The organism is Pseudocitrobacter sp. CD920760 (assembly GCF_057782505.1).
Genome location: NZ_CM173490.1, coordinates 2,630,788 through 2,861,473 on the forward strand (window position 1 = coordinate 2,630,788; position 230,686 = coordinate 2,861,473).

Sequence of the window (230,686 nt, forward strand, 5' to 3'; positions counted from 1 at the left end):
GTTGTGTGCGATATGCTACAGGGGCGATTGAGCGCACCGCGCATGCGCATGCTGGAGATTATCCGCACCCTGTGCGGGGTGGCGGATATTACCTATGACACGGTAGTGGCTCGTTCTGAGTTTGAGCACTCTGCGCGTAACGCGGCGATCGCCTGGTTGATGAAATCCTTCGGTAATTTCCATAATGATGTGGCGACGGTGCTGCAAAACTATTTTCATTACTGCGCGCTGAAAATGAGCTGCAACGAACTGGCGCGGGCATTTTTGTTCCTGGCGAATCAGGGCCGGGCACCGCATATTCACCATCCGATTATTTCGCCGATGCAAGCTCGGCAGGTTAACGCCCTTATGGCGACCAGCGGCATGTATCAGAATGCCGGTGAATTTGCCTGGCGCGTTGGGTTGCCGGCAAAATCCGGCGTGGGTGGCGGTGTGGTGGCGATCGTGCCGCACGAGATGGCGATTGCTGTCTGGAGCCCGGAACTGAACGAAGCCGGTAATTCACTGGCGGGCGTCGCGGTTCTGGAAAAGTTAACGCAAAAGATTGGACGTTCAGTGTACTAATGGTTCCTCTCGATAATTTGTTTACACGTCTGGCGCGCTCGCCGTTTCGCAGCCGTTTTAAACTCGGCGTAAAAGAGCGGCAGTATTGCTATGACAAGGGGCCAGACGTTATCGACAGTCATGCGGCGGATTTTATCGCCTCCCGACTCGCCCCGGCGCAGCCAAAAAACGATGGCAAGCAAACGCCAATGCGTGGGCATCCGGTGTTTATCGCCCAGCACGCCACGGCAACCTGCTGTCGTGGCTGCCTGGAAAAATGGCACAATATTCCGGCGGGAACGCCGCTTGATGATGCTCAGCAACACTATATTGTCGGCGTCATTCACCACTGGCTGGTGATTCAAATGAATAAGCCGCAATCATAAGTAAATGCGATGACGGCACCTCTTGTGCCGTTACGCGCCGCCAGCGATAGTGACATGAAATTCACGAAGGAGAGTTTCATGAGCCCGTCTGTCACCCTGCGCACGCTATCGCGTGACGATATTCTGCTGTATCTCAACGATCTGACCGACATCCTGATTAACTGTGTAGAAGGTGGGGCGTCGGTGAGCTTTATGCTGCCTTTTAGCCGGGATAAAGCGCTGGCGTTCTGGCAGCGTACAGCGGCGAGCGTGGCGGCGAATGAGCGTATCTTACTTGCGGCGGTAGATGCGCAGCAGCGAATTGTCGGTACCGTCCAGCTTATTATCGATCAGCCTGAGAACCAGCCGCATCGTGCGGATGTTGCCAAACTGCTGGTTCATGAAGATGCCCGGCGTTTTGGTATAGCAAGTCAGTTGATGTTGCATCTGGAAACGATGGCTCGTGATGCAGGCAAGAATGTGCTCGTGCTTGATACCGCCACGGGAAGCGGGGCGGAGACGTTCTACCAGCGTGCTGGCTGGCAAAAGGCGGGTGAAATCCCGCGTTATGCACTGATGCCAGCAGGGGAATTAACCGCGACCAGTGTGTTCTATAAATTCCTCTGAATTATGAATTAGTCCTCACATTTTGATCAAAACAGGGTTTCATTGTCTAAAAATCTGGTAAGTTATTACACCAATTACACCAATTACACCAGGTTGTATGACTAATTAAAAAGGAAACGATTGTGAAGACTCTGAACCGCCAGGACTTCCCCGGTGCGCAGTACCCTGAACGTATCATTCAGTTTGGCGAAGGTAACTTCCTGCGCGCATTCGTTGACTGGCAGATCGACCTGCTGAACGAACACACCGATCTGAATGCCGGTGTGGTGATTGTTCGCCCGATTGCCAGTGATTTCCCGCCGTCACTCAGCACGCAGGATGGCCTGTACACGACCATCATTCGTGGTCTGAATGAGCAGGGCGAAGCCGTGAGCGATGCGCGTCTGATTCGTTCGGTTAATCGTGAAATCAGCGCTTATGCCGATTACGACGCTTTCCTGAAACTGGCACACAACCCGGATATGCGTTTTGTCTTCTCGAACACTACCGAAGCGGGTATCAGCTACCATGCAGGCGATAAGTTTGATGATGCGCCAGCCGTAAGCTATCCGGCTAAACTGACCCGTCTGCTGTTTGAACGCTACACGCATTTCAACGGTGCGGCAGATAAAGGCTGGGTTATCATTCCTTGCGAATTGATTGACTATAACGGTGACGCGCTGCATGAACTGGTGCTGCGTTACGCGCAGGAGTGGGCGCTGCCGGTGGAGTTCGTGACCTGGCTGAATGAGTCCAACACCTTCTGTTCCACCCTGGTTGACCGTATTGTTACTGGTTATCCGCGCGATGAAGCGGCAGCTATTGAAGCGGAACTGGGTTACAAAGACGGCTTCCTCGATACCGCAGAGCACTTCTACCTGTTCGTTATTCAGGGCCCGAAATCGCTCGCCAGCGAACTGCATCTCGACAAACTGTCGCTCAACGTGCTGATTGTTGATGACATCAAACCGTATAAAGAGCGTAAAGTCGCGATTCTGAACGGGGCGCACACGGCTCTGGTGCCGGTTGCCTACCAGGCAGGGCTCGATACGGTCGGCGAGGCGATGAATGACGCAGAAATTTGTGCATTCGTTGAGAAAGCGATTTATGACGAGATTATCCCGGTGCTCGATTTACCGCGCGATGAGCTGGAGTCCTTTGCCAGCGCGGTAACGGGGCGTTTCCGTAACCCGTATATCAAGCATCAACTGCTTTCTATCGCCCTGAACGGGATGACGAAATTCCGTACCCGTATTCTGCCGCAACTGCTGGCAGGGCAGAAGGCGACTGGCAAACTGCCTGCACGTTTAACTTTCGCGCTGGCGGCCCTGATTGCGTTCTATCGCGCAGAGCGTAACGGTAAAACGTATCCGGTACAGGATGATGCGCACTGGATTGAACGTTATCAGCAACTGTGGGCGCAGCATCGCGATCAGCTGATTAGCACCAGTGATTTGGTGAAAGCCGTGCTTTCTGTGAGTGAACATTGGGAGCAGGACCTGACTCAGGTTGTCGGCCTTGTCGAACAGGTGTCACTGGATCTCGACGCGATTCTGCTTCAGGGAATGCGTAAAGCCGTTCAGCCTTTGTGCTAATGCATGATAACCAGACCCGGCGATTGCCGGGTTTTTTATTCAGCACCATTAGTTACAACATACATATTTTATCTGTCTGTAATCCACACTGAAACATCGTGCGTCGTCATTTTTGGCAGGAATGAAAGGGGATTGATTATACGCGACAGCCTAGCAAACCGCTTGAATATGTGACCGCAATCACGTTTAATAAACAAGTTTTTAACTTAATCGATAACTCTATGATCGCGCGTCCTCATCAACACTGGCTGCCTCGCATTCTTGTCTGGCACGGCTCGGTGCTCCCCAAGATTTACTCTCGCTTGCTGCTCAATTTCCTGCTCTCCATTGTGGTGATCGCGATTTTGCCGTGGTACACCTCGCTGGGTATCAAGCTCACCGTGGCGCCATTCAGTATTCTTGGTGTCGCCATTGCTATCTTCCTCGGCTTCAGAAATAACGCCTGCTACGCCCGTTATGTCGAAGCGCGTTTGCTGTGGGGGCAGTTGATGATTGCGTCACGCTCCTTGCTGCGGGAAGTCAAAAATACACTTCACGACGAACCCAATATTGCAGAGTTCACCCGGCTGCAAATCGCGTTTGTCCACAGCCTGAGGCTGTCATTACGTCGCCAGCCAGCGAAAGCGGTGCTGGCAAACTATCTTGATGACAACCAGCTGGCCCAGGTGCTGGCCGTTCAAACACCTGCAAACCGTATTCTTCTGATGATGGGAGAGTGGCTGGCCGTTCGTCGCCGTGAAGGTAAACTGTCGGACATTCTGTTTCACAGCCTGAATAACCGGCTTAATGATATGTCGGGTGTACTGGCCGGGTGTGAGCGTATCGCCAATACGCCCGTGCCTTTTGCCTATTCGCTGATCCTGCATCGCACCGTTTATCTGTTTTGCATCATGCTGCCGTTCGCGCTGGTTGTCGATTTGCATTATATGACGCCGTTTGTGTCGGTGCTGATCTCGTACACGTTTATCGCGCTGGATACGCTGGCGGAAGAGCTGGAAGAGCCGTTTGGCATGGAAGATAACGATTTGCCGCTGGACGCTATCTGCAACGCGATTGAGATAGAGCTACTGCAAATGAACGATGAAACCGTGATCCCAACAAAACTGACTGCAGATAAGCATTATCAGCTCACATAGTGCGCAAAAGTAAAAGAGGGGGACGCAGCCGTTTTTTATTGGCATACTCGTATTCATAACCTGCTGCGTTCGCCTTATGATGGTCACGCAGCATTAAGAAATCATTAAGGTTTTCCGTGTTAGATGGTCATAACCGGCATAAGGAGAATCAAAATGGAAAAAAGAATCGAAACCGCAGTGAACCTGATCATTTTCATTTCACTGTTTGCCACTGCCTGGGACTTATCGTTGGTCCAGGATTTCTCCTGGTAAAACCTCCTGATTCACGCCCTCGTTCGTATCGAACGAGGGCAGCTCGCGACTTCCCCATCACGAAAATACCCAACAAACACCGCTGCCAATTTATTTAATTAAATAACTAAATAAATCTGTAATTATATAATAGTGCTAAAAATGTTATATGGATTTTAAAATATCGTAAAAATGCTTTACTATATTTATTCATGTTTCATCAATGCTATGTGATATTACTATTATGCCTGCAATTAAAAAGACAATTATCTCACTCACCTCTGTGGCGCTGTTTGTCAGTTCGGCAACCTGGGCTAATTCTGAAACCTCACAAAAAACCGATTTCCTGCTGATTGGCGGCGGTATTATGAGTGCTTCTCTGGGCACGTGGCTCCAGGAGCTGCAGCCAGACTGGAAGCAGGTCATGGTCGAGAAACTCGACGGCGTGGCGCTGGAATCCTCCAATGGCTGGAATAACGCCGGTACCGGTCACTCCGCGAATATGGAGCTGAACTATACGCCTGAACGTGCGGATGGTTCGATTGATGTCAGCAAAGCGCTGGATATTAACGAGCAGTTTATGATCTCGCGTCAATTCTGGACGGCGCAGGTGAAACGCGGCATTTTACGTGAACCGCACTCCTTTATTAATTCCACGCCGCATATGAGTTTTGTCTGGGGCGACACCAACGTTAATTATTTGCAAAAGCGCTATGATGCGCTGCAAAAAACCACTTTGTTCCAGGGGATGAAATTCTCCACCGATCACCAGCAAATTCAGCAATGGGCTCCGCTGGTTATGCAAGGCCGCGATCCGCAGCAGAAAGTGGCCGCGACCTGGACACCAGCCGGTACCGATGTGAACTACGGTGAAATTACCCGTCAGCTGATCGGCAGCCTGAAAAAAAACCCGAATTTCTCTTTGCAAACCTCATCTGAAGTGACGGAGTTTAAACGCAATGGCGATAACTCCTGGCACGTGACAATCAAAGATGTGAATAACGGTAAAGAGCACGCGATTGACGCAAAATATGTGTTTATCGGTGCTGGCGGCGGGGCGCTGAAATTACTGCAAAAAACCGGTATTCCTGAGGCTGATAATTATGCAGGCTTCCCGGTTGGCGGATCTTTCCTGATGACTGAGAACCCGGCTATCACCAAAGAGCATTTGCAGAAGGTCTATGGCCAGGCGTCCGTTGGCGCACCGCCGATGTCCGTACCGCACATTGATGCGCGTTTCATCGACGGTAAACGCGTGGTGCTGTTTGGGCCGTTTGCGACGTTCTCCACCAAATTCCTTAAAAATGGTTCGTTCTTCGATTTGCTGAGCACCACGACAACCAGCAACGTCATGCCGATGACGCACGTGGGGCTGGATAACTTTGATCTCGTCAAATACCTGATTAGTCAGGTTATGCTGAGTGATGACGACCGTTTTGCCGCGCTGAAAGAGTACTATCCGCAGGCGCGTAAAGAAGACTGGAAACTGATTCAGGCGGGGCAGCGCGTGCAGATCATCCGTAAAGATGAAGACAAAGGCGGCGTGCTGAAGCTGGGTACAGAAGTGGTTGTTGACCAACAGCGCACCATTTCTGCGTTGCTGGGCGCGTCTCCGGGCGCCTCAACCGCAGCGCCTATTACCCTGAACGTGATCAAGAAAATGTTCCCTGAACAGTTCGGTTCTGAGCAATGGCAGAGCAAAATCCGCGCGATCGTGCCGAGCTACGGCCAGAAGCTGAACGGTAACAGCGCGTTGACGCAACAGGTATGGGACGATACCGCTGCTACATTGCAACTGGTTAAGCCTCCGGTCATTCAAATGAATACCACCGAAAGTGACAATGTCACGCCTGAGGCAGCACAGCCGGAAGCGTCACCTCAGCATGATATGGCGCTGTAAAATTGCCTGATGCGCTGTGCTTATCAGGCCTACAACAATTCTGCAATATATTGAATTAGCGATATTTTGTAGGCCGGATAAAGCGTTTACGCCGCATCCGGCAATAACAGAGCGCACTTCGTTAGCAATCTGATGTACGGCTTACATAGCCCCGGTGGCGTATTGCTCCACCGGGGTTATTTTTTTGATGAGCTTGTTCTCAAATAAAAACTGCTCGTAATGCTCATAGCGGGCTTTATCCAGCTTTGCGGGATCTTGTGCAAAGAGCGGCAGCGTTTTCATCCATGCCTGCTGATTTAGTTCGGTATTAAGCTCAGGATGCAGGCTGGCGAACGTTTTCCAGCTCTCCTGCGGATGAGCATGCAGGTAGTCGCTGCCTTTTTTCAATGCCGCGAGGAATTTTTTAATCTTCGGTTTTTCAGCCGCGTCTTTATTTGCCACCAGAATCAATTCATCGTAGGCGGGTACGCCGTAATCCTCGACGTTAAACACCACCGGTTCTTTACCCTGAAGCTGGATCTCCAGCGCTTCGATGTTGCGATAGCCGCCAATCACCGCGTCCACTTTACCGGTCAGCAGGGCACTGGTTAGCTGGAAGTTAACGTTGATAAGCTTCACCGCATCCACTGGCGTATTGCTATGTTTCAGCATGGTATCCAGCGTCGCCTGCTCGATGCCACTGACGGAATAACCCACGCTCTTACCTTTTAAATCAGCCGGCGATTTAATGTTTTTATCCAGCGCAATTACCGTATTCAGCGGCGTATTGATGAGTGTGCCCACCCGCATTAGCGGTAAGCCCTGGTCGGCAAAGAAGTGCAGCTGCGGTTGATAAGTAATTGCCAGATCGGCCTGTTTTGCCGCCACCAGGCGCGGAGGAAGCGCCGGATCGGAAGGCGGGATAATCGTGACGTCGAGGCCTTCCTCTTTAAATGCGCCGATTTGCTGTGCCACCATCACGGGGGCGTGATCCGGGTTGATATACCAGTCCAGCACCAGTGTGACTTTCTCAAGTGCCCAGGCGTTTGGCGAAAGGGTGCTGGCAATAATCAGCGCAGAGAGAGCAGGTTTTAGCATTTTTGTTGTCATCGTAGTTTTCTCAATGGTTATCCGGAACCCAATAAATCAGGCGATGTAACAGGGCATCGATGATCATCCACAGCGAGATGGTCATCAAAACGAGTATCAGAAGGGCGGCGAAGCAGATATCACTCTGCATGCGCGCGTTGGCGTTGAGCATCACGTAACCCAAACCTTCCGCCGAGCCAACCCATTCGCCAATAATGGCGCCGATGGGAGCAACGGCTGCCGCCATGCGCAGGCCGGAACCAAAGGCAGGTAGCGCGGCCATCAACTGCACATGACGAAGCAGTGTCCAGCGTGACGCCCCCATGGTGCGGGCCAGGTCGAGATAATCGCCACTTACCCGGCGCAAACCGTCAAACAGAGCCGAGGTGACCGGGAAGAAGATAATCAGTACCGCCATGGTAACCTTGGCGCTCATGCCAAAACCAAACCACAGCACCAGCAGCGGGGCGAGGGCAAAGACCGGTATCGCCTGGCTGGTTAATACCACCGGCATCACCCAGCGCTGAAGACGGGGAGAAAAGACCATGCACAGCGCCAGAATCGCCCCGAGCAGTACGCCAATCACCAGGCCACTGGCGATTTCCGCCAGGGTAATCAACGTGTGCCAGCCGAGGTAACGACCATTATCGTGCAGGGCCTGAACTACCGCCGTGGGCGATGGCAGCAGGAATGCCGGAATAGAGCCGAGCGTCGCCAGCCACCATAACCCCACTAAGCCTGCAAACAGCGTCATCCCACGCCAGATTCGTGATAAGAAAATCACTGTGCCCCCCGAATGAGCTGTTGCATAAGCTCACGTTGACTCTGGATAACCAGAGGATCGTCAACTTCGCGTGGCGGCAGGCCAGCCATAACGTGGGAGTCATCGATGCCGCCAGGATGTTTCGCCAGAACCAGAATGTGATGACTCAGGCGGCAGGCCTCTACGGGGTCGTGTGTGATCAATAGCACGGTACGGTCAGCCAGCAGTTCCGCCGCCAGCGCCTGAATCGTGGCGCGGGTAATCGCGTCCAGCGCGGAAAACGGCTCATCCATCAGGACAATCGGCTGCTGTTCATAGAGGGTTCGGGCGATGGCGGCGCGCTGGCGCATCCCGCCGGATAACGTCTGCGGCAGGGCGTGGCCATAGCTGCTTAGCCCCACACGCTCAAGCAGCTCTTGTGCCCATTGGCGATCGGCTTTTTCTCCGCGTAAACGCGCCCCCAGGCAAACATTCTGTTCAATGGTTAACCACGGATAGAGCAGATCGCGTTGCCCCATCCAGGCGATTCGGCCTGCGAGCGAGCGACCATGTTCATCCGCCACGCTACCCGATGTGGGGGCTGCCAGCCCGGCAACAATGCGCAGCAGGCTGGTTTTACCCGCTCCGCTGGCACCCAGCAAGGAGACGAAATGCCCTGCCGGGATAGTCACGTTCAGGTTCTCGAATATCGTCTTATTGCCATAACGCAGCGTAAGGTCTGTTAGCCTGATCGCGGGGGATTCATTCACCGCCTTCATGATTTCGCGTTCAACCCCATCTGCCAGAACGCGCTTTCCAGCCGGGTGGCGGTGGTGAAGATAGACGAAAGTTCAGCGATACGGCTTTCACCACCGCGCTGAGCCGCCAGATTTTCAAATAGCGTCAGAGAGGCTTGTACGCCTGCCAGATATCCCTCATCACCATAGTTCCGGATCCACGGCGCGTAAGGATTACCCTCAAAGACGGTTGCCGGATCGTTGAGCAGGCGCAGGCCGATTTCCGCATAGCCTGCCACGCACGGCATCAGTGCGGTGAGCAGATCAAGCACATCGCCTGAATGCCCCACATCCAGAACATAACGGGTGTAATTCACCGTTTCGGCGGCTTCTTCCACCTGCGTAACGTCGGATTCCGTTAATCCCCATTGCTGGCAGTAACTGATATGCAGCGGCAGTTCATTGAGAATGGCGTTCAGTGATGCCGTCGCCGCGCGCATTTCCGGCAGATTTTGCAGTTTGCTCACCAGCAGTGCGTAGGCGCGGGCGAAATGAACTAAAAACAGATAATCCTGGGTGAGATATCGGCGGAACGCAGGTTCAGGCAGGGTGCCCGCACCTAACTGCTGGACAAATTCATGGGCGACGTAATCGTGCCAGTGGTGACCCGCGAGCGTGCGAAGGCGTCCGTAAAGACCGGTTTCAAACAGGGGTAAAGACATGGGACCTCCAGTAATAAAGTGGAGATCCGGGCGCAATGAGGGAAGAACAGGAATTGGCTGTGTAAATAGATGGCTAACCCGTCCCTTCGCTGGCATGACCCAGATCAGGTTCTAAGGGTTCGGCTTGCGCCATCTCAGCCCATTACTGGACACCCCTCGGACAGGAGGTTTTATACGATATTTTGCCTGTGAATACAACGAGGGGGGAACGCTTACCGGAATGACTTCCGGCAAGCGTGCGGTTATCAGGCTTTAGGAATACGTAAAGTCTGGCCGGGATAAATTTTATCCGGATGAGAAAGCATCGGGCGGTTGGCTTCAAAGATTTTATTGTACAGATTGGCGTTGCCGTATACGTTTTTGGAGATCGCGCTCAGCGTATCGCCGGATTTCACGGTGTAGTAGGTGGCTTCATCCGCACTATCGGCAGCGGTGATGTTATTCTCAACTTCACTGACTCCGGCGACGTTACCGACGGCAACCTGAATTTTCTCTTTCTCTTCCTGGGTTAGCCCATCACCGGTGACGCTGGCTTTCCCGTCGACGACCGTCACCTGGACTTTATCCGCACCGGGAATATTGAGTTTCTTTAAATGCTCGGTGACTTTTTCGCCCTGGTCCTGATGCGAATCCGTCAGTTTGTCCCACAGTTTTTCACCTGCTTCTTTCACGAAGTTAAACAGTCCCATATCCGTTCTCCAGTAAAGAATGTCAGGGTAAGCATAGCAGATGAGGTGCGCTACGCCGGGTTTGCGTAGCGCACAAAAGGCTGGATTAATGGCCCCAACGGGTTTTCAGATAATTCACCGCCTGGCGGGTTTGCGGTTGATTGAGATTATCTTCGCGGAACAGGATCGTCCCGTTGATTTCCGGGATTGATTCATTGAGATCGATCTGCTTACTCAGCTCTGGTACGCCGCCATTCACCGCCCAGTCAGGTTCTTTTTTCGACGGTTCGCCCACTTTATACAGCGCCACGCCAATATAGAGCCGTGTTTTGGTCGGTTTCACCACATCCGCCCACCATTTTGCCAGCACATCATAACGCGCAGCGTCGCGGGCAAACGGCCAGTACAGCTGCGGGGCGATGTAGTCCAGCAAGCCTTGCTGCACCCAAAGGCGGGTATCAGCATAAGACTCATCGTAGGCGGCCGCACCGCGCGTATCCGACCCTAAAGGATCGTGCGAGCGGTTACGCCAGACGCCCGCCGGGCTTACGCCAAACTCGACGTCGGGCTTCAGCTGCTTAATGGTGCGTGAAACCTGCTCGATAAGCTGTTGCGTGTTATGGCGTCGCCAGTCGGCTTTTGACGCATATTGCTGGCCATACTGCCGCCAGGTCTGGTTATCGTTAAGCGTAGAGCCGGCAGTTTCGGTATAGAAGTAGTCATCAAACTGCACGCCATCGACCGGATATTTCGCCACCACTTCCGCCACAATACTGGTGATCCAGTCGCGCGCTTCCGGAATACCGGGGTCAAGGACGAAGCGATCGCTTGATGTGCGGATCCAGTCGCGATGCAGGACAAAAATACTGGCGGGTTGCTGTGAGAGCGTGCGATTAAGCTCGGCCACCGTTGATGGTTTGGTGTTGGTTGTTACCCGGTACGGGTTAAACCAGGCATGTACTTTCATGCCGCGTTTATGGGCTTCATCCAGCATAAATTGCAACGGATCGTACCCGGGATTCTCGCCAATCTTGCCGGTTAAGGTATCGGACCACGGCAGAATTTTAGAATCCCACAGGGCGGTGCCATCGGGTTTTACCTGGAAAAATACGGTATTAATACCGAGTTGTTTCAGGTTATCGAGCTTTGCCGTCAGCGCTTCTTTCTGTTTATTGATACGAATGGCGGGGCTGCTGATATTGACCGAGTTAACTGGCGGCCAGTCGAGCCGCGAAACCGTGGCCAGCCAGATACCGCGCATTGGTTCATTACTCTGCTGCGTTTTACCGGCGGGCTTTGATGTGTTGCCTGGCGATGTAACAAGTGAACTCGGTGGCTTAGACGAACAACTGACAACAAGTAATGCCGCGGCAACCAGCGTGCCTAGTTTTTTAACCTGAGTGACCGGGGAGACGCCCCGCAAAGAGATGATCATAAACGCCCGTTTTCTACTAGTCCCTTGAGAGGCGATATTCTCTTACGATTTGCAGGGGAAGTGAATCAGATCTTATCGTCTCGCCCCTGCAACCACGGGTTAAATCCGCCATCCTGAGGTTCATCGTCTTCGAGGGAATCAAGATAGAGCGCTTCAACTTCCGCTCGGGCCCAAGGCGTGCGGCGTAAAAACTTGAGGCTGGATTTCACGCTAGGGTCATTCTTAAAACAGTTAATGTTCACCAGTTTGCCCAGTTTTTCCCAACCGTAGCGAGCCACCAGGGCATTAATTTGCATCTCCAGCGTAACGCCGTGCAAAGGATCTTTCGAATGTTGAGCGGTCATGGATATCCGATAAAGTGTGCGCAAAGAAGCGGGAAGGGTACAAGAAAGCGGGCACTGCGGCAATGAAATGAAAAGGGGCGTGAAACGCCCCTGATTACGCTTACTCGAACAGCCTGCGGTGTAATGCAACGACGGCGCTATCGGCAGTGTCGCCCGGCAACAGGAAGCTGAGATTATTATTGGATGCACCGTGGCAAATCATGCGTACCGCATGTTCGTCCAGTTCGGCGAAGGCATCACGACACACCCCCGTCCCCTGATGAAGCTGATTACCAATCAGCGTCACCAGCGCCAGCCCGGTTTCAATCTCAACCCGACAGTGGGAGGAGAGCGCCGTCAGCAGTGAGGTGGTTAAGGTGTGATCTTCCCCGGATGTCGCGCAGGTGGGATCGAGCGCAAGCGCAATGCTGCTTTCCGAGGTTGTGACCAGATCAATATCCACCTGATGCTGTGCCAGAATAGCGAACATCTCAGCAAAAAAGGCATAGGCTGGCTGCGCGTGCAGACTGTGCAATCTTAACAGGGTTTGCTTACGGCGAACGGCAATCGCACGATACAGCGGCGGATTCTCGGTCTCACGACGCACCAGCGTACCGCCGGCAGCGGTATTTTTACTGCAACCGACGAAGACCGGAATGTTTTTGCGCATCGCAGGCAACAGCGTTGCCGGGTGCAGCACTTTCGCTCCAAAGGCGGCCATATCGCTGGCTTCGGCGAACGAGATATGGTCGATACGCTGGGCTTGCGGCACAACGCGAGGGTCAGTGGTGTAGATACCCGCAACATCCGTCCAGATATCGACGCGTGTTGCCTGTAGCGCTTCGCCCAGCAGGGATGCGGTGTAGTCGCTGCCGCCGCGCCCCAGCGTCGTGGTATGCCCGGCGCGATCGCTACCGATAAAGCCCTGGGTTATCACGATGGCTTGTTCGATACGCGGACGCAGGTGCATTTCCACCTGTTCGGCGACCTGACTGAGCTCCGGTTCCGCACAACCGTAAACGTCGTTGGTGCGAATCACTTTGCGCGCGTCAAACCATTCAGCCTGGGCCTCGTGTTCACGAAGCACTTCAGCAAACAGCAGGCTCGACATCAGTTCGCCGTGGCTCACCAATTCATCGCTTAATGCAGCCGATGGCGTTGCCTGCGCGGTTTCAGCAAGACGAGCAATATTTTCAAGCAGTTGATCTATTTCTTTACTGATAACCGTTGGCTGTTTCAGGCGGGAAATAATGTTGTACTGGATGGTACGAAGAGTATCGATTTTATCCATACGGTCGCCGCTTTCCAGGCCTTCAGAAAGCTCGACTAACAGATTAGTGACACCGGCGGAGGCAGACAATACGACCAGGCGTACCTGTTCGTCTGCAAGAACAATACTGGCACTGCGATTCATCGCGTCAAAGTCAGCAACGCTGGTACCGCCAAATTTGGCAACGACGAATTGTGGATAAATGCGTGTCATAACAATCTCATATCAGGGCGCCATAAAAGATGGCTAGAAAATTTTCATTCTCGGCATAAGGGAAGTGACTTCGCCTTACGAAATGTCCGCCCGCGAACATTTCTGGTGACAACCCAGGATAAACATCCCGTTGTCGATAACGTGTATGCCTCTTACGCGTTACCGGTGTGATGCGCATTAGTTCTTTTATTAGCGTGTAGTGCAAATAAGCGCGCCATAGTAAGTGATTTATCTTTTAGGGTCGATGTTTTTATTATATTTATCGATAAACTAGTTAAAAAGAATGCCTTATCAGCAATTCCTGAACGTTATTAATAGTAAAAGTGTGTAAAGAAAGCATAAACCCATGACAATGTGATGGTTTACATGACGTTGTGCGCGTTTTGTTCGCCAGTTACATTTTGCCTGAAATGGTAACGAATTTTAAAGTATGTGAACAACAGAACCCTGCGTTATACACTGATTAAGAAGGGGAAAATCCTAATGAAAACATCGCTAAAATAAATGATTGAGTCCTACGCTAAAACCACTTATATTAGCCGCGTTTTTTTACAGGCAGTCCCTTTAACCTTAATTCAACCCGGCGTTATTAATACCCGAGGTTGTGGGAGTGATATGATGACGGATAAAGTCCGTATTGATACTTTAAGTGCTAATTCATTACCACAAAGCAATGATACCTTTTTAGCAAGACAAGCTGAGTTTGAATCCAACGTTCGAAGTTATCCACGTAAACTGCCGCTGGCGATTGCCAAAGCGCAGGGCGTTTGGATCACCGACGTTGAAAATAATCAATATCTTGATTGTCTGGCAGGCGCTGGCACCCTGGCGCTGGGTCATAATCATCCTGACGTGCTTCAAAGCATTCAAAGTGTCATCAGCAGCGGCTTACCGTTACATACGCTTGACCTTACCACACCTTTAAAAGATGAATTTTCATCTTATTTACTCTCTTTATTGCCGGGTCAGGGCAAAGAGTACTGCCTGCAATTTACCGGTCCGTCCGGCGCTGACGCAGTAGAAGCTGCGCTCAAACTGGCGAAAAAAGTGACCGGTCGTTCCAGCATTATCAGTTTCTCTGGCGGCTACCACGGGATGACGCATGGCGCGCTTTCCGTCACCGGTAACCTGTCACCGAAAGAAGCCGTTTCCAACATGATGCCGGAAGTGCAGTTCATGCCGTATCCGCATCAGTACCGCTGCCCACTGGGCATTGGCGGCGACGCGGGTGTTAAAGCGTTGACCTACTACTTCGAAAACCTGATTAACGACGTGGAAAGCGGCGTGCGTAAACCGGCTGCGGTGATCCTCGAAGCGGTACAGGGCGAGGGCGGTGTTAACCCGGCTCCGGTCGAGTGGCTGCAACGCATTCGTAAAGTTACCCAGGAACACGGCATTCTGCTGATTATCGATGAAGTACAGGCGGGCTTTGCACGTACCGGTAAACTGTTTGCCTTCGAACATGCGGGTATTGAGCCAGACATCATCGTGATGTCTAAAGCTGTCGGTGGCGGTCTGCCGCTGGCCGTGCTGGGTATCAAGAAACAGTTCGACGCCTGGGCGCCGGGTCACCACACGGGTACCTTCCGTGGTAACCAATTGGCAATGGCCACGGGCCTCACCACGCTGAAGATCCTGAAAGACGACAACATTGCTGACAAAGTCGCCGCTCAGGGCGAGTGGCTGAAAGGCAAACTGGCCGAGCTGCAAAAACGTTACCCGGTCATCGGCCACGTTCGCGGTCTGGGTCTGATGATCGGTCTGGAAATTGTGAAGCCGAACGAAGCGAAAGATCACATGGGTTGCTACCCGGCAGATGGCGAGCTCTCTGCGCTGTTGCAGAAAAAATGCTTTGAGTCTGGCCTGATTCTGGAGCGTGGCGGTCGTAACGGTTGCGTACTGCGTCTGCTGCCGTCTCTGCTGATCACCAATGCTGAGCTGGAAATTTTCCTCGATAAATTTGAAAACGCCTTGCTGGGCGCTGGCGTGAAGCCGGTTTAATCGGAGTTAATGAACGTGTCAGATAATAACCCGATTCTGTCCGGTTCGGCGCAAAGCATCGCGGCCTACCAGGATGCCATCGAGCAAAGCAGCAAAGTGGTCATTGAATGGTTAAAACAGCCTGAGATGTATCAGGGTAAAACCGTTGACGAGCTGCGCGAGCGTATTCATCTGAACTTCACCGCAGAGGGCCTGGGTAATCAGGCCACCATTGCGCGTGCAGTTGAGTACTTCCTCAAAGATAGCCTTTCTGTGCACCATGCCCAGTGCGTGGCGCATCTGCACTGCCCGAGCCTGGTCATCAGCCAGGCCGCAGAAGTGCTGATCAACGCCACCAACCAGAGCATGGACTCCTGGGATCAAAGCCCGTCAGCCACCATCATCGAGATGAAGCTGATCGAATGGCTGCGCGACCAGGTAGGTTATCCGGCTGGCGATGCTGGCGTCTTCACCAGCGGCGGCACGCAGAGCAACCTGATGGGCCTGATGCTGGCGCGCGACGCTTTCTTTGCTCGTCAGGGGCATTCCATTCAGCAGAATGGTTTGACCGGCGATCTCAGTAAGATCAAAGTGTTCTGTTCTGAAAGCGCACACTTCTCTGTGCAGAAGAATATGGCGCTGATGGGCCTGGGCTATCGTTCTGTAACTCAGGTGAAAACCGATGCATTCTCTCGCATGGACATGGCCGACCTGAAAGCCAAACTGGCGCAGGCGAAGGCCAATGGCGAGCAGGTAGTGGCGATTGTCGCTACGGCGGGAACCACCGACGCCGGTGCTATCGATCCGCTGGTCGAGATCACGGAGCTGGCTGCGGCCGAGAATATCTGGGTCCACGTAGATGCCGCGTGGGGCGGGGCGCTGCTGCTCTCTGAGAAGTATCGTCACTACCTGAACGGCCTGGAATCCGCAGACTCTGTCACGCTGGATTTCCATAAGCAGTTCTTCCAGACTATCAGCTGCGGCGCATTCCTGCTGAAAGATGCGCGTCATTATGAACTGATGCGTTATCAGGCAGCGTACCTGAACTCTGACTTTGATGAAGAGCATGGCGTGCCGAACCTGGTGTCCAAATCACTGCAAACCACCCGTCGTTTCGATGCACTGAAACTGTGGATGGGCCTTGAAGCGCTGGGTAAAAAGCAGTATGCCGAAATCATTGATAACGGTGTAACCCTGGCGCAGCAGGTCGCGGAATTTGTTTCCGCGCAGCCGCACCTGGAACTGGTCATGCAGCCACAGCTGGCAAGCGTGTTGTTCCGTTTCCGTCCGGAAGCGGGAGATGCTGCGTTTGTTGCGCTGCTCAACCAGCGTATCGGCGACGTGCTGCTGGCATCTGGCGCGGCTAACGTGGGCGTTACGGAAGCTGACGGTGTGACTTGCCTGAAACTGACGCTGCTGAACCCAACCGTTTGCCTGGAAGATGTCAAAGTTCTGTTGGCGAGCGTGAAAGAGACGGCTGAGACGCTGTTGAGCGCGTAAATTTAAGCGTGAATACTATAAAGCCTCTGTGTAAAAACAGAGGCTTTTTTATTATTACTGCGAAATACCGCAGCAGCATTTTATTCCTCGATCTAACCTTCACGATTTATTCCTCTCCGATCACACAATTTATTGAAATAAAGCGTAATGACCGATAATCGCACGTTATTTCGGTAATCGCCATTGACGACATTAAGCCTCGGCTCCTATTGTCAATATCCGTTATTAGAATTTCAACCATCAGAACAATGAGATAACTGAAGCTCTGGCTGTAGTTTCATTCTGTCGACGTTTAAAATTTAAAAGGAGCAACCGGTAAAACCGGTAAGAATCATGAGCAAAATCACCCATTTTTTCACCGAGTTGATGCGGCGTTATTTACCCGATCCCTTTGTTTTCGCCATCCTGCTAACACTATTAACGATGGTGCTTGCCTTTGTGGTGGAAGGGCGTACCCCCTTGCAAACCACCATGGATTGGGGAAATGGATTCTGGCAATTACTGAGTTTCACCACGCAAATGGCTGTCATTCTGGCAATGGGATATGTTTTAGCGGCGGCGCCACTTGTGGATCGTTTTCTTAATCGGGTTGTCAGCCACGTCCATACGCCACGTGCTGCTATCATTGTGGCGACACTTATTGGTTCAGTTGGCAGCTATCTAAATTGGGGTTTTGGTCTGGTAATCGGCAGTATTATCGCTAAAAAGCTGGCGCGTAATATCCCAGGGATTCATTATCCACTGATTATCGCAGCTGCCTATAGTGGCTTTACCTTCTATGGACTCGGATTCTCTGCCACGATCCCACTGTTAATATCCACTCAAAATCATGCACTTGAACCGCAGATGGGTATTATTTCTCTCACTGAGACAATATTTTCGCTTCCCATGTTACTGACAACAGGCGTTTTGTTGATAACATTACCACTGCTTAATGCATCGCTGCATCCTCGGAAAGGTGAAAAAATTATTGAGTACAGTGATTCTGAAACTATTCACCCACAGAAAAGCGGCCTGCCTGAAGAGTTAGTGTCTAAGGATACCTTTGCTGCCAGGCTAAATCATAGCCGGCTCACCAGTTACATTATTGGCGCAGTCGGGATGGTATATGTCGTCGGACACTTTTACGAAGGTGGTGCGCTGGACCTGAATATTATCAATTACTTTATTCTATTCCTTGGCGTACTGCTGTTGGGAACCCCACTTAATTACGTTGAAAAACTTAATGAAGGTATCCGGACGATTGGCGGCATCATTTTGCAGTTTCCGTTTTATGCCGGGATCATGGCAATCATGGCGGCATCTGGCCTGGTCAACACGATTGCTGAATTGTTCATACGGATATCGACACCTGAGACATTACCATTTTGGGGGCTTATCAGTTCTTTCTTTATTAACTTCTTTGCACCATCAGGTGGCGGCCACTGGGTAGTGCAGGGGCCGTTCATGATCGATGCGGCACAATCTATGAAGGCATCGTTGGCTCAGACCTCAATGTCGGTCATGTTGGGTAACGCATGGAATGATTTGGTTCAGCCATTCTGGCTTTTGCCAGCTCTTGCAATTTCCAGATTAAAATTGCAGAACATTATGGGTTACACCGTTGTCATGATGATTTGGGTAGGCGTCGTGTATATGGCGGCAATTCTGGCGTGGCCACACATGATTTGAGAACAATCGATGCGTGCGCTACGTGAAATCTGCAGATCTTCGTGGGTAATCCTGAGGCAGAATTTGCGTAGCGCACGCGGTAGATTCAACCGTTTGATTGTCGGAATGATGCGCTATGGCGTTATCGGATCACCATTCATGATAAATGCGTTGTTCGCAAAGGTTTGAGTCGAGAGTGTAGTACAGGGAATGATGGGCGACGCTGCGTGGATGAATGCCAAATTCCATTTAACTTATGTTGTGCGCAAATCCAGTTCATAATTCACAGATCGCATATCTATCTGCTTTAAATACATATTTTTAATATAAAGATGAGTTCACTTCCAGAGAATTTCATGAACTAACATGGATTGCGTCTCTTATGAGCATTTCTTATAGCATGCAATACTTCAACTTTTCCCATCGTAGTCGAAACCCTGCCACATCAATCTTTAGGGGGTATCTGATTGTTTTCTTGAACAATCCATCAGTTTTGGTAACATTTAGATGCGCTAATACTTAATCGGAAATGGTGTCTCATCCTGAGCGAGGAACAAAAGCAAACAGTGACAGAGCGCCTAAATGCTGGCATCAGTATCAGTGCTATTGCCCGGGAATTTAATACCACCCGCCAGACTATCCTTCGGGTAAAGGCTGGATTGCTGCAAGAGTGAGCGGCTGGGAAGATTATAAAAAAATCAAATGGTTATTATGAAATAAAACAGCCTTCTGGGTTCTTTTCCCCCTATTTTTTATAAAAGAGTAGACAAAAGAGGTTCGCGACATTAACCTACCAACTAGATGGTTGGCACTGATTACACCAGCTATAACTTTTATCAAGAAATTACAGGAGCCATTATGTCTACTACCGTTAAACCTTCTGCAGACGCAGCTGCGATCCACAATACCCGTGAAGCAGTTCGCAGCCAGCCTGGCCTGGGTAACCTGACTTTCCAGATGAAAGCCCGTTCCAGCGGCGGATTAACCGTTCGCACAGAGACCGGCGCCACAATCCAGAACGGCGTTATCGATACCAGTCGCGTGGGGAAATTTTCTAATATCGGTGATGAACCCGCAGGTTTACTCGGCACCGATACCGGCATGAGCCCGACTGAATACATCATGCAGGCGCTGGCTGGCTGTTATACCGCCACCCTCACCATGATGGCTGCTGAAAAAGGGATCGACCTGGACGGTATCGAGCTGGATCTTAATTTCGATATCAACCTCAACGGCTTCCTTGGGCTGGACAGCAACGTGCGTAAAGGTGCGAAATCTATTCGCGTCGATGTTCACCTTACGAGCAAGACCGCCAGTCGCGAGGAGTTAGAAGCGCTGGTCAGCGAAATGCAAAAGAATTCGCCAATCCACGATACTCTGGCTAATCCGGTTGAAATGATTACACGCCTGGCGTGATGTCAGAGATGTAATGCTGCCATTCAGAATGCAGGATGGCAGTGACGTTCAGCTCTGCACGATACTGAGTCAGTGATACAACTTGCTACGGAAAAATAGCAATAATATAATCTATCAACTAGTAGATTATATGGAGTAATTATGACAACCATGACACGGGAACGGCTGCTCAGCGAAGCAGAACACCTGATGCGCGAAAAAGGGTATTCAGCATTCAGCTATGCTGATTTATCAAAAATAGTGGGTATCACCAAGGCCAGTATTCATCACCATTTCCCGACCAAAGATATTCTGGGTGAGCAGGTGGTAATACAGGCGTTCTCTGATACGCAACGCGTATTTGAGCAGATAGAGGCTACTGAGAAAAGCGCGGAGAAAAGAATTGCGGCCTACATCGATATCTTCGCGCAAAGCCATAAAGCTTCACTACTGCCACTGTGTTGTGCGTTGTCAGCAGAGACCGCCAATCTGCCTCAGGCAATTACTGTACAGACATCACTTTATTTCGATATGCAAATCGAATGGCTCACAAAAGTCGTCAGGGCGGGCATGGAGTCAGGTGAGTTTTCATCCCATGCCGAACCATCAGATATTGCTTTGATGATCATTAATGTCTGTGAAGGCTCAAGCGTAGTGGCGCATGCAACGGCCAGACCCGAAGTCTTCGCCAACAGCCTTAAGTATATAAAACTGCTTCTTAATACCCCTCATTCAGGAGAATGACACTATGCTGGACTGGAACAACTATCGCTCAGAGTTAATGCAACGTTTAGGCGAGTTGGGCAAACTGACCCCCGAGACCATGAAAGGCGTGGTTGCCCTGGGCAACGCAGGTAACAAAACTGACCTTTTGGGCGCAAAAGTGCGTGAACTCATTGCCCTGGCGTGCGCAGTCACAACCCGCTGCGACGGCTGTATTGCTTTTCACGCCGACGCCGCTGTGAAAGCCGGTGCAACCGACGCTGAAATTGCTGAAGCGCTGGGCGTGGCGATTAACCTCAACGCTGGCGCGGCGGTCATTTATTCAGCCCGCACTCTGGATGCCGTCGGTCAGGCACGCGGTTAAGCATTAATAAATTCCACGTTAAAAGGGCATTACTGCCCTTTTTTTATGTCCGCAATCGCCTGAGCATATACCGATGCAGGTTTCACACCCGGTATGCGTTTAACTAATTGCCCTTCATGAAATATCAGCACAGACGGCAGCCCCCAGATCTCGTATTTGGTTGTCAGCACCGGCGCCTGATCTACATTGACTTTCCCCACCTGAATATCTCCATCGAGCCGGTCTGCAAACTGACTGAACATTTCTTCGCTGGCCTGACAGGGCGGACACCAGGGTGCAGAGAAACGTACCACCGATATTCCTTTGTACTGCTCTATCTGGCGGAAATTATCTTCGTTATAAGCTGTTAATGTACGCATGGTGATGACCTCGCAAAATGAGTGACAATTCAGAAATGGCTGCGTTATGACAAAAAAATACGACACACCCGTTGACCTACCTACTAGATGGTTGGTATATTGCCATCCATCAGATGTTTATGCAACTCCAGTGCGCGACGTCCGGTCGATGATACTTCCGGGTTGTGCAAATCCCTGCCGGGATACTCCTTTTTGTTTCTGTGAGGTATACGATGAGTAAGCTTTTCACCCCCTACAATCTGTCTGGCCTGGCGTTAAAAAACCGTGTAGTTATGGCACCGATGACCCGCACCCGCACCATGAATGACGTGCCGGATGAGGTCGTGGCTTTGTACTATGCACAGCGTGCTTCTGCTGGCCTGCTCATCACCGAAGGGATGCCGGTTTCAGAAGAAGGCCGGGGTTACCTCTATACCCCTGGTATCTACAACGACGAACACGTCCAGGGCTGGCGTAAGGTGACACAAGCGGTTCACGCCAAAGGTGGCCGTATTTTCGCGCAGCTCTGGCACGTCGGCCGTATGTCTCACGTCTCTCTTCAGCCAGGCCACATAGCGCCGGTTTCAGCGGGCACCGTTCAGGCGGTCAATACCACCGTTTTTGCGCTGACCGAATCCGGAGAACCGGGCCCGGTTGTACCAAGCCAGCCACGCGCGCTGGAAACGCATGAAGTGAAACGCATCACTGCAGACTTCGTGCACTCCGCACGCCTGGCGATGGAAGCCGGCTTTGACGGTGTGGAAATCATGGCTGCAAACGGATTCATCTTTGACCAGTTCCTCAGTAGCGAACTGAACACCCGCACCGACGAATACGGCGGCTCGGTGGAAAATCGTCAGCGTTTCCTGCTGGAGACCATTGACGCCGTGGCGGAAGCCGTGGGTAACAGCCACGTTGCCGTGCGCCTGTCACCGTTCGGCCGCATTTATGACCTCGCGCCGTATGAAGGTGAAGAGCAAACCTGGTCAGCCATCACCGACGCGCTCGGTCAGCGGGAGCTGGCTTACGTACACCTTTACTATCAGCCGGTGTACACCAAAGCGCCACTTCCGGAAGGATTCCGCCGCCGTTTTCGCAACACGTTCAAAGGCACCATCATCGCTGCCGGCGGTTTCACCCGTGATATCGCAGAGCAGGCTCTGGAAGATGATGAGCTGGATCTGGTGGCATTTGGTGTGCCCTACATCGCTAACCCGGATCTGGTTGAAAGAATGCAAAACGGCTGGCCACTGGCAGAAAGTGACCGCGCCACCTACTACGGCGTCAGTGGTTCACCGGAAAAAGGCTATACCGATTACCCGGTCTGGCAGGCGCAATAAATCCCATACGGTCGCGGTTCTCTGATAAGTGAGACCCGACCGCCCAAGGTCTTTGAGGAATCATTATGCAAACGCTGAAACCCACCCTCACCATCGATATCTGGTCAGATTTGGTCTGCCCGTGGTGCTGGATTGCTAAGAAAAGATTTGAACAGGGTCTGAATCGCTTTGAATTTCGCGATCAGGTGGTGATCCGTCATCACAGCTACCGTCTGGCCGGTGGTACTCCCGCTATGCCTTTTAAGGATGCCATCGTTAAAAAACTGGACAGTCAGCATTCAGCGGAGCTGATGATGAATCAGGTGGGCACCGCCGGTAAATCTGAAGGTCTGATCTACAACTTTGACGGCATGATGTTTGGTGATACAGAAGATGCACACACCCTGCTGGTTGCCGCGCGTAAGGCCGGAATTGCGGACGCGGTGGAAGAACGTTTTTATCACGGCAGTATCACCGAAGGTCGCTCTCTCTTTGACCGTCAGCAGCTCGTTGCAATGGCCGTAGAAGCCGGTATGGAGAAAGCTGACGCCGAAGCCGCTCTGGAAAATGACGATTTTCGCGCCACCGTTTCCGACGATGAAGCCCACGCACAGTCTATTGGCCTCAGCGGCGTTCCGGTTTTTGTGATGAACGAGAAATACGCCATCAGCGGGGCTCAGGGGGCAGACAACTTTTTGAATGCCCTGCGTCAGGTCTGGGATGAACAGCAAACCGAATTTTCAGCCACTGCGGGTCAGACCTGCGGAACGGATGGCTGCAGCATTTAATCCGTCAACCGCCGGCAGTTTCACGCTGCCGGCAACGTCTTACCCACCAGTAATGGAGTCTGAAAATGAATACATTTTTCAAAGGTAAAAAACTGCTTGTCGTCGGCGGCACCAGCGGCATGGGTCTCGCCGTGGCACGCATGGTACTGGAAGCGGGCGGCAGTGTGGTGCTGACCGGGAATAAAAAAGACAAAGCCGAAGCGGTACAAAAAGAGCTGAGCCCGCTGGGACCGGTGGCGGTCATCGCGGCCAACCTGATGACTGAAGAAGGTATGGAAACTATCCGTCATGAAATCAATGCCAGCCATCGCGATATCAGCCTGATGGTAAATGCCGCCGGGATCTTTATGCCGAAAGGGTTTACCGAGCACAGCTTTGCCGATTATGACATGTACTTTTCGCTGAACCGCGCCACGTTCTTTATTACGCAGGATGTCGTGAAGAACATGCTCGCCGCGAAGCTCGAAGGGTCTATCGTCAACGTCGGTTCGATTGGTGCCCAGGCAGCACTGGGTGACTCGCCGTCCTCGGCCTATTCAATGGCAAAAGCGGGTCTGCATGCCCTGACGCGTAATCTGGCGATTGAACTGGCCAGCGCGGGTATTCGTGTCAACGCTGTGTCTCCCGGGATTGTTCATACACCAATATACGAAGGCTTCATGGACAAAGCGGATATCGCTGATGCTATGAAGTCGTTGAACGATTTCCACCCGTTAGGCCGCGTCGGAACCGCAGAGGATGTGGCAAACACCATTCTCTTCCTGTTGTCTGACAAAACATCATGGGTGACGGGCGCTATCTGGGATGTCGATGCCGGCATTATGGCGGTCAGACGATAACCCCGGTACGTTGACAAGAGCCGCCCCTTTACGGGCGTCATTTTTTTGTCGCCAGAAATGTCATCAGCAGGCTTCACTCAGGATATTCACAACCTGTTCATCCGTGCCTTTTTTGTTCCCGGCACAGGGTGTTATGCCGGGTTCTGACGACATCCTGACAGGACAAACGGCCAGAGAGAAAGGGGTTATACCCTGTTAGGGGCCGGTGTCCGCAGTACCTGTGAAATTCTTTTCATCCCTGCTGTCAGCATAGTCCGTGGGCACGCCAGATTTAACCGGATATGTCCTTCCCCATTGTCGACAAACAGCAAGCCCCCTTCAAGAAGCACCCCTGACTCCCGGGCAAAATACAGCGATAAATCCTCACCCACAGTGTCGGGCAGGTAGTGGCTAATATCTATCCAGGCCAGATATGTCCCTTCGGGGATCGAGAACCTGGTTTCGGGTAAATAGCTTTTGAGGTAGTCGTGCAGGTACTGGAAATTGCCGTCAATATATTCCCTCAGATGGACAAGCCAGTCATCGCATTCACTCCACGCCGCTTTGTTTGCTGCCAGGCTCAGCGGAGAGATGAACTCGTCGTGTCTGAGACGCCACTCGCTTCTGACACCGGGATCCGGAATAATGATATTTGCCAACAAATTCCCGGCCAGATTGAATGTTTTACTCGAGGACATGCAGGTAATAATGCGTGTAGAATCAGGGAAAAGAGAGGCGGCCGGTGTATGACCGATACCACTTCGGGACAGGTCACAGTGAATTTCGTCAGATATCACCCAGATATCATTGGCCAGGCAAATTTCAATAATCCGCTTAAGTTCATCAGGCCGCCAGACTCGTCCGGTCGGGTTATGCGGATTACACAGGAAAAGAATTTTCACACGTAAGTCGGCCTGACTGGCTTTGCGTGTAAAGTCTTCCCAGTCAGGTTCCCAGCCACCTGCTGATTTTTTTAACGCCGAGTACACCACGCGACGCTGACTGTATTCACCCGCCTTTTTAAACGGGCCATATGAAGGCGTCATAATAAGAATACTGTCATCCTTGTCGGTCAGAAGCGGGACGAGACGGTTCAGCGCGGGAATAATGCCCGGAGACAGTACAATGTCTTCCGTTTTGAAACGGTGACCATATTGTCGCTCACACCAGTTGCCAAAGATTTCATAGTATTCTTCGTCGTAGATTTTAGTGTAGCCGAGTATTTTTCTATCCAGACGGTCTCTGATGGCCTGAAGAATCGGCTCTGGTGTGGCAAAAGCCATGTCAGCAACCCAGAGGTTGATTAGCCCTTCTGCCGGATACCGCATTGCAAATTCGGACTGCCCCGCAAACAGGTATTCCCGCCAGCCGTCCACGGTAAGACTGTCTGTTTTCTCTCTGCTTACGTACTCATCAAAATCATATTTCATTTCATGAACCTGCCTTAGGTGTAGTCTGAAACGTCGACCTCAGTATTCCTGTCAGTCTGATGCCGGAGCGGGAAAACTGGCTCGTGTGATTAACATAAGAGAATCATTACAACTGCATGAATTAATTGCGTTATTGAGGTTTTCTCGCCTTTGCCATCGGCTGACGGGGGGATTTCTCGCGTGTCACCATCACAATGCCAGTCAGCACTGCCAGGGCAGAAAATATCGTTCTGACCGTCAGTGATTCACCCAGGAATACCACACCCCCTAGCATTGCCAGGCAGGGAACGCTGAGCTGAAGGATACTGGCGGTAATAGAGCCGAGGGAGGGTAAAAGGGTATACCACAATACATAGGCACCGGCTGAGGCGACGGCACCGGACAGCAATGACAAAGCAATGCCTGCAGCATCAGAGTGACCCTGCTTCATAAACAGCAACGTAAGAGCGAGAGCCATCGGCGCTGCGAGAATAAAATTAGCCGCCGTTGAAGCCCCGGCAGCCTGGCCCGCCCTCCCCCTGACGGAATAGGCGGCCCAGGCTAATCCGGAAACGATCATCATAAGTGCACTGTAAAGCGGCGGTGCCTTCGTCCCGGGTAACAGCAGGGCAGCAATTCCCGTCAGAGCCAGAACTAAACCGCAAGCCCGCATAGCGGAGAGTGATTCTCCTTTAAATAATCCGTGGATCACCATCGCAAACTGTACGGCACCAAAAAGTAACAGCGCACCAGCCCCGGTATCGAGATGGATATAGGCGACAGAAAACAGCACCGCATACGCCATGAGGTAAAACCCGCTCAGCGGACGCCACAGCGATAATGTGGTCCTGGCGTGATAAAAGAGGAAGGGGGACAGGACGAATGCACCACTGGCCAGCCTGAGGCTGCTGAATGAAAGGGGATCAATGTGGCCTCCCTGCAGGGCCAGACGACACAGAATGGAGTTTGCCGCAAATGCCAGCATTGCCAGTGATATTTTAAGAATGAGCGCGCACCTGGCCATTCGAGAAGTCCTCACAAAAGCCTTGTAAGCTACCATCTAGTTGGTAGCATAGCGTAAGTGATCGCCGAACAGGAAGCAATAACCAGCTTCCAAACTGGAAGGTGAGGACAGGCATTCGGAATGAATTCTGTTTCACATCCCCAGTGGAGGACGGAAAACGCGTTATGCCAGATGCAGAGCAGAAGATTATTTTTCTCCTGCGATCAAACATATGACATCAGTTTAAGGCCCGGAATATCCTATGAAAAAACTAAAATTTACGTTCAAAAATGCGGCGGGTGAAGAACTGGCCGGATTGCTTGAACTTCCTGAAAATCCTAAAGCGTTTGCGCTGTTAGCTCATTGTTTTACGTGTGGCAAAGACCTCAAAGGCGCGGCGCGTATTGCGCGGAAACTGACAGAGAAAGCTATCGCCGTTCTCCGGTTTGATTTTACTGGTCTGGGAAACAGCGAAGGGGATTTTTCCAACACCAACTTCTCATCCAATATTTCGGACCTGCTTTGCGCGGTAGATTATCTCCGCCGACAGTACGAAGCGCCTTCTTTGCTCATCGGTCATAGCCTGGGGGGATCGGCCATCCTGTCTATCGCCGGCGAAGTTCCTGAGGCAAAGGCCATTGTCACCATAGGATCACCCGGAGAACTGACACACGTAAAACGTCTTTTTAAGGATGATGTTGAAAACATTAACCAGCATGGAGCCTATCCCGTTGAGCTGGCCGGGCGGGTATTTACGTTAAAGAAACAGATGCTGGACAATATTCAGGAACACAAAATCGCTCATAAGGTGTTCGCCATGAACAAACCTCTGCTGATTTTTCATGCGACTGAAGATGATACCGTGTTAATTGAGCAGGCCGAGAAAATATTCAAAGCAGCTAAGCATCCCAAGAGTTTCATTTCCCTGGGTAAGGCTGATCACCTTCTGACACATGCTCAGGATGCTGAATACGTTGCCGATATCATTATATCGTGGAGCGAATGTTACCTATAAACAGAGTAAATGCGTTCAAACTCGTAGCGCTGAGGGCGATTTTCTGCAGAGATCGGACGCTGTTTATGCTGGACTGATTTTGCGATAAAGGCTTAGGCCGATGCATACAGGCGGGGCTGAATAAGGGTGAGGCCCTTGGGCGAGCATCCTTCATGCACCGGCTGAATGAAATCAGGGATCTGGGGGGGGGGAGGATCAGCGTTACCACGCCACCGGCGCTGACACTACATACGGCGGCGATAACACTCTGGAATACGGTTTATATAGAAAGAACCATTGAGCCGCTTAAGCAAAAAGGAGTCCCTGTTAATGAACTGCTGGTCTCTCATCCTTCTCCACTGCTGTACAAAATATAGTCTTAGCGTGGGATAATTAATGAGATGGTCACTCCCTCCTTCCCAGTACTATGCTGAGGACAGGCTTTCATTCGGAGAACCATCATGGAAAACATTGCGCTTATTGGTATCGATCTGGGTAAGAACTCTTTCCATATTCATTGTCAGGATCATCGTGGGAAGGCCGTTTACCGTAAAAAATTCACCCGACCAAAGCTAATCGAATTTCTGGCGACATGCCCGGCAACAACCATCGCGATGGAAGCCTGTGGCGGTTCTCACTTTATGGCACGCAAGCTGGCAGAGTTAGGGCATTTTCCAAAGCTGATATCACCGCAATTTGTCCGCCCATTCGTTAAAAGCAACAAAAATGACTTCGTTGATGCTGAAGCTATCTGTGAAGCAGCATCACGTCCATCTATGCGTTTCGTGCAGCCCAGAACCGAATCTCAGCAGGCAATGCGAGCTCTGCATCGTGTCCGTGAATCCCTGGTTCAGGATAAGGTGAAAACAACTAATCAGATGCATGCTTTTCTGCTGGAATTTGGTATCAGCGTTCCGCGAGGTGCTGCCGTTATTAGTCGACTGAGTACCCTTCTTGAGGACAGTAGTTTGCCTCTTTATCTCAGCCAGTTACTGCTGAAATTACAACAGCATTATCACTATCTTGTTGAGCAGATTAAAGATCTGGAATCTCAGTTGAAACGAAAGTTGGACGAAGATGAGGTTGGACAGCGCTTGCTGAGTATTCCCTGCGTTGGAACGCTGACTGCCAGTACTATTTCAACTGAGATTGGCGACGGGAAGCAGTACGCCAGCAGCCGTGACTTTGCGGCGGCAACAGGGCTGGTACCCCGACAGTACAGCACGGGAGGTCGGACGACATTGTTAGGGATTAGCAAGCGGGGCAACAAAAAGATCCGAACTTTGTTGGTTCAGTGTGCCAGGGTATTCATACAAAAACTGGAACACCAGTCTGGCAAGTTGGCCGACTGGGTCAGGGAGTTGTTGTGTCGGAAAAGCAACTTTGTCGTCACCTGTGCTCTGGCAAACAAGCTGGCCAGAATAGCCTGGGCACTGACGGCGCGACAGCAAACTTACGAAGCATAAAGGCAGAAATACACCAGTTTAAACAATCATTCATCTGGTTTTGCGAATACTGATATTGATGATACTAACGGCCCACCGGCCTGTTGAGGAACCTGTAAAACGGAAAGGCTCATTGAAGCCGTATATTTTCTGGAGGTTCATCAGGCGCGGAACTCATCGAGGCGCGGGAATAAAATCCCATTCAGACGCCGGATAGATTCAAGCAAGCCAACTTGTCGTCAAAATCGGTGTTGCAAAAACGGGAGTGACCATAGATTCCGTTTTCCAAGCGGGCCCCTAATTTATCAGTGTATTACAGGTTAAAATTTGATCTTAACGTACAATATTTTCCGTTTCCCAAACGGAGCCTATAATCAGGAATAACCGGCTTCAGGTTGGTTGCTTATTCTGGCAACCGGCAGATTTCTCGGCGAATTCGCACGGGGTCATCCAGCCCAGTGCAGAATGGGGACGACTCTGGTTATAGTGTATGCGCCAGACCTCGATTTTGCACCGGGCATCCTCCTTGGACATAAACCAGTTCTCGTTCAGGCACTCCTGCCGCAGCCTGCCGTTGAATGACTCCACCGTAGCATTATCCGTGGGCGTGCCTGGCCGTGAGAAATCGATCCGGATATCACGTTCGTACACCCATTTATCCAGCATTTTCCCTGCAAATTCAGAGCCATTATCTGTCTTCAGTAGCTGCGGTAATGGGCGTCTCAACGCGATAGTGTCCAGCATCTCCGCCACTTCTGAAGAGCGCAGGTTCTGGCCCACGCAGATCCCCAGACATTCGCGCGTGTAGAGATCGATTACCGTCAGCAGGCGAAGCCGGCGACCGTCAAACAGCGCATCGGAGACAAAATCCATCCCCCATACATGATTGGGATACAGCCCCTGCGGCTGTGGCTGACGTTTCAGCGCAGATTTATTGCGGCGGGGGCGTTTCAGCCGCAGCGATAATCCCTGCTCGCGGTAAAGCCGGTAAACACGCTTGTGATTATCGCGCCAGCCTTCCCGTTTCAGCATGACGTGGACTCTGCGGTAGCCATAGTGGACACGGGTTTCGGTTATCTCCCTGATGCGCAGTCGCAGTGCGCTGTCGTCTGCCGCAACGGAGCGGTACCGGAACGAACTGCGGCTGATCTTCAGCGCAAAGCAGACCTGTCTTTCACTGGCACCGTAGCGGGTCTGTAAGTCCCTGACCCACTCGCGCAGGCGTGCCAGCGTCAGCTCTTTTTTGCCAGCACGTCCTGCAGCATGGCCTTGTCGAGACTCAGGTCGGCAACCAGCTTCTTCAGGCGAAGGTTTTCCTCTTCGAGCTGCCGCATATGTTTCAGCTCTGAAGGAGAAATCCCGCCGTACTTTTTGCGCCAGGTGTAGAACGTGGCATCGGAGATGCCCAGCATGCGGCAGACTTCCGGTACGGGCGTACCCAGCTCAGCCTGCTTCAGGGCAAAGACAATCTGCTCTTCGGTAAATCGTGACTTTTTCATCGGCACAACCTCCGCTCAGGGGAGTGAATATCATGCCGGAATTCTGTTTCTGAATGGAGCAGGATTTCGGGTCAGGGTCAGACCCCACCCCGGTAGACGATCCTGCCCTATAGTTTGGAGTGACCCCGAGCCCGTAGACAAATCTGCCCTATAGTTTGAGCATAGGACGAGTCTATGGGCACACCACGTTTTACCCCTGAATTTAAGGAAGAGGCTGTCCGCCAGATAACCGAGCGCGGTTATTCTGTTGCCTAAGTATCAGACCGTCTGGGCGTTTCTGCGCACAGCCTCTACAAGTGGCTACGGGCTATCAAGCCTGATAACAGCGAACATCTTACCTCGCCTCAATACCAATACATTTTTAATGGGTATAATATGTGACTGCTTTTGCCGCATTATTGACAGGAACAAGGACAGGTGATGAATATTGATTTCAGTTTAATTCGCAGCGCCCCCAAAAGCCGTAACGATAGCTTTGAAGCACTCGCCGTACAGTTATTTAGGAAAACCTGTCGAGTACCGACAAAATCAACATTTATTAGTCTGCGTGGAGATGGTGGAGACGGTGGCGTTGAGGCATATTTCCGCTCACCGGACGGTGCCGTATTCGGTGTTCAGGCAAAATACTTTTTCCAGCTTGCTTCCGCAGAGCTTACACAGATTGATAGTTCCCTTAAAGCCGCGCTAAGCAACCATCCCACACTAACCGAATACTGGATTTATATACCGTTTGACCTGACCGGGCGTGTTGCTGCGGGAAAGCGAGGAAAAAGCCAGGCGGAACGCTTTGAAGAATGGAAAAGTAAAGTCGAATCGGAAGCGTCAGCGAAAGGGAAGTCACTTTCTATTGTCCTTTGTACCGCGGCTGTTATCTGCAATCAATTACTTGAGATAGACCCTTACGGAGGAATGCGCAGGTATTGGTTTGATGACACGTTGCTGACAGCAGCTCAAATTCAACAATGTCTGGATGACGCCATTGCTTTTGCAGGGCCAAGATATACTTCAATGCTGGATGTTGTGACGAATGCTCATGTTGGTCTGGATTTTTTTGGTGGGACCGGTGACTTTCGCGAGTGGTATGAAACATCATTAACACCAATCGTTCGAGAGTTCCATTCACTGAATGGATACGGACGCAAATCGCTGGATATACTCGGCGAAACCTGTGCTACATCTGCGACGGCATTGATTGAAGAAATAATCGCCTACTGTGAGAGCATGAGAGATAACGATGTCACGGCCACATCGGTTACAGATCTTTGCGTTGCTCTGTCATCCCTATTGACACTTATCGCTGATGCCCGCCATGCTCAAGAAGATAAATTTTATAAAAAGCATGGCAAGCATAGTGATACAGAATCGTTCCGACAGTTCCACGCAGAGTATATGTGTGCATTTCCTGCCGGAGATATGGATGCGGCGAGAAAGTGGGAAGAGCAGGCGCAGCAACTGCAAAATTTGTTGACTTCTCAGGTCATTGGTGCTGCAACAGCACATTCCTTACTGCTGGTTGGCCCAGCGGGTATCGGCAAAACCCACGCAATTGTCAGCGCTGCATTGCGTCGACTGGAACATGGTGGTTTTTCCTTGGTCGTCTTTGGAGACGACTTTGGCAAAGCAGAGCCTTGGGAAGTGCTGCGCAGTAAAATAGGGCTGGGTGCCGCCATCGATCGTTCGACATTATTTGAATGCATACAGGCCTGCGCCGAACATACTGGCTTACCTTTTGTCATTTATATCGATGCCTTGAACGAAAGCCCGCGAGAAGTGCGCTGGAAGGACAAGCTTCCCGAATTACTCGCTCAATGCAAGTCTTATCCAGACATCAAAATCTGCGTTTCAACCCGAGATACCTATCGCAATCTTGTGGTCGATTCACGCTTTCCAGGGTTTGCTTTCGAACATATCGGTTTTTCAGGACATCAATTCGAAGCGGTACAAGCTTTCGCAGCCTACTATGGGCTGGATGCAGAGATTACACCACTTTTTTCACCCGAACTCAGTAATCCTTTATTTTTACACTTGGCCTGTAAAACGCTAAAGGGCGAAGGCCGTGACAATCTGGATATTTCTTTGCCGGGTTTTACCTCTCTGTTTCAAGGACATCTCAAACATTGCGATGTTTTAATTCGAGAACACCTCCACTACGCAAACCCTCGCAATCTGGTAAGGGCTGCAATGATGGCACTCGCGAATACCCTGACACATGAGTTGCCGCAGAACCGAACCTGGGAAACCTGTTGCGAAGCACTGAGCAAAATAGTGGGAACTGAGACCACACCTGAATCCTTTTTAAATGCATTGGCACATGAAGGCCTCATTATTCTTTCTGTTGTAGATGAGGATACCTTCCTGATCCGTCTGGGTTATCAACGCTACGGTGACATACTCCGTGCTATCAGCCTTGTGGAAGCTCTTGATTCGGATACAGCAAAACTCGCGGAGAAAATTGCAGCGTTAACAGAAGAAGATGCTGGATTGCTGGAAGCTCTTGCCGCCGTGCTGCCAGAGAAAACTGCTCTTGAAATTACTGCTGAAGAAGTAGGATTACCATCCGAAAAAGCCCATAAGCTGTTCATCCAGTCATTGGTTTGGCGCTCCCGACAAAGTGTAGTGGAAGAAATTGATGAACACATCCATGCAGCACTGCATACACCTGGATTATGGGAGTCGGTTTATGAAGCGCTGTTTTCACTTAGTCTGGTTCCTGACCATCGTCTAAACGCAACTAACTGGCTGGGGCCATTTTTACGGCAGTCATCCTTAGCTGAACGTGACACCTACTTGTCATTAGCTGCGCTGGGATCATTTGATAACAAGACTGCTGTCTATTCACTCATCCATGCAGCACTATTTGCTGACATAACCCATTGGCCTGCTGAAAGCCGGAGGCTGGCCAGTCTAACACTTGCCTGGCTCACTTCGTGTGCTGACCGCCGAATCAGGGATTTATCCTCAAAAGGGCTAAGCAGAATCCTGGCAAACTACCCGGAGAACTGCCAAACAGTAATCAGTGAATTTGCATATTGTGATGATGATTACGTATTAGAGCGTATTAGCCTTGCTATCTACAGTGCATGCTTATTGTCACACCAACGCAGAAATGCGTTTATGCCAGCGCTCCCTGGTCTATTAAGCATTGCGTCAGATAGCAAGAATATTCTGCTCCGGGATACGGTTCAGCTATTAGTAAACTTGTTGAAAACAGGAGAATTTCCCACAGCCGTAACAAGCCAATTACAGCATTACCAGACAAACGTATCATTACCATCACGATGGCCTGTAATGGCGGATGTCAAACCCCTCCTAGATCTGGAACATTTACCATCAAACATGGTGCTCTGGGGAGAGTCCATGGCCCCGGATTTCTGGCGTTATCAGGTGGAATCGAAGATTTCCGGCTTTGACTTGGAGAGCGCCAATATCAGCCATGAAAACATTGCCTGTTGGTTAATGCGAGAAGCACTTAATTTAGGATATCCCGGTTATAACCACTGCGCGCTCAATTATGATCGCCATATCGGGAGTCAGTATGGCTCGGGACGGGGTAGAAAAGGGTATGCTGACCGACTCGGTAAAAAATATTACTGGATCGCCTTACATCGACTACTGGGCATTCTGGCCAGTAATGTTCCCGCACTGGAAGACCCATATTCCGACTACGAACCTACAAGTGATCATCTATGGTCAGTCGACGTCCGTAAAGTCGACCTGACCGATGTACGCGACATCACCGCAGAAAGTGTCTATCCAGTACTGATGGAAGAAACAAATTATGCATTCCCTGACCGCAATTCAGATATCAAAGGTTGGGTTCGGACCGATGATTTGTCACCTTATGAAGCTTGTCTGATTCGAACTGACAAGGAAGGGGAACAGTGGGTAGCGCTTTCACACAGCTATTGGGACGAGGATAAAGCGCCGAATGAAAATAGCTGGAATTCACCTTACCTGGCAGTTCGTGCTTATTATTCAAGCGCACTCATAAATGAAAGCATCCAGAACTTTAAACAGAAAAGTGCGCGCGATATTTTCCAATATAATCAGGGAAATAGCTGTTATCGCGGTTATCTTGCTGAATATCCTGACAGCCCAGTGTACAAACAACTTCTTAATAATGAGGAAGATAGTGAAGCATTTAATTTTACAGAAGTCAGTTTACTACGCGGAAGCGAATGGGAATATGACTACTCATATACCACGCCCGAGCGCCAGGATAGCCTCATTGCGCCATGCCAGGGAATCATTCAAAAACTCGAACTTTTATGGGATTGTCAAAGCGGTTGGGTTGATCGTTCTGGCAAACTTATCGCCTTCCATCATAAAGGTGTAAGACAAAGCGGACTTTTCATTCATCGTTCGGCGTTGAACGCCTACCTGGCCATAACAGGTGAAGAACTTATATATCGCCGTTTTGCTAACAGGGGATATTTTGATTTAGCTGGCCGTAACGGCTCGCAAATAGACCTGAAAACTTGGATCCAGTACCGGGCAGACAAGGCGCCAGTAGTTTTACGAGAAGAGGAACTGCCGTTTAACTGCTGACAACGATACTTATTAAGTAATCAACTGGCTCTTCTGGCATCGAATGCCAGAAGAGCCATTTCACACTACCAATTTAAGTAGACTGAAGGAATACTTGGTACAAGCAAACGCACGCCATATCGGATAGAGGGGACTATGAACGAAACCATCGAAAAACTGATTGCCAGTGGAAAGGAAGGGCCATGGTGGGACTTTAAACAAACCTACCACCAAAACAATGCAGCCCTTGTTCACGATATCCTCTGCATGGCAAACGTCCTGCATGACGGTGACCGGTATCTGATTTTTGGCGTGAATGATGAAGGGGTGATTACCGGCGTGCCGGAAGATGGTAAGCAACTTAACCAGGCAAATTTAATCGATCTGTTAAGAAAAGTCAGTTTTGCAGAGCACCATTGTCCGGATATTCAGCTGCACCACATCACACTCCAGCATAAGGTGCTGGCTATTCTACAAATTCGTAACGTCAGAATGAAACCCTACTATCTGACCCAGGACTATATAAAAGAGGGAAAAACTGTCAGAGCCGGTGTCGTTTACACCCGGCAACAAGATGCCAATACGCCCGTAACTAGCTGTGCCAGCCCTGGAGATGTCATGGCAATGTGGAGAGAGCGCTTTAACCTGGACCTGGCACCCGCTGACCGCATAGTCAGACTGCTTCTGGATTACGACAATTGGGAATATGACGGTATCAGCGAGGCCTATTATCGGTTGGACCCGGATTATGCCATTCATATTGGCTACACAGAAAAAGATATAGGAGGACAACACTGGTGGTCAACGATTAGCATTGAGCAACCTTGTCACTATGAATACATCCTCAAATACCGTGGGCTTGTACTTGAACGAGTGCCAATCGTACATTACAGAAATGAGGGTTTACAGTTTCCCTTTCCAGAGATGGATACGCTGGCTTATCCAGGAAAAAGGGATGGATTCGTAACTGATTATTATGCAGACGTTTTTTACTTCGTAAAAAACACCTTACCCTACAATCTGTTGAGTCATATCAGAGAATTACACTCACTGCCTGGCCGTAATTCAGGCATAACCATGCCGTTAACCACCCAGACCAAACCGCCGATTATCGAGCTGCCATTCATGGTGTTTGAGAACGCAGGGGAAAAAGAAGAAAAGCTAAAGTTTATTCAAAGTCAGCTTGCTGATTTTTGTCCGGATGGTATGCCTGATACAGCATCGATGAAAACTGACCCAGAACTAAGAATGGAAGTAGAGAGGCAATTTTCCTGGTGGGTTTTTAACCATATGCGTTGAGCCGAAGCCAGTAACCCTGCCTGGGAGTTGTTCATTTTTGACGTTGCAACTAAAGGTCAGCGCTACGATAGCGTGTTTTAGTGCGCACTCGCGTATTTTCTCCCTCTTGGGTGAATTTGGCCTACTTTCGCGGGCCATATACTGCCCCACGCACGACGATGTGCTTTAAGAGAGTCAACGGCAATACCAATAAAAAGCGCTCGGTTGCACGATGTGGACAGCATCCTGATATGGCTCCCGTGGACTTAGCCCCCGGCCGCGTCCAACATAGCGAAGCCAGCACTCAGGCTCCATGACATTTTTTATACTTTACTCCCGACCCGCAGGGACAAGGTTCATTTCTGCCTACCGCCCCGAACAATCGCGTTACTTCGGATTTAGCCGCCTTGTAAGCAAGCTGCGCGATGTAGTTCGACTGATTTTCAACCTCTAGTCGCTGCTCACCTGTTAACCCTTCAAAAAAGGGGGCTAACCGCGCTATCAACGGTGCTGCCTGCCTGTGTACTGGGTGACCCCATGCAGGCCATTTTTGGCTTTCGGGGGAACCAGCTCGTGGACTGGGATGCACATGTACTCTCTCACTTTCCACTGATTGGTGAGCTCAATCATCCATGGCGCTGGGCTAACGCAGGGGCGCCGGAGCTCGGTCGCTGGCTTCTGGACTGCCGACGGATGTTGCTGAATGGTAACGCCATTGACCTTCGCCAGGTGCCTGCTGAGGTGACCTGGGTGCCGTTACGGGCAGAAACAGTTGTTCAGCAGCGCCTTACTGCAGCCCTGACACGCGCTGTCACCGCAAACGGGCAGGTACTGGTGATTGGAAACAGCTATGACACCCGCGGGCGTCAGCAGATGGCCAGCCAGACCCCGGGAGCAACGACCGTCGAAGCCGTCGATTTAGTCGACCTTACCGACTTTGGTGCAGCGTTTAACCTAGACGCTGCGGATGCGTTGACGCGCCTGGTGCAGTTTGCCGCAGGCGTCATGACCCAAGTTGGCCCCGCAGCATTGCTGCCCCGTCTGGAAACGCTACGAAGAGGGCGAGCCCGCAACCCGCCGACGGTTGCCGAAGCAGCGTTAGTGGCATTTGCAGAGAGACCCGGTTTTACGCTGGCCGCTGAGGCACTGCGCCTTCTGACCCGCCAGGATAATGCGCGGGTCTATCGGCCAGAGGTTTTGCGCTGTTGTTTGCGCGCCTTGCAGTCGGCTGCTGCCGGAGGCTGCACATTTGCAGACGCCACGGTAAACGAGCGCGAACGCAATCGCCACGAGAGTCGACCATTGGCCCGGCGTGTAATCGGCAGCACATTGTTGCTAAAGGGACTGGAAGGGGAGGTGGCAGTCATCACATCCCCGGAAGAGATGGATGCACGACACCTCTATGTCGCTATGACGCGGGGATCTTCGCGGCTGGTTGTGTGCTCGCTAACTCCCATATTGACGGCCCGCTAACTCCGATGCAAAGCGCCCTTGCTCGCAAATCGCACCTTCCTTAAGGGCAGTGCCTGACGTACAGCCCTATCAAATAGCCTGGCTTCTATCACCATTCCTCACGCCTTGCCGGTGAATCAAACTCCTTTTCTACAAAATTTGCAGGGTTTGTATAAGTTGAAAGCGGTGCAGAACTGAGCGAAATCTCCACCCCTAAAATATTTAACACTTTGTATAGACGCTCAAAACTTGCTTTTGAAGGATTTGACTCAAGGCGAGCATAAGTCTGCTGGGTTACACCCAACATGGCAGATAATTCTCTTTGAGTTAATCCTTTTGATTTACGAAAACCAATTAGAAGTGGACGTAACTGGCTAAGAAGTCTAACGGGAAAAATAGTATCCATAAGTAGGTGGCCATGTCGATTACTTCATAATAAATTCACTCCTCGTAAGAAACAGCCTGTAAGGTGTCTTGTTACTTTACAGCTTACAAGGTGTAAGGGTGAACTCGTTGTATTAACTAATACTGCTCAAATTTTAAAGGTTGCATCTCGCGCTGGCTGGGATTATATTTATTAAGGACTAGCATATAGTGGTGTACGCTGTTATCCTCTTTGTAATGAGGCTTATCAGTGTGTGAAGGGAGAGGGCGGACTCTGCTTTGCCCTCTCTCTTTCATGGACTTATTTAACTTTAAATGTTTTTTAAAAGTCATTGCCTTATTGCAATGGTTTTATTAAAAATCCCAATCAATGTGTTTATTTTTTCATTTATCTTAATTTGCTTTTTCTCTTGCTCGAGAGAAAGTTTTCTGAATTCATTTTCCCTGCTCGGCACGGCAATTATCAACTCTTCATAAATCTCCTTTGCTCCTGATACTTTTTCCAACTCGCTGCTGTATTTTTCAATAAGAGTTCTTATTTGAATATTTACATTTCTGTATTCATGACTGGTAGCACTTAAAACAAGTTGACTGGAATTTTTTTTGGGTGCCTCAATTAACTCTACGCTTTTCTTTACGACATTGAATTCAGATGTGACTGAGTATACATATTGATACGCGCCTGATTTTCTGACTTTACTCAATAATCCTTTTCTAACTAAACACTGAATTTGGTTATAAGCAAAAGCTTTTGCCTTAAAATAACTTTTCGGAAGTGAAAATCGCTCGATAAGAATTTGAGCCACATCGTTACTGGTGAAGTTATCTTTAGCAATATAGATTATTGCGGAAAATATGTACGACTCAGCGTTGGATACTCGACTATTCATATGACTAAAACAAGGCAGTTAACTTAGGATTGCTAAGTATACAACAATGGCAGATACTTAGACAATCTAAGCATTCGAGGCCAATGAAGATGAATCAGTGTCTGAAAAAAATCCGATACCAGAAAGACTTAAGGAAGCGAGAAGCAGGGCGGGTTTATCACAGCGCTCATTGGGCCTCCTTGTTGGGTTTGATCCCGCTTCGGCTAGCAGTCGTATGAATCATTATGAGAAAGGGCGCCATGTCCCCGATATTGATACGCTTCGACGGATGGCGGCAGAGTTAAACGTGCCGTTGAACTACTTTTTTTGTGATGATCAGACCACAGCTGAACTTGCATTACTCATATCCCGGATGACAGAGGAAGAGCGAAGTAATCTTATCGAAGCACTCAAAAGGCATCCAGGCGAAAAGCATGCTGACAAAAAATGATATTACATATAAAGCGACTGAACTTTTTGAAGGTAACGAAAGTGTAGCATTACACTGATGCAATGAACCAAGCAGGACATTACAGTGGGAGACGCCCTCTCAGATAACAAACTCAAAAGAGGGAGCCATAAATATATGTTTATCAATACAACCAGCATTCTGCCGACAACCGGGAAGCTGTCGGCTAAATCTTCCATGTCAGAATTATGACGACTTATGTAGTTCCCGAATCATATGGTTGGCCAACAGGCTTTCCACCGGTATAACCGAATTGATTTTTACCGCTTTGACAATTTCTATCAACGAAAGGGTATTTTGCGCTAATTGGTCTCGCAATTCACTTACTTCAGCCTGCAACTGCTGGTTTCTGGCCAGCAAAGCCTGACGGGTTTTGCGGTTGACGTATTGCTGTTTTTCTTTTGGGCGTAGAGTCAATGGGCCAAGTTGCTGGTCAACATAGGCAGCAATTAGGCGTTTACGCTCTAGGCTGCTCAGCGTACTTAAACCACCGTTAACGATACCTTTTGCCTTGAGCCTAATATGCAGGGCCTTGGCGGAAATAGGGGACTTGTCAAAGCCTTCAACCAGCATCAGTTGTAATTCGTGCTCAATCAGTGTGTTCAGTTCCTTGCCGCGCATCAATCATTCTCCTGCATCAATTGTTGGTATTCAAGTGCAAAAAGCTGGGCCAGTGTACGGACTTTGCCCTCGGTGATTACTCCACCAGACAACACACTCTCAGCAGCAACCAGTTGTTGAGTCTTGGCACGACGATGCCATTGTGCTTGTATTGCCTCGAGTTGCTGTAACCGTCGTTCGATGTCGGCCAGTCTGGTCTGGTAATCAGGCTGATGTTGAGTAAGTTGGGTCAACTTCGAATGTGCTTGCTGTAAAGCCTGTTTTTTGGCAATCAGATTTGGTAGCTCATCTATCCGGCCTGTCAGCGTGAAATGTTCACAAAAGGCAGCACTCTGGCATTTCAGTCGATAAGGACATCCCCAGAGGTTAACTTCCCGCATACAGGAGCCAAATTTCAGCGGATACAGCACGGCATGTCTTGCCACCATGTCAGAGGCTTGCTCTGGTCCTTCTGCGTCGCGGATTTCTTCAAAGGCGGCAGCAACATCTTCAAAGAGGCCGTTAGCAAATGACGCCTCGACAAACCTGGCTACATCATCCCGATCGTCAAAAGTATGCAGGTTGGCTTTGATGGTATTGTCCAAAGTCATGTGTTCCGTGACCGCCAGTTGGCCGGTCCGTTTGACGATATCCAGTGGCGTAGCAATGGAGGACGAAGAGGGCGAGACAGTTAGTGCTGTCGAAATCGGCTGCAAGGGCACCAACGAGGCGGCTTTTCGCCGTTCTGCAAGCGCCAGATGTTGATAATGCTGATTCTGCGTGATGTCCACTCGACCCATCAACATTGCCTGTAAGTGGTCAGAGATATCCGCAATAGCAAGAAAGGTATTGATGTTGTGCCGGGGAATGTGGGTACGCATCCGCGTCGAGGTGCCATCCTCCTCCAGTAATTGATATTTGCTGAATACTGATCCATCAGGCTCAACGTTGCCTAAGAATTTATTCATAAGTGTGTTAGTGAAGGGTATCGGTGTAGCCAGCAAAGCCAGTGTGCGCTTTAATGCCAGCGAACCCTTCTCGTGTAGAAATAGCAGATCCTCGTAGTTAACTTGGTAGCGTTTGCCATTTTCCATCCAGGCGTGTGTACAGGGTTCGTTGGCATTCGCCAGGCCAAATTCGGTCTTAATGTAATGATTGAGAGCAGTCTTGGAATAATAGATAGATTTGCTGTTTTTCGGGCCTGGTATTTCTTGAACGGGCAGCACACCTCTTTTGCTAAGGGCTTTGGATGTTTTGTCCCGTTGTCCTGCCCGGCCCCGAAAACTTGAGGTAGTTTGGGTGATGTACTTCACCACATCGTCCAGTTCGACTCGTTCACCGGGCATGTTGCTGATGGCCTGTGGCAGGTAATCAGCAAAAGATTTTGCCCGTAGATAGGTAAGATGGCTGCGTATTGGTGCGGTCAACATTTTAACGGTACTGAATATACTCTCGACCAGCGGTACTGCCAGCGGTTCTACCCAATGCGTTCGCTCCCCAGCACCTTTGACACCAACATAACGGATACCAAGAAAATAATCGGGTAATCCCTTGTCCTGAAATCGTTTGCAGATTGCCGGATCATCAATCTGGCGTTTAAACAGGGCATCCTGTCTGAGATTAAACGCTTCAATGGAGCGAAAGCCGGTAATAACCAATAACAACAGGCAATTTAACGCGATTTTCTCAGCATCACTTTCCACCCGCTGGATTAATGCAACTATGTTCAGAAATCCGCGAATGGTAATCAACGCATCTTCACCATCGGTAGTGGTATCAGACAGCTTGGCCTGCTGTTTCAGCGCCATGGTTTCCCGGGCTTTGCGGGTCAAGTTGGTTTTGTTGGTATACTTCACATCAGAGTTGTATTGCAGTTTAACCAACGTAAATGTGAAGTGATTGACCAATTTTTGAAGGCTAACGCACCGCCCTTTATAGTTAGCTGTATTGGGGTCACTAGGAGATGAAACGCTACTGAGAAGATCCATCGCTCGTTGAATGACAACTGTGCTCAGGTAAGATGGATGGGTCTGTCCTGTCTCATAAAGCATCGCATGGTACCATCGTTTCAGAATCATCAAAGTTGCCTTTGCCACCGCTGGCGACATACTCCTATTTCCCTGTCGGTAAACCACTACCAGCATAGCTTTCATGAACTGACTATATTCTTTGTCGATGGGCAGATGTTCTACAATACCTTTGAATCTGTTCATCTCATCAAAACGTAATGTATTTCTGCCGTTCCCTCGCAACCATCCACTTCCCTGGTTACCACTTACCCAGATATGATCATTCCATGTTTGGGCAAAATCAGCAGACAGGTGCTGTTCGAACCATTTTTTTTGCTCTTCAATAAAAGCCTGAAAATGCTCAAAGTGATTTTTCATTGGACTTCACCTGTTCCTGATGAAAACGGCAGCGGGCGATAACAGACTCAATTTCAAACTGTGTGGTTTCATGGATTAAAATGAGCGGATTTCGGGAATTACCTACACCGTCTGAAATAGCGATTAGTTCATCGACTTCTTTTTTGACGCATTCAAGTAGAGCCTGATGTTCACCATCCGTAAAAGGGCGATAATACAGACAGCCGTAACAAGAACGCACTTCGCTGAAAGGGCATGTACTACTGTTCCTGGAGCAACCACCAATTTTATCATGCAACTCGTCACCAACGAGTCCCACCACTGGATGGCCTTTCCAATGTGCTGAGTCGACCAGTTCCCCAGTGAGCATCATAGCCACCATATTTTGCCAAACGGGATTCGACCCAAGCGCTTTAGCACGGATCAAGGCCAACGCGGGAGTTGCCATAATGTAGTATTTAGCTACGGCAAGAGAGGTGTGCCCCAGTACATGTGCTATCTCTTCAGCGCTAGCACCTTGCATCGCCAAAGAGTGCCCAACATTGTGGCGTAAATCAGTGGGTGTAATTGTGGGCAATGCAGCTTCGCCACATGCTACGGCGGCTTGATATTCAGGAGGACAGAAATTTAGGATTGCCTGATTAATTGCCTGAGACACATAATGCGGAGCTGAAACGCTGAAATCGAATAGTTTATCTTCGGGGTTTTTCTTATATCTCACGGTATAGTTCATAATTAACTCCCCAATTTCTGGGGGGATCGCCAGAAATAACCGCTCTGTCGTCACTCGTCTTTGTTTAGCATATGGTAAAAAAACACTGTATCGAATCAGACCAGATTCCTGATTTCGTGTATCGATACGAACATCTTTGACCGCCAGCCTAGCGAGTTGTACTGGGCGTGCACCCGTTACATAAGCCAACCCAAGGATAGCTGCATTGCGCACTTCGCTGTGACTGAAACTTTTGCCATCGCGTAACAACGAAGCCATTTCAAACAGTCCATTGCAAATCATGTTTTTTTCAAGAGGGTCAAGAATATTATCGATTTCTTGGTAAACCCCCCAATGTTCGAGATACGGTCGAGGGACGAACTCAAGATCATCGTAATCTTCAAGATTGAAACCTGGGAATGTTTCAGCACAAAGTATTTTTAATCCGAATAACACGGAATAAAAAGTAGCATTATCAATATCCTCTTTTTCGATAAATAATCGGAGCGTACTAAGCGAAAACCCACCATGTTCTCGACAATATGAAATGATATTCCTCCAATCAAGGTGCAACGCTGGAAGTTTGGTTGGAAATCTCGTCGATGCATATTTGAAACAGATATACTTGTTTAATTTATTTGAGATATAATCTTGATTGAAAACAAGATATCGCCGACTGCCTGAATAATCGAAAGTCCATTTATTTCCTTTGTTAACAATATATTTATCATCAAACTCCATTGCCGTTTTTAGATAAATTCGATCAGGAATATCGAGTTCAAAGATAGCCTTAGCTAAATCAGGAGGGTAAACTGAGTTCCCTTCGTCAGATTTTAATGCATTATCAAATGATGTCATCGTTATATCTATCCATTATAGTATCTAACGTATTATGTAGCGCTGCATTGTCTTGAATAATTCGTTGGACATTGGCAGCATTAGCCTGCTCAGACAGGAAACGTTTTGCATATAGATCAGGCATTTGACTTGTCGGACTCCATCCCCCCATCAGTCGTAGTTCATCTTTGGCTTCTTCCATTATCCCTGAGAGGGAAGGGACTTCAGCAATAAAGTGTGTTTTATTTTGCTGGCTTTTCAAATATTTTAAATGCCATATTTTTTGCAATGTCAAAAAGGCCCAAGTATGTCGGGTTGTATGCGGAGTCAATCGTTGCAACGAGTCAGAGTACAACGGTGATTTGTACTCTGGATATTGGTTAGTGAAGACCTGATCTATTTTCGAAAAAATAGAATGAACTGATGTGTAGGACAAAGGCTTCGCTGACTGTTGACTCGATGTAAAGATGAAATCGTGTTTATCAGTTTTTGGTCGAAGCTTTGCTATATAAATGCTTAAAAAAATATAATCCTGCTTATCGAGCTCCAACACACGATTAGCCCATGCATTTTTGAGAGATGGCGCATTCTTTCTTGGTTCGTATGCCTCGTCGACAGTTGTCACAATCAAACTAAACTTATCACCTTTTAAATTAGGTTTAATTGAGCTGCACTCTAACAACAATAGCTCACCTGTTCGTAAACCATAATTTAACAACAGACGAATAATCAAAAAATTGCGGAACTGAAGATGCCCGGAAGGGAAAGGATTTAGCGGGTTATGCTTTTGGGCAGAAGAGGGGGTTATTATTCCATACAGGCTGAGCACCATTGCCCCAGACAAACTCTGAAATCCTTGGCTGCTGTGACTATGTTGCGAAAATTTGTTTGATGTAAGCGTTCGATAATTCTCCCGGCAAAGCTGTAAACGGGTGTGTAAACGCGAAGCCAAAAGTGATAATGCTTTGGGAGAGTCATCCCGGTATGCAGGTGATATGTAGGTGTTAATCAAAAAAGAAATGAAATGGATCACAGCACGAACTCTAACTGTATGAGTTAAGCTATTGGCTTTTGTGACTCTCGTTAAAGACAACACATTTGACTGGACGTTGTGGCCATTTTCTAGATACATCCAAAATGCGGGCATTTCACCGACAGCAATGTCTGGATTGTGGTCAGATGAATAGAAGCTGTAGCAAAACGAGACACCATACTTTTGCCTCCAGAATTCGTAAAAAAACTTCACAGATTGAAGTGAAGCTGACTGTGTGGACAATGAGCGGAAAGCCAAATGGTCAATATGGTACCTAAGGGGATACAGCAACGGCAGAGAGGTTTCCAAGTCCATCAGGATCCATCGCCTTTTACGGCCTGAGATAACCAACTGCTTTAGTGAATACACAATATTTACCTCAAAATTATCATGGATATGAAGAGAATGTACTCTGTACCTAATGCAAGAAACGAGAGGGAGATCAGAAATCCTAACGTATTGATTTATCAGTTAGTGGGAGTGTCATATGAACTTATTTACCACAGTAGGTGATTTAACTATTCTGGGTTTGAGGGAAATACATAATTTAATTTATAATAAAAAACTTTGCAACCCACTGTAATTAAATAATTTTTTCTCATCGAGCAATCAAAGCATGCACTTATGAACTAAGTTTTGGTTCATAACTGTGCAAGTAGCTGAACACAAATCATACGAATTTTCTACCATTGCTTCATGAACTGGTTTTTCTGATTTTGTGATGAACATCAGGTTTTAGTATTCAGTTATTATACCTTTTAGTTGGTAACCGAATGCGTACTGAAAAATCCAATAAAATTCCTTAAATATGCGAGCGTGATAATGGCACTGACCCCGGCTCAAATACGCTACCTCAATCAATGTGAACCAGGCGAACCTGTGTCACATGCATTGTCCGAGCTACTATTCAATGATCATGATCTACTCAGTATTGATGCTAACGAACGGTCCATTACCTTTCGCTTTGCGATGTACCTCCAGCTATCTTTCCCCGGTTGGAATGTAGATTGCGAATATAACCGGGATGGTGTAGAACCTAAACGGCTCAGACATTTGGAGCTTTATCCAGACAGCGAAGACGTTGAAGCAAAGACAGTATTTCCTGATGTGATCGTGCATCGGCGAGGTACACAACAGAATCATCTGGTCTTAGAATTTAAAAAATCAACGAGTCGCGTCGATAGACGAATCGATCTACTGAAACTTCAAGGTTATAAGCAGCAGCTTGGCTACGATCACGCTTTGTTTGTGGAGGTCGGTACTGAGGGACAATCGATTATCACGGCGCTCGAGTGGGTCTGAAAGGTGATAAAAAGGTAATTTATGATACGTATTCCATTATTCAACTCTCAGCACCTTGAGGCCGCTTGTCGCGTTCTTGCTGATACCGAACGTGGCTTGAGTGGGGCGCAGATCGAGCGACTCCTACAAGAAATCAAAGTTGCCGACACATCGCCAAGCATGACAAAATGGAAACGGCTGTATAATGCGCTCGTAGGTGCGCAGAACCAATATCAGGTCGGCAACCATCTCATAATGTTCATTAACCGTGCGATGAATCCGGTAAATTACGCTCGTGATCCAGCAGTATTTACCTGGAGGCGTGATGAACTCAATGTTGTCCTAGCTTTTTCCGGCTTTTATGTCCGCGAAGATGGTAAGGTCACGAACGCTACTAAAGCAACAACACTCGATTCAGCCAGAGCCCGCGCCGGGCGACTTAAGGCTGCACTCGAAAACCGTGCTGTGCATGCAGAAGTTTTGAACTATTGTCGTGCAGAACTTCTGGACGAAAACTATTTTCATGCCGTCTTCGAGGCGACGAAAGGGGTTGCGGAACGTATTCGTCAGTTGTCTGGGTTGAGCGGCGATGGTGCTGACTTGGTGAACAAGGCATTTACCGGACAACAACCAGTTCTGACCTTGGGACCGCTCACTACCGACTCAGAAAAGAGTGAACAAAAAGGTTTTGCGAACCTACTCATTGGTCTATTCGGCGCTGTGCGCAATCCACTGGCCCATTCGCCTAAGAAGAATTGGCCCATGTCTGAATTGGATGCGCTGGACATCCTTACGTTGGTTTCGCTTATTCATCGCAAGCTGGATGGCACACAGAAAAAAATATAGCCATATTATTGGGGAGTTGCATGAGCTACGCGGACTGGCGAGTTTATCAGGAGGCCACAGCTGAAGTATTTCGACGTCTTGGATGTAATGCTTTGGTTGATTATCGAGCCAAAGGTGTTCGAGCGACCCATGATATTGACGTCTACGCGACCTTCCTTCGATCGGGTATCCTCTGTACTTGGGTAATCGAATGCAAATTGTGGAAAACTCGCGTTCCTAAGGAAAAGGTGCTTGCTCTCAAGAGCCTCATTGATGACCTTGGTGCCGATCGAGGAATCATGGTCAGTGAGGTTGGTTTCCAACCTGGAGCACAGGATGCGGCACGAGGGTCGAACATCACTCTGGTCATATCCTTGGATGATTTTGCCAAGACTGCACAGGCAGCAACATCAGAAGCCTCTCTTATTCTAGACAGTAGTGATGATGGAGCCCCGATTTATAAATTTCCAAGCCGCTCTGAACCACATGACATTCTCCTGCATAACAACTTCCTGATAACTGCAAATTGGGCTGGATGCAGCATTTCAATCGTTAATCCATCATCCAAATCAATCATACGTACCATCGACCTGGATAAATATGAGTCGATCTCCCCGCAAAACGGTGAAAGAGAGATTTTGAGCCATCCTCCTGGTAGCTTAGTTATTGCAGATGGCCGTTTGTTTGTCGGCCAGGTTTTTTCGGACTTTGTGCTCGTTATTGATTTGGCTACGCATGCTATCGTTAAAAGAATAGTGTTACCTGGGGGCGGTAACGGACAATTAGCAGTGTCACAAAACGAAAAAGAAATCTATTTCGCAAGCAATCGAGTCAACCAGTTCTACATCATTGACAGTGCCACATACGTTGTAAAGACAGTAGCATATCCCGAAGGTGGCCGAGGCTGCATGTCGCTGCTACGACATCCGACACTGCCATTAATTTACATTAGCATTCAACGCGGCGGACGCAGCCACGGGCTGAGTTATCCACATGCTAACTGCTATTTAGCTATCTACGACTTGAGTCGTCAAAAATATACGGCGGATGTCCAGCTCGCCGAGATAAGCAATGGTCGTGCAGATGATTCAACCCCTGCATGTCTAACATATGACGATCTCTACAATCGCATCTATGTCGGCATGTTCCAGTCCAAGCGTGGCATCTGTGTAATAGAGCCGGAATCAGGGGAGCTAATTCAAGAAATTCGCTTTGCCTCAAATGATAATAATAATTTTTTCGCATGGGCAGACCCGTTATCGCAAACGGTGAGTGGAAACTTACTGTTATCGGTCAATCGAAACAATCATGAGCTTGTAGCGTTAGATCGTGCTTCACTTCAAATAAAAAAAATTCTATTTGTTGGTGAAGCGCTTAACGGCCCGAGAGCCGTTTTGGTGTGGGGAGATAATGCTGTTGTCAGCTACCCAAGTCGAAATGGATTACTTTTCATTCCACTTGGAACTCTGAAATAATAAAATCTACTCCTGATGCTTGACTAGTCACGTTCTTGAGGATGTGGTTAAAGCGAAGGCGATGACTGTTCCTTAAAATACTTACAAAGTGGCTTGTGCAATGGACTTTATTGACAAACAGATTCTCCCGCCAAAGTCGTGGGAGAAATTCGAAGATTTGACTCGTGCATTGTTTGCCGCAGTGTGGAGGTCTCCCCTTACGCAAAAAAATGGTCGGTCTGGGCAAAAACAGCACGGTGTTGATGTCTATGGAACGCCACAGGCAACACCCGGCATAAATTTTGGTGTGCAATGCAAAGGGAAGAACGAAGGTTATGGGGCCAAGGCGACTATCGTGGAGTTCGATACGGAACTCATCAAGGCCGAAAATTTTAAACCACAGCTTGGACACTGGACATTTGCTACTACAGCGCCTAATGATGCGCGACTTCAAGAACATGCCCGACTAGTGTCAGAACAACGCGTGAAGGAAGGAAAATTTCCCGTAGTTGCTATTGGATGGGACACGATTCAAGCGCTGCTATCCACTCATCAGGAAGTGATTGAAGAAATCTATCCCGAACATGCAAGCGATCTGCATAAAATCATGGCAGCTCTGCGCGCGTTACCAAGTTCCGAGGAGCTCGATCAGATCCGGCGGAGCCTCATTGTGTTCGCACCAAGATCATCAGTACTCAATATTGAAGCATCAGTTTGGTCTGAGGTTAAGTTCGAAAAGCCTCGTGATCTTGGACCTGCTCTAATGGGTCGTCCACTCGGGCCTGCAGATGTCGCTGCTTGTCCCATTCTTCCGGAGGTAGCTCTACTGACTGCAGACCTGGAGCGCGCAGGAACAGCTCGACTTGCGGGGGTACCGGGAGCTGGGAAATCAATCTCAATTCTTCAAGTGGCGCTTCAAATGTATTGTCGCGGCTGGCGTGTCCTAAGATTAGCCGACCCAATTGGAGAGATACCTTCTTTTGATGAGAGTCTGAAACCGACACTCTACATCGTTGATGATGCTCACCTGACTCGCCCAGCATTTCTTCGTGAGTTGGAAGAACAGGCCACTGCATCGCGATGGGTATTAAGTGCGTACACGATTTCCGAAGATAAGAGCGGCTTTCCAGGCGCCATCCATCTTGATGCTAAGCGAGCGGTTCGGGTTATTGCGAATGGTTTTCTGGCTTCCCGCGAAGCAACACTTGCCGCTGTTCGTCAAGCCGATGATCGCATCGGCGATCGGCCTGGAGATGAGCAGTTCGATCTACGCCTTGAGCATGCAGCGGAGAAAGCGCTTTATCCCTGGCAATTCTGTTTCATCCTTGGAGGAGGATGGCGGCGAGCGAATGCAATGGCAAGTTCTGCGCGCGCAGCAGGCGCTGACGTGGTTCTTGCAGCTGCTGCAATTCGACAGCTGGCATCACGTGATGCGCACTGTTCACGCGAAATGTTGTTGCGGTTAGTCGGGGACGAGTTGTCGAATTCTGATGGAAATGCTGCGATTGATTGGCTTGTAGCGCAACGATTTTTACTGAGTTTCAACGACCTTCGCTGTCCACACCAGCGTCTTGCTATTGTACTCCTGGCACGTATTCTCGACGGACAGACAGCCGAAGAGCGTCAGAAAATTGCAGTTATGCTCAGAACAGTTCTGACCGACATTCAGATGCCTCTCAGTGGCCTAAGTGTTCTACTTAGCGAACTTTCGTTAGCTGGCGAATTTGGGATGTGGCGAAGGCTTGTACAGCCGGCATGGCTTACTCCCGCTTTAGAACGCTGCTGGGTAGCGACAGAACCACTTGATATTCGGCATGCTTGCTGGTTACTGAATAATTTGCATAGCTATCTGCCCGATGAGATGGAAACAATTGCCGATCATAGTGAGACTCTTGCAGAGTGGATACAGGCGGCGCCGGAAGGTGCATGCTATGCGATTGGCCGCGTGCTTAATCATGTACTTAATACTAATCGGGCACTTGGTGAAAACATCGTCATGCTAGTTGAGCCACGCGCATTAGCAAAGGCGATCAGTGCTGCTGCCCCGTTGCATGCGGGTGAGATTGCCGAACTGCTTTCGATGATAGGTGCTTGTAAAGATGATATGTGGAAGGCACGCTATCTCGAACACATTGATCACGATGCGTGCCTTCGCATTGTGTCACAGTGGCCGCAGGATGCCTACCTATCGGTCGTTGCCGATTTTTGCGAACATTTCTGCTACGTCGAATCAGAGTTCGGGTTCACTTTGATCGAAGCACTTATCCCGGCCATCGCCGATCGACTGCGTGCCGCTCCGCAAGAGTCTTTCCACGAACTAAACGATATCGTGTGGAACGCGTTGCGGCTCTACGATCCGCTTAACATCTATGTTGGCAAGTTGGCACCGTCCCGAAGAATGCGGCAGGTGGGGCGAAAAATCTGCCGTTGCTGGTCGCCTAAGGATCTCGCGATCTCTTTGTCGCGCAGTACGCAACGAAACTTCCAAGCTGCCGCAGGGCTTCTTAGCTTCATGCATAAGGCCTCGCCAAAGCAGTTCGAGGAGACGGTATTAGCACTCAATTGGAGCGAGATCGACCAAGCGATAGGCTCGGATTGGGCGGAAAATATCGGCGATGCGAGAATGCTGCTCGGAGTTGCGCACATCGTACCAGCAGCGAGACTCGCAATTCAGGAGATGATTGCGCGCAATGAGCCGCGTATCGTCAACATGTCGACGCATCTCGCAGCCATCGCGCCGGCTAGCGCGTTACGTCATATAGCCGCGGGCAGACGCATTGCACTCAGCCATTGGGGTCATGTCGATTGGCAACTGGGAGCATTAGTTTTGGCGAGGATTGCTCAGTCGGAGCCAACACTGGTTTCTACATTTCTTGAACCGCACTACAGTGGGCTAGCAGAGGCGTTATCTCAGCCCAGCCCCACTTTTTACAATGAGGCTCTGATGTTTCTTTGTCTCCTCGTGCAAGTCCAGCCTTCAGGCTTAATTCGAGTGCTGGATCAAATTGATGTAAACAGGGCAACACTGGGGTGGCGTAATGCACTTCGCGGGCAGGATAATAGTCGTGAGCCTGGCGCAAAGGCTCAGGTTCGGCAGGTAGCGTCTTTGCTAGTCCATCATGCGATGGATCGTAGTGATGCATTGGGAGAGTTAGCCCGCCGACTGCGACGTGACTTTCCCCGTCAATCTATACCTTTAGCAAAGACTATTGAGTTCATTGATTTAAGCGAGCCGATTGAATGAACATGCATTAGCAGCTGCCGGATCGTATTGGTGTAATCAGGCAAACTGGAAGAAGGTAGCGAGGTGATTACCTTACTTAACGCTATTCTCAAAAAGATAAGACTCGAATTTGAGTTCACTATGATTTACTGATAAAACGAAGATATTATAAAACCATTGCATTTAAGGATGAAGTAAATGAAAGAGACTTACATTTTTAGGTTCCGTGATCTAGGAAAAAGTGAAGGATTTACCATCGAACAGCATAACCAAATTGCTCGTGAGGAAGGGGATGTTTGGTGGGGATGGTGGGCAAAATCTGGTGAGGTGTTTCCATCACAAGAACTAAGAATTGCTGCCGAAAATCTCACCAAAATATATTTTTTTGATTCAGGGCGACTAAAGTTCTATAGGGCCGAATTAAAAGAAGTCTGCTCCTCAGCTGCTGGGGATAGCAAGAAGAAGGCTCCTGATAATGGTAGAAAAACACCAAGGTATTATAATGAAGATGAGTTGTTAGGTTGGTTAAAAGTTTCTGAAATTTGTGAAATTCATGATAATGATGATGTTCTCAAAACCTTATCCTATATTCCATTAGATTCATTATTCACCACCTCAAAGGATTTAGATGAACAGCTTTTCAATAAAGTTGTTTTTTCAGTAACTGAATTAAAAGAACAAGATAGAACAATTTGGAAGGTGAGACCTGCTATTGATTCTGATCTTCAGCATGAATTATTAGCATCCCATTATATTCCTTATAATTTCAACCAAAAATATAGCCAAAAAAAAGGGGAGTTTATAATTTGGCTTTCAGATATTCATTTCGATAACGGAAAAGGCAAGCATGCGTTTCCAGCGCAAGATAATGATCAACAGAAATGTTTATCTTCTCGTGTAGTAGAGTTGGCAGACAAATATAGCAATGGAAATAAATGTGCCGGATTGGCTATTTCAGGTGATTTGACTTGGCAATCACAGGTTGAGGGATTTGAGCTGGCTTCGAAATTCATCAAAGATGTTAGTTCTTCTCTTAGCCTTACACCGGATGATATAATTATTTGCCCAGGGAATCATGATGTTGGTTTGGTTTCTAAAGAACAATATTTTGAAATAATGGGAAAGCCTACTACTGATACTCCATGGGCAACTCTAGCAGAAAACTATCATAAAGGAAGCAAAGAAAACTATATAAAATTTTATAAAGATGTTTTCCAAAGAAAACCTGAAGAAGATCTCTCGCAAGGAAGAAAATTTTTATTGGGAGGGCACAAAGTAGTTGAAGTGGCGGCCTTGAACTCATGTGTTTTACAACAAGTTAAAGATTCATTTTTGGGTATGGGGTTTATCGGTGAGAAACAACTCAGTAACGTTGCGGAATCTATGGGATGGATGAACAAAAGTGGGGAGTATATATCTAAAAAAAGGGGGGTCACAAGAATTGCTATGCTCCATCATCACCTAACTTCAATTAATGAGGCCGAAGATGCCTATTTGGATTCAAAATATAGTGTTACACTAGATGCGGAGAGATTGTTGCGTTGGGTGGTGAAACATAAAGTTGACTATATTCTTCATGGGCATATGCATAGAAGTAGTTGTATTACAATAAAAAAAATACTATCTCCATTAGAACCAGTCTCGGCTTCAAATCCTGAACATACTTTTCAAATTATTTCTTTGGGAAGTTCAGGGGTTGCTAGTTCAGAATTGCCAAATCAAGATTGTGCTAACTATGCATGTATAATGGATTTTTCTGGTGAAAAGCTAGCGTTCAAATTTTTCAAGCTCGATAGACAGAACGGAGCAAATGAAACGGCAACCTATGCTATTGAAGGTTTATCATGAAATTACTTATCACCGATTTGGATAATACACTGTACGATTGGGTAAGTTTTTATTCCCAATCATTTAGTGCTATGGCTGAGGAACTATCAAAGGAGATAAATGTTCCTTTAGATATACTTTTGTCCGAGTATAAGGTCATTCATCAGAGGTTTGGTAATTCTGAAAAACCGTTTGCTACTCTAGAGTTGCCATCTGTTATTTCTTATTTTGGGACCAATGATAAGATTTTATTACAAAAAAAACTCACGCGAGTATTTTCTGCTTTTAGCTCAAAGCGCAATCATACATTGAAATTATACCCTACTGTCAGGGATACTTTAAATATTTTAAGGGAGCGTGGTGTTAAGATTGTCGGTCATACTGAATCTTTAGAATATAATTCTTTGTATCGCCTTTATAAGCTTGATGTCATTGATTTTTTTGATCACCTTTACACAATTGAAGACAATCACAATCTCCACCCCAATCCTAAAAACGCAAAAGTTATTTCAGTAAAAGATGATTTTATTATAAGGTTATCTAGTGCTGAATCTAAGCCTAACCCAAAACTCTTGGAGCACATTTGTCTCACTGAAAATGTAGATATTAAAGATGCGGTATATGTTGGTGACTCTATTACTAAAGATATATCAATGGCAAAGTCTATTGGAATGAAAGCTGTTTGGGCTCGCTATGGTCGTCAGTTTGCTCCCGAGCTATGGGAAATTTTAGTGAAAATAACACACTGGACTGATAAAGATGTTGAAAGAGAAGAGCAACTGAAGGAATCATTTTCAAGAGTTAAACCGGATTATTCAATTAATAGTTTTGCAGAAATTTTGGATCTGATGTGATTTTCATTATGGTTCCAAGAACTTAAAGGATTTTGGAACCACTTTATACTGGCTTTATTATCACAAAAGTGATTGGCCTGGCCCCCATTTTATAAGATATCTCAATTTTCGAAAGGCACCATAATCTGAATCGACACTTCTTAGTTTCAGGAGTATCTCCTACCAGTAAAATCGCAGCAAGGATTGATAGGGGCCTGAGAGATATTCATCCCTGATTTTGTGTAGCTCAACAGCCAGTCCAATGTATGGCACAGTTTAATTCACGTCACCGATTCTATATGTATAGGATTTCCTTACGATGAAAGTGTATCTTGTACAAGTTTCAGCTAGTTTCATCTACGGACACGGGGGTACCCAAAACAGAGGGAGGAGCAAAAAACGCATAAGACAATGATTTTTTTCGACAATCGTAAAAGTATTGGGAGATCACTGCCTATTAGGCTTACAAACTGTTAAAATTCCCATCAATTTTTCATTGACTGGGGCAGCGGACGAATTAACTGACGGTTATACCCGGGTCTCAGCATACGACTAAAACCTACATTTGCAGAAATGTTACACCCAACTTCCAAGGTGCAATCGCTCTACGAATGGTTGTTAGTGAAAAAAGGGTCATCGCATGAAGTCTAACCTTTTTCGAATTAAGGAGTAGGGTATGGTCCCGTTCTATGATTGGTGCGACTCGGCTGACATGCCATTAGGTAATCACCATGTTCGAGTCATGACGGGCCGGCCAGGAGATATTGCGACTGGCATTCAGATGACAGCTAGGGCTATCCCCGCCCACTACACTACAGAGGAGCGGATTGCCGCCGCGCTTGCGAAGTTAGGTAAGACAGCAGCTGCTCAAATGCTCAACGATCTCCTTCCGCAAACTGCGCATATTAGGTCGGGTGACCTTGGCGAGATCTATGCAACAGAATGGATTGATGCGTACAGCGGTTATCGAGCGCCTATCAAAAGACTGCGCTGGAAGGATCATCGAAATATGGCAATGCGCGGCGATGATGTCATCGGTATGCTTCTCGACGCTGAAACACAGCGACTCAGCTTCCTGAAAACAGAAGCTAAAAGCCGTATTAACCTGCGCGCTCAAACGCTTGAGGAGGCTCGGAGCGGCTTAGATAAGGATAGCGGCCTTCCCTCGTCGCATGCGTTATCTTTTATCTCGGCCAGACTTATGGAGATAGGCACCGATGCACCGCTCGTAGACGCAATCGACGAGGCACTCTACCGGCACGGTATCCCGCCCGAGAGCGTTAAACATCTACTCTTCACGTTTTCAGGTAACCCACCACAGACGCTCCTAACACAGGCGCTACAGGCCTATCCTGGCCCGATTGGACAATGGGGTGTCGGTTTGCATATCGACAACCATGCTGCTTTTGTCGGAGCCGTCTACGATCGAGTAATTGCCGATGCCAACAACCCCTGATGCTATCATTGCTGCTATAACGGACGCGGCGACGGTCGGCTTTCGCGGCAGGCTAATTGCACGAGGTCAGGCACGTGCAATGATCTGGCGTGACGGTGTTCTTCCTCCTGGTGCGCCGGATTTCTCGGCTCAACTCAGCTTCGATCTTCACAGTTACGCGTATGGTTTGCTTGGACTAGGTCTGCGCCTTTTAGAGTCAGATGGCGACCCGAATCAAGCACGGATCGCATTCGAACAGGCGGCGACAGCGCTTGAGTCGGTCATGGCCAACGGCAATCGCGAAGAAGCTGATCGCGATTTCCATTTTCTCCTTGCAGCTGCCAGTTATCACCTCGCGCACCTTTCTGCCCGGGCCTATTCCCTCCTCGCAATTGTGGCCGATGAAGCAAATTTCTCGCCGATCGAGCATGCGCTAACTCTGTTGATACGCCGAGATATCAATTCGCTGCGTACACGCGTATATACCTTTCGTCTCGATGGTCGTGGATCTGATGCGACCATTACGACATTCTTACAGCAGCATCTCACCGAGTCCATCGTTGCCGATGCGGCGGAACGAGATGGAAAGGACTTTCTTTTCGAAGGCCTGAATCTCGCACTGACAGATGTTTTCTTCGGTGCCTTTTCGATGTTCCTGCTCGCCCTAGATCGCGGTGAATATACTCTTCTCGAAAAAGCGATCGCCCAGCTTCGTGAAAACCTCGATATCTGCGGGGAGCTGAACCTTATACCGCAATGGTGGGTGCACCGGATTGCTATCCATCTGCTTAAAGATTTCTGGTCGAACACCTTCCACGAAAAAGTTCCGCTGCTTCCCGCTGGCGGCGTTGCCCCTTCGTGGCCTGTCCTTCGTGAACTCTTTATTGGCTTGCTCGCTCGACGCCCAAGGGCAGAGGTCGACTTGTGGCCGTCGCAGATTGAAGCGGCATCGCGAGCTGTCAACCAGACCGACAACCTCGTTGTTTCGTTGCCGACCAGCGCAGGTAAGACCCGCATCGCTGAATTGTCTATTCTGAGATGTTTAGCCGGTGGGAGGCGTGCCATTGTCGTGACCCCGCTTCGCGCTCTATCTGCGCAAACCGAAGCCACACTTCAGCGTACCTTCGGGCCACTCGGCAAGACCATTTCTGCCCTTTATGGCAGTATCGGAGTGTCCGGCTTCGACGAAGATGCCATCCGCGGGCGTGATATTGTTGTCGCAACCCCAGAGAAGCTCGATTTCGCCTTGAGGAACGATCCGTCACTGCTCGACGATGTGGGCTTGCTCGTTTTCGATGAGGGCCATATGATTGGTTCAGGTGAGCGCGAAGTTCGTTACGAGGTTCAGATTCAGCGCCTCTTACGTCGTAAGGACGCAGATCAACGCCGCATAGTCTGTCTATCGGCAATTCTTCCGGACGGAGATCAAATGGAAGACTTCTCGGCGTGGCTACGGCGCGATCAACCGGGAGGTCCCATTAAGAACGATTGGCGTCCGACGCGTTTGCGGTTCGGCGAGGTCACTTGGAATTCGCCGACAGCGCGCCTAAATCTTCGCGTTGGTGAGGAAAGGCCATTTGTGCCCAGATTTCTGACTGGTGCGGCACCGCCGCTGTTCGTACCACCGAAGAAGCGTCGCAACCGACTCTTTCCGGACAATCAGCAGGAGTTGAGCCTTGCAACCGCATGGCGTCTAGTCAGAGATGGTCAGACAGTGTTGATCTATTGCCCAGAGCGTCGCAGCGTCGAACCATTTGCCAAGGTCATCGTTGACTTGCACTCGCGCGGTGCACTCGAGTCTTTGCTAACAGTCGAATTGACCACTTTGCAGATCGCTATAGCACTCGGTGAGGAATGGCTTGGGACAGACAGCTATATTCTGAAATGCCTTCGGCTTGGTGTGGCTCTTCACCATGGTGCCTTGCCGACAGCTTATCGCAAGGAAATCGAGCGCCTTCTGCGAGAAGGTATACTCAAGGTCACGATCTCATCGCCGACTCTGGCGCAGGGACTCAATCTCTCGGCGACAGCGGTCGTCATGCACTCGCTCTACCGGCACGGTGAAATGATCAAGGTTTCGGAATTCAAGAATGTCATCGGCCGAGCAGGCCGTGCTTATATTGATGTAGAAGGCCTTGTTCTCTATCCCATCTTTGAAGATGTGAATAACAGGAAGCACAACAAATGGGTCAATCTGATAGAAGACCACGGTGCTCGTGAGATGGAAAGCGGGCTCATCCAGCTCATCTTCTCGCTGCTGAGCCGCATGCACTCTCACATTGGCGGTGATCTCGACCATTTGATCGACTATGTTGTCAATAATGCTGCTGCGTGGGTCTTCCCAGAGGTTGCCGGTGAAAAGGTTGATGAGCGAGAGCAGGCGCTGAAAGAGTGGGATCGCCATATGGCGACACTAGATACCGCCATTCTCAGTCTCATTGGTGAGGCCGATGTACCCGATGACCAGATCGAGACCGCTCTCGACAGTATTCTCCAATCTTCACTCTGGCAACGCCGCCTGCTGCGTGTTAACGACGAATCACGGGCTGCCTATCGCACCGCGCTGTTTACTCGGAGCCGTTATATCTGGGCGAATTCGACTGCCGTCACACGGCGTGGTTATTTTCTGGCTGGGCTTGGCCTTGAAGCTGGACGTGCGCTGGATGCAATTGCACCGGAGACGAACAATCTGCTCATGCAAGCTAATGCAGCCTTGGTTGTATCAGATCATGAGGCTGCAATCACTGCGATCACAGATATCGCCGAACGCGTGTTCACCTTTTATCCGTTTGAACCAGACACGCTCCCGGCGAATTGGCGTGAAATCCTCAGAGGTTGGCTGCTTGGGCATCCGTTGGCAATGATGATCGCCGGAGAGGAGGTAGACGCATTGCAATTTATTGAGGGCGGTCTGGGCTATCGTCTTCCTTGGGCTATGGAGGCGTTGCGGGTACGTGCCGCCGCCAACGGTGATACCGTTGGCATGCCAGCACTAGCGTTGGAAGATTATGAACTCGGCCTTGCTGTTCCAGCTGTCGAAACGGGGACGATGAACCGCTCAGCCTCAATACTGATCCAGGCGGGTTTTAATTCACGACAGGCGGCCATCAAAGCCGTCACCGATACGGCTGCTAACTTCACGAACGGGGCGGAATTGCGCGATTGGTTGCGTTCACCTGGTCTCGCTGTCTATTCGGCACAACCAAACTGGCCAACGGCCGAAGCTCGGACTATATGGCTCGAATTCATCCAGGAATTTGCTCCGTCAGACAACCTTTCTTGGGCGCGGCGAGATTATCTTGGAAACGTCAATTGGTTCGATGTTCCGGCGCCTTCCGGAACTCCAGTCGGTCTCTTTCATTGGAACGGACAACCGCTAGTGCTTGCACCAGATGGGCACGCGATTGGTCTGCTACAACACCCTCTTAACCTTAATCGGCGAGGACTTGTGCGAGCGACGGTCGCTATGAATAACGGCCAGATCAATCTGAGCTATCTCGGCCCTGATGATTTGTGGGTAGTTGCGAAGCCACATTAAGATATACTGCTATAAAGGAATTAGCTGGGGATCCCTGTGGTAGATCACTGTTTTCACCATATGTTCAAACACGTTAGGATTTAAATTTTAAACCACGCCACCCATAACCGCGCTATCATGCCATTTTGCGGCAACTGCTGGGATAATGCGGTGGCCGAATCGTTCTTCAGTTCGCTGAAAAAAGAACGGTTCAGGAAACACATATATATAACATGTGATATGGCCCGGGAGTATATCTTCGATTACATTGAAATGTTCTACAACTGGGCCCGACGCCACAGTCATCTCGGCGGCGTCAGTCCTGAGGCCTTCGAATAGGCCTCGTCGTGAAGACACAATTTATCTACGGGCGTGGGGGTAGCCCAATGGACCGAGAATTCTGAATACTGACGTGGCGGATAACAGCCATGTGGCGTTCCTTCGAAATTCACGAAAGTTGCATTTACATCGAAGTTACAGGAATTATGACACACACTTTCTGATTTAAATGTGATGCAATAGGTATCAAGGTTTGATTGAAGAAACATTTAGATGAGGTCCTAAAGCTTCTTCACCCATCGTTTTGCATACGCGCAACTATCACCAATCTTCACTCCTTGCCGGTAAATCAAACTCTTTTTCTACAAATTTTGAAGTTCTTGCATCCGTTAAAATAGGCGCAGAATTAAGGGACATCTCCACTCCTAAAATATTTAACACTTTGTAGAGTCGCTGAAAACTTGCCTTTGAAGGATTTGCCTCAAGACGAGCGTAAGTCTGCTGAGTCACACCCAATCTGGCAGATAATTCTCTTTGAGTTAATCCTTTCGATTTACGAAAACCAATTAAAAGCGGGCGTAACTGACTGAGAAGTTTAACTGGAAATGCAGTATCCATAAGTAGGTGACCATGTTGATTAGTTTAAAATATGTTCAATAATTGTAAAAAAACAGCCTGTAGGGAGTTTTTTTACTTTACAGCTTATAAGGTGTAATGATGAACTCGTTGTTTAATGAGTAGCAGTGCAGATTGAAAGGTTGCATATGGGGTCGGCTGGGATTATATTTATTACGGACTAGCATATAGTGGTACGTGCTGTTAATGATCATTTTTATGATGATTTATCAGTGCATGAGATGGAGAGGGCAAGGCTTTGCCCTCTCTTCTTCATGGTTCCATTTAGCTTCAAATAGTTATAAACACTCATTGCTTGGTGATGCTGCCAACTTACTGATTTAGTGTATGATGGTGTTTTTGAGGTGCTCCAGTGGCTTCTGTTTCTATCAGCTGTCCCTCCTGTTCAGCTACTGACGGGGTGGTGCGTAACGGCAAAAGCACTGCCGGACATCAGCGCTATCTCTGCTCTCACTGCCGTAAAACATGGCAACTGCAGTTCACTTACACCGCTTCTCAACCCGGTACGCACCAGAAAATCATTGATATGGCCATGAATGGCGTTGGATGCCGGGCAACCGCCCGCATTATGGGCGTTGGCCTCAACACGATTTTACGTCACTTAAAAAACTCAGGCCGCAGTCGGTAACCTCGCGCATACAGCCGGGCAGTGACGTCATCGTCTGCGCGGAAATGGACGAACAGTGGGGATACGTCGGGGCTAAATCGCGCCAGCGCTGGCTGTTTTACGCGTATGACAGGCTCCGGAAGACGGTTGTTGCGCACGTATTCGGTGAACGCACTATGGCGACGCTGGGGCGTCTTATGAGCCTGCTGTCACCCTTTGACGTGGTGATATGGATGACGGATGGCTGGCCGCTGTATGAATCCCGCCTGAAGGGAAAGCTGCACGTAATCAGCAAGCGATATACGCAGCGAATTGAGCGGCATAACCTGAATCTGAGGCAGCACCTGGCACGGCTGGGACGGAAGTCGCTGTCGTTCTCAAAATCGGTGGAGCTGCATGACAAAGTCATCGGGCATTATCTGAACATAAAACACTATCAATAAGTTGGAGTCATTACCTATGTTATGTTTGACAAAAGTCAACATGTCTTTGATGGAATTGCTGATTGTTTTTTGTTTATTAATAGGCGCTAATCCATAAAACAGTCTCAATCAAGTTGTAAAAGAATGTATATTTAATTTCGAAATAGCATTCTTTGACGCCGACAGCCTCGACGAATTATTTCATTGAATTCGTTCCTGACGCCTTAAATATTGCGGCCTCCGGTCAGTCGAAGTTTCTATTAACAGTTGCACAAGTGAGCATCGCAAATCGCTTCTGACTTTTGTGCGTATTAACTGTTTGCTCATTGATACTTAATTCACTCTGACAAGGAAATGGCAATGAAAAAGGTTCTTCTCTCTGCTGCAATGGCAACTGCGTTTTTTGGTATGGCTGCGGCAAATGCTGCTGATACCAATGTAGGCGGCGGTCAGGTTAATTTCTTCGGTAAAGTTACCGACGTATCTTGTACTGTTTCCGTAAACGGCCAGGGCAGCGATGCGAACGTTTATCTGTCACCAGTGACTTTAACGGAAGTTAAAGCTGCCGCGGCGGATACCTATCTGAAACCGAAATCTTTCACCATCGATGTTTCTGACTGCCAGGCGGCTGATGGCACCAAACAGGATGATGTGAGCAAACTGGGTGTGAACTGGACCGGCGGTAACCTGCTGTCGGGCGCAACCGCTAAACAGCAGGGCTACCTGGCTAACACCGAAGCCGCCGGCGCGCAGAATATCCAGCTGGTTCTCTCCACCGATAACGCCACCGCGCTGACCAACAAAATCATCCCGGGCGACAGCACCCAGCCTAAAGCGGCCGGTGATGCCTCTGCCGTTCAGGATGGCGCGCGCTTCACTTACTACGTCGGCTATGCGACCAGCACCCCGACCACGGTTACCACCGGTGTGGTTAACAGCTACGCGACTTACGAAATTACTTATCAGTAATATCGACTGAGAGATAAAGCCGTCTCGCGCCGGGGCGGTCTATACCCGTCATACTTCGAATGGCACAGGCGTTGGCGACGTTTGCTCACCCCAGTCACTCTCTGGCCGCCTTTCTGCAATTCGAATTATTCAGGGTATACAACAATAATAAAGCGGCCACTGCTGCCGCTTATTTTTTTATTCTGAGGTCAGCATGAAGCGTATTGCCCTTTTTTTCTGTTTCATTTTTAGTTTTGCGGCCCATGCCAATAATATTATTGTTAACGGTACCCGCTTTATTTATCCAGGAAATGAAAAAGAAATAACGGTGCAGCTCTCTAACACCGCCGACCGTCCGGCGCTGGCGCAAGCCTGGCTGGATAACGGTAATGCCGACGCGACGCCGGATACCATTACGACCCCCTTTATTATCACGCCGCCTATTTCCCGCGTTGATGCGAAAAGCGGTCAAACCCTGCGTATTAAGCTCGGCAGTAATGCAGGGCTGGCTAAAGATAAAGAGACGCTGTGGTGGCTGAACCTTCTGGAAATACCGCCGGTTGAGGCCAGCCAGAAAAACGAAGGGCAAAATATTCTGCAGCTGGCGATTCGTTCGCGCTTTAAGTTTATTTATCGCCCTGCCGGGCTAGGCAATCGCGACGCTGCGGCAGAAAAACTGGCGCTCTCCGCTAACGGCAGCAGCCTGTCCGTCAGTAACCCAACGCCCTTTTATATCACCGTAAGCCGTATCTCCCGTAACGGCGGCAAAGCGCTCAACAGCAAAACGGTCATGTTTGCCCCGCAGTCCAGCCAGACCATCGCCCTCTCTTCAGCGGTGAGCAAAGGCGAGACCCTGACCGTTAACAACATTAATGATTATGGTGCAGATGTCGCAGTGAAAGTTACCGTCAAATAAGGGAAACGATCATGAAGCAGAGGTCAATCTGCCCGGGAAGATTAAGCACGGCTATTGCGGTTGCGCTGTGCTGCTTTCCGCCATTTTCCAGCGGACAGGAAAACCCGGGAACGATCTATCAATTTAACGATGGTTTTATCGTCGGCAGTCGCGAAAAGGTCGACCTGTCGCGCTTCTCGACCAGCGCTATCAGCGAGGGCGTCTACTCCCTTGATGTCTATACCAACGGCGAATGGAAAGGGCGCTACGACCTGAAAATCACCGCCGGTAAAGACGGCAAAATGGGCGTCTGCTATACCAAAGCGATGCTGATGCAGTATGGGATTTCGCCGGATAAATTAAATCCGCAGCTCAGCGAAAAAGAGGGCTTCTGCGGACGCCTGCAGGAGTGGCGTCACGAAGATAACGTCAAAGACACGCTGATTCAGTCCTCCCTGAGACTGGATATTGCCGTACCGCAAATCTACGAAGATCAGCGCCTGAAAAACTTTGTCAGCCCGCAATTCTGGGATAAAGGCGTTGCGGCGCTGAATTTAGGCTGGATGGCCAACGCCTGGAACAGCCATATCTCCTCGGCCAACGGTTCCGATAACAGCAGCGCGTATCTTGGCGTTAACGCGGGCCTGTCGTGGGACGGCTGGCTGCTCAAGCATATCGGTAATCTGAACTGGCAGCAGCAGCAGGGGAAAGCGCACTGGAACAGCAACCAGACCTATCTGCAGCGGCCGATTCCGCAGATTAACTCGATAGTCAGCGGCGGGCAGATTTTTACCAACGGCGAGTTCTTTGACACCATCGGCCTGCGCGGGGTTAACCTGGCGACCGATGACAATATGTTTCCCGACGGCATGCGCTCCTACGCCCCTGAAATTCGCGGCGTGGCGCAAAGCAACGCCCTGGTGACGGTGCGCCAGGGCAGCAATATTATCTATCAGACCACGGTGCCGCCGGGGCCGTTTACCCTGCAGGATGTCTATCCTTCCGGCTACGGTAGCGACCTTGAAGTGTCGGTTAAAGAGGGCGATGGTTCGGTCGAGGTATTCAGCGTACCTTACGCCTCGGTAGCGCAGCTGCTGCGTCCGGGGATGACCCGCTACGCGCTCTCCGCCGGTAAAGTCGACGATAGTTCGCTGCGTAATAAACCGATGCTCTACCAGGGAACCTGGCAGCATGGTTTAAATAACCTGTTTACCGGCTATACCGGCGTCACCGGATTTGATGACTATCAGGCGTTCCTGCTGGGGACCGGGATGAACACCGGCATCGGCGCGCTCTCCTTCGACGTGACTCACTCGCGGCTGAAGAGCGATACCCTTGACGAGCACGGTCAAAGCTATCGCGCCACCTTTAACCGCATGTTTACCGAAACCCAGACCAGCATCGTGCTGGCGGCGTATCGCTACTCCACCAATGGCTACTACAACCTGAACGACGCCCTCTACGCCGTCGATCAGGAGAAGAACTACAACAGCAACTACACCGTGTGGCGCCAGAAAAACGGGATGACCTTTACCGTCAACCAGAACCTGCCGGACGGCTGGGGCGGTTTTTATCTGAGCGGTCGGGTGGCGGATTACTGGAACCGTTCGGGGACGGAAAAGCAGTATCAGTTTAGTTACAACAACATGTACGGTCGGCTCTCGTGGTCGGTCAGCGCCCAGCGCGTCTATACCCCGGATAGTTCCGGCCACCGCCGCGACGATCGCGTGTCTCTCAACTTTAGCTACCCGCTGTGGTTCGGTGAAAACCGCACCGCTAACCTGACATCGAATACCGCGTTTAACAATTCGCGTTTCGCCAGCTCGCAGATTGGCGTCAACGGTTCGCTGGATAGCGAAAACAACCTTAACTACGGCGTGTCGACGACCACCGCCACTGGCGGCCAGCACGATGTGGCGCTGAACGGCAGTTACCGTACCCCGTGGACGACGCTGAACGGCAGCTATAGCCAGGGCGAAGGCTATCGCCAGAGCGGCGTGGGCGCCAGCGGGACGCTAATCGCGCATCAGCACGGCGTCGTATTCTCGCCGGAAACCGGCACTACTATGGCGCTGATCGAAGCGAAAGATGCCGCGGGCGCGATGTTGCCCGGTTCGCCGGGTACCCGCATCGACAGCAACGGCTACGCCATTCTGCCGTATCTGCGGCCTTACCGGATAAATTCCGTTGAAATTGACCCGAAAGGCAGCAATGACGATGTCGCCTTCGGCAGTACCGTGGCGCAGGTGGTGCCGTGGGAAGGGAGCGTGGTCAAGGTCTCCTTCGATACCACGCTGCAGAACAACATCACTCTGCGGGCGCGCCAGGCTAATGGCCTGCCGTTACCGTTTGCCGCCACGATATTCGGTCCGTCCGGGAAAGAGATCGGCGTGGTGGGGCAGGGCAGCATGATGTTTATCAGCGACGCCAGCGCGCCGAAGGCCACGGTTAAGTGGAGCGGCGGACAGTGCTCGGTGGAATTAAGTCAGGAAAAAACAAAGGAAACGCTATGTCGCTAATGAAAAAACTGACGCTTTTTATTGGCTTAATGGCGCTGGGGACAACGTCAGCATGGGCATCATGTTGGCAATCTAATAGTGCCTATGAAATTAATATGGCTATGGGGCGCGTGGTTGTTAGCCCGGACTTACCAGTAGGGAGTGTCATTGCAACTAAAACATGGACAATGCCGGATAATAATACGATTTATGTTACATGTGATAGAATTACTACTCTGAAATCAGATGCGAAAATTGTTGCTGCTGGTTTGGTTCAGGGGGCCAATAAAGTCTATTCAACTGCAATTCCTGGAATTGGTTTACGTTTCTCACGTAAAGGGGAGATCAGTATGATCTACCCTGATAGTTATACCACGACAGGTTCCTCCTTTAGACTCGCAGGTTCAACATTCACATTAGATATAATTAAGACCAGTACCACAACAGGGAGTGGAACCTTAGCCAGTGGGCCGTATACAGAGTACGGACCAGGATTTACAATCCTTAAAACCAGCCTTAATGCTGATGCCATTACAATTGTTTCACCTTCTTGTACCATTTTAGGTGGCAAAAATATGAATGTCGATATAGGCACGATTAAACGAGCTGATTTAAAAGGGGTGGGGACCTGGGCTGGCGGTACACCATTTGATATTAAACTGGAGTGTAGTGGGGGAGTCAGTGTCAGTGGTTATGCAAATATTAACACCTCATTTTCTGGAACATTAGCTACAAATACATCAGCGAATCAAGGTGTTCTACTAAACGAAAAGACCGGAAATTCTGCTGCTAAGGGCGTTGGTGTGCAGGTTATAAAGGACAACACTCCTCTGGAATTCAACAAAAAATATAATATTGGTACATTACAAAACCAGGAAACTCGTTATATCACCCTGCCTCTCCATGCGCGCTTCTATCAATATGCGCCGACTACCAGTACCGGTGAAGTGGAGTCGCACCTGGTCTTTAACCTGACGTACGATTAATGCGGGAGGCGGGTATGAGTGATTCAGCAAAGTATAAAAATAGCACACGACTCATTCAGTTGGCCCTGATAAGCGGGACGCTTATTGCCTCCTCGGCGTGGGGATTCGAGACGAATTACGATCGTGGGCGGGTTGATTTTGCCGGACGGGTGACAGACATCTCCTGTAGCGTGGCGCTTAACGGCGGCAATAATGCAGGGAGTGGAAGCGTCTGGCTGGCGCCGGTCAGCCTGGCAGAAGTACACGATCGCGGGGCGGGGGCATTTATGAAACCACAGCCTTTCACGCTGGAACTCTCAAACTGCCAGCTTCGTCATGATGGCGGCGCGGCGGATAAAGATGAAGTTCGGATGGTGAATGTGCGCTGGATTGATGGGTTTATGGTTAATTCCGTCAGCAATGAAAACGCTGGTTATCTGGCGAATACGCGCGCGGATGGGGCCAGCCATATTTTCCTGGCGCTGTCGACTAACGACAATAATACTCTGGACAAGAGCAATAAAATTGTCCCGGCTGACCCGCAGCAAAACCGGGTGCCTCTGGTCGAAAAGGCGGTGGATGGCGGGATATTTACTTATTACATTGGCTACGTTACGCCAGCGCCGGAAAAAGCGACCAGCGGTCCGTTGACCAGCTGGGCGACCTGGGAGTTAGTTTATAATTGAGTGATTGATTGACTTTATTGCGCGAATGTTAATATTGATGCCGGAATGCTCCGGCATTTTTTTAAACCTTGATATCTTCTTTGACCAGTTGTTCAATACTGACTTCCTTCCAGTAGTGTCCCTGAATAGCAAACCACTCCATGCCCTGTAACCATTTCTTGTGCGCTTCGCTTTCTACGCCTTCAATAATCACATTATGGTGGTTACGGGAAAGAAAGGTGATCAGCGCATCCATCAATGGTCGGCCAGAATCTTTTTGCATTAAATGCCAGAAGAAGTCTTTATCGATTTTGACATAATCAAAATGGTAGCCTCGAATCGCGCTAATACCCGCATTGCCTGAGCCAAAATCATCGAGCCAGAGCGTCGTACTTCGCGGATCGCTCCAGGTTGCAAGAGCATTGTTCAATAATTTATTCGAGTTTTCTGTTACCTCAAAGTGAACGCAGCCAATGTGGCCAACGAGGTTTTTAATCTCTGGTCTTAGCAATATGTTGAGTATATGGTCATCAACATTGATTGTTGCAGAGATGCCGTTTTTATTAAACCACTGTTTATGTTTTTCAATAAGCGCCAGTTGCTCCATGAATATGCTCTCGCGCAATCCCGTATTGGCATAGCGGAAGAAGTTTTCTGGAGAGATAGACAGGCTATCGAAACGACTCAGGCACTCTACGGCGACGAGCGTACCTTTTGGGGAAAACATCTTTTGAAAGACATAACGAACGGATATATCGCTACGTGATAAATTATGATTGGAAAACAGAGTCGCGTTCATTATCTCTCGTCAAAAATCAGGTCGGAGGTAAAGAGAAGATAACTTTATTATAGGTCAGGTTTATGTCTATGGGAATGATTATTAAAGGCAGATTACCAATGAATTATCGGTTTTTGATTAGTCGCCCACATATTTTTGGCTTTAGCACCGATACATATTGACTATCCTTTTATTCATTATCCGTGAGTTATTCATCCCCAGTTTCTTCATAATATGTACCTTATGACTGTGTACCGTTTTGTGATCAATATCGAGGAGTAATGCGATTCTTTTATTGTTGTTACAGGCAATGATTAGCTCCAGAACCTGAAGCTCCCTAGCGGTTAGCTTACGCCGGGTACATAACCGCTGGCAGCCATCGGCGGTCAAAGGTCTGTTGATGATGGCTGAGAAATCTGATAAAGAAGATTTTTCATTCAAAATCAATATATTATCAATATAAAGCAGCTCCCGGAACAGTCTGGAGAGGTCACTTTTTACAATTAAAACCAGCAAAGCGCAGTGCGTAAGACGCTTGCGCAGGGTATTAAGCAATGCGACCGTTGTGGCTGCAGAGATATCCTTATGGATAGTGTTGACAATAATGGTAGTGGTTGATGGCGCGCTGGTCCCCTTAACAATATCCTGGAAGTTAAGAGTGGTGATGTTTTTTTTGTTATCAATCATATAATCATGGATTGAGTGCCCGATGATATTGTCGTCAGTATAAAGTAATGTGTTTTTCAATGTGTTAAATTTTCCTGTTGACTATCGTTATCAAAAAATGTCTTGTGTGCTATTGAATTAATAGTGTTTTAGATTAAAGTGGTTGTGTTTTATTGAAATTATATTTCATCAAATGAATTAAACTAGGCTTCGCCTGTTTATTATTTTTCTATCAATTATCAATTTGACAATTATTTTTTCTATCTTCTCTTTTTTTTCTTCACTTTCGTAATAAAACATGCAAGATACTCTGAAGCTTGTTGCATCACATTGTTTGCGATTATTTTCCTCGGATATATGTTTTATCTTTAAATTAACAAGGATTTGTCCGTACTCCCCAAGATTTAACACTGAATTTTCAAGTTTATTTCCATTTCTAATAAAACTATGCAAAGGTTCCAGGGATATAAACGAGCAACCACCTTCAGATATATCATTCAAGTGATATTTATAAATAGTGCCACTTCTGTATCTTCCAGAGCAATAAAACTGGCTTTCGTACCCAACGTTAATTCTTGGTGATGTCCTTCGTTGTAGTATTGATAATGATTCAGGGATAATGAAGCATAGAAGATTGTTTGAATTGCTTTTGTCAGTGATTCGATTGTTGGTTGTGAATTCTATTTTTCCTAATGGGCTGTGGATGATAAAATAAAAAATGCTCTCTTTAGGAAGGCCTGGATGAGAGGTAGATGGTTTTATATAGAAAAAATTTCCTTCTATTTTTTTTAGGGTTGACTGGTGTTTTATATCATTACAATAGAAGTACAATTTAGATTGAATCCTGAGTTCATCTCTCAGAATTGCAATGATTTCATATCTGGAATTTTTAGAAACTCCTTCAGACATATTGACTCCCTAATCCAAAAATAGACAGAATTTTAATTTATTATCCCATGTTTGAATCGTATTTTTCTTAAAAAAAATGCCATTACAGCCTATTGTTTGATGTAAAAAAATAGGCTAATCCTATTGATCGATAGTTGACACTGTCGAATTTTCTTTATAGGTATTTGGAATGAATAATCTTTTAATATAAACATCCCTGGTCTACCAATAGTGATGATAGCGGACAGTGATGTAGTCCCTTAAACAGACAGTAGTTGTATCGGCTTTGTTGAATAAATCAGATTTCGGGTAAGTCTCCCCCGTAGCGGGTTGTGTTTTCAGGCAATACGCACGCTTTCAGGCATACCTGCTTTCGTCATTTTGTTCAGCGCTCGTACCAGGGCCATAGCCTCTGCAACCTGACCATCGTAGTCACGCAGCGTCAGTGAACCCCCGAACAGCTGTTTTACCCGGTACATCGCCGTTTCCGCTATCGAGCGACGGTTGTAATCTGTTGTCCATTTCCACCGCGCATTACTCCCGGTCATTCGCTGATTAGCCACTGCACGGTTACGGTCTGCATATTCACCGGGCCAGTAACCCGCACCTTTTCGGGGAGGGATAAGCGCGCTGATTTTCTTACGCCGCAGTTCATCGTGACATAGCCGGGTATCGTAAGCGCCATCGGCGGCGGCTGACCTGATTTTCCGGTGGGTTTGCCGGATTAACCCGGGGAAGGCCTCTGAGTCCGTAACGTTGTTCAGCGACAGGTCAGCGCAGATGATTTCATGTGTTTTACTGTCAACGGCGAGATGCAGCTTACGCCAGATACGGCGGCGTTCCTGGCCATGCTTTTTGACTTTCCACTCGCCTTCACCGAAGACCTTCAGCCCGGTGGAATCAATTACCAGGTGTGCGATTTCACCCCGGGTGGGCGTTTTGAAACTGACATTAACCGACTTTGCCCGCCTGCTGACACAGCTGTAATCCGGGCAGCGTAGCGGAACGTTCATCAGAGAAAAAATGGAATCAATAAAGCCCTGCGCAGCGCGCAGGGTCAGCCTGAATACGCGTTTAATGACCAGCACAGTCGTGATGGCAAGGTCAGAATAGCGCTGAGGTCTGCCTCGTGAAGAAGGTGTTGCTGACTCATACCAGGCCTGAATAGCTTCATCATCCAGCCAGAAAGTTATGGAGCCACGGTTGATGAGGGCTTTATTGTAGGTGGGCCAGTTGGTGATTTTGAACTTTTGCTTTGCCACGGAACGGTCTGCGTTGTCGGGAAGATACGTGATCTGATCCTTCAACTCAGCAAAAGTTCGATTTATTCAACAAAGCCTCATTAACCCTGTTCAGGCTGTGAAATGCCAGACCGGAACCTGCGATACCTTAACGGGAAAACAACAGTGGTCCGGATATACCAGCCGATGATGCCCGTCACGGACTGTATTTCTCGTTCACGCATTCACTGATTAACCCACTGATTCAATGGTGTTTAATACTGTGACGGTCAGAAAAAACAGCCACAGGAACACGGATGATTCTGCACTGTCAGTAATAGCCTGTGGCTGACAAACCGTTTTTTCTGCTGCCACGTGGTGACATTATTCAAGCAGGCTACGCAACATCCAGGCAGTTTTCTCATGTAACTGGATACGTTGTGTAAGCAGATCTGCTGTGGCTTCATCATTCGCATTATTAACGAGCGGGAACAGGGAGCGTGCAGTTTTAACCACGGTCTCCTGGCCCTGGACAAGATTTTCAATCATGTTTTTTGCTGCCGGAATATCCTTATCTTCATTAACCGCTGTTAAACGTGAAAATTCATGATATGTGCCGGGCGCGAAGCATCCGAGCGAGCGTATACGTTCAGCGATATCATCAACGGCAGTGGCCAGCTCATTGTATTGATTTTCAAACATTAAATGTAAGCTGTTAAACATGGGGCCAGTTACATTCCAGTGATAGTAATGTGTTTTTATATACAGGGTATAGGTGTCAGCAAGAAGCCGGGACAGGCCGTCTGCAATCTCCACCCGGGATGATTCAGCAATACCAATATCAATGATTTGTTTACTCATAACTACCTCTTACACGGTTTCAGTGGAATATACGATATGCGATTATTCTTTCCGGTCTGAGCAAAACACGCCTCAAATTTTTATAATAACGGGGTTTGAGGGCCAATGGAACGAAAACGTACGCTAAGAAGTTAATTCATTGTTTAAATTGAAATTTAGTTCTCTCAGTTCCCCCTTCAAAATATCCTCCGGTAGCGTAAACGTATAATGCCCCAGCATATTGATATGCCCGTGCATCAGTGGGGACAACCGGGCGATATCTTCAACCCCGATTTCTTCTCCATTACTGCGTATCCAGCTCAGGGCTTCCTGCATATAAAGTGTGTTCCACAGTACCACTGCGTTAGTGACCAGGCCCAGTGCCCCCAGCTGATCTTCCTGACCTTCACGATAGCGCTTTCTGATCTCACCGCGCTGCCCGTAGCAGATCGCCCTCGCTACAGCATGGCGGCCTTCCCCCCGGTTTAGCTGCGTCAGGATCCGCCGACGATAATCCTCATCATCAATATAATTAAGAAGGTACAGCGTCTTGTTGACGCGCCCCACTTCCATGATCGCCTGTGCCAGCCCTGATGGGCGCGAGCTTTTCAGCAAAGAGCGAATGAGTTCTGAAGCATGAATGGTGCCCAGTTTCAGCGAACCGGCGGTTCGCATCATCTCATCCCACTGATCCTCGGCTTTCGACAGATCGGCACAACCACGTGCCAGTTCGTCCAGTGCACCGTAATTTGCCGATTTATCCACTCGCCAGAATACCGCTTCACCGGCATCGGCAAGCCGGGGGGAAAACTGGTATCCCAGCAGCCAGAAGAGGCCAAAAATAATATCGCTGGTACCGGCTGTGTCTGTCATGATCCCAACCGGATTCAGCCCTGTCTGCTGCTCCAGAAGGCCTTCCAGCACAAAAATGGAATCTCGTAATGTGCCGGGGACAACGATGCCGTGGAATCCAGAGTACTGATCAGAGACGAAGTTGTACCAGGTGATGCCACGTCCGGAACCAAAATATTTTCTGTTAGGTCCTGAATTGACGGTTTTCACCGGCGTGACAAAGCGCATGCCATCAGCTGAAGGGCACTGTTGCAAATAGTCGGTGGTGATAAACTTATCATCCCCTTTTGCTGATGGAGCTGCACATGAACCCATTCAAAGGCCGGCATTTTCAGCGTGACATCATTCTGTGGGCCGTACGCTGGTACTGCAAATACGGCATCAGTTACCGTGAGCTGCAGGAGATGCTGGCTGAACGCGGAGTGAATGTCGATCACTCCACGATTTACCGCTGGGTTCAGCGTTATGCGCCTGAAATGGAAAAACGGCTGCGCTGGTACTGGCGTAACCCTTCCGATCTTTGCCCGTGGCACATGGATGAAACCTACGTGAAGGTCAATGGCCGCTGGGCGTATCTGTACCGGGCCGTCGACAGCCGGGGCCGCACTGTCGATTTTTATCTCTCCTCCCGTCGTAACAGCAAAGCTGCATACCGGTTTCTGGGTAAAATCCTCAACAACGTGAAGAAGTGGCAGATCCCGCGATTCATCAACACGGATAAAGCGCCCGCCTATGGTCGCGCGCTTGCTCTGCTCAAACGCGAAGGCCGGTGCCCGTCTGACGTTGAACACCGACAGATTAAGTACCGGAACAACGTGATTGAATGCGATCATGGCAAACTGAAACGGATAATCGGCGCCACGCTGGGATTTAAATCCATGAAGACGGCTTACGCCACCATCAAAGGTATTGAGGTGATGCGTGCACTACGCAAAGGCCAGGCCTCAGCATTTTATTATGGTGATCCCCTGGGCGAAATGCGCCTGGTAAGCAGAGTTTTTGAAATGTAAGGCCTTTGAATAAGACAAAACGCTGCCTCATCGCTAACTTTGCAACAGTGCCCCTAATCGTGTTCAGCAGAATAGCCGGAGGAAGTTTCCTACTGTCGATAAGAAAGGATTGGCACAGGGAGTGTGAATATCGAAACACCATCACAGAATAATGCCAGATAGAAATGCGATAGTAGGGTTGGATATTTAAATAAGGAGCATCCCGACTTAAAATGAATATGACTGCGTAACCAGGCGCAATAAAAAAAGCGAAAGAATCGCTTTTATTCTGGTTGTTTTTTCGAAGAGTGACCGTTTTCTGAGATGACAAGAAATAAGGAAGTCCTATGATCGCTAGCGGAATAGTTCAAAAACTGAATGCGCAAATGAATCAGGAGTTTTATACCTCAAATTTGTATCTTCAGCTCAGCCAGAGGTGCAGCGAGAATAGCCTTAATGGCACCGCACTATTTTTGCGTCATCAGGCGCAAAATACGGTGACGCAAATGATGCGCATGTACGAATACATCAAACAGAGCGGCGCCACGCCGGTGTTACAGGAGCAACACGCCCGGTGCGGTGAATTTTCCACGCTGGAAGATCTGTTTGAGCAGACGGTAAGCGATTACCAGAAGCGCATTAATGCGCTGACCTCTTTGACGGAAGACGCCCAGGCAGCAAACGATAAGTCAGCGATTAACTTCCTGAAGCGATACAGAAAAGAGGAAATCGTGGACGGGACGCTGTTGCAAATCATTCTGGATGAAGTCCGCAGCGCTAAAAAAGCGGGCATCAACATGCAGCAAACCGACCACTATCTGGTTGGCGTGATCGATCGCTATCACTAAATCAATTTCGCAGTACGAGGAGGTTTTACGCCTCCTCAGAAAATCTGTTTTACATCAGAAACAGAGGTTTATGCCAGTGAACATTTGATACCCAACACGTCATAGTGATTTTTTAACTTAGCGTTTTTATATCGTGCCAAAAATGTCTCTGCTTGTGTCTTTATATTAAGGAAGGTGCGAATAAGCAGGTCATTTCTTCCCAAGCTGACTCGCTGATTAAAATTTCGCGGATCTGGGCCGATTTTTTTCCCGCAAACACATCGAATCAGCCTATTTAGGCTATTTTTTCCACCATTTCTGGCGTTATTTCCGGTTTTTACTGAGATCTCTCCCACTGACGTATCATTTGGTCCACCCGAAACAGGTTGGCCAGGGTGAATAACATCGCCAGTTGGTTATCGTTTTTCAGCAGCCCCTTGTATCTGGCTTTCACGAAGCCGAACTGCCGCTTGATGATGCGAAACGGGTGCTCCACCCTGGCACGGATGCTGGCTTTCATGTATTCGATGTTGATGGCCGTTTTGTTCTTGCGTGGATGCTGTTTCAAGGTTTTTACCCTGCCGGGACGCTCGGCGATCAGCCAGTCCACATCCACCTCGGCCAGCTCCTCGCGCTGTGGCGCTCCTTGGTAGCCGGCATCGGCTGAGACAAATTGCTCCTCTCCATGAAGCAGATTACCCAGCTGATTGAGGTCATGCTCGTTGGCCGCGGTGGTGACCAGGCTGTGGGTCAGGCCACTCTTGGCATCGAAACCAATGTGGGCCTTCATGCCAAAGTGCCACTGATTGCCTTTCTTGGTCTGATGCATCTCCGGATCGCGTTGCTGCTCTTTGTTCTTGGTAGAGCTGGGTGCCTCAATGATGGTGGCATCCACCAAAGTGCCTTGGGTCATCATGACGCCTGCTTCGGCCAGCCAGCGATTGATGGTCTTGAACAATTGACGGGCCAGTTGATGCTGCTCGAGCAGGTGGCGGAAATTCATGATGGTGGTGCGATCCGGCAGGGCGCTATCCAGGGATAATCGGGCAAACAGGCGCATGGAGGCGATTTCGTACAGGGCATCTTCCATGGCACCGTCGCTCAGGTTGTACCAATGCTGCATGCAGTGAATACGCAGCATGGTCTCCAGCGGATAGGGCCGTCGGCCATTGCCCGCCTTGGGATAAAACGGCTCGATGACAGCGGTCATATTCTGCCATGGCAGAATCTGCTCCATGCGGGAGAGGAAAATCTCTTTTCGGGTCTGACGGCGCTTAGTGCTGAATTCACTATCGGCGAAGGTGAGTTGATGGCTCATGATGTCCCTCTGGGATGCGCTCCGGATGAATATGATGATCTCATATCAGGAACTTGTTCGCACCTTCCTTAATCAATACCGCGTCACAGCCTGCCGATCCTTCATTACAGGTCTTCATTCCTGCCGGTGGCAATCTTCTTTCGCCCGGCGATGGATGGTTTGAACCCGTGGTGGAAATCGGTGATGAAGTACAAGCAGGTGATCTGGCTGGATGGCTTCACCGCCTCTCAGAACCAGAAGCCATACCGCAGGCTATACATTTTAAGGTCAAGGGACGGGTCTATTCTCAGCGCACTTTTGGTGCTACGTCTCAGGGCAACAGTCTTGCGGTTTTGGTACAAAACCTGTCGAATAAGGAACGCTCATGAATCAGGATATCACCCTGTCGGACTATCAGGCTTCTCTGGATCGAGTACGACCGTGGGTGCGCAAAACGCCGCTTGTTGAAACGGCACCCTGGCAGCCCGTGCCGGGAATTGAGCTCAGACTGAAAGCTGAATGTTGTCAGGTAACCGGCTCGTTTAAAGCCCGAGGTGCATTTAACCGTGTCCTCAATCTCCCACTCTCAGTTCGTCAGCAGGGGTTAGCCACTGCGTCAGGGGGAAATTTCGGTGCGGCAGTCGCTTACGTAGGGCAGCAACTCAGCATACCCGCAGATGTCTTTGTGATGAATACCAGCACGGATCTGACGCGAAAGCGTATTGAAAGTTACGGAGCAAAACTGACTGTTGAAGGCGACTTCTGGGATCAAAGCTGGGATGCTGCCGGCGTTCGAGTAAAGGAAACGGGGGGCGCATTACTTCACCCCTATGCTGACAGAGATGTCGTCATTGGTCAGGGAACCATCGTGCTGGAAATTCTGGAGCAATGGCCAGAGGTTGACACACTGGTCGTTTCAATCGGCGGTGGCGGACTTATCGCTGGGGTGGCACAGGCAGCCAAGCTGCTTAAACCTGACATTCGTATCATTGGTGTTGAAGCAGCGGGATGCCCGATGATGTGGACCAGCCGTCAGCAGCAAAAAATCGTAAAACTGGAGAATGTAAAAACGATTGTTCCCATCCTTGCGGCACGTTCAACAGAAGCGATTAATTTTGCATTGACGGAGCAGTATGTAGACGAGATTGTCCTCGTCCCTGAAGACCAGGTAGAAGCGTCAGCACGGGAAGTATGGGCGTCGACAGGGCTGGCAATTGAATTGGGCGCGGCTACGGCTGTTGCGGCCGTAACAAGAAGATGCTTCGTCACAAACCCCGATGAGAAAATCGCTGTTGTTTTGTGTGGGAGTGGGACTAACGGTATGTGATCCGGGTCGTTAACGGATAAGACAGTTTTCTCATCTGTAGCGTAACAGGCGGTGTTGTAGGCAGGATGCCATACCGCCTTGGCGATGCGCATATGCAGTAACGGCCTCTCCATTTCAATACGTTGTAGCTTTTTATTTAACTCACGTACTCCACTCACCAAAAGCAACGTGATTGCGAATGCAACGCAGCCTAGTTGTGAATGCAATGTCACTTATTGTTAAAAAAGATCATTCTTTTTGTGTGGTTGATCACGGTTCTTTATGAGGTATCCCTTACACTGCCAGCAGATGTTCAGCCTGCGCTTTTGCTATTTTCGCCATGGCATCATTCTATTTTGCTGTGATGAAGCTGTTTCCATGACCAGGATTCAGGAGCCTAAATGGACATTCTTATAGCCATTATGACGAAATAGGGGAAAACGATGTCAACATATTATTTTTTGCCCACACGGAATGTCTTTGGTGAGGGAAGTGTGCAAGAAGCCGGTGTTCTTGCGAAAACATTAAATGTCAAAAAAATACTGATTGTGACGGATGCATTTCTCGCCAAAAGTGGTATGGCAGATAAAGTGGCGGCGATTTATCAGCAGGTAGGCATTGGGGTACATATATTTGGCGGCGCAGAACCTAACCCAACCGATAGAAATGTGGAAGAGGGGATTAAATCCTATCGTGAGAATGAGTGTAATGCCATTGTGTCTCTCGGCGGTGGTTCTTCTCATGACTGTGCGAAAGGGATTGGTTTGATCGCTGCCAACGGAGGGAGTATCCGTGATTTTGAAGGTATTGATAAATCAATCAACAACATGATCCCACTGATGGCCATTAATACCACCGCAGGCACCGCGTCTGAAATTACGCGCTTCTGTATTATTACCGATACCGAACGCAAGGTGAAAATGGCGATTGTTGATTGGCGCGTGACGCCACAAATCTCCATTAATGACCCCGAGTTGATGGTGGGTATGCCGCCGTCGCTTACTGCGGCGACAGGTATGGATGCATTAACCCATGCGATAGAAGCCTATGTTTCCACCATGGCGAATCCGTTGACAGATGCGGCGGCATTAAAAGCCATTAAAATGATCACGCAATATTTGCCGAAAGCAGTTGCTAACGGTGAATATATGAAGGCCAGAGATAATATGGCCTATGCGCAATATCTGGCCGGTATTGCCTTCAATAATGCGTCGTTAGGTTATGTGCACGCGATGGCGCACCAATTAGGCGGCTTTTATAATTTACCGCATGGCGTATGTAATGCCATTCTGCTGCCGTATGTAGAATCATTTAATTTAATTGGCAACTTAAATCGGTTCAGGGATATCGCTGAAGCAATGGGGGAAAATGTCGCGGGTCTATCGACAGATGAAGCGGCGCTCAAAGCGATTAGCGCTATCCAGCGTTTGGGTAAACAAGTCGGGATCCCGAAAGATCTCAAGAGCCTGGGCGTTAAACCGGAAGACTTTGCTGTGATGGCTGAAAATGCGAAGAAAGATGTGTGCCAACTGACGAATCCACGAAAAGCGACGAAAGAGCAGGTTATCGAACTCTATCGTCAGGCGTATGAAGGTGAGGCGATTGTGTAATCTGCCGCCATAACGTCGATTAGTGTGAGATGATGGTTGCAACAGGGGCATTTTGCCCCTGAGGTTGCTGACAAGGTGCAGCGCGCGGCGATAATGGATGGCTCTTATGTTGTGTAAGAGTTCAGTTCATAAACCATATGGTACATATTTCATTGCTTTGAAAGATATTTTTAATAGAAAGATGAAATCACTTCAAGAGTACTTCATGAACTAACAGGAAATGCACCTCTTATGAGTATTTCCTGACAGCTTAATCTTGGACCATTCCCAATGTAATAAAAGGTTGTAAAATGCGTTTTAGCGTCACTGGGGTAGGGTGTATTGATATCACGGGGAGCAGGTCAATCCAGTACCAAGCCGCGCGTTAGTGTTTGTTTCATCAACCAGTCCACCACATTACGGGAAAAAAGAGTCCTATTCCCCTCAGGAAAAATCCACTTCGAACGATGCGGCTTTGACGTGCCTGAAGACGCACCTTAAGGTATTATCTGCACCAAATTTTCTACGATGAATACAACACATCGTATGGTTTTCTTCATACCAGGATGATTCATGAACGACAAAATCAGTCAGGACACGATCAACAAAGCCCTGTGGGCCGCGTGCGATACGTTCCGTGGTACCATCAGTGCTGATACTTACAAAGACTTTATCCTTACCATGCTGTTCCTCAAGTACATTTCGGATGTCTGGCAGGATCACTATGACGAATACAAAGAACAGTATGGCGATGCGCCGGAGCTGATTGAAGCGATGATGGCTAACGAGCGTTTTGTGCTGCCGAAAAGTGCCAGCTTTTATACTCTTTACGAGCGTCGCTATGAGCCGGGAAACGGCGAGCGTATTGATCAGGCACTACACGCTATTGAAGAAGCCAACGGCACCAAACTGAAAGATGCCGGGAAAAGCGTCTTTCAGGATATTTCGTTTAACACTGACCGCTTGGGTGAAGAAAAACAGAAGAACACCATCCTGCGTCAGCTGCTGGAAGACTTTGCCGGTGAAGATCTTAACCTGAAGCCAAGCCGTGTAGGTACGCTGGACGTTATCGGTAATGCCTACGAATATCTGATTAAAAACTTTGCCGCCAGCGGTGGGCAGAAAGCCGGGGAATTTTATACCCCGCCGGAAGTCTCGGACCTGATTGCTGAACTACTTGATCCACAACCGGGTGATACCATCTGCGATCCGGCCTGTGGTTCTGGTTCGTTGTTAATGAAGTGCGGGCGTAAGATTGTATCCGGGCATGACAGCCGTAACTATGCTTTGTTCGGTCAGGAAGCGATTGGCTCCACGTGGTCGCTGGCGAAAATGAACATGTTCCTGCATGGCGAGGACAACCATAAAATCGAGTGGGGCGATACCATTCGTAACCCGAAGCTGCTCGATAAAAATGGCGATCTGATGCTGTTTGATATCGTGACCGCTAACCCGCCGTTTAGTCTGGATAAGTGGGGCCATGATGAGGCCGAGAACGATAAGTTTGGTCGCTTCCGTCGTGGTGTACCGCCGAAGACCAAAGGCGATTACGCCTTTATCTCACATATGATAGAAACCCTGAAACCGGGAACGGGTCGTATGGGGGTGGTCGTGCCACACGGTGTGCTGTTCCGTGGGGCTTTGTTGAATAAATCGAACTTTTGCTGAGTTGAAGGATCAGATCACGTATCTTCCCGACAACGCAGACCGTTCCGTGGCAAAGCAAAAGTTCAAAATCACCAACTGGCCCACCTACAATAAAGCCCTCATCAACCGTGGCTCCATAACTTTCTGGCTGGATGATGAAGCTATTCAGGCCTGGTATGAGTCAGCAACACCTTCTTCACGAGGCAGACCTCAGCGCTATTCTGACCTTGCCATCACGACTGTGCTGGTCATTAAACGCGTATTCAGGCTGACCCTGCGCGCTGCGCAGGGCTTTATTGATTCCATTTTTTCTCTGATGAACGTTCCGCTACGCTGCCCGGATTACAGCTGTGTCAGCAGGCGGGCAAAGTCGGTTAATGTCAGTTTCAAAACGCCCACCCGGGGTGAAATCGCACACCTGGTAATTGATTCCACCGGGCTGAAGGTCTTCGGTGAAGGCGAGTGGAAAGTCAAAAAGCATGGCCAGGAACGCCGCCGTATCTGGCGTAAGCTGCATCTCGCCGTTGACAGTAAAACACATGAAATCATCTGCGCTGACCTGTCGCTGAACAACGTTACGGACTCAGAGGCCTTCCCCGGGTTAATCCGGCAAACCCACCGGAAAATCAGGTCAGCCGCCGCCGATGGCGCTTACGATACCCGGCTATGTCACGATGAACTGCGGCGTAAGAAAATCAGCGCGCTTATCCCTCCCCGAAAAGGTGCGGGTTACTGGCCCGGTGAATATGCAGACCGTAACCGTGCAGTGGCTAATCAGCGAATGACCGGGAGTAATGCGCGGTGGAAATGGACAACAGATTACAACCGTCGCTCGATAGCGGAAACGGCGATGTACCGGGTAAAACAGCTGTTCGGGGGTTCACTGACGCTGCGTGACTACGATGGTCAGGTTGCAGAGGCTATGGCCCTGGTACGAGCGCTGAACAAAATGACGAAAGCAGGTATGCCTGAAAGCGTGCGTATTGCCTGAAAACACAACCCGCTACGGGGGAGACTTACCCGAAATCTGATTTATTCAACAAAGCCGTTCCGTGGCTCCAGCGAAGGTAAGATTCGCCAGAAACTGATTGATGAAAATCTGCTGGATGCGGTGATTGGTTTGCCTGAAAAACTGTTCTACGGTACGGGGATTCCGGCCGCGATTCTGATTTTTAAGAAGCAGAAAGTGGATGACAAGGTGCTGTTTATCGATGCCAGCCGTGAATATAAGGCGGGCAAAAACCAGAACCAGCTCAGCGCAGAAAATATCCAGAAGATCGTTAACACCTATCGTGAAGGCGATAACGTCGAGAAATATGCCTATCTCGCCAGCCTGAAGGAGATTCAGGATAACGATTACAACCTCAATATTCCGCGCTATGTCGATACTTTTGAAGAAGAAGACGAGATTGATTTGCTGGCCGTGCGTTCTGAGCGTGAGCAATTGAAGGTGGAACTGGCGAAACTGGAAACGGAGATGGCGGGTTATCTGAAGGAGTTGGGTTATGGTGCCTAAGGGGTGGATGCTTCTCCAAGTGTCAGATATCTGTAAGTTACAAAATGGTAATAGTTTTAAGCCACATGAGTGGGATACAAAAGGTCTTCCTATCATTCGAATTCAAAATCTAAATGGAAGCGGTAATTATAACTATTTTTCAGGTGTTCCTCAGGATAAATGGTTAGTTGAACCAGGGCAGTTACTATTTTCTTGGGCAGGTACAAAAGGTGTATCCTTCGGTCCTTTCATTTGGAATGGGCCAAAAGGTGTTTTGAATCAGCATATCTACAAGGTATTTGCAAATGAAAATGTTCATGAACACTGGCTGTATTTAGCTTTATTGCATATAACTCAAAAAATTGAAGCGCAGGCTCATGGTTTCAAATCAACATTATTACATGTTCAAAAAAAAGACATTGATAATCAATTTGTGCTTACCCCGCCTGTTGCTGAACAAAAGAAAATATCCCAAATCCTGTCAACCTGGAATAAGGCGATTTCGGTGACGGAAAAGCTTCTCGCCAACAGCCAGCAGCAGAAAAAAGCCCTGATTCAGCAATTGCTTACCGGGAAGAAACGGTTGCTGGATGAGAATGGGGTGAGGTTTAGTGGGGAGTGGTGTACGTGCACTTTGTCTGAAGTAGCACATATTATTATGGGATCATCACCTAAATCCGAAGCCTACAACGATAATGGCTTAGGTTTGCCATTAATACAGGGTAATGCCGATATAAAGTGCCGAGTTTCATGTCCCAGAGTTTATACGTCTGACATTACGAAAGAATGTACTCCTGGAGATATTCTTCTAAGTGTCAGGGCACCTGTAGGTACTGTTGCACTTTCTCAACATAAAGCATGTATAGGGCGTGGTATATCGGCTATAAAATCCAAGAGAAAAATGAGTCAATCATTTCTTTATCAATGGTTTCTTTGGTTTGAACCAAAATGGTGTTACCTATCACAAGGTAGCACATTTGAATCAATTAATAGTGATGATATAAAGACATTAAAATTATCAGTGCCCAATTTTGAAGAACAACAAAAAATTGCCGCCGTTCTGTCCGCTGCCGACACCGAAATCTCCACACTTGAGAAAAAACTCGCCTGCCTGAAAAACGAGAAGAAAGCCTTGATGCAGCAACTGCTGACCGGGAAACGTCGGGTGAAAGTGGATGAGGCGGTTGCCGTATGAAACTGACGAAAAGCGGTCCACTGACTGACCGGGAAATCGACTGGCTGGAAGAAATATTAATGAAGTATGGAATGGATGATTCTGTACTCTGTTTCTCTGAGCTGGATGGATTGCTGACGGCGATTTTATCAGGTCCAAATATGGTTTCACCCAATATCTGGCTGAGTGCTATTTGGGGAAGAGGCGATTATCATCCGAAATGGTCATCTGAGAGAGAGATGGAGCGTTTTGTCAGTCTGTGTTTTCAGCATATGAACGATATCGCTGGTTGCCTTTATGACGCCCCTGAACTGTTTGAGCCGATTTTCAATGAGCGTGAGGTAAAGGGGGAAAAATATACCATTGTGGAAGAGTGGTGTTTTGGTTATATGAAAGGAAAGTCACTGGATGACTGGTCTGGTCTTCCCGGTGAGTTACGGCCTTCTCTGGAAGTGATCGCTCTTCATGGCGTGGAGAAGAATTTTCCTGTACTTGAGAAAATGACCGGAGAGCAGTTTGAGAAAAGTATTTCCCTTATTCAGCCTGCTGCACTGGCACTTTATCAGTACTGGTTGTCAGTGAGAATGTCAGAGGCATCATCCCGGCCTGTTCCAGTGAAGAGGGCAGAAAACATGCCCGGGCGAAATGACCCGTGTCCGTGTGGCAGCGGTAAAAAATTTAAGAAGTGCTGTCTGCATTGATGAATCTTCATGTGACCAGTAGCGAGTAGCGCCAGAAAGAAAAGGATTAATGATGAACCAGACGTACACGCCAAAATTCCAGGAAGAATACAGCGCCAAAATTCCGGCACTGACGTTACTGACCAGCCTCGGCTGGACGTTTTTATCCCCGAAACAGATTATGGATTACCGGGGCTATAAACAGGATGAGGTGGTGCTGCGTCCGGTTCTGCGTGAAGAGCTTTCGAAGCGTTCCTTTATGGCGGGTGGCAAAATCTGCCAGTTATCGGAAAAGGCGCTGGATAACCTGATATCGCAGGTCTGTTCTCCGGCGCTGAATGAAGGACTGCTGAAAGCCAATGAGCGGATGTATAACCATCTGCTCTACGGTATCGCCGTCACGGAGTTTGTCGATGGCAAGAAGGTGAACCCCACCATTGCGCTGATTGACTGGGAACATCCGGAAAATAACCAGTTTCACTTTACCGAAGAATTTACGGTATTGCGGTCAGGCGGTGTCGAAACCCGCAGACCGGATATTGTCTGCTTTGTGAATGGTATCCCGCTGGCAGTCATTGAAGCGAAAAGCCCGGCAGGTCACGGTAAGAAAGGGCCAACCATTGACGAAGGGATATCTCAGAGTATCCGCAACCAGTTCAACGATGAAATCCCGCAGCTGTTTGCCTATAGCCAGCTATTGCTTTCGATTAACGGGCATGACGGTCGCTACGGTACCTGCCATACGCCAATGAAATTCTGGGCGGCATGGCGGGAAGAAGATATTACGGATGCGCAGATGTATGCTCTGCGCAACCATCCGTTATCGACTGAACAGATTCATGCGTTATTTGATCATCGTCCGTCAGCCGATCTCAACTGGTATCAGCAGTTAATCGCCGGGGGTGAACTGGCCGTTAGTGGACAGGACAAACTGCTCATCAGTCTGCTTTCGCCGGAACGTCTGCTGGAGATGACGCGCTTTTTCACCCTGTTTGATAAAAAGACCGGGAAGATTGTCGCCCGCTATCAGCAGGTGTTCGGCATTAAAAGACTACTGGAACGCATCAGTACCCGTAGATCAGACGGCGGCAGGGAAGGTGGTGTCATCTGGCATACCACGGGTTCCGGTAAATCTTATACCATGGTGTTCCTCAGTAAGGCGCTGATTCTTCATGACAGCCTGAAGCAGTGTCGTATTGTGGTGGTGACGGACCGTATCGATCTTGAAGAACAGCTCAGCGGTACCTTTGCTTCCGGCGGCGAGTTGGTCGGGAAAAAAGACAAAGCCAATGCAATGGCGACATCCGGGCAGATGTTGGCGGAACAGATTGGCTCCGGTAAAGAACGTATTATCTTCACCCTGATCCAGAAATTTAATTCAGCGACAAAACTTCCTGAATGCGTCAATACCAGCCCCGACATCATCGTACTGATTGATGAAGGACACCGCAGCCAGGGTGGCGAAAACCATGTGCGTATGAAACTGGCCCTGCCGAATGCTGCTTTTGTGGCATTTACCGGTACACCTTTGCTGAAAGAAGATAAGACCACCAATAAATTCGGGCCGATTGTCCACGCTTATACCATGCAGCGAGCGGTAGAAGATCAGGCGGTGACGCCTCTGCTTTACGAGGAACGTATTCCTGATCTTGAGGTAAACGACCGGGCAATAGATGCATGGTTTGATCGTATTACCGATGGGTTAAGCGAAGCGCAAAAAGCCGACCTTAAGCGTAAATATGCCCGTAAGGGTGAGGTTTATAGTGCAGATGACCGCATCCGGCTGATTGCATTAGATATCGCCATGCACTTCTCGAAGAATATTGATGAGGGGCTGAAAGGCCAACTTGCCTGCGACAGCAAGATTTCCGCCATCAAATATAAAAAGTATCTTGATGAAGCCGGGTTGTTTGAGTCAGCTGTCGTTATCAGCCCGCCGGATACCCGGGAAGGGAACACCGAGGTGGATGAAAGCAAACTGCCGGAAGTGACGAAATGGTGGAAGGATAATGTCGGCACGCAGGATGAGTCTGTGTATACCCGTAATATCATTAGCCGCTTCGATACCGATGATAAGCTTAAATTGTTGATCGTCGTTGATAAATTGCTCACCGGGTTTGATGAACCGAAGAATACCGTGCTGTATATCGACAAACCTCTTAAGTCCCATAATCTTATCCAGGCGATTGCCCGGGTGAACCGACTGCATCCACTGAAAAAGTTTGGTCTGCTGATTGATTATCGCGGCATTTTGGCTGAACTGGACACGACTATCGGTAAATATCAGGATCTTGCCTCCCGAACTCAGGGAGGATATGACATCAAGGATATTGATGGGCTGTACAGCGCCATGAGCTCTGAATACAAGCGTCTGCCGCATCTGTATAACCAGTTGTGGGCCATATTTGCCGGTGTTAAAAACAAGAATGATACTGAGCAGTTACGTGCAGTTCTGGTGCCTAAAATGGAAGAACGTGACGGAGAGATGGTCGATATCCATCAGAAAACCCGTGATGATTTCTTCGAGGTGTTAACGGCCTTTGCCGGATGCCTGAAAGTAGCGCTGCAGTCCGCCACCTTCTTCACCGACAAGAGCTTTACGGAACAAGACCGAAATATCTATAAAGAAACCGTAAAACAGATGTCCAGCCTGCGCCAGTGGGCGATGCAGGTCAGTGGTGAGCAGGTCAATTATGACGACTACGCTGAACAGGTGAAAAAACTGCTGAATAAGCATGTTACTGGTGTCGCGGTTCGTGAACCGGATGGCGTATATGAAGTGGGCAAGATGGGTAAAACTGAAAAGCAGGAAGAGTGGGATAACAACAAAACCCGCAATGAGACCGACATCATTAAAACCCGCGTCACGAAGATGATTGAACATGAACTGTGCGACGATCCCTATGCTCAGGAGGCATTCTCAAAACTCCTGCGTATGGTTATTGAAGAGACTGAAAAACTGTTCGACCATCCGCTGAAGCAATATCTCCTTTTCCGCGAGTTTGAGGCGCAGGTGGAAGCCCGCAAACTCAGCGACATCCCGGATGCGCTGGCCGTAAACAAACATGCGCAGGCATACTACGGAGTATTTAAAAAAGAGCTACCTGAGGTTTTCGCGGTAAACGATGATCAGGTTCAGCATAAATGGACGAAGCTGGCTTTCGAAGTGGACACTATTATTGTCAAAGCGGTTGCGGAAAATTCCCTCAATCCTCAGGATATCGAGAAAGCCGTTAAGACAAGCCTGTTGCCGCGACTGTTTACTGCCTGTCGAGAGATCGGTGCTGGAATGAACCAGGTAAACCGTATCGTTGAAACCATCATACAGATCCTGCGCGTTGGTTTGATGAAATCATGAGTGAGAAAAAGTCACTATCTATGAATGCTGTACGTTTTGTTTATGGTGATGAAACCATCGTGGTTCAGTGTGTACCACGGCAGGTTGTTAAAGGCAGGATACTTATCAAGGTTCATCCGGACTGCCGGGTAGTCGCATCTGTACCACCCGGAACGCCGGAGCTGGATGTGATATCTGCGCTGAAAAAGCGAGGGCGCTGGATATACCAGCAACTACGCGACTTCAGGGAGCAACAAACGCATATCGTTCCGCGTCAGTATGTGAGTGGCGAAAGCCATTACTATCTTGGCAAACAATACCAGTTGAAAGTAACAGAAGATGCTGCTGTTACGCAAAAAGTGAAAATGTTGCGGGGCCGTCTGGAAGTCACCGTCAGACACAAATCCGCTGAACGCGTTAAGGCGGTGCTGGTTGAGTGGTATCGGGAACGCGCCAGAGATGTGTTTCAACGCAGACTGGATTTACTGATACCGCAAACCTTATGGGTAAGTGAGCGTCCTCCGATACGTTTACGAGCCATGCAGACGCAATGGGGAAACTGTTCTGCAAAAGGCTGCCTGACACTTAACCCGTGGCTGGTAAAGGCTTCCTCGGAATGCATCGACTATGTATTGCTCCATGAGTTATGCCATGTCGCTGAGCACAATCACAGCGAGAAATTTTACCGGCTGATGGGGCAGGTTATGCCGGGTTGGGAAAAGGTAAAAAAACGCCTGGACGGGATAGCCGGGATGCTGTTGGCTGATATGTAGTTATTCAGGACGGGTCACCGATAATAAAAAAGCCCTTTACCGAATGTTTGCTTTGCTTCATCCCGAGCGGAATTTTACAAACCTATAACCAACTATCATTTCGGTAACTAATAAACAGAGAGTACTGAACTTCATTAAGGAGTTGCATCCGGGACTGGCTGACATTATATTTATATACGTCTAGCATATAGGGGTGTCGCTGTTAATCTCATTTTAATGAGGCTTGTCAGTGCATGAAGGGAGAGGGCGGGCTCGGCTTTGCCCTCTCTTTTTCATGACTCCATTTATCTTCAAATACTTGTTAAAATTCATTGCGTTACTGCAAGAGATTGATTAATAATTCCAATTAATGTATTTATTTTTTCATTTATCTTGATGTGTTTTTTCTCTTGTTCAAGAGAAAGCTTCCTGAATTCATTTTCCCTGCTCGGCACAGCAACTATCAATTCTTCATAAATCTCCTTTGCTCCTGATACTTTCGCCAACTCACTGCTGTATTTTTCAATAAGAGACTTTATTTGGATATTTACATTTCTGTGTTCATGGTTGGTAGCACTTGAAACAAGTTGACAGGAAGACTTTGGGGTTGCCTCAATTAATTCCACGCATTCTGTTGCGATATTAAATTCTGATGTGACTGAGTATAAATATTGATACACGCCTGTTTTTCTTACTTTGTTTAATAATCCTTTTCTAACCAGGGATTGAATTTGGTTATAAGCAAAAGCTTTTGCCTTTAAATAATTTTTCGGAAGTGAAAATCGCTCGATAAGAATTTTTGCTACTTCGTTACTGGTGAAGTTATCTTTGCCAATTAAGATGATTGCAGAAAATATGTACGACTCAGGGTTGGTTACTCGACTATTCATATGACAAAACAAGGCTGTTAACTTAGGATTGCTAAGTATACAACAATGACAGATACTTAGACAATCTAAGCATTCGAGGCCAATGAAGATGAATCAGTGTCTGAAAAAAATCCAATACCAGAACGACTTAAGGAAGCGAGATGCAGGGCGGGTTTATCACAGCGCTCTCTGGGTCTCCTTGTTGGCTTTGATCCCGCATCGGCTAGCAGTCGTATGAATCATTATGAGAAAGGACGCCATGTCCCCGATATTGATACGCTTCGACGAATGGCGGCAGAGTTAAACGTACCGTTGAACTATTTTTTTTGTGATGATCAGACAACAGCAGAACTTGCATTACTCATCTCCCGAATGACAGAGGAAGAGCGAAGTAACCTTATCGAAGCACTCAAAACGTCTTCAGGTGTAAAACATGGTGGTAACAACTGATGTTCTACAAAAGGCTATTGATCTTTTAGAAGGTAATAAAGTGCAGCATTAAACTGGTGTAAAGAGCCAAATCGCCATTAGAATGGAAGACTCCCTTCGACATAAAGGACATAGAAGAGGGAGTATTGATAATTAGCGCGCTAATTTTACGAATAGAGTAGGGCGTTTACTCATTAGCTCATTCTTGAATTTCTTTTGCGCTCAGCAAGTTCTCGAATGAGATCGTCTGCAAGCATGTCCTCAACTTTGATAGGAGTTGCGTTGTCGATATACTCAATGATGTCGGCGAGCGCCAGTACATTTCGTTCATATTTAGCTTTCAATGCTATAATTTCAGCATCAAGACGATTTGCCTTACTTATATAAGCAGCGCCGGTTCGCCCCATAGCCAATTTAGCCTTTTCATCTGTTGTCAACTCTCGTTTACCATCTTCATAGTTGTTATGCTGGCGAAGCCTGTAATTATTGATGATAATTTTTCGAGAGGTGAGGGTACTAATGCCACCTTTAACTATTCCTTTGGCTTTAAGACGGGCATGTAACGTGGATGGCTGAATTGGGGATTTTTCCAGTCCCTCTTGCACCATGGCTTGTAGCTCGGCTTTGATGTAAGCATCAAGTTCCTTACCCTGAATGACTTTATCGTCTGCATTGCGACTGCGTGGGGTCTTAGCCATTATTATTTCTCTCTATACGTTTCTGTTCAATAAAGAAAAGATCAGCTAGGGTTTTTGGGGTTTTGCCAATTAGCATTTGTTTATTAATTCGCTCAATAACTTTATATAATGGGTTGTTCAGATCATCAGAAAACAGGGAAACCAGTTTTTTCTCGCCTTGAACCTTTATAGCATCAGCTTCAAGAGCCTCGAGCACGATGAGAGCTTCTTCCTGTTCTTTTAAAGCCAGCATGAAGCCTGGATTCACTATAGTCAACTTACGGAGTTGAATGATTTCTTTTCGCTTGTTTGATAAACGTCGTGATGCTTCTTCCGCTTCGCCAAGACGACCTGTAAGAGTGAAGTAGCCACAAGGTAGACCAGACTGACACTTAAGCGCATGAGGACAACCCCAGCGAGCTACATCTCTCGTACAGGCTCCAAATCCAAGAGGATGCAGTTTTGCATGGCGTTGAAGCAGTGATTTCGCCTTATCAGCCAAATTTTGTTGTACTAACTTGTCATGTGCACGTTTTAGTTCAGGCAGAAACTTATCGGACATTGTGCCAGTTATATAGTCCACAACCTCAGCAGTTGTTTCACCAAAAGTCTGCATGTTCTGCTTCAGATTATGCTCGGTATTGAGCTCAGGATTTATCATTAGTGAGGTTGTTAATTTAACGTTTCCAACACCTGTGTTTTTTACCGTCTTGGAAGACCGTGATAGAGCTGCCATTCTGCGGCTAACCTCAGTTCTGGGGGAGGGTAGGTTGACCGGAATGCAGGGCTTCTGCTGCGTAGTAAAGAGTGATAGCTGGAAACTCTTCGTGAGAGCTTGATTGTTCTCATCATAAGCCTTTTCCAGCATATTGATTGCTAGAGAAGCGGTCTGATAGGACTGTGATTCGGCCTGATGCTGATAGTGTTTATTCTGGGTGATATCAACACGCCCCATTAGGATGGCCTGAATATGATCCGTCACTCCAGCGATTGCCAAGAATGTATTTATGTTATGTCTCGGTACATGCTTTTTGATAATGACACGGGACCCATCATCTTCAAAAAGATTAAAGTGATCAAAGATAGATTTTCGGTTTTGTGTTCCGCCTAACCAAGCTTCTATTGAGTTTTCATCAAGTGGGAAAATATGTTGCAATGAAACAAAATCTTTACCAATTCCAAATGCACCTTCCGGCATGATGAACATCAGGTCTTCATAATTGAAGTGTTCCCAGTCACCATTGTTTTTGGCTGAAATTATGCACTGGTGCCCAGGCTCAAAGTTTTTTGCTTGAGCGTAACGCTGATAGACATAATCATTCAACTGTTCTTTAGTGAAGTACCAGCTGTTCTTCTGTTTATGAACGGGTATTACCTTAGGTTTATGTCCGCTAAAGTTCGCAATGGAATTCCGAATACTCTTTCCAAGATCATTCCTGGAGCCACCAGAACCACTAAACATGATGTCTTCAAGATAATTTTGCTCAATCCATTCATCAGGAAAATCAGCGATCTTACCTGGGAGCATATTAGTGAAATTAGAATCTTTGAAGCCCTGAATCGTTTTACGGAACCCAGAGGTCAATTCTCGAACAGATTTATAAATCATCTCAACGACAGAATAAGTGCTTGGCGCCAGCCAATGGATCCGCCATCCAGCCTTTTTTGCACCAAGATACTCAATACCCAACCTGTAAGTAGGCCAGTCTTGATCTATTGCGTGCTGACGTTTATCTTTATCCGTAATTTCTCGCTTAACCAAAGAAGTCATTTTCAGCAACATTATTTCCTGGAAACGGAAACCGCAAATAATTGTGAGTAACAACATATTGTAAAAGATACGCTGATAACTATTCTCAGCTAAAGCGATCAACTCAATAACACACATAAATGCACGGATTGATATGAGTCTTTCATCATCAGTTTGATCAGGGGTGGCTTCTTGCGCTTTCTTCCTTTCTTTAGTGCTGTTAGAACCATTTCGATAAGGATACTTATTTTTGACTTCAATATTAACTAAGAAAAGATCATATTGACGTAGTAAAGCAATGGCCTTTACTGCAATATCGCAATAGTCACTGACATTATCAGGACTGTCAGAATTCTCATGATGCCGCTCCATCGCTGCATGAATAATATCGGAAGTCAGATACATTGGATGCGTTTGACCTGTTTTATTTACCATTTCCCAATACCAGCGCTTCATGACCTGTAATGGTTTGTCTAGTGTAGAACCTGATGGTAATCCGCCAATGATACACACCAGATGCATGTGATAAGCTCGCATAAAATCCTGAAATTCCGAAGAAATATTCATTTGTGAGAGCCCCTTAATACGACTAGAAACTTCGTCCCACTTAAAGCCGCGATCTTTTGTTTCTTTAAGCCATGCAACACCTTTCTCACCAAAACGCCAGGAACCGGCATTCCACTCCAGTTGTCCAACAGCATTGTAGGCAACAAGACGCTCTTCAAATTTTGCTTTATATTTCTCTATATAAATAAGAAGATTATCCGCCTGTTTATTACGTATTGTTATTTGTGTAGTCATCGATTAAATAGTCCTCCGGCCTTTGCCATTTCAATGCGAGCCATAACCTGATTTACATGCTCTTTCCGCCGCACTAATTCCTTGAGAAGTGGATGATTTAAAATGCCAGCATCATCGGCAACATCACGAACATTTTGGATTTCATCATTCAGCGAAAGAAATACTTTTTTGTGGTTTCCATCTATAAATGGTTTGAAATACAGGCAACCGTAACATCCACGACCCTGTGCAAAGGGGCAAATGTCTTCTTCATAATTACATCCACCGAGATGGTAATGAAGTTGCCCACCAATTGACCCTGCAACATTGCGACCTTCCCATTCGCTGCTGTGAACTAAATTCCCAGTCAACATGAGTGCCATCATGTTCTTAAACACAGGGTTGCGACCCAAAGCTGCCTCACGAATATCAGCCAGCTCAGGGGTGGCTGCAATGTATCGATCTGCAACAACATAAGAGGATTGTCCCAATATATAAGCTATCTCAGGAGCACTGGCACCACTCATTGCCATTGAGTGACCAACGTTGTGACGAAAGAGGCTTGCGGTATATACAGGTAGTTGATAATCATCGTTTTTTACTGCCTCCTGAATCTCTTGTGGTGAAAATCTGAAAAGCATTTTCTTTAATGACGCTTCCACCATCTTCATTGAAGATACTATGATGGAAAACATCGGGTCGGTATCACCAATTCCAACTAGGTACTTATACAGTAAGATTAACTTTCCAAGTTCTTCCGGAATTGCAACTCGAACTCGATCGATAGTTAGTTTTGACTTTTTGGCATATGGCACAAGTACTGAATAACGCATCCCGTACTTATTCTCGGTATCAACGATAAAATCGCCTCCGGAAAGTTTACCGATCTGTACAGGTCTGGCCCCAATGTAATAAACTATGCCAATAATAATGCAGTCCCGTAATGTATCAATTTTAATGGTTTTCCTTACAGTTTCCAGATGAATGTTTTTATTTTCTTCAACATCAATTTTTGGACATAGCTTAGATGCCCAACGTTGAATGCCATTTTCTATCATTAGGCATACTTCTTCTGGTATAACGAGGTCTAGGTTTTGGTAGCGAGCCCAGTTATTGTTCCTAGGGCGTGGCACTTCCAGCAATAGATCTTCCAGCTCATCACTGTCATCCTTACTTTCGAAGAATCCATTACGATCAAGTTTTCGTAATGCATAGAGGGTGTAATAGAACTGACTGCTGTCTGAGTGATTTCGCTCAGTCTTCGCAACTAGCATTTGCATTTTTTCAATAAGGCTTTCGCGAGTGATAACCTCAATTTGTTTGAAAGTTGTTGCGACAAACTGAGCAAATTTATCAGCAACACTTGCCGAGTTCTCATTAATGTACGCGATCGTTAAGTATTTCAAGAGCTTGAGTGAAACTGGTGATAAATCACAAAAGTATTTACCAGTAGAGAATAATATAGCCAAATTATTACCTGAGAATCTGTAACGCCAATCATCATGTAGATATAAATATCGGTCATCAAATTCTGTTGCACTTATTAAAAACAATCGTTTAGGGAGCTGAATATTTTCAATCCATTCAAGCTGTTCTTTTGTAAAGTGAAGGGGATGGGTTTTAAAAAAACCACCCCCGGTGATACCGCTCTCAGTTGAATAGATCTTTGAATGTGAAGTCTTCGTCATAAACATTATCTTCTAGCAAGTTGGAGGTTTTTCTTTGCGAAATGTTTGTTTCTGGGGAAGCTAAATGCATATCTGAATGTTTCGTACGCTTATAGTTGCTCTGGTTACTCACCACTTCAATAAACCGCTTGGCATATCTTAATGGAACTTTACTGGTCAGTGACCAGCCGCCTAAAGCACGAAGTTGTTCAATAGCTGGTTCAAGTACTCCATTCATCCTTGCTCGAATACCATAGTCTTGCGCCAGTATTAGTGATTCACTCAGGAGACTATTGTAAATAAACTCAAGAGTGATATTAGCCCAAGTATGCCGCCCAACGTGTGGTGTTATATTAACCATATTATTAATATTTTTATTACTTTTCGTACGATAATGAGGGAATAGGGCAATGAATGCCGGATCAATTTTTTCCTTATAAAATGTTCGAATTGCATCGTAAGTTAATGGAGTTAACCTACCTGAGCCTTTAATAAAAACAAACTCATGGTCAACAATTTTTTTCTCTTCAAATAATGGGGACCGATATTGCTCCATATAAATGGTAAACATAATGAAGTCATCTTCGGTTAGTTCGATTTGTCGCTGTGAATGCTCAGTCTTGAGTGAAGGTTGTTGTTTCCTTGGGTCAACTACATCATCTGGTAGATTTTGTACAATCAGGATGAAACGAATGTTACCTCGTGAGTCTGGAAGGGTTGGCCCCACGCAATCCTTCATCAACAATTGAACTTCACCAACACGTAAGCCATAGTTAAACATTAACCGGTGAATAAGGTAGTTACGGTATTGTTGAAATCCTGAATCGAATGGGTTTTGGGGATTAACCACGGCCGTGAATAGTTCGCCGGTCTCGATATCTGAAAATTCAGGAGTGGAGGGGATTAACATGTTCGTTAGTTCGATACTTTGCTGGCTGGTGATACTTTTGTATCGGTGAGCTGGTTCGTTCCTGGATACTTCAACTCTATTGAAGACCTTAATTCTGGCAGCGAGATCTCTATGGTTCGCCTGGTTAATCTGGTGAGCTTCAGTAGGTGACATATCTTGGTATGCCAGATTCATATATCTATAGTTGAGATACTTAAGGAATCGGCCAACGTTTCTGACGTGGTTACCATAGGTGGACTTGTTGGTTCTGGAGAGTGCCGAATGTAAAAACCCGTTAGAGATTATGTCGGTCTCGTCACTCAGGTGCTGCTTCCCGAGCAGATAAGTAAAGAAGCCATCAAGCTCCCTGATAAAACAGGAGATATTGTAGCCAGACCGATAGAAATCGTAGTCAAATGTTTGTTTATGCTTCTTATAGTAATAGACGTAAAAGAAACGCAGCGAACACAAAATGTTTTCTTGAGTCCCTAGGCTTTTCTTGCTCAGTTCATTCATTCCATAAATTGTGGCGAACATGACCGGTAGGGTAGTCACATCATCAACTATGAGATGAGTTCTCTGGTTGTTCCTCGATAAATGTAAGATGGTATATGCCATGAACTTAGCGGATGCCCCGTAATTTTTGTGTTATGAAGTCATCGTAAGTCCACAACTAAACTTTGGCAACTGACTGATTCATCGGTAAGTTCCTGAAAGAGAGGGACTCATGAACTTAAGAGCAAACCCACCATATTTAACATAATATACATTATGCGCACCGATATAACTCTAGTCAGATTCCAGTGTATTGCGGTCATGATTGTGCTGGTCGTTGATCTCCCACCAAAACCCCATATCCCGTTCATTCCTCTGTTTCTCGGGTTAATCGACCATGCAGCCTGAGAACATTCATCCTGATTGCCATTGCGACGTTCTCCGGAAAATCTGTCGGTAATGCAGCCGTCACGCTATCCAGTGCTACAGGTATCTGCTCTGCAAACTCACTCAGGATTTCACGCATCTGTACTTCCGGGAATTTCAGCGCTTTTGCTGTCGCCAAAAAATGTCGCGGATGAATTTTATCGATTGCCGTTTTTCTGCCTTTGGATGCATTAAGCCCCATGGCCAGTTTCAAATCGCTGATATGTATTCCCGTACCGCCAAGAACCGGAAATGCCGAAATGAAGCAGCGCGGTTTTTTCCTGCGCGCCGGCGACGGAGATGCGAAAGTCATTTTCTTCGTTAATCATGCCCAACGGGATATCTGATTTATAAGCCGACAACACCTCTTCAAGCTTTGCCTCACTTAATTTTTCCCATGTCATAACCGGATTTGTCACCGCTTCATCCGCCGGTAATAACGTCACGGCGCCTACGCTATCTCGGCCAACTTCTGACAATAAATCAAAAGGTTGCTTTGATTTTGCGCGATAACGTTTAACGATTCTGTCGCGCACGATCGGGCTATCAGGTAACAAGTTATCGAAAAAATTAAATACCGCATCCGAGGTGATATTCCCCACCTGCAACGGCAGCGAAAGAGACAATGGCCTGGCATAACGATTGCCTAACCACTCCGGCGCATACTTAAACGTATGCGCACCGTTGGCCAGTTTCGTCAACTCACCGACCCGTTGATTGTTCATCCACGTTATGAGTTTAGGCATTACCACTCCAGATCCTGTTGGTCAGTAGATTCAGGCGCAGCGTCTTTTGTTTCGCATAGCGTCATTGAGAGCTCAAGTGACTGTAAAATCTTAAAAAATGTCGTCAATGTGGCGTTGTCAGGGTTATTCTCGAAATTGGAAATGGTTGCCTGCTTTATGCCGATTTTTTTCGCCAGCTCGCTCTGCGTCCAGCCATTTTGCTGACGAACCAGTTTCATTGCATTCGCTAATTGCGTTGGGCTGTAGATCATCGGGAAGCTCATCATGTCATTTGTCCACAGGAAAGTTATCCGCGCAAAGGGATATTTAGATTTTTATCCCTTCTTGGGGATAAAGTCAATCTGTAAACTCATTTTATCCGCTACACGGGATAATTGCGGTGATATCCGCGATCGCGGATAGAAGAGAAGAATTAAAAAACGGCGCTGATGCGCCGTTTGAGGTTAATCTTTAGTTTGAACCCAAAATGCGTGAATTAACCCCGGAATATACCCAAGAAGCGTGAGGATAATATTTAATATAAATGCCCAGCCGAAGCCTTTACCAATTAACACACCCAACGGCGGCAAAATGATCGTAATAACGATTCTCCAGAATCCCATATTAACTCCCTATTATCATCTTCATAGCACATGACTAAGCATAGCTGACTCTGCCGAGAATGCACTCTAAATCATCCAGTTACGCTGCGATGAGGACATAATTCAGAGTTTTCTACACTCGGCACATAAAACATAATATTAGGGAATGCTTAACAAGATATTAAAGCCGCATGCCGTTAACGACATGCGGCTTGTTAGGGTTACCAGCTGTATTTCACACCCAGCATGCCTTGCGTATCGCTATAACCTTTATCACCTAATTGCACACCGACATTCCCCCACAGGCTGAGGTTATTATTCATTTTCGCCTCAACCCCGGTACGCACTTCACCCAGATTACGCGCGCCATCGCGGCTTACGGTTTGCCCATCCATCTTCACGGCGTAGACTTTGCTGTTATAGATCCAGTTCGCTTCAATGTAAGGCTGGAACTCACGCTGTTTGCCATCGTCACGCTGGTGATGACTGTTCAGGTAGGTTTTCACCCCAAGTCGCGTTTGTACGTTTCCGTCGCCTTCCGTTTCAATGCGCGTGCCGTCGTTCCGGGTATGGTCAGAATCTTTCACACCCATCCAGGTGATTTGCGCCTGAGGTTGAATGTACCAGGTGTTGAGCGTCCCTTCGCTTCCACTAAACGTTCCCGCCTCAAAGGTATATCCCCCCTCAATAGATGCCGTCACGCCGCGAGAGTGATAGTCATCATCTGAACGATTATCGGAACTTACACTGTTATCAAACCAGTTATACAGGGCCCAGCTGTCAACATAAGCACCGGTCTTATCCGCATCGTTCTGATACCAGGTCGCGTACAGCCCAGCGCTGTAACCACTGATGCGCCCATCCGATTTATAACCCACACGATTACTTTGCGTATTACTGTGCTGATTGGCATAGCCTGCCATGACGCCGAGATGCCAGCGATCCTGCGCATTGCTGCTCCACTGCGCCAAATCGCCGCCTAACTGCAATACATAGCGGTTAGCCTGAGTTTTTAACTGGCCGTCTCCGGCGCTGGAACGTTCATGCCCCCCGACATGACGCATCCACATACTGGTTGCCGAATCCTGAGATCTCAGGGAATCGGTATACTGCGGTTCACCCAGACGATCGTGCAAGCGATGGCTGAACAGCGTATTTGCTGCGGCAATGTTGCTAATATAGCTCCCGGCTTCCGGGCGAACCACTGATGGTCCTTCCGGATCCACAACAGGTGGATTATCAATGGGGTCGGGAGTATCAGGTGGCGTCACTCCGTCCCATTTACTGGTCAGATACCAGTTTTTCGCGTCATTACCCTTCCCTTTAGCCAGCGTGTAGACGTAAGCCCCTGCTTCTACAGTTCCTGTAGTCAGCGCGAAGTTACCCGCAGAATTACCGCCAACTTCAACGAGTTCAATACCGTTTACCGTTTGTGCGCCAACGCCGCCAATGTTATCAACCCGAACACGCGTATTGCCCTGAGTATCGCCTTTCACGTTCATCTTATCCGTGGGGGAATTATCGCCACCCAGCGTCGTGTTGAATGTCATCAGGCCATTGTTGCCGGTATAGTTGCCGTTAACGGTCAGTATATTGCCCGGCTTTCCTCCTTCGCTGTTCATTTGAACCGTGCCGCCATTATCCAGGTTGCCGCCGATAGTGGTTTTCGCGACGCGCAGTGTCCCCCCGGACATAACGTTCACATCCCCTGCGGTGGTGACATTTCCCGACATGACACCGCTGTTATGGATATTGATATGCTGGCTTGCCATATCAATGGCAGAGCCGGAACCGAAAGCAATTTCACCCCCCACGATATCCGTCGTACCCTGATACGCTGCAGAATCGTTGTTGAGAGTTAAGATCCCGGTGCCCAGTTTTGTCACATCACCGCTGCCGGTAATGCTGTGCGTCATCGCCCAGCCACGTTCGGTGGCGATAGTGAGCAGACCGTTATTGATAACGGAAGCATCGCCCAGGTTTTTCTGCTCATTGACGCTCAACGCGCTGCCTGCGTCGATGTTGAATTGCCCCGCAAAGCGGCTATTATCGCCATCCAGTTCAACGTCAGTTTCGGCGGTTGCGCTCATGACGCCCTTGCCGCTCATGCTGTTACGCAGTTCGCCGATCACACTTTTCAGCGTTAACAGCCCGTCATTGGCAATATTTCCACTGCCCAATCCCTGCGCATTATCGAGGCTGACTTCCGCATTCGGGCTAATGCTGGTTAGGGCGTTGTAGCGCGCATTCACCCCTTCAATGGCCAGCGTTCCTCCTGTTACATTCAGGTTTCCGCCACCAGCCAGTTCACCCTGACTCATCCCGCCGTTATTCACTGTCAGAGAACCGTCTTTAAACAGCACGGTCGAGCCCATCTGCCCGGTGAATGTTCCCACCGTCTGCGACGATCCGTTAAGATCAACGATGGCCGCATTACTGATGTTGAGCTCGCGCGTATTGCCCAGCACGCCATCCGCGTCGGTACGCAGTGTCCCCATCTGAACAAATGTGGCACCCTGATAGTCGTTCTGACCATTGGAAAGTGAAACCTGTCGAACCGTATTAATCGCCAGATCCCCTCCACCACCGATTTTTGCCGACATGTCAGCCGTTGAACCATAGGCGCCGCCGTGTTCGGCTAACGTCAGCGTCTGCCCACCATAGATGTTCAGCGCCTTCAGGCCATAGTTCACGTACAAGCCGTCACCAGGTGCGGTTGTAAGGCGGAAACCATATTCACCATCGGCTACCACCGTACCGTTTTGCGCAATGTGTAACGTTTTGTCCGCCGCCACCTCATCGCCCTGCAAATCACGTAACGTTAATGAGCCACCGGACCCAATAATGGTCTGCGCTTTTACCAGTTGCACGCCGACATGGCTATCATCCTGTTCCAGCAAATTGAGGGTTGTCAGCGGATTATTAGCCATCGGATCGTTCCATGGGTTAGGTACGTCGATAAGCACATCGCCCGTTCCGTTTACCTGATAAGTACGATCCTTCCAGGTATAATCACCCGCGCCGGCCACCAGCGTATCGACGCTGATATAGCCCTCTGCCAGTGTCGCGGCAGGAATATCCGTATCGAAAACGAGCGTGCCGCCGTTCATAGCCAGCCCTGCAATGGATTGCTCTCCCGTTTTAACCGATGTGGTATTTTCACTGTCAGACTGCAACATCGCGTGGGTAAGCGCCGCCGTGTTGTCACTTTCCAGAGTGAAAGTACTGTCTTTCACTTGCGCAACACCGGCGAATTCAGTTCCTGTCGCATGGGTAAAGCCAAACATGCTGTCGGAAGATGACAGCTGCACTCGCAACAAACCATCACCTTTGAGCGCATTGGTCAGCGTGTAATCTCCGGCGCTGTTCGTCGATGCGAGAATGTCGAGCGTACCCGGGCTGGCAATAGTCACCTCACTCGCCCCCAAGCCGGTTATACCGTCAGTCGTATGAGATGCAACCGTCAGAAGACCGCCGTTTACCAGCGTTTTACCGCTGTAGGTATTTCCCGCATTAAACACGGTATGGCCTGCGTCATGTATCACTTTTCCGTCTTTATCATCACCCGTAATCGGCATATCGACCTGGTAGCCGGCATCACTATTATTCGTATGATTAAAGACGAAGACCCCTTCACCCAGTCCAAGCTCTACTTTCGTCGCATTAGTGATATACCCGGCATCTGCCGCTGCCTCACCGTGAGCCGCGCCAATATTGAGCGTCCCTACGGCAGGTTCAAAGACACCTAAGTAAATTTCTCCGCCAGCGACATTCAGGGTGCCGTCATTCGTAAGCGTTAATGTTCCCTCCCCAGTCGCGCCTACCAGCATATTCAGGGTGTCAAGAAGGGAGTTTTGGCCATCAACAAGGACGTTTCCTTTACCTGTTTCATTGGAGCCAATCTGTGTATCACGGGTCTTAACCTCGCCGCCGGAGGTAATATTCAGTTCCCCGGTTCCTGAGACACCGACATGCAGCAATTGGCCATTACCTGCCTCGTTGAGGATATTCCAAAGGCTTCCCGTTGAAATATTGACGAGCCCTTTACCTGTGGTATTTGAACCAATAAAACCATATCCAGAAGACGTCAGTGTTGCACCATTACTGACGTTTACATTGCCATTACCAGAATTACCTACAATAAGACCCACACTCTTAAAGGACGAGGCCTCATCCATCAGATTCAGCGTGCCGGTACCACTTGCTTTATCACCCAAAACAGCAATATTTTCCGATACAAACTTACCGCCATCGCTAATATCGAGATTTCCGACGCCACTAACGCCAATGTTGGTATAGACAGTCTTATTGACCTGCCACAAGCCCCCCGTTGTGATGCTGACATTCCCGACCCCGGTTTCTCCATAGCCAAGTGAGCTACCACCATTGCTGACAACAAGCCCATCATTACTGATATCCATTTCCCCGTAGCCGCCATAACCGACATTGGTCCCGAGGTTAGTAATAACGGAGTTTTTATCCTTGACGCTAATGCTGCCTGTTCCTGTCTCTTGCATCCCGGCCGTGATAATACCTGAATCAACCTTACCTCCACTCGAGACATTAAGTTCACCGTCGCCAGCATCACCGACGTAGATATAGCGGAAGGCTTCGCCAGAACCGAGGAAATTCCAATGCCCCTTATCAGTCACATTGACGACGCCGCGGGAACCGGTAGTAACGCCAAGTAATGCAAAATATCCGTTATTTAACAGGCCGCTATTGGAAATATTGATCGTGCCGTTACCGTAATATCCGTTATAGAGTCTGCTGAGCGTGATTGCAGAATCTGGATCCTGCACATTCAGGATTCCGATACCGGTAGGATTGCCACCGAGATAAGTATCTCCTGCCGTAACTATGCCACCCTCACGAATAGTCGTTTCACCGGTCCCTTGATTGCCGATTTGGAAGTCAACTGAGAGATTATTATTTAGCATCTCCCACTGGCCCCCTTTTTCGACAACAACCTGGCCATTACTGCCCGCCTGGTAGCCTACAATGGCAACTTGTACACTATTGACGTAACCCTTATCCGTAATATTTAATGAGCCCGTACCGTAGCTTCCTACTTCGAATAGCTCCGTAGTGAGAACCGAGCCCTCTCCTTCAATATTAATCGTCCCAACGCCGCCAACCAGAGAACCTACCCTTAAATAGCCCCCATCAACGTGACCCGCCTTGCTGATATTAAGCGTACCTTTTCCTGATTGACCGATATTTAAAGGCCAGGCTCTATTTCCAGCATCATACAATCGCCAGATGCCACCCAAAACATTTACGGTACCCTCAGCCCCCACATTACCGCCAACGACGCTGGTTGTAATAGTGGTTAAGGAAAGATCACCGCCAGTCAAAATATTAAGCTCTCCAGTGCCATTCCACCCGATCTGATAGTAATCATAAGCACCAGCAGTATCGATAGTCACACTCTGGCCATTATCAACCGTCAGCGGAGCAGCTGACGCGGTACCGGCTAGCGCCAGCAACACGCTCAGCGCCAGGGTGCTGATTTTTGTGGTCACGGCTGGAGATTTACGTAGATTAACCGTCGATGTTTTGCCTACCCGGCGGGTTAATTCCGAGCAGACCTGAAAGACACGCAGAGTGCTATTCCATATCACGCGATAAATTCTGTTCATATAAACGCTCCATATACAAACAATACAGCCACGAAAGAGATGAATAGTAAGAGGTAAGAACTTATTGATTTATAAACAGTCTGTATTGAGTGTCATCTGGCAGAAAAAAGCTGTCAACTCGCGGAAAAATATCAGAATAAGAGACTGAGAATTTAAAATGGCGTAAATCTTAATTAAATATTTATAGCGTGACGATTAAATCAGTGGCGGGTAAGAATATTACAACCGGAGATGAGATTAATGCAGATAAAAAATAACACGCATATAGCACTAATTGCTAATAAAAAGACCGCAGTGCGGTCCATCAGGGCTGGTGAAACGTTATGGCGTAACCTTGCTCATTCCAGTGCTGTAACAGTTCTTGCTGCCGTCTGGTCGGTGTAAGGCCTGTCCAGACGAATAACGTTTGTCCAGGGAAAAGCTCAGGACGTGGTGATTCAAGCGGCTCTGCCAAAACGGAAATATGCCAGCCAGACTGAGAAAGTCGCCATGCTTCCAGCCAGAGTCGTACACGGTCATCAATTTCCCAACCGATCAGCAACGCCTCTTTCCCTGCTTTACGTCGACGTTCTGTCAGCGTGGAGGCGACATATTCAATCAGAACGCCATCCAACATGCTGCACATAATACGTGCGGTATTGTGATCAAGACTGAGTCGCTGGCGAACGGGCCCGTAAACGTGATCAATCAACGCATCAACCGGATGTTCACGCCCGGCGGCGACAATTTTTGCTCGCAGTTTGGACGGGTTAGCGTACCGCAATACGGACATCATCTCTTCCTGAAGATAGGTCCAGTCATCATGCGTCATGGTACGGCTTTCTTCGAGAAGCGCTTTCACCTTCCCGACTGGAACGCCGCTTTTAATCCAGCGCTTGATTTCTTCCACGCGCTGAATGTCCTCTTCGTCAAACTGGCGATGCCCCCCTTCACTGCGTTGGGGTTTGAGTAACCCGTAACGACGCTGCCATGCTCGCAGCGTTACCGGGTTAATTCCGCATCTTTCGGCCACGTCGCCGATACTGTAAAAAGCCATAACGCCTCGCAACTCAACCATTACATCCCTGGGTAATGTTCTGTACCGTCTGTATAACTTACCGTTTATTGTACAGCCTTTTTGACAGGGATGAGTATGAAAGTCGTTAACTTTTATTAAACAAACAATAAAAGAGGTGATTTATCAAGAGGAAAGACGGGAAATCAGGTGAGGCTTACCCTTCTGCGAGGCAAAAGGGTAAGAACGAAAAGGGAAAGTTGTACAGCCTTACAAAAAACCTTTCTTCTCAGGCCAGGCAATTGCCGGAGCGCCTTGCAAATAGGGTTTGGCAAACAGGTCGCCCTGGAAATGAGAAATACCCGCAGACTCGAGCCACATCCACTCTTCCGGTTTCTCCACGCCCAGCGCCGAAACCACGATTTCAAGTGACCGACAGCAGTTGATAATCGCCTGAACAATCGCCTGGCGCGGCCCACTTTTGTGAACATCGCGAATCAATTCGGCATTGATCTTTATACGGTCCGGCTGGAACTGTGCCAGCAGTTGAAGACCGGCGAACCCCGCGCCAAAGTTATCGATAGCGACACTAATTCCCGCAGACTTCAGCACTCTTACCGCAGCGGTAAACTCTTCTATGCCTGAGACGACCTCGTGCTCGGTAAATTCCACCACAACCTGTTCCGGCACGAGTCCGTTAATTTTAATCTCATGAAGCAGATAATCTACCGCACCCGGGATTTTCACCAGGGTCATCGGTAACAGATTGACCGAAACAATCTGCCCACGCAGATCGCGCTCGCGTACCATTTCGAAGGCAACCTTCTTGCTGGCGAGATCCACTTCATAGATTTCATCACCCTGCAAACCGGTGAAGTAGGCATCTGTCATTTCCCCTTGTGGGGTAAAAATCAGCGCCTCAAGGGCAATAATATCCTGGGCAAGCGGGTCAATGATCGGCTGTAACGCCAGTGTGTAGTGGGCTGCGGAAGAGGCTTTATAAGGACCTAAATCATCACTAACCTCTGTTACCACGAAATCCCAGGCATCCGCGGGAGGAATTTCAAAATAGTTGCCCTTCTCTGTCGATTCAACAAACGTGCGAAAGAACTGCAGCGCGCGATCGTTGTAAGTGAGTTGATACGGCGATGTGCCTTTATCCAGCACCGTTTGTAGAACCTCTTCACGAGCATGTTCACGCAGGTCAAAGAGCTCCATGCCTACGTTACCAAACCGCCGCGTAGGCCCATGATCGCAAAGAAGTTCTACCAGATTATAGTGGCGTGGGTCCTGCGCAATATCCTGATAAATTCGGCGGACTTGCTCATCCGGCCCCTCCAGTAACTGGAAGAAATGCGTGCCATTAAAAAGGAGTATCCCTGTGACATTTGCCTCAGCATTTTTAATGTTGGCTGCTGCTACCATACCCTCCAGCGCTTTAACTGGGACGTCGTGACACAAATGGCTGCGGTAAATAATCGTGGTAAGCATAGCGGTTCCGGAAAAGGAATTTTTCTCAACATTAGCAGATACGCGATGAAATAGCTTTCGATTTAATACATTGATTTAACATTACTTCCGATTAAAACCAACACTTCTGCCGTGTTCCTTTTTCAAGGTAAGTACGCCGTTGTCTCTTGTACAGATAATTCCTGGTGCGCTAGTCGTGTATAACATTTAACTAACTGATATATAACGAATAGCATTTATTGCTAAAAATTAATGCATCACTTGTACAGTATTTATGTACAATTTTTATGAGTTTGTTAACGCAAATCGATACACGATAACGTCATTAACAGGAGCGACACATGCAGCAGAACCGTCAATACACCGTGGATTCAGCCAGTGCCATTTCCAGCTACTTCGGTAAAGCTGCCCTTCCTACTCAACAGGAAACTCTGGGGCAGATCGTGGTCGAAATCCTCAGCGCGGGCAAAAACCTGAATCGTAAGTCTTTGTGTACAAAATTGCTTAACCGCCTGGAAAACGCTTCTGGCATGGAAGAAGAGAAGCACTACAACACACTGATTGGTTTGTTGTTTGAAAACCGTAATTCATAAGGGAGATTTTTGCTCAGCGCGGAATTCCGATAAATATTCAGCCTGAGACAACTTAATGCTGTCACCCTCTTTTGAGCTGCACGGCAGTAAGAGACAGTTGTTATGAATAGTAGTAATAAAAAACTTACAGACACTTTAATTGGTGAGGCTACCCTTACGCTCATTATAAACAAAAAGCCGGTTAATTCTCAGGCATTGTTAAATGAGCTGAATACGATGCGACGACGAGAAATAGATACCGAACGTCTAACGGCATTGCAATCTGCCATTAGCGATATTCAGAAATATAGAGAATCGAAAGAAGCGGATTCCGCTGGCCACAAAGGCGTTAAACACCGCACAGACGGTAGAAAGGAACTTTCGATGAATGAAATAAACAAGAATATTCATTGAAACATTTTCAATGACAAACACTCACGCAACCAACAGATGAGAACCGCTATGTTACAGCAATATGATTTCTACCAATCTATTCAGAATAAAGCATTGTCCGAACACTTCCTTAAGGCCGGTGATATGTTAGCTGATGAAGCGGAAATCCTCGGTGGCGCGGTTCGCCATCTGATGGCTGCTGGGGAAACCATCAACAACAAAAACATTATCGCTACGCTGATTCAATCTCTCGAATGCACGGATAACGTGGTTTCTGCCGACGTCATCCGTAAGACGCTGGAAATTGTGGTGGATCATACGCTCGATGATATCTGAATCATGAGCTGATGATGTGCTTTGTTTAAACAATTCTTTTTTAATGTGGAGTCATTATGAACGGTGAAGCGTGCCCTGTTAAACTGGAATTGGTCGATCTCTGGCTGGATGACAATTTCCTTGAATATGGTTTGCGTGAAGTACTTAAAGACGTCAGATTAGATCGCCAAAATATTCGCTATGTGATTTTCTCTGCAACTCAGTATGCCAATGTAGCACGACATAATTACGATCTGCGCACGCATCGATTTATTTTGCTGAGCGATGGTCAGCGATATAATTTCCTCGATTCTTTTTCCGTAAACCATATTTCATCAAAGGCATCGGCCGAAGAAATTGTGAAATTCCTGACAAGCTTGCGTAAAAAGAATGAAGACCACTGCCATATTGAGCAAAAAGTTAAGCTCTCTGCACGAGAAACCACCCTGCTCGATCAGATGTCTGACGGCAAGAAGATTATCGAAATGGCGGAAAATCTTAACGTCCATATTAAGACGGTTTATCAGATGCGTACCAATCTGATTAAGAAATTGGGTTGTTCGGGCAACATCGATTTCATGCAAACATTGCGCACGGACGTGTTTAAAAGTTGGCTGACGGATCAGCGCGCGTAAGGACACGGTTATGCATCTCCACAGCACCGGGCAGAGGATTGACATTACCTTCCCGCCCGGTAAGCTGTATGCATAAACAGTATCTGGAGCTATTATGGTCAACCGCAGGGTCCCCGCTCGGCCCGAGCCTCTTCAGGGCCCCCTCTATACGTACCCCGAGCATCTCCGCTATTGCCTGGAAACGTTGCCGAAATTACCTGGTGTTTACACCTTTCACGGCGATAGCGAAACGCTTCCTCTCTACATCGGGAAAAGTGTCAATATTCGCAGCCGGGTGATGTCACACTTTCGCACCCAGCAGGAAGCGGCTCTGCTACAGCAGACCCGACGTATTAGCTGGCAGCCAACGGCGGGCGAACTTGGCGCGCTGTTGCTTGAAGCGCGTTTGATCAAAGAACAACAACCGCTGTTCAATAAACGATTGCGCCGCAACAAGCAACTTTGTTCCCTGCGCCTGCAGGGAAATACGCCTCAGGTTGTTTATGCCCGCGAGGTTGATTTTTCCCACACGCCGGGTCTCTTTGGTCTTTTTGCCAATCGTCGCGCCGCCCTTGAGGCATTGAAGTCTGTCGCCGATGCGCAACGTCTGTGCTACGGCGTTATGGGGCTGGAGCCATTAAGTCGGGGGCGTGCCTGTTTTCGTTCGATGCTGGGGCGTTGCGCCGGGGCCTGCTGCGGCCGCGAAAGCATAGAAGATCATAATGACAGGCTCCGCAGTGCGTTAGCGCATTTGCAGCTGATATGTTGGCCATGGAAAGGCACCGTGGCGCTGGAAGAGAAAAGCGATACGCTCACCCACTACCATATCATTCAAAACTGGTTGTGGCTGGGTGCGGTAGAGTCGCTAACGGAAGCCGATAACCTGACGTGTATCGCCACGGGGTTTGACCAGGATGGCTATAAGATACTCTGCCGCCCGATGCTGAGCGGCGAGTATGTGATCCACGAGCTGGATTAACGTTCACGTAGCGCTTCCCGCGCTTTATTAAACGGCTTCAGCAGGTAATCGAGTACCGTTTTGCGCCCGGTCTTGATATCCACGGTTGCCACCATTCCGGGAAAAATAGGGAACTGCTGCCCGGCTTTATTTTGCAGATGATTACTGTCGGTGCGAATGTATACCCGGTAATAATAAACATCACGACGAACCTCATCCTGAAGCGTATCAGGGGAGATCACCGCGACCTCGCCCGCCAACCCGCCGAAAATCGAGTAATCATAGGCGGTTATCTTCACCAGCGATGCCTGTCCAGGATGAATAAATGCCACATCGCGCGGTGAGATTTTGGCTTCGATCAACAATTGTTCATCCAACGGTACGATGGTCATCAATTTGCCGCCTGGGGCAATAACGCCGCCCACCGTTGTCACATCGATATCCTTAACAATGCCGCGCACGGGTGCGGTAAAGTTCAGCCGGGTTAGCGAGTCCTCACGCCCGCGAATCACGGATCGCTGAGCCTCAGTGTCCGCGTTCGCTTTGGCAAGATCTTCCCGCGCCCGCACATAATACTGGGTGCGAATTTCGGTAATTTTGTTCTGTAACTCATTCATCTGGCGCTGTAAACGTAACACTTCCACGCTGCTGGCCGCCCCTTGTTTAATCAGCGGCTGCGTCATGCCCAGTTCACGGTTGACCAGGCGAATGCCCTCTTCCAGCCCGGAAATGGAGCGGGTAAGCGCTTCACGACGGGTGGTATAAAGCGCCGTCTCAGAGGCGACCAGATCCGGCAATGGCTTTAGCTCATCAGGGAAAACCAGCGCTTGATTATTAACCTCGGCCCTGAGTCGCGCCGAGGTTGCCAGCGCAGCATATAAACGAGATTGTGCCTCCTGCACATCCGATTCCGTTTTGGTGCGGTTAAGCTGCGCCAGCGGCTGGCCTTGCTCAACAATGTCACCCACCTTCACATTCAAATGATAGAGTATGCCGCCCTCAAGAGATTGCACCACCTGATCGCGCCCGGAGGGCTCCACGGTGCCCGTGCCGGTCGTCACTTCGTCAAGTTTGAAGAACCAGGCCCAACCCAGGAAGCAGAGAAACATGACCGCGACAAGGCGTACGGCCAGCGCAGAACGCGGCAGGTGTGGCTCATTCAGCCCACGGTTAAACTGAATCTGACCATTCATGCCGCGCTCCCCTTATCATTTTGTACTGTCACCCGACGCACCGGTGCGCCATTAAGTTCGTGCAGAATCGAGTCCTTCGCACCGTCTCTGACAATCCGCCCCTGATCCATCACGATAATGCGGTCCACCAGTTGCAGCATCGCCGTGCGGTGAGTGGCGATGACCAGCGTGCGATGTCCAATCCACTGTTTCAGTTGTTCGATTAAATGCGCTTCCGCCATTTCATCCAGCGAGGCGCTGGGTTCGTCAAGCAGGACAATATTGGGTTGAGAGATAAGTAGCCGCGCCAGCAGCAGCGTTTGCCGCTGACCGCCAGAAAGACCAAATCCCCCTTCCTGAATCATGTAGTTGAGGCCGTTTTTCTGCTTCTGTACAAAGGGTAGCGCCCCGCTGAGGGTTAACGCGCGTTCGATATCTTCATCGCTGGCTTCCGGCATCCCCATGGTGAGGTTTTCCCGCAGCGAACCGAAGAACAGTCGCCCGGTCTGGCTGAGCAGCCCCATGTCGCGGCGCAGATCCGCCGGATCAAGCTGCCCGATACTGATGTTATCCAGCAGCACCTGCCCCTGCTGGGGGATACGCATTCCGGCGAGCATTTGCAGTAGTGTCGATTTACCCGCGCCGTTGCGCCCAAGAATGGCGATTTTCTCACCAGCCTGAATGTTGAGTTTGCCAATCGCCACATCGGCAATCTTCTCTTCTTCGTCGTAATAAAACACCGCGTTGCTGAACTGATAATTACCGTGCAGCACCGCTTTATGCACCAGTTTGCCGTGTTCCGGTTGATCCACCGGGCGCTTCATCAGTTCATCGAGGCCGTTACGCGCCACTTTCGCCTGCTGCCAGCGCGAGAGCACGCCGGATATCTGCGACAGCGGCGCGATGGTGCGCGAAGCCAGGATCGTCGTCCCGACCAGCGCACCGGTGGTCATGTCGCCGTTCATCACCATAAAGCAGCCCACCAACAGCACCACCACGTAGACGATGGACTGCACTTCCTGGGTCCAGGTGAGCAGCAGTCCGGTGAGAAAACGTTGCTTCATGCTGATGGACGAGGCCACATCGTTGGTGTGATTCCACTGATTCTGAAAACGCTGCTCGGCGCGCAACAGTTTAATGTCTTCAATCGACTGCACGGCTTCCACAAGCGTCGCGTTGCGTACCGCTGACTCGCGCATCCCTTCGTTCGCCAGCCGCGCCAGCGGGCGTTGCACCAGCAGGCCGGGGATCACCAGCAACGGCAGCGCCAGCAAAACAACCAGCACCAGCCAACCGCCAATCATCCACAGAATAAAGACAAACAGCAGGAAGAACGGCAGGTCCGCCACCGCGCCGATGGTGGTGGAGGTGATAAGCTCCCGCACCGATTCCAGTTCGCGGATCTGCGAGATAAACGATCCGGTGGATTTCGAGCGCACGTTATTTTTCAGCCGTAATGCGTGACCAAACACGCGGTCCGAAATACGCAGATCCGCCCGTTTGCCAATCATATCCGAGAGGTGCGTGCGCACCATGCGCATACAGAACTCAAACAGGATCGCCATCATCACCCCGGCGAACAGCACCCACAGCGTCGGGTAGGACTGCGCCGGAACGACGCGGTCGTAAACCTGCATCGAGAAAATCATCGCCGCCAGCGCCAGCACGTTCGCCACCAGTGAGGCCAGCATAATATCGCCGTAGCGCCGCCAGTCTTTTAGCGAGAGATTCCAGAACCAGTTCGCCTGATATGGGCGAATGTAGTCATCCACCCGCGCATCGGGAATGGCGCTGAGCGGGCGAAGTAACGCCAGTTCGACGATTTTATCTTCAATATCCGCGACGTTAAGCGTGGTTTCCAGCCCTTCGTCACCGCTGAACTGAACGCTAATATTGTCGTGATTGTCGCGGCGGGTGATTACGCCAATCTGCTGATTATCAAACACCGCGATCAACGGCAGCCGCCACGGGTTAAGCGAATCGGCGGAGAACTCGACCAGCCGCAGCCCCATTCCCAACTGCCGCGCCATGTCGGTGAGCAACTCTTCCCGCTTGCTGTCGCGCTCCCAGTTGACGGTTGCGCGCACGTTCTCCTGAGAAAAATCGAGGCGGTAATAGCGCGCCACGGCGATCATCGCCTCCAGCCAGGCTTCCACGGACTGGGCATTTTTTTTCATTATCTACACCACCATCAACTGATGATTCGCCAGCAATGTGGCGAGGTCGGTATGCACGCCCGTCAGCGTGACCACGTTAGTTGCCGCAAAAGTGCCGCCCGTGCCGTCGCGGTCGATCTGCACGATGGTGTCGCTGCCGCTCTGGGTGACTTTGACAAAATCACCGATGTTTCCGGCCTGCGCATCCAGCGTCGCCACGCCGTTGACGTAGCTGGCTTTGCCATTACCGGTATAGCCGCTGCCCTGTAACAGCTCGCGGATATCAATGCGATCGGTGTCGGCGGTGCCTTCCCATGTGCCTACCGTAAAGCCATTCACCACGTCCGAGCCGTTGCCGCCAGTGGCGTCGCTGGCGTTGAGCAGTTTATAGAGCAAGGTGTCGTGACCGCCGTTGCCGATGTTGATGGTGTCGTTACCCCCGCGACCTTCCAGTTGGTTATCGCCGCTGCTGCCAGTCAGAGTGTCGTTAAAGTTGGAGCCGGAAATACCTTCGATATTGGTAAATGTCGAGGTGTTAAAGCCGGTCGCCTGGGCAGTAGTGGTGCTTAAGTTGGCGGTGATCCCCACAGTGGAGAGGCGGAAATCGACCACGTCCATCCCGCCGTTCGCCAGCCAGGTCCCGGTGCCGGAGCTGTACACCCAGCCGCCGGAACCGTCGTAGGTGTCGGTGCCAGCAGTAGCGAAGAAGGTGTCGTTATAGCCGGTACCAACGAACTTACCGTTGTTGCTCGCGGTGCCTGCTTCGGCGCTGAGATCGTAAGCGTGGGTAGCATCGGTGGCATGTAAACCGCCCCAGGTGCTATTCACCGTCTGGTCAATATTGCTGGCGGTGGTGCCGGTGGATTTGATCAGCACCGCGTTGTAGGTTTCTCCGGCATTCAGCCCGTAGAAATTGACCAGCGCCGAGGTGTCGTTGACGCCCATCCCCGACTGCGGGTTGATGATTTGCGTAGCAACCAGCACTCCCGCCGAGTTGTACAGTTTTACGGTATTACCGTAATAGACGTTAATGCCGTTGGGATCGGTGATGCGCAGGTGCAGAGAGGTACCGTAGCTCACCGTATTAGTGTTGCGGATCAGGAACACGCTGCCCGACTGTTTGGTCACCAGCACATCCACCGCGCCGTCCCAGTCGTAATCCATTGCCGCCACGCCGCTGGTGATGCCGCTCTGGCTGCCGCCGAGGGTAGATTGTGTCCAGTTACTGGCATTACTGACGTTAGTATAGAGGTACGACTGCCCGGTCTGAGCAATACGCGCGATATCCATTAACCCGTCATGATCCCAGTCCACTGCCACGCTGAACTGGCTGGCATAGGTTGTACCCGTTGCCCCCACCGCCACCGGATTCCCCAACACGCCGTTGGTATTGAATAACAGCGAGCCGTAGTTAGCTCTTCCCTGGCTGGCGGGCAGGAAGAGGTCCATATCGCCGTCACCATCGAAATCTGCCCAGGTCATGGACACAGACGTCGAGTTGCCGCCGCTGCCTGCAACGCTGAGGAAGGTATTGATGGTGTTTTGTCCCCAGACAAACGTGCCGTTGCCCTGGCTGATGAGCGATGAAAGGGTGTAGTAGTTATTCAGGTTGAAGGTGTGCTGAACCAGGTCGACCCTGCCGTCATTGTTGAGATCGACGCCGGAACCTTCGTTAAGGGAAAGATAGCCGTTTACTACCCCGCCGACCGTGGCGCTTCCTCCGTTGTTGGCGGTGGTGGAGTTGCCTACCAGAGTGCCTGCGTTATTCCACAAGAAGGTGTTGGAGTCCGGCCCGCCTGCGTCGCCAATCCAGAAATCGAGATAGCCGTCGCCCTCTTTATCAAACGCCACTACCGAGCCATACCACGTCAGGGTGCCGACGGCGACCAGAATTGCGCTGGAAAACGTGCCGTCGCCGTTATTGGTAAAGCCGTTGATATAGCCCGTGCCGTAGTCATCACGGGTGATAAACAGATCGCCCGTGCCGTTACGGTCGTAATCGGCGATGGAGCTGGTGGCGTAGCTGTTGCCGCTCTGGTACAGCGTCAGGGCAGTTTTCGACCAGGTCAGCGGGTCGGTCGATTGCATCACCTGCTGGTTTGCCAGCACCGTCCACATCCCGTGTGTGTCGAGGCCGTAGGTCAGCCCCCAGGCGGTGGTTTTATTGGCGGTGGTCCAGGTCGGTGTGTAATCAATCGCTGCGTTGACCGTCACCGTGCCGTTGCTGACGTTGGCGGTGTTGCCGTTGCCCGCCGAGCTTTTTACCTGCGCGGTGACGTTATAGGCGGTCGCGGACGCCGCCAGCACATCGGTATCCGGCAGTTGCACATACCAGGTGTTGTGCGCCGGATCGACTACCACCGCACCGCCCGGCTGCGAGGTGTAGGTTTTGCCATTGATGACCACTTCGACATACTGCCCGCTGGCGAGCGCGGCAGTGATCACCCCGCTGATAATCGGCGTGGTATCGCGCGTGGTCTGGCTGGTGATTTGCGCCAACGTGGTCGGAATAGAGGTATCGACCGTCAGAATAAAATCGCTGGAGGAGGTGATATTTCCTGCCAGATCCACTACCCGCGCGCTGTAGGTGTAGGCGCCGCTGACCAGACCGCTGTCGCTGTAGGTCCAGTTCAGTGCGCCGACCATCGTTACCGCGCCTAACAGCAGACCGTTACGGTAGAGGTAAACCACTTCACCGCTGGCAAGCGGGCCGGAGAGCACGCCGTTCAGCAGCGGCGTGGTGTCGTCGGTGGCCTGAGAACTGCTTAACGTCCCCTGCCGCTGCCCGACATCATCGGTATACGACACAATACCTGGCGTGGCGGTGGGGTTAATCGTATCGACCACCACCGTTTTCGACACCACCGGGCCGGTATTTCCCGCCAGATCCAGCACCCGCACCTGATAAACGTAGTTGCCATCGGTCAGCGTGCGGCTGTCGGTGTAAGTCCACTGCGTGCCGTTGGTAGTGAGCGTGGTCCAGGTCGCACCGCCATCAAGGCTAATCTGCGCCACTTCGCCGCTGGCAAGCCCCGCCCCCAGCGAACCGGTCAGCGTGAGCGTGGTATCGCTGGTGATAAAGTCGGTGGACGAACTCCCCGTGTCGGTGCTGATGCTGGCGATGGTTAACACCTGCGCCGGGTTAACCGTGTCGATCTGCGCCGACTGGCTGCCGGTTGCGCCGACGTTACCCGCCAGATCGACCACCCGCACCTGCCAGGTAGTGGTGCCGTTGGTGAGGGTTCGTCCGTCAACGTAACTCCAGTTCAGGCCGTCTGCTGCTAGCGTCACGTTCACCCAGGTTGCGCCGTTGTCGGTACTGATTTGTGCGAACTCATTAGCGCCGAGCGCCGCGCCCAACACGCCGCGCACGGTAAGCGTGGTGTCGCTGGTAATAAAATCAGTGCTGCTGGCTCCGGTGTCATCGCTGATACCGGTAATGGTGATGCTTTTCGCCGCTTCCGGGCTGGTAGTGTCGACCACCACATTTTACGTCGCGGTCTGCCCGACGTTCCCCGCCAGATCCACCACCCGCACCGTGTAGTTCCAGGTGCCGTCGGTAAGCGTGCGACCATCGGCATAGCTCCAGCTGGTGCCGATAACGGTTAAGGTGGTCCAGGTAACACCGCCGTCGAGGCTGATTTGCGCCCGTTCATCGGCGGCCAACGCCGCGCCGAGCGTGCCGCGCACGGTCAGCGTGGTGTCGCGAGTAACGAAATCGCTGCTGCTTAACCCGGTGTCATCGCTGATGCCCGCAATGGCGATGGTTTTGCTCGCCAGCGGCGCGGTGGTGTCCACGGTGACTATCTGGCTGGCGGTCGCGCCGATATTTCCGGCGGTGTCGATCACCCGCACCTGGTAGTTGTAGTTGCCATCGGTCAGCGTACGCCCGTCAAGGTACGTCCAGGTCAAACCGCTTACCGAAAGATTCTGCCAGGTGGTGCCGCCATCAATGCTGATTTGCGCGAACTCACCGGCAGAAAGCGCCGCACCCAGCGTGCCGCTCACCGCAAGCGTCGTGTCGCTGGTGACAAAATCGTTAGTAATCAATCCAGTATCAGTGGTGATCGCGCTGATGGCGATGGTTTTTACTGCTGGATCTGGCGCGATGGTGTCGATCACCACGTTCTGGCTGTCGGTCGCGCCGACGTTGCCCGCAGCGTCAATCACCCGCACCTGATAGAGATAGTTGCCATCGGTCAGCGTGCGGCTGTCGTTATAGCGCCAGGTCGTGCCGGTAACGGTAAGCGTGGTCCAGGTTGTGCCGCCGTCGATACTTATTTGCGCCGTCTCGTTACTGGCAAGCGCGGCGGTGAGCGAGCCGTTGACCACCACCGGACTGACGCTGGTGATAAAGTCGCTGGCGCTAAGGCCAGTGTCGGCTTGCAGGGAATCGATATTAATGCCCATCGCCGGGGCGCTGAGATCGACGGTAATGGTGTGATTGCTGCTACCGGTATTGCCGATAGCGTTGCTTACCGAGGCGTTAATCACGTAGGCGTTGCCGTCCGCCAGCGCGGTGACATCGGCGCTGCCGAGCGTGTAGCTCCAGTTACCGCCCGTCTGCACGGTGGTGGTGTAGGTTTTGCCGTTTAAGGTCAGGGTCAGCGTCTGCCCGGCTGGGGCGGTAGTGGTGCCGCTGATCACCAGCGACGAGGCATGTTCCGCCGCGTTCACCACATCGTCGCCCGCAAAGGTGTTGATGGTGACGGTTGGCACGTCGCCATTGAGGGTCACGCCACGGCTGGCGCTGCCGGGGTTTCCGGCCTGATCGCTGACCGTCGCGCTGATGGCGTAGCTGCCGTCGCTTAATCCGGCAAACTGCTGCGCCGGAATAAATACCGACCAGCTTCCGCCGCTGCCGACCGTGGCGGTCCAGCTCTGACCGTTAAAGGTGACGGTCACCGTCTGGCCCACTTCGGCGGTGGTGGTGCCGCTGATGGTCTGCCCGGCAAGCTGCTCGGCGTTGTTGATAATATCGTCACCCGCCACGGTGGCGATGGTCACCGTTGGCGCAACGGTATCGACGGTCAGGGCGTGCGTGGTTTGACCGGGGTTACCGGCGCGATCGTTCACGCTGGCGGTAATGGTCTGCGCGCCCTGACCGAGCGCTGCCAGATCCGCCGCAGGCACGTTCAGCGCCCAGGTGCCATTGGCGGCAACCGTAGCGGTGTAAGTTTTGCCGTCAAAGGTCACGGTGACCGTCTGCCCCACTTCCGCGCTGGTCGAGCCGTTAAGGGTTAACGGCTGCTGCTGTTCAGCGGCGTTGAGTCGGTCGTCCGTCGAAACGGTGTTAATGCTGATAACCGGCGCGGTGAGATCCACCGCCACGCTGCGCGAGGCCGTGGCGCTGTTTCCGGCGCTGTCCTGAGCGGAGGCGCTAACCGTGTAGCTGGTGCCATCCGCCAGTGCCGCAACATCCGCCGCTGGCACATTCACGCTCCAGCTCCCGTTGCTTTGAATGGTGGCGCTGTAGCCTTTGCCGTTAAGCAACACGGTCACCACTGTACCTGTCGCGAAATTAGTACCAGTGCCGCTCAGGGTCAGCGCACTGCCCGCTTCGGCGGCGTTAATAAGGTTATCGCCGCTGATAGTGCTGACCGAGAGCGACACTGCCGCCGTGTTCACCTGCACGTTGTGCGTCTGCGTGCTGCTGTTGCCTGCGCTATCGGTGATAGTGGCGCTGATGGTCACCGTGCCGTCTGCAAGGCCGGAAATCACGCTGGCAGGCACGCCAACGCTCCAGTTGCCGCTGGCATCGGTGCTGGTGACATACTGCTGCCCGGCGATGGTCACCACCAGGCGGTCGCCCGCGACCGCGCCCGTGGCGGTGCCGCTGATAATCTGCGCCTGAGTGTGTTCGACGTTGTTAATCACATCATCGCCCGCCACGGTGTTGAAACTGATCACCGGCGCAGTGGTATCGACGGTCACACCTTTGCTGGCGCTGCCAGGGTTACCCGCCAGATCGCTGACCGTGGCGGTCAGGGTGTAGCCGTTATTTGCCAGTGCGGTTAAGTCGCTGGCAGGCAGCGTTAAGCTCCAGCTACCGTCCGCCTGTACCGTGGTCTGGTAGGTAGTGCCGTTGAGCGTGACGGTGAGCGTCTGCCCCGCTTCCGCCGTGCTGGTGCCGGAAACCGTTACGCCCGCCGCCGCTTCGCTGGCATTGATGATGTTATCGCTGGCAATGGTGTTGATAGTCACCGTTGGCGCGGCGCTATCGACGCTGTATTCGTGCGTTGCCGTGGCGCTGTTGCCGTTGACGTTAGTCACCCGCACCTGGGCGCTGGCATCACCGTCACGCAACGTCGCCATATCCGCAGCCGGAACGGTGGTGCTCCAGCTACCGTTAGCCGCCACCGTGGTGGTGTAGGTTTTACCGCCAAAAGTAATGGTAACGGTTTGCCCCGCTTCGACGCCGGACGTGCTGCCGGAGAGCGTTAGCGCCGCGCCTTTTTCGGCGGCGTTAATCACATCATCGCTGGTGATGGTGTTAATACTGACGGCGACGGTAGTGAGATCAACGGTCAGCGGATGGGTAATGCTGGTTTGCGTTCCGGCACTGTTCGCGCCGCTAACGCTAATATTCAGCGTTCCCGCAGGCCAGTTGCTGACATCCGCCGCCGGAACGCCGACGCTCCAGGTGCCGTTTGCCAGCACCGTGGCGGCGTAAGTTTGGTTATTAATCACCACCGTCAATGCCGTCCCTGCGGCAAAACCGGAACTGCTGCCAGTAATCACCTGCGCCTGACCGTGTTCAATAATATTGACCACATCATCGCCCGCAACGGTATCCACCCGCAGACCTGGCAGACTGGCATCGATGGTGATATCGCGCGTGCCGCTGCCGGTGTTGCCAACGGCGTTGGTTACCGAGGCGTTAACGGTTAACTCACCGTTACCCAGCGCCTGCCAGTCGGCGGCAGGTACGCTCACATTCCAGCTTAAATCTGGCTGCACGGTGGCGGTGTAAGTTTTACCGCCCAGTTCAACGGTGACGGTACTGCCCGCCGCCGCCCCGGTTACCTGGCCGCTGATGGTTTGCGCACTGCCTGCTTCAGCGGCGTTGATAATATCGTCCGTCGCTACCGGATTAAGGGTGACGCCCGGCAGCGCGGTATTGACCTGCACGTTATGGCTGGCGGTGCTGCTGTTGCCCTGAGCATTGGTGACGCTCGCCGTGACGCTGTAGGTCGCTTCGCCCAGCGCACTGACCGCCGAGGCGGGCACGGTAACGCTCCAGTTGCCGGAAGCATCGGTGGTGGCACGGTAGTTTTGTCCGTTCAGCGTGACGGTGACCGCCGTACCCACAGGTTGATCGCTGGTGCCAGTCAGTTGTAGGTTCGATCCTTTTTCCGTCGCGTTGATCACATCATCGCCCGCGATGGTGTTGATGCTAATCACTGGCGCGCTGAGGCTGACGGTCACGGTGCGGCTGGCGTCATCGCTGTTACCCGCCCGATCGCTGACGCTGGCGGTGATCGTCTGTGCGCCGCTGCCCAGCGCCGTAACATCCGCTGCTGGAACGCCAACGCTCCAGTTGCCGGAGGCATCCAGGGTGGTGGTGTAGGTTTTGCCGTTGAGCACGACGCTCACCACATCGCCCGCTTCCCCCCCGGTACTGGTGCCGGAGATCACCAGCGCCTGTCCGTGTTCAGCGTCGTTGATGATGTCATCGCCCGCCACGCTGTTAATGGTAAGAACCGGCGCGGTGGTGTCTACCGCCAGATTATGGCTGGTGCTGCCGGGGTTACCCGCTTTGTCGTTGACCGTGGCGCTGACGGTGTAATTGCTTGCGGTCAGCACGCCCAGGGCTGAAGTAGGAACACTGACGCTCCAGCTACCGTCCGCCTGCACATTGCCGGTGTAAGTTGCACCGTTAAGGGTGACGGTCACCGTCTGCCCGGTTTCGGCTGTGCTGGTGCCGCTGAGGGTGAGCGGGCTTCCGGCCTCTGTGGCGTTAAGGATGTCATCGCTGGCGATGGTGTTTATGGTGAGCGTCGGTGCGCTGGCGTCAACGTTATACGCATGGGTCGCCGAGGCGCTGTTGCCGCTCGCGCTGCTGACGCTGGCCTGCACGTTCGCGGCGCCGTCTGGCAGCGTTGCCAGATCCGCCGCCGGAACATTCACGCTCCAGCTTCCGTTGGCGGCGACGCTTGCGGTGTAGGTTTTGCCGCCAAAGGTGACGGTAACGGTTTGCCCGCTTTCAATCCCGCTGGTGCTACCAGAAAGGGTCAGATTGGTGCCTTTCTCGGCGGCGTTAATTACGTCGTCGCTGGCAACGGTGTTGATGCTGATTGCCACCGCCGTTAAATCGACGGTGAACGGATGGCTGACGCTGACCGGATTTCCGGCGCTGCTCTGGCCTGTTACGTCAACGGCTAACGGCCCCGCTGGCCAGGCACTGACGTTTACTGCCGGAATACCGACGCTCCAGCTTCCGTCTGCCTGTACGGTGGCGGCATAGGCTGTGCCGTTGATAGTAATCGTCAACGGCACGCCTGCATTCAGGCCGCTACTGCCACCGGTGATCACCAGCGCCTGCCCGTGTTCGATGCTGTTGACGATATCATCGCCCGCGACGGTATCCACGCGCAGCCCCGGCAGGTTGGCGTCAATGGTGATATCCCGCGTGCCGCTACCCGTATTGCCATTCGCGTTGGTGACCGAGGCGGTAATGGTCAAATCGCCATTGCCCAGCGCCTGGAGATCGGCTGCCGGAACGCTGATACTCCAGCTTAAGTTGCCCTGTACCGTGGTGGTGTAAGTGTTGCCGCCCAGCGTCACGGTGACCGTATCGCCAGCGGCGGCGCGGGTCACTACCCCGCTGATGGTTTGATCGGCCCCCGCTTCAGCGGCGTTGATAATATCGTCACCCGCCACAGTATTGATGGTGACGCCCGGCAGGCCGCTGTCGACCAGCAAATTCGCCTGGTTGCTGGCGGTGTTACCCGCCGCACTGGTGGCACTGGCGCTGACGATATAGTTGGCCTGACCTAAAGCCGCCAGATCGCTGACCGGAACGGTTAAGGTCCAGTTGCCCGCCGCGTCGGTGGTGGCGCTGTAGTTATGACCGTTGAGCGTGACGGTAACCTGTGCGCCTGTCACCAGCCCCGTACTGCTACCGCTGATGGTCAACGGCTGGCCTTTTTCATCGGCGTTCAGGACGTTATCGCCGCTGATGGCGTTAAAGGTAATGGTTGGTAGCCCGGTGTTGACTGTCACCTGATGGGTGGCGCTGCCGCTGTTTCCGGCAGCATCGGTGACGCTGGCGTTAATGGTCACCGTGCCGTTCGCCAGTGCCGAGACGACGCTTGCCGGGACGCCGACGCTCCAGTTACCGCTGGCATCCAGCACGGTGGTGAAGGTGCTGCTGCCGATAGTCACCGTCACGGTGCTGCCGGTTGCCGCCCCCGTGGCGGAGCCGCTGATAATCTGCGCCTGGGCGTGTTCCGTCGCGTTGATCACATCATCGCCCGCCACCGTGTTGATGGTGACGACCGGAACGGAAGTATCCACCGTCAGGTTGTGGTTAACGGAGGCCGGGTTTCCGGCCTTGTCGCTCACCGCCGCGCTGACGGTGTAGTTGCTGGCGGTCAGGGCGCTTAAGTCGGCTGGCGGCACGCTGACGCTCCAGCTGCCGTCCGTCTGTACGGTGCCGGTATAGTTTGTGCCATTGAGGGTGACGGTCACCGTCTGCCCCGCTTCCGCCGTGCTGCTGCCAGTGATGGTCAGCGCAGCTCCGGCTTCGGCGGCGTTAAGAATATCGTCGCCCGCAATGGTGTTAATGGTCACCGTTGGCACGCTGGCATCGACGCTGTATGCGTGGGTAGTGGTGGCGCTGTTGCCGTTAACATTGCTGACGCTGGCCTGTGCGCTGGCATCACCATCACGCAGGGCCGCCATATCCGCCGCCGGAACTGTGGTGCTCCACGAACCATTCGCCGCGACGCTTGCAGTGTAGGTTTTGCCGCCAAAGGTCACGGTGACCGTTTGTCCGGCTTCGACACCAGAAGTGCTACCGGAGAGCGTTAACGCCGTGCCTTTTTCAGCAGCGTTAATCACATCATCGGCGGTAATGGCGTTGATGCTGACGGCAATCGCCGAGAGATCGACAGTCACCGGATGCGTAACGCTGACCGGATTTCCGGCTGTGGTGCTACCGCTCGCCGTAATCGTGACCGTCCCCGCAGGCCAGGCGCTGACATCCACCGCCGGAACGCCGACGCTCCAGGTGCCATCCGCCAGCACCGCCGCAACATAGGTTTGCCCGTTAATGGTCAGCGTGACGTTACTGCCCGTCGCCAGACCGGAACTGCTGCCGGTAATCACCAGCGCCTGCCCGTGCTCGATAATGTTGACCACATCATCGCCAGCGACAGTATCGACCCGCAGACCGGGCAGATTCGCGTCGATGGTAATTTCCCGCGTGCCATTTCCGGTATTGCCTACGCTGTTCGTCACCGAAGCCGAAATGGTCAGTTCGCCGTTGCCCAATGCCTGTAAAGCGGCTGCCGGAACATTAATACTCCAGCTTAAATTCGCCTGCACCGTGGCGGTGTAAGTCGCTCCGCCGAGCGTGACGGTTACCGTGTCGCCTGCCGCCGCGCCTGTGACCTGACCGCTGATGGTCTGGCCCGCGCCCGCTTCGGCAGCGTTAATAATATCGTCGCTCGCCACAACGTTAATGGTGACGCCAGGTAGCGCGGTATTGACCTGCACGTTATGGCTGGCGGAACCGCTGTTGCCATCAACATCGGTTGCGGCGGCGGTTACGGTATAAGTCGCTTCACCGAGCGTACCAACCGCAGACGCCGGAACGGTCACGCTCCAGTTACCGGAAGCATCGGCTGTGGTGGTGTAATTTTGCCCGTTGAGCGTAACGGTTACCTGCGTACCCGCAGGCTGGTTGCTGGTGCCGGAAATCGCCAGATCCGCACCTTTCTCCGTGGCGTTGATAATGTCATCGACGGCAATCGTGTTGATGCCGAGCACGGGTGCGCCGAGCGCCACGCTGACAGTGTGCGAGGCCGTGCCGCTGTTACCTGCGGAGTCGGTGACCGTGGCGGTAATGGTCACATCGCCCTGCGCCAGCGCGGAAATCACGCTGGCAGGCACGCCGATGCTCCAGTTGCCGTTGGCGTCCAGCACGGTGGTGTAGGTGGTCGTGCCAATCGTCACGGAAACCGTGTTACCGGTGGTCGCGCCCGTTGCCGAGCCGCTGATAATCTGCGCCTGAGCATGTTCCGTGGCGTTGATGATGTCATCGCCCGCTACCGTGTTGATGGTGACGACTGGGGCAACGAGATCTACCGTCAGATTATGCGTTGCCGAGGTCGGGTTGCCCGCTTTGTCGCTGACCGCCGCACTCACCGTATAGGGGCTGGCGGTGAGGTTGGCTAAATCGCCAGTTGGTACGCTGACGCTCCAGCTCCCGTCTGCTTGTACGTTGCCGCTGTAATCGACGCCGTTTAGCGTCACGGTCACCGTCTGTCCGGCTTCTGCCGTACTGGTGCCGCTGATGGTCAGCGCCGATCCCGCTTCCGCGGCATTAAGAATATCGTCGCTGGCAATGGTGTTGATGGTGATCGTTGGCGCGGTGGCATCAACGCTGTAAGCATGCGTTGCCTGGGCGTTGTTACCAGCTACGTTGCTGACGCTGGCTTGTACGTTTGCTGCGCCATCTGGCAAGGTTGCGAGATCCGCTGCCGGAACTGTCAAGCCCCAGCTACCGCCCGTTGCCACGGTGGTGGTGTAGCTTTTGCCGCCGAAAATAACGGTAATGGTCTGCCCCGCTTCCACGCCGGAGGTGGTGCCGGACAGCTGCAAATCAGAGCCTTTTTCGGCGGCGTTAATGACATCGTCTGTGGAAAGGGTGTTGATGGTGATCGCCACGGTAGCGAGATCGACCGTGACCGGATGGCTAATGCTGGTTGTGGTTCCGGCGGTGTTGGTGCCAGAGACGGCAATATTGACCGTCCCCGCAGGCCAGTTACCCACGTCCGCCGCCGAAACGCCGACGCTCCAGGTGCCATCGGCGAGTACCGTTGCGCCATAGGTAACGTTGTTGATGACTACCGTCAACGCCGCGCCCGCCGCCAGTCCGGTGCTGCTACCGGTGACCACCAGTGCCTGCCCATGCTCGATAATATTGACCACATCATCGCCTGCCACGGTATCGACGCGCAGACCTGGCAAATTGGCGTCTATCACGATATTGTGCGTTGTGGTGCCGGTATTACCCACGCCATTAGTCACCGAGGCGCTGATGGTCAGTTCACCGTTGCCCAGCGCCTGCAAATCTGCCGCCGGCACGCTGACGCTCCAGCTTAAATCTGGCTGCACGGTGGCGACGTATTGGTTGCCGCCGAGCGTGACAGTGACCGTATCTCCTGCTGCTGCCGTTCCCGTCACCTGACCGCTGATGGTCTGCGCCACAGCGATTTCAGCGGCGTTGATAATGTCATCGCCTGCCACGGTATTAATGATCACCCCAGGCAGGAGCGATTCGACATTCACCGTATGGGTGGTGCTGCCGCTGTTGCCCGCGCTGTCGGTGGCGCTGGCGCTAATCTGATACACCGCCTCACCCAGTGCGCCGACCGCCGAAGCAGGCACGGTAACGCTCCAGTTGCCGGAACTATCGGTAGTGGCGCTGTACGCCAGGCCGTTCAACATCACCGTGACCGTGGTGCCTGTCGCCAGACCGCTGGAGCCGCCGCTGATGATCAGATCCTGGGTTTTCTCGGTATTGTTAATGATGTCATCGCCGGAGACGGTGTTGATGGTCAGCGTCGGGCCGCTGAGATCAACGGTCACATCGTGAGTCGTGCTGTCGCTGTTGCCCGCGCGATCGCTCAGGCTGGCGGTGATGGTCTGGCTGCCGGTTGCCAGCGCCGTGACATCCGCCGCCGGAATGCCCACACTCCAGTTACCGGAGGCGTCCAGCGTGGTAGTGTAGTTTTTACCGTTGAGCGTGACGGTCACCACATCGCCCGCCGCCGCGCCCGTACTGGTGCCGCTGACCACCAGCGCCTGACCGTGTTCGATGGCGTTGATAATGTCATCGCCAGCGACGGTGTTAATGGTGAGATCCGGCGCGGTAACATCCACCGCCAGCGCATGGTCGGCGCTTGCCGGGTTACCTGCTTTGTCGCTTACCGTGGCGGTCACGGTATAGCTGCTGGCGGTTAATCCGCTTAAATCCGTTGCCGGAACGTTCACGCTCCAGGTGCCATCCGCCTGGACGGTGGTCTGGTACGTGTTGTTATTCAGCGTGACGGTCAGCGTCTGCCCGGCCTGCGCCGTGGTGGTGCCGCTGATGGTGATCCCCGCGCCCGCTTCGCTCACGTTAAGGATATCGTCGCTGGCGATGGTGTTGATGGTCACAAGCGGCGCGGTGGCATCGACGCTGTACGCGCGATCCGCCTGGGCGTTATTGCCGTTAATGTTGCTGACGCTCGCCTGTACGTTGCCCGCGCCGTCCGGTAGCGCAGCGAGATCGGCAGGCGGCACATTCACCGTCCAGCTGCCGTTGGCTTCCACGGTGGTGGTGTAATTTTTGCCACCAAAGGTGACGGTCACCGTTTGCCCGGCTTCCACACCGCTGGTGCTGCCGCTTACGACCAGCGTTTCGCCTTTTTCGACGGCGTTGATCACATCATCACCAGAGAGAGTGTTAATGGTGATGGCGACCGCCGCCAGATCGACGGTAACCGGATGAGTTATGGTGGAGGTTGTTCCGGCGCTGTTGGTGCCACTTACCGTAATATCCACCGTACCCGCAGGCCAGTTACTGACGTCTGCCGCAGGAACGCCGAGGCTCCACGTGCCGTCGGCTAACACCGTCGCGCCGTAAGTGACGTTATTGATAACGACCGTTAACGCGGTTCCTGCTGTCAATCCAGTGCTGCTCCCGGTAATCACCAGCGCCTGACTGTGCTCAATGCTGTTAATAACATCATCACCCGCTACGGTATCGACACGCAGGCCAGGCAGATTGGCGTCGATAGTGATGTCTCGCGAGCCGCTGCCCGTGTTGCCAACGCCATTGGTGACCGAGGCGTTAACCGTCAGAGAACCGTTGCCCAGCGCCTGAATATCCGCCGCCGGAACGCTGACACTCCAGCTTAAATTAGCCTGCACCGTGGCGGTGTAGGTGTTGCCACCCAGCGTAACGGTGACCGTATCTCCCTGCGCCGCGCCCGTCACCTGACCACTGATGGTTTGCGCATTGCCCGCTTCGGCAGCGTTGATAATGTCATCGGTCGCCACCGCGTTAATGGTGACGGCAGGCAAGGCGCTGTTGACCAGCACGTTATGGCTGGCGGAATTGCTGTTGCCTGCCGTGTCAGTGACGTTTGCTGTTACCGTGTAGTTGGCCTCACCCAGCGCGCTAACCGCTGAGGCTGGCACCGTGGAGCTCCAGTTGCCGGAAGCATCTGTAGTGGCGGTGTAATTTTGCCCGTTCAGCGTCACCGTAATGGTGGTGCCTGCGGGCTGATTACTGGTACCGGTAATTTGCAGATCCGCGCCTTTTTCCGTGGCGTTAATGACGTCATCGCTGGCGATAGTGTTGATGCCAATGGTTGGCGAGGTGAGATTCACAGTGATCGTGCGGCTGGCGTCATCGCTATTACCTGCTACATCGGTAATAGTGGCGGTGATGGTTTGCGGGCCGCTGCCCAGCGCAGTGACATCTGACAGCGGAACGCCGACGCTCCAGTTGCCGGAAGCGTCCAGCGTGGTGGTGTAGGTTTTACTGTTTAACGTGACGGTGATGACATCGCCCGCTTCGCCGCCAGTGCTGGAACCGGAGATCACCAGCGCCTGCCCGTGTTCGGCGGCGTTAATAATGTCATCGCCGGAGACGGTGTTGATGGTCAGCACTGGAACGCTGAGATCCACCGCCAGACCGTGAGTGGCGGTCGCCGGGTTACCCGCTTTATCGCTTACCGAGGCGCTGACCGTGTACGGGCTGGCGGTCAGATTGCTGAGATCCGCCGTCGGTACGCTGACGCTCCAGCTTCCGTCCGCCTGGACGGTGCCGCTGTAAGTCACGCCATTAAGCGTGACTGTTACCGTCTGCCCCGCTTCGGCGCTACTGCTGCCGCTGATGGTTAACGGATTGCCCGCCTCGGCGGCGTTAAGAATATCGTCGGTGGCGATGGTATTAATGGCAAGCGTCGGTGCTGTAGCATCGACGCTGTAGGCGTGGGTTGCCGAAGCCGTGTTGCCGTTAATAGTGCTGACGCTCGCCTGTACCGTGGCGTCGCCGTCGCGTAATGCGGCGAGATCGGCGGCAGGCACGCTGGTTGTCCAGCTACCATCGCCCGCTACGGTGGCGGTGTAGGTTTTACCGCCAAAGGTAACAGTGACCGTTTGCCCCGCTTCCACGCCAGAGGTGCTGCCGGAAAGGGTTAAATCGGCCCCTTTTTCAGCAGCGTTAATCACATCGTCGCCGGAAACGGTGTGAATGGAAATCGCCACCGCTGCCAGATCGACGGTGACTGGATGGGTGATAGTGACCGGGTTTCCGGCGCTACTGGCGCCTGAAACCGTGATATTCACCGTCCCCGCAGGCCAGTTGCCCACATCTGCCGCCGGAACGTCCACGCTCCAGCTTAAATTCCCCTGCACGGTAGCGGTGTAGGTTTTCCCGCCAAGCGTTACGGTAACCGTATCGCCCGCCGCCGCGCCCGTCACCTGCCCGCTGATAGTCTGCGCCACGTCCGATTCGGCGGCATTAATAATATCGTCACTCGCCACCGGATTAAGGGTGACACCCGGCAGCGCGGTATTGACCTGCACGTTATGGCTGGCGGAATTGCTGTTGCCCGCGCTGTCGGTAACGTTCGCCGTCACCGTGTAGCTGGCTTCGCCCAGCGCACTGACGGCGGAGGCTGGCACCGTGGTGCTCCAGTTGCCTGCGGCGTCCGTCGTGGCGGAGTAATTTTGTCCGTTAAGCGTCAGCGTAATTGTGGTGCCTGCGGGCTGATTGCTGGTGCCGGAAATTTGCAGATCCGCGCCTTTTTCGGTCGCGTTAATCACGTCATCGGTGGCGATGGTGTTGATGCCAATGGTCGGCGCGGTAAGGTTAACGGTAACCGTGTGCGTCTCGTTATCGCTATTACCCGCCGCATCAGTCACCGTGGCGGTAACAGTTTGCGGGCCGCTGCCCAGCGCCGTGACATCCGCCGCCGGAACGCCGACGCTCCAGTTGCCGGAGGCATCCAGGGTGGTGGTGTAAGTTTTATTATTTAGCGTGACGCTGACGACATCCCCCGCTTCTCCACCGGTGCTGGAACCGGAAATCACCAGCGCCTGCCCGTGTTCGGCGGCGTTAATAATATCGTCGCCCGCAATGGTGTTGATGGTGAGTACCGGAACGGTGAGATCCACCGCCAGATTGTGCGTGGTGCTCGCCGGGTTGCCCGCTTTATCATTGACCGTCGCGGTCAGGGTGTGGCTGCCATCCGTCAATGCCTCAAGATCTGCCGCGGGTATATTAATGCTCCAACTGCCGTCGGCCTGTACCGTTGCCTGATACGTCTGCACGGTCGGGCTGTTAAGCGTTATCGTAACAATCTGCCCCGCTTCGGCGGTGGTGCTGCCGCTCACCGTCACGCCCGCATCGGCTTCGCTGCCGTTGACGATATTGTCGCTGGCAACGGTATTGATAATGATGGTTGGCGCGCTGCTGTCGACGCTGTAGTTATGCACCGCCGAGGCGCTATTGCCGTTGATATTGCTGACGCTGGCCTGTGCGGAGGCGCTGCCCTCGGGTAATGACGCCAGATCGGCGGCGGGTACGGTGGCAGTCCAGCTACCATCGCTCGCTACGCTGGCAGTGTAATTTTTCCCGCCAAAGGTGACGGTGACGGTTTGACCGGGTTCTACGTTAGTGGTGGTGCCGGAAAGCGTTAAATTAGCGCCTTTTTCTGCGGCGTTAATCACATCGTCCGTGGCGATAGTGTTGATGGTGATAGCCGCCGGAGTGAGATCCACCGTTACCGGATGCGTAATACTCACCGGATTTTCGGCGCTACTTTCCCCTGAAACGGCAATATTAACCGTCCCCGCAGGCCAGGCGCTAACCTGCGCCGCCGTGACGCCCACGCTCCAGCTGCCATCGGCCTGCACCGCAGTGGTGTATTCCACATTATTAATTGTGACGGTAAGCGGCGTGCCTTCAGCCAGCCCCGAGCTGCTGCCGCTGACTACCAGCGCCTGCCCGTGCTCGATGATATTGACCACATCATCGCCCGCCACCGTATCGACCCGCAGGCCAGGCAGATTGGCGTCGATGATGATATCCCGCGTACCGCTGCCGGTGTTGCCGTTTTGATTGGTGACCGAGGCATTAACCGTTAAATCGCCATTGCCCAGCGCCTGAATATCTGCCGCCGGAACGCTCACGCTCCAGCTTAATCCCGGCTGGACGGTGGTGGTGTAAGTATTGCCGCCCAGCGTAATCGTTACCGTGTCGCCAACGGCGGCTCCGGTAACCTGCCCGCTGATGGTTTGCGCTGCGCCCGCTTCGGCGGCGTTAATAATATCGTCGGTTGCCACCGGGTTAATGGTCACACCGGGCAGCGCGCTGTCGACCAGCACGTTATGGCTGGCGATGGCGCTGTTGCCGATACCGCTGGTCACCGCCGCCGTTACCGTATAGTTGGCCTGGCCCAGGGCGGTGACCGCCGATGCCGGAACCGTGACGCTCCAGTTGCCGGAGGCGTCGGTCGTGGTGGTGTAATTTTGCCCGTTCAATGTCACGGTGATGGCGGTATTAACAGGCTGATCGCTGGTACCGGTAATTTGAACATCGGCCCCTTTTTCGCTGGCGTTTATCACATCATCGCCAGCAACGGTGTTAATACCAATTACTGGCGCGGCGGTATCGACCGTGACGGTCAGTGACTGGCTGCCCGTGTTTCCGGCGCGGTCAGTGACCGAAGCGCTGATGGGATAACTGCCGTCCGCCAGCCCACTGACCACCGAGGCCGGAACGCCCAGACTCCAGTTGCCGGAAGCATCCACCACGGTGGTGTAATTCACATTATTCAATGTCACGGTGACGATATCGCCAGCCTGTGCACCAGTAACCGTGCCGCTGATGATTTGCGCCTGGGTATGTTCCGGGGTGTTAATGACGTTATCGGTCGCCACCGGATTAATGGTTACCACCGGCGGCGTGGCATCGACCAGCGCCACGCGTGAAACGCTGATCGGGTTACCTGCGATATCGTTCACGCTGGCGGTGACCGTCGCATTGCCGTCAGCCAGTGCGTCAACATTGGCGGCGGGAACGGTCACGCTCCAGGTGCCATCTGACTGCACGAGCCCCTGATAGGTCTGCCCATTCAGCGTAACGGTCACCGTCTGCCCTGGCTGGGCGTCGGTGGTGCCAGTGATTTGCAGATCCTGACCACTTTCGGCGGCGTTGATGATGTTATCGGCGGTCAGCGAGTCAATGCTTAAGGCCGGGGCCTGGCTATCGACGGTAATGGTACGGGAAGTGTCGCCAGTGTTACCGCTGATATTGGTGACGGTCGCGGTGATTTCTGCCGCGCCGTCTGGCAGGCTGCTTACCGCACTGGCGGGAACGGTCAGGCTCCAGGAACCGTCATTCTGAACGGTGGTCGTCAGGGTTTGCCCGGCGAATTTCACTACCACGGTTTGCCCGGCCTCGACGCCCTGGGTGGTGCCCGTCAATGTCAGCGATGCGCCTTTTTCCGAGGCATTAATCATGTCATCACCGGAGACGATATTGATAGCAATTGCCACGTCCCCCGCATCAACAACGACGTTATGGTCGATAGCGACCGGGTTACCTGCCGAATCTGTCGCACTGGCCGTCACGATGACCGTGCCTGCGGTGAGCGCCTGTAAATCGGCTGCGGGTACGCCCACCTGCCAGTTGCCGTTGCTGTCGGTCACGCCTTGATACGTTTCGTTGCCGAGCGTCACCGTCACGGTGGTGCCCGTGGAGAGATGACTGCTGCTACCAGAAATGACCAGATCCTGTTGCTGTTCGAGGGCGTTAATAACGTCATCGCCGGAAATAGTATTGATACGCAGACCCGGCAGCGTGGCGCTGATAGTGATATCACGTTCACCGTTACCGGTGTTGCCGTGTCCGTTCGTCACAGAGGCATTTATCGTTAACGCGCCATCGCCCAGCGCCTGTAAATCTGCCGCCGGAACGTTCACGCTCCAGGTGAGATTGCTGCCCACCGTCGCCGTGTAAGTATTGCCGCCCAGCTCAATAGTTATCGTATTGCCCTGCGCGGCACCAACCACGCGCCCGCTCAGGGTTTGATTCGCCCCAGCTTCGGCGGCATTCACCACGTTATCGCCCGCGAAGGTGTTAATGATCACCTGTGGCAGCGTCGTATCGACAAGCAGTTGCCCTTGCCCGCTACCGCTGTTGCCGTTGGCATCGGTTCCGCTTGCCGTTACAGTGTAACTTCCGTTCACCAGATTAACGACATCGCTCACTGGCACCTGTAGCGACCAGGCGTGGCCGCTGGCTGTGGCGGTATAGGTATGATTATTCAGTACTACACTGACGGTGCTGCCATCGGGCAAACTGGTGGTGCCGCTTAACGTCAGCGGGCGCGATGCCTCCTGCGCATTCAGTACGTTATCCTGGCTGATAGGACCGACTGTGACTTCAGGCGCCGTGCCGCTCAGGGTGATCACGCGCGATGCGCTGCCTGTATTGCCAGCGGAATCGGTAACAGACACGGTGATGGTGTGTGCGCCCGTGCCCAGCGCGTGGCTAACCGTTGCCGTCATGCCGACGCTCCAGCTGCCATCAGCCGCGACCGTCCCCAAAAGCACCTGATTACCGACCCTGACGGTCACCACATCTCCGGCCGATGCGCCGTTCGCCCGCCCGGAAATGATCTGCGCGACGTTCTGTTCTGCACCGTTGAGAATGTCATCCCCGGCCACGGTATTAATGGTTATCAGCGGCGCCTGACTATCAACGCTCAGGCTGCTCTGCGCCTGCGCCGGGTTTCCCGCTTTGTCGGTCACACTGGCGGTCACGGTGAACTGGCCGTCCCCGAGCGCCTGCACTTCGCTCGCCGAAATCGAAAGCTGCCAGCTGCCGGTGTTGCTGACCACCGCCGTATGCGAGACGCCATTGAGCGTAACCGTGACCGTTTGACCGGGCTGCGCCGTTGTCACGCCGCTTATGGTCAGTGACGCGCGATGTTCCAGCGCGTTGATAACATTGTCCTGGGCGAGAGTATCGATGGAGAGCGTTGGCGGCTGCGTATCGACCGTGAATGTTTGGCTGGCAGAGATACGGTTCCCGGCCGCATCAATGCCTGAAACAGTGACGTTTTGATTACCCTCCGCCAGAGCCTGCGCATCCGCCACGGGGATCGCGACGCGCCACGCGCCGCCGCTGCCCACTTCCGTGGTGTAGGTTTTGCCATTGAGCGTCAGCGTTAGCGTGCTACCCGCGGCAAGATGCTGCGTTGCGCCGGAGAGCGTAAATCCTGCCGCCTGTTCCTGATCATTGAGTACGTTATCGCCGGCCGTCGTGGCGATAGAAATAGCAGCAGGCGCGGTGTCGATAGTCAGGGTGATACTGCCAGCCTGCGCCGTCTGATCGCCGTCAATTTGCGAGACGGACCATGTATGCTCGCCCGCAGACTGCGTGGGTAAGGTAACGGACCAGCGGCCATCCGCGCCCACCGTGGTACTGGCAACGGTGACGCCATTACTGTCACGTATCGCAATGCTTGCCCCGGCCTGCCCGGTGCCGCTGAACGTGGGGGTGGTATCGTCAGTGGTATCCCCGGTTGCCAGCAAGCCATGTTTGTCGCCAGTGTTATCGAGCGTGATAAACGAAGGTGTGGCGCTTTGCGGTTCACCCGGCGGCGTAACCACTTCCGTTTTGCTGTCACCATCGCTGCCGCCATTGGCGAGCAGCGCGCCGACCGCGCCACCTGCAAGCGTCCCACCGACAATCCAGCCCCACGGTAGCTCGCCCGCCGTACTGACCGCGTGCTCAATAAAGGGCGAAATTGAGGTAATAATGTCATTTTGCGGCGTTAACGTAGCAGGCGCTAAACCTGCGGCTTCGCTATTTCCGGCGAACGATACATGTGTTAACGTCTGCCCGTCATCAAAGACCAGTTCTGAATATTCTTTTGTTGCAGGATCGACGGCAAAATAGCCGTTGCAGCGAATAACCGTACCGTTTTTCATGTAAATCAGCAGATCGTTTCCCTGGCGAACATAATGGTCCACACCGCTGACCGGGGAATGAATCTGCAACACTGAAGGTTGATATACCACCAAAGAGGCATTATTGGACGCAATAATGCTTTGTTTAACCGCGCCTTTACGGGAAATAATATCAATGACAGTGTTCATGATGGTATCCAGACATTCTGGCGTTAGCTTTTCGGAGCCAGCGCACATGACATTACAAGCGAAAAACACACTTTTTTCGCTCCAGGAGTGCAACAACTGCCCATTACTTCAGATCGGGCAGATCGTTTTGTAACGCTTCCTTTATGCCTGCAAGCGGAATCAAGTTATTGACGGCCGCCGCATAATTCACAGCGGCGACCCAGCCATCATAGTTGGCATTGATTTCTGCTGATTGCGCCTGGAAAACATCCTGCTCCACGCTTAATAAATCATTCAGACTGCGGTTACCTAATTGATACTCTTTTTTATAGACTTCCCGAGATTGCTGTGCGCTTTGCGACTGTGCATTTCCGGCTTCCTCTCGCCCGCGCGCACCGTTCCAGTTAGCGTACGCCACGGAGGCACGTTGCAGGATATCGAGCTTGGTCTGCTCAACCTGAGAAGCCGCAATGCGTTTTTGCCCCTCTGCCTGTGCGACCTGCGCCGATACGGATCCGCCCTGATATAACGGGGCGTCCACATTTAACTGTAGTTGATCGTTCCAGTAAGAGCGGTCGCTGGTCTCATAGCGCGTTTTGGCGCCCTGGATACTGACCGTCGGCCAGTATTGTGACTTTGTTTTTTCTACCCCATAGGACGCAGACTGACTCAGGTTCTCAGCGCTCAGTACGGCAGGAATCGTTTTGTAATCAATATGACTGAGTTCGACTGGCTGGCTGGCGAGCTCTGCGGGTGGCGGCGCTAGCGCTGCCGGTTGTACGCCAGTTAATACCGACAACTGAGCAAGCGCGCTGTGCAGTTGCGCAAGATATTGTTCGCGGGCGGAACGAATGCTGGCAATGCGCGTGCTGGCCTGAAGTTCATCAGACGAGGAGTTCAGCCCGGCATTGGCACGCAGTTGCGCCATCTTTCTGACGCTTTCAAGAGAGAGGATATTTTGATCGGCCGCCTCGATGAGCGCCTGATAACGATTAACCTCCATATACGTGGCCGCGGTTTTTTCCGCCACGTCGGTCATCGTTTCCATCAGTTTAAAACGTTCACTGTCACGCGCCGCCGTTTGCAGCTTTATATCATTGTTTGTTTTACCAAAATCATAAACCAGCTGAGTGATAGTAATGCCGTATGAAACGGCGTTATCAAGATGGCCACTGGAATCGTATTGCCGCGAGGGGCCCGCGTTACCGCTAAGACCGATCTTAGGATGCCAGGCGCTTTGCGCTTCATCAATTTGCGCCTGACCAATGCCGGTTTTTTCTGCCTGCTGGGCTATCTCAGGGCTTTGTCCGAAGGCGTGGAGAATACACTCCTTCAGCGTCATTCTCTCTCTCTTCTGCACCACGGGCGCCTTTGCCCAGCCGGGTAAAGGCGCGGAGTACGCCGGGGCCAGAATATTAGCCGTTGCGAGTAAAAAGCACGATATTATTCTTGCAAAGTGCAGTGAAGAGCTCAATTCACCTACTCCTTTAAAGAATTATTCCAGGAAGTTATATTAAGTTCGTGTTTTTATACAATGCCAATAAGTTAATCCACACTAAAATAACGGCTAAATTCTTGCGCGAAAATGACTTAGTACCTGAAATAGAGTTTTAGTATAGTAAACATTGAAAAGACAAGGTTCTAAGTTGTTTTATTTTTTAACAAAATCGTTCCCTATCACAAATTAGTGATAATGCGTTGATAATCTGACTGATACCAACTCGGAATATCCTCAGGTTTTAACGGTCTGGAAAAATAGTAACCCTGTACCACCGGGCAGCCAATAGCGCGTAATAATTGCAGTTGCTCCTGTGTTTCGACACCTTCCGCGACCACCACCATATTAAAACTCTGCCCAATACGAGTAATGACTTCCAACAACGATCGGCTGCGGGTATCGGTTAAACAACCATCGACAAAGCTTTTATCTATTTTTATTTCCGTCACCGGAAGTGTAACCAAACGTGAAAGACCAGAGAACCCGGTGCCAAAATCATCTATTGATAAACCCACCCCGGCGTCTCGCAGCATTTTAATGCGCTGTAGCAACGCTTCATCAGGATCCATCATCATGCTTTCGGTGATTTCCAGGGTGAGTTGATGACCCGGAATGGTAAATTCCGTCATCGCGTCGGCGACCTGGGTAAAAAGCTGGCTACTGTGAAAGTGTAGCGCCGATAAATTAACGGAAAGCGCTGGTACACTGAGCGCCAACGCGCGCCACTGCGCCAATTGACGACAGGCCTCGCGTATCACCCAGCGGCCAATATTTTCGATTTCGCCAACCTCCTCCGCCAGAGGGATAAAACGTGAAGGCGGAACCTCGCCATGCTCAGGATCGTGCCAGCGTGCCAGTGCTTCAAAGCCATACAACTCACCGGTAGCGACATTGATTTGGGGCTGATAAACCAGCGTCAGGTGTTGGTCGCTCACCGCACGCTTCAGCGCGGCCCCCAGCAGTATGCGTTCTGTCACCGCCCGGTTTAGCTCGGGGCTGAAAAATTGCCAGCCATTGCCACCCGAGCGACGAATGTGATCCATTGCGCTGCTGGCAGTAGAGAGTAGCCAGTCGAGGTTTCGCCCCGCCTCGTAGCTAATACCAATACTCAACGTCGGCGAAAAAGTTTGCTGCTCAAGGGTGAATGGTTCGTGAACGCTGTTTTCCAGATCTTCAGAAACGCGCGACAAATTGCTGACATCATTTTCATCGTCAATGAGAACGAACTGCGGCCCTTCCGTTTTACACAAATACTGACCGGGACGTAATGTATCGCGCAGACGATTTGCCACCGTCAGTAACACCTGGTCCGCCGTTGCATAACCATGGGCATCAATGACATCCTGGAAGTGATCTACCGTCATCAGGAAAACTACCGGCGCAGCCGTATCATCACCGGACAGGCGCTGGTCGAGATAATCCTGTAACTGACTGCGGTTTGGCAGCCCCGTGAGCGGATCGAACTGAACCAACTGTGCTATCTGACGGCGACTGTGTTCCTGTTCTATCGCCACGGCGGCAAGATGTTGGCTGATATCGGCGACACGATCGATAAAGGCGCGGCTTTCCCGACCCGCCACGGTGCGGATAGACAATGTGCCAGCTTTACTTCTATCACGACGGCGAATAGATACGATCCGTTGAATCGCGCTCTGCCCACCAAAGGTATCCGGCGTGGCCGCCCAAATGCCCTCTTCTTCCAGCGTCAATTCCACATGTGAACCCGGAAAAACCGCCTCAATGCTGCGACATAAAATATCACCCATATCCTGAAACGGCGGATTGCGCGAGATGGCCGTCAATAATGTACGTTCCAGCTCACGTATCTTGCGATCTTCGGTGACATCCACAAAGGTCATCACCAAATTCTGCAACTCACCATTTTCATTAAAGACCGGGTTAATCGTCGCCTTAAACCAGACGGATGTACCAGAACATGCCAGCAGCATGAATTCGTCCTGGTCACGGTGGCTTTTTGCCAACAATCGCTGAATACGCTCACGATGCTCCGGTAATGCATCGGGGAGCCGCAGGACATTATCCGGCCGCAGCCCAACCATATCGTCAATTTTCATGCCAGACATTTCGGTAAAAGCCTGATTCCCTTGTACAATTCTCCGCTGATTATCCAGTACGATCACCGGTTTGGTGATATGGTCAACCGCCAGGAGCAGCAACCGTGTTTGTTCTTTCTGCGCCATTTCCCGGGTAGCATCGCGCACCAGCGCGAGGTAGCAGATTTTGCCAGAAATATCGACGCGCGAGAGTGCAAAACGAGTCCAGATTTTACTGCCATCCTTACGCTCCAGCTGCAGCTCCCGACTCATCCCCACCACTTTTGATTGCGCCCCTTCGCGATGGTGCTGGATGTAATCCGGATGGGCTGCACGAAGCGCATGAGGGATCAATAAAGAAACATTTTGCCCCAATACTTCTTCACGGCGGTATCCCCACAGCTGCTCCGCTGCACGATTGAAAAACATGATGGTATCGTCGGCGTCAATGAGAACCGAGCCCATCATATTTTGTTCAAGCGCTGAAAAAAGAATATCACCCCGGTGGGAATCAAGGGTTTCAGCGATGTTCCACCAGGGCAGATACTGCCGAAAGTGGCTTAGCATGATGCTTTCCACAGCTCAACACAGTTGCGGCCTCTGCGTTTCGCGCCATATAGCGCCTCGTCGGCAAGCTGAATAAGGCGTTCATAATCAGGGTGCCCGCTAAACATCGCCGCGCCAATGGAAAGCGAAAGTGAGATAGTTTCCCCATTGGGTGCAGAGACTTTGATTTTTTCAACGCGTGAACGCACCCGCTCGGCAATCCGCAGCGTGTCCGCCTCGTTGGCTTCCGTAAGAATAATCAGGAATTCATCGCCACCATAGCGGAACACAAAATCGCTGGTACGAACGTGTTCGTAAAAGGCACCAGCGACTTTACGCAGGATTTCGTCGCCCGTGTTATGCCCCCAGGTATCATTGATTTGCTTGAACTTATCAACATCGATCAACAGAACCGACATCGGCGTTCCGGCACGGCCCGCATGGGCAATTTCGCGTTTAAAAATGGTCGGTAAGAAACGTCTGTTCAGCAAGCGTGTCAACACATCCATTCCCACTTCATGGCGCGACACCTCTTCAAAGAGTTCGCGTAACAGGGTGGCGATTTGTGAAAGCGTATTGCGGGTTTGCAGGATAAAGTTAACGCGTTGCTGCCGCGTGTTCATCCCCTGTGGTGAGTGGCGGACAGCGCGGAATGCATCATCAAACTCGATAATCAGCCGTGATATATGGCCCGCTTCTGCAATGCCGCTGAAATAGTGGCGACCTTTATGATTGAACCAAAGTCCAAAATCAGACTGCCCCAACGGCAGACTGTTGCCGGGCCCTGAATCAAGCATCACTTTGTAAATAAGGTCCATTTCCCAACTGAGCAAAGAGGCGATCTGCCGTTCCTTTTCCTCTTCCGCGTTTTCCATCAGCGAAAAGATGCGATAGTTTTCATCCTCTTTCGCCGCACTGTTTTCACTGAAAATAAAGGCGCGAGACATGACCTCCATAGCAAGATCGATACTGTTTATCGCAAAGTGGTAGATACCTAATTTCAGGTCGGCCGAGTGCTGGCTGGCGCCAATAACCGGAAACAATAATTTCTTCAGGACTCTAAATCCCATCTCGACTAAATCGACAGGAATACCAATGCGGGCGTGCACGTCCGCTACGCGTTGCTGGACCTGAATCTGCTGTTCGACTCCTTCGACCTGGCAGGAAAGCACATCGATAATCCACTGCTGTAACGCAGTTTTTAGCTGCCTTTCAACTTGATCATTCGTCAGAAAATCCGCGGCCTGAGAGTCAGAAAGGACAACGCTATAGAATTCCTGACTCAGTACTTTCGCATGTTCTCCGGCAATCTCGGCGGCGAGGAGACGCACCTGCGGGTCGGTATCACCGATGAGTTGCGCCCACTCATCCTTCATTTTTTGCAGATATGTTTCCATGATTTATCGACCTTTTAGTAAAACGGAGCGGTAACCCGACTGTCAGCCCTTATTGAATAATCTTAAGTTAAGCTCAATTTATGACATGTGTTCTTTTTATCTTGATAGCCGCGTAATAATTGAAGATGTTCAAGCCATAAAGAAGGATAAGGTGATAACCCGTATCGAATGGGGGATAAAGCGCTGGAGAGGTGACAAAACTGAAAAGAGACACACCCCACATTACTGCGGGATGTGTCGTGGCTATGCGGCTTTTACCGATTTCATCATTATCGTCATTATCAGGCCCGCAGCCGGTGACAACATCATATAGATGCCAGTGACCAGATCATGCCCTTGCGTCAGCCAGTCTGTAAAAACGTATATTCCGTAAGCCATTAGTATCATACAGACGAGAGAGAGTACGCCTGATTTCACGCCCAGGACTGAGCCGTTGTAATAAGAAACAGAACCGATACTCACCAGGATAAACAACAATAAATATTGCATATAGCCTCCTGCCCGTTTTTACCGATACTTGTTACTTGAGGTTGCCTGCCTGGTCTCATTATCACATTGACAACAATCAATTTTTAATCCGTTATCAAAAAGACACCACACAATTAATCAATGCTTACAATGAGAATAGTCACTCCAGTGACATTTTTAATAACCTTGCCAATTTTATTTTTATTATTAAAGAAATCAGGCTTTTCTGATTAACGTTACCAGTTAGGTTCCCGTTCAGGCCAGTTCCACTACACTGGGGGCATCGTATATAAGGAATGAAAAACCATGCACTACCTGAAATCAAAACGCATCCTGACAACGACGTCCGCGTTATTTTTACTGGCGCTGTCACCAGTCACGGCGTTGGCCGCTGATAACCTTGAAACAACGCGTGTGCTGGCGAATGAAAATGGCCTTAATGAAGCCGCACAACAATATTTGATTCACTACGCTTCAGTCAGCGGCGTTGACGGCAAAACCTCGCGGCAAGATACCGCCGCTGTCTTTCTCCCCTATGGCAAAACCCCGGAAGGCGGTTGGCCTGTTGTCGTTTGGGCGCACGGTACCGTGGGTGTGGCAAATGACTGTGCGCCTTCACTCAACGTCCGTACCGATCGGGATAAACAGTATCTGAATACCTGGCTTTCGCTCGGTTACGCCGTGGTGGCGCCAGACTATGCAGGTTTAGGCTCTGCTGGCTTGCATCACTATCTTAATGCGCGTGGAGAAGCCTGGAGTATTCTGGATGGCGTACGGGCGGCGATGAAAACGTACCCGCTACGTAATGAGTTAATTCTGGTAGGTCAATCTCAGGGCGCGCACGCTGCGTTTGCGACAGCAGGTTATCAGCCGCAGTATGCGCCAGAACTGAATATCCGCGCGACGGTCCTGACGGGCACCCCCTATTTTGACAAGAACACCACGGCTGCCGATATTTTGCCACCCGTAAATGGCGCGACGCAGGCCAAGGGTGATCCCAAAATACCGTATATTTTCTATATCTATCTTTCTGCTGCCGACATTAATGGCAAACTTAATGCGACCGACTATTTCCAGGATACCGCTCTGCCGTATCTGGAAAAAGCCCAAAAGCTTTGTATTAACCCGCTTACACAGCAGACGATGGAGGCGAATCTGAATGCCGCCACGACGCTGAAACCTGCGGTAGAATCGCTGTTAAGCAGCAGTATCGGCAGTATGCTTTACCCTACGCTTAAAATTTCCCATCCGGTCTTTATCGGTATCGGCAGTCATGACATCAATGTGCCTACCGCAATGCAGCTCCGTTTTGCCGACGCGGTGAAACGAGCCGGTACGCAAGCGGAGGTTCATCTCTATGAGGGGCTTGACCATAGCGGAACGGTGAATCCGTCCCTGCGCGATTCCATTCCTTTCATCCTGCATACCACCGCGCAATAAACGCAGGCAGGGAAATTCCCTGCCTTTAAGTCTTATGACGCAACGTCTTTCGCGCGCGGATCCGCGTTTGCGGCAACCTGTTGAGGCGCCGTTTGCCCGCGCGATATCGTTCGGCTGCGGGTACCATCGACGCCCACCGCCGTTTCGCCTTCAACCGTAACTCGACGCACCACGCGCGGTTGGCTACCGTAATCGTTTACCGCGTAGTGTTGCGTGCTGCGGTTATCCCAGATAACCACATCATCCTGCTGCCACTGCCAGCGCACGGTATTATCAAGGCGAATCACCCGATTTTGCAGCAGCTCAAACAGACTCGCGGACTCACGGCTGCTGAATCCTACCAGGCGTTTGAAGAAATGCCCAAGGAGCAGGCACTTTTCGCCGCTAACCGGATGAACATGCACCACGGGATGCTCAGCTTCCCAGACGGATGAAACAAACACATTTTTGTGATGATTCAGGCGGGTTGATTCAACCACCACCCGTTCTGCACCATAGTCATAATCATTACTGTGCACCGCACGCAGTGAAGCCGCAAACCGCTTAAGTTCATCCGGAAGTTGTTCATAGGCCCGCGCCGTATTCGCCCACACGGTATCGCCACCATACGCAGGGATCGTCACGCCGCGCAAAATAGAAATTTTTGGAAAAGCATCAACGAAGGTGACATCCGTGTGCCAGGAGTCTGCCCGTCCTCCGCCTTTAGAGGCATCCAGCTCAAACAGCTGAGTGCCGGTCGGTGCTGGCACGGTGGGATGCGCCACAATACGACCAAAACGCGCGCCAAATGCCTGATGAGCGTCATCGGTGAGATGCGGCTGTTGACGGAAAAACAGCACCTTATATTTCACCAGCGCAGCGTTCAGCTGTCTAAACGTTGCATCGTCCAGATCGGCTGAGAGTGCAATATCACGCACTTCAGCACCAATGTGTCCGGCCACACGTCGCAGGTTAAGTAAAGGAAATTCACTGTCGGTAAGAGCATATTCTGTCGCCATCGGTTTTTCCTTAAGAGTCAGCAGGAATTTCACTCTAAAGGGAATAAAGCCCATGACAAATGCCTTCTCAGGCTAACGATATGAAGGCAAGGTGAATAAGTTAAGATAATTATTGCAATTAACGTGACATTGTCACAACAAGGTGTGGGCAGCGTGACGCTGCCCTGTGAATATTAGTTATCCAATTGATAATCAAGTGTAATTTCTGCTTTTAACACCTGAGAAACCGGACAACCTGCTTTTGCTTTCTGAATAATTTCATCGAATTTCGCGCTATCGATACCCGGCAAAACAATCTTGCTTTGCAGCGCCACTTTGGTGATAGCGAAACCGCCATCGACTTTGTCCAGCGACACATCGGCAACGGTATCAATCGAGGTCGGGGCATGTCCGGCCTCAGTCAGCATCAAGGAAAGCGCCATAGAGAAGCAGGCCGAATGCGCAGCGGCAATCAGTTCTTCCGGGTTAGTCCCCTTCGCACCTTCAAAACGCGTATTGAAACCGTAGGGTTGTTGGTCGAGTGCGCCGCTCTCCGTCGAGACGGTGCCTTTCCCACGTTTAAGATCGCCTTCCCAGTGCGCCTGACCTTTCTTATGAATCGTCATATATCACTCCTTTTTGCTTGCAGAACTACTAAGTGTAGTACATCTTTTCAAAGCGTTAGCGACGCCATATCGATAACAAAGCGGTATTTCACATCGCTTTTGAGCATGCGCTCGAACGCTTCATTGATCGTATCTATTGTGATCACTTCAACATCGGCGGTAATACCGTGCTGAGCACAAAAATCGAGCATCTCCTGCGTTTCGGCGATACCGCCAATACAGGAACCTGCTACTGAGCGGCGCCCCAGAATCAGCGGAACCGTATAGAAATCAGCAATATTGCCCAACAGGCCGACGAAGACCAGGGTGCCATCCAGCGTTAAGGTAGGAACGTAGGCATTAATATCATGGGCATAGGGAACCGTATCGATGATCAGATCGAACTGGTTTTGTACCTCTTTCATTTGCGCATCATCCGTGGAGAGCACCACATGATGTGCGCCCAGCCGCCGTGCATCCGCCTCTTTTCCGGAGGAACGGGTAAAGAGCGTAACTTCTGCCCCCAGCGCATTGGCTAACTTCAGCGCCATATGTCCCAGACCGCCCAGACCGATGACGGCAACTTTGCTGTTCTCATTGATGTTCCAGCGACGTAGCGGCGACCAGGTGGTTATCCCGGCGCATAACAGCGGCGCAGCGCCTTTCAGGTCAATGTTTTCCGGCAGATGAAGGACAAAATCTTCACTGGCAACAATCGTTTGTGAGTAGCCGCCCAGGGTTAACGAACCATCGTGGCGGTCTATGCCATTGTAGGTCTGAATATTGCCTTCTTCGCAATACTGCTCCAGGCCCTGCTGGCAGGGATGGCAAACGCGGCAGGAATCGACCATACAGCCAATCGCCGCCAGCTCACCCGGTTTAAATTTTGTGACGTTGTCACCGATAGCCACTACCCGGCCAACAATTTCGTGTCCGGGGACAATCGGATAACGGCTAAACCCCCAGTCATCCCGTGCCTGATGGAGATCCGAGTGACAGACGCCACAGTAAAGTATGTCGATCACCACATCGTCGGGCCTGGGTTCGCGGCGTTCAAAGGTAAAGGGCGCGAGCGGCGCGGCGGGATTCTGAGCAGCATAACCTAATACTTTCATCGTCTTACCTCACAATGAGTGATCAACGTCACAGACACGTTTCAGCTTAGTTGAATCTCAGCAGAACGCGACACACACCGCACGAAGCGTCAACCCGCCCTCAACTTCCCGGCAATTTTGCCCCACGATAGTTAACAGTTGCTTTATAATCCCCGGCACTGCAGTTTCTGCCAGACTTCCCATGGCCTGGCGTGATGACGATGGAGTAATACGATGTCACAAGGTAAAACGAACCGTTCTCTGTATATCCCGTATGCCGGCCCGGTGCTGTTGGAATTTCCGTTGCTGAATAAAGGCAGTGCCTTCAGCAAGGAAGAACGCAGCAATTTCAACCTGCTCGGCCTGCTGCCTGAAGTGGTTGAAACGATTGAAGAGCAGGCAGAGCGCGCCTGGATCCAGTATCAGGGGTTCAAAACGGAGATCGATAAACACATCTACCTGCGCAACATTCAGGACACCAATGAAACGCTCTTCTACCGTTTGGTAGAAAACCATCTCGATGAAATGATGCCGGTCATCTATACCCCGACTGTCGGCGCGGCCTGCGAGCGTTTCTCAGAGATCTATCGTCGCTCACGCGGGGTGTTTATCTCCTATCAGAATCGTCACAACATGGATGACATTCTGCAAAACGTCCCTAACCACAATATCAAAGTGATTGTTGTCACCGACGGCGAGCGCATTCTCGGCCTTGGCGACCAGGGTATCGGCGGCATGGGCATTCCAATTGGTAAGCTGTCGCTCTATACCGCCTGTGGCGGTATTAGTCCGGCATATACCCTGCCGGTGGTGCTGGATGTCGGTACCAACAACCAACAATTGTTGAACGATCCTCTGTACATGGGTTGGCGTAATCCGCGTATTACCGATGATGACTATTATCAGTTTGTTGATGATTTCATTCAGGCCGTGAAACAGCGCTGGCCAAACGTGTTGCTGCAATTTGAAGATTTTGCGCAGAAAAATGCCATGCCGCTGCTCAACCGCTATCGCGATGAAATTTGCTCCTTTAACGACGATATCCAGGGCACTGCCGCCGTTACCGTCGGCACGCTGATTGCCGCCAGCCGCGCGGCGGGAAGCCAGCTTAGCGATCAGAAAATTGTCTTCCTGGGCGCCGGTTCTGCCGGTTGCGGTATCGCCGAACAAATCATTGCGCAACTTCAGCGTGAAGGACTCAGCGAAGAACAGGCGCGAGCGCGCGTGTTCATGGTTGACCGTTTTGGCTTACTGACCGATCAGATGCCAAATCTGCTCTCCTTCCAGACCAAACTGGTACAAAAGCGCAGCAACCTGCAAACCTGGGATACGAATAACGAAGTGCTGTCATTGCTTGACGTGGTCCGTAATGTGAAACCGGATATTCTGATTGGCGTTTCCGGGCAAACGGGGCTGTTTACGGAAGAGATTATCCGTGAGATGCACAAACACTGCCCGCGCCCGATTGTCATGCCGCTCTCGAACCCGACCTCACGCGTAGAGGCGACCCCGCAGGATATTATCACCTGGACTGAAGGCAATGCGCTGGTTGCCACCGGCAGCCCGTTCAGCCCGGTAGTATGGAAAGATAAGGTTTACCCGATTGCCCAGTGCAATAACTCCTATATCTTCCCCGGCATTGGGCTTGGCGTGATCGCCTCTGGCGCAACGCGGATTACCGATGAAATGCTGATGTCCGCCAGTGAAACGCTGGCTAAACACTCGCCGCTGGCCAATACCGGCGAAGGTCTGGTGCTACCAGAATTGAAAGACATTCATCAGGTATCACGGGATATCGCTTTTGCGGTCGGGAAAATGGCTCAGCAACAGGGAGTCGCGGTGAAAACTTCTGCCGACGCGCTCCAGCAGGCCATCAACGAAAACTTCTGGCTGCCTGAATATCGCAGCTACCGCCGGACATCGATCTAATCCTTCTGGTGGGCTTCGGCCCACCTTTCCTGATAAGCGTTGAATGTGCACCGACGTTAATGGTCGGTTATTGAAAGCAATATAGTGTATGTTGTAACTAATGGTTCTTTTTTCAACCTGCTCGATGGCAAATCGTAATAATCCCCGCTACACTGCCTTCACCCATTCATACTGATAATAAAAAAGGAGGCTAATTATGCTGTACTGTGAAATTTTCAATGTTTCACATACACTTGGTGATCGCACCAGCTCAAGCATTACCGATATCGTGCTGCGATAACGGAGGCTTGAGCGAAGACTCTCACCCCAATCCCTTCCCTCGGGCTTACCAGGTTATCGTCAGCGATGTTTGACGAGGCGTTATTACGCCTGTAATTCTTGGGTAAGCAACAATGAGTACATTACTCACTGCACAATCATTACGTGTTGATACGGCGTTTGCTACGCTTTTCGACGGCCTTTCCTTTACCCTGAAACAGGGTGACCGTATTGGGCTACTTGGCGATAACGGCAGTGGCAAAAGTACGCTACTGAAAGTTCTGGATGGCACACTACAACCCGCCTCCGGCAATGTGGCCATCGCCAATCGCTGCCTGATGGCTCGCGTTGAGCAACATCTTCCCGAAGCGGTTTATACCCTATCACTGCTGGAAGCCGTACTTGCCGGGCTCCCCGCCCACGCCCGTGATGCTGAACGCTGGCGCGGCGAAAGCTTGCTGGCGGAGATGGGCTTTAGTGCGCAGGAAACAACACTCACCAGCGCTACGCTGAGCGGCGGACAACACACACGTTTGATGCTGGCGCGCGCGTTAATCCATCAACCCGATTTACTACTGCTGGATGAACCCAGTAACCATCTTGATCTGCCCACGCTGCTGTGGCTCGAACAATTTCTGTTGCGCTGGGCCGGGAGTTTTATCCTTGTCTCGCATGACCGACAGTTGCTCGATACCGTCACCAATGGCAGCTGGATTTTGCGCGATAAAACGCTGTACTGCTTCGCCCTTCCCTGTAGTCAGGCCCGGCTTGCCCTGGCGGCTAAAGATGAAAGCGATTTTCTGCGGCATAAAGCGGAACAAAAAGAGATAGAACGGGTAACAGCAAGCGCTAAACGGCTGGCGACATGGGGCCGGGTCTACGATAACGAGGGGCTGGCGCAAAAAGCCAAACAGATGGAAAAACAGGTTGCCCGGCTCAAAGAGAACCTGACGGCAGTGACAGACGGCAACCCCTGGACATTAACGCTTCGGGGCGATACGCTTGCGGCAAATCGACTGCTGGACGTTGAGAATCTGTCGATTTCTCCCGACGTCGGATTGCCGCCGCTGTTCCACATTCAGGCCGCGAGACTGAAAAGCGGTGACAGAGTTGCTCTCGTCGGCCATAACGGTTGTGGGAAATCCTCCCTGTTACGGACCCTTTGGCAACACGTATTATCTGGCAGCAGCAACGATGCGCTAAAACTGCATCCGCGCGTGACCGTCGGCTATTACGACCAGACTCTGCATCAGTTGCCCGATAATGCCACGCTGTTTGACGCACTTGATGCCTTTGCGCCAGATCCGGAAACACGCAAAAAAGCGTTATTACGGGCGGGTTTTCCGTGGCTGCGTCATGGGCAACGGGTGCACACGCTCAGCGGCGGCGAGCGTGCAAGGCTACTGTTTGTCGGGCTCACCCTTGCCCGCTACCACCTGTTAATGCTCGATGAGCCCACGAACCATCTGGATATCGAGGGGAAAATCGCGCTGGCAGAAACGCTACAGCAATTTGAGGGCGGAGTATTATTGGTCAGTCATGACAGACAACTGATTACCGCCAGCTGCAATCGTTTCTGGCTGGTTGAAAACGGCTACCTTAGCGAATGGCATGATGCTGATGAGATGTTTATGCGAATCAGGGAAAAGCACGGTTCAGTGAGTGCCCTAAGCCCTCAGGCTGACACACCGCAACCTCAGCCAGACGATGCTGACGCGCTGCTGGAACGCCTCATTGCGCTGGAATCGTGGTTAGCCGCCGATCTCGCCCGTAAAGCCAAACATCAGAAGCCACAGCTGCAACAGGCCTGGCGCCAGGAAATCGCGGTAATTCAATCTAAACTGTAAGCACGCGCCTGGCAGCCCCCCCTGCCAGGCTATTCTCACCGGGTCAAATACTCATTAAGCGTATTAAAGGAATATTTTGGTCTGGATAGGTAATTCTTAATAAGAATTATTACATTACGTGTCTGAGCTATTGCATCTGAAGCAGAAAAACATTAATCCTTATGGAGTAATCACATGATTGCTCTGCAGAAATTCATCATAAAAGGAGAAATACATGAAGGCTGCTGTCGTCACAAAAGATCATCAGGTTGATGTCACCGAACGTACCCTGCGCCCGCTGAAACATGGTGAAGCGCTTCTGAAGATGGAATGCTGCGGCGTTTGCCACACCGATCTCCACGTTAAAAATGGCGATTTTGGCGACAAAACCGGCGTGATTCTGGGCCACGAAGGTATCGGGATTGTGAAAGAAGTCGGCCCGGGTGTGACCTCGCTGAAACCCGGTGACCGCGCAAGCGTCGCATGGTTCTTCCAGGGATGTGGGCACTGTGAATACTGTAACAGCGGTAATGAAACCCTGTGTCGCGAAGTGATTAACGCCGGTTACACCGCAGATGGCGGTATGGCGGAAGAGTGCATCGTCACCGCCGACTACTCCGTTAAAGTACCTGACGGTCTGGAATCCGCAGCGGCCAGCAGCATCACCTGTGCGGGCGTAACCACCTATAAAGCCGTAAAAATTTCCGGCATCAAACCGGGCCAGTGGATCGCTATCTACGGCCTGGGCGGCCTGGGCAACCTGGCGTTGCAGTATGCCAAAAACGTCTTTAACGCCAAAGTGATCGCGCTTGACGTCAATGATGAACAGCTGAAACTGGCTGAAAGCATGGGCGCAGACTTAATCATCAACTCCCGTAGCCCGGATGCCGCAAAACTGGTGCAGGAAAAAACCGGTGGCGCACATGCGGCAGTGGTTACCGCTGTCGCCAAAGCGGCTTTCAACTCCGCGGTTGATGCCGTTCGTGCCGGTGGCCGCGTGGTGGCTGTTGGCCTGCCGCCGGAAGCGATGAGCCTGGATATCCCGCGCCTGGTGCTGGACGGTATTCAGGTTGTGGGATCGCTGGTCGGTACACGTCAGGATCTGACTGAAGCCTTCCAGTTTGCAGCCGAAGGGAAAGTGGTTCCTAAAGTCGCCTCTCGCCCGCTGGAAGATATCAACGCTATCTTCAAAGAGATGGAACAAGGCCAAATCCGTGGCCGTATGGTGATTGATTTCCGTAAGTAAGCTGGATGCTCCCTCTATGCAGAGGGAGCAATAACGCGCTCGTGACGACGATTCTTCACATAGCCATACGCCAGCAGCGCCGACATCGCTGAGAACGAAAGCAACGCCGCCGGTAAGGCCACATAGTTGTAGGCAAAACCCAACGTCAGCATCATGCCACCGCAATAAGCCCCCACGGCGCTACCGAGGTTAAAGGCCATTTGCCCACCAGCCGCGCCAAGCATCTCCCCGCCTTTCGCATTTTGCAGCAGCAGGATCTGCAACGGCGCAGAAAGTGCAAACAACCCCGCACAGCAAATGAACGCCAGCCCCAGCGCCGCGCCTTTAACATCAGCGAACAGAAACAGCATCACTAACGAAAGCACAATAATGCCATCGGTGGTGGCGGCGATACGTAGCGGGCTAAAGCGTGCAGATAATTTCCCGCTGATGATATTTCCCAATACCATCCCAAGCCCCACAAACATCATGATGAAGGTCATAAAGGTTTCTGTGAAGCCGGTAACATACAGCATGTAGGGCTTGATATAACTAAACCAGGCAAAGACGCCCGCGTTGCCAAACAGGGTAGCCAGAAAGATTAACCATGGCTCTGGCGCTTTCAGGAAACGGAACTGCTCGCTGAGGCGCGCGTCGGATTTATCAAACAGATCGGGCACCCAAAAGATAATCGATGCGATAACGATGACATCAAACGCGGCAATCAGCAAAAACGTGTAGCGCCAGCTAAAGGCGTGACCGAGCCAGGTGCCAATCGGAATACCCAATAAATTCGCAACCGTCATACCGGATACCATTCCGGCTACCGCCATCGTGACCTTACCCGGCGGCGCGATTTTAGACAAAATGATTGCCCCAACGCCAAAAAAGGCGCCATGCGGAAAACCGGAGACCAGCCTGCCGATGGCCAGCATGGCGTAAGAAGACGAAAAGGTGAAAATCGCGTTGCCCAACACGCACAGCGCGGCCAGGAATAGCAAAATATGCTTGAGAGAAAAGCGACTGGAGAACAGCGCAATAATCGGTGCGCCAATCACCACACCAAAGGCATAGAACGAGATCATGTGCCCGGCGGAAGGAATTGAAATCTGCGTATCACGCGCCAGATCCGTCAGCACGCCCATAATACCGAACTCCGCCATTCCCAGGCCAAAAGTACCAAGCGCTAACGAAAAAACCGTCTTTTTCATACCACAACCACTTGTTAATTATTTGCGGCAGACATTATTGAACATTCATCCGGCGCAAACCAGCGCAAAATCCTCGCTGACGCGATTGTCCATATATTCAGTTTTTGAATTAATATACCGGTGTAAATGTAACACGTTGCGATATTGTGGAAGCCGCGACGCAAATTAATAAACTCACGGTGAAAGGCACTTGCCTTTTAAATGGGGGGAACGATAATCAGCGCATTAACGATAAGGAGAACGAAATGAAAAACCCCACTACCAACAAAACACAACAACGCGAGGACTACCCTCACCACGACAAGGCTGATGAGAAGCGGCAGCACGATAAAGAGTTCATGCAAGCCATGAATCAACTAATCGAAAAACATGGAATTTTTGCCTGTGACGAAATATTTACGGAGTTACAATGACAGAACAATTCGATGTATATCGTAATCCCATTAGGGAAACCAATAATATGTGGCCTTATTACATTATTGTCCAAAATGATTGTTATAATGATCTTTCCCGAAGAGTCATTATGCCTATGATGAATAATAAATTAGTTCCTCTCTGGCAGCAGGCCATCGCGCCCAAAGTGAATATCGATTTTGAAACCTACCAGCTTTTCGCACCGCTGCTGACTAATATTGATGTCAGAAAAATCGCCCCTGCAGACTACATCTGCAACCTGCGCACCGCCCGGAACGACGTTATCCACGCCATCGACTCGCTCATCACCAACACCTGAATGCAAAAATCCCCCGCACCTTGCAGCACGGGGGAGCGTATTCACGTCAGGCCCTTACAGCCCTTCGTTAGTCTCTTTTTTCGCTTCCATACGCTCGACATCACGATACCAGCGCGGGTGATGTTTCTTCGCCCAGCGGCGGCTCACCTTGCCTTCAATCATGCCCTTAATCGATCCTTTCACCCAGAAAGCCATATACATATGGATAAGGATGGCGTGAATCAAAATAATGGCTGATGTGGCGTGCAACAGCAGGCTGTAACGCACTACCTGAATCGGGAAATAGTGCGCAAAGTACGGACGCCAGATAATAATCCCGGTCACCAGCAATACGAAAATCATGCTCATGATGGTCCAGAACATCATTTTCTGCCCGGCGTTATATTTGCCGACGCGCGCCACTTTGTGCTCGTTACCCTTCAGAACTTCAACAATCCCTTTCACCCAGGGAATATCTTCTTTGTCCGGAATGTTGTGATGCACAAAGCGGAAGAACATCAGCATCAACAGCACGAAGATCAGTACGCCGAAGAACGGGTGCAGAATACGCCCCATCTGCGGTGTACCGAACGTTTCGGTAAGCCATTGCAGCGTCGGGAAGAAGAATGAAATCCCTGACAGCGACACCAGAAAGAAGGCAATCACCACCGTCCAGTGACAGGCGCGGTCAATAAATTTGGTGCGCACAATCATTTTCGACTTATTCATGGCTATCATCCTCTTCGTCGTCATCCACTTCTTTATTCGGGCCAATACCAATGTAGTGATAAATCAGCCCGGCGAAGGTGGCGATGAACCCGGCGGCGGAGAGCGGCTTCAGCGCCCCTTTCCACAGGTTGATGCTGGTGTCGATGCTCGGATCTTTTGGCAGCTTATGATACAGCTCCGGCTGATCCGCATGATGCAGAACATACATCACGTGCGTACCGCCCACACCTTGCGGGTTATATATGCCCGCATTGGCATAGCCGCGTGCTTTTAGCTTATCGACACGTTCCTGCGCCACATCCAGCATCTCTTTCTTGGTGCCGAAGTGAATCGCCCCGGTCGGGCAGGTTTTCACACAGGCCGGCTCCTGGCCCACGCTGACGCGGTCCACGCACAGGGTGCATTTGTATACCCGGTTATCCTCTTTATTGAGGCGCGGAATATTAAACGGACACCCGGCGATGCAGTAGCCGCAGCCAATGCAGTTATCCTGCTGGAAGTCGACGATCCCGTTCGCGTACTGGATGATTGCCCCGGCAGACGGGCACGCCTTCAGACACCCCGGATCTTCACAGTGCATACAGCCATCTTTACGAATCAGCCACTCCAGTTTGCCGTTCTGTTCGGTCTCGCTAAAACGCATCACCGTCCAGGATTTGGCGCTTAAATCCGCCGGGTTATCGTACACACCCACGCAGTGGCCCACTTCATCGCGGATATCATTCCACTCTGAGCACGCCACCTGGCAGGCTTTACAGCCCACGCAGGAGGAGACATCAATCAGCTTTGCCACTTCCTCTTTGTAATCCCGCGCGCGCGGCGCGGGAGTCATCGGGTTCGTCGCAGAGCGTTTGATAATATCCTGAGATTGCATATCCATCGTTCGCTCCTTAAGCCTTCTCGATGTTCACCAGAAACGCTTTATATTCCGGCGTTTGCGAGTTCGAATCGCCGACATTAGGCGTCAGGGTGTTAGCGATATAGCCTTTACGGGCCACGCCTTCATAACCCCAGTGCAGCGGGATCCCAATCGTTTCCACCTGTTGTCCATGAACGTTCAGGGTTTGCAGACGACGCGTTACCACCGCCACGGCGCGGATAAAGCCACGCTTGCTGCTGACGGTCACGCGATCGCCATTAGCAATCCCTTTGGCTTTGGCCAGGTTTTCGCTGATTTCGACGAACTGTTCCGGCTGCGCAATGGCGTTCAGGCGCGCATGCTTGGTCCAGGTGTGGAAATGCTCGGTCAGGCGATAGGTCGTCCCCACATACGGGAACTGATCTTTTTTACCCATCCGCAGCGCATCGTCTTCGTACAGTCGAACCACCGGGCTCGAAATGACGTTCGGGTGCAGCGGGTTGGTGCCCAGCGGCGTTTCCATCGGCTCGTAGTGTTCCGGGAACGGACCTTCAGCCAGCTTATCAATGGCAAACAGACGGCCCAGTCCTTCCGGCTGCATGATAAACGGCCCGGTATCGCTACCCGGTGCGGCGGTGTCGAAGTCCGGAATATCGTTTCCGACCCATTTCGCGCCATTCCATTTAATCAGCATCCGTTTCGGATCCCACGGTTTACCCTGCGGATCGGCAGATGCGCGGTTGTACAGCACTCGGCGGTTCAGCGGCCACGCCCATGCCCAGCCGAGGGTATTCCCCAGGCCAGACGGATCGGCGTTATCGCGATTCGCCATCTGGTTACCCTGCTCTGTCCAGCTACCGGTGTAAATCCAGCAGGAAGAGGCCGTCGTACCGTCGTCGCGCAGCAGCGCAAAGCTGTTGAGCAACTGGCCTTTTTTCGCCACCAGCACGCCGTTTGCATCATAGAGATCTTCCAGCGCATAGCCGTTGTTCTCTTTCGCCACTTCTTCTGATTCCGGGCGATCCGGCTGTTTGTAGTTCCAGCTCATTTTCAGCAGCGGTTCAGCGCCTTTCCCGCCTTCGGTGCTGTACATCTCACGCAGGCGATGGTAAATACCGGCCAGAATTTCGCCGTCGTTCAGCGCCTCTCCCGGCGGCTCTGCGCCTTTCCAGTGCCATTGCAGCCAGCGACCAGAGTTGGCGATAGAGCCATCCTCTTCCGCAAAGCAGGTTGACGGCAGACGGAAGACTTCAGTCTGAATCGTTGACGGATCAACATCATTCGATTCGCCGTGGTTCTGCCAGAACGTCGAAGTTTCGGTAACTAACGGATCGATAACCACCATGTATTTCAACTTGCTCAGTGCGCGGACGGTTTTATTTTTGTCCGGGAAACTGGCGACCGGGTTAAAGCCCTGGCAGATATAGCCATTCACTTTACCGTGGTCCATCATGTTGAAATACTTAATCACGTCATAGGCCTGGTCCCACTTCGGCAACCAGTCGAAGCCCCAGCCGTTCTCTTTCTGCGCCGCATCACCGTAGAACGCTTTCATCAGGCTGACGTAGAACTTCGGATAGTTGCCCCAGTAGTTCACCTGGTCTGCACGCGTGGCTTTCGGCGTGTTGGCCGTCAGATACGTTTGCAGATCAGTCTGTTTATCCGACGGCAGCGTCAGATAACCCGGCAGGCTGGTAGAAAGCAGCCCCAGGTCCGTTAAGCCCTGAATGTTGGAGTGACCGCGCAGGGCATTCACGCCGCCGCCTGCCATGCCCATATTGCCGAGCAGCAACTGAATCATCGCCATGGTACGAATGTTCTGCGCACCGACGGTGTGCTGCGTCCAGCCCAGCGCATACAGGAACGTGGTCGTCCGGTCAGCCGCGCTGGTTGACGCCAGCACTTCACAGACCTTCAGGAAGTCCGCTTTCGGGGTACCGCAGATGTTTTCAACTACATCCGGCGTATAGCGGGAAACATGATGCTTCAGCAGATTCCATACACAGCGAGGATGCGTCAGCGTGTCGTCGCGTTTGGCGTAGCCGTTTTCATCGAACTGATAGTTCCAGGACGTTTTATCGTACTGGCGCTTCGTTTCGTCATAGCCGCTGAACAGGCCGTCTTCGAAGCCAAAATCATCCCGCACCAGCAGGCTGGCGTTGGTGTAGCTCTTAACGTATTCGGCGTTAATTTTGTTGTTTTCGATCAGATACAGCAGTACGCCAGACAGGAACGTAATGTCCGTACCGGAACGAATTGGCGCGTAGATATCCGCCACCGAGGCGGTACGCGTAAAGCGTGGATCGACGACGATAAGCGTCGCATCGTTATTGTTTTTGGCTTCCATCGCCCAGCGGAATCCCACTGGATGCGCTTCAGCGGCATTGCCGCCCATCACCATCACAACGTTGGCGTTTTTGATATCAACCCAGTGGTTGGTCATCGCACCGCGACCAAATGTTGGAGCAAGACTTGCTACCGTTGGTCCGTGTCAGACGCGCGCCTGGTTGTCTACCGCCAGCATGCCAAGAGAGCGCACAAACTTCTGCGTCAGCATACCGGTCTCATTACTTGCCGCCGATGCACAAAGCATCCCGGTCGACAGCCAACGGTTTACGGCCACGCCCTGATCGTTTTTCTCGATAAAGTTGGCGTCGCGATCCGCTTTCATCAACTTCGCGATGCGTTCAAACGCTTCGTTCCAGCTGATGCGCTGCCATTTGTTGGAGCCTGGCGCACGGTATTCCGGGTAACGCAGGCGGTTTTCACTGTGGATGTAATCCAGCAGGCCCGCCCCTTTTGGGCATAACGCCCCACGGCTGACCGGATGATCCGGGTCACCTTCAATATGATAAATGGCTTCGCGGGTATTTTTTGCCCCATCGCCCAGGCTATACATTAATAGCCCACAACCCACAGAGCAGTAAGTACAGGTATTACGGACTTCTTTGGCTTTCAGCAGTTTGAAATTACGTGCCTGAGCCAGCGCCATTTTAGGCATAAAGCCCAGCGCCGCTGCCGTTGTACCCGCCATACCGCCCGCGCAGATTTTAAAAAATTTCCTGCGGCTGACGTCCATTGCTTTCCTCGTTATTGGAATGTAACGTAGGCAGGCAAATTAACAGCTATACCCCTGCGTTTTTTGCGTCAAATCAAACTCAAATAGATCTGCCCCCTTAATAGTCAGGGTCATTGATTTTCATTAACTCTTTAGTAGTACGCTCCCCGGAAATTATTCTCCGTCAACGGGTAAAAAGTGCTATAAACGAGGTTTGCTCAACGTAAGCACCTCAATTTGTGATGAATAAAAAGAAAGCAACGCTTATTGGCCTGGTGGCCATTCTGTTATGGAGCACCATGGTGGGGCTGATTCGCGGCGTCAGCGAAGGTCTTGGCCCGGTTGGCGGCGCGGCAATGATCTATACTCTGAGCGGTCTGCTGCTGATGTTTACCGTCGGCTTTCCTGACCTTCGCCAGTTTTCACGCCGTTATCTGCTGGCGGGCTGCGTGCTGTTTGTTAGCTATGAAATATGTCTGGCGCTGTCGCTCGGATTTGCCGATACGCGCCAGCAGGCCATCGAAGTGGGGATGGTCAATTATTTATGGCCGAGCCTGACGATTCTGTTCGCCATTATTTTCAACGGGCAGAAAAGTAACTTTTTGATTATTCCCGGCCTGGGATTATCACTGTTAGGTGTCAGTTGGGTACTGGGCGGCGATCGCGGGCTAAATATTGATGAAATTATCAGCAACGTTATTTCCAGCCCGCTAAGCTATATTCTCGCCTTTACCGGGGCTTTCATCTGGGCGGCTTACTGTACGGTGACAGCGAAATATGCCAAAAGCAAAAATGGCATCACGCTGTTTATTCTGCTGACCGCCGTTACGCTGTGGATAAAGTTTTTGTTTAGCACGCAGCCAGACATGGCCTTCAGCCTGCCAGTGGTGATTAAGCTTGGCATGTGCGCGATCGCGCTGGGCTTTGGCTATGCGGCGTGGAACGTAGGGATCCTGCACGGTAACGTCAGCCTGCTGGCGACGGCCTCGTATCTGACGCCGGTGCTTTCCGCTGCGCTTGCGGCAATGTTACTGAGTGAATCCCTCTCATGGGCATTCTGGCAAGGGGCCTGCATGGTTTGTGCAGGCTCCCTGCTCTGCTGGTACGCTACCCGGCGTTAACCGAGGTCGCCACCTGCGACGGGCAATACCACGCCGGTGATATAGCTGGCTTCATCGCTGGCGAGGAACAGAATGGCATGCGCTTGTTCATCCAGCGTGCCGTAACGGTGCAGTAAACTACTCTGCACCGTTTGATCCACCACCTGCTGATACCACACTTTCTCTTGCTCGCTCGGCTGCTCCGTGTTGCGCGGCGTTAACCGCGCCGGGGCTTCTGTTCCGCCGGGCGCAACGGCATTAATACGAATGCCTGCTTCGCTATACTCCATCGCAATGGAGCGCGTCAGGGCATTAACGCCGCCTTTCGCTGCCGAGTACGGCACGCGATTCACCCCGCCGGTCGCCACTGAAGAGATATTGACGATACTGCCTTTGCCCTGCGCCAGCATATACGGTAGCACCGCACGGCAGCCCCACAACGTCGGGAAAAGTGAGCGGCGCACTTCCGCTTCAATCTGCGCGGGTTGATACTCGGCGAACGGTCGTGCCCAGATGGTGCCACCGACGTTGTTCACCAACGCATCAATCCGGCCAAAATGCGCGACACCTGCGGCAAATACCTGTTCCGTACTTTCCCACTGTTCAAGATCCGCTTCCAGCGCCAGCACGTGGTGCCCTGCAGCAGACAATTCCGCCGCCAGTTCATGAACGTATTGCGATCGGTCGATAAGCAGCAGCGCTGCGCCCTGTTCTGCCGCCAGCTCCGCCGTGCGGCGGCCAATACCCTGCGCCGCGCCGGTAATCGCCATCACTTTATTGCTAAATCGCATGATTGCTCCTTATGCCGCCGCACTCTGGCTGGCGATAAATTTCTCATACCAGAATCCAGCCGGGTTAACGCCCAGCGCCTGCAACGTAGAGGTAACGGCGTTTACCATCGGCGGCGGCCCGCAGAGGTAAATATCAACATCGCCCTCGTTGAGCATTTTGCTGGTAAAGTGTTCCGTCACGTAGCCTTTTTGCGGGCAGGCGCTTTCGCTGGCAGCCACCACCGGCAGCCAACTAAAGCCCGGTAACTGCGCGGCGAAACTCTCGAGCAAGTCGCCCAGCACCAGGTCGTCGTCGCCATTCACGCCGTAAAGCAGGGTTATGTCGCGCGCGCTTTGCTGTTGCGCCAGGGTATGCAGCATCGCCAGCATCGGCGCCAGCCCGGTGCCGCCCGCCAGCATCAGCAGCGGGCGTTCGCCGTCACGCAGATAAAAACTGCCCATCGGCCCGGTCAGGCTTAGTGGCGCACCTGCCACCGCTTTATGACTTAACCACTGGCTCATCAGGCCACCCGGCACGTTACGAATCAGGAAACGGCCTTCGTTACTACCCGGTAGTGAGCTAAAGGAATAAGCACGTACCTGCGGCGTACCCGGCACCTGAATATTGATGTACTGGCCAGGCAGGAAGTTCAGGTTTTCGTCGGTTTCCACCACCAGTTCAATGGCGCTATCCGACAGCGCCGTGACGCGTTTCACCGTGGCATTAAACGAGGAGATCCCCGTTTTGCACGCTGCCGCCGCGACGGGCACATCGAGCACGCAATCGCTGTCCGGGATCATCTGGCAGGTCAGCACCTGACGCGCCTGCGCTTCGTCTTCATCCAGCGCCTCTTCCAGATAATCTTCGCCCAACGAGTAGTTGCCGCTTGGGCAATGACACTTGCAGGTGCCGCACACACCGTCAGAGCAATCCATCGGCAGGTTAACTTTCTGGCGATACGCAGCATCGAGCACCTTCTCCCCGGCGTTACATTGAATAAACCGGGTGACGCCGTCTTCAAAATTGAGCGCTATGGTATAGCTCATAAGCACCTCTTAAACATGGTAAACATCAATAACCTGACGAATGTAGTCGTTGTTCAAACGGATCGTTTTGCGCACAATTTGCGGCAGGCCTTCACCCGCCATCAGCGTGCAGAACGTGGTACCAAAGTAGCAATCCGTTTGTTGATAACGGTGGCTGTAGGTCACCCAGTTGTAGCGCACCTCCACACCCTGTTCGCTCTGCCCGGTGATTTCGATGTTACTGATCATATGGGTGGTACGCGGCTCCGGCGTGCTGGCGCCAGAACGCTCAGTTTTGATGCGGTAAACCCTGTCCTCCAGCCCCTCGCGGTTCGGGTAGTAAATCAGTGAAATTTCACGCTGCGGGTCAGTGGTCAGCTTGTCATCATCGCCCCAGGCGGGCATCCAGTAGACCACTTTTGGGCTGTAGCATGCGATCCACGCATCCCATTGACGGTCGTCCAGCAGCCTGGCCTCGTGATACAAAAATTGTTTTACCTGATCACACGTCAGCATCGGCCACCTCCACACGCTGGGTAATTGACGCATCGTAGCGCTGCTGTTCTTTCTCCAGCGCGGCCAGCATCACCGTTTGCCAGTGATGGTGATGGGCGATGTACAGCGCTTCATCTTCCGATTTCACGCCGCTTAAAATGGGTTTAAAACCGGACTCGCTGGCATGCTCATCGGGGCCATCAACCCAGTGCAGCGCACCGCGACTGAGGTCGCTCCAGGCCAGATTTTCCCCCAGATACCCGCGCTGGCAGGCGCTGAACTCTTCGAGATCGTCCGGAGTGCCCATACCGCTGACGTTGAAGAAATCTTCGTACTGACGAATACGCAGCGCGCGCGCCTGATCCGGCTCGCCTTTCGGGCCGAAACACCAGATGGTGACTTCTGTTTTATCGACGGAAATGGGCCGAATCACGCGGATCTGAGTGGAGAACTGATCCATCAGATAAACGTTCGGATAAACGCACAGATTGCGCGTCTCATTGACCATCTGCCCGGCGCGATTGTCGCCGAATTCCGCTTTAAGACGATCGTAATGGGCAAAGACCGGACGCACTTCCGGGTTCAGGGCGCGCGTCCACAGCAGCATATGGCCGTTTTCAAAGCCGTAACCACCGCCTACGCTTTTCGACCAGCCGTTCGCATCCACCGCGTGCGTACCTTCCGCTTCGTAGTTTCGGCGTGACATGGTAGAGGCATAGTTCCAGTGCACGACGCTCACGTGATAACCGTCGGCACCGTTTTCCGCACCCAGTTTCCAGTTACCTTCGTACACGTAGCTGGAAGAGCCTTTCAGCACTTCCAGACCTTCCGGCGCCTGATCAACAATGAGATCGATTATTTTCAGCGTTTCGCCCAGGTAATCAGCCAGCGGTTGTACATCGTCACTCAGGCTGCCAAACAGGAATCCGCGATACGACTCAAAACGCGGCAGTTTTTTCAGGTCGTGCGAACCTTCATGTTTGAACGTCTCCGGATAACCGCCGGTACTCTCATCTTTCGCTTTCAGCAGCTTACCGTTATTGCTGAAGGTCCAGCCGTGGAAAGGACAGGTAAAAGAGCTCTTGTTGCCTGTTTTACGCCGGCACAGCATCGCGCCACGGTGAGCGCAGCTGTTGATCATGGCGTGCAGCTCATTTTTCTTATCGCGGGTAATAATCACCGGCTGGCGGCCCAGAGTTAAGGTGTAATAATCACCCGGCTCCGGGATCTGGCTTTCGTGCGCCAGAAAAACCCAGTTACCTTCAAAGATATGTTTCATTTCAAAATCGAATAAAGCCTGGTCGGTAAATATCGAACGATGGCAGCGATAAATATGATTTTCACGATCCACAATCAGTGCATTGCTGATTTTACTTTTTAGCGATGTCAGTGTTTTTTGCATAACGGTTTCTCCCGTAATTGCAAGGATAAAAATAGTGCAGGTGAACAGCGAGTGTTAAATATTATTCTTTTGCACGTGAACGGGTAATTCGGCCTTCTTCATCGGCAGATAACGCTTTGCAGATGGTAAAATCAAAGCGAATTTCCGTATGCGGGCCTTCGAGATCACGTTCGCGAATTTTCTGTTCATCATTAACTTTAACCGGGTCAGCAATTAAGCCATCGCGCGTGGCGAAAGCAAAGTCATCCCACAAATATTCATCACCGTTAAAGTTAATCTGGCTGGTTAAATGTTTATGACCCGGTGCGGAAACAAAGAAGTGAATGTGTGCAGGACGGTTGCCGTGGCGACCTAACAGATCCAGCAATTTTTGGGTTGGGCCATCTGGCGGGCAGCCATAGCCGGAAGGCATAATGGTACGCACGCTGTAGCGCCCGTCCGCGCCGGTTTGAATACGACGGCGCAGGTTGTATTCGCTCTGGCTCTGATCGAAGAAGGAATAGTTGCCCAGCGTATTTGCGTGCCAGATATCAACAATGGCATTTGTGACAGGCTGACCTTTGGTGTCAGTGACCACCCCGTGTAGCCACAGCGTTTCACCCGGATCTTTACCGTCATCCATTCGGGCGTGCCCCTGTGCCAGCGGCGCGTTAGCCACATACAACGGGCCTTCAATGGTGCGTGGCGTACCGCCAGTTTCACGCTGCTGTGCGGCATCAATGGCGTCCTGACGTAAATCGAGGAAATGCTCCAGCCCCAGGCCCGCCGCTAATAATGCCGCTTCCTGACGACCGCCCAGTTCATGCAGATAATTAATTGCATGCCAGAACTCTTCCTGGGTGACATTGTAGTCATCAATTAAGCCACAAATATTTTCCAGCAGACGATGGGTAATCGCTTTAAAACGTTCATTGCCCTCAGGGGAATTTAAACCGGCGCTTTCGCGTAATAAAGCCTGTACTTCGTCTTGTTGTACGAATGAGTTAGTCATATTGTTATCTCACTTGTTATTGCTTGCAGGGAGCAGAGAATGCCGGGGAATTACCCCGACATGAGGTTATTATTTTATTTATCGTCATCGCGAATGGATGAAGGATGACGGCACAGCGCATCAACCTGAATATCCATAAACGGATACAGCGGTAAACCCATTAAAATTTGATGCAATTCATCAGCATCCTGTACATCGAAAATGCTGACATTGGAATATAAACCGGCTACGCGCCAGATGTGTCGCCATTTGCCATCACGCTGTAATTGTTGCGAGTAGGCTTTTTCTTTTTTCTTAATTTCATCCGCCTGCTCTACCGGAAAGTCCAGCGGAATATTAACGGTCATTTCAACTTTAAATAACATGCTCTACCTCATCCTTTACGCGTATAAAAACGCAATTTATCTTCATCCAGTTCAATGCCCAACCCAGGCGTCTGCGGCAGCGTAACGTGTCCATCGGCAAAGGTCAGCGGTACGCTGATGACGTCGTCTTTTAGCAGCAGTGGGCCAAACATTTCGCTACCCCAGGCCAGCGGAAGCGTTGACCAGGCATGCAGCGAAGCCACCGTCCCGACGCTGCCTTCCAGCATCGTCCCGCCATACAGACCAATGCCCGCCGCCTGCGCCACGTGTGCCAACTTAAGAACGCTTTGCGGTCCGCCCGCTTTGGCAATTTTCAGTGCGAATGCTCCGGTAAAACCCTGCTGCGCCAGCTGATAACCGTCGAAATGCGTGGAGACCGCTTCATCGGCCAGAATCGCCGTCTCGATGGTCTGGCTCAAACGCACCAGCGCGGTGTTATCTCGCGCCGAAACCGGCTGTTCAATCAGGTCAACGCCCATCGCCGCCAGCTCGCGGCAGCCTTTCGCCCCGGTTGTCGCATCCCATGCCTGGTTTACATCAACGCGAATACTGGCGCGATCGCCCAGCGCATCGACGATCGCCGCCGTATGTTTAAGGTCGGTCGCCAGCTCACGCGCACCGATTTTCAGCTTAAACGCCTGATGGCGGCGGGAAGCCAGCAGGTTCTCACCTTCGGCAATATCTTTTGTTGTATCACCGCTCGCCAGCGTCCACAGTACCGGAATAGACGTTTGCAAAGCGCCACCCAGCAGGGCCGACACCGGCACGCCCAACGATTTACCCTGTGCATCCAGCAAGGCGGTTTCAATCGCCGATTTGGCAAAGGTGTTGCCCTTCACGCTCTTTTCAATGCGATACAACAACGCCTGCAGATTGTCCGCTGGCTGACCCTGTAATAAGGGTGCCAGGTAACCGTCGATGGTGAGTTTGATAGCCTCCGGGCTTTCTACCCCGTAGCTCAGCCCACCAATGGTGGTCGCTTCACCAATTCCGGTGATGCCGTCTGAGCGGGTAATGCGAATGATCACCAGCGTCTGGCAGCCCATGGTGGTCATCGATAATTTGTGCGGGCGGATAGTCGGAACATCCACCAGCCAGCTTTCAATATGTTCTATCGTGGCGCTCATCTCTCTTCCTTTTACTTCTTATTGTTTTGGTCTTATCCCCACAGGGTGGTGATAACCTTGCTTTTGACAATAGATTTTCACAACAGGGGTGGTCAACGACGATAATCGAAATGTTGTGCGATTATCGACACGTTTGTTATACGTAGGTTAATAATGTGATCTTCGTGGGATATTGGGGAGATTCCTGCCTACCGTTGCATCCGCAAGGTATAGTGACGCAGTGAGCATCGTTACCCCTGAATGGAGCGGGTTAAAATGAGCAATGAAATCAACGACTCCCTTGCGGCCAGGCAGGCTGAACGGGACCCCAACTTTATGTTGTCTCTGGCCCGTGGCCTGGAGGTGCTGAGTGCCTTCACCCCACAACGTCAGCGATTAACAATCTCACAACTGAGCCAGAAAACCCAGATCTCCCGTGCGGCCGTTCGTCGCTGTTTGTACACCCTTGCGGCGCTGGGCATGGTGCATACGCCAGATGGCCGAACCTACGAGCTTTTGCCCCGCGTACTGGCGGTCGGTCACGCCTATCTCGCCGGAACACCGCTGGCAAAAGCGGCGCAACACTCCCTCGATATTCTCGGTCAGCAGCTGAATGAGTCCTGCTCAGCCGCGACGCTTGATGGCGATAATGTGCTGTACATCGCCCGAACCGCCGTGAATAACCTGCTGAGTATTGATTTAGGACGCGGCAGTCGTTTGCCCGCCTGGGCGACTTCCATGGGACGCGTGCTGCTGAGTGCGCTGCCGGAAGAACAATTAGAGGTGACACTGTCACGCGCCACGTTAATTCGCTACACGCCGCATACGCTGTGCGATAAAGAGTCCCTGCGTACGGAGATTGCCAAAGTGCGTATTCAGGGTTACGCCCTTGCTGACCGGCAGATAGAGGTAGGTCTTTGCTCGCTGGCGGTTCCGCTATTGTCTCGCAGCGGTCAAATCGTGGCGGCGATGAATGTCGGTGTCCCGGCCTCCAGCATGGACGCCCAGGCGTTGAAGGAGAAAGCACTGGCTCCGTTAAGGCGGGCGGCAATGGAACTGTCGTTGCAGTTGTAGGATGATCGGGCCCCTCACTCCAACCCTTTCCCGCAGGGAGAGGGTGTCCTACCCCATACTTCAGCTTCCCTGATATTTCCAGCATCTCCATTAAAACCGCACGCAAGCAACCAAACACTAACCTCTGAGTTACAATTAGTAACAATTGTTATCCCCCATAATACCCATGTCCTTCTCGTGGCGAGCTTTTCTTATCTATCCTTCATTCGAGACTCCAATAATACCGATTATTTGACGGCCCCCTGATTTGTGGAAATCAGTTGCCGTTATTGCTTGTTTTTCATTAATTACTGGCGCGTCGAGGGTGATATGTCACAACAAAATGAGAAAAATAATCATTATCTTTTAACTACGTGGAAACCGGAAAATGCGGCATTTTGGGAGAATAAAGGGCATAAGGTTGCGCGAAAAAATCTTATAATTTCAGTGAGTTGTTTATTGCTCGCCTTCTGTGTCTGGATGCTCTTCAGTGCCGTTGCGGTCAATCTCAATAAAGTCGGCTTTAATTTCACCACCGATCAGCTCTTTTTATTAACTGCGTTACCTTCTCTCTCCGGCGCTATTTTACGCGTCCCCTACTCCTTTATGGTGCCTATATTTGGTGGGCGTTACTGGACGGTATTAAGCACCGTTATTCTGATTATTCCCTGCATCTGGCTGGGCATTGCCATTCAGAACACCAGTACTCCCTTCGAAGTATTTATCATCATTTCATTGCTGTGCGGCTTTGCCGGGGCGAACTTCGCTTCCAGCATGGGAAACATTAGCTTCTTTTATCCAAAAGCAAAGCAAGGCAGTGCGCTGGGCATTAATGGCGGGCTGGGTAACCTTGGCGTGAGCGTCATGCAGTTGGCCGCGCCGCTGGTGATATTCCTGCCGATATTTACCTTCCTGGGTGTTCATGGTGTCACGCAGGAAGACGGTTCTTCAATGTGGCTCACCAACGCCGCGTGGATCTGGGCCCCTCTGTTATTTATCGCCACCGTTGCCGCCTGGTTTGGCATGAATGACATCGCAAGCTCGAAGGCCTCGATAGCCGAGCAACTGCCCGTGCTGAAAAGCGGGCATATGTGGCTGTTAAGTCTGCTGTACCTCGCCACCTTCGGTTCGTTCATCGGCTTCTCGGCAGGCTTTGCGATGCTGGCGAAAACTCAGTTCCCGGATGTGAACATCCTGAAGCTCGCCTTCTTCGGGCCGTTTATCGGCGCGCTGGCGCGTTCCTTTGGTGGCGTCATCTCTGACCGTCTCGGCGGCGTGCGCGTCACGCTGGTGAATTTTATCCTCATGGCCCTGTTCAGCGCCCTATTGTTCCTTACCCTTCCCGGTTCCGGGCTGGGTAGTTTCCTGGCGTTTTATGTGGTCTTTATGGGACTGTTCCTGACCGCCGGATTGGGCAGTGGATCAACTTTCCAGATGATCGCCGTTCTCTTCCGTCAACTGACGATTGAAAAAATCAAAAAACGCGGCGGCAGCGATGAAGAAGCCCAACATGCCGCCGTTACCGACACCGCCGCTGCGCTGGGCTTTATCTCTGCCATTGGTGCCGTTGGTGGTTTCTTCATACCGAAAGCCTTCGGCACCTCGCTGGCCCTCACCGGTTCCCCGGTCGGCGCTATGAAAATATTCCTCATCTTTTACATCGTTTGTGTGCTGGTGACCTGGCTGGTTTATGGTCGCCGTAAAGCGTCGCCTCAATAATCAAAAATACCTGAGCAGTGTAACCACGGGGAAGCCGCTTTCCCCGTCAGGAGAAATGTCATGAGTAAGTTGCTGGATCGCTTTCGTTATTTCAAACAAAAAGGCGAAACCTTCGCCAATGGCCACGGCCAGGAGTTCCATACCAACCGTGACTGGGAAGACAGCTATCGCCAGCGTTGGCAATTCGACAAAATTGTGCGATCTACCCACGGCGTCAACTGTACCGGCTCCTGTAGCTGGAAAATCTACGTGAAGAATGGCCTGGTCACCTGGGAGACCCAACAGACAGACTATCCGCGTACCCGCCCGGACCTGCCGAATCATGAGCCGCGCGGCTGCCCGCGTGGCGCCAGTTACTCCTGGTATCTCTACAGCGCCAACCGCCTGAAATATCCGCTGGCACGTAAAAAGCTGATTGAACTGTGGCGCGAGTCGTTAAACCAGCACGGTGACCCGGTCCTGGCCTGGGATGCCATCATGTCTGATAAGCAAAAATGCCTGAGCTACAAGCAGGCGCGCGGCAAAGGCGGTTTTGTTCGCTCGTCGTGGAAAGAGTTAAACCAGCTTATCGCCGCCGCCAACGTGTGGACCATCAAAAACTACGGCCCGGATCGTGTGGCGGGCTTCTCGCCGATTCCGGCGATGTCGATGGTGTCTTACGCTGCGGGGACGCGTTATCTCTCGCTGATTGGCGGCACCTGCCTGAGTTTCTATGACTGGTACTGCGACCTTCCTCCGGCATCGCCGATGACCTGGGGTGAGCAAACGGATGTACCGGAATCCGCTGACTGGTACAACTCCAGCTATATCATCGCCTGGGGCTCTAACGTGCCGCAGACGCGTACACCTGACGCCCACTTCTTCACCGAGGTGCGCTATAAGGGTACCAAAACCATCGCCATTACCCCGGACTATTCGGAAGTTGCCAAACTCTGCGACCACTGGCTGGCGCCAAAACAGGGCACCGATAGCGCCCTGGCGATGGCGATGGGCCATGTGATCCTCAAAGAGTTTCATCTCGATAACCCAAGCGAATACTTCCTCAACTACTGCCGTCGCTACAGTGATATGCCGATGCTGGTGATGCTCGACGCGCGTGAAGATGGTTCGTACAGCGCAGGCCGCATGCTGCGCGCCTCCGACCTCGTGGATGGTCTGGGTGAAAGCAATAATCCGGAATGGAAAACCGTGGCCTACAACACCGCAGGCGAACTGGTGGTACCGAACGGCTCGATTGGCTTTCGCTGGGGCGAGAAAGGCAAATGGAATCTGGAATCACTGGCATCCGGCCAGGAGACCGAACTGACGCTGTCGCTGATGGATACCCGTGATACGGTGGCGGGCGTGGCGTTTCCCTACTTTGGCGGTAATGAAAACCCGCATTTCCGTAGCGTGAAACAGGAACCGATTCTGGTGCGCCAGCTTCCGGCAAAACAGTTAACCTTCGCCGACGGTCAAAGTGGCCTGGTGGTGAGCGTCTATGACCTGATACTGGCGAATTACGGGCTCGATCGCGGTCTGAACGATGAGAACGCGGCGACCGATTACGATGATGTAAAAGCCTACAGCCCGGCCTGGGCCGAGCAGATCACCGGCGTACCGCGCAGAAACATTGAGCTGATTGCTCGCGAGTTTGCCGATACCGCCAACAAAACGCACGGTCGTTCAATGATTATTCTCGGTGCCGGGGTCAACCACTGGTACCACATGGATATGAACTACCGCGGGATGATCAACATGCTGGTGTTCTGCGGCTGTGTGGGTCAAAGCGGCGGCGGCTGGGCCCACTATGTCGGCCAGGAAAAACTGCGTCCGCAAACCGGTTGGCTGCCGCTGGCCTTTGCGCTGGACTGGAACCGTCCGCCACGCCATATGAACAGCACCTCGTACTTCTACAACCATGCCAGCCAGTGGCGCTACGAGAAACTCACCGCGCAGGAACTGCTTTCGCCGCTGGCCGATCCGGGCAAATACACGGGTCATCTGGTTGACTTTAACGTCCGTGCTGAACGAATGGGCTGGTTACCATCTGCCCCGCAGCTCAATCTGAATCCACTGCACATCAAAGGGATGGCGGAAGCCGCTGGCGTGTCGCCAACGGACTATACCGCGCAGTCACTCAAATCCGGCGATATTCGCATGGCCTGCGAACAGCCGGACAGCGGTAAAAACCACCCGCGTAATATGTTTATCTGGCGCTCAAATCTGTTGGGTTCTTCCGGTAAAGGGCATGAGTATATGCTCAAATATCTGCTCGGTACCGACAGCGGTATTCAGGGTGAAGAGCTGGGCTCAACCGATGACGTAAAACCGGAAGAAGTGGAGTGGCAAACCGCCGCCATTGAGGGCAAGCTGGATCTGCTGGTCACGCTCGATTTCCGTATGTCCAGCACCTGTCTGTTCTCTGATATCGTTTTACCAACCGCGACCTGGTATGAAAAAGACGATATGAACACCTCGGATATGCATCCGTTTATCCACCCGCTCTCCGCTGCGGTCGATCCGGCCTGGGAATCGAAAAGCGACTGGGAGATCTACAAAGGTATCGCCAAATCCTTCTCCGAAGTGTGTCAGAGCCATCTGGGTCAGGAAACGGATATCGTGCTGCTGCCGCTTCAGCATGACTCCCCGGCAGAGTTGTCTCAGCCATTTGAAATCAAAGACTGGCGCAAAGGCGAATGTGACCTCATTCCTGGCAAAACCGCGCCCAACATTATCGCCGTCGAGCGCGACTACCCGGCAACGTACGAGCGCTTTACCTCCCTTGGCCCGTTGATGGACAAACTCGGTAACGGCGGGAAAGGCATCAGCTGGAAGACGCAGCAGGAAGTCGATTTCCTCGGCAAGCTGAACTACGTCAAGCTGGATGGCCCGGCCAAAGGTCGCCCGAAAATCGAAACCGCGCTGGACGCCTCGGAAGTGATTCTTTCGCTGGCCCCGGAAACCAACGGCCAGGTGGCAGTAAAAGCCTGGGAAGCGCTGGGTGAATTTACCGGGCGCGATCACACCCATCTGGCGTTGAATAAAGAAGATGAAAAGATCCGTTTCCGCGATATTCAGGCCCAGCCGCGCAAAATCATCTCCAGCCCCACCTGGTCGGGACTTGAGAGTGAACATGTTTCCTATAACGCCGGTTACACCAACGTGCATGAATTGATCCCATGGCGCACGGTTTCCGGGCGACAACAGTTGTATCAGGACCACGCCTGGATGCGCGATTTCGGTGAGGCTCTGGTGGCTTATCGTCCGCCAATTGATACCCGCAGCGTCACGCACATGAAGGAAGTACCGCCAAACGGTTTCCCGGAGAAAGCGCTTAACTTCCTGACGCCGCACCAGAAATGGGGTATCCACTCCACCTACAGTGAAAACCTGCTGATGCTGACCATGTCACGCGGCGGGCCGATTGTGTGGATCAGTGAAACAGACGCTAAAGAGTTAGGCATTGTCGATAACGACTGGATTGAAGCCTTCAACGCCAACGGTGCGCTCACGGCCCGCGCGGTGGTGAGCCAGCGTATTCCGCCGGGTATGACGATGATGTACCACGCGCAGGAACGCATTATGAACATCCCGGGCTCGGAAGTGACCGGTCTGCGCGGCGGTATTCACAACTCAGTTACCCGCGTCTGCCCGAAACCGACACACATGATAGGCGGCTATGCGCAACTGGCCTATGGCTTTAACTATTACGGCACGGTCGGCTCGAACCGTGATGAATTCATCATGATCCGCAAAATGAAAAACATTGACTGGCTGGATGGCGAAGGTCAGGACCAGGTACAGGAGGCGAAAAAATGAAAATACGTTCGCAAGTTGGGATGGTACTGAATCTTGATAAATGCATCGGCTGTCACACCTGCTCAGTGACCTGTAAAAACGTCTGGAGCAGCCGCGAAGGCATGGAGTACGCGTGGTTTAATAACGTGGAGACCAAACCCGGCATTGGCTATCCGAAAAACTGGGAAGATCAGGATAAATGGCAAGGCGGCTGGGTGCGCGGAATCAGCGGTAAGCTCACGCCTCGCCTCGGTGGTAAGCTCGGCCTGCTGTCAAAAATCTTCGCCAACCCGGTGCTACCGGCTATTGATGAGTATTACGAACCGTTCACTTACGATTACCAGAATCTGCACAATGCGCCGGAAGGAAAACACCTGCCTACCGCGCGTCCGCGTTCGCTGATTAGCGGCGAACGCATGAACAAAATCGAATGGGGTCCGAACTGGGAAGAGCTTCTGGGCGGTGAGTTCGATAAGCGCGCCCACGACCGCAACTTCGAGTCGATGCAGAAAGAGATGTACGGCGCATTCGAAAACACCTTCATGATGTATCTGCCGCGCCTGTGCGAACACTGCCTGAACCCCAGCTGCGTGGCGACCTGCCCGAGCGGCGCGATTTATAAGCGTGAAGAAGATGGCATCGTGCTGATCGACCAGGACAAATGTCGTGGCTGGCGTATGTGCATCAGCGGCTGTCCGTATAAAAAAATCTACTTCAACTGGAAGAGCGGCAAGTCAGAAAAATGCATCTTCTGTTATCCGCGCATTGAGTCCGGCCAGCCGACCGTGTGTTCGGAGACCTGCGTCGGGCGTATCCGCTACCTTGGCGTACTGCTCTATGATGCGGACCGTATCGAAGAAGCGGCCAGCACAGAGCATGAAACGGATCTCTATGAGCGTCAGTGCGACGTATTCCTCAACCCGAACGACCCGGCGGTCATTGAAGAAGCGCTGAAACAGGGTATTCCGCAAAACGTTATCGACGCCGCCCAGCGCTCGCCGGTCTATAAAATGGCGATGGACTGGAAGCTGGCCCTGCCGCTGCATCCGGAATATCGCACCCTGCCGATGGTCTGGTACGTACCGCCGCTGTCACCGATTCAATCCGTGGCCGACGCCGGTGGCCTTCCGCGCAATGGCGGCGTGTTGCCTGCCGTAGAAACCCTGCGTATTCCGGTGCAATACCTCGCCAATATGTTGAGCGCGGGCGATACCGGCCCGGTACTGCGCGCCCTGAAACGCATGATGGCGATGCGACATTACAAACGTTCGCAAACCGTCGAAGGCGTCACCGATACTCGCGCTATCGAAGAAGTGGGCCTCAGCGTGGAACAGGTTGAAGAGATGTACCGTTACCTGGCTATTGCTAATTACGAAGATCGCTTTGTGATCCCCACCAGCCACCGCGAACTGGCGGAAGATGCCTTCCCGGAACGCAACGGTTGCGGCTTTACCTTTGGCGATGGCTGTCACGGTTCGGACACCAAATTCAACTTGTTCAACAGCCAGCGAATCGACGCCATCAACATCGATGCGGTAGATGCAGGCGCGCAGCGCAAGGCTGGAGGTGAATAATGCAAATTCTGAAGGTGATAGGCCTGCTGCTGGAGTATCCGGATGAGGTGTGCTGGGAGAATCGCGACGAGCTGATTAATCTGGTGGAACGCGATGCGCCGATGCTGCTGCCGTTTGTGATGAAGCACCTCAGCGTGCCGCTGCTCGATAAGCAGGCGGAATGGTGCGAGTTTTTTGAACGCGGTCGCGCCACGTCGCTGCTGCTGTTTGAACACGTGCATGCGGAATCACGCGATCGCGGCCAGGCGATGGTCGATTTAATGGCTCAGTATGAAAAAGCCGGGCTGCAGATCGACTGTCGCGAACTGCCGGATTATCTGCCGCTGTACCTGGAATATCTCAGCGTTGTTCCCCCTCACGACGCGCAGGATGGATTACAGAACGTCGCGCCGATTCTGGCGCTGCTTGGTGGCCGACTCAAACAGCGCGAGGCACCGTGGTATCAAATTTTTGATGCCCTGCTGATTATCGCCAACACCTCACTTTCAAGTGACAGTGTCACAAAACAGGTGTCGGGTGAACCGCGCGACGACACCCGACAGGCGCTTGATGCAGTATGGGAAGAGGAACAGGTGAAATTTATCGAAGATAATGCCACCAGTTGTGACAGCTCCCCGCTGCAAAGCTATCAACGACGCTTTAGCCAGGACGTTGCTCCACAGTACGTCGACGTCCGTGCCGGAGGCCCGAAATGATCCAGTTTCTCAACGTCTTCTTTTATGACATCTACCCCTATATTTGCGGCACGGTATTTTTGCTCGGAAGCTGGGTGCGTTATGACTACGGCCAGTATACGTGGCGCGCCTCGTCCAGCCAGATGCTCGACAAGCGCGGGATGGTGTTGTGGTCGAATCTGTTCCACGTCGGCATTCTGGGGATCTTCTTCGGTCACCTGTTCGGCATGCTAACGCCCCACTGGATGTACGCCTGGTTCCTGCCGATTGCGGTAAAACAGCAAATGGCCATGATCCTCGGCGGCGTGTGCGGCGTGCTCACGCTGGTGGGCGGCGCGGGCCTTCTGGTGCGTCGGCTGACCAACCCACGCGTGCGCGCCACTTCCAGCACCGCCGATATCCTGATCCTCAGCATTTTGCTGATTCAGTGTATTCTCGGGCTGACCACCATTCCGTTCTCGGCGCAACATCCGGACGGCAGCGAAATGCTGAAGCTGGTTGGCTGGGCGCAGAGCGTGGTGACCTTCCAGGGCGGCGCATCCACGCATCTTGACGGCGTGGCGATCATTTACCGCGTTCATCTGGTGCTGGGGATGACCATCTTCCTGCTCTTCCCGTTTACCCGTCTGGTACACGTATGGAGTGCGCCAATTGAGTATGTGACGCGGCGCTATCAGGTAGTGCGGTCACGTCGCTAAACGTTAGAAATGCCCGGTGGCGCTTGCGCTTACCGGGCCTGGTTTTTGTAGTCGCACGCTTACTTCGCTACCGCGTTCACTCTTACCCGTGCAAAGACAATCACCATCGCGCTCAACAGTAAAATCCCACTTCCCATAAATACCCCGCTGGCCCCATTAAGGTCAAACACCAGGCCACCGCCCGCCGCGCCCGCGCTAATCGCCAGTTGAATGGAGGCCACCAGTAATCCCCCTGCGCTCTCGGCTTCATCGGGAATGGTCGTGGCAAGCCACGTCGACCAGCCTACCGGCACCAGGCCAAAGGCAAAGCCCCACATCGCCACCAGCAGTGCGTCGAGTAATACCATATGACCAAATATCACCATCAGCAGAGCCAGGAAGCTCATCACAAACGGTACCAGCGCCAGTGTTAAATGTAAGTTTCGGCTCAGCAGATACCCGGCAACGGACGTACCGATAAAATTCGCCACGCCGAAGCCAAGTAAGATCAACGACACGCCCTCCACGCTGGTTTGCGCTACGGTTTCCAGAAACGGCCGTAAATACGTGAAGAAGGCAAAATGACCGCTAAAAATTAAAATAGTGGCAAACATTCCGCCTAACATGCCGGGGCGAGCCAACACCTTAAACAGCGTGGCAAAACTGCCCACGCTTTGCGGACGCATGGATGGCAACACCCAAAGTTGCCAGAACAGCGCCACAACGCTCGGTACCGCACAGAGGATGAAGACATTACGCCAGCCAATCAGTCCACCAAGATAGCTACCCAACGGTGCTGCCACGACGGTAGCGATAGAGACCGCGCTAAAAATGATCGCCAGCGCCTTCGGCACCATCGCTGCGGGCACCAGCCTCATCGCGGTCGCTGTCGACATTGACCAGAAGCCCCCAATCGCAATACCCAGCAGCAAACGCCCTAATAACAAAACATTAAGTGACGGAGCAAAGGCCACCATCAGGCTGGAGATAATCTGTAAAACAGAGAAGAACATTAACACCCAGCGGCGATCGATATTTTTAGTCGCAGGCGTAATCAATAAGCCCGTTACCAGCGCAATTAAGGCCGTCGCCGTCACCGCCTGCCCGGCCATCCCCTCGCTCACGTTCAGGCTTGCCGCCATGGGCGTCAACAGGCTGGCGGGCAGAAACTCCGCCACGATCAAGCCAAAGACACCCAGCGCCAGTGCATAGACCGCCCGCCAGGCCGGTTTGGTTTTATCCAGACCGGCTTCCGCTGCAATGCATGTGCTCATAAACATCTCTCCAGAATAATTAACAAATTTTCGACAAGATTAGGAAATCCTCATCAGACGATCTATGATGGAAACCCCTTTACTCTTGATAATTCGTCCGGGAGTGGTGTTATGACGCTTCAGCATCTCGATCTCACCAGCGAACTGCTGGCAGGCATGCGGCTCTCAGGCGTGAGCTACCGCCGTATTGAGAGCGGCCGACCGTTTGGCGTAGAGTTCAGCGCCGTCGCGGGGAAAGCCCAATTTCATTTCATTAGTCGTGGCCCGGTGCTGCTACGCACTGCAAGCGGGCAACAGTTCAATCTGGAAAGCGGCGATGCGCTGTTTATTCCCAATGGTTCCGGTCATTTCCTGCTCTCAGATGACCGCGCCACATCAATGAATGTTCTGGATCTGCCGACAACGCCCGTCTGCTCCACCGTATGCTGTGTCAAAAATGGCGGTGAAACGGCGGCGGATGAAAGCGCGATTATCTTCAGCGGCTGCATGGATTTTGAACTTGGCGGCATGCAACCGCTGGTAAAAGCCATGCCGGAAGTGATGCTGGTAAGCCGCTTGCTGACGACATGGCCGGAAATTCACCCCTTACTCACCGCCATGGAGCGCGAATCCCTCACGCGTCAGGCGGGATACGCCGGCATCCTCGCGCGTCTGGCCGATGTAGTGGCCGCGCTTATCGTGCGCGGTTGGGTGGAGAGCGGCTGTGGAAATGCAACGGGATGGGTGCAGGTGCTACGCGATCCGAAGCTGGGGCGCGCGATCCATGCGATGCATACGCAGCCGGGTAACAACTGGAAAGTAGAAGATTTGGCGCGGGAAGCGGGCATTTCACGCTCAATTTTTGCCGAGCGCTTTCTGGCCGCTACCGGAATAACGCCCGCCCGCTATCTGACAGAACTGCGGATGCGGCTGGCAATGCAGTATATCGCCGATGAAGGCGTAGCCCTTGAACAGGTTGCTTTTCGGCTTGGCTACAGTTCACTCGCCGCATTCAGCCGCGCGTTCAAGCGTATCACCGGAAAAGCGCCGGGCGCGGCACGCCAGGCACCGCGAGGAGAAGCAGCATAACGCCTACTTCCCTGCCTCCGGATGCGTATCAAACGCCGCCATCACCGCCGCCAGCTCGGCTTCACTGAATCCGTGACGCGGGTCGTCCACACCCAGACCAAATCGAGTTTGTAGCGTTTCATAAAGCGCGGAGACATCGGCAAGCCGCGTTTTCTCAACCGCGTGCCCCTTATCCCAATGGGTGAAACTGAAATTCGTTAAGGTGAGTTTTCCGCCCTCAGGCAAGTGGCGGCACATCAGCAGATGGTGACGGAAATGCGACTGCGGCCAGTGTGCGGACCAGAAATTGCCCATCACATGATCGGCGAAGTACTGCTTATCCAGCGTGAAAATGTACATCGACTGCCAGTGTTCATGATGGCGGAACTGGAGTGTCCAGTTCACCCCTTCGCGCAACAAACGGTAATCACCGTGCGGCGTGACCTGCTCAAGGTCGGCTTGCAAACGAATTGGCGCGGTAAGTGTCTGGCCGCCAAAACCGACGTCGGCTATCCAGCGCTCGCCTTCCACATCAACCAGCAATAAGCGATGCGTTCTCGGCGGAAGCTGCGGCGGGTTTGCCAATACGACACGTCCAAGCAGACTGCGAACGGTAAAGCCAAGTTCATGCAGCGCACGCTCCAGCAGACCATTCTGTTCAAAGCAATACCCGCCACGGCGGGCGGTAATCAGTTTGTCCTGTAATGATTGATCGTCTAGCTGCATTTCACGCGGCAGCAGGACGTCAATGTTTTCAAAAGGAATGGCACAGTTGTGCAGAAGATGCAGTTTACGCAGCGTCTCGACGGTGGTTTCAGGGGTTCCTTCCCAGCCAAGTCGGGAAAAATAAGTGTGCAAAAATGGCGTCATAAGTCATTCCTTATCATTCAGTGCAGTACTTATAACCCATTTTCGCCTCTCTATTGGCGTTTTTGTGCGGTGGCCGAGGTGATATCAGAATGCAATCGTTTCACCGTCATCCGGTGCGCTGACAAATGCATCGATTTCATTGATGCGCGCATATTCCAGTAGTTCTTTACGGGTTAACAGGCAGTGATTAATCGCTTCCATATGGGTAGCAACAATGTGTGCTTCCGGCACAATAAGATGCGCGCGAATAAGATCTTCAGCACCAAAAATAATCGGGCCGTATTTTAAAATATGCGCCCAGCCGGTATTCATAATGACGACGCCGGGCTGGTAGCGATGCAGGTTATCCGCAACGGGTTGGACCCAAATAGTATCGCCAATGAGATAGAGCGTTTTCTCTGACGGATGGCGGAAGACTACGCCGCAGGCGTCGCCCATTCGCTCACCGACCGCCGCATCGGCATAAGCCGCGTCCGAACCGTGTTGCCCCTCGGTTTTAATCAGCTCAATATCACTGAACATTGAATGTTCTGATAATACCGACAGATGTGTAAAACCCTGCGAGGTTAATAATGCGCGGTCGCGTTCATTTTGCACATAAATTAGCTTATCTTTTGGAATCAGCTTAACCGCAGCGTCATCCCAATGATCCGGATGCGTGTGGGTCACAATAATGGCATCCACCGCTAACAGCGTTTCGATATCAAAGGGTAATTCCACCATCGGTACCCGAATATGAGACCGAACACAACCTGCATAGCCAGGATAGGCATCTTTCGCTGCCAGCAGCGGGTCGATAAGGAACGACTTACCGGCAAAATGGATAATCTGGGTTGCGTTGCGCACCTGGGTAATTTTCATCTCAGTACTCCTGACGTGTTCAGATGGCACCAGTATGGCGGCTGTTGCCATCCTGCAAAATAGGCCTGATTGACAAACATCGATGGAATTGAGCCACTTTTTATCGACAGTGGCGATTCGCCCGGTACGCACTTGCTTTATGCGAGAGATACGACATTACTATTATGATGTATAAACTTTTATTGGACACCCTATGAGCCATTTCCGCCCTGTTGAGTTAAGACATGCCAGCCGTTTACTGAATCATGGCCCGACGATCCTTATCACCAGCAAGGACGAAAAAAGCGGCCGTCGCAATGTGATGGCAGCAGCGTGGTCGATGCCCGTGGAGTTTGATCCGCCGCGTATTGCTATTGTGGTGGATAAAAGCGCCTGGTCACGCGAGCTTATCGAGCGTAACGGCACCTTTGGCATCGTGGTGCCGGGGGTTGCTGCCACCAACTGGACTTACGCCGTTGGCAGCACGTCCGGGCGCGATGAGGATAAATTTAACAGCTACGGCATCCCAACCGTTAATGGTCCGGTCCTGGGGTTGCCCATGATTGAGGAAAAGTGTCTGGCGTGGATGGAGTGCCGACTGCTGCCGGAAATCAATGCCGCCGAAAAATACGACACATTGTTTGGCGAAGTCGTCTCTGCCGCCGCTGATGGCAATGCTTTTATCGAAGGGCGCTGGCTGTTTGACGATGATAAACGCAATACGCTGCATCATCTTGGCGCGGGAACGTTCGTCACCAGCGGAAAGCTGGTGCGCGCGCTGGATTAACCTGCAGAACGTTTCGCCGGATAGCCACTGCCACCCGGCGAAGCATTACATGCTGTAACCCGGCTTTTTAATAAGCTCATTCATGTGCGGGCCAATCTGGCTATCCCAGACTTCTTTCCACGCTTCTGGCTGAACCTGCGTCCAGGCGACACTCACGGAACTGTTTTTGCTGTGCAGATGGCGGATGATCACCTCGGTAATATCCGCAGCCAGCGCTTCGGTCTCTTCGGCGTTCAGTTCATGAGGAAAACTTTTGATATCAACGTGTGGCATAGCAGGCTCCTTATTATAAGAGGTTTAAAGCTACCACAGGTACGGCGGGCGGGTTGTTAAATTGTGCGTTAACGAAGGGCAAGAACCAGCGTGTGGGGCTGCACCGGGGATGCAACAAAACCGAAGCGCAGATAGAACGCCTTGGCGGCATCATTAAGCGCATGCACGACGAGGCCACGCACGCCTACCGTTTCCGCGATTAACATCGCACGCATTACCGCTTCGCGCAGAAGTTTGCCTCCCCAGCGCTGCTTTTGAAACGCGCTATCTACGGCGAACCGTGCAATTAAAACAACGGGAATAGGTTCTGGCATGTTTCGACGAAAAGCACCGGGTACCGCTTCACGCTGGATAGCGCCTGTAGACAAAGAGTAATATCCGATTACCTGCTGGCTGCCTTTTGGACATAAAACAAATGTTCTTGTCGCGCCACTCTCTTCATTACTTAATGCCCGACTGCGAAGCCAGTTATCCAGCACTGGCTCACCGCAGCTAAACTCATCCACATTGTGGGAATGAGTTAATCTCTCCGTGAGATCTTTTACCATGAATATTTATCACTCATCAGTTCCTGAAAACCTTTATTCTCAGATAAGGGGGTGTCCAGAATACGTTGAAATTCAGCAAATTGTTGGTCATTTACGATAAACAGTCGTTGATCTAACAGTACTTCTTGTGCCTTTTCACAGGCAGCATTAAGCATAAAATCAGTGCGAGAAAGCGAGATAAGCTGCGCCGCAAGATCAATCAGATCACGCTGACGTTGATTCGCTCTAAGGTTGATGGGCGCTTCTTTATTTCTACTAGTCATAATGGAGTCCGTATATACAATGGATATACAAATTATAGTATCTTTTTTCAGCAGTCCGCAACCGGTAATGCAGCTCCTTACACCAGACTCACTTACAACGAATACCCCGAAATCATCGCCAGAATATCCTGTTCTTCACTGTACTTACCGCGTAATGCAGGAAGTTGTTTCTCCGCCTTTGAACAGTGCTCGTCGACACCGGCTTTTATCTCTTTCTGCTGTTGCTCCGGAAGTGACGGGTCCCACTCTCCGGCCAGATGCTGGCATATTTCGGCCTCATCGATAAAACGCTGAACATCCTGAGGAACAGCCGTTTCGCTTTGCGCACTGAAGGCAGTCAGAAGCATGACGGCAAGTGAGAGTGAACGATATGATTTCATTGTTGTGACATCCTGTCCTGAATGAATAGACGACGCTATGACGCGTTCCTGCGAGCCCCTACCTTAACCGTACTTCCTCTTACGCGTTTATGATTTAGATTAATTTATTATCACGCAGCACCTGCTGGAGATCGCCTCGCTGGTAGACGGCGCCGGCCACCGACACTAACCCTGGCGTGTTGAGCTCAAACCACGGGCGTCGCGGGCCCCAGGTCATCATCACCGCGATATAGCAATCGAGCAATGTGATTTCACTACCCAGCGCGTAGGGCTGAGCGCTTAGCTGTGTTTCCAGCCAACGATAAAGAGACTTGCGGTATTCAATACAGTTTTCTGTTAACTGCTCCGAGGCTTCGGCTGCCCAACGCTCGGGATAATCAGCATAGGTGAAAGTGGGATACACATTGGCGACCAGCCAGATAAGCAGACGCTGGAACTGTTGCCTTTCCGCTCGACCAATTGGCGGCGCAAGATCAGGGCAACGATCGAGCACCATCAGGGCAATAGCTGCCGTTTCGGTCATGATTTCGCCGTTTTCCAGTTCCAGCGTTGGCACCTGACAAAGCGGATTGCGCACTTTCAGTAACTCGCGCTTCGGCCCCGGCTGATCGAAACCATCAACATCAATAAAGGTGTAGGGAATTTTCGCGAGTGTGAGCATCAGTTCGCTGATAGCGGAACCCCAGCCCGGTACACCGTAGAGCGTTATCATGCTGCCTCCACTTTTGGGGAAAGGGATAAGTGTAGTGCAACAGGTGAAAGTGATGATAAACGATGTCTACGCCGACTCTCGCTCAATGAGTTCAAACCCTAAATCCAGAATCGTTTCATCGCGCGTGACATGCTCGATACGATCGGCCAACAGTATCGCCGCACGTTCACCGATCCCGCGTCGGTCAACGCTTACCGTGGTGATTGCCGGACGATTAAACGCGGCAAAATCAAGATCGCCAAATCCCATTACCGCGATATCCTGAGGTATACGTACCCCGCGGGATTCCGCTTCCATGATGGCCCCCTGCGCCAGCGTGTCAGAACTACAAACAATGATATCGAATTCGCTTTCGGCTAAAAGCTGGCTCAACCCGCTACGCCCGAGCGCCAGCGAAGCGGGGAGCGGAACATCGACTTGCGGCGGTTCGTCAATGTTATGACGCCTCAATACCTCGCATAAACCGTGCTTACGTTGTGCGGCACGGCGATCGGCGGTCCACAGTAATCCAGGACGTCGGTAGCCTTTCTTTATGAGATATTCCCCCGTCGCCTGACCGACCTTTTCATGGGAAAATCCCACCAGCATATCCAACGGCGTGGGGGTGAGATCCCAGATTTCTACCACCGGAATAGCGGCATTAAGTATCACCTTTTTAAGTTCCGTGGTGTGATGAATACCGGTAAGCACCACGCCATCCGGGCGACGAGAAAGCAGCGTTGCTACCAGTTCAGCTTCCGCTTGCTGCGTATAACCCGCTACGCACAGCAGAATGTGATAACCGCGCTGGGCCAGGGTATCGCTCAACGATTGAATGGTATCAACAAACATATTGTTGTTAATTTGCGGCACCACAACGGCAATGAGTTTGCTACGCCGTGATGCCAGTCCGCCAGCAAGTGCATTCGGGATATACCCCGTGGCACGCACCGCCTGCATCACTTTTTCGACCGTTTTTGGCCTCACCAACTGCGGCGTATTGAGCGCCCGGCTTACCGTCATTGAGGACAATCCGGCAGCACGCGCGACGTCTTCGAGCGTTGGCGCACGGGGTGTTTCGGGACGTTTCAATGTGGTTAGTCCTGCCTCAGAGGATAATGTTGAATATGCATTATTCATGATGTTTCCCGCTATTACCAGACGGCCTCATTCCTGTCTCAGCAAAAACAACCGCTTAGAGAATAACATTAATTACAAAATGTTAGCGATATCATTATGCATTGTGCAGTTCCACAAAGCTGCCTGGAATGTGAAATCAATACCACGATATTCCCTTTTTAGTCACACTATTGTGATCATTTGTTCAAATTTAACCCAATCCTCTGGCCTGTTAAAAAATGCCAGGATACAAATGTTAGCGCAAACATTTATTTATCAGGAGACATTTATGACCTTTAGCGCAAATTCCGAGTCAGTGACCTACGCGAAAGCGGCCAACAGTAAAACCGCTGCAGAAACGGGTGACCGTATTGAATGGGTCAAGCTTTCATTGGCCTTCCTGCCACTTGCCACCCCGGTTAGCGACGCAAAAGTACTTACCGGACGCCAGAAGCCGCTGACCGAGGTGGCAATTATCATCGCCGAAATTCGCAGTCGCGATGGCTTCGAAGGCGTTGGTTTTAGCTATTCCAAACGCGCTGGCGGCCAGGGTATTTACGCGCATGCCAAAGAAATTGCCGACAACCTATTGGGTGAAGATCCCAACGATATCGATAAGATTTACACCAAACTACTGTGGGCCGGGGCATCCGTTGGCCGAAGTGGCATGGCCGTTCAGGCCATCTCCCCTATCGATATTGCCCTGTGGGATATGAAAGCAAAACGTGCGGGATTACCGCTGGCGAAACTTTTGGGCGCACATCGCGATTCAGTACAGTGCTACAACACCTCAGGCGGTTTCCTGCATACGCCGCTGGATCAGGTCCTTAAGAACGTGGTGATTTCACGTGAAAACGGCATTGGTGGTATCAAACTGAAAGTCGGCCAGCCAAACTGCGCGGAGGATATCCGCCGTCTGACCGCCGTACGTGAAGCGCTGGGCGATGATTTCCCGCTGATGGTCGATGCCAATCAGCAGTGGGATCGCGAAACCGCCATTCGTATGGGCCGAAAAATGGAACAGTTCAATTTAATCTGGATTGAAGAGCCGCTTGATGCCTATGACGTGGAGGGCCACGCACAGCTTGCCGCCGCGCTGGATACGCCTATCGCTACCGGTGAAATGTTGACCAGCTTCCGCGAGCATGAACAGCTGATTCTGGGTAATGCCAGTGATTTTGTTCAGCCGGATGCGCCGCGCGTAGGGGGAATTTCTCCGTTCCTTAAGATTATGGATCTCGCCGCTAAACATGGTCGTAAGCTGGCGCCGCATTTCGCGATGGAAGTGCATTTACATCTTTCCGCGGCCTATCCACTGGAGCCGTGGCTGGAGCATTTCGAGTGGTTGAACCCGCTGTTTAATGAACAACTAGAACTGCGGGATGGCCGGATGTGGATTTCCGATCGCCACGGTCTGGGTTTCAGCCTCAGCGAGCAGGCCCGTCGCTGGACGCAGCTCTCCTGTGAGTTCGGAAAACGTCCGTAATTTTCGGGCGGGTTATCCCGCCCTCTTTCCCTACAACATTCTCTCGCAACCCTGAAAAAGGAGTGGGTGATGAATACAATAATAAAACGTACCAATGTCCGTTACAGCATTTTGATATTTCTGTTTTTAGCAACCGTATTTAACTATGCCGATCGCGCAACACTATCCGTTGTCGCACCGATTATGAGTAAAGAGCTGGGATTTGATCCGGAATCAATGGGCCTCGCATTTTCTGTATTTGGGATTTCCTACGTCATCATGCAACTGCCCGGTGGCTGGCTGTTAGATCGTTACGGCTCACGTTTGGTTTACGGTTGCGCATTAATCGGCTGGTCTTTGGTAACGATGTTTCAGGGCACCATTTATCTTTATGCCAGCCCGCTCATTGTACTGGTAGTGCTGCGCTTAATGATGGGTGCAATTGAAGCACCGGCCTTCCCGGCAAACAGTCGTTTAAGCGTGCAGTGGTTTCCAAACAATGAACGCGGATTCGTCACCTCGGTGTATCAGGCGGCGCAGTATATTTCATTGGGCATTATTACGCCGTTAATGACCATCATTCTGCACAACCTGAGCTGGCATTATGTGTTCTATTACATTGGTGCGATTGGCGTTTTGCTGGGCATATTCTGGCTGGTAAAAGTGAAAGATCCGCTGCAACATCCCAAGGTAAATCAGCAGGAACTTGATTATATTCGCGAGGGCGGCGGTGAGCCGACTCTGGGTAGTAAAAAAGAACAACACAAACTAACGCTGGCGCAAATCAAAAGCGTGTGCGTAAACCGAATGATGATTGGCGTTTACATCGGACAGTTCTGCGTGACATCCATTACCTGGTTTTTCCTGACCTGGTTTCCGACCTATTTGTATCAGGCTAAGGGAATGTCGATTCTTAAAGTTGGGTTTGTTGCCAGTATCCCCGCGATCGCAGGGTTCATCGGCGGATTAATGGGGGGCGTTTTCTCTGACTGGCTACTTAAACGCGGTTACAGCCTGACGACCGCGCGGAAATTCCCGGTTATCTGTGGCATGCTGCTTTCGTGCGTTATTATTGTCGCCAACTACACGTCTTCGGAATTTGTGGTGATTGCGGCCATGAGCCTGGCCTTCTTTGCCAAAGGATTTGGTAATCTGGGCTGGTGCGTGTTGAGTGATACCTCGCCTAAAGAGGTGTTAGGTATTGCGGGTGGCGTTTTCAATATGTGTGGTAATCTCGCGAGCATTGTGACGCCACTGGTGATTGGCGTGATCCTCGCGAATACCCAATCTTTTGATTATGCGATTCTGTATGTTGGCTCAATGGGGCTTATCGGCCTGGCTTCGTATTTGTTTATTGTCGGGCCACTGGATCGTATTACCCTTACGCCGTCTGCGGCGTAACCGAACCTGGCGATATATCGCCACCGCTACTCCGGTATGACTGTACTCCGCCGGAGTGGCGTTTTTTAATCGCAGATTCAACGTTCCGCCCCTTCTTCATCTCCTTCCTTAATGGCTTTTCTGGTAAGAACATTGCCTGATGCGCTACGCTTATCAGGCCTACGGACTCCTGCAATATATTGAACAGGCAACATTTTGTAGCTACCGTCTTGAACGTCAAGCGGTAGCTGCATAATTTTCGTCCCAGAGAAGCCGCGTTTTTAACACTCCGAAGCATAAATGCACCAGTTTGCGCATAACCGCTCCCAGTGCGGCTTTTTTGGCTTTACCCTTTGCGACCAGTCGTTCATAAACAGCTTTTGCCTGTTTGTTCCAGCGGCACGCGCTCAGCGCTGCAACATACAGCTTAGCCCGTACTTCCGACGGCCCTGTCTTTGACATATGGGGTCTGCCACGTACCGAACTCCCCGACGTTTTCTCTACCGGCGTGATACCCAGATAAGCCGCGACCTGTGAGGCGCTTTTGAACGTCCCGTCTTTCAGCAGTGCCAGCATCTCCCGCCCGACCTGATCTTTAACGCCCTTGATCGATTTCAGTAAATCAAGATCAGCCTTCAACCCCGGATCGTTATCTGTATGATCGGTTATGAGTTTTTCTATCCGGGCCAGTTCATCGCTCAGCCAGCTTTTCGTCCGCTCAAGTGAACGGATGACCTCCTGCGGAGTGGTTGTGGAATTCGCTTTTTCCAGCCGGTTCACCGTGCGCTGAACATCCTCTTTCAGGGCATCCCGCTGGCGCAGCAGCGCCCTCAGCTTGCGGACTTCGGGCGAAGGTGGAACCCAGGCATTCGGGTGTTTCAGCTCGCCATAACAGGCCAGAACGAAGGCATCCACAGCATCATTCTTGTTGAGAATACCCATCCCGCTGGCAAATTCACGAACACGATAGGGATTAGCCATGCAGACTCTGACACCGGCTTCATGCAGGCCATATGCCAGATTTTCATGGTAGATACCCGTCGCTTCCAGCACGACCGTCACACTTTCCGGAACGCATTTTTGTGCGCTCAGCCAGTCGATAACTTTGCTGGAGACGTCGGGTTCATTGGTCAGAACTTTGTGTTTTTTTTTGCCGCCGGGACCGGCAGTAAGCAGACAAACATCGATTTTATTTTTACTGACATCAATACCGAGAGTACACATCGAGAATCTCCTTTCACCTGAGCCAACACGTCATTCCAGCCTTGTACATACGAAGTCAGAGCTTCTGGTTACCGTTCGGATTTTGAGTGACGTGAAAGGTGAAACGGGAGGCTTAAGCTACGTCGAAAGATCGATGTCTTCAGGCCGGATACAAGCTTCTCCCGTTTCATGTAGCTGATAGCTAATCAGCTACCAGTTCAAGATACAAGGCCGGATAAGCGTAGCGCATCCGGCAAGAACAAAGCACACTTCGTCAGCAACCTGAAATGTTCAGGCTAACGTTAACACTCTTTATACTGTTCGTCTGTCACCTGCTCGAGCCAGGTGACCGGGCTGCCATTTTCGGCTTCAGCAATGGCGATATGGGTCATTGCCGTTTCAGCACTTGCGCCATGCCAGTGTTTTACCTCCGGCGGGATCCACGCGATATCGCCCTGGTTCAGCACTTCCGGCGCTTTCCCCCACTCCTGCAACCAACCGCGCCCCTGCGTCACAATTAACGTCTGGCCCAATGGATGCGTATGCCAGGCGGTGCGTGCGCCGGGTTCAAACGTCACCGTTGCCCCACCCACTTTCGCGGGGGCTTCAGCCTGAAAAGGCGCATCGATTCTGACAGTACCGGTAAACCAGCTGTCCGGGCCTTTGACTGACGGCAGCGATCCACTACGAATAATTTTCATCGGTTTCTCCTTACGTTGTGCTTAATACCGTAGCGCATCCTGGCGATAAGTATTAGCCGGGCAAATATGAAAGGAGCCATGAACGGAATTCATAAATCGTTAAGTTTGCTGAATCGACGACAACCGCGCTGTGAGCAGCCCTGAGATCCTTCATCTATCTTTTGCGTCAATTTGGCGTTTTGTGTAGGATGCAGCGCCATGTTTGTCTTATCTCTGCATCAGAAACGTGAGAAAGACAGCATAATTTGCTATCCACGCAATCGTTTGTTATTGCGCGGGGTAACAGGACATCCGTGAAGGATTTAGACAGGTAAGCAGGTATAAAATTAATGAATACAAAGCACAACACCACCGAGGAGCAGCGTGCGGCGAAACGCCGTTGGCTGAACTCCCACGAAGAGGGTTATCACAAAGCGATGGGCAATCGTCAGATCCAGATGATTGCTATCGGCGGCGCGATTGGTACCGGCCTGTTTCTCGGCGCGGGCGCACGTTTACAGATGGCGGGGCCGTCGCTGGCTATCGTCTATCTGGTGTGCGGCATCTTTTCTTTCTTTATATTGCGCGCATTGGGTGAACTGGTATTACACCGCCCTTCCAGCGGTAGTTTCGTATCTTATGCTCGTGAATTCCTCGGCGAAAAGGCCGCGTACGTCGCAGGCTGGATGTATTTCGTCAACTGGGCGATGACCGGGATCGTCGACATCACCGCCGTGGCCCTCTATATGCACTACTGGGGCGCGTTTGGCGATGTACCGCAATGGGTGTTTGCGCTGGGCGCACTGGCGATCGTCGGCACCATGAACATGATCGGCGTGAAATGGTTCGCCGAAATGGAGTTCTGGTTCGCACTGGTGAAAGTGCTGGCCATCGTCGCCTTCCTGATTGTCGGCACGATTTTCCTCGGCAGCGGTAAGCCGCTTGACGGGAACGCCACCGGCTTCCATCTCATCACCGATAATGGCGGATTCTTCCCGCACGGCCTGCTGCCCGCGCTGGTGTTGGTTCAGGGCGTGGTCTTCGCCTTTGCCTCTATTGAACTGGTTGGCACCGCTGCCGGTGAAGCGAAAGATCCGCAAAACACCGTGCCGCGCGCAATCAATAGCGTTATCTGGCGTATCGGCCTGTTCTATGTCGGTTCTGTCGTGCTGCTGGTGCTGCTGCTGCCGTGGAACGCCTATCAGGCAGGCCAGAGCCCGTTTGTCACCTTCTTCTCAAAACTCGGCGTGCCGTATATGGGCGATGTGATGAACGTGGTGGTCCTGACTGCGGCGCTCTCCAGCCTGAACTCGGGCCTCTATTCAACCGGACGTATTCTGCGTTCGATGTCGATGGGCGGTTCCGCACCGAAGTTTATGTCCAAAATGAGCCGCCAGCACGTGCCTTACGCGGGGATTCTGGCGACACTCGGCGTCTATGTCGTCGGCGTATTCCTGAACTATCTGGTGCCGTCCCAGGTGTTTGAAATTGTCCTGAACGTGGCATCACTGGGGATTATTGCATCCTGGGCCTTTATCGTGGTCTGCCAGATGCGTCTGCGCAAAGCGATTAAAGAAGGTAAAGCGGCGGATATCAGCTTTAAGCTACCGGGCGCACCGTTCACCTCCTGGCTGACGCTGCTGTTCCTGTTCAGCGTGCTGGTGCTGATGGCGTTTGATTATCCAAACGGTACCTACACCATTGGCTCAATTCCGGTGATTGCAGTACTGCTGGTTGCGGGTTGGTTTGGTGTACGTAAGCGCGTGCATGAGATTCATCGCTCGGCACCATAATTGATATAAGAGAATAAAAAAAAGCGGCTGATTAGCCGCTTTTTTTTATATTACAGCGCGATACGAATCACATCGTCCGGCTGAGTCGCTTCTTTCTCGCGAGTCGATTCCTGCTTCACGCTCACGTACAGGGTTTTGCCATCGCCAGAAAGCGCCAGGCTGTTCGGGAAGGTTGGCGTCTTGATGGTTTTGGTCACCTTGTAGGTTTTCGCATCAATCACCGTCACGGTACCCGCTTTACGTTGCGTCACGTAAACTTCATTACGGGCTGGGTTGTAGAGTACGCCCAGGGATTCTGGCGTATCGATAGTCGCCAGGACCTTACCAGATTTCAGATCAACCGCCAGCACCTGCGGTGCTTTAGAGTCGGTGATAAACGCACGCTGACCTGCGGTATCCAGGCTGATGTTGATATAGAAGTGTTCTTTGCCATCGTCCTGAAGTTTCTTACGCTCCAGCACTTTGTTGCTCGCGGTGTCGATAGTCACCAGCTCGCCGTCACCGTTGGTCACATACAGACGCTGCTTGTCTGCATCCACAGCCAGGCCAGTGCCCATTTTACCGGTATTTTCGATGGTCGCTTTCAGCGCCAGTTTCTCGCCGTCAATCGCCCAAACAACGCTCTCTTTACCTAGCCCGGTCACGTAAACGGTGTTGGTTTTCTCATCCACAGCCAGTTCACGCGTTGCCAGCGGGCGCACGGTTTCGCTGCGTTTGCGGTTATCAAGAACCAGACGGCCTTTCACATCGCCCGTTTTGGCGTCAATCGCCGTCACAGTGCTGTTGGTGGTATTGCCAAACCACAGGGTCTGGGTCTGGTTATTAATCGTGGCGCCGAACGGTTTTAAATCGTTATGGATAATCTGGGTAACTTCCAGCGTCACCGGGTCGAGACGGTAAACGATGCCGCCTTTATCGAGTTTACGGCTCTGTGATGTAGCCAGCCAGAGCGCATTTTCCTGCTGGCTATAGGCCATTTCATAAGCCCCTTTGCCGACCGCTTTGCGCAGCATCTCGTCGGCGGCATGGGCGCTAAAGCTGCCCGCCAGTAACAGAGTGCTCAGTAATAACGAACGACGCAGACGCGGTGCGGACAATTGACGTAATGACATGACGACTCCCTTTGATGGACCAATATGTTACTGCTTCACAAGGCTTCTTAACTTCATCGCGTCATTGCACGACGTTTTATAGATGCGAATAGTAATCATTAATTGACGCAAAGTGGAGTCTTAATTCCCTGTCCCGGGCAAAAAATTTCACCTCTCGACATCATGTTTAACGCAAAGTGCCACTAAAGTTTTCAATATGTTTACATAAGTATTAACATGACCAGGATATGTTCCATTTGGTTCGTCTTGCGGGTTTCTAATGAAAATCATAAATGTACATTCAGCATCGCTTCCGGCGCTTCTCTTACCGCTCATTTTCTCGCCTGCCCTTTTTGCAGCCGATGAGCAAACGATTATCGTCACCGCGGCTCCACAGACCTTGTCAGAACTGGATACCCCAGCTGCCGTGAGCGTGGTCGATGGCGAGGAAATGCGTCACGCCACCCCGCGCGTTAATCTCTCCGAGTCTCTTGGCGCAGTACCGGGTTTACAGGTGCAAAATCGCCAGAACTACGCGCAGGATCTTCAGCTGTCGATTCGCGGTTTTGGTGCGCGTTCAACATTTGGCGTACGTGGGCTGCGTCTCTACGTTGACGGCATTCCCGCCACTATGCCAGATGGTCAGGGGCAGACCTCTAATATTGATATCAATAGCGTCGAAAGCATTGATGTACTGCGCGGACCCTTCTCGGCGCTGTACGGGAACTCTTCCGGCGGTGTGATTAACGTCAACACGCAAACCGGGCAGCAACCAGGGACGATAGAAGCCAGCAGCTATTACGGTAGTTTTGGTAGCTGGCGATATGGCCTGAAAGCCTCCGGCGCCGTGGGTGACGGCACGCAGGCGGGCGACGTCGATTACACCGTTTCCACCAGCCGCTTTTCGACGCATGGCTATCGCGATCGTAGCGGCGCCCAGAAAAATCTCGCTAACGCTAAACTGGGTGTGCGCATTGATGACGCCAGCAAACTGACGCTGCTGTTTAACAGCGTCGATATTAAAGCCGACGATGCAGGCGGTCTAACCGAAAGCGAATGGCGCGATAACCCGCAGCAGTCACCCCGCGCTGAGCAGTACCACACCCGCAAAACCATCAAGCAAACTCAGGCAGGCTTACGCTACGATCGTCAGTTAACGGAAAACGATGATCTGAGCATGATGCTCTACGCCGGCGAGCGCGAAACCACGCAGTACCAATCGATTCCCGACACGCCACAAATTAATAACCCGAAGCACGCAGGTGGCGTGATTGAACTGACCCGCCATTATCAGGGTATTGATACCCGCTGGACGCACCGGGGCGAACTGCTGGTGCCGGTGACCTTCACCACCGGGCTCGATTATGAAAACATGAGCGAACAGCGCAAAGGGTATGAAAACTTTGTGATGAATGGCAGCACGCCGGAGTATGGTCAGAAAGGCGATTTGCGCCGCAACGAACGTAACCTGATGTGGAACCTCGACCCCTACCTGCAAACACAGTGGCAATTGACGGATAAACTGAGCCTGGATGCCGGGGTACGCTATAGTTCAGTTTGGTTTGATTCCAACGATCACTACATTACCTCTGAGAATGGCAACGACAGCGGCGACGCGAATTATCACAAATGGTTGCCCGCCGGTTCTCTGAAGTACGCCATCACTGATGCGTGGAACGTCTATCTTTCTGCCGGGCGCGGTTTTGAAACGCCGACCATCAACGAGCTTTCTTATCGCTCAGATGGGAAAAGTGGTTTGAATTTCGATCTTAAACCCTCGACCAATGACACCGTCGAAATTGGCAGTAAAACCCGTATCGGCAACGGGTTGCTCTCAGTTGCCCTCTTCCAGACCAACACTGACAACGAGATTGTCACCGATGCCAGCAGCGGCGGGCGTACCAGCTATAAAAATGCCGGTAAAACGCGCCGTCAGGGTGCAGAACTATCGCTTGATCAACGCTTTGCTGAGAACTGGCGTGCGAAAGCCGCGTGGACCTATCTGGATGCTACCTATCGTACCAACGTCTGCGACGACACCAACTGTAACGGAAACCGCATGCCGGGCATCGCGCGTAATATGGGATTTGCCTCACTGGGATATGAACCAGAAAGCGGCTGGTATGCCGGGGGCGATATTCGTTATCTGAGCGATATCATGGCCAATGATGAAAATACCGCCAAAGCGCCATCGTGGACGGTTGTTGGCCTGAACACAGGCTATAAATTCAACATCGGCAAGGTGAATATGGACGTCTTTGGTCGCGCGGATAACCTGTTTGACCGCGAGTATGTCGGCTCAGTCATCGTTAACGAATCAAATGGCCGCTACTACGAACCCGCTCCGGGGCGTAACTACGGTGTGGGTTTAAACGTGGGCTGGACCTTCGAGTAAGCACCCCAACCCTCGTCCCGGCGGGATGAGGGTTCTTTCATCTATATTTAATATTCGCTAAATTTAACACTTCATTATTAATCAACACTAATTAATACCTGAAATTAATTAATGTATTGCTGCTGCAATAATGCCCCGCTTTCATCTATAACTTCACACATAGCATCATAACTTTCTACCTGTGCGCCTTTCGCTAACGCCAAAAGCAATGAGCGATAAAACTCACGCTGATAGAATTGTTCATCCGCGTGCGGGTATAAATAATTGAAGCTGGGCCCAATGCGAACCCAGAGTTGCTCAATTAGCGCCGTTAATGTCGGCATCTCAGCAAATTCATAGAGGCGAAAACGAAACTGATAATTTGACTGTAACGTTTTAGCGATGTCGCCGCTGCTTTTAATTGAGTGAAACTCTTCGACTAATCGCTGTAATTGACTTACTTTTTCTATGGTCATTTTTTCAGACGCTGCCGCTGCCGCCATGCCTTCCAGCTTCTTCCGGATTATCTGAATTTCATTATAACGTTCCAGATTAAGCTCCGGGACTAAAAATGCCTGTGCCGGGGCCGCGTACAGCGCGCCGGACGAGACCAGACGCAGCAAGGCCTCACGTACGGGCGTAATACTAATTCCCTGGCTTTCAGCGATATCTTTCGTCACCAGGCGCGCGCCGGGTTTTAGCGCGCCAATAATTAATGCATTTTTTAAATTTTGTTCTACCTGTTGAGTCAGACTCAATCTTTGCGCTTTGGCAAAATCAAACATAATAATGGTCGCTCTCATCGTCATGACCCAACACAGGGCCATATCTCAAATACGGTTATTGACTACCTGACGGTGTTGCATTTCCTGATGATGGCGAGAGAATGAATTTCTAAATGTCATGCTTTTGACTGAGCGTTTTATATCAACGCTTCTGTTACACTATATTAAAGCGGTTTATGATATTTTTGCACGAAAAAAAACGGCGTATTGACTACGCCGTTTCAATTTTTACTTATCGTTGGCGAGGCGAATAACGACTTTGCCGAAATTTTCCCCTTTTAACAGGCCGATTAACGCCGCAGGCGCATTCTCCAGGCCATCAATAATTTGTTCACGGTATTTTATTTTCCCTTCCTGCACCCAACGGCCCATCTCCTCCTGAAACTCGCCGATGCGATGGCCATAGTCCTGGCCAATGATAAAGCCCTGCATGCGGATCCGTTTTTTCAACAAAGTGCCCATCAGCAGCGGCAGTCTGTCGGGGCCATCAGGAAGGTCAGTAGCGTTATAACCGCTCACCAGGCCACATACCGGCACGCGTGCCGACGTATTCAGCAGGGGCAATACGGCATCAAAAACCTTACCGCCTACGTTTTCGTAGTACACATCAATCCCTGCCGGACAGGCGCTGGCAAGCTGTTCGGCAAAATCCTCCGCCCGATGATCGATACAGAGATCAAACCCCAGTACCTCCACCGCATGACGGCATTTCTCTGGCCCGCCCGCAATACCCACCACGCGGCAGCCTTTTAGTTTACCGATTTGCCCCACCGTCGCCCCAACCGGGCCCGTGGCGGCAGCCACCACCAACGTTTCACCCGCCTTAGGCTGGCCGATGTCGAGCAGACCCATATAAGCGGTAAAACCTGGCATGCCGAGAATACCGAGTGACCAGGAAGGATGCTCCGGCGCATCGCCAAGCTTCACCAGCCCTTCACCGTTGGATACATCATAGCTTTGCCAACCGCTGTAACCCAGTACCCATTCACCCGTTTTAAAGTTCGGATGACGCGATTGCTCTACCCGGCTAACGGTGCCGCCCACCATCACCGCTCCCAGTTCAACCGGCGGTGAGTAAGATGGTGCATCGCTCATTCGCCCACGCATGTAGGGATCGAGTGAAAGATAAACTGTGCGTAGCAGCACTTCGCCCTCTGCGGGTTCAGGAACAGTTGCCTCTTCAAGGCGGAAATTATCAGCCACCGGCTCACCGTGCGGACGTGATGCCAGAACCCAGCGACGCTGACGTAATGTGTCTTTGGTCATAACCTGTGCCTTTGTTTGAAAACCTGTACAGAGCGTAGCGTTGATTCACACTTTACGTTTAACAATATGCGGCGCATCAAGCCGGAGGCGTGTTGAGCCTTACCACCAGATACGTACAGGCTTCTTTCGTCTCATTAATAAACCGGCAGTCGTTTGGCGGCCCCAGCTCCAGACAATCCCCCGCCCTCATCTCATGGCGCGTATCGCCCTCGACAAAAACCAGTTCGCCTTTCGTCAGCCAGATCAATTGCCGCGCCAGGGCATAAGCCGAGGCTGGCATCGGGATATCGCTGCCCGCAGGCAGTTCAATTTGGACGAGATCAATCGGCATATCGCTGCGTGGTGAAACATGACGACGCAAATAATCCGTTTGCGGATCGTGCCAGACTGGCTGATCCGCAAAGCGCAGCAGTTTACCCTCCTGCATTTCGGCTCGCGCAATCAGCGTCGACATGCTAATACCAAAAGCACCAGACAAACGTGCCAACAACGCCGCCGTCGGGCTGCTCTCGCCGCGTTCGATTTTATGGATCATGCCGCGAGAGACGCCCGCACGCTCGGTGAGATCGCTCAATGACCAGCCGCGTGATTCACGTTCGATACGAATTCTTGCACCGATCCGTTGATTTAAATTGTCTTCAATAGTATTCATATCGTTATACTATAGTGAACATTCTCTGAGGTTCAAGTCATGAACATTCGTTTTGCGACGAAAGAAGATTGCGCGGCGATCGCCGAAATCTATAACCATGCCGTCGTGCATACCGCGGCTATCTGGAACGACAAAACCGTGGATACCGACAACCGTATCGCCTGGTTCGAAGCCCGTCAGTTCGCCCATTTTCCGGTGCTGGTGAGCGAAGAAAACGGCGTGGTGACCGGTTACTCTTCCTATGGCGACTGGCGAGCTTTCGATGGTTTCCGCCATACGGTGGAGCATTCAGTGTACGTTCATCCGGATCATCAGGGAAAAGGTCTTGGCCGCGCGCTGCTGACAGCGTTGATTGAAGAAGCGCGCCGTCGTGGCAAGCACGTCATGGTGGCGGGTATTGAGGCGCAGAACTCCGCGTCTTTGCATCTGCATGAAACCTTAGGGTTCATCACTACCGGGCAGATGCCGCAAGTCGGCACAAAATTTGGCCGCTGGCTGGATCTCACCTTCATGCAACTACAGCTGGATAACCGCACCGATCCGGATGGAAAAGCATGAACAGCACCCTCACCTTAGCGTTTCTGGTTGCCGCTGGCATTGGCCTGGTGATTCAGAATACGCTCATGGTGCGCATCACTCAGAGCTCCTCGACTATTCTGATCGCCATGCTGCTGAATTCGCTGGTCGGCATCGTGCTGTTTGTCAGTATTCTGTTGGTGAAGTACGGGCTGGCGGGCGCGAGTGAGCTGGTATCTGCGGTAAAATGGTGGACATTGATTCCGGGCCTGCTGGGGTCGTTTTTTGTTTTTGCCAGTATCAGCGGCTATCAATACGTGGGCGCGGCGACGACTATTGCGGTGCTGGTCGCCAGCCAGTTGATTGGCGGGCTGGTGATGGATATCGTGAAAACTGAGGGAATTGCGTGGCGAGCGCTAATCGGCCCGGTGTGCGGTGCAATAATGCTGGTGGTCGGCGCCTGGCTGGTGGCCAGACGCCAGTTTTAAGCGTTACAGAATGGTGCCGCTACGGGTGAGCTGGTCGCGACGCGCCTCCTCATCCTCTTTATGCTGACGACCATGATGCGCAATCGCTGTACGCAAGCGCTGCTGCTGCGTATAGCGATCGTCCCGGTTAAGCTCCGCATCATCGCTGAGCACCACCAGCAGTTCATTCATATGAGCGATCACACTCTCATCAATCGCGGCGTCAACCCGCGCAATGACCTCATCCAGATGTGACATACACACTCCTTAATTGATTTTCGTTTTCGAAAAATCACTGCCCATCAGGCTGACGCTGTACCCCGTCACGTTACTGCGCGTCGCGTAGAACGTTTTTCCGTTCGCCAGCGCGATCCACGGCGCTTGCTGGAAGTAAATCTCCTGCGCCTGACCATAGAGCGCAGCGCGTTTTGCCGGATCGCTTGCAAGCAGTGCTTTTTTCACGAGCCCATCATACTCTTTATTACACCAGCGCGCGGCATTGGAGCCGGATTTAATACTGCCGCAACCCAGCAGCGTGCCGGCAAAGTTGTCCGGATCGCCATTGTCCGACATCCAGCCAAACAGCGCGGTATCATGCTCGCCTTTGCGCATCCCTGACAGATATTCGCCCCACTCATACGACACAATTTTGGCTTTTACGCCCACTTTCGCCCAATCGCTTTGGATCATTTCCGCGATACGCCGCGAATTTGGGTTATACGGGCGCTGTACCGGCATCGACCATAACGTCGCTTCAAAGCCTTTCTCCAGCCCTGCCTGTTTCAGTAGTGCTTTCGCTTTTTCCGGGTCGTAAGTGTAGTCCTTCAGATTCTTGTCAAAGCCCAGCATATTCGGCGGGATCGGCGACTTCGCGACCGTACCAGAATCCAAAAATACGGCCTTGATAATAGCCTGCTTGTCGGTAGCGTAGTTCAGCGCCTGACGCACCAGCACATTATCAAACGGTTTTTTCTCGGTATTAAATGCCAGATAACCCACGTTCAGCGCATCGACTTTATGCAGGGTCAGATCTTTATTCTTGGTAATTTCCGCAAACTGGACCGGCGACGGCGCCGGGATAATCTGACACTCGTTGGTTTGCAGTTTTGCCAGACGGGTTTGGACATTTGGCGTGATAGAGAAAATAAGGTGTTTCGTTGGCACTTCGCCATCCCAATAGTTCGGGTTGGCAATGTAGCGAATGAGCGAGTCAACTTTGTACTGTTGCAACGCATACGGCCCGGTGCCAATCGGCCAGTTATCGACGTTATCCGGGGTGCCCTTCTTCAGCATTGCATCGGCATATTCAGCGGAAAGTATCGACGCGAAATCCATCCCCCAGTCAGCCAGAAACGCGGCGTTCGGTTCATTAAGGACAAACTGAACGTGATAATCATCGACCTTTTTCACCTCTTTAATGAGCGAATCCAGGCCAACATCGTGGAAATATTCATAGCTGCCCTGCGAGACATTATGGTACGGATGATCGGCGTCTTTCTGGCGCAGCACAGAGAACACCACATCATCAGCGTTAAAGTCGCGGGTGGGTTTGAAGAATTTATTACTGTTGAATTTCACTCCCTGACGCAGGGTAAACGTATAGGTCAACCCGTCCGGTGAAATTTTCCACTCGGTTGCCAGCGACGGTATCGGCGTATTCTTCACCGGATCAAAATTGATCAAACGGTTATACAGCACCTGTGAACTGGCGACGAATGACGGGCCGGAACTGGCAATTTGCGGGTTAAAAGATTCAGGTGACGCTTCTGAACAGTAAATCAGCGTGTCGTTGTTCGCGGACCACGCCGCGCTTGCCGGTAATAATGCACTCAGCGCCAGCGCGAGAAGTGTTTTCCCTGTAGACATGGTTATAAGCCTTTCGATTTTATTATATGGGGTTTAATAACAGCACAGGGTTTCAGAGCTGGCAAATAACCAATTTATCTCAGGATATGCAAAAGCGGTGGCAAATGCTGCTTTCTTCATCAGTCTGGTTTAATTTCACTTAATACGCCGAGAAATACCCATTTTGCCCCTCTCATTCACCGTTTGTTGTTATGCCCCATTGCGTAAAGTAATGACGTGAAGAAGTCTAAAGGGCAATAACGTGGCAAAAATTCTCTTACGCAGCGGAAATCTTGATGATTTTCAGGCGGTGGGTGGCGGCGGGCAAGCCGTGTTTGATTCGGCAAATCAGGTGCGCGAAACCCTTCGCCTGCGTAAACAATTCGCCGTATGTGGCAGTCTGGCGATTCCGCAGTTAAATGATGAAGGCGATCGCGTTGACTGGTATTCGCCTGTTGAAGGCAGCGTAGTCAGCTGGAACGCCGCCAGCGCGGCTCAGCGCGAAGCTGCCCTGCGCTATCTTGACGCTCTCCAGCAAACGGTGTGGATACTCTCCGGCAATTGTCAGCAATCCGGTAAACCTGCACAACAGCTCTTCGGCGCGTTGCTGGAAAATACATTGCAGTTTCCGGGCGAGAACCATCTTTTTCTGGTGAATGACAAACCGGTTATTTGCTTCTGGGGATTTGTTAACCTCAACGAAAGCCCTCGTGGCGATGCTTTTGCTTGCCTACGTATCGCTGAGCCAGAACCGCTCATTGAACATCTTCCTGCCGACGACTCGCCCACTGAACCGATGGTAGCCTTTGCTCAGGCCGATATTCCGCTACTTTACGAACAGGAATCGGCTTCCAATGTAGCCCCCATCACTCACCGCGCCGCCACGGCGCGAGGACGCTGGCGTTGGGCGCTGCCCTTCGCGGCGGCACTCATTGTCGCGATAGCCGCCTCGCTGTTCTGGCCATCAGCGCCAGCGCCTATACTGGCGCATTCCCCGGCGGTTATCTCCCCAACATTGCCGACGCTAACCCGCGCCCTGTCCTTACAGCTCGCCAGCCATACGGAACAGCCAGCTCCGGTTAATAACATTGTACTGGCCCCCATTGCTAAAGATGTGCTGGTGATGGAACCCAACCAGCTCCGCGCCGGAACGACACGTTTCCTGAACGGCAACTGGCGGCTTTTACTTGAAATGAAAAATGCCCCGTCGCTGCGCTATCAGATTGAAAACAACAAAGGTACGGCCCGTCTGGTACATGGCGACAACATTATCTGCCGGGTCGCCCTGTTCGCCGGGTTGCATCAGAACGGCGAACTGCTGATTAAAAGTCGGGGTACGGCGCGCTGTAGCGATGGTTCGCGCTTCCCAATGCCAGAAATTAGCTGCAAAGCGAACACCTTTGATGTTGCCACCTGTACCGCGCGCTATAGCGCAGACAAGATCGTACCTGTCACCTTTAAGAAAATCGGAGCCTGACGATGCTTGTCACTCTTTGCGATTATAAACAAAGCGTTACGCTAATTGCCGACAGCGGCGTGCAGTTTCTTGATTTTGGCTTGACGCCGCAAAGTTCCCCGGGCATTGGCCGCTTTGTGCGTAAAACCGCCAATGGCCCGCTGCTACGATTGAGCTGGGATGCCGCGCATCTGCGCTACACGCTGGCGGGCGATGCCCGGAATCAACCCGAGGTGGTCAAACCGGAAAGTACGCTGGATCTGCACCACTCACTCAGTTTGCTGGATGGCGTATGGCTTCCGCTGCCTTTTTTCCGCTTTAATCCGCCACGCACCTTCGTTGAGGGACCTGATAACTGGGCGCGCGTGCAAATCCGTAAGCTTGAAACGCCCGACAGTGCCGGTAATAGCCATCGCGTGACGTTAGCTTTCGATAGCCAGACGCGCAGTAATGACCCTGCAACACTGGCGCCAGTCGAGAATGACGTTCTCAACGGCACGCGCTTTGCGCTGGCCTGCCAGGATGACGAACTGACCGATTTTCTCGATCAGACGTGGATCGATGGCTGGCTGCGCGAGGCCTTTACCCAGGCGCTGCATCAACATGAACCGCGCAGCGAACAGGATCTGGCGCAAGCGATGCGGATGTTTGAATATCAGGGGCACTGGCTCAACATCGTCGCGATGCTTGGCGAACAGCTGGTCGTTCCGGAAGTAAAGTTAGTAACCACTACGCTTAGCACCCCTGCAATTCCAGTTGACCTGATTCTGGATGTCGGCAATACGCACACCTGTGGCGTACTGATTGAAGATCATGGCGACGCCAATGATGGGCTGCGGCAGACAGCTGAAGTCCAGGTTCGCTCGCTGAGTCAGCCGCAATTTTTGAATGCGCCGATGTTTACCAGCCGGGTGGAGTTTGCACAGACGCGGTTTGGTAAGCAGCACTTTTCTGTTGAAAGCGGGCGTGAAAATGCGTTTATCTGGCCATCACTGGTCCGCGTTGGCGACGAGGCTCGCAAGCTGGCAATGCAGCGTACCGGTACTGAAGGCTATAGCGGGCTTTCCAGCCCACGACGCTATCTGTGGGATGAAACGCCAACCGTGCAAAGCTGGCGCTTCAGCCAGTTAAACGGTAAATCACAGCGTGAACCGCTGGCGACGGCCTCGCCGTTAATGAATCTGATGAATGACGACGGCGAACCGCTGTTCAACCTCCCTCAGGATGAGCGAATGCCGGTATTTACGCCGCATTACAGCCGCAGTACGCTGATGACACATATGCTCTGTGAATTACTGGCGCAGGCGCTGGGTCAGATCAATAGTGTCGCCACCCGGTTACGCCTCGGCTTTCCGGCGTCGCCCCGCCAGTTGCGCACCCTGATCCTCACACTCCCCTCGGCAATGCCAAAACAGGAGCGTGAAATCTTCCGCCGCCGGATGTCTGACGCGCTGGCGCTGGTGTGGAAAGCGTTGGGCTGGCATCCGCAGGATGATGAATTTGATGCACGCCAGTGTCGAATACCGCTGCCGCAGATTCAAATGGCATGGGACGAAGCCAGCTGTGGCCAACTGGTTTGGCTGTATAACGAAGCGATTGCCCATTATTGCGGCCAAACAGAGGCGCTGTTTGCTGCGCTCGCCCGCCCGGATCGGCCTGAAGATCCTGACATTGCCCGCGAGCGCACGCTACGCATCGCGTCTATTGATTTGGGCGGTGGAACCACCGACATGGCCATTACCCAATACCAACTTGATGATGGCTCGGGCGGCAACGTCAAAATTACGCCCCAGTTGCTGTTTCGCGAAGGCTTCAAAGTGGCAGGAGACGACGTCCTGCTGGATATCATCCAGCGCTGCGTCCTTCCTGCGTTGCAAACACATCTGCAACGAGCCGGTGTGAACGACGCTACAGCGTTGATGGCGACACTTTTTGGTGATTCTGGGCGACTGGATGCACTGGCAGTCCTGCGCCAGCAGACCACGCTGCAGCTGTTTATCCCCATCGGGCATGCCATTCTCGCCGCCTGGGAGCAGAGCGATACCGCCGATCCGTTTGCCGGACTGCACGCGACGTTCGGCGAACTGCTCGAACAACCGCTTACCCGCAGTGTGTTGAATTACATTAATCAGGCCGTAGAGCACGCGTTACCCGCTGAAAGCAAAACCTTTGATGTGCTGTCAGTACCGATGGCGGTAACGTTCCGCGACCTGCACGACGCTATGTTGGCGGGCGAGTTTACCCTCGCCGCGCCGCTGCACGCCTTGTGTGAAGCCATCACCCATTATACCTGTGATGTGCTGCTGATTACCGGCCGTCCCGGTTGTCTGCCCGGTGTGCAGGCGCTGATTCGCTATTTGCAGCCCGTGCCGGTGAGTCGCATGGTCTGGCTCGACCGCTACCCGGTACATGAGTGGTATCCATTTAGCCAGCAAGGGCGCATTGGCAATCCAAAATCTACCGCTGCGGTTGGCGCGATGCTATGCAGCCTGGCGCTCGATTTACGCCTGCCGCACTTTAACTTTAAAGCGGCGGATATCGGAGCCTATTCCACCGTCCGTTATCTTGGCGTACTGGATAAAACCGTGAATACCCTGAGCGATGAAAATATCTGGTATCAGGATCTCGATCTCGATAAGCCTGGCGTGACCCTGGATGCGCGCCTCCATTTCCCGCTGCGCGGCAGCGTCACTCTGGGATTCCGCCAGCTCGCCAATGCGCGCTGGCCTGCAACGCCGCTGTATACCCTGAGCATCAACTCACCTGAGCTTGCGAAAGTCATCGCCGGTGACGGCGTGTTGCAGGTACGGCTGGCGCTTCAGGGAGGCACCAACACGGAATGCGCACGCTCATTTAGCCTGAACGATGCGTGGCTTGCCGACGGCACGCCGGTATCACCCCAGGCCCTGACGTTGAAACTGAATACCCTGGCCGACCGCCGACATCGCGGGAGCCATTACTGGATCGATAGCGGGAGCGTTTACTTAGCATGAATACAGAACAGGCGGTAATGGCATGGATTTCCACCACGCGCAAAAATGCACCAGGGCTGGACATGGATGCGGATGCGCTGCTGTTTCATCTGCTGGGTCTGAGCGCACAAAAGCAAGCGCTGGAAGCATCCCGGCAGCAACGCGGCACGCTGGCACTATTCGGCCATTCACAGGTATCGAAGGCCTGGCTGCTGAACGCGCTGTGCGGCGAGGGTGATGATCGCCTGCCGATTTCGATGGGCGAAAAGCGTCTCGACTATTTCAATCACATTAATCCGGGCCATCAACGTTGCCAGATGGCACTGCGCTTTACGCGTGATACCCCTTCTCCCCACGATGCTTTCCCGTTGCGTTTACGGGTACTGCGGGAGGCACAGCTGGCGCAGGTCCTTATTGCTCACGCCGAGACCCGTACTTTTCGGGCACAGACGTTTCGTAAACGTCTGGCATTACTGCAAAACCTGCGTCAGCCGCAGATGACCGCTGCGGTTAGTGCTGAAGAGGTCGCAAACGTGGTGCATTACTGGCAATCGGTGGTACCCGCAGCACAGCAGGAGGTTGGCGAGAGTGAGTGGTATACGTTTGTTGAACTACTGCCGTCACTCGATCCCAGCGCCAGAACCCGCGCGTGGTCACTGCTGTGGGGCGATCGCCCCGATCTTACGCAGCAGTGGCAAACCCTGTCGCATGCCTTGCATTTACTGGGCAACGCGACCGATGTCTATGCACCGCTGAGTCTGCTGGTCGATACGTTCTTGCTGCCGACAGAGGGATTTTTATCCGCCGCCTGCGAGAACGATCCGTCAGTTCTGCTACAGCTGCCCGGCCAACAAACCGTCAATCTTTCTCGCTCCATGCTGGCGCTCCTGACGGCGGAACTGGTTTTATGCAGCCCGTGCATGGTGCTGGACGATGTCGATATCCTCGATATCCCTGCGCCACTGTTCGACGAGTCAGGCACATTGTGGGCCAGCAAGTGTCATTGGTTATTGGAAGCTTACCGCCAACAGCGGCAGCCTGATGTGTTGGTGATATGCAATGCCACCCACCAGCGAAGCGCCATTCCGCGTGTCGCCAAAGCCCTGAGCCAGTGGGTTGAGACAACACAACCACAACAGGATAGTGGCTTGCCGGGGCTGGTATGGGCTATAACCCCACGAGACGATCGCGCCGCGCATACCGTGCAGCATGATGAAGCTGTCCAGCATTTAGTCGGTAAACCTGGCCAGCGCTGGGGTGCGCTACACGCCTTTGACAGCAATAGTCTGGCGCGCCTGATCGAATGGCTTTCACGCGCCACGTTACGTTCAACGCGAAATCGCCGCTTTGATACGTTAATCTCACAACACCAGCAAGCCCTCCAGATGCTCCTCAGCCCAATACTCAATGGGAAGGGATATCATTCTGCGCAATGCGAATCGATGATCCGCGTTCTTCAGGGCCAGGCGGCGCATCACGGCGAGTTGCTTGAAGGATTGCTCCCTTCTCTCGAACGTTTTAATGCCATCGCTGAAGTACAGCATTCACGTGAAGCCCGCGTGACAACCCAGATCCACTCCGTGGTCGATCTGTTTGCCGAACCCAAATCGCTGACATTGCCACAAAAGCAAACCCACGACGCTGGCACGCTGGCTTTCCGATTGTGGTGCCAACATGTTCGCCACTGGGGCCGTCAGCAAGCCAGCGCTGAACGGTTGGGAGTATCCCCGGCTACTTTGCAACAGCTTTGCGATACGCTGATTGCCATCAGTTCCCAACTGACGCTGGCAGAACAATTGCGCCACGCGGCCACACAGCATCAGGCGAACCCTGCGCAGCTTCGCGCCATGATAGGCAATTTCATATCCTGGCTCGGTTATGCCGGGAGCAACACTGCCGAAAGACCCGCCAGCCGTGTGGCTGTAGGGCTTGCTATATTTGCCAACCCGCCAGCCCGAACATCGCATCGCCTGACGCAGCTTACTGAGCAGCCTGTACACGCCGCCAGCCGCTACGTGTATGACTGGCTGGTGGCGCTTTACACCCGCGCAGGGGAATGTCAGGACGATATTTTTGAGCTCTCAACACCCGACCGCCTGGCGCTTCAGCACATTCTTAAGGTGGTGTGAGCCATGTAGTAAGACAGAAAAAAAGTGTGCGAAATCCGTATGCTACATGGGCAGCCTCACAGCCGGACTCTACACTCAACGCGTCTTCCGTGCATATGAGGTCAACATGACAATAACCAGCCCCCTTTTTATTAACGGCGAAGCTTGCGCCGCTGCGGATAACGCAACTTACACACGACTGAACCCCGTTACCGGCGACACGGCAAGCGTGGCATCGGCAGCCTCGCAACAGGACACCGAACGTGCGGCACAATCTGCTGCCGCGGCCTTCCCTGGCTGGCGCGACACCTCGCCCGGCGAGCGCCGTCGTTTACTGCTTGCCGCCGCTGATGCGCTTGAGCATCGCCGCGAACAGTTTGTCGCTACCCTGCACGCAGAGACCGGAGCCACCGAACAGTGGGCCGGGTTTAACGTCCATCTTGGCGCGGAGATCCTGCGCGAAGCAGCAGCGCTAACGACCCAGATTGAAGGCCAGGTCATTCCCTCTAACACCCCAGGTAACATTGCGCTGGCTACGCGTCAGGGAACGGGGGTTGTACTCGGCATGGCACCGTGGAATGCGCCGGTTATTCTGGCCGTACGCGCTATCGCCACGCCGCTGGCCTGCGGGAATACAGTGATCCTTAAAGGATCTGAACTATCACCCGCCACACAGGAGTTGATCATTACCGCACTGGCTGACGCTGGAATCCCACCAGGAGTGGTGAACTACCTCACTTTCACGCCAGAATCTGCCCCCGCCCGCGTCGAACAACTTATCGCTCATCCGGCAATACGCCGCGTTAACTTTACTGGCTCTACCGCCGTTGGCCGAATTATCGCGCAAACCTGTGCCCGCTATCTGAAACCCGTCGTGCTTGAACTGGGCGGCAAAGCACCGCTGCTGGTTCTTGATGATGCCGATATTGAGCAGGCCGCCGCCGGAGCCACCTTTGGCGCATTTGCCAACGCCGGACAAATTTGTATGTCAACCGAGCGCATTATTGTTGATAACGCCATTGCGGCCCCGTTTATTGATGCGCTGGTCAACCGGGTAAACGGGCTCCCTAAAGGGCTGCTCGGCTCCGTGGTCGACATGAAAACGGTTGAGCGTTGCAATTCATTAATAGACGATGCGCTGGCAAAAGGTGCTCGTCTGCTTACCGGCGGCAAAGCGGATTCAACGTTGATGAAAGCAACCCTAATCGATGCCGTTACCCCGGACATGCGTTTATGGCATGAGGAATCCTTTGGCCCGGTAAAAGCCATTATTCGCGCGCGTGATATCGATGAGGCTGTCAGTATTGCTAACGATAGCCCCTACGGCCTCTCTTCTGCCGTGTACAGCCGCGATACCGCCCGCGCGTGGAATGTTGCGCAGAACCTGCAAACCGGCATTTGCCACATCAACGGGCCAACCGTTCATGATGAGGCGCAGATGCCCTTCGGCGGCTGCAAAGACTCGGGCTATGGGCGCTTTGGCGGCCGGGCAGGTATTCATGAATTTACTGAACTGCGCTGGATAACAATGCAAACCCAGCCACGGCCGTTACCTTTCTGATTATGCCCTTACTTCGGCCTACGGGCCGGAGTGTTTGTTCTGCGTCGCTGAGAAGATAGCATCCAGCGACTCCGCCAACAGGGACGGATTTTCCCATGACATACAGTGCCCGGCATCAGGAATAATGTGCAACGGTATACCCGCTGCGGCTACTTCATCCGCATCCGAAGCGGGGAGTGAATGCGCACCATAAATTAGCGCTTTTGCGCACTTCAGCGCCAGAAAACGTGACATCCAGTCAGGCGATACACCGTCGACAAGGCTCTTCGCCGCACGCCATAACGCCCAGGGAGCCGTGTTCTGCACACAGCCTGCCCACGGCGTGGTTTCTGCCGCGACTAACCGGGTAAAACCGGTAGCAATAAATGCAGCCTCCGTCTGTTCAACAATCTTGCAGCTGAACATACCGCCTCCGGGATAAAAATTGGGCTCAGAAACCACCAGGGTACGCACGCGGTGTCCTAATAGCTGCGCCGCTTCAATCGCAATGCTGCCCCCCATACTGTGACCATAGAGATAACAGTCATTGATGTGCAAATGGGTAAGAAGCTCAGCTATAACCTGAGCCTGCGCGCTGACGCTGAACGAGTAATCCGCCGGTTTGTCACTGTAACCACTACCGGGAAGATCGATCAGCAATGCGCGACGGTTACGGAAGGCTTCATCAGCAACAATACGGGGATATTCGTAGGAAGAAGCACAGCCGAGGCCGTGAATAAAAACGACAGGAACGCCTTGACCCGGTAAGTCATGAAAGCGAACGGTGGCACCGGCAATGATCGAGTAAAAAGACTTCATGGGTAACCTCCTGATGAATGACTGTAATTTTATACAGTACCACGCATTAGGTTACCAGCAGGTTGTCCGGAATCAGAACAATGAGAGCATCAGGGCAACGGGGAAGCTAAACGGCCAGGTCGCGCCAATCAATACGGTCGCCATCAGGCGAACGGTGGGGGTTTCTTTGGTCAGGAACCAGGTGATAAAAGCACAGAGAGTCGCCATCACGGCGTAGAAAATCAGCATATTCTGGTACAGCGTCATCCAAATTGCCCGCATAATAAATTAACAACCGGGCGCAATATGCTATTTTTTTTGATGTAGATCAAGTTCGACTAACGGAGTACAGACGGAGTATTTGCCGTTTCGTTCACCGCTTTATATTCATAACCACCATTTAATAGTATTGCGAAACTGATAAATGCGGACTATAAATCCTCTGGTTAACTCACAAAGGGCATAATAATGGACGTCTCAAGCAAAACCGTTGTCTTGATTAATGTCGTCGCAGCAGTGGGTCTGGCTTCGTTGCTGCTCGCACGCTTTAGCTGGCTGTCTTAAGGGTTTAGCTGCAAAAAATCAAAAGCAGTGTGCTGTCTGCTTTTGATTTTTGCTACTTAACGCCCTGAAAAGGCAGAGGTATATACGGTTCTTGACGCGGGTTCCAGTGCGCCATTATCCGGATTGTACTGCGGAAGAGGATTCACCTTTTCCATATCCCATACCGAGGCTACGCATGCTGCTTCAGCGCCACCCTGTTGTGTACAATCTACCGCGCGATGAGCTGAAACATGTGTTCCGACTCCAATAACTGCCATCAATGCAATGGCGCAAAATACCGTCTTATTCATAACCGATTCGAATACCAGAATTAATAACGGCGCGGATCCTCGCACGTTGTTCCTGATATGTCAAAACGGCGGTTCAGGCTTAAAAGAGTGAAAACAGCAGCGCTACGGGGAAGCTCAGCGGCCAGGTTGCGCCAATGAGCAGCGCGCACAGCAAGCGAATACCCGGCTTATCGCGGGCCAGATACCAGGTTGTGACACCGCTCACGACGCCGATCGCCAGATAGACCATCATCATTTTTTCAAACACCGTCATTTTTGTTCGTGCCTCCTTGCTGACTGTCGCGCGTACTATGCGTTATTCCTTTTCACTGCAATTCCTGGACGATCACAAAACCACGCAGCGCGCAATAACCAGGAAAAGTGCCCGATTACTGCGCAATTAATAGATGAGTGGAAATGATACTTAAGCTAAATATGGACATCGCGGCTGTTTTCGTGGAGCATTCACCAAACTAATGAATTGCCAAAGAGCAAACCTGCACCATCGCGTTACGAACTGGGTTTAATTAAGTAATGATTAGCATGAGCACTCGGTTATCTGCCAACCTGTGGAGCATCGCTTCACGTGCGTCTGGCGGAACCGGTTATTAACGCGACACATCAACGCTGAATCAGGGAAAGGAGGCGGTTAAAAGCAGCATCAATAGTACTCTTACTATTGATTGTGGTCGCGGGCGTCGCGGACCATTATCTGACCATTGCCACTGATAGCGAAAACGCCACGGCGCATCATCAGTTGCACGACGATAACAGGGAATAACCCCCACGCCATGATAATGCCAGCCCCTACGGGCTGGCTTTTTTATGCCCGCTTAACGAGCCTGTGCGTCAAGTTCATCGAACACCTGCTGCGCCAGATGCATGGTGGCGTTGGCCGCGGGCAGACCGCAGTAGAGGGCCGAATGCATAATCAACTCTTTTAGTTCGTCACGCGTCACGCCGTTGTTGAACGCCGCGCGAAGATGCATTTTGAGCTCGGCTTCCCGGTTAAGCGCAATCAGCATAGCGATGGTTATCATACTGCGCGTGTGGTGATCCAGCCCAGGGCGCGTCCAGGTTTCGCCCCACGCATAGCGGGTGATAAAGTCCTGAAACTCACTGTTTAACGGTTTAAGGTTATCCAGCGTGCGATTCACGTGAGCATCGCCCAGCACTTTACGCCGCACGTTCATCCCCTGTTCGTAACGTGATTTATCGTCCATTCTGCCCCCGAACAAATGCCGCTAAGGCCTCAGTAAACGCAGCAGCCGCTTCGACGTTGGAGAGATGCGATGCACAAAGCGTAATCGCCTGCGAACCGGGAACGTGCTGATGCAGAAAATCCGCATCGGCCACGGTTGTCACCGGATCGTGCTCCCCGGCGATAATCAGCATCGGCAAACGAATTTCTGCCACTTCACCGCGCAAATCGGCAGCGGCCAACGCTTCACAGCATTCGGCGTAGCCTTCGGCTTCCGAACGGGCGAGTTGATGCACCAGTTGCTCAACCGTTTCCGGTTCATGTTGGCGGAAGGCACGCGTAAACCAGCGGTCTGCTGAACCCGCCGCCACCACATCCATGCCCTCTTCCCGCACCGTACGCGCGCGCGAAAGCCAGGCTGACTGTTCGCCGATTTTCGCTGCGGTATTTGCTACGCTAACAGAGAAAAAACGCTCCGGCGCAAAACGCGCCAGCCAGATGCCCGTCAGGCCGCCCATTGAGATGCCACAGAAATGGGCTTTCGCTATATTGAGATGATCGAGCAGCGATATCACATCTTCGCCCAGTTGCGCGAGGGTCACTTTCCCACGTTTTGTCGTCTGACCGTGACCGTGTGTATCGTAACGCAGCACGCGAAACTGTTGTGTTAATGCGGCGAGCTGCGGCTCCCACATAGAAAGCGAGGTACCAAGGGAGTTGGAAAGGACAATCACAGGCGCATCTTGTGGCCCGTCAATTTGATAGTGAATGTTCATGACACTGCTCCTTGTAACGCGCCAGCACCTGGCGCACAAAATGGTCACTGCTACCCAGCGCAGTGGCCGGGTCAAGCAGCTGCGCCAGCGTTGACGCAGAGAGGTGTTGGCTTATCAGCGGGTCATTTTGTAATAGCTCAATCAGCGATTGATGCCGATCGATAGCCTGATGACAGTGCTTTTCGACAAGATGATGCGCATCGGCTTTACCGATAAATTCAGCCAGCGCCAGCGTGACGGCTTCCGCCATAATCAGGCCATGGGTGATCTCCAGGTCGGCACGCATTTTGGCTGCATTAACCTGCATCCCGCGCAGCAGGTAATCGCTTTGCGCCATCACCCCACCCACTAATGAAATGAGTTCAGGCAGCACTTCCCACTCTGCCTGCCAGCCGCCGAGCGCACGTTCATGCTGCTGAATCTGGCTGGCGTAGAGCGTCGCCATCAGCCCCGGAGTGCGCTGCGCCGCCGTCAGAATCGCCGCACAGCTTACCGGGTTGCGTTTATGCGGCATAGCCGATGAGCCGCCGCGCCCTTCGGCAATGGGCTCGCTCACTTCCGCCACTTCAGTCTGCATTAATAAAGAGAAATCGTTCGCAAATTTTGCCAGCGTGCCGCAAAGCCCGGCGTACCATGCACCGACTTCCAGCAACCTGTCGCGCTGGCTGTGCCACGGCGTGTCGGCAAGCGCCAGATTCAGCGTTTGCGCCAGCGCGTCGCCCACCTGTGGCCCCGAGGCTTTTAGCGATGCGAGCGTTCCCGCTGCACCGCCAAGCTGAAGAACCAGTACACGGGGTCGGAGCTGGGTTAACCGTTCCTGCCAGCGCAAGAGCGCATCGAGGGTTCCGGCGAGCTTCAGACCGAAGGTAATGGGAAGCGCGTGCTGCATCCAGGTTCGCCCCGGCATAATCGTGGTGCGATAGCGCTCAACCTGCTGCGCCAGAATGGCGGTAAGCGCGGCGAGATCGCGGTCGGTTTGCATTAACGCCGCGCGTAATTGCAGCACCAGCCCGGTGTCAATGGCATCCTGACTGGTTGCCCCCCAGTGCACATAGCGAGCCGCATCGGCGTCCTGCGTCTTCACCTTCTGAGTGAGCTGTTTAACCAGGGGAATCGCCAGATTTCCGGCATTGGCAGCGGCAGCAGCCAGCGCCGGAAAATCGATGTTGTGGAACTGACAGGCAGTAACGATAGGCTCTACCGCGGAAGCCGGAATCACACCGCACCGGGCCTGAGCCCGCGCCAGCGCGGCCTCAAACTCCAGCATCCCCTGCACCACCTGTTCATCGCTGAAAAGACTCGTTAGCGCGCCTGAGCGCAATAACGGGGTCAACAAACTCATTCCTGCTCCTTAAACGCGTTCAATGATCAGCGCAATCCCCTGACCTACACCAATACACATGGTGCACAGCGCGTAGCGTCCACCGGTACGACGCAGCTGATACGCCGCAGTCATCGCCAGACGACCGCCGGATGCGCCCAGCGGGTGACCCAGCGCAATCGCGCCGCCATGCGGGTTAACGTGCGCCGCATCGTCAGGCAAGCCCAGATCGCGCAGCACCGCCAGCGCCTGTGCGGCAAAAGCTTCATTCAGTTCTATCACATCCATCTGGCCGAGCGTTAACCCGGTTTGTGCGAGAACTTTACGCACCGCAGGCGCCGGGCCAAAGCCCATGATGCGTGGCGCAACGCCCGCCGTTGCCACGCCAACCACGCGCGCCAGCGGCTGTAAATCGTTCTGCGCCAGCGCCTGTTCGCTTGCCAGCAGCAGAGCACAGGCACCGTCGTTAACCCCGGAGGCATTTCCCGCCGTCACCGTACCGTCAGCGCGAACCACACCTTTCAGCTTCGTCAGCGCCTCCAGTGAGGTACTGCGCGGATGTTCATCCTGAGTAAAACTCAGCGGCTCGCCTTTGCGCTGTGGAATGGAAACCGCAATCAGTTCGTCGGTAAAGATACCGTTAGCCTGCGACTGTGCGGTACGCATCTGGCTGCGTAACGCGAAGGCATCCTGATCGGCCCGCGAAATGCCAAACTCTGTCGCCACGTTTTCCGCCGTCTCCGGCATCGAATCAACGCCGTAAAGGGCTTTCATCTGAGCGTTAACAAAGCGCCAGCCAATAGTGGTATCTTCCATTTTCATGCTGCGGCTAAACGCGCTTTCCGCCTTGCCCATCACGAACGGCGCACGCGACATGCTTTCTACGCCGCCCGCGATCATTAACTGCGTTTCACCGCTTTTAATGGCGCGCGCCGCCACACCGATGGCGTCAAGGCTTGAACCACACAGACGGTTAATAGTGCTGCCCGGCACCGTTTCCGGATAACCGGCCAGCAACAGCGCCATCCGCGCCACGTTGCGGTTATCTTCCCCCGCCTGGTTAGCACAGCCGTAAATCACATCATCAATACGCGCCGGGTCGAGGCCGCGGTTGCGTTCCAGCAGTGCTTTAAGCGGCAGTGCGCCAAGATCGTCCGCACGAACGCTGGATAACGTACCGCCGAAACGACCAAACGGTGTACGCACCGCATCGCAGATAAATGCTTGATTCATCATAGTTCCTTACGCGGTTTCCGCCACTTGTTGGTTAATCAGTTTGACCGGGGTGACGCGCTGCAACTCGTCAAAAGAGAGGTCATTGAAAATTTCGCGTACCACCGGGCCTTTTGCGGTGATATCGATGACAGCGAGGTCGGTATAAATACGGCTGACGCAGCCCACTCCGGTCAGCGGATAAGTGCAGTGCTGTACCAGCTTGCACTCACCGTCGCGCGTGAGGTGATCCATCATGACGAAGACCTGACGCGCGCCGATAGCCAGATCCATCGCGCCGCCTACCGCCGGAATGGCATCCGGTGCGCCCGTGCTCCAGTTCGCAAGATCTCCGCTGGCCGAAACCTGATACGCGCCAAGTACGCAGATATCGAGGTGACCGCCGCGCATCATGGCAAACGAGTCGCCGTGATGGAAAAAGCAGCCGCCCTGCAAAAGGGTGACATACTCTTTGCCCGCATTAATCAACTCAGGATCTTCTTCACCCGGCTGCGGTTTTGGCCCCATGCCCAGCAGGCCATTTTCGCTGTGCAGGAAAATTTCTTTATCTGCCGGCAGATAGTTGGCGATACGCGTTGGCAGGCCGATACCGAGATTCACGTAAGCCCCTTCAGGGATATCCTGAGCGACGCGTTTTGCCATATCGTCACGAGACAATTTTTGCATTGAAGGCTCCTTATGCGCGCTGCGCGTGTGCGGTAAGATTTTCCAGCGAGAAGACGCGCTGAACGAAAATCCCCGGGGTGATAATGTTTTCCGGGTCCAGTTCACCGAGCGTGACCAGATTCGAGACTTCCGCCACGGTCGTTTTGGCCGCCGTAGCCATAATTGGCCCGAAATTTCGCGCCGCTTTGCGATACACCAGATTGCCCCAGCGATCCGCCTGATGGGCTTTAATCAGCGCGTAGTCCGCTTTAATCGGATATTCCAGCACGTAATGACGCCCGTCGATTTCACGCGTTTCTTTGCCTTCGGCCAGCGGTGTGCCGTAACCGGTTGGGGTAAACACCGCACCCAGCCCGGAACCTGCCGCCTGAATGCGTGCCGCCAGGTTGCCCTGCGGCACCAGTTCCAGTTCAACTTTGCCACGGCGATAGAGGTCATCGAAAATCTGCGAGTCGACCTGGCGCGGGAATGAGCAGATCATTTTGCGTACCCGGCCCGCTTTGAGCAGCGCCGCCAGGCCGATCTCACCGTTACCCGCGTTGTTGTTGATGATGGTCAGGTCGCGCGCACCCTGTTCAATCAGCGCATCAATCAGGTAGGTCGGTTGTCCGGCGGGGCCAAAACCGCCAATCATGATGGTCGCCCCATCGGGGATTCCCGCCACGGCATCGATCAGTGTCGATACACTTTTATCAATCATCAGGTTGCTCCTTGATGTGCGGTTATCGCACTTTTATTCGTTGTTCGAACAAAATGTGACCCGGTTAACGATGTCGGTCAAGGGCGATAATCGAAATATGGTGCGATAATCGAACATCATGTATCTTTAGCGAAAGAATGTGATCGATGGCAAATACGGAGAGAAAAATGGAGAAACATCCCGACGATATTCTGACGGGCGATAGCGATCCGTTTAAGGGCGACCCGAACTTTATGGCGTCGCTGGCGCGCGGCCTGGAAGTGATTCAGGCCTTTACCCCGCAGCGACGTTTGATGTCCATTTCCCAGATTAGCCAAAAAACCGGCATTCCACGCGCTGCCGTGCGTCGTTGTTTGTATACCCTGGGTAAGCTGGGATTTGTCTATGCCGAAGATGGCAAAAACTTTCAGCTGCGGCCACGAATTTTGTCGCTCGGTCACGCCTGGCTGGCGTCAACACCGCTGGCGCGTTCAGCACAGCCGGTGCTGAAACACTTAAGCGACATGCTGAATGAATCATGCTCCATTGCCACGCTGGACGGTGACGATATCCTGTATATCGCCAGGGCATCCAGTTCACGCATCATGACGATTGATCTGGATATCGGCAGCCGCCTGCCCGCCTGGTCCACCTCAATGGGCCGCGTGCTGCTAAGTTATCAACCCGAAGAGAAACTCAATGATATGCTGGCGCGCATCACTATGATTCGCTATACGCCGCAGACGATTTCCTCAGTGAGTAAGTTGAAAAGCGAGCTGAAACTGGTGCGTCAGCAGGGCTACGCATTGAACGATCAGGAGCTGGAAATGGGGCTGCGTTCGCTGGCGGTGCCGCTGTTTAATCCGCAAGGCCAGGTAGAAGCGGCGCTGAACGTTGGGGTGCACGCCGGCCAGGTGTCGGCAGAGGAATTATTGTCGCGCATTCTGCCGGAACTGCAAAAAGCCGCGACAGAACTCTCCTTGCTGCTGCGCTAGCGGCTACGTTTGGCGTGGCGCTCCCAGTTGTCCTGTTTCGCGGCTTCCGATTTGCGCAGCGCCACATAGCACGCCCCGCTGCCGCCATGGTGCGGCAGTGCGCTACAGAAGGCCTGGACGTCATCAAATTCCGTCAGCCAGCGCGCCAGATAGCTACGAACGATATTGGCGTGTGAGTTTTCTTCCTTGCCTTTACCATGAATAATCAACAGATTACGTAGCCCTTGCTTTTGCGCCTCAAGGATAAACGCGTACAGATTCTGCCGACACTGCTCGACCGGCTGGCGCAGCAGGTTAAGACTCGCCTGTTGGGTGTATTTACCCTGCCGGAGTTTATCGAGCACACCTACCTGTAACCCTTCGCGTTTGAATTCAAGCGGCGTTGAAAGCGGGACGATGTCAAGAAAGCCGGTCGTCAAAAAGTTATCGAGTTGCAGGGTATCGATGCGCTGTGGCGCTCGCGCATTGCGGGCAGGTTGCCAGTGTACATCCTGTGCGCGTTTTAGCGGCTGGACATCCTCCATGGCGTCAAGAAACAGCGATTTGTCGTCAAGGTTCATGAGAATCTCCCAGTTTGCAACGGACGCCCTACTATAGCGACGCGGAAGACGCCTCTCAATGCGTTTTCCCCTCAAGCCGATTATGCGGCGTCTGACTGATTATTCCCTGACTCATCTGTTGAAAAATTCAACGCGACTTAACTAAAACTTAAACACTACTAATGTTTTGTTTTTGTTGCAATTATGTGAAATATATCACCTCAGTTTTGCTGGCAATCGCACCAAAAACCGTTATAAATGACTCATCTGCACAACGGATAAAAATGCGGAAACCGTTTGGAAACGCCCGGCTGTTCACTGTGGGATTCGAGGATGTCATCGAATCCCTGTTTTTCTTCCCTGCTTCTGCCCCGCCGACGATGCATCGCAATTGACAATTCAGGAGTATACCTCTCGTCCTGACCACATGATATTCTGGACAAAACTTATGCTTTAACAACAGGTAGATAACTGATGCTAACCCTGCTTGAAGATAAAATCGCCACCCCACTTGGGCCGCTGTGGATCTTGTGTGATGAAACATTTCACCTGCGCGCCATCGAATGGGAAGAGCACAGCGATCGCATGGAACAGTTGCTTGACATTCACTATCGCGGCGAAGGCTACGCGCGCGTTGCGGCGCAAAACCCAGGTGGGTTGAGTCGTAAACTGGCGGACTACTTTGAGGGTGACCTGGGCGTCATCGAAACCTTACCCACCGCCACGGCAGGAACCGCCTTTCAGCGCGAAGTGTGGCAGGCACTACGCACCATTCCCTGTGGCCACGTTATGCACTATGGTCAACTGGCAGAACAGTTAGGACGCCCTGGCGCAGCGCGGGCGGTAGGCGCTGCCAACGGGTCGAATCCGGTCAGTATTGTGGTTCCCTGTCATCGGGTAATTGGGCGAAACGGCACCATGACCGGATATGCGGGGGGTGTTCAGCGTAAAGAGTGGCTTTTGCGCCACGAAGGCTATCTTCTTCTTTGATCTTCTGTGCCGTTTTCAGGAAGCATTAATTGCAGGAGAGCCTAAAAGCTCCAAATAACATACTAATTATCAATAAGATAAAATGCGGGAACTATTTACCTTTTTAATATTGGGTGAATCAGGACTTCGCTACTTACCTGCTCACCAAAAAGATGTTAAAATTGACCAATATCAATTACGGCTTGAGCAGACTTATGATCCCGGAAAAGCGAATTATACGACGCATTCAATCTGGCGGTTGTGCTATCCACTGTCAGGATTGCAGCATCAGCCAGCTTTGCATCCCGTTCACTCTTAATGAACATGAGCTTGATCAGCTGGATAACATTATCGAGCGTAAAAAGCCCATCCAGAAGGGTCAGACCCTGTTCAAAGCGGGTGACGAGCTGAAGTCTCTGTACGCGATCCGTTCAGGCACGATTAAGAGCTACACCATTACCGAACAAGGTGATGAGCAGATTACCGGTTTCCATCTTGCGGGTGATCTGGTTGGCTTCGACGCCATTGGTACCGGGCATCACCCAAGTTTTGCGCAGGCGCTTGAAACCTCAATGGTCTGTGAAATTCCGTTTGAGACGCTTGACGATCTTTCCGGGAAAATGCCGAACCTGCGTCAACAGATGATGCGTCTGATGAGCGGCGAGATCAAAGGCGATCAGGACATGATCCTGCTGTTGTCCAAAAAGAATGCGGAAGAGCGCCTGGCGGCGTTTATCTATAACCTTTCTCGTCGTTTTGCACAGCGTGGTTTTTCTCCGCGTGAATTCCGTCTGACCATGACGCGTGGCGATATCGGTAACTATCTTGGTCTGACCGTTGAAACCATCAGCCGTCTGCTGGGTCGTTTCCAGAAAAGCGGTATGCTGGCGGTGAAAGGCAAATACATCACCATCGAGAACAGCGATGCGCTGGCGGTTCTCGCGGGGCACACGCGTAACGTCGCCTGAGGCCTTTCTGTTTTATGCATTAAAAAAGGGAAGCATTTCGCTTCCCTTTTTTTATTCAGCTGATCAGGCAATTAACCGCGAATAAACTTCAGAATATCCGCGTTAATCACGTCCGCATGCGTGGTGTGCATACCGTGCGGGTAGCCTGGATAAATGCGCAGCGTGCTGTTGCTTAGCAGCTGGTCCTGCAAAATAGCCGCGTTTTTGTACGGCACAACCTGGTCGTCATCGCCCTGTAGCACCAGCACCGGTACGGTGATCGCTTTCAGATCTTCCGTTTGATCGGTTTCTGAAAACGCTTTGATACCTTCATAATGCGCCTTCGCGCTACCGGTCATTCCCTGACGCCACCAGTTCTGGATAGTCCCCTGAGACACTTCTGCGCCGTCACGGTTAAAACCGTAGAATGGGCCAGAAGCGACGTCGAGATAAAACTGAGCACGATTAGCCGCGAGTGCTTTACGGAAGCCATCAAATACTTCAACAGGCGTACCGCCCGGATTAGCCGCTGTTTTCACCATTAACGGCGGAACCGCGCTGACCAGAACGGCTTTTGCTACACGTCCCTGCGGTTGGCCATATTGCGCCACATAGCGCGCCACCTGACCACCACCGGTTGAGTGCCCGACATGCACAGCATTGTGCAGATCGAGATGTTCAACGACGGCTGAAGCATCAGCAGCGTAGTGATCCATGTCGTGCCCTTCACTCACCTGGTCGGAACGGCCATGCCCACGACGGTCGATAGCGATAACCCGGAATCCCTCTGCGAGGAAGAACAGCATCTGGTTGTCCCAGTCATCAGCGCTTAGTGGCCAACCGTGATGGAAAACAATCGGTTGTGCCTCTTTCGGGCCCCAGTCTTTGAAGAAAATATTGACGCCATCTTTAGTCGTTACAAATGCCATAAAATTAACCCCTTGTGTCGATTCATTGCTGTTAACGAAACGGGCTGCTCAGGAAATGAAGGCGTTTCTGACCCAAGAATTGTGGTCAGAAGGAGTATAGATGATGGGAGAAATTTCTTGCGCCGCATCACGCAATGCAGCGCAGAAGAGGCTCACCAGACTTGTTGGGCGATATCAGTAATAAGTTTAACTTTGTTCCACTGTTGAGCTTCCGTCAGGCTATTTCCTTCTTCCGTTGAAGCAAAACCACACTGCGGGCTGAGGCAAATTTGATCTTTCGCCACATACTGTGATGCTTCCTCCAGACGAGCTTTGATCCCTTCCGGGTTTTCCAGCTCACCATTTTTGGTAGTCACCAGCCCCAGCACGACCTGCTGGTGTCCAGGACGAACAAAACGCAGCGGTGCGAAATCCCCGGAGCGATCATTGTCATATTCCAGGTAAAAAGCATCAACATTAACGCTGCCAAAGAGGATTTTCGCAACGGGTTCATAGCCGCCTTCTGAAATCCAGGTCGAACGGAAATTACCGCGACAAACATGCAGGCCAATTATCAGGTCAGACGGTTTATTCTCCAGCGCTTTATTAATCACGCGAGCATAAATACGCGCGAGCTCGTCCGGGTCTTCGCCTCGTTCACGAATTTGCTGGCGTTGCGTATCTGAGCATAAATATGCCCACACTGTGTCATCAAGCTGTAAATAACGACAACCGGCGGCATAAAACGCCTGAATCGCATCGCGCCAGGTGGTCGCCAGATCGTCAAAATAAGCCTCGAGGTGAGGATAGACAGTGGCATCAATATCCTTACGACCACCGCGGAAATGCAGCACGCTGGGGCTAGGAATCGTCATTTTGGGCGTCGCGCTGCCGCTGATGCTCTTCAGATAGCGGAAATCATCCAGCATCGGATGTGCACCAAAACCGAGTTTGCCCACCACGCGGACCCCGTGCGCTTTGGTTTGTACGCCATTAAACTGAATCCCCTGCAGAGAGTCATAACGTTCTACGCCCTGAAGGCCATCAAAGAAGTCAAAGTGCCACCATGCGCGGCGGAATTCCCCGTCGGTGACAATGTGCAGACCACATGAGCATTGTTGTTCCACCACATGACGAATCGCCTCATCTTCGACCTGTCGCAGCTGCTGCGCGCTGATCTCGCCCTGTGCAAATTGCTGGCGAGCGAGCTTAATGGTGTCCGGACGTAAAAAACTACCCACGACATCGGCGCGGAAGGGAGCGTGTTGTTTTTGCATGTGATCTCCTGTACGTTCAGTTAACCGTTGCTGAACGTGATTATTAATAGTATAAATTAAGACTTCTGGATGGCTATACGTCCACCTTCACACAGACGGCTTTCACTGGCAAACGAGAAAAATTCAGCATACATGAGGAAAATTCATGTTTATGTTTCCGAAAACACATCAAAAAAGTGGATCTCGATCACAGTCAGCAGTACCTTAACCGCCTGTATCTGCGCGTTACACGCAGAGATAAGCATTGGGCCGCACGGGCCGATAAAAGAAAAAGTTGGTTGTGAATATGAGTTTTGTTGTGCAATGGACCTTCGGCTGCATCGCGGTCGCATGGGTAATGAGAGCGTTTCTGCACGCGTAAATGCGGAACTATCAGGGTCGCAGCGATGCGGCCTTTTTGTTTCTCAAGGATGAGCGCGTTTTTTCTCACCGCATTATTTCCCTTCAGATTTATCCTCCCGTCTTTATTAAATTTTCCTGATTTATTGATCTTGCGAAGGTTCTCCCCTGTTTCATTCACTCCATATGAGTTATCTTTTAAAGACGAACTGAGGTTACAGTTGTAAGGAGACCCTGTATGGCCAAGTATCAAAACATGCTGGTAGCCATCGATCCTAACCAGGACGATCAGCCCGCATTGCGGCGTGCCGTTTATCTACATCAACGGATTGGTGGCACCATTAAGGCATTTTTGCCTATCTATGATTTTTCGTATGAAATGACGACGCTGCTGTCCCCCGATGAGAGAACAGCGATGCGCCAGGGGGTCATTAGCCAACGTGCCGCATGGATCCGCGAGCAGGCGAAATACTATATTGAAGCAGGCGTGCCGATTGATATCAAAGTGGTCTGGCACAACCGTCCCTTCGAAGCCATCATTCAGGAAGTCATTAGCGGCGGTCACGATTTACTGCTGAAAATGGCACACCAGCACGACAAACTCGAATCCGTTATTTTTACCCCAACCGACTGGCACCTGCTGCGTAAATGCCCGTGCCCGGTGTGGATGGTGAAAGACCAGCCGTGGCCTGAAGGCGGTAAAGCGCTGGTGGCGGTCAACCTCGCCAGCGAAGAGCCGTACCACAACGCGCTCAATGACAGATTGGTTAAAGAGACGCTGGAACTGGCGCAACTGGTGAATCATACCGAAGTACATTTGATTGGCGCCTACCCTGTTACGCCAATCAATATTGCCATTGAACTGCCCGATTTTGATCCGAGCGTATATAACGATGCGATTCGCGGTCAGCACTTGCTGGCAATGAAAGCATTGCGTCAAAAATATGGCATCGATGAGAAGTTCACCCACGTCGAAAAAGGGCTGCCTGAAGAAGTGATTCCGGATCTCGCGGAACATCTGGACGCAGGTGTGGTCGTGCTGGGGACAGTTGGCCGTACAGGGCTTTCTGCGGCATTCCTTGGCAATACGGCGGAACAGGTTATCGATCACCTGCGCTGTGATTTGCTGGCGATTAAGCCAAACGACTATGAAACGCCTGTCGAACTGGATGACGACGAAGACGATTAATAGATAACGTTGTCGTCTGAAACAATAAACCCGCCATCTCGGCGGGTTTATTTTTTGCAGTTACGCTGCATTAATGAATACCGTAACGCCAGGCAAGGTCGATCTCTTCTTTCAGCTCGAGGGAAGAAAGCGCCATCAGGTCGGCAAATTCTAATTCCAGCTGTTTCAGTTTTTTGAGGTATTGCGCGGGCGTAAGCACAGTGGTGTCACGACGAAGAAATTCAATAGCCAACTGTGCGGGGGTCAATTCGGTATCCATAGAAGCCTCTGTTTTTGAAGGAACCTGTGAAGTATATCACATCGCAGTGTCTGTTTTTTGACCAAAAGCAATCCTGAGCAAAAAAAAACCGTCCCCCGTAAGGGACGGCTTATCAGACATGATATTTACAGAGATTTCAGAATCGCATCCACGCTGGCTTTCGCATCACCGAACAGCATGTGCGTGTTCTCTTTAAAGAACAGCGGGTTCTGTACGCCTGCATAACCGGTGTTCATTGAGCGTTTGAAGACGATAACATTCTGCGCCTTCCACACTTCCAGAACCGGCATGCCCGCGATAGGACTCTTCGGATCGTCCTGCGCCGCCGGGTTAACGGTATCGTTAGCGCCGATGACCAGCACGGTGTCGGTGTCACTGAAGTCGTCGTTGATTTCGTCCATTTCCAGCACGATGTCATACGGTACTTTGGCTTCCGCCAGCAGTACGTTCATGTGACCAGGCAAACGCCCCGCAACCGGGTGAATACCAAAACGCACCTTAATACCGCGCGCACGCAGTTTTTCGGTAATTTCCGCCACCGGATATTGCGCCTGCGCCACCGCCATGCCATAGCCCGGGGTGATGATAACTGAATGCGAATTCTTCAGCATGTCAGCGGTATCTTCCGCGTTAATTTCGCGGTATTCACCCATTTCTTCGTCGCCACCGGTAGAAGAACCGTCGGAGCCGAAGCCGCCTGCAATCACGCTAAAGAACGATCGGTTCATCGCTTTACACATGATGTACGACAGAATCGCACCGGAAGAACCGACCAGCGCGCCGGTAACGATAAGCAGGTCGTTGCTGAGCATGAAGCCCGCCGCCGCTGCCGCCCAACCGGAATAGGAGTTCAGCATCGACACCACAACCGGCATATCCGCCCCGCCGATTGACGCCACCAGATGCCAGCCAAAAGCCAGCGCGATAGCGGTCATGATAACCAGCACCAGCCCCTGCAGGCCGACGCTATCCGTGCGAACGAAGACCACCAGCAGCAGGAAGGAAACCACCAGCGCCGCCAGATTCAGCTTATGGCGATTCGGAAGCATCAACGGTTTAGACGAGATTTTGCCGCACAGTTTACCGTAGGCCACCACCGAACCGGTGAAGGTTACCGCGCCGATAAAGATACCCAGGAACACTTCAGTCAGGTGAATGTTCACCAGAATCTGTTCCTGACCTGCATCGTGATGCAGGTAGCTGTTAAAGCCCACCAGTACCGCGGCCAGGCCTACGAAGCTGTGCAGAATCGCCACCAGCTCTGGCATTTCGGTCATTTCGACTTTCTTCGCCAGACGGATACCAATCGCACCGCCGATCGCCATCGCGATAATAATCCACACCACATTATGGGTATCCGGCCCGAAGATGGTGGCAATCAGCGCAATCGCCATCCCCGTGATACCAAACGTATTCCCCTGTTTGGATGTCTCGTGCTTTGAAAGCCCGGCAAGACTGCAAATAAACAGGATTGCGGCAACAATGTATGCAGCAGTAACTAATCCTCCAGACATGTGTTACCCCTTAGTTCTTCCGGAACATTTTCAGCATGCGCTGAGTGACGGTGAATCCACCAAAAATATTAATGCTGGCGATCAGCACCGCGATAAAGCTCAGGAAGCTTACCCAACCACCGTCGCCAATTTGCAGCAACGCACCGACGACGATAATCCCCGAGATGGCGTTAGTCACCGACATCAGTGGTGTATGCAGCGCATGCGAGACGTTCCACACCACGTAGTAACCCACCACGCAGGAGAGCGCAAAGACGGTAAAGTGACCGAGGAACTCTTTCGGCGCGACGTTGGCCAGCCAGCCAAACAAAATAATCGCCAGTGCAATCAAGGCATATTTACGCCACGGGGAGACGGGTTTTTCCGGCTCTTTTGGCGCTTCAACGGTTTTCGCAGCGGCCTGAGGCTGAGCGGAAACCGTAATCGGCGGCGCAGGCCAGGTGACTTCACCTTCGCGTACCACCGTAACGCCGCGCACGACAACGTCTTCGAAATCGATGGTAATAGAACCATCTTTCTCTTTGCACAGCAGTTTCAACAAGTTCAGCAGATTAGTACCGTAAAGCTGAGACGATTGCGTCGGCAGACGGCCCGGCAGATCGGTATAGCCAATCACCTTCACACCACCGGCAGTGGTGATCACTTCATTGGCGACCGTATATTCACAGTTACCGCCATTTTGCGCCGCCAGGTCAACGATCACGCTACCCGGCGTCATGGAGTCAACCATTTCACGGGTGATGAGCTTCGGTGCCGGTTTGCCTGGAATCAATGCGGTGGTGACAATAATATCGACTTCTTTCGCCTGTGCGGCGAAGAGCGCCATTTCCGCTTTGATAAAAGCTTCCGACATCACTTTGGCGTAGCCGTCCCCACTGCCCGCTTCTTCTTTGAAGTCGAGTTCCAGGAACTCCGCGCCCATACTTTGCACCTGTTCTTTCACTTCAGGGCGAGTATCGAAGGCGCGCACAATCGCGCCAAGGCTGTTGGCTGCGCCAATCGCCGCCAGACCCGCGACGCCTGCACCAATCACCATTACTTTTGCAGGCGGTACTTTACCTGCGGCGGTGATTTGCCCGGTGAAGAAACGACCGAATTCGTGGGCGGCTTCGACAATCGCGCGATAACCAGCGATATTAGCCATCGAGCTCAGGGCATCCAGCGACTGCGCGCGCGAAATACGCGGCACGGAGTCCATCGCCATCACGTTAATACTGCGCGCGGCCAGTTTTTCCATTAATTCCGGATTCTGTGCCGGCCAGATAAAGCTAATCAGCGTCGTGCCTGGATTGAGCAGCGCAATTTCTTCTTCCAGCGGCGCGTTGACTTTCAGAATAACGTCGGCATGCCAGACGTTATCACCGTCGACAATTTCCGCGCCCGCCTGAGTAAACGCATCGTCCTCAAAACTCGCCAGTTTACCCGCGCCGCTTTCTACCGCCACGCTGAAGCCAAGTTTTAGCAGTTGTTCCACCGTTTTCGGTGTTGCCGCCACTCGCGTCTCCTGGGGCCACCTCTCTTTTGGTACACCAATACGCATAGTTTTCCCTTCCATCGGTTTTTAATGATGGTTTGCCGTCATACCAGGCCAGAACCGCTGGCACATTAAACGCACAGTGGTTCACCAACCCAAAAATAAAACAGTAACAAACTTTCTATAACCTACTGAAAATACCCGTTGTGATCTACAACCTGAAAACACTATTTTTGATTTTATGCAGGAAAAATTACTTTGCATAAGCAGGTCAGGGATATTGACCTGAAATTGATAGCCAGGCCTGATAATTCGCTTAAGCGAAGCGGCAAAACATAATTTTTCGCCACAGTGATGAAGCGATTTAACAATATATTAACTTGAAAAAGTGATATCGATGACCCGCTTTTCCGGTCAACCGCCTGTTTTTTCAACATATCGCGAAAAGTTATGCAAAACAGTTATCCGCTTCGCATCTGATGTGAAAAATCACGCAGACAGTGAGTCGAATTAAATGCAATAATCATCGGGTTTTCAGTCAACAACAACACCAGTACCTGGTTTGCGCAAGGCGAAGGATTATTTTTATGAAGCTTAAGAACACTCTCCTCGTGTCCGCTCTGTTGTCTGCCGCGGCTGTGTCCGCTCACGCAGCGACAGAATTGACGCCGGAGCAAGCAGCCGCACTGAAACCTTACGACCGCGTCGTGGTTACCGGCCGCTTTAATGCCATTGGCGATGCCGTACAGGCAGTTTCCCGTAAAGCAGATAAAGAAGGCGCTGCCTCTTTTTATGTGGTCGATACCTCCGATTACGGCAATGGCGGTAACTGGCGCGTGACGGCAGATCTCTACAAAGACGATGCTGCCAAAGCCGATGCCCCGAAAAACCGCATCATTAACGGTGTGATGGAACTGCCGAAAGATCAGGCCGTTGCCCTCGAACCGTACGATACCGTCACTATCCAGGGCTTCTATCGCAGCCAGCCGGAAGTGAATGACGCCATCACCAAAGCGGCGAAAGCCAAAGGTGCGTATTCGTTCTATATCGTGCGTCAGGTTGATGCCAACCAGGGTGGCAACCAACGCATCACCGCATTCATCTATAAAGAAGATGCGAAAAAACGCGTTCTGCAAAGCCCGGATGCCATCCCGGCTGATTCCGAAGCCGGCCGCGAGAAACTGGCGAAAGGTGGCGAAGAAGCCAAAACTGTGGAAATCCCAGGCGTGGCAACCTCTGCCTCCGTGGGCGCAGGTACCGGCGTAGGCCTCTTCTTCGAAACCCAGTCATCTAAAGGCGGACGTTACACTGTCACGCTGCCGGATGGCACTAAAGTGGAAGAGCTGAACAAAATCACTGCCGCGCAGATGATTCCGTTCGATAGCGTGAAGTTTACCGGCAACTACGGCAATATGTCTGAAGTCTCCTACCAGGTTGCCAAACGCGCAGCCAAAAAAGGCGCGAAGTACTACCATATTACGCGCCAGTGGCAGGAACGTGGTGGTAACGTCACCATCAGCGCCGACCTCTACAAGTAATCCCGGTTGTGCAGAAAGGCGGCGCTTGCCGCCTTTTTTACGCTTTTACGTCTGAACTCATTGCATGCACTCCCCACACTCCGTAAAATCCCGCGCCTGGCGCAATCTTCCATGTTTATGCGATTTCGCCAAATAAATATTCTGGTTTGATGTCGTTTACAACAGGATCCTCATGGAAAAGAAACTCGGCCTTAGCGCCCTGACCGCTCTCGTTTTAAGCTCAATGCTTGGCGCGGGTGTTTTCAGCCTTCCGCAGAATATGGCAGGCGTCGCCAGTCCGGCTGCGCTGCTTATTGGCTGGGCCATTACCGGCGTTGGGATCCTGTTTCTGGCGATTGCGATGTTAATCCTGACCCGTATTCGCCCTGATCTGGACGGCGGCATTTTTACCTACGCCCGTGAAGGCTTCGGTGAACTGATTGGTTTTTGCTCTGCATGGGGTTACTGGCTGTGTGCGGTCATCGCTAACGTCTCCTATCTGGTTATCGTCTTCTCCGCGCTGAGTTTCTTTACTGATACCCCTGAACTTCGCCTGTTTGGCGACGGCAATACCTGGCAATCGATCGTTGGCGCCTCGGTTCTGCTGTGGATCGTTCACTTTCTGGTATTGCGCGGCGTACAAACGGCGGCGGGAATTAATCTTGTCGCGACGCTGGCAAAACTGGTACCGCTCGGGCTATTTATCGTTCTCGCCGCTATTGCCTTTAAAATGGACACTTTCACCCTTGATTTTACCGGCGTGGAGCTGGGCGTACCGGTGTGGGAGCAGGTGAAAAATACCATGCTCATCACCCTGTGGGTGTTCATCGGCGTGGAAGGCGCGGTGGTGGTTTCTGCGCGCGCGCGTAACAAAAAGGATGTGGGTCGCGCTACGCTGCTGGCGGTGCTTTCCGCTCTCGGGGTTTATCTGCTGGTAACGCTGCTATCGCTGGGCGTGGTTGCGCGCCCGGAACTGGCCGAGATGCGTAACCCATCGATGGCGGGATTGATGGTAAAAATGATGGGCTCATGGGGCGAAATCGTCATTGCCGCCGGGCTGATTGTTTCCGTTTGCGGCGCTTACCTGAGCTGGACGATTATGGCGGCGGAAGTGCCGCTGCTGGCCGCAACGCACAAAGCCTTCCCGCGCGTATTTGCCCGCCAGAACGCCAACAATGCGCCGTCGGCATCGCTTTGGCTGACCAACATCAGCGTGCAGGTCAGCCTGGTGCTGATCTGGCTGACAGGCTCTGATTACAATACACTGCTGACCATCGCCTCCGAGATGATTCTGGTACCCTATTTCCTCGTAGGCGCATTTCTGTTGAAAATTGCCACCCGACCGCTGCATAAAGCCGTGGGTATCGGTGCGTGCATTTATGGCTTATGGTTACTGTATGCTTCCGGGCCAATGCATCTGCTGTTATCCGTTGTGCTCTACGCGCCGGGGCTGCTGGTGTTTATCTACGCGCGCCGTACCCATGTCGATAATGTACTGTTGAAGCGTCGCGAACTGGCATTGATTGGTTTATTACTGGTTGCCGCTGTCCCGGCAACGTGGCTGTTGGTGGGGTAAACGACGTACCCCATCGTTAAACAATAAGGAGACGACGATGGGAGAGACGCTTTCGCGCCCAATCCTCATTACCGGCGCTGGCCGTCGCATTGGCCTGGCGCTGGCCCACCACTTGCTCAATCAGCAGCAACCGGTGATTGTCAGCTACCGAACCCACCTTCCAGCCATTGATGTGCTGGAGAAAGCCGGCGCGCAGTGTATTCAGGCTGATTTTTCGACCGATGGCGGCATTATCGCTTTTGCTGAAGAGGTAAAAAAACGCTGTAGCGGCCTGCGCGCGGTGATTCATAACGCCAGCGCATGGGTACCGGAAAGCCCACGTCAGCCGCTAAGCGACGTTATGCACGCCATGATGCAGGTGCACGTCAATGCCCCTTACCTGCTGAACCATGCGCTGGAAAACCTGCTGCGCGGCCATGGGCATGCTGCCAGCGATATTATTCACTTTACCGATTACGTGGTGGAACGCGGCAGCGATAAACATATCGCCTACGCTGCCAGCAAAGCGGCGCTCGACAATATGACCCGTTCGTTTGCTAAAAAACTGGCGCCGGAAGTCAAAGTGAATGCCATCGCGCCGTCGCTGATCCTGTTCAATGAAACTGACGACGCAGCTTACCGCCAGCAGGCCCTGAATAAATCACTGATGAAAATTGCCCCCGGCGAGAAAGAGATTATCGATCTGGTCGATTATCTGCTCACCAGTTGCTACGTGACCGGACGCACCTTTGCCGTCGACGGCGGACGACCGCTCGCTTAATGGAAGCGGCTCCAGACCAGAATTAATAGCCAGGCGCTCAGGCTCCAGCACGCCACCGCCCCGGCCAGCGCCAGAGGCAATCGCAGAAAGCCGGTGAAGTACCAGAGAGAGAGCAGATAGATAAAATAAGGAATGATTGACCACATGCCGAAAACGATGGTGGCACGCAGCGCTTCCGTACCGCGCTCGGTGGCGACAATGTAGTGTGCGATCATCGCAAAGGTCGGAAACAGCGGGATTAACCCGGCAATGTAGTAATTTTTTGTTTTTGCCAAAATCCCTATCAGCAAGACCACCAGCGCACCCAATAGCGCCTTAATCAGCAGTGCCATTTTTCTTCAGCCAACCAACAAGATGTGTTCGCAGCATAGCTGAATTTATGTTGTTTATGAATGATTAATGGAAGGCTACGCACAGCGGGTGTATGTTAATTCTTTTGAGCACATCTGAGCACATGAACAAGATCGTTTTCGTAGAGGATGATCCAGACGTTGGCGCACTGATCGCCGCGTATCTGGCAAAGCACGATATGGATGTTGTGGTCGAACCGCGCGGCGATACTGCCGAAGCGGCCATTGCCCGAGAGCAACCCGATCTCGTTCTGCTGGATATCATGCTACCCGGTAAAGATGGCATGACCCTGTGCCGCGACCTGCGCGGTCAGTTTCTGGGCCCCATCGTTTTGCTCACCTCGCTCGACAGCGATATGAACCACATTCTGGCGCTTGAAATGGGCGCCAGCGATTACATCCTGAAAACCACCCCGCCCGCCGTGCTACTTGCCCGCGTACGTCTGCATCTGCGCCAGCATGCGCCTTCCTCCGCTGGAATTGCCCCACAGCCTGCCATGACGGCGCATAAAGGGATTCGCTTCGGCACGCTGTTCATCGACCCGGTTAACCGGCAGGTCGAACTGAGCGGCGAATCCATTGCCCTTTCTACCGCCGATTTTGACCTGCTGTGGGAGCTTGCGACCCATGCGGGGCAAATTATGGACCGCGACGCGCTGCTGAAAAATCTGCGCGGCGTCAGCTACGATGGCATGGACCGCAGCGTTGACGTGGCGATTTCACGGCTGCGTAAAAAGTTGCTGGATAGCGCGACAGAGCCTTATCGGATTAAAACGGTCCGCAATAAAGGCTATTTGTTTGCACCACATGCCTGGGAAAACTGATCGTGAAAAAACTGTTCGTGCAGTTTTACCTGCTACTGTTTGTCTGCTTTCTGGTGATGACCATGCTGGTTGGGCTGGTTTATAAATTCACTGCGGAACGTGCTGGCCGACAGTCGCTGGACGATTTGATGAAAAGCTCGCTTTATCTGATGCGTAGCGAACTGCGCGAAATCCCGCCGCGTGACTGGAGCAAAACGTTAAAAGAGCTGGATCTTAACCTCTCCTTTGATTTGCGCATTGAGCCACTGAATAAATTCCACCTCGCTGAAGTGTCGATGAAACACCTGCGTGAAGGCGATATCGTTGCGCTCGACGATCAGTACACCTTCATTCAACGTATTCCGCGCAGCCATTATGTGCTGGCGGTCGGCCCGGTGCCCTATCTCTATTTTTTGCATGAGATGCGCCTGTTCGATGTGGCGCTGATGGCGTTTATCGCCATCTCACTGGCCTTCCCTGTATTTATCTGGATGCGCCCGCACTGGCAGGATATGCTGCGCCTCGAGAGCGCCGCGCAACGTTTTGGCGAGGGCCATCTTGGCGAACGCATTCATTTTGACAGTATGTCGAGCTTCGAGCGTTTAGGCGTGGCCTTTAACCAGATGGCCGATAACATCAACGCGCTGATTGCCAGTAAGAAACAGCTTATCGACGGGATCGCCCATGAACTGCGTACGCCGCTGGTGCGGCTGCGTTATCGCCTGGAGATGAGCGAAAACCTGAGCACGGCGGAATCCCAGGCGCTGAATCGCGATATTGGTCAACTGGAAGCGCTGATTGAGGAACTGCTGACTTACGCCCGCCTCGACCGCCCACAAACCGAGTTGTCTCTCACTACGCCTAACCTGGCCGTCTGGATTGCATCGCATGTTGAAGATGTTCAGGCCGTCACGCCCGAGCGTACGCTTTCGCTGAAGCAGCTAATGCCCGGCGACTATGGCGCGCTGGATATGCGTCTGATGGAGCGCGTGCTGGATAATCTGATCAACAATGCCCTGCGCTATAGCCAAAAGCAGATTCAAATTAGCCTGACGCTTGACGGCAGCCGCGCCTGTTTACGCGTCGAGGATGATGGCCCCGGCATCGCGCCGTCCGAAAGGCAACGGGTTTTCGAGCCGTTTGTCCGCCTTGATCCCAGCCGCGATCGTGCCACCGGTGGATGTGGGCTAGGTCTGGCAATCGTGCACTCCATTGCGGTGGCGATGGGCGGTGAAGTCCGTTGCGACGATAGCGAACTGGGCGGCGCAAACTTCAGCCTTCACTGGCCCGTATATCACCACATCACCTTTCCCCCCGCTGCCTGACGCCGATTTGCACGGAGCCCGATGCCGGGCTATAGTGCAATAATTAAAAAGTATGTTGTAACTAAGGTGAAAAATGGCCAGCTATGACCTCGTTGAACGTTTAACCGGTACATTTCGTCAGCTTGAGCGTGAGTTGCTCGCCGTGCGTGAACAACTCGCCGAATGCCGTATGCTGGCCGCCCGCATTTTTGAACTGCCGGAGGTGCGTAAACAGAACGAGCACGCCCCGCTGTCAGAAATCCAGGTCGTGCAGCATATTGGTAAAACTGCGCTGGCCATGGCGCTATCGCATTTCGGGCATCTGTTTATTCAGCAGCAGTCGGAAAACCGCAGCAGTAAAGCCGCCGTGCGCCTGCCCGGCGCCATTTGCCTTCACGTGACAACGTCACAACACGAGGCGCTGCGCGAGCGAATTTTGCGCGTGAATACTCTGAAGGCAGCGTTTGAGAAGATCATAACCGTTGATTCCGGGCTCCCTTCTGTTGCCCGCTTCGATTGGGTGCATCGTCATCTTCCGGGGCTTATCACCCTCAATGCCTATCGCACGCTGACATTGCTTGATGACCCCAGCACCATTCGATTCGGCTGGGCAAATAAACATATCATTAAGAATTTAACCCGCGATGAGGTGCTGGCGCAGCTGGAAAAAAGCCTGCAATCGCCGCGCGCCGTCCCGCCGTGGACGCGCGAACAGTGGCAGGCGAAGCTGGAGCGGGAGTATCAGGACGTGGCGTCGCTGCCGCAAAAGGCAAGGCTCAAAATTAAACGGCCAGTGAAGGTACAACCGATAGCCCGCGTGTGGTACGCGGGAGAACAAAAACAGGTTCAGTATGCCTGCCCTGCACCGCTGATTGCGCTGGTTTCCGGGCAAGGTGCCGTCAGCGTGCCCGATTTAGGCGAGTTGCTGAATTACGATGCAGATAACGTTCAGTATCGCCATAAACCGCAGGCGCAGCCGCTACAATTGATTATTCCACGACTGCACCTATGGCTGGCGACCGATTAACTTTTCGCAGGCATGCTGCCGACCATGGCTTCCGGGCGAACCCAGCTATCAAACTCAGTTTCGGTGAGGTAACCCAGAGACAGCGCGGAGGCTTTCAACGTTAGCCCCTCTTTATGCGCTTTCTTGGCAATTTCGGCAGCCTTGTCATAGCCAATATGCGTATTAAGCGCGGTGACCAGCATCAGTGATTCATTGAGCAACTGATTAATACGCTCGCGATTCGGTTCAATGCCCACCGCACAGTGCTCGTTAAAGCTTTCCATGCCGTCCGCCAGCAGGCGAATGGATTGCAGGAAATTATGAATGATCATCGGACGATAGACGTTCAGTTCAAAGTTGCCCGATGCCCCGCCCATGTTGATGGCGACATCGTTGCCCATCACCTGACAGCACAGCATAGTCATCGCTTCACACTGAGTCGGGTTGACTTTACCCGGCATGATGGAAGAACCAGGCTCATTCTCCGGAATAGCGATTTCACCGATACCGCAGCGCGGGCCAGACGCCAGCCAGCGCACATCATTGGCGATTTTCATCAGCGATGCCGCTAAGCCTTTTAACGCGCCGTGGGCGTGAACCAGTGCATCACAGGTGGCGAGCGCTTCGAATTTATTGGGCGCAGTGATAAACGGCTGATGGGTAAACTCCGCCAGTTCTTTCGCCACGCGTACCGCATATTCGGGATGCGTATTCAGCCCGGTACCCACCGCCGTTCCGCCCAGCGCCAGCTCGCCGACGTGCGGCAGGCTGAGTTCAATATGCTTCAGGTTGTGTTCCAGCATCGCCACCCAGCCTGAGAACTCTTGCCCCAGCGTCAACGGCGTGGCGTCCTGTAAATGGGTGCGGCCAATTTTGACGATATCCTGGAAGGCATACGATTTCTGCTTCAGCGTCTCTTTCAGCACGTTCAGCTGCGGGATCAGCTGTTCGCGCAGGCCAATCAGCGCCGCGACATGCATTGCCGTCGGGAATACGTCGTTTGAGCTCTGGCTTTTATTTACATCGTCGTTGGGGTGAACCTTGCGCTCCATACCGCGCACGCCGCCCAACAGTTCGCTCGCACGGTTGGCCAGTACCTCATTCATATTCATGTTGGTCTGCGTACCAGAACCGGTTTGCCAGATAGCCAGCGGGAACTCATCGGCATGTTTATCCGCCAGCACTTCATCCGCCGCACGGATAATGGCGTCTGCTTTATCCGCCGCCAGCAGGCCTAAATCCTGGTTTACCTTCGCTGCCGCACGCTTGGTGAGCGCCAGAGCGTAGATCAGCGAGACCGGCATTTTCTCTGTAGAGATGCGAAAATGCTCCAGCGATCGTTGGGTTTGTGCGCCCCAGAGCTTATCGGCAGGCACATCAATGGGACCCATTGAATCGTTCTCGCGGCGTGTCGTTGTCATTACTTTCTCCTTGATTACAAAGTGATTATGAAGTGACATTGCTCATGCAAACCATTATTAATTATGGAAGGTTTTACGCCTTTAAGCATAAAAAAACCGCCCCGTAGGGCGGCTAACTCATTTCACGCAACGGGTGCATTGTGAGGCCTGAATCTGCTGGAAGAAGTCATTTCCCTTGTCATCGACGAGAATGAACGCCGGGAAGTCTTCAACTTCAATTTTCCAGATGGCTTCCATCCCGAGTTCAGGATATTCCACACACTCCAGGCTCTTGATGCTGCTTTGCGCAAGCACCGCCGCCGGGCCGCCGATGCTGCCCAGGTAGAAACCGCCGTGCTTGTGGCACGCGTCCGTGACCTGCTGGCTCCGGTTACCTTTCGCCAACATGATCATGCTGCCGCCGTGCGACTGGAGCTGATCAACGTAGGAATCCATACGCCCTGCGGTGGTCGGGCCAAGCGAACCCGAGGCATAACCTTCCGGCGTTTTGGCCGGGCCTGCGTAGTAAATCGGGTGATCTTTAATGTACTGCGGCAGGCCTTCACCGCTGTCCATGCGCTCTTTCAGTTTCGCGTGCGCGATATCGCGCCCTACGATAATGGTGCCGGAAAGCGACAAACGCGTGGAAACCGGATATTGCGACAGCTGCTTGAGGATTTCGCTCATCGGGCGGTTCAGGTCAACTTTTACCGCTTCGCCCTCTCCCACTTTACGCAGCGATTCCGGAATATATTTCCCTGGGTTGCTCTCCAGTTTTTCAATCCAGATCCCGTCGCGGTTAATTTTGGCCTTGATGTTACGGTCTG

At 51.7% G+C, this 230,686-nt stretch carries 178 protein-coding genes, 9 pseudogenes and 1 riboswitch (2 of these 188 running past the window's edge); of the genes and pseudogenes, 93 read left to right on the forward strand and 94 right to left on the reverse strand.

Going from position 1 to position 230,686, the window contains the following annotated elements; translation table 11 throughout:
• The 6 genes from glsB to mqo all read left to right on the forward strand — a co-directional run.
• Window positions 1-564 carry the 3' portion of a glutaminase B gene (gene glsB, locus AC1MKH_RS12430; RefSeq protein ID WP_488452167.1) on the forward strand. It extends 339 nt beyond the left edge of the window, so only the last 564 of its 903 coding nucleotides appear in the window; its start codon lies beyond the left edge, outside the window; the stop codon is at window positions 562-564.
• Entirely contained in the window at window positions 564-929 is a 366-nt protein-coding gene (locus tag AC1MKH_RS12435) for a DUF4186 domain-containing protein (RefSeq protein ID WP_276224112.1), read from the forward strand. Before glsB ends, AC1MKH_RS12435 begins: the two co-directional genes overlap by 1 nt.
• A 78-nt stretch (window positions 930-1,007) precedes the next feature.
• Window positions 1,008-1,535 carry a GNAT family N-acetyltransferase gene (locus AC1MKH_RS12440; protein WP_276224114.1) on the forward strand — a complete coding sequence of 176 codons (528 nt, stop codon included), beginning with the start codon at window positions 1,008-1,010 and terminating at the stop codon, window positions 1,533-1,535.
• Window positions 1,536-1,657: 122 nt separating this feature from the next.
• A complete protein-coding gene (locus AC1MKH_RS12445) occupies window positions 1,658-3,109 on the forward strand; it encodes a tagaturonate reductase (RefSeq protein ID WP_276224116.1) in 1,452 nt (483 codons plus the stop codon).
• 221 nt (window positions 3,110-3,330) lie between these two features.
• Window positions 3,331-4,245 carry a bestrophin family protein gene (locus tag AC1MKH_RS12450; protein ID WP_276224120.1) on the forward strand — a complete coding sequence of 305 codons (915 nt, stop codon included), beginning with the start codon at window positions 3,331-3,333 and terminating at the stop codon, window positions 4,243-4,245.
• Between the two features lie 475 nt (window positions 4,246-4,720).
• Complete coding sequence (gene mqo, locus AC1MKH_RS12455; RefSeq protein WP_276224122.1) at window positions 4,721-6,376, forward strand: malate dehydrogenase (quinone); 1,656 nt, start codon at window positions 4,721-4,723, stop codon at window positions 6,374-6,376.
• 141 nt (window positions 6,377-6,517) lie between these two features.
• On the opposite strand, the gene AC1MKH_RS12460 is transcribed toward mqo, so the two are convergent.
• The 8 genes from AC1MKH_RS12460 to lysC all read right to left on the reverse strand — a co-directional run bounded on the left by AC1MKH_RS12460 (window position 6,518) and on the right by lysC (window position 13,554).
• Complete coding sequence (locus tag AC1MKH_RS12460) at window positions 6,518-7,453, reverse strand: ABC transporter substrate-binding protein (protein WP_276224125.1); 936 nt, start codon at window positions 7,451-7,453, stop codon at window positions 6,518-6,520.
• A gap of 22 nt (window positions 7,454-7,475) precedes the next feature.
• Window positions 7,476-8,198, reverse strand: coding sequence for an ABC transporter permease (locus tag AC1MKH_RS12465; RefSeq protein ID WP_276224127.1), 723 nt, complete (start codon window positions 8,196-8,198; stop codon window positions 7,476-7,478).
• Window positions 8,199-8,224: 26 nt separating this feature from the next.
• Window positions 8,225-8,965 (reverse strand): ABC transporter ATP-binding protein, encoded by a 741-nt coding sequence (locus tag AC1MKH_RS12470; protein WP_276224129.1) that lies wholly within the window; start codon window positions 8,963-8,965, stop codon window positions 8,225-8,227.
• Window positions 8,962-9,645, reverse strand: coding sequence for a thiaminase II (tenA, locus tag AC1MKH_RS12475; RefSeq protein WP_276224131.1), 684 nt, complete (start codon window positions 9,643-9,645; stop codon window positions 8,962-8,964). Before tenA ends, AC1MKH_RS12470 begins: the two co-directional genes overlap by 4 nt.
• 64 nt (window positions 9,646-9,709) lie before the next feature.
• Window positions 9,710-9,812: riboswitch (TPP riboswitch) on the reverse strand.
• Between the two features lie 78 nt (window positions 9,813-9,890).
• Window positions 9,891-10,334 (reverse strand): peptidoglycan-binding protein LysM, encoded by a 444-nt coding sequence (gene lysM / locus AC1MKH_RS12480; RefSeq protein ID WP_015964406.1) that lies wholly within the window; start codon window positions 10,332-10,334, stop codon window positions 9,891-9,893.
• A gap of 85 nt (window positions 10,335-10,419) precedes the next feature.
• A complete protein-coding gene (locus AC1MKH_RS12485; protein ID WP_327622010.1) occupies window positions 10,420-11,748 on the reverse strand; it encodes a glycoside hydrolase family 10-like protein in 1,329 nt (442 codons plus the stop codon).
• Window positions 11,749-11,813: 65 nt separating this feature from the next.
• Window positions 11,814-12,092, reverse strand: a complete 279-nt coding sequence (locus AC1MKH_RS12490; RefSeq protein WP_015964404.1) for a VF530 family protein — start codon at window positions 12,090-12,092, stop codon at window positions 11,814-11,816.
• Between the two features lie 100 nt (window positions 12,093-12,192).
• Complete coding sequence (gene lysC, locus AC1MKH_RS12495; protein ID WP_276224136.1) at window positions 12,193-13,554, reverse strand: lysine-sensitive aspartokinase 3; 1,362 nt, start codon at window positions 13,552-13,554, stop codon at window positions 12,193-12,195.
• Window positions 13,555-14,169: 615 nt separating this feature from the next.
• Between lysC and AC1MKH_RS12500 the strand changes: the two genes are divergently transcribed.
• The 7 genes and pseudogenes from AC1MKH_RS12500 to AC1MKH_RS12530 all read left to right on the forward strand — a co-directional run bounded on the left by AC1MKH_RS12500 (window position 14,170) and on the right by AC1MKH_RS12530 (window position 21,166).
• Window positions 14,170-15,555, forward strand: coding sequence for a diaminobutyrate--2-oxoglutarate transaminase (locus AC1MKH_RS12500; RefSeq protein ID WP_041686241.1), 1,386 nt, complete (start codon window positions 14,170-14,172; stop codon window positions 15,553-15,555).
• Between the two features lie 15 nt (window positions 15,556-15,570).
• The gene (locus tag AC1MKH_RS12505; protein WP_276224147.1) at window positions 15,571-17,034 is read left to right on the forward strand and encodes a pyridoxal phosphate-dependent decarboxylase family protein; all 1,464 of its coding nucleotides are present in this window, start codon (window positions 15,571-15,573) and stop codon (window positions 17,032-17,034) included.
• Between the two features lie 333 nt (window positions 17,035-17,367).
• On the forward strand, window positions 17,368-18,705 hold the full coding sequence (locus AC1MKH_RS12510; protein WP_276224140.1) for a short-chain fatty acid transporter: 1,338 nt from the start codon (window positions 17,368-17,370) through the stop codon (window positions 18,703-18,705).
• A 518-nt stretch (window positions 18,706-19,223) separates the two neighbouring features.
• A pseudogene (locus AC1MKH_RS12515) lies at window positions 19,224-19,358 on the forward strand (helix-turn-helix domain-containing protein); the annotation flags it as partial.
• Between the two features lie 184 nt (window positions 19,359-19,542).
• The gene (locus AC1MKH_RS12520) at window positions 19,543-20,100 is read left to right on the forward strand and encodes an OsmC family protein (protein WP_000108589.1); all 558 of its coding nucleotides are present in this window, start codon (window positions 19,543-19,545) and stop codon (window positions 20,098-20,100) included.
• Between the two features lie 141 nt (window positions 20,101-20,241).
• Window positions 20,242-20,823 (forward strand): TetR/AcrR family transcriptional regulator, encoded by a 582-nt coding sequence (locus tag AC1MKH_RS12525; RefSeq protein ID WP_008502230.1) that lies wholly within the window; start codon window positions 20,242-20,244, stop codon window positions 20,821-20,823.
• A gap of 4 nt (window positions 20,824-20,827) precedes the next feature.
• Window positions 20,828-21,166: a carboxymuconolactone decarboxylase family protein gene (locus AC1MKH_RS12530; protein WP_000888080.1), complete on the forward strand. Its 339-nt coding sequence runs from the start codon at window positions 20,828-20,830 to the stop codon at window positions 21,164-21,166.
• Window positions 21,167-21,195: 29 nt separating this feature from the next.
• Here AC1MKH_RS12530 and AC1MKH_RS12535 read toward each other — a convergent pair whose 3' ends face one another.
• The gene (locus AC1MKH_RS12535; RefSeq protein WP_008502229.1) at window positions 21,196-21,525 is read right to left on the reverse strand and encodes a thioredoxin family protein; all 330 of its coding nucleotides are present in this window, start codon (window positions 21,523-21,525) and stop codon (window positions 21,196-21,198) included.
• Between the two features lie 212 nt (window positions 21,526-21,737).
• Here AC1MKH_RS12535 and AC1MKH_RS12540 point away from each other — a divergent pair, with 212 nt between their 5' ends.
• The 3 genes from AC1MKH_RS12540 (at window position 21,738) to AC1MKH_RS12550 (ending at window position 24,450) form a co-directional block, all read left to right on the forward strand.
• Complete coding sequence (locus AC1MKH_RS12540; protein ID WP_006687059.1) at window positions 21,738-22,844, forward strand: alkene reductase; 1,107 nt, start codon at window positions 21,738-21,740, stop codon at window positions 22,842-22,844.
• A gap of 65 nt (window positions 22,845-22,909) precedes the next feature.
• Window positions 22,910-23,611 carry a DsbA family oxidoreductase gene (locus AC1MKH_RS12545; protein ID WP_327622009.1) on the forward strand — a complete coding sequence of 234 codons (702 nt, stop codon included), beginning with the start codon at window positions 22,910-22,912 and terminating at the stop codon, window positions 23,609-23,611.
• Between the two features lie 65 nt (window positions 23,612-23,676).
• Window positions 23,677-24,450, forward strand: a complete 774-nt coding sequence (locus AC1MKH_RS12550) for an SDR family NAD(P)-dependent oxidoreductase (protein WP_001091224.1) — start codon at window positions 23,677-23,679, stop codon at window positions 24,448-24,450.
• Window positions 24,451-24,635: 185 nt separating this feature from the next.
• Here the strand turns inward: AC1MKH_RS12550 and AC1MKH_RS12555 are convergent, their stop codons facing one another.
• Together AC1MKH_RS12555 and AC1MKH_RS12560 are read right to left on the reverse strand one after the other, a co-directional pair.
• The gene (locus AC1MKH_RS12555; protein ID WP_000872613.1) at window positions 24,636-25,859 is read right to left on the reverse strand and encodes a MalY/PatB family protein; all 1,224 of its coding nucleotides are present in this window, start codon (window positions 25,857-25,859) and stop codon (window positions 24,636-24,638) included.
• 130 nt (window positions 25,860-25,989) lie between these two features.
• Window positions 25,990-26,862: a DMT family transporter gene (locus AC1MKH_RS12560; RefSeq protein WP_000090196.1), complete on the reverse strand. Its 873-nt coding sequence runs from the start codon at window positions 26,860-26,862 to the stop codon at window positions 25,990-25,992.
• 241 nt (window positions 26,863-27,103) lie between these two features.
• On the opposite strand from AC1MKH_RS12560, the gene AC1MKH_RS12565 reads away from it, so the two are divergent.
• The 3 genes and pseudogenes from AC1MKH_RS12565 (at window position 27,104) to AC1MKH_RS12575 (ending at window position 29,301) form a co-directional block, all read left to right on the forward strand.
• Window positions 27,104-27,856, forward strand: coding sequence for an alpha/beta hydrolase family protein (locus AC1MKH_RS12565; RefSeq protein WP_000734115.1), 753 nt, complete (start codon window positions 27,104-27,106; stop codon window positions 27,854-27,856).
• A 26-nt stretch (window positions 27,857-27,882) separates the two neighbouring features.
• Window positions 27,883-28,197 (forward strand): annotated as a pseudogene (locus AC1MKH_RS12570) (Tn3 family transposase); the annotation flags it as partial.
• A 99-nt stretch (window positions 28,198-28,296) separates the two neighbouring features.
• Window positions 28,297-29,301, forward strand: coding sequence for an IS110-like element IS5075 family transposase (locus tag AC1MKH_RS12575; RefSeq protein ID WP_000427614.1), 1,005 nt, complete (start codon window positions 28,297-28,299; stop codon window positions 29,299-29,301).
• Window positions 29,302-29,670: 369 nt separating this feature from the next.
• On the opposite strand, the gene AC1MKH_RS12580 is transcribed toward AC1MKH_RS12575, so the two are convergent.
• A protein-coding gene (locus tag AC1MKH_RS12580) for an IS3 family transposase (RefSeq protein ID WP_442961951.1) occupies window positions 29,671-30,779 on the reverse strand; the annotation gives its coding sequence in 2 pieces (ribosomal slippage) (window positions 29,671-30,518 and window positions 30,518-30,779; 1,110 coding nt in all).
• Window positions 30,780-30,953: 174 nt separating this feature from the next.
• Between AC1MKH_RS12580 and AC1MKH_RS12585 the strand changes: the two are divergent.
• The 3 genes and pseudogenes from AC1MKH_RS12585 to AC1MKH_RS12595 form a co-directional block, all read left to right on the forward strand.
• Window positions 30,954-31,109 (forward strand): annotated as a pseudogene (locus tag AC1MKH_RS12585) (transposase); the annotation flags it as partial.
• A gap of 90 nt (window positions 31,110-31,199) precedes the next feature.
• Window positions 31,200-35,327: an NACHT domain-containing protein gene (locus AC1MKH_RS12590; RefSeq protein WP_042201197.1), complete on the forward strand. Its 4,128-nt coding sequence runs from the start codon at window positions 31,200-31,202 to the stop codon at window positions 35,325-35,327.
• 135 nt (window positions 35,328-35,462) lie between these two features.
• On the forward strand, window positions 35,463-36,605 hold the full coding sequence (locus AC1MKH_RS12595) for an AlbA family DNA-binding domain-containing protein (protein ID WP_001459743.1): 1,143 nt from the start codon (window positions 35,463-35,465) through the stop codon (window positions 36,603-36,605).
• A gap of 283 nt (window positions 36,606-36,888) precedes the next feature.
• On the opposite strand, the gene AC1MKH_RS12600 is transcribed toward AC1MKH_RS12595, so the two are convergent.
• Complete coding sequence (locus tag AC1MKH_RS12600; protein ID WP_308241817.1) at window positions 36,889-37,194, reverse strand: SEC-C metal-binding domain-containing protein; 306 nt, start codon at window positions 37,192-37,194, stop codon at window positions 36,889-36,891.
• Here AC1MKH_RS12600 and AC1MKH_RS12605 point away from each other — a divergent pair.
• Window positions 37,122-38,057, forward strand: a complete 936-nt coding sequence (locus tag AC1MKH_RS12605; RefSeq protein ID WP_016245986.1) for a hypothetical protein — start codon at window positions 37,122-37,124, stop codon at window positions 38,055-38,057. The two genes, AC1MKH_RS12600 and AC1MKH_RS12605, sit on opposite strands and share 73 nt — an antisense overlap.
• A gap of 88 nt (window positions 38,058-38,145) precedes the next feature.
• On the opposite strand, the gene AC1MKH_RS12610 is transcribed toward AC1MKH_RS12605, so the two are convergent.
• Entirely contained in the window at window positions 38,146-38,442 is a 297-nt protein-coding gene (locus AC1MKH_RS12610) for a helix-turn-helix domain-containing protein (protein WP_000379666.1), read from the reverse strand.
• Between the two features lie 307 nt (window positions 38,443-38,749).
• Window positions 38,750-39,310 carry a hypothetical protein gene (locus AC1MKH_RS12615; protein WP_001543770.1) on the reverse strand — a complete coding sequence of 187 codons (561 nt, stop codon included), beginning with the start codon at window positions 39,308-39,310 and terminating at the stop codon, window positions 38,750-38,752.
• A 97-nt stretch (window positions 39,311-39,407) separates the two neighbouring features.
• Between AC1MKH_RS12615 and AC1MKH_RS12620 the strand changes: the two genes are divergently transcribed.
• Entirely contained in the window at window positions 39,408-39,740 is a 333-nt protein-coding gene (locus AC1MKH_RS12620; RefSeq protein WP_024189840.1) for a helix-turn-helix domain-containing protein, read from the forward strand.
• A 204-nt stretch (window positions 39,741-39,944) separates the two neighbouring features.
• Here the strand turns inward: AC1MKH_RS12620 and AC1MKH_RS12625 are convergent, their stop codons facing one another.
• The 4 genes from AC1MKH_RS12625 to AC1MKH_RS12640 are packed head-to-tail and all read right to left on the reverse strand — an operon-like array spanning window position 39,945 to window position 45,621.
• On the reverse strand, window positions 39,945-40,379 hold the full coding sequence (locus AC1MKH_RS12625; RefSeq protein ID WP_276224622.1) for a hypothetical protein: 435 nt from the start codon (window positions 40,377-40,379) through the stop codon (window positions 39,945-39,947).
• Window positions 40,379-42,745 carry a hypothetical protein gene (locus tag AC1MKH_RS12630; protein WP_000788503.1) on the reverse strand — a complete coding sequence of 789 codons (2,367 nt, stop codon included), beginning with the start codon at window positions 42,743-42,745 and terminating at the stop codon, window positions 40,379-40,381. Before AC1MKH_RS12630 ends, AC1MKH_RS12625 begins: the two co-directional genes overlap by 1 nt.
• Entirely contained in the window at window positions 42,729-44,294 is a 1,566-nt protein-coding gene (locus AC1MKH_RS12635) for a site-specific integrase (RefSeq protein ID WP_006810651.1), read from the reverse strand. The genes AC1MKH_RS12630 and AC1MKH_RS12635 overlap by 17 nt, the downstream gene beginning before the upstream one ends.
• On the reverse strand, window positions 44,281-45,621 hold the full coding sequence (locus AC1MKH_RS12640; protein WP_001459747.1) for a site-specific integrase: 1,341 nt from the start codon (window positions 45,619-45,621) through the stop codon (window positions 44,281-44,283). The genes AC1MKH_RS12635 and AC1MKH_RS12640 overlap by 14 nt, the downstream gene beginning before the upstream one ends.
• Window positions 45,622-46,128: 507 nt before the next feature.
• Here AC1MKH_RS12640 and AC1MKH_RS12645 point away from each other — a divergent pair.
• The 9 genes and pseudogenes from AC1MKH_RS12645 to AC1MKH_RS12685 all read left to right on the forward strand — a co-directional run.
• The gene (locus AC1MKH_RS12645) at window positions 46,129-46,608 is read left to right on the forward strand and encodes a hypothetical protein (protein WP_001542736.1); all 480 of its coding nucleotides are present in this window, start codon (window positions 46,129-46,131) and stop codon (window positions 46,606-46,608) included.
• A gap of 21 nt (window positions 46,609-46,629) precedes the next feature.
• Window positions 46,630-47,433, forward strand: a complete 804-nt coding sequence (locus AC1MKH_RS12650) for a TIGR02391 family protein (RefSeq protein WP_000619352.1) — start codon at window positions 46,630-46,632, stop codon at window positions 47,431-47,433.
• 20 nt (window positions 47,434-47,453) lie between these two features.
• Entirely contained in the window at window positions 47,454-48,887 is a 1,434-nt protein-coding gene (locus AC1MKH_RS12655) for a restriction endonuclease (protein ID WP_327622008.1), read from the forward strand.
• A 100-nt stretch (window positions 48,888-48,987) separates the two neighbouring features.
• Entirely contained in the window at window positions 48,988-52,110 is a 3,123-nt protein-coding gene (locus AC1MKH_RS12660; RefSeq protein WP_000345550.1) for a hypothetical protein, read from the forward strand.
• A gap of 177 nt (window positions 52,111-52,287) precedes the next feature.
• A complete protein-coding gene (locus tag AC1MKH_RS12665) occupies window positions 52,288-53,937 on the forward strand; it encodes an anti-phage phosphoesterase (RefSeq protein ID WP_000665639.1) in 1,650 nt (549 codons plus the stop codon).
• The gene (locus tag AC1MKH_RS12670) at window positions 53,934-54,770 is read left to right on the forward strand and encodes an HAD family hydrolase (RefSeq protein ID WP_000770925.1); all 837 of its coding nucleotides are present in this window, start codon (window positions 53,934-53,936) and stop codon (window positions 54,768-54,770) included. Before AC1MKH_RS12665 ends, AC1MKH_RS12670 begins: the two co-directional genes overlap by 4 nt.
• 655 nt (window positions 54,771-55,425) lie before the next feature.
• A complete protein-coding gene (locus AC1MKH_RS12675) occupies window positions 55,426-56,205 on the forward strand; it encodes a Hachiman antiphage defense system protein HamA (protein ID WP_000248889.1) in 780 nt (259 codons plus the stop codon).
• Window positions 56,189-59,722 (forward strand): DEAD/DEAH box helicase, encoded by a 3,534-nt coding sequence (locus AC1MKH_RS12680; protein WP_001542734.1) that lies wholly within the window; start codon window positions 56,189-56,191, stop codon window positions 59,720-59,722. Before AC1MKH_RS12675 ends, AC1MKH_RS12680 begins: the two co-directional genes overlap by 17 nt.
• 129 nt (window positions 59,723-59,851) lie before the next feature.
• A pseudogene (locus tag AC1MKH_RS12685) lies at window positions 59,852-60,040 on the forward strand (IS3 family transposase); the annotation flags it as partial.
• A gap of 261 nt (window positions 60,041-60,301) precedes the next feature.
• Here the strand turns inward: AC1MKH_RS12685 and AC1MKH_RS12690 are convergent.
• Window positions 60,302-60,598 (reverse strand): helix-turn-helix domain-containing protein, encoded by a 297-nt coding sequence (locus tag AC1MKH_RS12690; RefSeq protein ID WP_001542733.1) that lies wholly within the window; start codon window positions 60,596-60,598, stop codon window positions 60,302-60,304.
• Window positions 60,599-60,968: 370 nt separating this feature from the next.
• Between AC1MKH_RS12690 and AC1MKH_RS12695 the strand changes: the two genes are divergently transcribed.
• From AC1MKH_RS12695 to AC1MKH_RS12720, 6 genes are all read left to right on the forward strand, one after another.
• Window positions 60,969-61,666, forward strand: a protein-coding gene (locus AC1MKH_RS12695; RefSeq protein WP_103215986.1) for an IS1-like element IS1A family transposase whose coding sequence is annotated in 2 segments (ribosomal slippage) — window positions 60,969-61,218 and window positions 61,218-61,666 — 699 coding nt in all. Because the reading frame shifts where the segments join, the coding sequence is not laid out codon by codon here.
• 339 nt (window positions 61,667-62,005) lie between these two features.
• Window positions 62,006-62,614, forward strand: coding sequence for a type 3 fimbria major subunit MrkA (mrkA, locus tag AC1MKH_RS12700; protein ID WP_000756958.1), 609 nt, complete (start codon window positions 62,006-62,008; stop codon window positions 62,612-62,614).
• Window positions 62,615-62,807: 193 nt separating this feature from the next.
• The gene (locus tag AC1MKH_RS12705) at window positions 62,808-63,509 is read left to right on the forward strand and encodes a fimbrial biogenesis chaperone (protein ID WP_000820820.1); all 702 of its coding nucleotides are present in this window, start codon (window positions 62,808-62,810) and stop codon (window positions 63,507-63,509) included.
• An 11-nt stretch (window positions 63,510-63,520) separates the two neighbouring features.
• Window positions 63,521-66,007 (forward strand): fimbria/pilus outer membrane usher protein, encoded by a 2,487-nt coding sequence (locus AC1MKH_RS12710; protein WP_000813719.1) that lies wholly within the window; start codon window positions 63,521-63,523, stop codon window positions 66,005-66,007.
• Window positions 65,998-66,972 (forward strand): fimbrial protein, encoded by a 975-nt coding sequence (locus AC1MKH_RS12715; RefSeq protein WP_000055502.1) that lies wholly within the window; start codon window positions 65,998-66,000, stop codon window positions 66,970-66,972. Before AC1MKH_RS12710 ends, AC1MKH_RS12715 begins: the two co-directional genes overlap by 10 nt.
• A 14-nt stretch (window positions 66,973-66,986) precedes the next feature.
• Window positions 66,987-67,637 (forward strand): fimbrial protein, encoded by a 651-nt coding sequence (locus AC1MKH_RS12720; protein ID WP_001283944.1) that lies wholly within the window; start codon window positions 66,987-66,989, stop codon window positions 67,635-67,637.
• A 61-nt stretch (window positions 67,638-67,698) separates the two neighbouring features.
• On the opposite strand, the gene mrkJ is transcribed toward AC1MKH_RS12720, so the two are convergent.
• The 6 genes and pseudogenes from mrkJ to AC1MKH_RS12750 form a co-directional block, all read right to left on the reverse strand.
• A complete protein-coding gene (mrkJ, locus tag AC1MKH_RS12725) occupies window positions 67,699-68,415 on the reverse strand; it encodes a cyclic-di-GMP phosphodiesterase MrkJ (RefSeq protein ID WP_000994520.1) in 717 nt (238 codons plus the stop codon).
• Window positions 68,416-68,556: 141 nt separating this feature from the next.
• Entirely contained in the window at window positions 68,557-69,141 is a 585-nt protein-coding gene (locus AC1MKH_RS12730; RefSeq protein WP_000799244.1) for a helix-turn-helix domain-containing protein, read from the reverse strand.
• Window positions 69,142-69,258: 117 nt separating this feature from the next.
• The gene (locus AC1MKH_RS12735; protein WP_001289134.1) at window positions 69,259-69,969 is read right to left on the reverse strand and encodes a PilZ domain-containing protein; all 711 of its coding nucleotides are present in this window, start codon (window positions 69,967-69,969) and stop codon (window positions 69,259-69,261) included.
• 317 nt (window positions 69,970-70,286) lie between these two features.
• On the reverse strand, window positions 70,287-71,255 hold the full coding sequence (locus AC1MKH_RS12740; RefSeq protein WP_000654812.1) for an IS5-like element IS903B family transposase: 969 nt from the start codon (window positions 71,253-71,255) through the stop codon (window positions 70,287-70,289).
• Between the two features lie 297 nt (window positions 71,256-71,552).
• Window positions 71,553-72,029 carry a Dps family protein gene (locus tag AC1MKH_RS12745; RefSeq protein ID WP_000043177.1) on the reverse strand — a complete coding sequence of 159 codons (477 nt, stop codon included), beginning with the start codon at window positions 72,027-72,029 and terminating at the stop codon, window positions 71,553-71,555.
• Between the two features lie 123 nt (window positions 72,030-72,152).
• A pseudogene (locus AC1MKH_RS12750) lies at window positions 72,153-73,100 on the reverse strand (transposase); the annotation flags it as partial.
• A gap of 65 nt (window positions 73,101-73,165) precedes the next feature.
• Between AC1MKH_RS12750 and AC1MKH_RS12755 the strand changes: the two are divergent.
• Together AC1MKH_RS12755 and AC1MKH_RS12760 are read left to right on the forward strand one after the other, a co-directional pair.
• Complete coding sequence (locus AC1MKH_RS12755; protein ID WP_001067855.1) at window positions 73,166-73,870, forward strand: IS6-like element IS26 family transposase; 705 nt, start codon at window positions 73,166-73,168, stop codon at window positions 73,868-73,870.
• A 326-nt stretch (window positions 73,871-74,196) separates the two neighbouring features.
• On the forward strand, window positions 74,197-74,697 hold the full coding sequence (locus tag AC1MKH_RS12760) for a non-heme ferritin-like protein (protein WP_001752509.1): 501 nt from the start codon (window positions 74,197-74,199) through the stop codon (window positions 74,695-74,697).
• Window positions 74,698-75,013: 316 nt separating this feature from the next.
• On the opposite strand, the gene AC1MKH_RS12765 is transcribed toward AC1MKH_RS12760, so the two are convergent.
• Complete coding sequence (locus tag AC1MKH_RS12765) at window positions 75,014-75,994, reverse strand: IS5-like element ISKpn26 family transposase (RefSeq protein WP_115186704.1); 981 nt, start codon at window positions 75,992-75,994, stop codon at window positions 75,014-75,016.
• Between the two features lie 53 nt (window positions 75,995-76,047).
• Between AC1MKH_RS12765 and AC1MKH_RS12770 the strand changes: the two genes are divergently transcribed.
• The 10 genes and pseudogenes from AC1MKH_RS12770 (at window position 76,048) to AC1MKH_RS12815 (ending at window position 87,974) form a co-directional block, all read left to right on the forward strand.
• Complete coding sequence (locus AC1MKH_RS12770; protein WP_044351355.1) at window positions 76,048-76,362, forward strand: succinylglutamate desuccinylase/aspartoacylase family protein; 315 nt, start codon at window positions 76,048-76,050, stop codon at window positions 76,360-76,362.
• Window positions 76,359-77,300 carry a threonine ammonia-lyase gene (locus AC1MKH_RS12775; protein ID WP_044351353.1) on the forward strand — a complete coding sequence of 314 codons (942 nt, stop codon included), beginning with the start codon at window positions 76,359-76,361 and terminating at the stop codon, window positions 77,298-77,300. The genes AC1MKH_RS12770 and AC1MKH_RS12775 overlap by 4 nt, the downstream gene beginning before the upstream one ends.
• A 422-nt stretch (window positions 77,301-77,722) precedes the next feature.
• Complete coding sequence (locus AC1MKH_RS12780; protein WP_024223630.1) at window positions 77,723-78,889, forward strand: iron-containing alcohol dehydrogenase; 1,167 nt, start codon at window positions 77,723-77,725, stop codon at window positions 78,887-78,889.
• Between the two features lie 552 nt (window positions 78,890-79,441).
• Window positions 79,442-80,509: pseudogene (locus AC1MKH_RS12785) on the forward strand (type I restriction-modification system subunit M); the annotation flags it as partial.
• Window positions 80,510-80,537: 28 nt separating this feature from the next.
• Complete coding sequence (locus AC1MKH_RS12790; protein ID WP_000654812.1) at window positions 80,538-81,506, forward strand: IS5-like element IS903B family transposase; 969 nt, start codon at window positions 80,538-80,540, stop codon at window positions 81,504-81,506.
• A gap of 57 nt (window positions 81,507-81,563) precedes the next feature.
• Window positions 81,564-82,031 (forward strand): annotated as a pseudogene (locus AC1MKH_RS12795) (N-6 DNA methylase); the annotation flags it as partial.
• Window positions 82,021-83,205 (forward strand): restriction endonuclease subunit S, encoded by a 1,185-nt coding sequence (locus tag AC1MKH_RS12800; RefSeq protein ID WP_000248952.1) that lies wholly within the window; start codon window positions 82,021-82,023, stop codon window positions 83,203-83,205. The pseudogene AC1MKH_RS12795 and the gene AC1MKH_RS12800, both read left to right, overlap by 11 nt.
• On the forward strand, window positions 83,202-83,885 hold the full coding sequence (locus AC1MKH_RS12805) for a YecA/YgfB family protein (protein ID WP_000779017.1): 684 nt from the start codon (window positions 83,202-83,204) through the stop codon (window positions 83,883-83,885). The genes AC1MKH_RS12800 and AC1MKH_RS12805 overlap by 4 nt, the downstream gene beginning before the upstream one ends.
• A 52-nt stretch (window positions 83,886-83,937) precedes the next feature.
• Window positions 83,938-87,222: a type I restriction endonuclease subunit R gene (locus tag AC1MKH_RS12810; protein WP_327621997.1), complete on the forward strand. Its 3,285-nt coding sequence runs from the start codon at window positions 83,938-83,940 to the stop codon at window positions 87,220-87,222.
• Complete coding sequence (locus tag AC1MKH_RS12815; protein WP_001291050.1) at window positions 87,219-87,974, forward strand: M48 family metallopeptidase; 756 nt, start codon at window positions 87,219-87,221, stop codon at window positions 87,972-87,974. The genes AC1MKH_RS12810 and AC1MKH_RS12815 overlap by 4 nt, the downstream gene beginning before the upstream one ends.
• Before the next feature lie 308 nt (window positions 87,975-88,282).
• On the opposite strand, the gene AC1MKH_RS12820 is transcribed toward AC1MKH_RS12815, so the two are convergent.
• The gene (locus AC1MKH_RS12820) at window positions 88,283-88,843 is read right to left on the reverse strand and encodes a hypothetical protein (RefSeq protein ID WP_001088752.1); all 561 of its coding nucleotides are present in this window, start codon (window positions 88,841-88,843) and stop codon (window positions 88,283-88,285) included.
• A gap of 96 nt (window positions 88,844-88,939) precedes the next feature.
• On the opposite strand from AC1MKH_RS12820, the gene AC1MKH_RS12825 reads away from it, so the two are divergent.
• Window positions 88,940-89,272 carry a helix-turn-helix domain-containing protein gene (locus AC1MKH_RS12825; RefSeq protein ID WP_001542728.1) on the forward strand — a complete coding sequence of 111 codons (333 nt, stop codon included), beginning with the start codon at window positions 88,940-88,942 and terminating at the stop codon, window positions 89,270-89,272.
• A gap of 173 nt (window positions 89,273-89,445) precedes the next feature.
• On the opposite strand, the gene AC1MKH_RS12830 is transcribed toward AC1MKH_RS12825, so the two are convergent.
• The 10 genes and pseudogenes from AC1MKH_RS12830 to AC1MKH_RS12875 all read right to left on the reverse strand — a co-directional run bounded on the left by AC1MKH_RS12830 (window position 89,446) and on the right by AC1MKH_RS12875 (window position 105,389).
• On the reverse strand, window positions 89,446-89,949 hold the full coding sequence (locus AC1MKH_RS12830; protein WP_001140767.1) for a hypothetical protein: 504 nt from the start codon (window positions 89,947-89,949) through the stop codon (window positions 89,446-89,448).
• Window positions 89,942-92,479, reverse strand: a complete 2,538-nt coding sequence (locus AC1MKH_RS12835) for a hypothetical protein (protein WP_327621993.1) — start codon at window positions 92,477-92,479, stop codon at window positions 89,942-89,944. Before AC1MKH_RS12835 ends, AC1MKH_RS12830 begins: the two co-directional genes overlap by 8 nt.
• Window positions 92,476-94,146 carry an integrase gene (locus tag AC1MKH_RS12840; RefSeq protein ID WP_000169430.1) on the reverse strand — a complete coding sequence of 557 codons (1,671 nt, stop codon included), beginning with the start codon at window positions 94,144-94,146 and terminating at the stop codon, window positions 92,476-92,478. The genes AC1MKH_RS12835 and AC1MKH_RS12840 overlap by 4 nt, the downstream gene beginning before the upstream one ends.
• Entirely contained in the window at window positions 94,109-95,530 is a 1,422-nt protein-coding gene (locus AC1MKH_RS12845) for a site-specific integrase (RefSeq protein ID WP_223438329.1), read from the reverse strand. Before AC1MKH_RS12845 ends, AC1MKH_RS12840 begins: the two co-directional genes overlap by 38 nt.
• A gap of 346 nt (window positions 95,531-95,876) precedes the next feature.
• Window positions 95,877-96,681: pseudogene (locus AC1MKH_RS12850) on the reverse strand (HipA N-terminal domain-containing protein).
• Window positions 96,681-96,947 carry a type II toxin-antitoxin system antitoxin HipB gene (gene hipB / locus AC1MKH_RS12855; RefSeq protein ID WP_276224616.1) on the reverse strand — a complete coding sequence of 89 codons (267 nt, stop codon included), beginning with the start codon at window positions 96,945-96,947 and terminating at the stop codon, window positions 96,681-96,683. Before hipB ends, AC1MKH_RS12850 begins: the two are co-directional and overlap by 1 nt.
• Window positions 96,948-97,124: 177 nt before the next feature.
• Entirely contained in the window at window positions 97,125-97,283 is a 159-nt protein-coding gene (locus tag AC1MKH_RS12860; protein WP_015964394.1) for a YqaE/Pmp3 family membrane protein, read from the reverse strand.
• A gap of 200 nt (window positions 97,284-97,483) precedes the next feature.
• Complete coding sequence (locus AC1MKH_RS12865; RefSeq protein ID WP_276224614.1) at window positions 97,484-102,904, reverse strand: ECSE_1600 family autotransporter; 5,421 nt, start codon at window positions 102,902-102,904, stop codon at window positions 97,484-97,486.
• Window positions 102,905-103,208: 304 nt separating this feature from the next.
• Complete coding sequence (locus AC1MKH_RS12870) at window positions 103,209-103,940, reverse strand: MerR family transcriptional regulator (protein WP_276224612.1); 732 nt, start codon at window positions 103,938-103,940, stop codon at window positions 103,209-103,211.
• 228 nt (window positions 103,941-104,168) lie between these two features.
• Complete coding sequence (locus AC1MKH_RS12875) at window positions 104,169-105,389, reverse strand: diguanylate phosphodiesterase (protein ID WP_276224610.1); 1,221 nt, start codon at window positions 105,387-105,389, stop codon at window positions 104,169-104,171.
• Window positions 105,390-105,709: 320 nt separating this feature from the next.
• Between AC1MKH_RS12875 and ycgZ the strand changes: the two genes are divergently transcribed.
• The 5 genes from ycgZ to cho all read left to right on the forward strand — a co-directional run bounded on the left by ycgZ (window position 105,710) and on the right by cho (window position 108,241).
• The gene (ycgZ, locus tag AC1MKH_RS12880; protein ID WP_276224608.1) at window positions 105,710-105,961 is read left to right on the forward strand and encodes a regulatory protein YcgZ; all 252 of its coding nucleotides are present in this window, start codon (window positions 105,710-105,712) and stop codon (window positions 105,959-105,961) included.
• A gap of 102 nt (window positions 105,962-106,063) precedes the next feature.
• Window positions 106,064-106,354, forward strand: coding sequence for a hypothetical protein (locus AC1MKH_RS12885; RefSeq protein WP_276224606.1), 291 nt, complete (start codon window positions 106,064-106,066; stop codon window positions 106,352-106,354).
• Between the two features lie 48 nt (window positions 106,355-106,402).
• Window positions 106,403-106,669 carry a biofilm development regulator YmgB/AriR family protein gene (locus AC1MKH_RS12890; protein ID WP_276224603.1) on the forward strand — a complete coding sequence of 89 codons (267 nt, stop codon included), beginning with the start codon at window positions 106,403-106,405 and terminating at the stop codon, window positions 106,667-106,669.
• A gap of 56 nt (window positions 106,670-106,725) precedes the next feature.
• Window positions 106,726-107,283 (forward strand): helix-turn-helix transcriptional regulator, encoded by a 558-nt coding sequence (locus tag AC1MKH_RS12895; protein WP_276224601.1) that lies wholly within the window; start codon window positions 106,726-106,728, stop codon window positions 107,281-107,283.
• A gap of 94 nt (window positions 107,284-107,377) precedes the next feature.
• Window positions 107,378-108,241: an excinuclease Cho gene (gene cho / locus AC1MKH_RS12900; protein WP_276224599.1), complete on the forward strand. Its 864-nt coding sequence runs from the start codon at window positions 107,378-107,380 to the stop codon at window positions 108,239-108,241.
• Here cho and AC1MKH_RS12905 read toward each other — a convergent pair.
• From AC1MKH_RS12905 to AC1MKH_RS12935, 7 genes and pseudogenes are all read right to left on the reverse strand, one after another.
• Window positions 108,238-109,413 (reverse strand): HlyD family type I secretion periplasmic adaptor subunit, encoded by a 1,176-nt coding sequence (locus AC1MKH_RS12905; RefSeq protein ID WP_276224597.1) that lies wholly within the window; start codon window positions 109,411-109,413, stop codon window positions 108,238-108,240. The two genes, cho and AC1MKH_RS12905, sit on opposite strands and share 4 nt — an antisense overlap.
• Complete coding sequence (locus tag AC1MKH_RS12910; RefSeq protein ID WP_327621994.1) at window positions 109,410-111,569, reverse strand: type I secretion system permease/ATPase; 2,160 nt, start codon at window positions 111,567-111,569, stop codon at window positions 109,410-109,412. The genes AC1MKH_RS12905 and AC1MKH_RS12910 overlap by 4 nt, the downstream gene beginning before the upstream one ends.
• A 3-nt stretch (window positions 111,570-111,572) precedes the next feature.
• Window positions 111,573-132,944: pseudogene (locus AC1MKH_RS12915) on the reverse strand (Ig-like domain-containing protein).
• Between the two features lie 103 nt (window positions 132,945-133,047).
• Window positions 133,048-134,265 (reverse strand): TolC family outer membrane protein, encoded by a 1,218-nt coding sequence (locus AC1MKH_RS12920; protein ID WP_276223810.1) that lies wholly within the window; start codon window positions 134,263-134,265, stop codon window positions 133,048-133,050.
• Window positions 134,266-134,600: 335 nt separating this feature from the next.
• The gene (gene dosP, locus AC1MKH_RS12925; protein ID WP_276223813.1) at window positions 134,601-137,042 is read right to left on the reverse strand and encodes an oxygen-sensing cyclic-di-GMP phosphodiesterase DosP; all 2,442 of its coding nucleotides are present in this window, start codon (window positions 137,040-137,042) and stop codon (window positions 134,601-134,603) included.
• Window positions 137,036-138,418 (reverse strand): diguanylate cyclase, encoded by a 1,383-nt coding sequence (locus AC1MKH_RS12930; protein ID WP_276223815.1) that lies wholly within the window; start codon window positions 138,416-138,418, stop codon window positions 137,036-137,038. The genes dosP and AC1MKH_RS12930 overlap by 7 nt, the downstream gene beginning before the upstream one ends.
• A gap of 243 nt (window positions 138,419-138,661) precedes the next feature.
• On the reverse strand, window positions 138,662-138,907 hold the full coding sequence (locus AC1MKH_RS12935; RefSeq protein ID WP_253899185.1) for a DUF2545 family protein: 246 nt from the start codon (window positions 138,905-138,907) through the stop codon (window positions 138,662-138,664).
• A gap of 285 nt (window positions 138,908-139,192) precedes the next feature.
• On the opposite strand from AC1MKH_RS12935, the gene AC1MKH_RS12940 reads away from it, so the two are divergent.
• Window positions 139,193-140,326 (forward strand): alpha/beta hydrolase, encoded by a 1,134-nt coding sequence (locus AC1MKH_RS12940; RefSeq protein ID WP_276223820.1) that lies wholly within the window; start codon window positions 139,193-139,195, stop codon window positions 140,324-140,326.
• 32 nt (window positions 140,327-140,358) lie between these two features.
• Here the strand turns inward: AC1MKH_RS12940 and AC1MKH_RS12945 are convergent, their stop codons facing one another.
• The 3 genes from AC1MKH_RS12945 to AC1MKH_RS12955 all read right to left on the reverse strand — a co-directional run bounded on the left by AC1MKH_RS12945 (window position 140,359) and on the right by AC1MKH_RS12955 (window position 143,023).
• Window positions 140,359-141,324 carry a TauD/TfdA dioxygenase family protein gene (locus AC1MKH_RS12945; RefSeq protein WP_276223822.1) on the reverse strand — a complete coding sequence of 322 codons (966 nt, stop codon included), beginning with the start codon at window positions 141,322-141,324 and terminating at the stop codon, window positions 140,359-140,361.
• Between the two features lie 173 nt (window positions 141,325-141,497).
• The gene (locus AC1MKH_RS12950; protein WP_276223824.1) at window positions 141,498-141,929 is read right to left on the reverse strand and encodes an OsmC family protein; all 432 of its coding nucleotides are present in this window, start codon (window positions 141,927-141,929) and stop codon (window positions 141,498-141,500) included.
• Between the two features lie 47 nt (window positions 141,930-141,976).
• A complete protein-coding gene (locus tag AC1MKH_RS12955) occupies window positions 141,977-143,023 on the reverse strand; it encodes an NAD(P)-dependent alcohol dehydrogenase (RefSeq protein WP_276223857.1) in 1,047 nt (348 codons plus the stop codon).
• Window positions 143,024-143,236: 213 nt separating this feature from the next.
• On the opposite strand from AC1MKH_RS12955, the gene AC1MKH_RS12960 reads away from it, so the two are divergent.
• The 3 genes from AC1MKH_RS12960 to adhP all read left to right on the forward strand — a co-directional run bounded on the left by AC1MKH_RS12960 (window position 143,237) and on the right by adhP (window position 148,261).
• Window positions 143,237-144,931 (forward strand): NAD-dependent malic enzyme, encoded by a 1,695-nt coding sequence (locus AC1MKH_RS12960; RefSeq protein WP_276223859.1) that lies wholly within the window; start codon window positions 143,237-143,239, stop codon window positions 144,929-144,931.
• 392 nt (window positions 144,932-145,323) lie between these two features.
• Window positions 145,324-147,036 (forward strand): ABC-F family ATP-binding cassette domain-containing protein, encoded by a 1,713-nt coding sequence (locus tag AC1MKH_RS12965; RefSeq protein ID WP_276223861.1) that lies wholly within the window; start codon window positions 145,324-145,326, stop codon window positions 147,034-147,036.
• Window positions 147,037-147,250: 214 nt separating this feature from the next.
• Window positions 147,251-148,261, forward strand: coding sequence for an alcohol dehydrogenase AdhP (gene adhP, locus AC1MKH_RS12970; protein WP_231827227.1), 1,011 nt, complete (start codon window positions 147,251-147,253; stop codon window positions 148,259-148,261).
• Window positions 148,262-148,275: 14 nt separating this feature from the next.
• On the opposite strand, the gene araJ is transcribed toward adhP, so the two are convergent.
• Complete coding sequence (araJ, locus tag AC1MKH_RS12975; protein WP_276223865.1) at window positions 148,276-149,451, reverse strand: MFS transporter AraJ; 1,176 nt, start codon at window positions 149,449-149,451, stop codon at window positions 148,276-148,278.
• A 245-nt stretch (window positions 149,452-149,696) separates the two neighbouring features.
• On the opposite strand from araJ, the gene AC1MKH_RS12980 reads away from it, so the two are divergent.
• A complete protein-coding gene (locus AC1MKH_RS12980) occupies window positions 149,697-149,864 on the forward strand; it encodes a type II toxin-antitoxin system CcdA family antitoxin (protein ID WP_276223867.1) in 168 nt (55 codons plus the stop codon).
• 47 nt (window positions 149,865-149,911) lie between these two features.
• Complete coding sequence (locus AC1MKH_RS12985; RefSeq protein WP_488452168.1) at window positions 149,912-150,184, forward strand: CcdB family protein; 273 nt, start codon at window positions 149,912-149,914, stop codon at window positions 150,182-150,184.
• Between the two features lie 54 nt (window positions 150,185-150,238).
• On the opposite strand, the gene fdnI is transcribed toward AC1MKH_RS12985, so the two are convergent.
• The 3 genes from fdnI to fdnG are packed head-to-tail and all read right to left on the reverse strand — an operon-like array spanning window position 150,239 to window position 154,830.
• Window positions 150,239-150,892, reverse strand: a complete 654-nt coding sequence (gene fdnI, locus AC1MKH_RS12990) for a formate dehydrogenase-N subunit gamma (RefSeq protein WP_149462536.1) — start codon at window positions 150,890-150,892, stop codon at window positions 150,239-150,241.
• Complete coding sequence (gene fdxH, locus AC1MKH_RS12995) at window positions 150,885-151,772, reverse strand: formate dehydrogenase subunit beta (RefSeq protein ID WP_327621996.1); 888 nt, start codon at window positions 151,770-151,772, stop codon at window positions 150,885-150,887. The genes fdnI and fdxH overlap by 8 nt, the downstream gene beginning before the upstream one ends.
• A gap of 10 nt (window positions 151,773-151,782) precedes the next feature.
• Window positions 151,783-154,830 (reverse strand): formate dehydrogenase-N subunit alpha, encoded by a 3,048-nt coding sequence (gene fdnG, locus AC1MKH_RS13000; protein ID WP_276223874.1) that lies wholly within the window; start codon window positions 154,828-154,830, stop codon window positions 151,783-151,785.
• Window positions 154,831-155,051: 221 nt separating this feature from the next.
• On the opposite strand from fdnG, the gene yddG reads away from it, so the two are divergent.
• Entirely contained in the window at window positions 155,052-155,930 is an 879-nt protein-coding gene (yddG, locus tag AC1MKH_RS13005; RefSeq protein ID WP_276223877.1) for an aromatic amino acid DMT transporter YddG, read from the forward strand.
• On the opposite strand, the gene benD is transcribed toward yddG, so the two are convergent.
• The 7 genes from benD to AC1MKH_RS13040 all read right to left on the reverse strand — a co-directional run bounded on the left by benD (window position 155,927) and on the right by AC1MKH_RS13040 (window position 162,085).
• Complete coding sequence (benD, locus tag AC1MKH_RS13010) at window positions 155,927-156,700, reverse strand: benzoate diol dehydrogenase BenD (protein WP_276223879.1); 774 nt, start codon at window positions 156,698-156,700, stop codon at window positions 155,927-155,929. The two genes, yddG and benD, sit on opposite strands and share 4 nt — an antisense overlap.
• 9 nt (window positions 156,701-156,709) lie before the next feature.
• Window positions 156,710-157,726 (reverse strand): benzoate 1,2-dioxygenase electron transfer component BenC, encoded by a 1,017-nt coding sequence (benC, locus tag AC1MKH_RS13015; RefSeq protein ID WP_276223882.1) that lies wholly within the window; start codon window positions 157,724-157,726, stop codon window positions 156,710-156,712.
• 9 nt (window positions 157,727-157,735) lie between these two features.
• Window positions 157,736-158,221, reverse strand: coding sequence for a benzoate 1,2-dioxygenase small subunit (benB, locus tag AC1MKH_RS13020; protein WP_276223884.1), 486 nt, complete (start codon window positions 158,219-158,221; stop codon window positions 157,736-157,738).
• Window positions 158,208-159,602: a Rieske 2Fe-2S domain-containing protein gene (locus AC1MKH_RS13025; protein WP_276223886.1), complete on the reverse strand. Its 1,395-nt coding sequence runs from the start codon at window positions 159,600-159,602 to the stop codon at window positions 158,208-158,210. Before AC1MKH_RS13025 ends, benB begins: the two co-directional genes overlap by 14 nt.
• A gap of 61 nt (window positions 159,603-159,663) precedes the next feature.
• Window positions 159,664-160,593, reverse strand: coding sequence for a catechol 1,2-dioxygenase (gene catA, locus AC1MKH_RS13030; protein WP_276223888.1), 930 nt, complete (start codon window positions 160,591-160,593; stop codon window positions 159,664-159,666).
• Window positions 160,594-160,667: 74 nt separating this feature from the next.
• Window positions 160,668-160,958, reverse strand: coding sequence for a muconolactone Delta-isomerase (catC, locus tag AC1MKH_RS13035; RefSeq protein WP_015964357.1), 291 nt, complete (start codon window positions 160,956-160,958; stop codon window positions 160,668-160,670).
• 8 nt (window positions 160,959-160,966) lie between these two features.
• Window positions 160,967-162,085 (reverse strand): muconate cycloisomerase family protein, encoded by a 1,119-nt coding sequence (locus AC1MKH_RS13040; protein WP_276223890.1) that lies wholly within the window; start codon window positions 162,083-162,085, stop codon window positions 160,967-160,969.
• Window positions 162,086-162,325: 240 nt separating this feature from the next.
• On the opposite strand from AC1MKH_RS13040, the gene AC1MKH_RS13045 reads away from it, so the two are divergent.
• From AC1MKH_RS13045 to narI, 6 genes are all read left to right on the forward strand, one after another.
• Complete coding sequence (locus tag AC1MKH_RS13045; protein WP_442961948.1) at window positions 162,326-163,138, forward strand: IclR family transcriptional regulator domain-containing protein; 813 nt, start codon at window positions 162,326-162,328, stop codon at window positions 163,136-163,138.
• 309 nt (window positions 163,139-163,447) lie between these two features.
• The gene (locus AC1MKH_RS13050) at window positions 163,448-164,836 is read left to right on the forward strand and encodes a NarK family nitrate/nitrite MFS transporter (protein WP_276223893.1); all 1,389 of its coding nucleotides are present in this window, start codon (window positions 163,448-163,450) and stop codon (window positions 164,834-164,836) included.
• Between the two features lie 60 nt (window positions 164,837-164,896).
• Window positions 164,897-168,637 carry a nitrate reductase subunit alpha gene (locus tag AC1MKH_RS13055; protein WP_276223894.1) on the forward strand — a complete coding sequence of 1,247 codons (3,741 nt, stop codon included), beginning with the start codon at window positions 164,897-164,899 and terminating at the stop codon, window positions 168,635-168,637.
• The gene (narH, locus tag AC1MKH_RS13060; RefSeq protein WP_276223896.1) at window positions 168,634-170,190 is read left to right on the forward strand and encodes a nitrate reductase subunit beta; all 1,557 of its coding nucleotides are present in this window, start codon (window positions 168,634-168,636) and stop codon (window positions 170,188-170,190) included. The genes AC1MKH_RS13055 and narH overlap by 4 nt, the downstream gene beginning before the upstream one ends.
• Window positions 170,190-170,885 carry a nitrate reductase molybdenum cofactor assembly chaperone gene (gene narW / locus AC1MKH_RS13065; RefSeq protein ID WP_276223898.1) on the forward strand — a complete coding sequence of 232 codons (696 nt, stop codon included), beginning with the start codon at window positions 170,190-170,192 and terminating at the stop codon, window positions 170,883-170,885. Before narH ends, narW begins: the two co-directional genes overlap by 1 nt.
• Entirely contained in the window at window positions 170,882-171,562 is a 681-nt protein-coding gene (gene narI / locus AC1MKH_RS13070; protein ID WP_015964350.1) for a respiratory nitrate reductase subunit gamma, read from the forward strand. Before narW ends, narI begins: the two co-directional genes overlap by 4 nt.
• 59 nt (window positions 171,563-171,621) lie before the next feature.
• Here narI and AC1MKH_RS13075 read toward each other — a convergent pair whose 3' ends face one another.
• Entirely contained in the window at window positions 171,622-172,815 is a 1,194-nt protein-coding gene (locus AC1MKH_RS13075) for an MFS transporter (protein ID WP_276223901.1), read from the reverse strand.
• Between the two features lie 111 nt (window positions 172,816-172,926).
• Here AC1MKH_RS13075 and AC1MKH_RS13080 point away from each other — a divergent pair, with 111 nt between their 5' ends.
• The gene (locus AC1MKH_RS13080; protein WP_276223903.1) at window positions 172,927-173,883 is read left to right on the forward strand and encodes an AraC family transcriptional regulator; all 957 of its coding nucleotides are present in this window, start codon (window positions 172,927-172,929) and stop codon (window positions 173,881-173,883) included.
• A gap of 3 nt (window positions 173,884-173,886) precedes the next feature.
• On the opposite strand, the gene nhoA is transcribed toward AC1MKH_RS13080, so the two are convergent.
• Together nhoA and AC1MKH_RS13090 are read right to left on the reverse strand one after the other, a co-directional pair.
• On the reverse strand, window positions 173,887-174,732 hold the full coding sequence (gene nhoA, locus AC1MKH_RS13085) for an N-hydroxyarylamine O-acetyltransferase (RefSeq protein WP_276223905.1): 846 nt from the start codon (window positions 174,730-174,732) through the stop codon (window positions 173,887-173,889).
• An 84-nt stretch (window positions 174,733-174,816) separates the two neighbouring features.
• Window positions 174,817-175,593 carry an MBL fold metallo-hydrolase gene (locus AC1MKH_RS13090; RefSeq protein WP_276223907.1) on the reverse strand — a complete coding sequence of 259 codons (777 nt, stop codon included), beginning with the start codon at window positions 175,591-175,593 and terminating at the stop codon, window positions 174,817-174,819.
• 193 nt (window positions 175,594-175,786) lie between these two features.
• On the opposite strand from AC1MKH_RS13090, the gene AC1MKH_RS13095 reads away from it, so the two are divergent.
• The gene (locus AC1MKH_RS13095) at window positions 175,787-176,359 is read left to right on the forward strand and encodes a flavin reductase family protein (RefSeq protein ID WP_276223909.1); all 573 of its coding nucleotides are present in this window, start codon (window positions 175,787-175,789) and stop codon (window positions 176,357-176,359) included.
• Window positions 176,360-176,404: 45 nt separating this feature from the next.
• Here AC1MKH_RS13095 and pptA read toward each other — a convergent pair whose 3' ends face one another.
• The 6 genes from pptA to AC1MKH_RS13125 form a co-directional block, all read right to left on the reverse strand.
• Entirely contained in the window at window positions 176,405-176,632 is a 228-nt protein-coding gene (gene pptA / locus AC1MKH_RS13100; RefSeq protein WP_015964345.1) for a tautomerase PptA, read from the reverse strand.
• A gap of 68 nt (window positions 176,633-176,700) precedes the next feature.
• Window positions 176,701-177,180, reverse strand: a complete 480-nt coding sequence (locus AC1MKH_RS13105) for a GNAT family N-acetyltransferase (protein WP_276223911.1) — start codon at window positions 177,178-177,180, stop codon at window positions 176,701-176,703.
• Window positions 177,174-177,443 (reverse strand): type II toxin-antitoxin system TacA family antitoxin, encoded by a 270-nt coding sequence (locus tag AC1MKH_RS13110; protein ID WP_276223913.1) that lies wholly within the window; start codon window positions 177,441-177,443, stop codon window positions 177,174-177,176. Before AC1MKH_RS13110 ends, AC1MKH_RS13105 begins: the two co-directional genes overlap by 7 nt.
• A gap of 92 nt (window positions 177,444-177,535) precedes the next feature.
• The gene (locus AC1MKH_RS13115; protein WP_276223915.1) at window positions 177,536-177,823 is read right to left on the reverse strand and encodes a hypothetical protein; all 288 of its coding nucleotides are present in this window, start codon (window positions 177,821-177,823) and stop codon (window positions 177,536-177,538) included.
• 94 nt (window positions 177,824-177,917) lie between these two features.
• The gene (locus AC1MKH_RS13120) at window positions 177,918-178,535 is read right to left on the reverse strand and encodes a glutathione S-transferase family protein (protein ID WP_276223917.1); all 618 of its coding nucleotides are present in this window, start codon (window positions 178,533-178,535) and stop codon (window positions 177,918-177,920) included.
• 66 nt (window positions 178,536-178,601) lie between these two features.
• The gene (locus AC1MKH_RS13125; protein ID WP_276223918.1) at window positions 178,602-179,606 is read right to left on the reverse strand and encodes a LacI family DNA-binding transcriptional regulator; all 1,005 of its coding nucleotides are present in this window, start codon (window positions 179,604-179,606) and stop codon (window positions 178,602-178,604) included.
• A gap of 316 nt (window positions 179,607-179,922) precedes the next feature.
• Here AC1MKH_RS13125 and AC1MKH_RS13130 point away from each other — a divergent pair, with 316 nt between their 5' ends.
• Complete coding sequence (locus tag AC1MKH_RS13130; RefSeq protein ID WP_276223920.1) at window positions 179,923-181,119, forward strand: L-talarate/galactarate dehydratase; 1,197 nt, start codon at window positions 179,923-179,925, stop codon at window positions 181,117-181,119.
• Between the two features lie 69 nt (window positions 181,120-181,188).
• On the forward strand, window positions 181,189-182,499 hold the full coding sequence (locus tag AC1MKH_RS13135) for an MFS transporter (RefSeq protein WP_276223922.1): 1,311 nt from the start codon (window positions 181,189-181,191) through the stop codon (window positions 182,497-182,499).
• Between the two features lie 216 nt (window positions 182,500-182,715).
• Here the strand turns inward: AC1MKH_RS13135 and AC1MKH_RS13140 are convergent, their stop codons facing one another.
• Together AC1MKH_RS13140 and AC1MKH_RS13145 are read right to left on the reverse strand one after the other, a co-directional pair.
• Window positions 182,716-183,702, reverse strand: coding sequence for an IS110 family RNA-guided transposase (locus AC1MKH_RS13140; protein WP_488450733.1), 987 nt, complete (start codon window positions 183,700-183,702; stop codon window positions 182,716-182,718).
• A gap of 281 nt (window positions 183,703-183,983) precedes the next feature.
• Window positions 183,984-184,382 (reverse strand): (R)-mandelonitrile lyase, encoded by a 399-nt coding sequence (locus AC1MKH_RS13145; protein ID WP_276220114.1) that lies wholly within the window; start codon window positions 184,380-184,382, stop codon window positions 183,984-183,986.
• A gap of 329 nt (window positions 184,383-184,711) precedes the next feature.
• On the opposite strand from AC1MKH_RS13145, the gene ansP reads away from it, so the two are divergent.
• Window positions 184,712-186,154, forward strand: a complete 1,443-nt coding sequence (ansP, locus tag AC1MKH_RS13150; RefSeq protein ID WP_276220113.1) for an L-asparagine permease — start codon at window positions 184,712-184,714, stop codon at window positions 186,152-186,154.
• Between the two features lie 50 nt (window positions 186,155-186,204).
• On the opposite strand, the gene yncE is transcribed toward ansP, so the two are convergent.
• A complete protein-coding gene (gene yncE, locus AC1MKH_RS13155) occupies window positions 186,205-187,266 on the reverse strand; it encodes a 7-bladed beta-propeller protein YncE (protein ID WP_276220112.1) in 1,062 nt (353 codons plus the stop codon).
• 259 nt (window positions 187,267-187,525) lie between these two features.
• On the opposite strand from yncE, the gene pqqU reads away from it, so the two are divergent.
• Window positions 187,526-189,640 (forward strand): TonB-dependent receptor PqqU, encoded by a 2,115-nt coding sequence (pqqU, locus tag AC1MKH_RS13160; RefSeq protein WP_276220111.1) that lies wholly within the window; start codon window positions 187,526-187,528, stop codon window positions 189,638-189,640.
• A gap of 104 nt (window positions 189,641-189,744) precedes the next feature.
• Here the strand turns inward: pqqU and AC1MKH_RS13165 are convergent, their stop codons facing one another.
• From AC1MKH_RS13165 to AC1MKH_RS13175, 3 genes are all read right to left on the reverse strand, one after another.
• Complete coding sequence (locus AC1MKH_RS13165) at window positions 189,745-190,404, reverse strand: GntR family transcriptional regulator (RefSeq protein WP_276220128.1); 660 nt, start codon at window positions 190,402-190,404, stop codon at window positions 189,745-189,747.
• Window positions 190,405-190,632: 228 nt separating this feature from the next.
• Window positions 190,633-191,670, reverse strand: a complete 1,038-nt coding sequence (locus tag AC1MKH_RS13170) for an NADP-dependent oxidoreductase (protein ID WP_276220110.1) — start codon at window positions 191,668-191,670, stop codon at window positions 190,633-190,635.
• Window positions 191,671-191,746: 76 nt separating this feature from the next.
• A complete protein-coding gene (locus AC1MKH_RS13175) occupies window positions 191,747-192,322 on the reverse strand; it encodes a helix-turn-helix domain-containing protein (protein WP_276220109.1) in 576 nt (191 codons plus the stop codon).
• Window positions 192,323-192,361: 39 nt separating this feature from the next.
• Between AC1MKH_RS13175 and AC1MKH_RS13180 the strand changes: the two genes are divergently transcribed.
• On the forward strand, window positions 192,362-192,880 hold the full coding sequence (locus AC1MKH_RS13180; RefSeq protein ID WP_276220108.1) for a GNAT family N-acetyltransferase: 519 nt from the start codon (window positions 192,362-192,364) through the stop codon (window positions 192,878-192,880).
• A complete protein-coding gene (locus tag AC1MKH_RS13185; RefSeq protein ID WP_276220107.1) occupies window positions 192,877-193,326 on the forward strand; it encodes a DMT family transporter in 450 nt (149 codons plus the stop codon). The genes AC1MKH_RS13180 and AC1MKH_RS13185 overlap by 4 nt, the downstream gene beginning before the upstream one ends.
• Before the next feature lie 3 nt (window positions 193,327-193,329).
• Here AC1MKH_RS13185 and AC1MKH_RS13190 read toward each other — a convergent pair whose 3' ends face one another.
• Together AC1MKH_RS13190 and AC1MKH_RS13195 are read right to left on the reverse strand one after the other, a co-directional pair.
• Entirely contained in the window at window positions 193,330-193,563 is a 234-nt protein-coding gene (locus tag AC1MKH_RS13190) for a YdcY family protein (protein ID WP_276220106.1), read from the reverse strand.
• 9 nt (window positions 193,564-193,572) lie between these two features.
• Window positions 193,573-195,171: an ABC transporter substrate-binding protein gene (locus AC1MKH_RS13195; protein WP_276220105.1), complete on the reverse strand. Its 1,599-nt coding sequence runs from the start codon at window positions 195,169-195,171 to the stop codon at window positions 193,573-193,575.
• A gap of 241 nt (window positions 195,172-195,412) precedes the next feature.
• Between AC1MKH_RS13195 and AC1MKH_RS13200 the strand changes: the two genes are divergently transcribed.
• The 4 genes from AC1MKH_RS13200 to AC1MKH_RS13215 all read left to right on the forward strand — a co-directional run bounded on the left by AC1MKH_RS13200 (window position 195,413) and on the right by AC1MKH_RS13215 (window position 203,247).
• The gene (locus AC1MKH_RS13200) at window positions 195,413-196,627 is read left to right on the forward strand and encodes an SrfA family protein (protein ID WP_276220104.1); all 1,215 of its coding nucleotides are present in this window, start codon (window positions 195,413-195,415) and stop codon (window positions 196,625-196,627) included.
• 2 nt (window positions 196,628-196,629) lie between these two features.
• Window positions 196,630-199,599: a virulence factor SrfB gene (locus tag AC1MKH_RS13205; RefSeq protein WP_276220103.1), complete on the forward strand. Its 2,970-nt coding sequence runs from the start codon at window positions 196,630-196,632 to the stop codon at window positions 199,597-199,599.
• Entirely contained in the window at window positions 199,596-201,707 is a 2,112-nt protein-coding gene (locus tag AC1MKH_RS13210) for a virulence factor SrfC family protein (RefSeq protein WP_276220102.1), read from the forward strand. Before AC1MKH_RS13205 ends, AC1MKH_RS13210 begins: the two co-directional genes overlap by 4 nt.
• Before the next feature lie 106 nt (window positions 201,708-201,813).
• On the forward strand, window positions 201,814-203,247 hold the full coding sequence (locus AC1MKH_RS13215) for an aldehyde dehydrogenase (RefSeq protein ID WP_276220101.1): 1,434 nt from the start codon (window positions 201,814-201,816) through the stop codon (window positions 203,245-203,247).
• Window positions 203,248-203,265: 18 nt separating this feature from the next.
• Here the strand turns inward: AC1MKH_RS13215 and AC1MKH_RS13220 are convergent, their stop codons facing one another.
• Together AC1MKH_RS13220 and AC1MKH_RS13225 are read right to left on the reverse strand one after the other, a co-directional pair.
• Window positions 203,266-204,045 (reverse strand): alpha/beta fold hydrolase, encoded by a 780-nt coding sequence (locus tag AC1MKH_RS13220; protein ID WP_276220100.1) that lies wholly within the window; start codon window positions 204,043-204,045, stop codon window positions 203,266-203,268.
• A gap of 72 nt (window positions 204,046-204,117) precedes the next feature.
• Window positions 204,118-204,291, reverse strand: coding sequence for a GhoT/OrtT family toxin (locus AC1MKH_RS13225; RefSeq protein WP_071843511.1), 174 nt, complete (start codon window positions 204,289-204,291; stop codon window positions 204,118-204,120).
• 201 nt (window positions 204,292-204,492) lie between these two features.
• Here AC1MKH_RS13225 and yncL point away from each other — a divergent pair, with 201 nt between their 5' ends.
• On the forward strand, window positions 204,493-204,588 hold the full coding sequence (yncL, locus tag AC1MKH_RS13230) for a stress response membrane protein YncL (RefSeq protein WP_015964321.1): 96 nt from the start codon (window positions 204,493-204,495) through the stop codon (window positions 204,586-204,588).
• A gap of 369 nt (window positions 204,589-204,957) precedes the next feature.
• Here the strand turns inward: yncL and AC1MKH_RS13235 are convergent, their stop codons facing one another.
• The 7 genes from AC1MKH_RS13235 to AC1MKH_RS13265 form a co-directional block, all read right to left on the reverse strand.
• Window positions 204,958-205,131: a GhoT/OrtT family toxin gene (locus tag AC1MKH_RS13235; protein ID WP_276220099.1), complete on the reverse strand. Its 174-nt coding sequence runs from the start codon at window positions 205,129-205,131 to the stop codon at window positions 204,958-204,960.
• 559 nt (window positions 205,132-205,690) lie between these two features.
• Window positions 205,691-206,080, reverse strand: a complete 390-nt coding sequence (gene pcaC / locus AC1MKH_RS13240; RefSeq protein ID WP_015964318.1) for a 4-carboxymuconolactone decarboxylase — start codon at window positions 206,078-206,080, stop codon at window positions 205,691-205,693.
• Window positions 206,070-206,834: a 3-oxoadipate enol-lactonase gene (pcaD, locus tag AC1MKH_RS13245; protein WP_276220098.1), complete on the reverse strand. Its 765-nt coding sequence runs from the start codon at window positions 206,832-206,834 to the stop codon at window positions 206,070-206,072. Before pcaD ends, pcaC begins: the two co-directional genes overlap by 11 nt.
• On the reverse strand, window positions 206,812-208,176 hold the full coding sequence (locus AC1MKH_RS13250; protein ID WP_276220097.1) for a 3-carboxy-cis,cis-muconate cycloisomerase: 1,365 nt from the start codon (window positions 208,174-208,176) through the stop codon (window positions 206,812-206,814). Before AC1MKH_RS13250 ends, pcaD begins: the two co-directional genes overlap by 23 nt.
• Window positions 208,177-208,185: 9 nt before the next feature.
• On the reverse strand, window positions 208,186-209,388 hold the full coding sequence (gene pcaF / locus AC1MKH_RS13255; protein WP_276220127.1) for a 3-oxoadipyl-CoA thiolase: 1,203 nt from the start codon (window positions 209,386-209,388) through the stop codon (window positions 208,186-208,188).
• Window positions 209,389-209,397: 9 nt separating this feature from the next.
• On the reverse strand, window positions 209,398-210,054 hold the full coding sequence (locus AC1MKH_RS13260) for a 3-oxoacid CoA-transferase subunit B (protein ID WP_015964314.1): 657 nt from the start codon (window positions 210,052-210,054) through the stop codon (window positions 209,398-209,400).
• A gap of 10 nt (window positions 210,055-210,064) precedes the next feature.
• Window positions 210,065-210,754 carry a 3-oxoacid CoA-transferase subunit A gene (locus AC1MKH_RS13265; protein WP_276220096.1) on the reverse strand — a complete coding sequence of 230 codons (690 nt, stop codon included), beginning with the start codon at window positions 210,752-210,754 and terminating at the stop codon, window positions 210,065-210,067.
• A gap of 167 nt (window positions 210,755-210,921) precedes the next feature.
• Here AC1MKH_RS13265 and AC1MKH_RS13270 point away from each other — a divergent pair, with 167 nt between their 5' ends.
• Window positions 210,922-211,728 carry an IclR family transcriptional regulator domain-containing protein gene (locus AC1MKH_RS13270; protein ID WP_231827175.1) on the forward strand — a complete coding sequence of 269 codons (807 nt, stop codon included), beginning with the start codon at window positions 210,922-210,924 and terminating at the stop codon, window positions 211,726-211,728.
• On the opposite strand, the gene smrA is transcribed toward AC1MKH_RS13270, so the two are convergent.
• On the reverse strand, window positions 211,725-212,288 hold the full coding sequence (gene smrA, locus AC1MKH_RS13275) for a DNA endonuclease SmrA (protein ID WP_276220095.1): 564 nt from the start codon (window positions 212,286-212,288) through the stop codon (window positions 211,725-211,727). The genes AC1MKH_RS13270 and smrA overlap by 4 nt on opposite strands.
• Window positions 212,289-212,741: 453 nt before the next feature.
• On the opposite strand from smrA, the gene ogt reads away from it, so the two are divergent.
• Window positions 212,742-213,257 (forward strand): methylated-DNA--[protein]-cysteine S-methyltransferase, encoded by a 516-nt coding sequence (ogt, locus tag AC1MKH_RS13280; protein WP_276220094.1) that lies wholly within the window; start codon window positions 212,742-212,744, stop codon window positions 213,255-213,257.
• Between the two features lie 194 nt (window positions 213,258-213,451).
• On the forward strand, window positions 213,452-214,204 hold the full coding sequence (fnr, locus tag AC1MKH_RS13285; protein WP_015964308.1) for a fumarate/nitrate reduction transcriptional regulator Fnr: 753 nt from the start codon (window positions 213,452-213,454) through the stop codon (window positions 214,202-214,204).
• 71 nt (window positions 214,205-214,275) lie between these two features.
• Here the strand turns inward: fnr and AC1MKH_RS13290 are convergent, their stop codons facing one another.
• Together AC1MKH_RS13290 and AC1MKH_RS13295 are read right to left on the reverse strand one after the other, a co-directional pair.
• Window positions 214,276-215,112: an alpha/beta fold hydrolase gene (locus tag AC1MKH_RS13290; protein WP_276220093.1), complete on the reverse strand. Its 837-nt coding sequence runs from the start codon at window positions 215,110-215,112 to the stop codon at window positions 214,276-214,278.
• 152 nt (window positions 215,113-215,264) lie between these two features.
• Window positions 215,265-216,368, reverse strand: a complete 1,104-nt coding sequence (locus tag AC1MKH_RS13295) for a cobalamin-independent methionine synthase II family protein (RefSeq protein WP_276220092.1) — start codon at window positions 216,366-216,368, stop codon at window positions 215,265-215,267.
• Window positions 216,369-216,945: 577 nt separating this feature from the next.
• On the opposite strand from AC1MKH_RS13295, the gene uspE reads away from it, so the two are divergent.
• Complete coding sequence (gene uspE, locus AC1MKH_RS13300; RefSeq protein WP_276220091.1) at window positions 216,946-217,896, forward strand: universal stress protein UspE; 951 nt, start codon at window positions 216,946-216,948, stop codon at window positions 217,894-217,896.
• Between the two features lie 70 nt (window positions 217,897-217,966).
• Here the strand turns inward: uspE and AC1MKH_RS13305 are convergent, their stop codons facing one another.
• From AC1MKH_RS13305 to pntA, 3 genes are all read right to left on the reverse strand, one after another.
• The gene (locus AC1MKH_RS13305; RefSeq protein ID WP_015964304.1) at window positions 217,967-218,155 is read right to left on the reverse strand and encodes a YdiH family protein; all 189 of its coding nucleotides are present in this window, start codon (window positions 218,153-218,155) and stop codon (window positions 217,967-217,969) included.
• Between the two features lie 125 nt (window positions 218,156-218,280).
• Complete coding sequence (gene pntB, locus AC1MKH_RS13310; RefSeq protein ID WP_276220090.1) at window positions 218,281-219,669, reverse strand: Re/Si-specific NAD(P)(+) transhydrogenase subunit beta; 1,389 nt, start codon at window positions 219,667-219,669, stop codon at window positions 218,281-218,283.
• Between the two features lie 10 nt (window positions 219,670-219,679).
• Window positions 219,680-221,209, reverse strand: coding sequence for a Re/Si-specific NAD(P)(+) transhydrogenase subunit alpha (gene pntA, locus AC1MKH_RS13315; RefSeq protein ID WP_276220089.1), 1,530 nt, complete (start codon window positions 221,207-221,209; stop codon window positions 219,680-219,682).
• A gap of 521 nt (window positions 221,210-221,730) precedes the next feature.
• Between pntA and ydgH the strand changes: the two genes are divergently transcribed.
• From ydgH to folM, 3 genes are all read left to right on the forward strand, one after another.
• Window positions 221,731-222,681, forward strand: a complete 951-nt coding sequence (ydgH, locus tag AC1MKH_RS13320) for a DUF1471 family protein YdgH (protein ID WP_276220088.1) — start codon at window positions 221,731-221,733, stop codon at window positions 222,679-222,681.
• A gap of 172 nt (window positions 222,682-222,853) precedes the next feature.
• Complete coding sequence (locus AC1MKH_RS13325) at window positions 222,854-224,236, forward strand: amino acid permease (RefSeq protein WP_276220087.1); 1,383 nt, start codon at window positions 222,854-222,856, stop codon at window positions 224,234-224,236.
• A gap of 37 nt (window positions 224,237-224,273) precedes the next feature.
• Window positions 224,274-224,996: a dihydromonapterin reductase gene (gene folM, locus AC1MKH_RS13330; protein ID WP_276220086.1), complete on the forward strand. Its 723-nt coding sequence runs from the start codon at window positions 224,274-224,276 to the stop codon at window positions 224,994-224,996.
• On the opposite strand, the gene AC1MKH_RS13335 is transcribed toward folM, so the two are convergent.
• Window positions 224,993-225,328, reverse strand: coding sequence for a GlpM family protein (locus AC1MKH_RS13335; protein ID WP_015964298.1), 336 nt, complete (start codon window positions 225,326-225,328; stop codon window positions 224,993-224,995). The two genes, folM and AC1MKH_RS13335, sit on opposite strands and share 4 nt — an antisense overlap.
• Before the next feature lie 122 nt (window positions 225,329-225,450).
• Between AC1MKH_RS13335 and rstA the strand changes: the two genes are divergently transcribed.
• The 3 genes from rstA (at window position 225,451) to tus (ending at window position 228,480) form a co-directional block, all read left to right on the forward strand.
• Complete coding sequence (gene rstA, locus AC1MKH_RS13340; RefSeq protein ID WP_276220085.1) at window positions 225,451-226,170, forward strand: two-component system response regulator RstA; 720 nt, start codon at window positions 225,451-225,453, stop codon at window positions 226,168-226,170.
• A 2-nt stretch (window positions 226,171-226,172) separates the two neighbouring features.
• On the forward strand, window positions 226,173-227,474 hold the full coding sequence (gene rstB / locus AC1MKH_RS13345) for a two-component system sensor histidine kinase RstB (RefSeq protein ID WP_276220084.1): 1,302 nt from the start codon (window positions 226,173-226,175) through the stop codon (window positions 227,472-227,474).
• A 73-nt stretch (window positions 227,475-227,547) separates the two neighbouring features.
• Window positions 227,548-228,480 (forward strand): DNA replication terminus site-binding protein, encoded by a 933-nt coding sequence (gene tus / locus AC1MKH_RS13350; protein WP_276220083.1) that lies wholly within the window; start codon window positions 227,548-227,550, stop codon window positions 228,478-228,480.
• Here the strand turns inward: tus and fumC are convergent.
• On the reverse strand, window positions 228,477-229,880 hold the full coding sequence (fumC, locus tag AC1MKH_RS13355; RefSeq protein ID WP_276220082.1) for a class II fumarate hydratase: 1,404 nt from the start codon (window positions 229,878-229,880) through the stop codon (window positions 228,477-228,479). The two genes, tus and fumC, sit on opposite strands and share 4 nt — an antisense overlap.
• Window positions 229,881-229,997: 117 nt before the next feature.
• Window positions 229,998-230,686 carry the 3' portion of a class I fumarate hydratase FumA gene (gene fumA, locus AC1MKH_RS13360; RefSeq protein ID WP_276220081.1) on the reverse strand. It continues 958 nt past the right edge of the window, so only the last 689 of its 1,647 coding nucleotides appear in the window; its start codon lies beyond the right edge, outside the window — the gene reads right to left on this strand; its stop codon occupies window positions 229,998-230,000.

Excerpts from the sequence above, each read along its gene's own strand:
- AC1MKH_RS12660 (WP_000345550.1), top strand. The coding sequence starts at position 48,988 with ATGGACTTTATTGACAAACAGATTCTCCCGCCAAAGTCGTGGGAGAAA.
- AC1MKH_RS12545 (WP_327622009.1), top strand. The coding sequence starts at position 22,910 with ATGCAAACGCTGAAACCCACCCTCACCATCGATATCTGGTCAGATTTG.
- AC1MKH_RS12945 (WP_276223822.1), bottom strand. The coding sequence starts at position 141,324 with ATGGCGACAGAATATGCTCTTACCGACAGTGAATTTCCTTTACTTAAC.
- AC1MKH_RS12680 (WP_001542734.1), top strand. The coding sequence starts at position 56,189 with ATGCCAACAACCCCTGATGCTATCATTGCTGCTATAACGGACGCGGCG.
- benB (WP_276223884.1), bottom strand. The coding sequence starts at position 158,221 with ATGCTGACGTGTGATCAGGTAAAACAATTTTTGTATCACGAGGCCAGG.
- AC1MKH_RS12920 (WP_276223810.1), bottom strand. The coding sequence starts at position 134,265 with ATGACGCTGAAGGAGTGTATTCTCCACGCCTTCGGACAAAGCCCTGAG.
- AC1MKH_RS12640 (WP_001459747.1), bottom strand. The coding sequence starts at position 45,621 with ATGGACTTGGAAACCTCTCTGCCGTTGCTGTATCCCCTTAGGTACCAT.
- AC1MKH_RS13235 (WP_276220099.1), bottom strand. The coding sequence starts at position 205,131 with ATGACGGTGTTTGAAAAAATGATGATGGTCTATCTGGCGATCGGCGTC.
- AC1MKH_RS13185 (WP_276220107.1), top strand. The coding sequence starts at position 192,877 with ATGAACAGCACCCTCACCTTAGCGTTTCTGGTTGCCGCTGGCATTGGC.
- AC1MKH_RS12500 (WP_041686241.1), top strand. The coding sequence starts at position 14,170 with ATGATGACGGATAAAGTCCGTATTGATACTTTAAGTGCTAATTCATTA.
- AC1MKH_RS13190 (WP_276220106.1), bottom strand. The coding sequence starts at position 193,563 with ATGTCACATCTGGATGAGGTCATTGCGCGGGTTGACGCCGCGATTGAT.
- AC1MKH_RS13025 (WP_276223886.1), bottom strand. The coding sequence starts at position 159,602 with ATGCAAAAAACACTGACATCGCTAAAAAGTAAAATCAGCAATGCACTG.
- AC1MKH_RS12885 (WP_276224606.1), top strand. The coding sequence starts at position 106,064 with ATGAATAGTAGTAATAAAAAACTTACAGACACTTTAATTGGTGAGGCT.
- uspE (WP_276220091.1), top strand. The coding sequence starts at position 216,946 with ATGGCCAAGTATCAAAACATGCTGGTAGCCATCGATCCTAACCAGGAC.
- AC1MKH_RS12985 (WP_488452168.1), top strand. The coding sequence starts at position 149,912 with ATGTGGCCTTATTACATTATTGTCCAAAATGATTGTTATAATGATCTT.
- AC1MKH_RS12765 (WP_115186704.1), bottom strand. The coding sequence starts at position 75,994 with ATGAGCCATCAACTCACCTTCGCCGATAGTGAATTCAGCACTAAGCGC.
- AC1MKH_RS13135 (WP_276223922.1), top strand. The coding sequence starts at position 181,189 with ATGAATACAATAATAAAACGTACCAATGTCCGTTACAGCATTTTGATA.
- AC1MKH_RS12800 (WP_000248952.1), top strand. The coding sequence starts at position 82,021 with ATGGTGCCTAAGGGGTGGATGCTTCTCCAAGTGTCAGATATCTGTAAG.
- AC1MKH_RS13325 (WP_276220087.1), top strand. The coding sequence starts at position 222,854 with ATGGAAAAGAAACTCGGCCTTAGCGCCCTGACCGCTCTCGTTTTAAGC.
- AC1MKH_RS12630 (WP_000788503.1), bottom strand. The coding sequence starts at position 42,745 with ATGAAAAATCACTTTGAGCATTTTCAGGCTTTTATTGAAGAGCAAAAA.
- AC1MKH_RS12950 (WP_276223824.1), bottom strand. The coding sequence starts at position 141,929 with ATGACGATTCATAAGAAAGGTCAGGCGCACTGGGAAGGCGATCTTAAA.
- AC1MKH_RS13110 (WP_276223913.1), bottom strand. The coding sequence starts at position 177,443 with ATGACTAGTAGAAATAAAGAAGCGCCCATCAACCTTAGAGCGAATCAA.
- AC1MKH_RS13140 (WP_488450733.1), bottom strand. The coding sequence starts at position 183,702 with ATGTGTACTCTCGGTATTGATGTCAGTAAAAATAAAATCGATGTTTGT.
- AC1MKH_RS12735 (WP_001289134.1), bottom strand. The coding sequence starts at position 69,969 with ATGTCTGAAGGAGTTTCTAAAAATTCCAGATATGAAATCATTGCAATT.
- AC1MKH_RS12755 (WP_001067855.1), top strand. The coding sequence starts at position 73,166 with ATGAACCCATTCAAAGGCCGGCATTTTCAGCGTGACATCATTCTGTGG.
- AC1MKH_RS12805 (WP_000779017.1), top strand. The coding sequence starts at position 83,202 with ATGAAACTGACGAAAAGCGGTCCACTGACTGACCGGGAAATCGACTGG.
- AC1MKH_RS12815 (WP_001291050.1), top strand. The coding sequence starts at position 87,219 with ATGAGTGAGAAAAAGTCACTATCTATGAATGCTGTACGTTTTGTTTAT.
- AC1MKH_RS13145 (WP_276220114.1), bottom strand. The coding sequence starts at position 184,382 with ATGAAAATTATTCGTAGTGGATCGCTGCCGTCAGTCAAAGGCCCGGAC.
- AC1MKH_RS13170 (WP_276220110.1), bottom strand. The coding sequence starts at position 191,670 with ATGACCAAAGACACATTACGTCAGCGTCGCTGGGTTCTGGCATCACGT.
- ansP (WP_276220113.1), top strand. The coding sequence starts at position 184,712 with ATGAATACAAAGCACAACACCACCGAGGAGCAGCGTGCGGCGAAACGC.
- dosP (WP_276223813.1), bottom strand. The coding sequence starts at position 137,042 with ATGCTAAGCCACTTTCGGCAGTATCTGCCCTGGTGGAACATCGCTGAA.
- AC1MKH_RS12435 (WP_276224112.1), top strand. The coding sequence starts at position 564 with ATGGTTCCTCTCGATAATTTGTTTACACGTCTGGCGCGCTCGCCGTTT.
- AC1MKH_RS12935 (WP_253899185.1), bottom strand. The coding sequence starts at position 138,907 with ATGCAATATTTATTGTTGTTTATCCTGGTGAGTATCGGTTCTGTTTCT.
- AC1MKH_RS12450 (WP_276224120.1), top strand. The coding sequence starts at position 3,331 with ATGATCGCGCGTCCTCATCAACACTGGCTGCCTCGCATTCTTGTCTGG.
- AC1MKH_RS12845 (WP_223438329.1), bottom strand. The coding sequence starts at position 95,530 with ATGAATGAACTGAGCAAGAAAAGCCTAGGGACTCAAGAAAACATTTTG.
- AC1MKH_RS12510 (WP_276224140.1), top strand. The coding sequence starts at position 17,368 with ATGAGCAAAATCACCCATTTTTTCACCGAGTTGATGCGGCGTTATTTA.
- catA (WP_276223888.1), bottom strand. The coding sequence starts at position 160,593 with ATGACTAACTCATTCGTACAACAAGACGAAGTACAGGCTTTATTACGC.
- AC1MKH_RS12835 (WP_327621993.1), bottom strand. The coding sequence starts at position 92,479 with ATGACTACACAAATAACAATACGTAATAAACAGGCGGATAATCTTCTT.
- fdnI (WP_149462536.1), bottom strand. The coding sequence starts at position 150,892 with ATGAATAAGTCGAAAATGATTGTGCGCACCAAATTTATTGACCGCGCC.
- AC1MKH_RS12775 (WP_044351353.1), top strand. The coding sequence starts at position 76,359 with ATGAATCAGGATATCACCCTGTCGGACTATCAGGCTTCTCTGGATCGA.
- AC1MKH_RS12595 (WP_001459743.1), top strand. The coding sequence starts at position 35,463 with ATGAACGAAACCATCGAAAAACTGATTGCCAGTGGAAAGGAAGGGCCA.
- narH (WP_276223896.1), top strand. The coding sequence starts at position 168,634 with ATGAAAATACGTTCGCAAGTTGGGATGGTACTGAATCTTGATAAATGC.
- mrkA (WP_000756958.1), top strand. The coding sequence starts at position 62,006 with ATGAAAAAGGTTCTTCTCTCTGCTGCAATGGCAACTGCGTTTTTTGGT.
- AC1MKH_RS13335 (WP_015964298.1), bottom strand. The coding sequence starts at position 225,328 with ATGGCACTGCTGATTAAGGCGCTATTGGGTGCGCTGGTGGTCTTGCTG.
- AC1MKH_RS12830 (WP_001140767.1), bottom strand. The coding sequence starts at position 89,949 with ATGGCTAAGACCCCACGCAGTCGCAATGCAGACGATAAAGTCATTCAG.
- benC (WP_276223882.1), bottom strand. The coding sequence starts at position 157,726 with ATGAGCTATACCATAGCGCTCAATTTTGAAGACGGCGTCACCCGGTTT.
- AC1MKH_RS12895 (WP_276224601.1), top strand. The coding sequence starts at position 106,726 with ATGAACGGTGAAGCGTGCCCTGTTAAACTGGAATTGGTCGATCTCTGG.
- AC1MKH_RS12955 (WP_276223857.1), bottom strand. The coding sequence starts at position 143,023 with ATGAAAGTATTAGGTTATGCTGCTCAGAATCCCGCCGCGCCGCTCGCG.
- narI (WP_015964350.1), top strand. The coding sequence starts at position 170,882 with ATGATCCAGTTTCTCAACGTCTTCTTTTATGACATCTACCCCTATATT.
- AC1MKH_RS12670 (WP_000770925.1), top strand. The coding sequence starts at position 53,934 with ATGAAATTACTTATCACCGATTTGGATAATACACTGTACGATTGGGTA.
- ogt (WP_276220094.1), top strand. The coding sequence starts at position 212,742 with ATGCTAACCCTGCTTGAAGATAAAATCGCCACCCCACTTGGGCCGCTG.
- mrkJ (WP_000994520.1), bottom strand. The coding sequence starts at position 68,415 with ATGAACGCGACTCTGTTTTCCAATCATAATTTATCACGTAGCGATATA.
- benD (WP_276223879.1), bottom strand. The coding sequence starts at position 156,700 with ATGCGATTTAGCAATAAAGTGATGGCGATTACCGGCGCGGCGCAGGGT.
- AC1MKH_RS12460 (WP_276224125.1), bottom strand. The coding sequence starts at position 7,453 with ATGCTAAAACCTGCTCTCTCTGCGCTGATTATTGCCAGCACCCTTTCG.
- AC1MKH_RS13270 (WP_231827175.1), top strand. The coding sequence starts at position 210,922 with ATGGAGAAACATCCCGACGATATTCTGACGGGCGATAGCGATCCGTTT.
- AC1MKH_RS12865 (WP_276224614.1), bottom strand. The coding sequence starts at position 102,904 with ATGAACAGAATTTATCGCGTGATATGGAATAGCACTCTGCGTGTCTTT.
- AC1MKH_RS12575 (WP_000427614.1), top strand. The coding sequence starts at position 28,297 with ATGGAAAACATTGCGCTTATTGGTATCGATCTGGGTAAGAACTCTTTC.
- adhP (WP_231827227.1), top strand. The coding sequence starts at position 147,251 with ATGAAGGCTGCTGTCGTCACAAAAGATCATCAGGTTGATGTCACCGAA.
- AC1MKH_RS12485 (WP_327622010.1), bottom strand. The coding sequence starts at position 11,748 with ATGATCATCTCTTTGCGGGGCGTCTCCCCGGTCACTCAGGTTAAAAAA.
- pptA (WP_015964345.1), bottom strand. The coding sequence starts at position 176,632 with ATGCCACACGTTGATATCAAAAGTTTTCCTCATGAACTGAACGCCGAA.
- AC1MKH_RS12540 (WP_006687059.1), top strand. The coding sequence starts at position 21,738 with ATGAGTAAGCTTTTCACCCCCTACAATCTGTCTGGCCTGGCGTTAAAA.
- AC1MKH_RS13090 (WP_276223907.1), bottom strand. The coding sequence starts at position 175,593 with ATGAAAATTACCCAGGTGCGCAACGCAACCCAGATTATCCATTTTGCC.
- AC1MKH_RS13195 (WP_276220105.1), bottom strand. The coding sequence starts at position 195,171 with ATGTCTACAGGGAAAACACTTCTCGCGCTGGCGCTGAGTGCATTATTA.
- AC1MKH_RS13165 (WP_276220128.1), bottom strand. The coding sequence starts at position 190,404 with ATGTTTGATTTTGCCAAAGCGCAAAGATTGAGTCTGACTCAACAGGTA.
- nhoA (WP_276223905.1), bottom strand. The coding sequence starts at position 174,732 with ATGACGCCATTTTTGCACACTTATTTTTCCCGACTTGGCTGGGAAGGA.
- tenA (WP_276224131.1), bottom strand. The coding sequence starts at position 9,645 with ATGTCTTTACCCCTGTTTGAAACCGGTCTTTACGGACGCCTTCGCACG.
- AC1MKH_RS12520 (WP_000108589.1), top strand. The coding sequence starts at position 19,543 with ATGTCTACTACCGTTAAACCTTCTGCAGACGCAGCTGCGATCCACAAT.
- hipB (WP_276224616.1), bottom strand. The coding sequence starts at position 96,947 with ATGATGAGCTTCCCGATGATCTACAGCCCAACGCAATTAGCGAATGCA.
- AC1MKH_RS13265 (WP_276220096.1), bottom strand. The coding sequence starts at position 210,754 with ATGATTGATAAAAGTGTATCGACACTGATCGATGCCGTGGCGGGAATC.
- AC1MKH_RS12965 (WP_276223861.1), top strand. The coding sequence starts at position 145,324 with ATGAGTACATTACTCACTGCACAATCATTACGTGTTGATACGGCGTTT.
- narW (WP_276223898.1), top strand. The coding sequence starts at position 170,190 with ATGCAAATTCTGAAGGTGATAGGCCTGCTGCTGGAGTATCCGGATGAG.
- AC1MKH_RS13115 (WP_276223915.1), bottom strand. The coding sequence starts at position 177,823 with ATGAAATCATATCGTTCACTCTCACTTGCCGTCATGCTTCTGACTGCC.
- AC1MKH_RS12905 (WP_276224597.1), bottom strand. The coding sequence starts at position 109,413 with ATGAATGGTCAGATTCAGTTTAACCGTGGGCTGAATGAGCCACACCTG.
- yddG (WP_276223877.1), top strand. The coding sequence starts at position 155,052 with ATGAATAAAAAGAAAGCAACGCTTATTGGCCTGGTGGCCATTCTGTTA.
- AC1MKH_RS12715 (WP_000055502.1), top strand. The coding sequence starts at position 65,998 with ATGTCGCTAATGAAAAAACTGACGCTTTTTATTGGCTTAATGGCGCTG.
- AC1MKH_RS12635 (WP_006810651.1), bottom strand. The coding sequence starts at position 44,294 with ATGACATCATTTGATAATGCATTAAAATCTGACGAAGGGAACTCAGTT.
- fdxH (WP_327621996.1), bottom strand. The coding sequence starts at position 151,772 with ATGGATATGCAATCTCAGGATATTATCAAACGCTCTGCGACGAACCCG.
- AC1MKH_RS13205 (WP_276220103.1), top strand. The coding sequence starts at position 196,630 with ATGCTTGTCACTCTTTGCGATTATAAACAAAGCGTTACGCTAATTGCC.
- ydgH (WP_276220088.1), top strand. The coding sequence starts at position 221,731 with ATGAAGCTTAAGAACACTCTCCTCGTGTCCGCTCTGTTGTCTGCCGCG.
- AC1MKH_RS12710 (WP_000813719.1), top strand. The coding sequence starts at position 63,521 with ATGAAGCAGAGGTCAATCTGCCCGGGAAGATTAAGCACGGCTATTGCG.
- fnr (WP_015964308.1), top strand. The coding sequence starts at position 213,452 with ATGATCCCGGAAAAGCGAATTATACGACGCATTCAATCTGGCGGTTGT.
- AC1MKH_RS13295 (WP_276220092.1), bottom strand. The coding sequence starts at position 216,368 with ATGCAAAAACAACACGCTCCCTTCCGCGCCGATGTCGTGGGTAGTTTT.
- pntA (WP_276220089.1), bottom strand. The coding sequence starts at position 221,209 with ATGCGTATTGGTGTACCAAAAGAGAGGTGGCCCCAGGAGACGCGAGTG.
- pcaF (WP_276220127.1), bottom strand. The coding sequence starts at position 209,388 with ATGAATCAAGCATTTATCTGCGATGCGGTGCGTACACCGTTTGGTCGT.
- AC1MKH_RS12535 (WP_008502229.1), bottom strand. The coding sequence starts at position 21,525 with ATGCGTACATTAACAGCTTATAACGAAGATAATTTCCGCCAGATAGAG.
- AC1MKH_RS13260 (WP_015964314.1), bottom strand. The coding sequence starts at position 210,054 with ATGCAAAAATTGTCTCGTGACGATATGGCAAAACGCGTCGCTCAGGAT.
- AC1MKH_RS12645 (WP_001542736.1), top strand. The coding sequence starts at position 46,129 with ATGGCACTGACCCCGGCTCAAATACGCTACCTCAATCAATGTGAACCA.
- AC1MKH_RS12980 (WP_276223867.1), top strand. The coding sequence starts at position 149,697 with ATGAAAAACCCCACTACCAACAAAACACAACAACGCGAGGACTACCCT.
- AC1MKH_RS13290 (WP_276220093.1), bottom strand. The coding sequence starts at position 215,112 with ATGGCATTTGTAACGACTAAAGATGGCGTCAATATTTTCTTCAAAGAC.
- AC1MKH_RS12820 (WP_001088752.1), bottom strand. The coding sequence starts at position 88,843 with ATGAATAGTCGAGTAACCAACCCTGAGTCGTACATATTTTCTGCAATC.
- AC1MKH_RS12745 (WP_000043177.1), bottom strand. The coding sequence starts at position 72,029 with ATGAGTAAACAAATCATTGATATTGGTATTGCTGAATCATCCCGGGTG.
- AC1MKH_RS12960 (WP_276223859.1), top strand. The coding sequence starts at position 143,237 with ATGTCACAAGGTAAAACGAACCGTTCTCTGTATATCCCGTATGCCGGC.
- lysM (WP_015964406.1), bottom strand. The coding sequence starts at position 10,334 with ATGGGACTGTTTAACTTCGTGAAAGAAGCAGGTGAAAAACTGTGGGAC.
- AC1MKH_RS13220 (WP_276220100.1), bottom strand. The coding sequence starts at position 204,045 with ATGAAGTCTTTTTACTCGATCATTGCCGGTGCCACCGTTCGCTTTCAT.
- AC1MKH_RS12910 (WP_327621994.1), bottom strand. The coding sequence starts at position 111,569 with ATGAAAAAAAATGCCCAGTCCGTGGAAGCCTGGCTGGAGGCGATGATC.
- yncE (WP_276220112.1), bottom strand. The coding sequence starts at position 187,266 with ATGTCATTACGTCAATTGTCCGCACCGCGTCTGCGTCGTTCGTTATTA.
- AC1MKH_RS13175 (WP_276220109.1), bottom strand. The coding sequence starts at position 192,322 with ATGAATACTATTGAAGACAATTTAAATCAACGGATCGGTGCAAGAATT.
- ycgZ (WP_276224608.1), top strand. The coding sequence starts at position 105,710 with ATGCAGCAGAACCGTCAATACACCGTGGATTCAGCCAGTGCCATTTCC.
- cho (WP_276224599.1), top strand. The coding sequence starts at position 107,378 with ATGGTCAACCGCAGGGTCCCCGCTCGGCCCGAGCCTCTTCAGGGCCCC.
- AC1MKH_RS13215 (WP_276220101.1), top strand. The coding sequence starts at position 201,814 with ATGACAATAACCAGCCCCCTTTTTATTAACGGCGAAGCTTGCGCCGCT.
- AC1MKH_RS12650 (WP_000619352.1), top strand. The coding sequence starts at position 46,630 with ATGATACGTATTCCATTATTCAACTCTCAGCACCTTGAGGCCGCTTGT.
- catC (WP_015964357.1), bottom strand. The coding sequence starts at position 160,958 with ATGTTATTTAAAGTTGAAATGACCGTTAATATTCCGCTGGACTTTCCG.
- AC1MKH_RS13130 (WP_276223920.1), top strand. The coding sequence starts at position 179,923 with ATGACCTTTAGCGCAAATTCCGAGTCAGTGACCTACGCGAAAGCGGCC.
- AC1MKH_RS12780 (WP_024223630.1), top strand. The coding sequence starts at position 77,723 with ATGTCAACATATTATTTTTTGCCCACACGGAATGTCTTTGGTGAGGGA.
- AC1MKH_RS12890 (WP_276224603.1), top strand. The coding sequence starts at position 106,403 with ATGTTACAGCAATATGATTTCTACCAATCTATTCAGAATAAAGCATTG.
- AC1MKH_RS12940 (WP_276223820.1), top strand. The coding sequence starts at position 139,193 with ATGCACTACCTGAAATCAAAACGCATCCTGACAACGACGTCCGCGTTA.
- AC1MKH_RS12870 (WP_276224612.1), bottom strand. The coding sequence starts at position 103,940 with ATGGCTTTTTACAGTATCGGCGACGTGGCCGAAAGATGCGGAATTAAC.
- AC1MKH_RS12465 (WP_276224127.1), bottom strand. The coding sequence starts at position 8,198 with ATGACGCTGTTTGCAGGCTTAGTGGGGTTATGGTGGCTGGCGACGCTC.
- AC1MKH_RS12810 (WP_327621997.1), top strand. The coding sequence starts at position 83,938 with ATGAACCAGACGTACACGCCAAAATTCCAGGAAGAATACAGCGCCAAA.
- AC1MKH_RS13225 (WP_071843511.1), bottom strand. The coding sequence starts at position 204,291 with ATGACGCTGTACCAGAATATGCTGATTTTCTACGCCGTGATGGCGACT.
- AC1MKH_RS13050 (WP_276223893.1), top strand. The coding sequence starts at position 163,448 with ATGTCACAACAAAATGAGAAAAATAATCATTATCTTTTAACTACGTGG.
- AC1MKH_RS12840 (WP_000169430.1), bottom strand. The coding sequence starts at position 94,146 with ATGACGAAGACTTCACATTCAAAGATCTATTCAACTGAGAGCGGTATC.
- AC1MKH_RS12530 (WP_000888080.1), top strand. The coding sequence starts at position 20,828 with ATGCTGGACTGGAACAACTATCGCTCAGAGTTAATGCAACGTTTAGGC.
- AC1MKH_RS12440 (WP_276224114.1), top strand. The coding sequence starts at position 1,008 with ATGAGCCCGTCTGTCACCCTGCGCACGCTATCGCGTGACGATATTCTG.
- AC1MKH_RS13250 (WP_276220097.1), bottom strand. The coding sequence starts at position 208,176 with ATGAGTTTGTTGACCCCGTTATTGCGCTCAGGCGCGCTAACGAGTCTT.
- AC1MKH_RS13055 (WP_276223894.1), top strand. The coding sequence starts at position 164,897 with ATGAGTAAGTTGCTGGATCGCTTTCGTTATTTCAAACAAAAAGGCGAA.
- AC1MKH_RS13045 (WP_442961948.1), top strand. The coding sequence starts at position 162,326 with ATGGAGCGGGTTAAAATGAGCAATGAAATCAACGACTCCCTTGCGGCC.
- rstA (WP_276220085.1), top strand. The coding sequence starts at position 225,451 with ATGAACAAGATCGTTTTCGTAGAGGATGATCCAGACGTTGGCGCACTG.
- AC1MKH_RS12555 (WP_000872613.1), bottom strand. The coding sequence starts at position 25,859 with ATGAAATATGATTTTGATGAGTACGTAAGCAGAGAGAAAACAGACAGT.
- pqqU (WP_276220111.1), top strand. The coding sequence starts at position 187,526 with ATGAAAATCATAAATGTACATTCAGCATCGCTTCCGGCGCTTCTCTTA.
- AC1MKH_RS12860 (WP_015964394.1), bottom strand. The coding sequence starts at position 97,283 with ATGGGATTCTGGAGAATCGTTATTACGATCATTTTGCCGCCGTTGGGT.
- AC1MKH_RS12690 (WP_001542733.1), bottom strand. The coding sequence starts at position 60,598 with ATGGATACTGCATTTCCAGTTAAACTTCTCAGTCAGTTACGCCCGCTT.
- AC1MKH_RS13305 (WP_015964304.1), bottom strand. The coding sequence starts at position 218,155 with ATGGATACCGAATTGACCCCCGCACAGTTGGCTATTGAATTTCTTCGT.
- lysC (WP_276224136.1), bottom strand. The coding sequence starts at position 13,554 with ATGACACGCATTTATCCACAATTCGTCGTTGCCAAATTTGGCGGTACC.
- AC1MKH_RS12875 (WP_276224610.1), bottom strand. The coding sequence starts at position 105,389 with ATGCTTACCACGATTATTTACCGCAGCCATTTGTGTCACGACGTCCCA.
- pcaC (WP_015964318.1), bottom strand. The coding sequence starts at position 206,080 with ATGGACGATAAATCACGTTACGAACAGGGGATGAACGTGCGGCGTAAA.
- AC1MKH_RS13095 (WP_276223909.1), top strand. The coding sequence starts at position 175,787 with ATGAGCCATTTCCGCCCTGTTGAGTTAAGACATGCCAGCCGTTTACTG.
- AC1MKH_RS13075 (WP_276223901.1), bottom strand. The coding sequence starts at position 172,815 with ATGAGCACATGCATTGCAGCGGAAGCCGGTCTGGATAAAACCAAACCG.
- AC1MKH_RS12615 (WP_001543770.1), bottom strand. The coding sequence starts at position 39,310 with ATGAATAGTCGAGTATCCAACGCTGAGTCGTACATATTTTCCGCAATA.
- AC1MKH_RS13080 (WP_276223903.1), top strand. The coding sequence starts at position 172,927 with ATGACGCTTCAGCATCTCGATCTCACCAGCGAACTGCTGGCAGGCATG.
- AC1MKH_RS12625 (WP_276224622.1), bottom strand. The coding sequence starts at position 40,379 with ATGCGCGGCAAGGAACTGAACACACTGATTGAGCACGAATTACAACTG.
- yncL (WP_015964321.1), top strand. The coding sequence starts at position 204,493 with ATGGACGTCTCAAGCAAAACCGTTGTCTTGATTAATGTCGTCGCAGCA.
- AC1MKH_RS12760 (WP_001752509.1), top strand. The coding sequence starts at position 74,197 with ATGATCGCTAGCGGAATAGTTCAAAAACTGAATGCGCAAATGAATCAG.
- pcaD (WP_276220098.1), bottom strand. The coding sequence starts at position 206,834 with ATGAACATTCACTATCAAATTGACGGGCCACAAGATGCGCCTGTGATT.
- AC1MKH_RS12720 (WP_001283944.1), top strand. The coding sequence starts at position 66,987 with ATGAGTGATTCAGCAAAGTATAAAAATAGCACACGACTCATTCAGTTG.
- AC1MKH_RS12565 (WP_000734115.1), top strand. The coding sequence starts at position 27,104 with ATGAAAAAACTAAAATTTACGTTCAAAAATGCGGCGGGTGAAGAACTG.
- folM (WP_276220086.1), top strand. The coding sequence starts at position 224,274 with ATGGGAGAGACGCTTTCGCGCCCAATCCTCATTACCGGCGCTGGCCGT.
- tus (WP_276220083.1), top strand. The coding sequence starts at position 227,548 with ATGGCCAGCTATGACCTCGTTGAACGTTTAACCGGTACATTTCGTCAG.
- mqo (WP_276224122.1), top strand. The coding sequence starts at position 4,721 with ATGCCTGCAATTAAAAAGACAATTATCTCACTCACCTCTGTGGCGCTG.
- smrA (WP_276220095.1), bottom strand. The coding sequence starts at position 212,288 with ATGAACCTTGACGACAAATCGCTGTTTCTTGACGCCATGGAGGATGTC.
- AC1MKH_RS12525 (WP_008502230.1), top strand. The coding sequence starts at position 20,242 with ATGACAACCATGACACGGGAACGGCTGCTCAGCGAAGCAGAACACCTG.
- AC1MKH_RS12675 (WP_000248889.1), top strand. The coding sequence starts at position 55,426 with ATGGTCCCGTTCTATGATTGGTGCGACTCGGCTGACATGCCATTAGGT.
- AC1MKH_RS12470 (WP_276224129.1), bottom strand. The coding sequence starts at position 8,965 with ATGAAGGCGGTGAATGAATCCCCCGCGATCAGGCTAACAGACCTTACG.
- AC1MKH_RS13120 (WP_276223917.1), bottom strand. The coding sequence starts at position 178,535 with ATGATAACGCTCTACGGTGTACCGGGCTGGGGTTCCGCTATCAGCGAA.
- AC1MKH_RS13105 (WP_276223911.1), bottom strand. The coding sequence starts at position 177,180 with ATGGTAAAAGATCTCACGGAGAGATTAACTCATTCCCACAATGTGGAT.
- AC1MKH_RS13040 (WP_276223890.1), bottom strand. The coding sequence starts at position 162,085 with ATGAGCGCCACGATAGAACATATTGAAAGCTGGCTGGTGGATGTTCCG.
- AC1MKH_RS12655 (WP_327622008.1), top strand. The coding sequence starts at position 47,454 with ATGAGCTACGCGGACTGGCGAGTTTATCAGGAGGCCACAGCTGAAGTA.
- AC1MKH_RS12490 (WP_015964404.1), bottom strand. The coding sequence starts at position 12,092 with ATGACCGCTCAACATTCGAAAGATCCTTTGCACGGCGTTACGCTGGAG.
- araJ (WP_276223865.1), bottom strand. The coding sequence starts at position 149,451 with ATGAAAAAGACGGTTTTTTCGTTAGCGCTTGGTACTTTTGGCCTGGGA.
- AC1MKH_RS12605 (WP_016245986.1), top strand. The coding sequence starts at position 37,122 with ATGCAGGCCATTTTTGGCTTTCGGGGGAACCAGCTCGTGGACTGGGAT.
- AC1MKH_RS12930 (WP_276223815.1), bottom strand. The coding sequence starts at position 138,418 with ATGGAAACATATCTGCAAAAAATGAAGGATGAGTGGGCGCAACTCATC.
- AC1MKH_RS12610 (WP_000379666.1), bottom strand. The coding sequence starts at position 38,442 with ATGGATACTATTTTTCCCGTTAGACTTCTTAGCCAGTTACGTCCACTT.
- AC1MKH_RS12550 (WP_001091224.1), top strand. The coding sequence starts at position 23,677 with ATGAATACATTTTTCAAAGGTAAAAAACTGCTTGTCGTCGGCGGCACC.
- AC1MKH_RS12590 (WP_042201197.1), top strand. The coding sequence starts at position 31,200 with ATGAATATTGATTTCAGTTTAATTCGCAGCGCCCCCAAAAGCCGTAAC.
- fumC (WP_276220082.1), bottom strand. The coding sequence starts at position 229,880 with ATGACAACGACACGCCGCGAGAACGATTCAATGGGTCCCATTGATGTG.
- AC1MKH_RS12560 (WP_000090196.1), bottom strand. The coding sequence starts at position 26,862 with ATGGCCAGGTGCGCGCTCATTCTTAAAATATCACTGGCAATGCTGGCA.
- AC1MKH_RS12705 (WP_000820820.1), top strand. The coding sequence starts at position 62,808 with ATGAAGCGTATTGCCCTTTTTTTCTGTTTCATTTTTAGTTTTGCGGCC.
- pntB (WP_276220090.1), bottom strand. The coding sequence starts at position 219,669 with ATGTCTGGAGGATTAGTTACTGCTGCATACATTGTTGCCGCAATCCTG.
- AC1MKH_RS12665 (WP_000665639.1), top strand. The coding sequence starts at position 52,288 with ATGAAAGAGACTTACATTTTTAGGTTCCGTGATCTAGGAAAAAGTGAA.
- AC1MKH_RS13210 (WP_276220102.1), top strand. The coding sequence starts at position 199,596 with ATGAATACAGAACAGGCGGTAATGGCATGGATTTCCACCACGCGCAAA.
- AC1MKH_RS13180 (WP_276220108.1), top strand. The coding sequence starts at position 192,362 with ATGAACATTCGTTTTGCGACGAAAGAAGATTGCGCGGCGATCGCCGAA.